The sequence below is a fragment of the Pseudomonas moraviensis subsp. stanleyae genome (assembly GCF_036283065.1).
Lineage (GTDB): Bacteria > Pseudomonadota > Gammaproteobacteria > Pseudomonadales > Pseudomonadaceae > Aquipseudomonas > Aquipseudomonas stanleyae.
The window spans coordinates 229,666-460,351 of record NZ_JAADJI010000002.1 but is presented as its reverse complement, the minus strand read 5'-3'; the positions used below and the strand labels follow the sequence as shown (position 1 = coordinate 460,351).

At 60.0% G+C, this 230,686-nt stretch carries 192 protein-coding genes, 1 tRNA gene and 3 pseudogenes (2 of these 196 running past the window's edge); 106 read left to right on the top strand and 90 right to left on the bottom strand.

The window, feature by feature from the left end:
- Nucleotides 1–605: the 3' portion of a LysR family transcriptional regulator gene (locus GXB78_RS04530; RefSeq protein WP_329514488.1), read on the top strand. It extends 316 nt beyond the left edge of the window; 605 of the gene's 921 nt are visible here — the last part of the coding sequence; its start codon lies beyond the left edge, outside the window; the stop codon is at nt 603–605.
- 14 nt (nt 606–619) lie between these two features.
- Here the strand turns inward: GXB78_RS04530 and GXB78_RS04525 are convergent, their stop codons facing one another.
- The 3 genes from GXB78_RS04525 to GXB78_RS04515 all read right to left on the bottom strand — a co-directional run bounded on the left by GXB78_RS04525 (nt 620) and on the right by GXB78_RS04515 (nt 4,043).
- Nucleotides 620–1,396, bottom strand: coding sequence for an alpha/beta fold hydrolase (locus tag GXB78_RS04525; RefSeq protein WP_329514487.1), 777 nt, complete (start codon nt 1,394–1,396; stop codon nt 620–622).
- A 155-nt stretch (nt 1,397–1,551) separates the two neighbouring features.
- Nucleotides 1,552–2,793: an MFS transporter gene (locus GXB78_RS04520; RefSeq protein ID WP_329514486.1), complete on the bottom strand. Its 1,242-nt coding sequence runs from the start codon at nt 2,791–2,793 to the stop codon at nt 1,552–1,554.
- Nucleotides 2,794–2,909: 116 nt separating this feature from the next.
- Nucleotides 2,910–4,043, bottom strand: coding sequence for a lactonase family protein (locus GXB78_RS04515; RefSeq protein WP_408005102.1), 1,134 nt, complete (start codon nt 4,041–4,043; stop codon nt 2,910–2,912).
- 274 nt (nt 4,044–4,317) lie between these two features.
- On the opposite strand from GXB78_RS04515, the gene GXB78_RS04510 reads away from it, so the two are divergent.
- Nucleotides 4,318–5,610 carry an Nramp family divalent metal transporter gene (locus GXB78_RS04510; protein ID WP_408005105.1) on the top strand — a complete coding sequence of 431 codons (1,293 nt, stop codon included), beginning with the start codon at nt 4,318–4,320 and terminating at the stop codon, nt 5,608–5,610.
- Between the two features lie 42 nt (nt 5,611–5,652).
- Here GXB78_RS04510 and GXB78_RS04505 read toward each other — a convergent pair whose 3' ends face one another.
- The 4 genes from GXB78_RS04505 to GXB78_RS04490 all read right to left on the bottom strand — a co-directional run bounded on the left by GXB78_RS04505 (nt 5,653) and on the right by GXB78_RS04490 (nt 8,444).
- Nucleotides 5,653–6,456 carry a DUF1206 domain-containing protein gene (locus GXB78_RS04505; protein WP_329514483.1) on the bottom strand — a complete coding sequence of 268 codons (804 nt, stop codon included), beginning with the start codon at nt 6,454–6,456 and terminating at the stop codon, nt 5,653–5,655.
- A 120-nt stretch (nt 6,457–6,576) separates the two neighbouring features.
- Nucleotides 6,577–7,119 carry a DUF3833 domain-containing protein gene (locus tag GXB78_RS04500; RefSeq protein ID WP_329514482.1) on the bottom strand — a complete coding sequence of 181 codons (543 nt, stop codon included), beginning with the start codon at nt 7,117–7,119 and terminating at the stop codon, nt 6,577–6,579.
- Between the two features lie 45 nt (nt 7,120–7,164).
- Complete coding sequence (folE, locus tag GXB78_RS04495) at nt 7,165–7,722, bottom strand: GTP cyclohydrolase I FolE (RefSeq protein WP_329514481.1); 558 nt, start codon at nt 7,720–7,722, stop codon at nt 7,165–7,167.
- 254 nt (nt 7,723–7,976) lie between these two features.
- On the bottom strand, nt 7,977–8,444 hold the full coding sequence (locus GXB78_RS04490) for a metallophosphoesterase family protein (protein WP_329514480.1): 468 nt from the start codon (nt 8,442–8,444) through the stop codon (nt 7,977–7,979).
- A gap of 324 nt (nt 8,445–8,768) precedes the next feature.
- Here GXB78_RS04490 and GXB78_RS04485 point away from each other — a divergent pair, with 324 nt between their 5' ends.
- Entirely contained in the window at nt 8,769–9,149 is a 381-nt protein-coding gene (locus GXB78_RS04485) for a hypothetical protein (RefSeq protein WP_329514479.1), read from the top strand.
- Between the two features lie 71 nt (nt 9,150–9,220).
- Here GXB78_RS04485 and GXB78_RS04480 read toward each other — a convergent pair whose 3' ends face one another.
- From GXB78_RS04480 to GXB78_RS04470, 3 genes are all read right to left on the bottom strand, one after another.
- Nucleotides 9,221–11,611 (bottom strand): TonB-dependent siderophore receptor, encoded by a 2,391-nt coding sequence (locus GXB78_RS04480; protein WP_329514478.1) that lies wholly within the window; start codon nt 11,609–11,611, stop codon nt 9,221–9,223.
- Between the two features lie 121 nt (nt 11,612–11,732).
- Nucleotides 11,733–12,713 carry a FecR domain-containing protein gene (locus GXB78_RS04475; protein ID WP_329514477.1) on the bottom strand — a complete coding sequence of 327 codons (981 nt, stop codon included), beginning with the start codon at nt 12,711–12,713 and terminating at the stop codon, nt 11,733–11,735.
- Nucleotides 12,700–13,218, bottom strand: coding sequence for a sigma-70 family RNA polymerase sigma factor (locus GXB78_RS04470; RefSeq protein ID WP_329514476.1), 519 nt, complete (start codon nt 13,216–13,218; stop codon nt 12,700–12,702). Before GXB78_RS04470 ends, GXB78_RS04475 begins: the two co-directional genes overlap by 14 nt.
- Nucleotides 13,219–13,500: 282 nt before the next feature.
- On the opposite strand from GXB78_RS04470, the gene GXB78_RS04465 reads away from it, so the two are divergent.
- The 3 genes from GXB78_RS04465 to leuD all read left to right on the top strand — a co-directional run bounded on the left by GXB78_RS04465 (nt 13,501) and on the right by leuD (nt 16,597).
- A complete protein-coding gene (locus GXB78_RS04465; protein WP_329514475.1) occupies nt 13,501–14,376 on the top strand; it encodes an alpha/beta fold hydrolase in 876 nt (291 codons plus the stop codon).
- Between the two features lie 191 nt (nt 14,377–14,567).
- Nucleotides 14,568–15,989, top strand: coding sequence for a 3-isopropylmalate dehydratase large subunit (gene leuC, locus GXB78_RS04460; protein WP_329514474.1), 1,422 nt, complete (start codon nt 14,568–14,570; stop codon nt 15,987–15,989).
- A 2-nt stretch (nt 15,990–15,991) separates the two neighbouring features.
- On the top strand, nt 15,992–16,597 hold the full coding sequence (gene leuD, locus GXB78_RS04455) for a 3-isopropylmalate dehydratase small subunit (protein WP_329514473.1): 606 nt from the start codon (nt 15,992–15,994) through the stop codon (nt 16,595–16,597).
- A 56-nt stretch (nt 16,598–16,653) separates the two neighbouring features.
- On the opposite strand, the gene GXB78_RS04450 is transcribed toward leuD, so the two are convergent.
- The 13 genes from GXB78_RS04450 to GXB78_RS04390 form a co-directional block, all read right to left on the bottom strand.
- Nucleotides 16,654–17,571, bottom strand: a complete 918-nt coding sequence (locus GXB78_RS04450; RefSeq protein ID WP_329514472.1) for a LysR substrate-binding domain-containing protein — start codon at nt 17,569–17,571, stop codon at nt 16,654–16,656.
- 112 nt (nt 17,572–17,683) lie between these two features.
- Nucleotides 17,684–18,313 carry an isochorismatase family cysteine hydrolase gene (locus tag GXB78_RS04445; RefSeq protein WP_329514471.1) on the bottom strand — a complete coding sequence of 210 codons (630 nt, stop codon included), beginning with the start codon at nt 18,311–18,313 and terminating at the stop codon, nt 17,684–17,686.
- A gap of 86 nt (nt 18,314–18,399) precedes the next feature.
- A complete protein-coding gene (locus GXB78_RS04440) occupies nt 18,400–19,428 on the bottom strand; it encodes a D-cysteine desulfhydrase family protein (RefSeq protein ID WP_329514470.1) in 1,029 nt (342 codons plus the stop codon).
- A gap of 96 nt (nt 19,429–19,524) precedes the next feature.
- Nucleotides 19,525–20,181 (bottom strand): DsbA family oxidoreductase, encoded by a 657-nt coding sequence (locus GXB78_RS04435; protein ID WP_329514469.1) that lies wholly within the window; start codon nt 20,179–20,181, stop codon nt 19,525–19,527.
- Complete coding sequence (locus GXB78_RS04430; protein ID WP_016774741.1) at nt 20,178–20,393, bottom strand: tautomerase family protein; 216 nt, start codon at nt 20,391–20,393, stop codon at nt 20,178–20,180. Before GXB78_RS04430 ends, GXB78_RS04435 begins: the two co-directional genes overlap by 4 nt.
- A gap of 204 nt (nt 20,394–20,597) precedes the next feature.
- The gene (locus GXB78_RS04425) at nt 20,598–21,050 is read right to left on the bottom strand and encodes an HvfA family oxazolone/thioamide-modified RiPP metallophore (RefSeq protein ID WP_329514468.1); all 453 of its coding nucleotides are present in this window, start codon (nt 21,048–21,050) and stop codon (nt 20,598–20,600) included.
- A gap of 268 nt (nt 21,051–21,318) precedes the next feature.
- Nucleotides 21,319–22,110, bottom strand: a complete 792-nt coding sequence (locus GXB78_RS04420) for an HvfC family RiPP maturation protein (RefSeq protein WP_329514467.1) — start codon at nt 22,108–22,110, stop codon at nt 21,319–21,321.
- Nucleotides 22,103–22,987 carry an HvfB family MNIO-type RiPP peptide maturase gene (locus GXB78_RS04415; RefSeq protein ID WP_329514466.1) on the bottom strand — a complete coding sequence of 295 codons (885 nt, stop codon included), beginning with the start codon at nt 22,985–22,987 and terminating at the stop codon, nt 22,103–22,105. The genes GXB78_RS04420 and GXB78_RS04415 overlap by 8 nt, the downstream gene beginning before the upstream one ends.
- 112 nt (nt 22,988–23,099) lie before the next feature.
- Nucleotides 23,100–23,519, bottom strand: a complete 420-nt coding sequence (locus GXB78_RS04410; RefSeq protein WP_329514465.1) for an organic hydroperoxide resistance protein — start codon at nt 23,517–23,519, stop codon at nt 23,100–23,102.
- Between the two features lie 60 nt (nt 23,520–23,579).
- On the bottom strand, nt 23,580–24,095 hold the full coding sequence (locus GXB78_RS04405; protein WP_329514464.1) for an HvfX family Cu-binding RiPP maturation protein: 516 nt from the start codon (nt 24,093–24,095) through the stop codon (nt 23,580–23,582).
- A 503-nt stretch (nt 24,096–24,598) separates the two neighbouring features.
- Entirely contained in the window at nt 24,599–25,327 is a 729-nt protein-coding gene (locus GXB78_RS04400; RefSeq protein WP_329514463.1) for an enoyl-CoA hydratase/isomerase family protein, read from the bottom strand.
- Between the two features lie 7 nt (nt 25,328–25,334).
- Nucleotides 25,335–26,300, bottom strand: coding sequence for an alpha/beta fold hydrolase (locus tag GXB78_RS04395; protein ID WP_329514462.1), 966 nt, complete (start codon nt 26,298–26,300; stop codon nt 25,335–25,337).
- A gap of 190 nt (nt 26,301–26,490) precedes the next feature.
- Entirely contained in the window at nt 26,491–27,552 is a 1,062-nt protein-coding gene (locus tag GXB78_RS04390; RefSeq protein ID WP_329514461.1) for an SDR family oxidoreductase, read from the bottom strand.
- A gap of 102 nt (nt 27,553–27,654) precedes the next feature.
- Here GXB78_RS04390 and GXB78_RS04385 point away from each other — a divergent pair, with 102 nt between their 5' ends.
- The 5 genes from GXB78_RS04385 to GXB78_RS28085 all read left to right on the top strand — a co-directional run bounded on the left by GXB78_RS04385 (nt 27,655) and on the right by GXB78_RS28085 (nt 31,682).
- A complete protein-coding gene (locus GXB78_RS04385) occupies nt 27,655–28,287 on the top strand; it encodes a dTMP kinase (protein WP_329514460.1) in 633 nt (210 codons plus the stop codon).
- Between the two features lie 108 nt (nt 28,288–28,395).
- Nucleotides 28,396–28,767 carry a low affinity iron permease family protein gene (locus GXB78_RS04380; RefSeq protein ID WP_329514459.1) on the top strand — a complete coding sequence of 124 codons (372 nt, stop codon included), beginning with the start codon at nt 28,396–28,398 and terminating at the stop codon, nt 28,765–28,767.
- A gap of 109 nt (nt 28,768–28,876) precedes the next feature.
- Nucleotides 28,877–28,951 (top strand) — tRNA-Lys (locus GXB78_RS04375).
- A 25-nt stretch (nt 28,952–28,976) separates the two neighbouring features.
- Entirely contained in the window at nt 28,977–31,298 is a 2,322-nt protein-coding gene (locus GXB78_RS04370) for a hypothetical protein (protein WP_329514458.1), read from the top strand.
- Between the two features lie 123 nt (nt 31,299–31,421).
- On the top strand, nt 31,422–31,682 hold the full coding sequence (locus tag GXB78_RS28085; RefSeq protein WP_408005101.1) for a hypothetical protein: 261 nt from the start codon (nt 31,422–31,424) through the stop codon (nt 31,680–31,682).
- Here GXB78_RS28085 and GXB78_RS28080 read toward each other — a convergent pair.
- From GXB78_RS28080 to GXB78_RS04345, 5 genes and pseudogenes are all read right to left on the bottom strand, one after another.
- A pseudogene (locus GXB78_RS28080) lies at nt 31,613–31,888 on the bottom strand (cupin domain-containing protein); the annotation flags it as partial. The gene GXB78_RS28085 and the pseudogene GXB78_RS28080 overlap by 70 nt on opposite strands.
- 218 nt (nt 31,889–32,106) lie before the next feature.
- Entirely contained in the window at nt 32,107–34,509 is a 2,403-nt protein-coding gene (locus GXB78_RS04360) for a TonB-dependent receptor (protein ID WP_329514457.1), read from the bottom strand.
- A gap of 67 nt (nt 34,510–34,576) precedes the next feature.
- Nucleotides 34,577–35,530, bottom strand: coding sequence for a FecR family protein (locus GXB78_RS04355; RefSeq protein ID WP_329514456.1), 954 nt, complete (start codon nt 35,528–35,530; stop codon nt 34,577–34,579).
- On the bottom strand, nt 35,527–36,036 hold the full coding sequence (locus tag GXB78_RS04350; protein WP_329514455.1) for a sigma-70 family RNA polymerase sigma factor: 510 nt from the start codon (nt 36,034–36,036) through the stop codon (nt 35,527–35,529). The genes GXB78_RS04355 and GXB78_RS04350 overlap by 4 nt, the downstream gene beginning before the upstream one ends.
- Nucleotides 36,037–36,117: 81 nt before the next feature.
- A complete protein-coding gene (locus GXB78_RS04345) occupies nt 36,118–37,014 on the bottom strand; it encodes a helix-turn-helix domain-containing protein (protein WP_329514454.1) in 897 nt (298 codons plus the stop codon).
- Nucleotides 37,015–37,176: 162 nt separating this feature from the next.
- On the opposite strand from GXB78_RS04345, the gene GXB78_RS04340 reads away from it, so the two are divergent.
- The 5 genes from GXB78_RS04340 to GXB78_RS04320 all read left to right on the top strand — a co-directional run bounded on the left by GXB78_RS04340 (nt 37,177) and on the right by GXB78_RS04320 (nt 43,574).
- On the top strand, nt 37,177–38,535 hold the full coding sequence (locus GXB78_RS04340; RefSeq protein WP_329514453.1) for a glutamine synthetase family protein: 1,359 nt from the start codon (nt 37,177–37,179) through the stop codon (nt 38,533–38,535).
- Nucleotides 38,536–38,727: 192 nt separating this feature from the next.
- Entirely contained in the window at nt 38,728–39,816 is a 1,089-nt protein-coding gene (locus tag GXB78_RS04335; protein ID WP_329514452.1) for a polyamine ABC transporter substrate-binding protein, read from the top strand.
- Entirely contained in the window at nt 39,813–41,114 is a 1,302-nt protein-coding gene (locus GXB78_RS04330; RefSeq protein WP_329514451.1) for an NAD(P)/FAD-dependent oxidoreductase, read from the top strand. The genes GXB78_RS04335 and GXB78_RS04330 overlap by 4 nt, the downstream gene beginning before the upstream one ends.
- 238 nt (nt 41,115–41,352) lie before the next feature.
- Complete coding sequence (locus tag GXB78_RS04325) at nt 41,353–43,008, top strand: PqiB family protein (protein ID WP_329514450.1); 1,656 nt, start codon at nt 41,353–41,355, stop codon at nt 43,006–43,008.
- Nucleotides 43,009–43,025: 17 nt separating this feature from the next.
- Nucleotides 43,026–43,574, top strand: coding sequence for a PqiC family protein (locus GXB78_RS04320; RefSeq protein WP_329514449.1), 549 nt, complete (start codon nt 43,026–43,028; stop codon nt 43,572–43,574).
- 6 nt (nt 43,575–43,580) lie between these two features.
- On the opposite strand, the gene GXB78_RS04315 is transcribed toward GXB78_RS04320, so the two are convergent.
- Nucleotides 43,581–44,426 carry a site-specific integrase gene (locus GXB78_RS04315; RefSeq protein ID WP_408005104.1) on the bottom strand — a complete coding sequence of 282 codons (846 nt, stop codon included), beginning with the start codon at nt 44,424–44,426 and terminating at the stop codon, nt 43,581–43,583.
- Between the two features lie 336 nt (nt 44,427–44,762).
- Between GXB78_RS04315 and GXB78_RS04310 the strand changes: the two genes are divergently transcribed.
- The 5 genes from GXB78_RS04310 to GXB78_RS04290 all read left to right on the top strand — a co-directional run bounded on the left by GXB78_RS04310 (nt 44,763) and on the right by GXB78_RS04290 (nt 50,976).
- On the top strand, nt 44,763–46,142 hold the full coding sequence (locus GXB78_RS04310) for a UDP-glucose dehydrogenase family protein (RefSeq protein WP_329514447.1): 1,380 nt from the start codon (nt 44,763–44,765) through the stop codon (nt 46,140–46,142).
- A 326-nt stretch (nt 46,143–46,468) separates the two neighbouring features.
- On the top strand, nt 46,469–47,647 hold the full coding sequence (locus GXB78_RS04305; protein WP_329514446.1) for an MFS transporter: 1,179 nt from the start codon (nt 46,469–46,471) through the stop codon (nt 47,645–47,647).
- 156 nt (nt 47,648–47,803) lie between these two features.
- Complete coding sequence (locus GXB78_RS04300; protein WP_329514445.1) at nt 47,804–48,490, top strand: HPP family protein; 687 nt, start codon at nt 47,804–47,806, stop codon at nt 48,488–48,490.
- A gap of 224 nt (nt 48,491–48,714) precedes the next feature.
- Complete coding sequence (locus tag GXB78_RS04295; RefSeq protein ID WP_329514444.1) at nt 48,715–49,821, top strand: enoyl-CoA hydratase/isomerase family protein; 1,107 nt, start codon at nt 48,715–48,717, stop codon at nt 49,819–49,821.
- Between the two features lie 3 nt (nt 49,822–49,824).
- Entirely contained in the window at nt 49,825–50,976 is a 1,152-nt protein-coding gene (locus tag GXB78_RS04290) for an acyl-CoA dehydrogenase family protein (RefSeq protein ID WP_253501797.1), read from the top strand.
- Between the two features lie 552 nt (nt 50,977–51,528).
- On the opposite strand, the gene GXB78_RS04285 is transcribed toward GXB78_RS04290, so the two are convergent.
- From GXB78_RS04285 to GXB78_RS04255, 7 genes are all read right to left on the bottom strand, one after another.
- Entirely contained in the window at nt 51,529–52,404 is an 876-nt protein-coding gene (locus GXB78_RS04285; RefSeq protein WP_329514443.1) for an NAD(P)-dependent oxidoreductase, read from the bottom strand.
- A gap of 154 nt (nt 52,405–52,558) precedes the next feature.
- Nucleotides 52,559–53,332 carry an enoyl-CoA hydratase gene (locus GXB78_RS04280; protein ID WP_329514442.1) on the bottom strand — a complete coding sequence of 258 codons (774 nt, stop codon included), beginning with the start codon at nt 53,330–53,332 and terminating at the stop codon, nt 52,559–52,561.
- A 15-nt stretch (nt 53,333–53,347) separates the two neighbouring features.
- A complete protein-coding gene (locus tag GXB78_RS04275) occupies nt 53,348–54,475 on the bottom strand; it encodes an acyl-CoA dehydrogenase (RefSeq protein WP_329514441.1) in 1,128 nt (375 codons plus the stop codon).
- Between the two features lie 293 nt (nt 54,476–54,768).
- Nucleotides 54,769–55,962: an acetyl-CoA C-acyltransferase gene (locus tag GXB78_RS04270; RefSeq protein WP_329514440.1), complete on the bottom strand. Its 1,194-nt coding sequence runs from the start codon at nt 55,960–55,962 to the stop codon at nt 54,769–54,771.
- Nucleotides 55,963–55,974: 12 nt separating this feature from the next.
- Nucleotides 55,975–56,736: an SDR family NAD(P)-dependent oxidoreductase gene (locus GXB78_RS04265; RefSeq protein WP_041480381.1), complete on the bottom strand. Its 762-nt coding sequence runs from the start codon at nt 56,734–56,736 to the stop codon at nt 55,975–55,977.
- An 18-nt stretch (nt 56,737–56,754) separates the two neighbouring features.
- Nucleotides 56,755–58,419 (bottom strand): AMP-binding protein, encoded by a 1,665-nt coding sequence (locus GXB78_RS04260; protein WP_329514439.1) that lies wholly within the window; start codon nt 58,417–58,419, stop codon nt 56,755–56,757.
- A gap of 301 nt (nt 58,420–58,720) precedes the next feature.
- Nucleotides 58,721–59,737 (bottom strand): AraC family transcriptional regulator, encoded by a 1,017-nt coding sequence (locus GXB78_RS04255; protein WP_329514438.1) that lies wholly within the window; start codon nt 59,735–59,737, stop codon nt 58,721–58,723.
- 272 nt (nt 59,738–60,009) lie between these two features.
- Here GXB78_RS04255 and efeU point away from each other — a divergent pair, with 272 nt between their 5' ends.
- Genes efeU through efeO (GXB78_RS04235) form a run of 4 tightly spaced genes read left to right on the top strand, consistent with a single transcriptional unit; the run spans nt 60,010 to nt 64,207 of the window.
- Nucleotides 60,010–60,849 carry an iron uptake transporter permease EfeU gene (gene efeU, locus GXB78_RS04250; protein WP_329514437.1) on the top strand — a complete coding sequence of 280 codons (840 nt, stop codon included), beginning with the start codon at nt 60,010–60,012 and terminating at the stop codon, nt 60,847–60,849.
- An 8-nt stretch (nt 60,850–60,857) separates the two neighbouring features.
- Complete coding sequence (gene efeO / locus GXB78_RS04245) at nt 60,858–62,042, top strand: iron uptake system protein EfeO (protein ID WP_329514436.1); 1,185 nt, start codon at nt 60,858–60,860, stop codon at nt 62,040–62,042.
- 15 nt (nt 62,043–62,057) lie between these two features.
- Entirely contained in the window at nt 62,058–63,356 is a 1,299-nt protein-coding gene (gene efeB, locus GXB78_RS04240; protein WP_329514435.1) for an iron uptake transporter deferrochelatase/peroxidase subunit, read from the top strand.
- Nucleotides 63,357–63,382: 26 nt separating this feature from the next.
- Nucleotides 63,383–64,207 (top strand): iron uptake system protein EfeO, encoded by an 825-nt coding sequence (gene efeO, locus GXB78_RS04235; protein WP_329514434.1) that lies wholly within the window; start codon nt 63,383–63,385, stop codon nt 64,205–64,207.
- A 121-nt stretch (nt 64,208–64,328) separates the two neighbouring features.
- Here efeO (GXB78_RS04235) and pssA read toward each other — a convergent pair whose 3' ends face one another.
- Nucleotides 64,329–65,672 carry a CDP-diacylglycerol--serine O-phosphatidyltransferase gene (pssA, locus tag GXB78_RS04230; protein WP_329514433.1) on the bottom strand — a complete coding sequence of 448 codons (1,344 nt, stop codon included), beginning with the start codon at nt 65,670–65,672 and terminating at the stop codon, nt 64,329–64,331.
- Nucleotides 65,673–65,887: 215 nt separating this feature from the next.
- Here pssA and GXB78_RS04225 point away from each other — a divergent pair, with 215 nt between their 5' ends.
- From GXB78_RS04225 to GXB78_RS04215, 3 genes are all read left to right on the top strand, one after another.
- Nucleotides 65,888–66,451 (top strand): TetR/AcrR family transcriptional regulator, encoded by a 564-nt coding sequence (locus GXB78_RS04225; RefSeq protein WP_329514432.1) that lies wholly within the window; start codon nt 65,888–65,890, stop codon nt 66,449–66,451.
- A gap of 54 nt (nt 66,452–66,505) precedes the next feature.
- Nucleotides 66,506–66,985, top strand: a complete 480-nt coding sequence (locus tag GXB78_RS04220) for a nuclear transport factor 2 family protein (RefSeq protein WP_041480390.1) — start codon at nt 66,506–66,508, stop codon at nt 66,983–66,985.
- Nucleotides 66,986–67,252: 267 nt separating this feature from the next.
- Nucleotides 67,253–68,032: a TSUP family transporter gene (locus GXB78_RS04215; RefSeq protein ID WP_101160301.1), complete on the top strand. Its 780-nt coding sequence runs from the start codon at nt 67,253–67,255 to the stop codon at nt 68,030–68,032.
- Here GXB78_RS04215 and nudC read toward each other — a convergent pair.
- The 4 genes from nudC to GXB78_RS04195 all read right to left on the bottom strand — a co-directional run bounded on the left by nudC (nt 68,000) and on the right by GXB78_RS04195 (nt 71,374).
- On the bottom strand, nt 68,000–68,830 hold the full coding sequence (gene nudC, locus GXB78_RS04210; protein ID WP_329514431.1) for an NAD(+) diphosphatase: 831 nt from the start codon (nt 68,828–68,830) through the stop codon (nt 68,000–68,002). The two genes, GXB78_RS04215 and nudC, sit on opposite strands and share 33 nt — an antisense overlap.
- 7 nt (nt 68,831–68,837) lie before the next feature.
- Entirely contained in the window at nt 68,838–69,650 is an 813-nt protein-coding gene (locus tag GXB78_RS04205) for a crotonase/enoyl-CoA hydratase family protein (RefSeq protein ID WP_083352769.1), read from the bottom strand.
- Between the two features lie 205 nt (nt 69,651–69,855).
- Nucleotides 69,856–71,001, bottom strand: coding sequence for a PQQ-dependent sugar dehydrogenase (locus tag GXB78_RS04200; RefSeq protein WP_329514430.1), 1,146 nt, complete (start codon nt 70,999–71,001; stop codon nt 69,856–69,858).
- A 52-nt stretch (nt 71,002–71,053) separates the two neighbouring features.
- Nucleotides 71,054–71,374 (bottom strand): hypothetical protein, encoded by a 321-nt coding sequence (locus tag GXB78_RS04195; protein WP_329514429.1) that lies wholly within the window; start codon nt 71,372–71,374, stop codon nt 71,054–71,056.
- A gap of 189 nt (nt 71,375–71,563) precedes the next feature.
- On the opposite strand from GXB78_RS04195, the gene ku reads away from it, so the two are divergent.
- Nucleotides 71,564–72,430 carry a non-homologous end joining protein Ku gene (gene ku / locus GXB78_RS04190; RefSeq protein WP_329514428.1) on the top strand — a complete coding sequence of 289 codons (867 nt, stop codon included), beginning with the start codon at nt 71,564–71,566 and terminating at the stop codon, nt 72,428–72,430.
- A gap of 132 nt (nt 72,431–72,562) precedes the next feature.
- On the opposite strand, the gene lpxO is transcribed toward ku, so the two are convergent.
- Nucleotides 72,563–73,462, bottom strand: coding sequence for a lipid A hydroxylase LpxO (lpxO, locus tag GXB78_RS04185; protein ID WP_325720640.1), 900 nt, complete (start codon nt 73,460–73,462; stop codon nt 72,563–72,565).
- 310 nt (nt 73,463–73,772) lie between these two features.
- On the opposite strand from lpxO, the gene GXB78_RS04180 reads away from it, so the two are divergent.
- A complete protein-coding gene (locus GXB78_RS04180; protein WP_329514427.1) occupies nt 73,773–74,207 on the top strand; it encodes a short chain dehydrogenase in 435 nt (144 codons plus the stop codon).
- A gap of 32 nt (nt 74,208–74,239) precedes the next feature.
- Here GXB78_RS04180 and GXB78_RS04175 read toward each other — a convergent pair whose 3' ends face one another.
- From GXB78_RS04175 to GXB78_RS04160, 4 genes are all read right to left on the bottom strand, one after another.
- Nucleotides 74,240–75,184 carry a class I SAM-dependent methyltransferase gene (locus GXB78_RS04175; protein WP_329514426.1) on the bottom strand — a complete coding sequence of 315 codons (945 nt, stop codon included), beginning with the start codon at nt 75,182–75,184 and terminating at the stop codon, nt 74,240–74,242.
- Nucleotides 75,185–75,198: 14 nt separating this feature from the next.
- On the bottom strand, nt 75,199–76,566 hold the full coding sequence (locus GXB78_RS04170; protein ID WP_329514425.1) for an iron-containing redox enzyme family protein: 1,368 nt from the start codon (nt 76,564–76,566) through the stop codon (nt 75,199–75,201).
- Nucleotides 76,567–76,676: 110 nt separating this feature from the next.
- The gene (locus GXB78_RS04165) at nt 76,677–77,606 is read right to left on the bottom strand and encodes a ZIP family metal transporter (protein ID WP_329514424.1); all 930 of its coding nucleotides are present in this window, start codon (nt 77,604–77,606) and stop codon (nt 76,677–76,679) included.
- Nucleotides 77,607–77,621: 15 nt separating this feature from the next.
- A complete protein-coding gene (locus tag GXB78_RS04160) occupies nt 77,622–78,848 on the bottom strand; it encodes a zinc-dependent alcohol dehydrogenase (RefSeq protein WP_329514423.1) in 1,227 nt (408 codons plus the stop codon).
- A gap of 376 nt (nt 78,849–79,224) precedes the next feature.
- On the opposite strand from GXB78_RS04160, the gene GXB78_RS04155 reads away from it, so the two are divergent.
- Both GXB78_RS04155 and GXB78_RS04150 read left to right on the top strand, forming a co-directional pair.
- The gene (locus GXB78_RS04155) at nt 79,225–80,811 is read left to right on the top strand and encodes an ABC-F family ATPase (protein WP_016774693.1); all 1,587 of its coding nucleotides are present in this window, start codon (nt 79,225–79,227) and stop codon (nt 80,809–80,811) included.
- A 593-nt stretch (nt 80,812–81,404) separates the two neighbouring features.
- On the top strand, nt 81,405–82,589 hold the full coding sequence (locus tag GXB78_RS04150) for an MFS transporter (protein ID WP_329514422.1): 1,185 nt from the start codon (nt 81,405–81,407) through the stop codon (nt 82,587–82,589).
- A gap of 146 nt (nt 82,590–82,735) precedes the next feature.
- On the opposite strand, the gene GXB78_RS04145 is transcribed toward GXB78_RS04150, so the two are convergent.
- A complete protein-coding gene (locus tag GXB78_RS04145; protein WP_329514421.1) occupies nt 82,736–83,773 on the bottom strand; it encodes an alpha/beta hydrolase family protein in 1,038 nt (345 codons plus the stop codon).
- A 168-nt stretch (nt 83,774–83,941) separates the two neighbouring features.
- The gene (locus GXB78_RS04140; RefSeq protein WP_329514420.1) at nt 83,942–84,553 is read right to left on the bottom strand and encodes an FMN-dependent NADH-azoreductase; all 612 of its coding nucleotides are present in this window, start codon (nt 84,551–84,553) and stop codon (nt 83,942–83,944) included.
- 127 nt (nt 84,554–84,680) lie between these two features.
- Between GXB78_RS04140 and GXB78_RS04135 the strand changes: the two genes are divergently transcribed.
- Both GXB78_RS04135 and GXB78_RS04130 read left to right on the top strand, forming a co-directional pair.
- The gene (locus GXB78_RS04135) at nt 84,681–85,589 is read left to right on the top strand and encodes a LysR substrate-binding domain-containing protein (RefSeq protein ID WP_329514419.1); all 909 of its coding nucleotides are present in this window, start codon (nt 84,681–84,683) and stop codon (nt 85,587–85,589) included.
- Nucleotides 85,586–85,945 carry an MmcQ/YjbR family DNA-binding protein gene (locus GXB78_RS04130; protein ID WP_329514418.1) on the top strand — a complete coding sequence of 120 codons (360 nt, stop codon included), beginning with the start codon at nt 85,586–85,588 and terminating at the stop codon, nt 85,943–85,945. Before GXB78_RS04135 ends, GXB78_RS04130 begins: the two co-directional genes overlap by 4 nt.
- Nucleotides 85,946–86,090: 145 nt before the next feature.
- On the opposite strand, the gene GXB78_RS04125 is transcribed toward GXB78_RS04130, so the two are convergent.
- Nucleotides 86,091–86,519, bottom strand: coding sequence for a DUF1294 domain-containing protein (locus GXB78_RS04125; RefSeq protein ID WP_329514417.1), 429 nt, complete (start codon nt 86,517–86,519; stop codon nt 86,091–86,093).
- Nucleotides 86,516–87,346 (bottom strand): undecaprenyl-diphosphate phosphatase, encoded by an 831-nt coding sequence (locus GXB78_RS04120; RefSeq protein ID WP_329514416.1) that lies wholly within the window; start codon nt 87,344–87,346, stop codon nt 86,516–86,518. The genes GXB78_RS04125 and GXB78_RS04120 overlap by 4 nt, the downstream gene beginning before the upstream one ends.
- 306 nt (nt 87,347–87,652) lie before the next feature.
- On the opposite strand from GXB78_RS04120, the gene GXB78_RS04115 reads away from it, so the two are divergent.
- The 10 genes from GXB78_RS04115 (at nt 87,653) to GXB78_RS04070 (ending at nt 98,703) form a co-directional block, all read left to right on the top strand.
- Complete coding sequence (locus tag GXB78_RS04115) at nt 87,653–89,287, top strand: methyl-accepting chemotaxis protein (RefSeq protein WP_329514415.1); 1,635 nt, start codon at nt 87,653–87,655, stop codon at nt 89,285–89,287.
- Nucleotides 89,288–89,861: 574 nt separating this feature from the next.
- Nucleotides 89,862–90,425 carry a nicotinamide riboside transporter PnuC gene (gene pnuC / locus GXB78_RS04110; RefSeq protein ID WP_329514414.1) on the top strand — a complete coding sequence of 188 codons (564 nt, stop codon included), beginning with the start codon at nt 89,862–89,864 and terminating at the stop codon, nt 90,423–90,425.
- On the top strand, nt 90,422–90,946 hold the full coding sequence (locus tag GXB78_RS04105; protein WP_329514413.1) for an AAA family ATPase: 525 nt from the start codon (nt 90,422–90,424) through the stop codon (nt 90,944–90,946). The genes pnuC and GXB78_RS04105 overlap by 4 nt, the downstream gene beginning before the upstream one ends.
- Before the next feature lie 332 nt (nt 90,947–91,278).
- Nucleotides 91,279–91,728 carry a hypothetical protein gene (locus GXB78_RS04100; protein WP_329514412.1) on the top strand — a complete coding sequence of 150 codons (450 nt, stop codon included), beginning with the start codon at nt 91,279–91,281 and terminating at the stop codon, nt 91,726–91,728.
- A gap of 1 nt (nt 91,729) precedes the next feature.
- Complete coding sequence (locus tag GXB78_RS04095) at nt 91,730–92,302, top strand: adhesin (protein ID WP_329514411.1); 573 nt, start codon at nt 91,730–91,732, stop codon at nt 92,300–92,302.
- Nucleotides 92,303–92,371: 69 nt separating this feature from the next.
- Nucleotides 92,372–93,361 carry a heme utilization protein gene (locus GXB78_RS04090; RefSeq protein WP_329514410.1) on the top strand — a complete coding sequence of 330 codons (990 nt, stop codon included), beginning with the start codon at nt 92,372–92,374 and terminating at the stop codon, nt 93,359–93,361.
- Between the two features lie 65 nt (nt 93,362–93,426).
- Complete coding sequence (locus tag GXB78_RS04085; RefSeq protein ID WP_039760558.1) at nt 93,427–94,107, top strand: C39 family peptidase; 681 nt, start codon at nt 93,427–93,429, stop codon at nt 94,105–94,107.
- Nucleotides 94,108–94,150: 43 nt separating this feature from the next.
- Nucleotides 94,151–94,897 (top strand): hypothetical protein, encoded by a 747-nt coding sequence (locus GXB78_RS04080; RefSeq protein ID WP_329514409.1) that lies wholly within the window; start codon nt 94,151–94,153, stop codon nt 94,895–94,897.
- 45 nt (nt 94,898–94,942) lie between these two features.
- On the top strand, nt 94,943–96,259 hold the full coding sequence (locus GXB78_RS04075; RefSeq protein WP_329514408.1) for a hypothetical protein: 1,317 nt from the start codon (nt 94,943–94,945) through the stop codon (nt 96,257–96,259).
- A 227-nt stretch (nt 96,260–96,486) separates the two neighbouring features.
- Nucleotides 96,487–98,703, top strand: a complete 2,217-nt coding sequence (locus GXB78_RS04070; RefSeq protein WP_329514407.1) for a hypothetical protein — start codon at nt 96,487–96,489, stop codon at nt 98,701–98,703.
- Nucleotides 98,704–98,743: 40 nt separating this feature from the next.
- Here GXB78_RS04070 and GXB78_RS04065 read toward each other — a convergent pair whose 3' ends face one another.
- The gene (locus GXB78_RS04065) at nt 98,744–100,069 is read right to left on the bottom strand and encodes a sigma-54 dependent transcriptional regulator (protein WP_329514406.1); all 1,326 of its coding nucleotides are present in this window, start codon (nt 100,067–100,069) and stop codon (nt 98,744–98,746) included.
- A 626-nt stretch (nt 100,070–100,695) separates the two neighbouring features.
- Between GXB78_RS04065 and GXB78_RS04060 the strand changes: the two genes are divergently transcribed.
- The 3 genes from GXB78_RS04060 to nhaB all read left to right on the top strand — a co-directional run bounded on the left by GXB78_RS04060 (nt 100,696) and on the right by nhaB (nt 104,108).
- Complete coding sequence (locus tag GXB78_RS04060) at nt 100,696–100,962, top strand: hypothetical protein (protein ID WP_016774677.1); 267 nt, start codon at nt 100,696–100,698, stop codon at nt 100,960–100,962.
- Between the two features lie 255 nt (nt 100,963–101,217).
- Complete coding sequence (locus tag GXB78_RS04055) at nt 101,218–102,507, top strand: NHL repeat-containing protein (RefSeq protein ID WP_329514405.1); 1,290 nt, start codon at nt 101,218–101,220, stop codon at nt 102,505–102,507.
- Between the two features lie 98 nt (nt 102,508–102,605).
- Nucleotides 102,606–104,108 (top strand): sodium/proton antiporter NhaB, encoded by a 1,503-nt coding sequence (nhaB, locus tag GXB78_RS04050; RefSeq protein ID WP_329514404.1) that lies wholly within the window; start codon nt 102,606–102,608, stop codon nt 104,106–104,108.
- Nucleotides 104,109–104,346: 238 nt separating this feature from the next.
- On the opposite strand, the gene GXB78_RS04045 is transcribed toward nhaB, so the two are convergent.
- Genes GXB78_RS04045 through gnd form a run of 3 tightly spaced genes read right to left on the bottom strand, consistent with a single transcriptional unit; the run spans nt 104,347 to nt 107,665 of the window.
- Nucleotides 104,347–105,168, bottom strand: a complete 822-nt coding sequence (locus GXB78_RS04045; protein ID WP_329514403.1) for an HAD family hydrolase — start codon at nt 105,166–105,168, stop codon at nt 104,347–104,349.
- Entirely contained in the window at nt 105,165–106,688 is a 1,524-nt protein-coding gene (gene zwf / locus GXB78_RS04040) for a glucose-6-phosphate dehydrogenase (RefSeq protein WP_329514402.1), read from the bottom strand. Before zwf ends, GXB78_RS04045 begins: the two co-directional genes overlap by 4 nt.
- Nucleotides 106,685–107,665, bottom strand: a complete 981-nt coding sequence (gene gnd, locus GXB78_RS04035) for a phosphogluconate dehydrogenase (NAD(+)-dependent, decarboxylating) (RefSeq protein ID WP_312999414.1) — start codon at nt 107,663–107,665, stop codon at nt 106,685–106,687. The genes zwf and gnd overlap by 4 nt, the downstream gene beginning before the upstream one ends.
- Nucleotides 107,666–107,940: 275 nt before the next feature.
- Here gnd and GXB78_RS04030 point away from each other — a divergent pair, with 275 nt between their 5' ends.
- The 3 genes from GXB78_RS04030 (at nt 107,941) to GXB78_RS04020 (ending at nt 110,478) form a co-directional block, all read left to right on the top strand.
- Nucleotides 107,941–108,123, top strand: coding sequence for a DUF6026 family protein (locus GXB78_RS04030; protein ID WP_016774671.1), 183 nt, complete (start codon nt 107,941–107,943; stop codon nt 108,121–108,123).
- A gap of 210 nt (nt 108,124–108,333) precedes the next feature.
- Nucleotides 108,334–110,076 (top strand): phosphoethanolamine transferase CptA, encoded by a 1,743-nt coding sequence (locus GXB78_RS04025; RefSeq protein ID WP_329514401.1) that lies wholly within the window; start codon nt 108,334–108,336, stop codon nt 110,074–110,076.
- Between the two features lie 192 nt (nt 110,077–110,268).
- Nucleotides 110,269–110,478 (top strand): hypothetical protein, encoded by a 210-nt coding sequence (locus tag GXB78_RS04020; RefSeq protein ID WP_329514400.1) that lies wholly within the window; start codon nt 110,269–110,271, stop codon nt 110,476–110,478.
- A gap of 388 nt (nt 110,479–110,866) precedes the next feature.
- Here GXB78_RS04020 and GXB78_RS04015 read toward each other — a convergent pair whose 3' ends face one another.
- From GXB78_RS04015 to zapE, 3 genes are all read right to left on the bottom strand, one after another.
- Nucleotides 110,867–111,364 (bottom strand): GNAT family N-acetyltransferase, encoded by a 498-nt coding sequence (locus tag GXB78_RS04015; protein ID WP_329514399.1) that lies wholly within the window; start codon nt 111,362–111,364, stop codon nt 110,867–110,869.
- A 198-nt stretch (nt 111,365–111,562) separates the two neighbouring features.
- Nucleotides 111,563–112,144, bottom strand: coding sequence for a DinB family protein (locus tag GXB78_RS04010; RefSeq protein WP_329514398.1), 582 nt, complete (start codon nt 112,142–112,144; stop codon nt 111,563–111,565).
- 17 nt (nt 112,145–112,161) lie between these two features.
- Entirely contained in the window at nt 112,162–113,280 is a 1,119-nt protein-coding gene (gene zapE, locus GXB78_RS04005; protein WP_329514397.1) for a cell division protein ZapE, read from the bottom strand.
- A 187-nt stretch (nt 113,281–113,467) separates the two neighbouring features.
- Here zapE and GXB78_RS04000 point away from each other — a divergent pair, with 187 nt between their 5' ends.
- Together GXB78_RS04000 and GXB78_RS03995 are read left to right on the top strand one after the other, a co-directional pair.
- Complete coding sequence (locus tag GXB78_RS04000; RefSeq protein WP_329514396.1) at nt 113,468–114,934, top strand: nucleobase:cation symporter-2 family protein; 1,467 nt, start codon at nt 113,468–113,470, stop codon at nt 114,932–114,934.
- 65 nt (nt 114,935–114,999) lie between these two features.
- The gene (locus GXB78_RS03995) at nt 115,000–115,473 is read left to right on the top strand and encodes an LEA type 2 family protein (protein ID WP_073474543.1); all 474 of its coding nucleotides are present in this window, start codon (nt 115,000–115,002) and stop codon (nt 115,471–115,473) included.
- A gap of 147 nt (nt 115,474–115,620) precedes the next feature.
- Here GXB78_RS03995 and GXB78_RS03990 read toward each other — a convergent pair whose 3' ends face one another.
- Nucleotides 115,621–116,544, bottom strand: coding sequence for a carbon-nitrogen hydrolase family protein (locus GXB78_RS03990; RefSeq protein WP_329514395.1), 924 nt, complete (start codon nt 116,542–116,544; stop codon nt 115,621–115,623).
- An 84-nt stretch (nt 116,545–116,628) separates the two neighbouring features.
- Here GXB78_RS03990 and GXB78_RS03985 point away from each other — a divergent pair, with 84 nt between their 5' ends.
- The gene (locus GXB78_RS03985) at nt 116,629–117,543 is read left to right on the top strand and encodes a LysR family transcriptional regulator (RefSeq protein WP_329514394.1); all 915 of its coding nucleotides are present in this window, start codon (nt 116,629–116,631) and stop codon (nt 117,541–117,543) included.
- A 6-nt stretch (nt 117,544–117,549) separates the two neighbouring features.
- Here GXB78_RS03985 and GXB78_RS03980 read toward each other — a convergent pair whose 3' ends face one another.
- Nucleotides 117,550–117,804 (bottom strand): hypothetical protein, encoded by a 255-nt coding sequence (locus GXB78_RS03980; RefSeq protein WP_003224595.1) that lies wholly within the window; start codon nt 117,802–117,804, stop codon nt 117,550–117,552.
- A 154-nt stretch (nt 117,805–117,958) separates the two neighbouring features.
- Here GXB78_RS03980 and GXB78_RS03975 point away from each other — a divergent pair, with 154 nt between their 5' ends.
- Nucleotides 117,959–118,276: a DUF883 family protein gene (locus tag GXB78_RS03975; RefSeq protein WP_329514393.1), complete on the top strand. Its 318-nt coding sequence runs from the start codon at nt 117,959–117,961 to the stop codon at nt 118,274–118,276.
- 59 nt (nt 118,277–118,335) lie between these two features.
- Here the strand turns inward: GXB78_RS03975 and GXB78_RS03970 are convergent, their stop codons facing one another.
- Nucleotides 118,336–119,364, bottom strand: a complete 1,029-nt coding sequence (locus tag GXB78_RS03970) for an Ldh family oxidoreductase (RefSeq protein ID WP_329514392.1) — start codon at nt 119,362–119,364, stop codon at nt 118,336–118,338.
- A gap of 234 nt (nt 119,365–119,598) precedes the next feature.
- On the opposite strand from GXB78_RS03970, the gene GXB78_RS03965 reads away from it, so the two are divergent.
- On the top strand, nt 119,599–124,446 hold the full coding sequence (locus GXB78_RS03965) for a dermonecrotic toxin domain-containing protein (protein WP_329514391.1): 4,848 nt from the start codon (nt 119,599–119,601) through the stop codon (nt 124,444–124,446).
- 72 nt (nt 124,447–124,518) lie between these two features.
- Here GXB78_RS03965 and GXB78_RS03960 read toward each other — a convergent pair whose 3' ends face one another.
- A complete protein-coding gene (locus GXB78_RS03960) occupies nt 124,519–124,788 on the bottom strand; it encodes a PepSY domain-containing protein (RefSeq protein WP_329514390.1) in 270 nt (89 codons plus the stop codon).
- A gap of 153 nt (nt 124,789–124,941) precedes the next feature.
- Here GXB78_RS03960 and GXB78_RS03955 point away from each other — a divergent pair, with 153 nt between their 5' ends.
- Nucleotides 124,942–125,943 (top strand): FecR family protein, encoded by a 1,002-nt coding sequence (locus GXB78_RS03955; RefSeq protein WP_329514389.1) that lies wholly within the window; start codon nt 124,942–124,944, stop codon nt 125,941–125,943.
- Nucleotides 125,944–125,997: 54 nt separating this feature from the next.
- On the opposite strand, the gene pvdQ is transcribed toward GXB78_RS03955, so the two are convergent.
- Nucleotides 125,998–128,343 (bottom strand): bifunctional acylase PvdQ, encoded by a 2,346-nt coding sequence (gene pvdQ / locus GXB78_RS03950; protein WP_329514388.1) that lies wholly within the window; start codon nt 128,341–128,343, stop codon nt 125,998–126,000.
- Between the two features lie 243 nt (nt 128,344–128,586).
- Here pvdQ and GXB78_RS03945 point away from each other — a divergent pair, with 243 nt between their 5' ends.
- A complete protein-coding gene (locus tag GXB78_RS03945) occupies nt 128,587–128,964 on the top strand; it encodes a fe2+ zn2+ uptake regulation protein (RefSeq protein WP_329514387.1) in 378 nt (125 codons plus the stop codon).
- A 30-nt stretch (nt 128,965–128,994) separates the two neighbouring features.
- Here the strand turns inward: GXB78_RS03945 and GXB78_RS03940 are convergent, their stop codons facing one another.
- Entirely contained in the window at nt 128,995–129,183 is a 189-nt protein-coding gene (locus tag GXB78_RS03940) for a hypothetical protein (RefSeq protein ID WP_016770563.1), read from the bottom strand.
- Between the two features lie 356 nt (nt 129,184–129,539).
- On the opposite strand from GXB78_RS03940, the gene GXB78_RS03935 reads away from it, so the two are divergent.
- From GXB78_RS03935 to GXB78_RS03915, 5 genes are read left to right on the top strand one after another with little or no spacing between them, the layout of a single operon-like run.
- Nucleotides 129,540–130,787: an MFS transporter gene (locus tag GXB78_RS03935; RefSeq protein ID WP_329514386.1), complete on the top strand. Its 1,248-nt coding sequence runs from the start codon at nt 129,540–129,542 to the stop codon at nt 130,785–130,787.
- A 9-nt stretch (nt 130,788–130,796) separates the two neighbouring features.
- The gene (locus tag GXB78_RS03930; RefSeq protein WP_329514385.1) at nt 130,797–131,927 is read left to right on the top strand and encodes a LuxE/PaaK family acyltransferase; all 1,131 of its coding nucleotides are present in this window, start codon (nt 130,797–130,799) and stop codon (nt 131,925–131,927) included.
- Nucleotide 131,928: 1 nt separating this feature from the next.
- Entirely contained in the window at nt 131,929–134,331 is a 2,403-nt protein-coding gene (locus GXB78_RS03925) for an aldehyde dehydrogenase family protein (protein ID WP_329514384.1), read from the top strand.
- 44 nt (nt 134,332–134,375) lie between these two features.
- Nucleotides 134,376–135,686 (top strand): phenylacetate--CoA ligase family protein, encoded by a 1,311-nt coding sequence (locus tag GXB78_RS03920; RefSeq protein WP_329514383.1) that lies wholly within the window; start codon nt 134,376–134,378, stop codon nt 135,684–135,686.
- Nucleotides 135,655–136,590, top strand: a complete 936-nt coding sequence (locus GXB78_RS03915; RefSeq protein WP_329514382.1) for a GNAT family N-acetyltransferase — start codon at nt 135,655–135,657, stop codon at nt 136,588–136,590. The genes GXB78_RS03920 and GXB78_RS03915 overlap by 32 nt, the downstream gene beginning before the upstream one ends.
- A 45-nt stretch (nt 136,591–136,635) precedes the next feature.
- Here the strand turns inward: GXB78_RS03915 and GXB78_RS03910 are convergent, their stop codons facing one another.
- Nucleotides 136,636–137,163 (bottom strand): hypothetical protein, encoded by a 528-nt coding sequence (locus GXB78_RS03910; protein ID WP_071172374.1) that lies wholly within the window; start codon nt 137,161–137,163, stop codon nt 136,636–136,638.
- 355 nt (nt 137,164–137,518) lie between these two features.
- Here GXB78_RS03910 and GXB78_RS28275 point away from each other — a divergent pair.
- From GXB78_RS28275 to GXB78_RS03820, 19 genes and pseudogenes are all read left to right on the top strand, one after another.
- Nucleotides 137,519–138,649, top strand: a pseudogene (locus GXB78_RS28275) (HAMP domain-containing protein); the annotation flags it as partial.
- Between the two features lie 333 nt (nt 138,650–138,982).
- Nucleotides 138,983–139,510, top strand: a pseudogene (locus GXB78_RS28270) (methyl-accepting chemotaxis protein); the annotation flags it as partial.
- A gap of 241 nt (nt 139,511–139,751) precedes the next feature.
- Nucleotides 139,752–140,198: a DUF411 domain-containing protein gene (locus GXB78_RS03900; RefSeq protein ID WP_329514380.1), complete on the top strand. Its 447-nt coding sequence runs from the start codon at nt 139,752–139,754 to the stop codon at nt 140,196–140,198.
- A complete protein-coding gene (locus GXB78_RS03895) occupies nt 140,198–140,632 on the top strand; it encodes a YqaA family protein (RefSeq protein WP_329514379.1) in 435 nt (144 codons plus the stop codon). Before GXB78_RS03900 ends, GXB78_RS03895 begins: the two co-directional genes overlap by 1 nt.
- Nucleotides 140,633–140,718: 86 nt before the next feature.
- On the top strand, nt 140,719–141,765 hold the full coding sequence (locus GXB78_RS03890) for an alpha/beta fold hydrolase (protein ID WP_329514378.1): 1,047 nt from the start codon (nt 140,719–140,721) through the stop codon (nt 141,763–141,765).
- A 12-nt stretch (nt 141,766–141,777) separates the two neighbouring features.
- A complete protein-coding gene (locus tag GXB78_RS03885) occupies nt 141,778–142,731 on the top strand; it encodes a D-2-hydroxyacid dehydrogenase family protein (RefSeq protein WP_329514377.1) in 954 nt (317 codons plus the stop codon).
- Nucleotides 142,732–143,321: 590 nt separating this feature from the next.
- Complete coding sequence (gene glgA, locus GXB78_RS03880) at nt 143,322–144,908, top strand: glycogen synthase GlgA (protein WP_329514376.1); 1,587 nt, start codon at nt 143,322–143,324, stop codon at nt 144,906–144,908.
- Between the two features lie 17 nt (nt 144,909–144,925).
- Nucleotides 144,926–146,728 (top strand): malto-oligosyltrehalose trehalohydrolase, encoded by a 1,803-nt coding sequence (gene treZ / locus GXB78_RS03875; protein WP_329514375.1) that lies wholly within the window; start codon nt 144,926–144,928, stop codon nt 146,726–146,728.
- On the top strand, nt 146,725–148,803 hold the full coding sequence (malQ, locus tag GXB78_RS03870; RefSeq protein WP_329514374.1) for a 4-alpha-glucanotransferase: 2,079 nt from the start codon (nt 146,725–146,727) through the stop codon (nt 148,801–148,803). The genes treZ and malQ overlap by 4 nt, the downstream gene beginning before the upstream one ends.
- Nucleotides 148,800–151,574 (top strand): malto-oligosyltrehalose synthase, encoded by a 2,775-nt coding sequence (locus GXB78_RS03865; protein WP_329514373.1) that lies wholly within the window; start codon nt 148,800–148,802, stop codon nt 151,572–151,574. Before malQ ends, GXB78_RS03865 begins: the two co-directional genes overlap by 4 nt.
- A gap of 21 nt (nt 151,575–151,595) precedes the next feature.
- On the top strand, nt 151,596–151,943 hold the full coding sequence (locus GXB78_RS03860; protein ID WP_329514372.1) for a DUF2934 domain-containing protein: 348 nt from the start codon (nt 151,596–151,598) through the stop codon (nt 151,941–151,943).
- A 238-nt stretch (nt 151,944–152,181) separates the two neighbouring features.
- Nucleotides 152,182–154,341, top strand: coding sequence for a glycogen debranching protein GlgX (glgX, locus tag GXB78_RS03855; protein WP_042609869.1), 2,160 nt, complete (start codon nt 152,182–152,184; stop codon nt 154,339–154,341).
- Nucleotide 154,342: 1 nt separating this feature from the next.
- On the top strand, nt 154,343–155,341 hold the full coding sequence (locus GXB78_RS03850) for an acyl-CoA dehydrogenase (protein WP_329514371.1): 999 nt from the start codon (nt 154,343–154,345) through the stop codon (nt 155,339–155,341).
- Complete coding sequence (locus GXB78_RS03845; RefSeq protein WP_329514370.1) at nt 155,338–156,096, top strand: PIG-L deacetylase family protein; 759 nt, start codon at nt 155,338–155,340, stop codon at nt 156,094–156,096. Before GXB78_RS03850 ends, GXB78_RS03845 begins: the two co-directional genes overlap by 4 nt.
- Nucleotides 156,093–156,692 (top strand): SAM-dependent methyltransferase, encoded by a 600-nt coding sequence (locus GXB78_RS03840; protein WP_329514369.1) that lies wholly within the window; start codon nt 156,093–156,095, stop codon nt 156,690–156,692. Before GXB78_RS03845 ends, GXB78_RS03840 begins: the two co-directional genes overlap by 4 nt.
- Nucleotides 156,689–157,348, top strand: a complete 660-nt coding sequence (locus tag GXB78_RS03835; RefSeq protein WP_329514368.1) for a glycosyltransferase — start codon at nt 156,689–156,691, stop codon at nt 157,346–157,348. The genes GXB78_RS03840 and GXB78_RS03835 overlap by 4 nt, the downstream gene beginning before the upstream one ends.
- Nucleotides 157,349–157,526: 178 nt before the next feature.
- Complete coding sequence (locus GXB78_RS03830) at nt 157,527–158,285, top strand: PIG-L deacetylase family protein (RefSeq protein WP_329514367.1); 759 nt, start codon at nt 157,527–157,529, stop codon at nt 158,283–158,285.
- 197 nt (nt 158,286–158,482) lie between these two features.
- Nucleotides 158,483–159,265: an endonuclease/exonuclease/phosphatase family protein gene (locus GXB78_RS03825; RefSeq protein WP_016774637.1), complete on the top strand. Its 783-nt coding sequence runs from the start codon at nt 158,483–158,485 to the stop codon at nt 159,263–159,265.
- Between the two features lie 380 nt (nt 159,266–159,645).
- Nucleotides 159,646–160,698: an autotransporter outer membrane beta-barrel domain-containing protein gene (locus tag GXB78_RS03820; protein WP_329514366.1), complete on the top strand. Its 1,053-nt coding sequence runs from the start codon at nt 159,646–159,648 to the stop codon at nt 160,696–160,698.
- Nucleotides 160,699–160,995: 297 nt separating this feature from the next.
- Here the strand turns inward: GXB78_RS03820 and glgB are convergent, their stop codons facing one another.
- The 3 genes from glgB to GXB78_RS03805 all read right to left on the bottom strand — a co-directional run bounded on the left by glgB (nt 160,996) and on the right by GXB78_RS03805 (nt 168,741).
- Entirely contained in the window at nt 160,996–163,227 is a 2,232-nt protein-coding gene (gene glgB, locus GXB78_RS03815; protein WP_329514365.1) for a 1,4-alpha-glucan branching protein GlgB, read from the bottom strand.
- A 2-nt stretch (nt 163,228–163,229) separates the two neighbouring features.
- Nucleotides 163,230–166,571, bottom strand: a complete 3,342-nt coding sequence (gene treS, locus GXB78_RS03810) for a maltose alpha-D-glucosyltransferase (RefSeq protein ID WP_329514364.1) — start codon at nt 166,569–166,571, stop codon at nt 163,230–163,232.
- 172 nt (nt 166,572–166,743) lie between these two features.
- Entirely contained in the window at nt 166,744–168,741 is a 1,998-nt protein-coding gene (locus GXB78_RS03805; RefSeq protein ID WP_329514363.1) for an alpha-1,4-glucan--maltose-1-phosphate maltosyltransferase, read from the bottom strand.
- 217 nt (nt 168,742–168,958) lie between these two features.
- Here GXB78_RS03805 and GXB78_RS03800 point away from each other — a divergent pair, with 217 nt between their 5' ends.
- Nucleotides 168,959–169,117, top strand: a complete 159-nt coding sequence (locus GXB78_RS03800; protein WP_329514362.1) for a hypothetical protein — start codon at nt 168,959–168,961, stop codon at nt 169,115–169,117.
- 140 nt (nt 169,118–169,257) lie between these two features.
- Here GXB78_RS03800 and GXB78_RS03795 read toward each other — a convergent pair whose 3' ends face one another.
- Nucleotides 169,258–169,770, bottom strand: a complete 513-nt coding sequence (locus GXB78_RS03795; protein ID WP_329514361.1) for an MgtC/SapB family protein — start codon at nt 169,768–169,770, stop codon at nt 169,258–169,260.
- Nucleotides 169,771–169,893: 123 nt separating this feature from the next.
- On the opposite strand from GXB78_RS03795, the gene GXB78_RS03790 reads away from it, so the two are divergent.
- The 3 genes from GXB78_RS03790 (at nt 169,894) to mapR (ending at nt 173,795) form a co-directional block, all read left to right on the top strand.
- Entirely contained in the window at nt 169,894–170,142 is a 249-nt protein-coding gene (locus GXB78_RS03790; RefSeq protein ID WP_329514360.1) for a DUF3203 family protein, read from the top strand.
- A 195-nt stretch (nt 170,143–170,337) separates the two neighbouring features.
- The gene (gene ccoG / locus GXB78_RS03785) at nt 170,338–171,768 is read left to right on the top strand and encodes a cytochrome c oxidase accessory protein CcoG (protein ID WP_329514359.1); all 1,431 of its coding nucleotides are present in this window, start codon (nt 170,338–170,340) and stop codon (nt 171,766–171,768) included.
- 617 nt (nt 171,769–172,385) lie between these two features.
- On the top strand, nt 172,386–173,795 hold the full coding sequence (mapR, locus tag GXB78_RS03780) for a GntR family transcriptional regulator MpaR (RefSeq protein ID WP_329514358.1): 1,410 nt from the start codon (nt 172,386–172,388) through the stop codon (nt 173,793–173,795).
- Between the two features lie 131 nt (nt 173,796–173,926).
- On the opposite strand, the gene GXB78_RS03775 is transcribed toward mapR, so the two are convergent.
- The 7 genes from GXB78_RS03775 to tpx form a co-directional block, all read right to left on the bottom strand.
- Nucleotides 173,927–174,673 (bottom strand): SDR family oxidoreductase, encoded by a 747-nt coding sequence (locus GXB78_RS03775; protein WP_130912948.1) that lies wholly within the window; start codon nt 174,671–174,673, stop codon nt 173,927–173,929.
- A gap of 244 nt (nt 174,674–174,917) precedes the next feature.
- A complete protein-coding gene (locus tag GXB78_RS03770) occupies nt 174,918–176,999 on the bottom strand; it encodes a putative bifunctional diguanylate cyclase/phosphodiesterase (protein ID WP_329514357.1) in 2,082 nt (693 codons plus the stop codon).
- Between the two features lie 401 nt (nt 177,000–177,400).
- Nucleotides 177,401–178,870 (bottom strand): efflux transporter outer membrane subunit, encoded by a 1,470-nt coding sequence (locus tag GXB78_RS03765; RefSeq protein ID WP_329514356.1) that lies wholly within the window; start codon nt 178,868–178,870, stop codon nt 177,401–177,403.
- A complete protein-coding gene (locus GXB78_RS03760; RefSeq protein WP_329514355.1) occupies nt 178,867–181,974 on the bottom strand; it encodes an efflux RND transporter permease subunit in 3,108 nt (1,035 codons plus the stop codon). The genes GXB78_RS03765 and GXB78_RS03760 overlap by 4 nt, the downstream gene beginning before the upstream one ends.
- A 112-nt stretch (nt 181,975–182,086) precedes the next feature.
- Nucleotides 182,087–185,179: an MdtB/MuxB family multidrug efflux RND transporter permease subunit gene (locus tag GXB78_RS03755; protein ID WP_329514354.1), complete on the bottom strand. Its 3,093-nt coding sequence runs from the start codon at nt 185,177–185,179 to the stop codon at nt 182,087–182,089.
- On the bottom strand, nt 185,176–186,480 hold the full coding sequence (locus GXB78_RS03750; protein ID WP_329514352.1) for an MdtA/MuxA family multidrug efflux RND transporter periplasmic adaptor subunit: 1,305 nt from the start codon (nt 186,478–186,480) through the stop codon (nt 185,176–185,178). The genes GXB78_RS03755 and GXB78_RS03750 overlap by 4 nt, the downstream gene beginning before the upstream one ends.
- A 174-nt stretch (nt 186,481–186,654) precedes the next feature.
- Nucleotides 186,655–187,155: a thiol peroxidase gene (gene tpx, locus GXB78_RS03745; RefSeq protein WP_310047809.1), complete on the bottom strand. Its 501-nt coding sequence runs from the start codon at nt 187,153–187,155 to the stop codon at nt 186,655–186,657.
- Between the two features lie 308 nt (nt 187,156–187,463).
- Between tpx and GXB78_RS03740 the strand changes: the two genes are divergently transcribed.
- The 10 genes from GXB78_RS03740 to GXB78_RS03695 all read left to right on the top strand — a co-directional run bounded on the left by GXB78_RS03740 (nt 187,464) and on the right by GXB78_RS03695 (nt 200,114).
- Nucleotides 187,464–187,892, top strand: coding sequence for a YciI family protein (locus GXB78_RS03740; protein WP_329514345.1), 429 nt, complete (start codon nt 187,464–187,466; stop codon nt 187,890–187,892).
- A 178-nt stretch (nt 187,893–188,070) separates the two neighbouring features.
- A complete protein-coding gene (locus tag GXB78_RS03735; protein WP_329514343.1) occupies nt 188,071–189,084 on the top strand; it encodes a SphA family protein in 1,014 nt (337 codons plus the stop codon).
- Between the two features lie 22 nt (nt 189,085–189,106).
- Nucleotides 189,107–190,087: an AAA family ATPase gene (locus GXB78_RS03730; protein ID WP_329514341.1), complete on the top strand. Its 981-nt coding sequence runs from the start codon at nt 189,107–189,109 to the stop codon at nt 190,085–190,087.
- Nucleotides 190,084–191,019, top strand: coding sequence for a DUF58 domain-containing protein (locus GXB78_RS03725; protein WP_329514339.1), 936 nt, complete (start codon nt 190,084–190,086; stop codon nt 191,017–191,019). Before GXB78_RS03730 ends, GXB78_RS03725 begins: the two co-directional genes overlap by 4 nt.
- On the top strand, nt 191,016–191,615 hold the full coding sequence (locus GXB78_RS03720; protein WP_329514337.1) for a DUF4381 domain-containing protein: 600 nt from the start codon (nt 191,016–191,018) through the stop codon (nt 191,613–191,615). The genes GXB78_RS03725 and GXB78_RS03720 overlap by 4 nt, the downstream gene beginning before the upstream one ends.
- Nucleotides 191,602–192,594, top strand: a complete 993-nt coding sequence (locus GXB78_RS03715; RefSeq protein ID WP_329514335.1) for a vWA domain-containing protein — start codon at nt 191,602–191,604, stop codon at nt 192,592–192,594. Before GXB78_RS03720 ends, GXB78_RS03715 begins: the two co-directional genes overlap by 14 nt.
- 1 nt (nt 192,595) lies before the next feature.
- Nucleotides 192,596–194,176, top strand: a complete 1,581-nt coding sequence (locus GXB78_RS03710; protein WP_329514334.1) for a VWA domain-containing protein — start codon at nt 192,596–192,598, stop codon at nt 194,174–194,176.
- Entirely contained in the window at nt 194,173–195,588 is a 1,416-nt protein-coding gene (locus GXB78_RS03705) for a hypothetical protein (RefSeq protein WP_329514331.1), read from the top strand. The genes GXB78_RS03710 and GXB78_RS03705 overlap by 4 nt, the downstream gene beginning before the upstream one ends.
- 253 nt (nt 195,589–195,841) lie before the next feature.
- On the top strand, nt 195,842–197,416 hold the full coding sequence (locus tag GXB78_RS03700) for an arylsulfatase (RefSeq protein ID WP_329514329.1): 1,575 nt from the start codon (nt 195,842–195,844) through the stop codon (nt 197,414–197,416).
- Nucleotides 197,417–197,609: 193 nt separating this feature from the next.
- Nucleotides 197,610–200,114, top strand: a complete 2,505-nt coding sequence (locus GXB78_RS03695) for a fused MFS/spermidine synthase (RefSeq protein WP_329514327.1) — start codon at nt 197,610–197,612, stop codon at nt 200,112–200,114.
- A 216-nt stretch (nt 200,115–200,330) separates the two neighbouring features.
- Here GXB78_RS03695 and GXB78_RS03690 read toward each other — a convergent pair whose 3' ends face one another.
- Both GXB78_RS03690 and GXB78_RS03685 read right to left on the bottom strand, forming a co-directional pair.
- Nucleotides 200,331–200,855: a hypothetical protein gene (locus tag GXB78_RS03690; RefSeq protein WP_329514325.1), complete on the bottom strand. Its 525-nt coding sequence runs from the start codon at nt 200,853–200,855 to the stop codon at nt 200,331–200,333.
- 80 nt (nt 200,856–200,935) lie between these two features.
- Nucleotides 200,936–201,613 carry a DUF3313 domain-containing protein gene (locus GXB78_RS03685; RefSeq protein ID WP_329514323.1) on the bottom strand — a complete coding sequence of 226 codons (678 nt, stop codon included), beginning with the start codon at nt 201,611–201,613 and terminating at the stop codon, nt 200,936–200,938.
- A 212-nt stretch (nt 201,614–201,825) separates the two neighbouring features.
- Here GXB78_RS03685 and GXB78_RS03680 point away from each other — a divergent pair, with 212 nt between their 5' ends.
- A complete protein-coding gene (locus GXB78_RS03680; protein WP_329514321.1) occupies nt 201,826–204,192 on the top strand; it encodes a tetratricopeptide repeat protein in 2,367 nt (788 codons plus the stop codon).
- A gap of 372 nt (nt 204,193–204,564) precedes the next feature.
- On the opposite strand, the gene GXB78_RS03675 is transcribed toward GXB78_RS03680, so the two are convergent.
- Both GXB78_RS03675 and GXB78_RS03670 read right to left on the bottom strand, forming a co-directional pair.
- Complete coding sequence (locus GXB78_RS03675) at nt 204,565–205,539, bottom strand: hypothetical protein (protein ID WP_329514319.1); 975 nt, start codon at nt 205,537–205,539, stop codon at nt 204,565–204,567.
- 406 nt (nt 205,540–205,945) lie between these two features.
- Nucleotides 205,946–206,437, bottom strand: a complete 492-nt coding sequence (locus tag GXB78_RS03670; RefSeq protein ID WP_329514317.1) for a hypothetical protein — start codon at nt 206,435–206,437, stop codon at nt 205,946–205,948.
- 232 nt (nt 206,438–206,669) lie between these two features.
- Between GXB78_RS03670 and GXB78_RS03665 the strand changes: the two genes are divergently transcribed.
- The 6 genes from GXB78_RS03665 (at nt 206,670) to GXB78_RS03640 (ending at nt 212,268) form a co-directional block, all read left to right on the top strand.
- Nucleotides 206,670–207,605 carry a hypothetical protein gene (locus GXB78_RS03665; protein ID WP_039760434.1) on the top strand — a complete coding sequence of 312 codons (936 nt, stop codon included), beginning with the start codon at nt 206,670–206,672 and terminating at the stop codon, nt 207,603–207,605.
- A gap of 78 nt (nt 207,606–207,683) precedes the next feature.
- Nucleotides 207,684–208,598, top strand: coding sequence for a halovibrin HvnA (locus GXB78_RS03660; RefSeq protein ID WP_329514314.1), 915 nt, complete (start codon nt 207,684–207,686; stop codon nt 208,596–208,598).
- Nucleotides 208,599–208,612: 14 nt separating this feature from the next.
- Nucleotides 208,613–210,004 carry a hypothetical protein gene (locus tag GXB78_RS03655; RefSeq protein ID WP_329514312.1) on the top strand — a complete coding sequence of 464 codons (1,392 nt, stop codon included), beginning with the start codon at nt 208,613–208,615 and terminating at the stop codon, nt 210,002–210,004.
- A 73-nt stretch (nt 210,005–210,077) separates the two neighbouring features.
- The gene (locus tag GXB78_RS03650) at nt 210,078–211,007 is read left to right on the top strand and encodes a halovibrin HvnC (protein ID WP_329514310.1); all 930 of its coding nucleotides are present in this window, start codon (nt 210,078–210,080) and stop codon (nt 211,005–211,007) included.
- Nucleotides 211,004–211,459 (top strand): DUF2599 domain-containing protein, encoded by a 456-nt coding sequence (locus GXB78_RS03645; RefSeq protein WP_329514308.1) that lies wholly within the window; start codon nt 211,004–211,006, stop codon nt 211,457–211,459. The genes GXB78_RS03650 and GXB78_RS03645 overlap by 4 nt, the downstream gene beginning before the upstream one ends.
- A 116-nt stretch (nt 211,460–211,575) precedes the next feature.
- Nucleotides 211,576–212,268: an aspartate/glutamate racemase family protein gene (locus tag GXB78_RS03640; RefSeq protein ID WP_329514306.1), complete on the top strand. Its 693-nt coding sequence runs from the start codon at nt 211,576–211,578 to the stop codon at nt 212,266–212,268.
- Here the strand turns inward: GXB78_RS03640 and GXB78_RS03635 are convergent, their stop codons facing one another.
- Complete coding sequence (locus GXB78_RS03635) at nt 212,269–212,787, bottom strand: GNAT family N-acetyltransferase (protein ID WP_329514303.1); 519 nt, start codon at nt 212,785–212,787, stop codon at nt 212,269–212,271.
- Between the two features lie 302 nt (nt 212,788–213,089).
- On the opposite strand from GXB78_RS03635, the gene GXB78_RS03630 reads away from it, so the two are divergent.
- Nucleotides 213,090–215,702 carry a hypothetical protein gene (locus tag GXB78_RS03630; protein WP_329514301.1) on the top strand — a complete coding sequence of 871 codons (2,613 nt, stop codon included), beginning with the start codon at nt 213,090–213,092 and terminating at the stop codon, nt 215,700–215,702.
- A gap of 799 nt (nt 215,703–216,501) precedes the next feature.
- On the top strand, nt 216,502–216,861 hold the full coding sequence (locus tag GXB78_RS03625) for a DUF6124 family protein (protein WP_329514300.1): 360 nt from the start codon (nt 216,502–216,504) through the stop codon (nt 216,859–216,861).
- 630 nt (nt 216,862–217,491) lie between these two features.
- Here GXB78_RS03625 and GXB78_RS03620 read toward each other — a convergent pair.
- The 10 genes from GXB78_RS03620 to GXB78_RS28075 form a co-directional block, all read right to left on the bottom strand.
- Nucleotides 217,492–218,472: a LysR family transcriptional regulator gene (locus tag GXB78_RS03620; protein ID WP_329514298.1), complete on the bottom strand. Its 981-nt coding sequence runs from the start codon at nt 218,470–218,472 to the stop codon at nt 217,492–217,494.
- Nucleotides 218,473–218,715: 243 nt separating this feature from the next.
- Entirely contained in the window at nt 218,716–219,657 is a 942-nt protein-coding gene (locus GXB78_RS03615; RefSeq protein WP_329514296.1) for a peptidylprolyl isomerase, read from the bottom strand.
- Nucleotides 219,654–220,124, bottom strand: coding sequence for a YbjN domain-containing protein (locus GXB78_RS03610; protein ID WP_329514294.1), 471 nt, complete (start codon nt 220,122–220,124; stop codon nt 219,654–219,656). Before GXB78_RS03610 ends, GXB78_RS03615 begins: the two co-directional genes overlap by 4 nt.
- Before the next feature lie 16 nt (nt 220,125–220,140).
- A complete protein-coding gene (locus GXB78_RS03605; RefSeq protein ID WP_329514292.1) occupies nt 220,141–220,770 on the bottom strand; it encodes a DNA repair protein in 630 nt (209 codons plus the stop codon).
- 17 nt (nt 220,771–220,787) lie between these two features.
- Nucleotides 220,788–222,485 carry a putative porin gene (locus GXB78_RS03600; RefSeq protein ID WP_329514290.1) on the bottom strand — a complete coding sequence of 566 codons (1,698 nt, stop codon included), beginning with the start codon at nt 222,483–222,485 and terminating at the stop codon, nt 220,788–220,790.
- Nucleotides 222,486–222,524: 39 nt separating this feature from the next.
- A complete protein-coding gene (locus GXB78_RS03595; RefSeq protein WP_064361688.1) occupies nt 222,525–223,229 on the bottom strand; it encodes an energy transducer TonB family protein in 705 nt (234 codons plus the stop codon).
- A gap of 3 nt (nt 223,230–223,232) precedes the next feature.
- Nucleotides 223,233–223,658 (bottom strand): ExbD/TolR family protein, encoded by a 426-nt coding sequence (locus GXB78_RS03590; protein WP_003201710.1) that lies wholly within the window; start codon nt 223,656–223,658, stop codon nt 223,233–223,235.
- Nucleotides 223,659–223,669: 11 nt separating this feature from the next.
- On the bottom strand, nt 223,670–225,469 hold the full coding sequence (locus GXB78_RS03585) for a DUF2341 domain-containing protein (protein WP_329514288.1): 1,800 nt from the start codon (nt 225,467–225,469) through the stop codon (nt 223,670–223,672).
- A 12-nt stretch (nt 225,470–225,481) separates the two neighbouring features.
- A complete protein-coding gene (locus GXB78_RS03580) occupies nt 225,482–227,080 on the bottom strand; it encodes a ShlB/FhaC/HecB family hemolysin secretion/activation protein (RefSeq protein ID WP_329514286.1) in 1,599 nt (532 codons plus the stop codon).
- 54 nt (nt 227,081–227,134) lie between these two features.
- Nucleotides 227,135–227,746 (bottom strand): transposase, encoded by a 612-nt coding sequence (locus tag GXB78_RS28075; RefSeq protein WP_080902524.1) that lies wholly within the window; start codon nt 227,744–227,746, stop codon nt 227,135–227,137.
- 1,039 nt (nt 227,747–228,785) lie between these two features.
- Here GXB78_RS28075 and GXB78_RS03570 point away from each other — a divergent pair.
- Both GXB78_RS03570 and GXB78_RS03565 read left to right on the top strand, forming a co-directional pair.
- Nucleotides 228,786–230,411: an NADP-dependent glyceraldehyde-3-phosphate dehydrogenase gene (locus GXB78_RS03570; protein ID WP_329514284.1), complete on the top strand. Its 1,626-nt coding sequence runs from the start codon at nt 228,786–228,788 to the stop codon at nt 230,409–230,411.
- A gap of 104 nt (nt 230,412–230,515) precedes the next feature.
- Nucleotides 230,516–230,686, top strand: the start of a protein-coding gene (locus GXB78_RS03565; protein WP_329514282.1) for a DUF3302 domain-containing protein. It continues 186 nt past the right edge of the window; 171 of the gene's 357 nt are visible here — the first part of the coding sequence; its start codon is at nt 230,516–230,518; its stop codon lies off the right edge, out of view.

Sequence of the window (230,686 nt, the reverse complement as noted above, 5' to 3'; positions counted from 1 at the left end):
TCATCGCGCCGTTGCTGGCGCAATACGTCGACGCGTTTCCTTCGGTGCATCTGAAGGCCTTGCTGGTCGATCGCGTGGTGAACATGGCGGAAGAGGGTATCGATGTCGCCGTACGCATCGGCCATCTGCACGAAAACAATCAGCATGCAATCAAGGTCGGCGAGGTCCGCCAAGTGATTTGCGGCACCCCCGATTACTTCGCCCGCTATGGCCGTCCGCAACATCCGAACGAGTTGAGCCGCGCCAATATCGTCATGTCGTCCGCCAGTCATTTGCTCAGCGATTGGCAATTCGCCCATGCCGACGGGCCGTTGAGTTTTCGCTTCGAGCCGCGTCTGGTGGTCACGGCGAATCAGGCGGCGATCAACATTGCCTGCTCCGGTTGGGGCATTACCCGGGTGCTGTCTTATCAAGTCGCCAGCCAGGTTGCGGCCGGAGAACTGGAGCTGGTGCTGGAGGGCTTTGAGCCCCCGGCGTTACCAGTGCAACTGGTCTATCTGAAACATCCGCGCGTACCGGCGAAGGTGCGCACGTTCGTGGATTTTCTCAGCGAACGACTCCAAGACCACCCAGCGCTGAAAGCCGTGAACAGGGTTCACGGCTAACGCTTCAGCGATTTCTATTTCGCTGCCGCAGCCGTTTCGATCAGGCTGGCGACGGCTTTCGGGTTGGACACCATCACCACGTGCGAGGCGCCTTTGACCACGACGGTCTGCCTGGAGTGCGCGCGCTCGGCCATGAACGCCAGGGCTTGCGCCGGGATGTTCTTGTCCTGGTCACCGTAGACAAAGTACGACGGCACGGTTTTCCATGCAGGCTCGGTGGCGGCTTCGTTGAGCGCGGCGACGGTCACCGGGCGCTGGGTGGCGGCCATCAATTTCGCATCTGCCGGGGAAACGTCGGCAGCGAACTGCTCGTGGAATTTGTCCTGCTGGATGTACAAATCCTTGCCGCCGTCGGCCAATTCAACCGGCGCTGACAAGGTCGGGCCGAGGGTGCTGCCGGGGAAACGTCCGGACAATTCAGCTGCGGTTTCACCCTTTTCCGGGGCGAACGCGGCGACGTACACCAGCGCTTTGACATTGGCGTTGCCGTAAGCGGCTTCGCTGATCACCGGACCACCGTAGGAGTGGCCGACCAGCACCACCGGGGTTTTCACGCTGGCCAGCACATCCGCCACCGATTGCGCATCACTCTTGACCGAGCGCAGCGGGTTGGCAGCGGCGATCACCGGGTAGCCATCCTTTTCGAGAATCTTGACCACACCGTTCCAGCTGCTCGAATCGGCGAAGGCACCGTGCACCAGTACCACGGTAGGTTTCACCGGCGCGGCGAACGCAGCGGTGGCACCGAACATGGCGGCGGTGAGGGCGAGGGTAGCGAAGACTTTGTTCATGGTGGTGTCCTGTCGATTGATTAAAGTAGGAATGGAAGCGACAGGGGTATTTAGCGCGCTAAATGTGTCAGTTCTGTGTGCGCAGGGCCGAACTTCGCATGCGAATGTATCTGTGTCGGCGAAAGCTACACGCTGATACAAACGTCGCCGATGGCTCAGCCTTGGCCAATGACTGCAGCGGACTCGAACTGTTCAGTTCGCTGCAGCGTTTCCGGAACACCGATCAACAACAGCAGGAACGCTGCCGCTGCAACCCCGGCGAGAGTCAGGAATGCGGCGCCGTAACCGGCGGCCTCGACGACAAAGCCTGCCAGGCCATTGCTCAACGCCGCGCCCAGGCCAAACGCCGTCGTCAGTGCGCCGAGGCTGACATTGAAATGCCCGGAGCCGAGAGTGAGATCCTTGACCATCACCGGGAACAGCGCACCGAAAAGGCCGGCACCGACGCCGTCGAGTAACTGCACGGCGACCAGCCAGTACGGATCATTCGAGAAGGTGTAGAGCAACCCGCGCAACGGCAGGATCAGAAAACCCGCCAGCAACAACGGTTTGCGCCCCCACACATCGGCTTTCGCACCGGCCAGCAGCGCCATCGGCACCATGACCAGTTGCGCGGCGACGATGCACGCCGAGGTCAGCGGCGTGGCCATGTGCAAATTTGCCTGCGCGAGTTTCTGGCTCACCAGCGGTAGCATCGCCGCGTTGGCCAAATGGAACAGCGCGCAGCACAGAGCAAACATCAACAGCGGTCGATTGCTCAGCAGCACCTTGAACCCGGATGGCTGATGGCTGCGATCGCCAGGTTGCAGACCGCGCGCGACGTCATGATCTATCGCCTCGGCCGAGACGAACAGCACGGCAATCACACTGGCCAGCGCCATGACCGCCATCAAATAAAACACCGCGACCGGACCGAACAGATAGGCAAACAAACCGGCCAACAAAGCGGCGCACGCATTGCCGGCGTGGTTGAACGTCTCGTTGCGGCCAGTGCGTCGGGTAAACGCTCGTGGGCCAGTGATGCCCAGGGTGATCGCCGAGATCGCCGGAGCGAAAATCGATGCTGCCGCAGCGCTCAGCGCCTGGGTCAACGCCACCAGAGTGAATGAAGAAATGAATGGCAGCAGCAGACAACTCACCGTGACCAGCAACGCAGCGATGATGATCAGCCCACGTTTCGCCCGGCTGCTGTCAACCAGCGCACCCGCCGGCGTCTGCGTGACCAGCGCGGCGATACCGGCGAGGGTCATGACCACGCCGATGCTGGCCGGGTCCCAGTGATGCACGGCGAGCAGGTAGATGGCGAGGTATGGGCCGAGGCCGTCGCGGACATCGGCGAGGAAGAAATTCAGACTGTCCAGCGAGCGGTTGTTGCGGCGATCGAGGTGATTGATCACGGGACAGTCTCTTGAACGGAAGGTCTGCGTGAATGTATCGACCTCGGCAAACCTAATGACCGAAGCGGTGGCGGATTAGTTGCAGGGCTGCGGAGCAGTTGCTGCTCCACAGAAATTTACTTATCAGAGGTTTGCAGTACCTCGATCCACAATGCGCCTTTGCCTGATGCGGCTTCACCGACACGCTTCAAGGCGCCGTTCTTGCTTACGGAATATGTACCGACCTTGGCGCTTTTCTCTCCGGTGACCAGCAACCAGCGGCCGTTGGGTGAGAAGGCGATGTTGCGTGGTTGCTGTTCCTGCACTGGGTAGTTGTCTAGAAAGGCCAGTTGTCCTGTTGCCGGATCCACGGAAAATGCCGAGACGCTGCTGCTGGTGCGCTCACTCATCAGCAGCAGCTTTCCATCCGGCGACATACGCAGGTCAGCCGCCCAGATGCGCGGGGTCGGGTCGTCTTTCAGATAATTGTTGCGCGCATCGCGGACTTCGCCGTGGGCCAGCTTCAATCGCTCGGGAATGCCATTCGCCTCGGCGATTTGCGTTAATGCGCCGCTGGTTTCGTCGATTGAAAACGCGGTCACGGTGCCGCTCATTTCGCCAACCACGTAAAGGAATTTGCCGTTCGGCGAGAATGCCAGGTGCCGAGGGCCGGTTTTCTCCGGGACACTGACCGAGCCGCTGCCGATCGGGCTGAGCTCACCGGTCTGGGCATCCAGGCGATATTGCAGAACCTTGTCGGTACCCAGGTTGCCGGCGTAGGCAAAGCGATTGCTCGGCTCGGTGCGAATCGAATGCGCATGCAGGCCGGTCGGGTAACGCAGGATGTTGGCGGAAGGCTGATGATCCTCGCCGATCTTCTGCACAGTGAGGGTATCTGCGCCGTAGGACGCAGCGAGCAGGTAGTGACCTTTTCGGTCGGTCGACAGGTAGGCCATGCTCTCTGCCAGAGGCGCCTGGGTAAACTTTGTCAAGTGACCGCTCCTGGCATCGATCCGGTAACCCAGCACCTGGAAGGGCTTGACCCGCAGGGCTGCAAACAGCACCTTGCCGTCCGGGGTAAGGGCCATGGGATTGACCTGATCACCGGCCTGGATCTGTTCAACCAGGGAGACCGCGCCGTTGTCCTGATCGAGTCGGTATTGCGAGATCAGACCGTCACCGGGACTTGAGATGTAAGCGTAGGTAGCGGCATTGGCAGTTACGCTCAGAGTTGAGGCGAGAGCAGCCATCAGGAAGGTTCTTTTCATCATTTCCGGCCTTATTATTTTTGTGATCAGTCATCCTATGACTAATTGGCGGGTGCTTCAATGGCTATCTCGCAGGATTGTCCTGGCGTTACGCTTGAGCAAGAGCTGCGAAATAGCCGCTCAAAATCAGGAAAAATGATCGAGGAGGGCGATAATTCGACAGTGTTGAAACATTTTTACATACTCTCCCATTAGCGTTGTTGTACGACATCCTACTAATGTGCCGAGCTGCATTCGTTCTCACAAAAACAATAACGGAGATACCCCTATGACGAGCATGCCTCCACTCGATCATCAGGCCGCCGCGAAACCGCAAAACCGTTTCACGCGCATGCTTAAACTGTTGGGCCCCGGAATCATTGCTGTGCTGTCGTGGCTCGGTGCAGGCGATCTGATCACGTCCTCGGTGGCCGGCGCGAATTACGGCTACGCCATGATGTGGGTGCTGGCAGTCTCGTTGTTGCTCAGGTACCTGATCGTCAACATCATTGCCCGCTTCCAGTTGTGCAATAACCAGGGCATGACCATTCTTCAGGGCTACGCCCAGCTCAATCCCGTATTTGCCTGGTTCATGCTGGTTTACGCCTTGCTGATGGGGCATTTGATGAATGCCTACATGATCAAGGGGGCAGGGGAGTCGCTGGCGATGCTGTTCAAGATCGATCAGCCATTGCTGTGCTCGGTGGCGGTGGTGTTGGCGGTCTGGATGCTGGTCGGGCGCAACATCTACACGATGATCGAAGGCGTGATGAAACTGCTGCTGGCAATCATGACCCTGGCGTTCATCGCTCTGGCGGTGATGTCCGGCCCGGATGTCACCGGCATCATCAAAGGCACCATCGGCTTCAGCATTCCGCCTGACGAAGGCGTGCATGGCGCGTTGCTGGTGGCGGTCTCGGTGATCGGCGCAGTGGCCGGTTCGATCGCCAACTTCGTCCACCCCTACGTCATGCGCCAGAAAGGCTGGACCGGCCCGCAGCACAAGCGCATTCAGCGTAACGATCTGCTGTTTGCGGTGTTCGTCGGGATCATCATCAACCTGGCGATCTGGATCGTCGGTGCGGAAATCCTGCGTCCCAACGGTATCGAGGTGAAAACCCTGGCTGACCTGGGCAAGGCGCTGGAAATCTACTTTGGCCCGATCGGTTGGTATGTGTTCTTCATCGGCGTGTTCGCCACGCTGTTTGCCAGTATTTCAGGCAAGACCACGGCGTTTCCGATGCTGATTACCGATGCCTTCCAGCACGTTCGCCCTGAGCGTCGCGAGAAGTATGGCAAAGAGTTTCATCATGACCCGATGCACAAGTGGTTCATGCTGTTCATCCTGGTCACGCCGCTGATCTGGTCGATGCCGGGCATGCCGGATTTCGTCACCCTGACCATTGGTGTCAGCGCGCTGAACATCATTGGCTTGCCGGTGATTTCCCTGGGCTTGCTGATCATGTCCAACCAGAAATCACTGCTGGACAAGCAATATCGCAACAACCTGTTTGAAAACATCGCGCTGCTGTTTGCCACTGGGCTGGCGCTGTGGGTGGCCTTTCAACTGGGCGTTGATCTGTTCACGTGATGACGAGCAGTCGAGGGGGCACATGCCCCCTCGAATCGCCGCTTACAACGGCACATCCATTTCGATCCTGCGCCAGGCGGCTTCGGAAAAGCTGTACACCGAGAAGGCGATCAGCCCCAACGCCATCAGCATCAACAGCACGCCGCCAGCCGGCAGATTCTGCAAAGCATCCAGCGCTTCCTTCATGCCGGGTGGATTGGTCGCTTGGTAAACCGAGCCGCTGACTGCCATCAACACTGCAATCTCGATAAACACCACGCCTCGGGCGATCAAGCCAAAGCGCGATACCGGGCGCACGTAACGCATCACGTCGTCATCAGCCTCGAAGTACTTCTCGAACGTGGCCTTCCAGCCTTTGATGATGTGGGCGATACCGACGCCGAGTGGGATCAGCGCGATCAGGTAGATAAACAGATTCGAGTGTTCGAACGACAGCAGATGCGCGAGCAGATCCTTGGTTTTGCCACCGCCGGAACCGCCCGCACTTTTCAGGCCACTGACCAGCAGGCCCAGAGCAAAGAACGCCAGCGCCGCGTTGACCAGCCCACCGGCGAGCAAACCTGCACGAATGACCAGGCCTTTGAGCTCTTTGCCGTGGTGGTCGATGTCACGAATCGCTTGCAGCGCCCGCCAGCCGGCGAAGGCAAGAAGGCCGGCGACCACCAGCCCAACCAGCACGTAGCCGAACGGCTGGCTGAGCAAGGCTTCGAGGCTCTTGTGGCTGTCTTTCGGTTTGGTGGAGTCGTGCGCTGCCAACAGCGCGAAAATGCCGATGATCAGATACAGAACACCGCGCGCGGCGTATCCGCCTCGGGCAAGCAGGACAAGCGTGTGTTGAGTGGACATGGGGGTTATTTCCAGGGAATCGATGTGAAGCAGACCCGTGGACGGGGCAGGGGTTCGATAAACGTTGCGCGCTACGTGGCGCTTCGATGACGTGCACATATCGGCCTGCCAATCAGTGCATCAAGGATTCGCTCCAGCGCTCTGGCGACGGAAGAACACTGTCACCTGGCCAACCTCCACACCCAACTTGGACATGCTGGTGCGGTTGATCAGCGTGTCCTCGTCGACCAGGTACATCCAGTCGTCCATGCTCATCTCGTAGGTCGAGCCGTCGACTGGCAGATTCAGGCGATAACGCCAGTGGAAGGTGTTGCCTGCTATCTGGCCCTGCGCAACGCCGACCACGTCATGCGCGCGGCCGCTCCACTGACCATTGCCGCCGGGAGTGAGGGTCCAGACTCGGCGTTCACGGGTGCCGTCGCTGTAAAGGAAACGCTCGTCGAGGATTAGATTGTTGCCTTCGCGGTGACTGGCAATTTCGACCACAAAACGCTTCGCCACTTCGCCGTTGCGCTTCTGGAACATCCCCCAGGCTTTGACAGGCTGGCTGAAAAAATGCTCCAGGTTCAATGCCGGTTGCTGGTCGGCGTAACGAGCAACATTGACACTGCCACAGCTTGCGATGCTGAGCGCCAGTGCGAACAGCAGCAGAAAACGGGTCATCTTCCTACTCCTTGAGCTTGTACAGTTAACAGACTGTGTATAGGCCTAGCGCCGTCCAATGAGCTGGAGAAACTCCTGCCGCGTCGTCGAGCTGTCGCGAAAGGCACCGAGCATGACAGAGGAGGTCATGATCGAATTCTGCTTCGCAACACCGCGCATCATCATGCACATGTGCCGCGCCTCAATGACCACCGCGACACCGGCGGCATCGGTGATCTGCTGGATGGCTTGAGCAATCTGCTGGGTGAGGTTTTCCTGAATCTGCAGACGCCGCGCGAACATATCGACGACCCGCGCCACCTTCGACAGCCCCAGCACCCGGCCAGTGGGGATGTACGCCACATGCGCCTTGCCGATAAACGGCAGCATGTGGTGCTCGCACAGCGAATAAAGCTCAATGTCGCTGACAATCACCATCTCATCGCTCTGCGACTCGAACAGCGCACCGTTGGTGACGTCTTCCAGATTCATCGCGTAACCGTTGCACAGGTATTGCATCGCCTTGGCGGCCCGCTGGGGCGTATCCAGCAAACCCTCGCGCTCCGGATTTTCACCGACGCCAACGAGGATTTCACGATAATGGCTGGCTAATAGTGGGCTCATTCGGGTTACTCGCAGCGGTGCGGGTTAGAGCTACTGTCGGATGAAAAGGTTGTACGGATATAGGTTAGTTGTATAGATTTTATTGAAGATAGGCTGAAAAGGATCAACTGACAACGCATCGGTGGTTTTTTTGTGCGGGTTTGGGATTTCAGGCAGGACAGACCTGGGGATAGGCTTGGAGAGTGGCTTGCTTGGGGCCGATATACGGGAATCTCGGCTGATAGCTGCCGGTGGTCGCGGTAACCGTAGCGATTTCAGGCGGGGGGATCCAGCAGGGAAATCAGGCGGGGCTCGATGCTGTCGGGTTGTATCTCGAGAATTGCCAGTGTGACCGGCAATTTGAAGCGCCGAGGGCCGGCGCTACCAGGGTTCACGTATAGACGATCGCCGCGCCATTCGATGCGCGGTTTGTGGGAATGGCCGGTGATGATGAGCTTTATGTCTGGATCCAGATCGGCAGGGACGTCGGCGATGTCGTGGACAAGGAGGGTGTGCCAGCCGTTGAGAGTGCAGGTCAGACGGTCGGGGAGGTCTTTAGCCCATGGGCTGCTGAGATCATTGTTGCCGCGCACGGCGTGGACGGGAGCAATTTTGGACAATTGGGCGAGGATGTCCGGGTTGCCGATGTCGCCGGCGTGGATGATCAGGTCACAGCCTTGGAGCGCGCCGATGGCTTCGGAGCGCAGGAGATTGTGAGTGTCGGATATCACGGCGGTTTTCATGGGCCAATTCTCCGTGGGCGTTTCGGGTAAGAGTGACTGTTTTCGACCCATTGCGGTCATTCCGTCTGAGGCGATGAGCTGGATGGCGTATACCAATGAACTCTTGAGTCGATATGAACGTGTTTTTGCTTCTGAGGCGTAAAGAGGCTGTCGAGTGTGCCCAGTGCAACCGATACCCAATCGGTGGATTCACCTTGGGAACGTGACCAATCAGAAGCTGCTTTCGAACCATAGCTGTCGCTTAACAGCAAATCTGGCAACATGTTTTCTCACAGGCTTGTCCTGAATCCATCGCAAAACCGAACTCACGAGTACTTTGATCCCATGGCCACAGGTCTTAGTGATGCCGAGCTTGATTACGTACTGGGGATGATTGAGAAAGCCCCAAACACCGAATTAAGTGTCATGTGTGAGCATCTGCAGATCGACAGCCGCGATCTTCTCAATCGATTGGCGATCTCAGTGGCAAGACTGTTTATCACCGGCGGCAGCGATTTTCACTACTGTGATGAGGTGATGAATATTGTCATCAGCGATATCGTCGACCTGTCCATGCACGCAGAGATGCCCGAGCCGGCATTTTCGATCTATCAGGCATTTGATGCGGGCGAGTATTGGCACAGCGGCGATGACCGGGACGTATTCCCTTGGGAGAGGTGGACGCGGCCAGAGCTTGAGAGAATTTTGCGCGAGGTCAGCGGTTGATGACCAGGTTGAAGGTGCCCGCGGTAAAGCGGGCACCGTTTCCTTCAAGAGAAAATAGGCTGCCCGCCTGATTACCAGTTGTAACTCAGTTTGGCGGTGATCTCGCGGCCCGGGTTGTAGAAGTTGGCCGTGCCGGAACCGACCACGTGCTGCTCATCCAGCAGGTTGCTGACGTTCACCGCCAGGTCGGTGCCCTTGGCGATCTTGTAGTTGAAAGCGGCGTCGAACAGGGTGGTGCCATCGCTTTTGCCAGAGTTGGCCGCATCGAAGTAATAAGAGCCGACGTAGCGCGCACCCAAGCCAACGCTGACATCAGTGGCGGGCACGTCGTAGTAACTCCAGAGCGAAGCGGAATGCTTGGGTGCCGTGGCGAACTCGTTACCCTTCAGCGAGCTGCCGTCGTACAACGAACCGCGCAATACCTCGGACTCCATATAGGAATAGCCACCGATCAGGCTGAGGTTTTGCGTTACCTGCGCCTTGGCCTCCAGGTCGAGGCCTCGTGCCCGCGATTCGCCCACCGTCTGTTGCTCGATGATCCCGCTCGGCAGCACCACGGCGATGGTCACGTTTTCCTGGGTCAGGTCATACACGGCGGCGGAGAACAGTGCGTCCATGCCCATCGGCGCATACTTCACGCCGACTTCATACTGCCGGCCCGTCTGCGGGGTTACGCCAACCTGCGGCGGCGAGACGGATTCGACCATGCTCACGTAGGTAGACACTTCATCGTTGACGATGTAGGTCAACGCACCTCGGTAAGAGGTTTCGGAGAAGTTGTCTTTCTCAGTGGATTGCAGGCCTTTGCTGGTCAGGTCCATCGAGTCGTTGCGCACACCGCCGGTGACGATGAAACGCTCGTAGAACGACAGGTTCTGCTGCAGGAATACGGCCTTGTTGGTCGCGTCTCGTTTGTTCACGGCATACGGCGTGATTGAGCGTGAAACGCCAGTAAACACGGGATTGGCGATGTCGATCGGGGTTGTCAGGGCGTAGACCGAGCTTTCCCTGGTGGTCGAATCGAGGTACTCGACGCCCACCAGGCTGCTGCTGTCGATGTTCTCGAAGCGGGCATCGTATTGCAGCATCAGATTGCCGTTGAACTGATCGGCGTCAGTGTCCGTGCCAAACAGGTATCGATCGACGGTAGTACCGACACGGGCGGCGCTGTCGCTGAGGTACACGTAGCCAAAATCATCGGTCAACTTGCTGTAACGCAGATTGCTGCGCAGTACGAAACCGTTGTCGAAGTCATGGGTGATGTTACCGCTGAGACTGGTGCGCTCGACATCGTGAAAGTTGTAGCTGGGCTCGCCATAAAACTTGCTGCGGTCGTATTCCCTGTCCAGAGGATAACCGCCGCTGTTGGGCGAACTTTCGGTTTTCAGGTAATCCAGAATCACCGTGGCCGACGTGTAATCCGTCGGTGCCCAGGTGAGCCCCCCCATAAATAACTGGTTGTCGTCCTGTGAGTGATCGTACTCGCGGTCGCTGTTCTGGCCTTTGGCGGTGAAGCGGCCGGCCAGGGTTTTCTCGTCGTTCAGCGCATCGCCGACATCGATACCTGTCTCGACATGGTCGAACGACCCGTAAGTGACATAGCCTTGGCCAAACTTCTCGAAGCGCGGCTGTTTGGTCACGAAATTCACCGAACCGCCCGGGTCCGCAGGGCCAAACAGCGTGGAGTTGGCGCCACGCAGAATCTCGATGCGCTCATAGGCGAATGGATCTTCGCGTACGCCGCGCATCGAACTGAGGGTCAAGCCGTCACGGTAGGTGGTGGCCTGGAAGCCGCGGATCTGGAAGTAGTCGTTGCGGTCATCGGTACCATAGAAGTCACTGACCACGCCCGGCGTGTATTGCAGTGCTTCTTCCGTGGTACTGACGCTGCGTTGCTGCATTTCCTTGTTGGTCACCACCGACACCGATGCCGGAGTATTGAGAATGCTGGTTGCCACCTTGCCGCCAACCCACAGCTCTTTGGCGACTACCGAGTTGTCGTCGTCGTCGGCACTGACCCTGACCTTGGCATTGATGATCAGCGGGGCGAGGCGGTAGTCCTCGACATCCGTTGCGTCGAGCTCCAGCGGGCCGGCGGTCTTTGCTTGAGGCACCAGCAGGTAGGCATTCGGTCCTTGCTGCTCGATCTCCAATTCGCTGCCCTGCAGCAACGATGACAGCGCTGCCGACGTCTCGAGCGAGCCATTCACGCCAGCAGTCGTGCGATTGGCAACACTCGACGCGTCGAAGGAAAGACTGATGCCTGCCTCGCGCGCAAAACGGTCGAGTGCCGGCGCCAGTGGGCCGGGGGCGATGTTCCACTGCTTGATCTGATTGCTGTGATCAGCGCCCGAGGTTTGCGCCAGCGATGGCAATGCATAGCTGCTCACGATCAAACCCAAAATCGCACCGTGCATGGCTCGACTTAATGGATGGCGCTGCGAAACAGGGGACGAACTCATTTTCTCGCTCCAAGAAAGGACATCGGCAGACTGGCCTGTATTCCGGCCTTCCTTAGAGGTCGAACGAGAATGAGAAACCACCTCATTATTTTTCAGGTAGCAGGAAAATATTCAGGTGAACTCAGGTGGCAGCGGTTACGGTGACCCAATAACGGGTTCGGTAATCAATGTGCAGGCGCAGTGACTGCGCGATCAATGCCAGGACCCGATCGTTGTCGGCGAGCTGGAAAGTTCCGGAAACGCGTCGATCAGCGACCTCTTCGGCGCAGCGCAAGACTCCGGGGCGATAACGCGACAACTCTGCGATGAAGTCACCAAGGCGCATATGGTTCGCACTGATCACACCGTCACCCCAAGCCCATAGATCGAGGCCGTTGTCCCTGAACGTTCGGGCGTCACTTGATGTGAACAGCAGTTGATTTCCTGCCAGGACGTTGCGGCTCGCAGACGCTTGATCGGATCCGGGGAAAACCGTGACTGATCCTTCCTGAGCTGCGACCAGAGTGCCGTCGTCACGCTCGCGGACCAGAAAGCGCGAGCTGTGGGCGCGCATGATCCCGTCGCGTGATTGCACCCACAACGGTCGCGCTTGCGGCGAGTGTTGATCCGCGCCGACATTCACGATGATTTCACCACGTCGCAGAATGATCAGGCGTCGCTGGGCGTCGAAATCGCTGTCGACGGCGCTATCGCTGTTGAGCTGGACAAGGCTGCCATCATCGAGTCGAAAGCGTCGTTGCTCACCGGTGCTGCTGCGCTGCTGTGCAAGCATGGAGGGCAGGGGGGTGAAGTCGCGGCCGAGCCAGGCTGCGGTGCCCACAGTCGCCAATATGCCCAACAGCTTCAGGCTTTCCCGCCGGCGCATTCCATGCTGGGCGCCCTTAAGAGTTTGTCGAGCCAGCTGAGCTGGCACGCCTTCGAATTCATCGCCAAGCGTTTCCACACGCTGCCACGCCAATCCATGCTCTGGGCGCTGCTGCAGCCAGTGCTCAAAAGTGCGCTGTGTCTGTTCATCGGCTTGATTGAAGCGCAGGCGCACCAGCCATTGGATCGCCTGCTCGACAATGGCCGGATCCAGCGCCTGCGGCTCAGGCTTCGACATAACGCAAGCGATAGCAGTGCTGCAGGGCCGTGGCCAGGTCGCGTTCCACCGTCGCGCGGGAAACCCCCAGCCTTTCGGCGATTTGTGCGCAGGTCAGACCGTCGAGCCGGGCAAATAAAAACGCCTGGCGAACTCTCGGTTTAAGCGAGTCGAGCATGCGGTCTATGCGCTCCAGCGCATCGAGAATCATCAGCCGGCTTTCTTCCGAGGGCACCTCGTGATGAGGCAGCAAGGTGATGCTTTCCAGGTAGGCACGTTCGAGTTCGCGGCGACGGTACTGATCAATCATCAGACCACGGGCGATGCTGCTCAAATAGGCGCGTGGCTCGCGCAGAGCACCGGACTGGTGACGGTGTTTGAGCACACGGACGAAAGTGTCCTGGGCCAGATCTGCGGCGTTGTCGCGACAGCCGATGCGCCGAATCAGCCAGCCCTGTAACCACGAGAAGTGGGTGCGATAGAGCAGCCCTGGATCTGCAGTACCTAGTGTTTCGTCGCTACGCATCGGCATCCCGGGACATACATGATTGATAATGAATCGCATTCTACTCAGGCGATGGGCGTCAAGCAAATACGTCGCATGAAGCAATCAATGCAATAAGCCCCGTCCAAGCGGGGCTTATTAAAAAGGGATGTCAGATATTCTTTAAAGACTGGAGTTTATTCGCGAAGTGATGGCTTGAGCGTCCTTTGAACACGCTTCATGAATAATCGCACCACGCTTTACGACTTTTTCTTTAGCGCCAACGATTTCAGGATGTAAGCAACTACAACAAGGAGTCACCCCATGTTTGCCGGATTCGTCAAAGACCAGCGTCATGTCAACGGTGTGGACATTGCCTATCGCATTGGCGGGAGCGGGCCGAGCTTGCTGTTGCTGCACGGTCACCCGCAGACCCATGTCATTTGGCACAAGGTCGCCGAACAACTGGCCGAGCACTTCACAGTGATCGCCGCCGACCTGCGCGGTTATGGCGATAGCGGTAAGCCTCTAGCCAACGACGACCACACCAACTACTCCAAGCGCGAAATGGCCAAGGACGGTGTCGAGCTGATGAATTCCTTGGGCTTCGAACGCTTCTCTCTGCTGGCCCACGACCGTGGCGCCCGCGTTGCCCATCGCCTGGCGTTGGATCATCCGGCTGCGGTGCAGCGCATGGTGTTGCTCGACATCGCGCCCACCTTGTCGATGTACGCCCAGACCAACGAAGCATTTGCCCGTGCGTACTGGCACTGGTTTTTCCTGATCCGCCCGGCACCATTGCCGGAAACCCTGATCGAAGCCGACCCCCAAGCCTATCTGCGCAGCGTGATGGGCAGTCGTAGTGCAGGGCTCGAACCGTTTACTCACGAAGCTTTCGGCGAATACCTGCGCTGCCTCAAACTTCCGGGCGCCGCCCGGGGTATCTGTGAGGACTACCGCGCCAGCGCCAGCATAGATCTTGAGCATGACCGTGCCGACATCGAAGCCGGTCGTCACCTGAGTCTTCCGTTGCTGGTTTTATGGGGCGCCGAAGGCACGGTCGGCCGCTGCTTCGAACCGCTGAAGGAATGGCAGCAGGTCGCCACGGATGTTCGTGGCAAGGCGTTGTCCGCCGGCCATTACCTTGCCGAAGAAGTCCCAGAGGTTTTGCTCGCCGAGGCCATGGCTTTCCTGCGTTGACAAGCGCCTATTTGAGTCTTGAGTAACGACTGACTTTGCTGGCAGTGGCCATGCTCACCTCCAATAGCACTCTCGATTATTCACGCACCGTGCACAACGCCTTCACCTTATCGCTATTGATACGGAATCTGCGGCGAAAATAAGCTGAACGCACCCGTATTCTTGCTTAGACCTGAAAAAGAGCCCATTCAATGAATAGCCCCAGAACGCTCTATCAGAAACACATCGACAGCCACACTGTTTGTGCTCTCGATGATCAGGGCCATGTTCTTTTATACATTGACCGCCAAGTCGCTAATGAATACACAAGTCCACAGGCCTTTAGCGGTATGCGTGAAGCAGGTCGCCACGCCTGGCGCCCGAGCGCTACTCTGGCGGTGGTAGACCACGTTAACCCGACTGCTCCAATTCGTATTGCCACAATGCCCGATGCGGGCGGCGCACAACAGGTCTCTTACTTCGAAGAAAACTGCCGAGACTTCGGAATTGAACTGTTCGATGTTCTCGATAAACGTCAAGGCATTGAACACGTCGTAGCGCCTGAGCAAGGCTTCATACTGCCGGGCATGATCGTCGCAGCCGGCGACAGTCATACCACGACCTATGGTGCATTGGGCGCGTTTGGTTTCGGCATCGGCACCTCCGAAATAGAACACTTGCTGGCATCACAGACGCTGGTCTACAAATGCTTGAAGACCATGCGTGTAACGGTGAGCGGTTTACTCGGAACCGGCGTCACCTCCAAGGACATCATCATGGCTCTGATCGAAAAGATCGGAGCTTCGGGCGCCACAGGTTACGCGATTGAGTTCGCGGGGCCGGCGATCAACGACCTCAGCGTTGAAGCCAGAATGACCATCTGCAACATGGCTGTAGAAGCTGGCGCGAGAGGCGCCTTCATGGCACCGGACGAAAAAGTCTTTGCCTACCTGCAATCCAGGCCCCGCGCACCTCAAGGCGAAATGTGGGAGCAGGCAGTCGCGAAATGGAGAGGACTGCATAGCGACGAAGGTGCTGTGTTTGATCGTGAAGTCACTCTCGATGTTGGTGCGCTGGAACCCATGGTCACCTGGGGTACGAGCCCTGATCAGGCGGCGCCGGTTGGAAGTCGTGTGCCAGATCCGGCCACCCAGACAGACCTCATATTGCGTCAGGGCATGCAACGAGCCTTGGACTACATGGGCCTGGTACCCGGAATGCCGCTCAGCGAAGTGATGATTAGCCATGCGTTCATTGGTTCCTGCACCAATGCCAGGATTGAAGACTTGCGTGATGTTGCACGGGTGGTGCGCGGTAAACGAGTCGCTGCCCATGTGCGAGCAATGATCGTCCCGGGATCGACGTTGGTGCGTAGCCTGGCCGAAGAGGAGGGGCTCGCGCAGATTTTCCTGGACGCGGGTTTTGAGTGGCGGCAATCGGGCTGTTCGATGTGCCTGGCCATGAATGATGACGTGCTCGCACCCGGTGACCGGTGTGCATCCAGTACCAATCGCAACTTTGAAGGCCGGCAGGGCGCCGGTGCGCGCACCCATCTGATGAGCCCGGCGATGGTCGCTGCGGCGGCGATTACCGGGCATTTGACTGACGTTCGATCTTTCGCTCTGGAGGCGTGAACATGCAACCTTTCACCACGGTAATCGGCAATGCAGCACCGTTTTTGGCTTCCAACATCGACACCGACGTCATCATGCCCAAGCAGTTCCTCAAGGGGATCGATCGCAAGGGGCTGGACCAAGGCCTGTTCTTCGATCTGCGATTCCTTGAGTCCGGCGAACCCAATCCGGAGTTCATTCTCAATCGGCCCGCCTGGAACGCTGCCGCTTTTCTGGTGGTCGGACCAAACTTTGGTTGTGGATCAAGCCGCGAGCATGCCGTCTGGGGCTTGAAGCAAGTTGGTATCAGAGCACTCATTGGCACCAGCTTTGCCGGTATTTTTTATGACAACTGCCAGCGAAACGGCGTGCTGGCCATCCAGGTGTCCGAAGCGCAACTGAAACAAATAGCAGGCGTTATCAGCAACTCAGCAACAGCGAAGATCAACGTGAATCTGCCAGAGCAAACGATCGGATTAGCTGACGGTGCAGTTATTCACTTTGAGATTGATCAATTGCGTAAGCAGTCGCTGTTACTCGGCCTGGATGCCATTGGCACCACGCTTCAGCGTACCGAACAGATTCGCAGCTTTGAAACTCGGTATCTGTCAGAGAATCCCTGGTTGTGATCCAGATGGAAACAGTGTGGACGGTAGATCGCATGCTGAACTCTACCGCCAGGGCATCACTCAACCGATAGATGGCGAAAATACTCTTCGAGAAACTCGACACAAACCCTCAATTTCGCCGACTCGCTAAGTCTGGTGGGGTACACAGCCCATACGTTCGCACTTTGAGTGTATTCGTGAAGTACTTGCACCAGTCGTCCTTGTTCCAACATCGGTTTAACGTCCCACATCGACCGCAACAAGATCCCTCCACCGCTCAATGCCCATTCCAGAACAATCTCACCGTTGTTGGAAGACAACGGGCCGCTCACGCGCACCGACTCTTCTTGTCCATCCTTTGTCAGGTCCCAGACGCCGAATGCGTTATTTCGCTCTTTCAGTACCAAGCAATCATGAGCTGTCAGGTCATCTAATGAGTGAGGCATGCCTCGCCGCTCCAGATACTCCGTAGTCGCACACAGCACTCGTCGATTGCTCACAAGTTTTCGGCCCAGGTGCTGACCCGGCAGGTCATCCCCGACACGTATCTCAAGGTCAAATCCCTCGCCGACGAGATCGACTACACGGTCAAACACGTCCAGACGAATATCGAGTTTCGGGTAGGTCTGCGATAGTTTGCAGATCGCTGGTGCTACGTGGTTACGTCCAAAACCGAAGCTGCTACAAATATGCAACGACCCTGTAGGTTGATGCCGCGCTGCGGATATTTCGCCAAGAAATTCCTGGAGGTCTCCCAGCAATTTTTCTGCCCATTGCCGGGCTCGTTCTCCGTCGTCAGTCAGCGCGATACGTCTTGTTGTGCGGTGCAGCAGCTTTGTGGCTAGAGTCGACTCAAGTACGGAAATGCGTTTGCTTATGTAGGCAGGTGAATAACCCAACTCTTCAGCGGCATTCGCGAAACCGTTTTTTCGGATAACAGTAAGGAAGACTTTTAAATCTTCCGGCAACGGAAACTGCTCACGATTCGTGTTCATATACCGAATAAAGCCGCCATTTACCTGTCGTGCGGGAATAATAACAGCGATTCAGGTTATCAGCGTTCTATGGGGCGAGTGCAAGTTCGCAGTCCGGTGAGGTTCATCGCCATTACTCCTGCACTGCCAGCGCAGCAATCAATTCCTGGGTGGTGACGATCGAATGAGCGAAAGTCGGCCCGTTCAACTCGTGGGCGGCGTGCATCATTTCCGCACGGAATGCGGCGGTCGCATCACGCACCAAGGTGACGTGGTAGCCCAGTTCCGAGGCGTAGCGGGCGGTCGCTTCGATGCAGGTATTGGCGAGCAGGCCGACGATAATGACGTGGGTGATGCCTTTCTGCTTCAGGCGAAAATCAAGGTCGGTATTGGCAAAGCCGCTGGAGCCCCAATGTTCCTGCACGACAATGTCGCCATCCTTCGGCGCGAAATCGGGATGCCATTCGCCGCCCCATTCACCGCGTGCGAAGTGGTGCATGTGCATGATTTTGCACTGGGTCGGTGTTGGATGATCCCAGCCTTCGTAGTCGCCGTGTTCCCAGCGGTGGTGCGGCACGATGACCACCGGAATGTTCTGCGCCCGTACGGCGCGATCGAGGGCCCGCAGGTTGTCGAGCAGCCCGACCTGTTCGGCAATCGGCTTGATCAAGGGGAAGACCTTGCCGTTTTCCGAGAGGAAATCGTTGTACGGATCGACCAGCAGATAAGCAGTGCGATTGAGCGGATAAGGGGCGCTCGACATGACGATGTACTCCACAAAAGTTGAATGAGCGATGCGGTGGGCTTGCCCGGGAGCATCAGTTTTTTATGACGACGAAAAAGCTCAAGTCAGTTGAAGGCGCTGCGGTAGGCAAAGAGGCCAGGCAAGCCGCCGGTCATCACAAACAGCAGATTGCTTCCCGCCGGGTAGTCGCCTTGGCGCACGGCAGCGAGCAACCCGGCGAAGGCCTTGCCACCGTAGACCGGATCCGTCAGCAAGCCCTCAACGGAGGCCAGCAGCCGAACCGCTTCGAGCATCGATTCGGTGGGTGCGCCGTAGGCGTCGCCACGTTGACTGCCATCCACAGTGATTGCGCTTTCCACGAGGGTTGCGGACGGGTCCAGGAGCTGCAAGGTTTCCCGAGTTTTGCCCAAGGTCGCCGCCGTGGCCTGCTCCTCTGTTGCCAACACCGAGTAGCCGATAACTTCGGTTGATGATCGAGCCAGTGCAAGACCTGCCTGCAGTCCTGAATGGGTTCCGGCGCTACCGTTGGGGATGATGATCCGCTCGAATCGCACACCGAGCGCGTCTGCCTGGCGGAGAATCTCCCCCGCGCAAGCGGCGTAGCCCAGACTGCCCCTGGGGCTGGAGCCGCCCAAGGGTATGAGGAAGGGTTTTTTGCCTTGGCTTCTCAGCGTGCTGAGCAATTCGTCAGCGTAGCTGTCCGGCGTCAAACCCCGCGCCAGCCGATGGAGCTTTGCGCCAAACAGGCCATCGAGCAATACGTTGCCGTTATGGCAAAAATCGTCATCGCTGCGCACCGCCGACGGGGTCAGGATAAGCCCGCAGGCCAAACCGTGGCGGGCCGCGACGGCGGCGGTCAACCGGGCGTGATTGGATTGAAAACCGCCCCAGGTAACCAGTGTGTCGGCGCCTTCGGCCAATGCTTCGCCAAGCAGGAATTCGAGTTTGCGCAGTTTGTTACCACCACCGCCGAGGCCCATCAGATCATCGCGTTTGACGTACAGGTTGCAGCCATGCAGTTCGGCTGCCCGGCTCAGGCGCGACAGCTTCTGAATCGGTGTCGGGCCTTCCAGCAGCGCCACCCGGGGGTAAGCAGCCAGCGCAGTTTCCAGTTGATTCAAGTCGTGAGGCATGACGGTTCACTTGACGTTGATGGAAGGAGCGGGGCGGTCACTTCAACAAGCCCCGGCGAAATGCTTAATAACTGGGATTGCAGTTAAATCGCTTTCTCAGGCTGTGGCGGGCTCTCGTGCCATTTGCCGGAGGATTTGTTCGTATTCCTTGACTGATAGCGATCCGGATACCAACTGACGACCGTTCAGCACCATGGCCGGGACCGAGTTGATCCCGCGTTCAAGGTAAAACCTTTCAAGTTCACGTACCTCGCCAGCGAATGCCTCGCTGGCCAGAATCTCGTGGGCGCGGGTGGTTGAAAGTCCCGCTTCACCGGCCAGGCGCACCAGAGTTTCGTGGTCGCTGGGGTTCTCGCCATTGGTGAAATAAGCCTTGAGCAGGACTCTGTTCAGTGCGACCTGGCGGCCTTCCTGCACGGCCCACAGCAGAAGGCGATGGGCATCGAAAGTGTTGTAGAAATGGCTGCGCTTTTCCAGGTCGAACTGAAAACCGATGGCCTTGCCACGCGCGACGATCATTTCATTGCGCGAGGCGACTTCTTCGGCGCTGCGCCCATATTTGCGCATCATATGCTTGATGGCGTGCTCGCCCTCGACCGGCATGTCGGGGTTCAGTTCGAAGGGCTTGAAAGTCAGCTCCACTGCAACGTCGCCGGCAACATTCGCGATGGCTTGCTCCAGCGCCGTGGCGCCCAGTGCGCACCAGGGGCACACGACATCCGACACAAAGTCGATACGGACGGGAAAAGTCATTTCTTCGACTCCGTCAGTTGTTGGCGGTACTCGGTGGTGGTAATTCCGGCATAGCCCCAGTTATCGGTGTCGACCTCTTCAATAACGATATGGGTGAGGTGCGGGTCCTTGTTGAGGACGGTTTGCATGGTTTTGGTGATCTCAGCGATGACTTGAGATTTCTGTTCTTTGGTAACGCCGTCGCGAGTGATACGAACGCTGATGAAAGGCATGGGATAAGTCTCCAGTAGGCGCCCCATCGACATGATGAGGGGAGCAGTGGGATGAACTTTAGAGTGTTGCGTTCAGGGGATAAATCAGGGGCGGAGAACATCACTTATAACGCGGTGTAATCAATACAACCGGGGGCTTTGCAGAAGGTAAATCGCCCTCCCTGGCTGCAAGCGCGGGGAGGGCGAATGCTACGGCTGGAGGAATCAGTTCTGCGCTTTGCTCATGCGGGTAAATAGCTCGGTGGGTACTTTCTTGCCGTTGGAAATGTACTGGTTGGTTCTGAACTTGTAGACCTCACCTTCCGAAAGAAAACCATCGTGGTTGGTGTCCATCGCTTTGAATTCTTCACCGCCCTGAGGCGCTACAGCCAGCAGTTCTTTAAGAGAGACGAGGCCATCATGATCGGTGTCTGTGCGAGCGAAAGAGTCGTCCCCACACTTGCCTTCACCGCACTTGCCTTCGGCAGTAGCGGACTTGTCGCTGGCTTCGCTGGCGCCGCATTTGCCTTCGCCACACTTGCCTTCGCCGGTTTTATCGGCCGATGCCAGTTGGTAGCCTTGGGGCAATGGCTCAACAGCAAAAGCCGCAGACGATGCCAGGCTCATGCCACCGGCTAAAGCGAAAGCGGCCAGGCCAAGACTGGTTTTGTTCGACATTGGTTTACGGTACATAGTGCTTCTCCAGATGCTTTGCGCGGCGAGGCCGCGGTTCATGCCACAGGGCGGATAGACCCTCAAGGAAGCTCGAGGCGAAGGGCGCAAGCGTCTTCCACTTCGACAGAGCGTCCTTGTTCGGGTAGGCCTATTTAGCGGGAGTCATGTATCGGCGATGTATCGGCGAGCGGAGCATTTGTAAGCCAATCCCAGGACTTAGCGTTTGGGTACATAGAGATACAAAAAACCTGCCTCAGCCTTTGTCCGTCAGTCAGGACAACAGCTTTAAAACGGGTGTCGCGGCTACGCCGACGGCAGCTTGCTCATGCAGCTGGCGCAGCAGCACCAGTGCGTCAGCAACGAAGCCGGTCACGTCTGTTGCACCAGCCTCCGCAGCCAAAGCGTGCAACTGCGCTCGACCATCCATGTCAGGGAACTGCTCGATCCGCTGCAACAAACGGAACGCGAGAGGGCTGACCTGGGAGAATTGCACTTGACCACTCGGCACCCGGCTTATCAGCAGCAACGTTGGTTGCCCTGGAACGTCACAAGGCAGGTGCCCCGGCCCGAGACGATGCACGGCCCAGGTGTAAGCCAGCGGCCAGGCGAGCGGGGAAAGCCTGAGGGGACGGTCGAGTAAATGCGCGGCTTCACTGGCTTTTAACGGCGCAGCGTCCAACTGTTGCAGCGCCATTTCCACCCACTCGTAATGAGCCAATTCAGGCAAGAACGGGTACCAGGGGTGTTCGTGACCGGGCGAGTCTTCCAGGCTCGCTACGAAGTCTACAAACTCACGAGCAATTTCTCCGAAGCGTGGCGTTTGCGCGCGGTAGTCACGCAAAAAACGTCGCACCAGCGCACGCCAACCGGCATCACCCAGCACGGCAACCAGCACCGGAAACGTCCCACCCAGCAACCCCAACAGATTGTTCAACACCAGGTTGAGATAGACCTGTGCTCTCTCGGGATTCATCTGCGCAGGCGGCGCATAACTGTCCGGGTCACGCAGGTACCGGGTCAGTGCGAGCTGCTGACTGTGCAAACTTGAAGTGGAGTCAGCCATCGACAGTCACCCGCAACAAAGCATCCGCGTCGCGTTGCAAGCGCCTGATGGTGTTCAGCTCAACCACCAGTTCGTCGTAGGACGGAAAGTTGAAATCGCGCTCCAGCAGCGTTGGCTTCACACCAAAGAGGCCATAAGCCTGGCCCAGCAATGACCAGACTACGGGTTTGACCGAGGCACCATGGGTGTCGATGATCAGGTCCTCGGCTTCGTCATAATGGCCAGCCACATGCATGGCGATTACGCGTTCTGGTTCCAGGCCGGCGAGGAAAACCGCTGGATCAAAGCGGTGGTTTACCGAGTTGACGTACACATTGTTTACGTCGAGCAACAGGTCGCAATCGGCCTCGCGGAGCACTGCATTGGTAAAACTGAGTTCGTCCATGTCCTGATGACCAGCGGCGTAGTAAGAGACGTTCTCTACAGCAAGACGACGACCAAGAATGTCCTGTGCACGACGGATGCGCGCCGCAACGTGATGAACGGCCTCCTCAGTGAATGGCAACGGCAGCAGGTCGTATAAATGGCCATCGTCACTGCAGTAACTCAGGTGTTCGCTATAGAACGGCACGTTGAAGCGATCAAGAAACCCGCGTACTTGCTCAAGGAAAGACTCATCCAGGGGCGCACTGCCACCCAGCGAAAGTGATAGACCATGGCATGACAGCGGGTAGCGTTCAGCTAGCATCTGCAGGGCCGCTCCATGCGCGCCGCCGATGCCGATCCAGTTCTCTGGGGCAACCTCTAGAAAATCGAAATCCCCGACTGGAGCGTCACGAAGCGTATTGAGCAGCGCACGGCGCAACCCGAGCCCGACGGTCGCCTCCAGGGGGAGCTGTGGATCTAAATGCGTTGGTGATGAAGTGTTCGTTTGCATGAACTCAATACTCCGATTCGACGTCTGAAACCCCCGATCCACAGCACCTCCACGGTTACCGCTGGCAGCCGGGGGGTGTGAATCGGGTGATTGAAACCCGCCACGGTTCTTCTCAAACGAGGTTGATCACCACGTTGATGTTGTTCCGCGTCGCTTTGGAGTACGGGCATGTCTGGTGTGCGGTGTCGATCAGGTCTTGAGCGACGTTGCGATCCAGCCCGGGAAGGGAGACGTTGAGGCGAGCCTGGAGGAAATAAGCGCCATCGGTTGTGCCTAGATCCACTTCGGCGTCGACGGCAAGGTCAACCGGAAGGGTGACTTTCAGCTTGCTCGCCGCAAGCCCCATCGCGCCGGTAAAACAGGCCGACCAACCAGCGGCGAACAACTGCTCTGGGTTGGTACCGGCGCCAGAGGTGCCAGGCGACGACAGCTTTATATCCAGTCGGCCGTCGTCACTGAGGGCGGTGCCATTTCGTCCACCCGAGGAGGTATGGACTTTGCCGGTGTACAGCACTTTATCAATATGAGTCATGGTGAAACTCCTGATTAACTAGCGGGGTTGAGGGCGATAACCTTGGTGACGCGATAACACTCAGCGTGCATTCAAGCGCTTGAGATACCGACCGATGAATGCATCCAGGCTCAGCTTGCCGGCGCCTGTGAACAGCAGTGGCAGAAGTGCTACGAGGTAGATCAAAGGAAGTTTGAAGTTGCCGTAGCCTTTGTTGCTGATGGAGTACCCCATAGCCAGTTCGCTCAACGTTGACCAGTGTGCTGGCCAGTGAACTGCGGCAGTTGCCACGACGGTGACCACTATGAGGATCAGTGCCGAAAGACGTGTTCCCAGGCCTACAAGCAAAGCGATGGAACAGAGCAGTTCTGCCCACATGGATAACTGCCAATTGAACGTAGCCGGCAGCTGATTGAAGGGAAAAGGAAAGGCCCCTTGAATGCTGGGGAACCAGTTCTCACCGTTCCACTTTTCCCATCCCGCTTCAAAAAACTCCCAGGCCAGAAACACGCGCAGGCTCAAAGGGGCGATCCAGTCTCCAGCGAGATCAAGATTAAGGTGCAGGCGATTCAAGACCGATAACGCGTTTGTTTGCATTGGTTTAATCCTCCGACTTGTCGTCAAGAAAGTGGAAGCCCTTCAGGTGCTCCCAATGACAGGTGTCAGGCACAGGAGCACTGCGCTGGCCGTGGGCGCAGTTCATCGTGCTGGTGTATCTCGCTTGTGTCTGAGGGGGCGGGAAGATCAATGTTGTGTAACGTGTTTGCGTCCGTACACACTTGGATACAGAGCGATGCCTGTCGAAGGCGCTATTTTGGAGTTGGGATATACGATCGGCTGCGTTCTGCCGGTGAATGGCGGGAGGATTTCTGGCGGGGCGTAGTGATTTTCTGCCCGCCAATAATCTGTATTGGCAGAGGAATGTCCCGAGGATTGGTCAGTTGTAGCAGCGGTGTGCTGGTCAACCCGTGCGTGAACAGCGCGCGAATGCGAGTCTGCCAGGCGTTGAATGCAGCGGCGGCATGACAGATATTTTGCTGGAGTGAAGGGCTAAGCCTGGCCCAGCCCTGTAAATCAGTGCTGTCGCAGTTATCTGCGGTTCATTTTTTCTCGGCGCTGACCTGGCCGGTATATTTGGGGAGGTTGATTTCCACATCGGCTTTTTGTTGCAGGCCTAGTTCCATGAGCCGGCCGATATGGTGCTGGGCTGCGGGGCGTCGAACCGAGTTGAGAAAACCTGTCCATTCCTTACCGATGTCTTCGTTTGGGGGCAAGGAGGCTATGTTCACCAGATCCTTGATCTCGCCCAGAGACTGCTTGTCGAAGGTGGCAATGCGGCGAGCCAGAGTGTCGACAAACCCGTTCAGTTCACCTTCGGGGAAACTGCGGTTTACGTAGCCATAACGCTCGGCCAGCTTGCCGTCGATGTCGCTACCGCTCAGCAAGACCTCTAATGCGCGGCCGCGGCCGATGAGACGCGGCAGACGTGCCATTGGGCCTCCACCAGGGACGAAGCCGGCGCCAATTTCAAATTGGGACAGCACTGCCTTGTCGCTGGCAAAACGCATATCGCTGGCCAGGGCCAGTTCGCTGCCTACGCCTGAGGCGCGGCCGTTGATCATCGAGATGGAAACCACCGGGGACTTACTCAGGCGTACCAGCATGTCCGGAAGTGGCGGTAGGCCGGTCTTCCCGTTAGGCATTTCCAGGGTCCGCTCCAGAGGCTCCGCAAAGTCGTAGTGGGTCAGGAAGAAACCAGGAACCTTGCTTTCAAAGACCACCACTTTGTTTCTGTTGATGGAAGCCAGTGTTGCAAACAAGCCAGTCAAGCCGAATTCACTCCCTCATATGCTCACCAAGAAATGCCCCCACCAACCCGGCAATCTGCCCAGGCTGCTCATCCAGCGCAAAATGCCCGGCCTCCAATACATGAATCTCGGCATTCGGCAAATCCCGGCGATACGCCTCGGCCTCAGCCACATCAAAAGACGGATCAAACTTGCCCCACACCACCAGGGTCGGCGGTTGATGTTCGCGCAACCATGCTTGCCACTTCGGATAGCTGGCCACGTTGTTGCGATAGTCGTAGAAAAGGTCACTTTGTATATCCGCTTGCTGCGGCTGGTTCAGGAAGTTGAATTCATCGGTCCACAGATCCGGATTGAAAAGCTCGACATTCGGGTTGGCCCCCACATGCCGTTGCCGAGTGGTCGCGAAGGAGAAAAAACTCGCCCGCAGTCCCGCCTCGTTTGCCGCCCGATTGGCCCAGAACTCACGACGTTTTTGCCACAACGGCCCCAAACCATCCTCATGGGACACTGCATTCTGAACAATCAGCGCCTGCAACCGTTCAGGATGAGCCAGCATCATCCTGAAGCCCACCGGGCCGCCGTAATCCTGAACATACAGCGCATAACTTTTCAGCCCCAACGTTTCAGTGAAGTGCTCCATTACACTGGCCAGATGATCGAAGGTATAGGAAAACGCCTTGGGATCGGGCGCATCGCTATGACCAAAGCCCGGATAGTCCGGCGCAACCAGATGGTAATGCTCAGCCAGCCGCGCCAGCAGCGGGTCATACATGCGCGAAGAGCTGGGGAAACCGTGCAGCAATAATAAGGTAGGCGCATCTGGCCGACCGGCTTCACGGTAGAAAATCGTCAGGTCATCGACCTTGATACTTCGGTAGGCAACGGCCAGTTGCGCGGTGGGATATCCCGCAGACTCGGCAGCTTGGGTAGTGCTGGAAAGAGACACACCCAAGGCGCAACCAAGGGCCAGGGCAGACAGCAATTTACTCATAGGAGGGCTCCGACTGAAGGGTGGAAAATGAGGCGTCGGATAACGGTGCCACCTCGATGTATCCACCCTGTATCGGTTTTGTAATCGCCGGTATGTTTCCCGGGGAAACTTACACAGCGATACACACCCGCAAGTCCCCGCGCGCCCTTGTTGGAGCGCGGTGTATTTGTAATGGCGGGTCTGGAACAGCCTAAGGTATCAAGCGCATCTCTCGCAGTTTGTCGAACACGTCGAAAAATGCCTGATCACTCGCCTGGTAGGCAGTGAAGCCCATCAGGCGGCTTTTCGACATGTCCGTGACCACTTCGATCGGTCGACCGAGATCCGCATCGGTATGCCATGGGGAAATCAGGCGACTGATATCGGATTCTTTCAGGCCGTGCTCCGCGACTATTTGCGTCCAGACCGTTTGATCATCAGCCATCTGTTTCTCTAGAGGAGAGGGGGACGCAGGATAGTCGGCAGCAGGCAAGTCGAAGTATTCGGCGATTCGACCCCACATCCATTTCCAGCGAAACACGTCGCCATTGGTGATATTGAATGCCTGGTTAGCCGCAGCCGGGGTGGTGGCCGCCCACAATTGTTGTTTCGCCAACTGCCGCGCATCGGTCATGTCGGTGAGGCTGTCCCACTGCACCCTTGATCCGGGAAACACGAAAGGGCGATTGGTTTTTTTGCAAATCGAGGCATAGACGGCGAGGGTGGTTGCCATGTTCATCGCGTTGCCCACGGCTACCCCAGTAACGGTATGCGGGCGATGAACGCTCCAGGTGAAGCCATCCGTTTCGGCAGCGGCGAAGAGTTCGTCTTCTTGGGCGTAATAGAAGTTCTCGACATCCAGCCGACCCTGTTCTTCGCGAAACGGTGTCTGTGGCAGGCTGCCTTTACCATAGGCTTCGAACGGGCCGAGGTAGTGTTTCAGGCCGGTAACCAGTGCTACGTGTTTGACGCTTTTGGCTGGGCGAATGGCGGCGAGGACGTTGCGCACCATGGCCGCATTGACGCGAATGTTCTCGGCTTCCGTGGCTTGGCGTGACCATGTGGTAATGAATACATGCGTGGGTTTCAAACCCGCCAGCGCCTGTTCCAGCGAAGCCGGATCCTGAAGATCTGCCGCGACAGGGATCACGCCTTGCGCTTGCGATGGATGCCTCGAAAGGGCGGCGACCTGCCATTTGTTGTCGATGAGTAACTGGGTGATGGCGCTGCCGACAATGCCGCTGGCGCCCACGACTAAAGCTGTCTGGGTCATAGGTTTCTCCTGGATGTGAATTTGGGAGTCCGTGTGAGCAACAGAGGTTCAACCGGAAAATCCGTTAGAGTGTTCGCCACTCTCCGTTAAAGCCTGTGAAAAATGACTCGTCCGCTGTTTGTTGCTCTGGATGGCCCCAAAGGCGTCGGCAAAACCTCGCTATTGGAGGCGATCACTGAAGCGCTGAGGGCTGACAACCAGAAAGTCATCCGACTTTGCGAGAAAAAAAGCGACCCGTTCAGGGGCGAGACAATGCGCTTGGTAAATCAACTCGTCCGACATCCTGACCGGGATCTGGAGCTGGAAGTCTGCCGACGCCTGGCTGATAGCCGCAGCTGGATTTCCCAGCACGTGCTGACCAGACAACCCACCGACAGCATCATCCTGATCGATCGCTGGTACCCGTCCGAGGCCGCATTTCGCCGGACAGTCCCGTTCGCAGAAATCCTGAAATTAAACCTTGATCGCGACGTTCAGGTGCCAGACCTGCATGTCGGGGTGGTCACAGCGGCGGAGATTTCGTGGGCGAGGGCGGGGGCACGACGGCGCGGCTTGAGTAGTACCGTGCTTCGCGGTCTGGAGGAGCATGTCGCTTGCACTCGGGCGTTTGAGCAAGCCGCTGCCGATCGGGGTTGGTTTTTGTGCCGCAATGAAGGAACGCTCAAGGAGGCGACGAGGCGGGTGGTCGTGGAGGTTAATCAGGTGCTGAGCCGCCGGCGTATTTCCTTGGACTGACTGCTGAGCACGCGCGCAAATCTGCGCTGCCGACGAGCGGCGCAAATATGACAAAGTATTTCACCGCTAAGCGAGGTCAAGTGATTAGGTTCATTCAGAGGTTTCAAGATGAGATTTGCACGTTTTTGCCAGGCACTTTCCAACTGGGCAGGTAGCCCGAAGACCTTTTTGACAGCGATCGTTCTGATCATCGCCTGGGCTGGAACAGGGCAGTACTTTCACTACAACGACACCTGGCAACTCATCATCAACACCTCGACGACCATCATCACGTTCCTGATGGTGTTCCTCATTCAAAACACCCAGAACCGCGACAACGATATTCTGCATTTGAAGATCGATGAGCTGATACGAGCCACCAATGAAGCGCAGAACGCCACGCTGGGTCTCGAGAAGATGGAGGCGCGCGAGCTGAGGAAACTCCGGGATCGGTATCGTGCGCTGGGTGAGTCGAGTGAGATTGATGTAGCCGATCCATGATGATGGGGCTCGCTAGGGTCTTTTTTCTGTCGCTATCGTGACGGTTCACAAGCGGTAATGTTTTCGATCTTCACAGTCGTTCAGCGCTGGTGGACAATCCGCGCTCTGTTCCGGGGTAGTTCAGCGGTAGAACACTCGGCTCTTAACCGGGTGGGCGCTGGTTCGAATCCAGCCCCCGGACCCACAACATCGCAGGCTCGGAAGGACTCATGCCCAGGGACGATAGGGAATTGAATGCAAAGGTCAGCTTGGGTGCTGGCTATGCAGCCTTTCAGCTGTCTCGGGCATTCGCTGCGTCGGGCCTCGACAATGATGGGCAGACGAGCAAGCGCATCGAGCGCTGGCGCAATGTAATCAGGCATATATCCGAGGGATCCGCGTCGTATGGCTCACGGACGCCATTCGCCGATATCCCTGAATGGGTCACGCTGGAAGTCGCGACAGGGGGCTTCGCCACCGGGCAGTACATGGCCGGTGGCGCACTAACCGAGTACGAGCGACAGCTGGCTGCTTCGATTCCAGGTATCCGTCCTGGCTTCGAGCGACTAGATCTCAACACTTGGCACCTTACGGAGGAGGGGATCGAGGTACTGCAGACGAAGCTGGTGAGCAGTGATTATCGGGTCGACGTGCCAGAAGAGGCGGCACTGCTGACAGTGGCCTGGTTGATCGGGCAGCAGCGCACAGAGAGCGCATGGGATCTGGTTGAAGCGATAGCGCCCTTCTTTGAGCAACTGCGATTCTTTCCGATGGCTTCTGACGGTTTGCCGCTTTCTGCGGGGCAAGTTCAGGTTTTTACCGTCGGTGATGTCAGAACCGTGCTTTCAAATCGCCCGGCACACACTCGCGTGGCAGTGCAGAAACATGTCGTTGAAACTCGCTTGCCGCTTTACGATTCTGCGGTGCCGCTCTTCCTTCTAACGTATCAGGATGATTGGCCTTGTCGGCAGTACCCAGATGGCTGGTTTGAGCGGGCGAATACTCTGAAGCAGCAGTTCGATGTTTCTTGCCCCAGCGCTCAGTGTGAAGCTGAAAACTTGAGGGATCGGGCAGGGGAGTTGTATGCGCTGCTGGGGCTTTGCGCCAGCGATGCGGCTTCGCTTACCGGACGGCAAGTCGGACGAATTCGCAGGATCGTAGACGATTTCGTACGCAAGCATGGTCACCCCGAATCTGAATCTCATCAAAAGCACAGAGAGTCTCAGCGCAGTCATGTGTCTGCACCTGGGCACCATTTGATCGCTAAAGCGGTAGCCCGACGCCTGAGCCGGTATCCGGGTCTGGACGGCGTTTCAGATTTTAGATCTCTGCTGCAACCCGTTACCTGCGAAGAAGCGACAGACTATTCGCTGCCAGGAGGTATCGGCATCCCGCCTGAAATTCGTCGACGTGTCGAGCAGTGTCGAAAGGGCACAATTGCGGAGTTGATCGAGAAAGGACTGATCACATCCGGGGATACCGTGGCGCGGCTGCTGCCAGCGATAACGGCTGAGATGTGCAGCGCTGGATTTCGCGATACTTCGCTGCGGATGCTGTCCAGCGCAACTTATCGCGCCTTTCGACAACGCCGATCATTGTTGCTGTTGGATCTGCAAAGCCAGGTCAAAATGAATGAATTGCCTTGGGTGGCGGCTGTTGAAGGCCAGCGAGAAACGGACGCGGTGGTCGCTGAGGCAGCCAGACAGGTCCTGATCGAATCCGCAGCAATGACCCTTTCTGCTTTCCCTCAAGCGATCCTGCCCAACAAACTCATTCAGGAATTTGCTGCGCTTGCTGCGATGGCCAAGCTGGATCTGCCTTTTGTTGAAGAAGTTGCCTCGGACATTTTCATGGGCGCTTTCTCGAACAAGTACATAAGAGCTGCCAGGCAGGCGGCATCGTTGATAGGTGGCACGCTATACGCCAATTACTACGACATTTACGCAAGCCAATTGGTGATGCTTCCTGAGCAACCGAAATCCAGACGCAAAAGATTTTCCAGGTACAACGCGAGTTCCAGGGACGCATTGGCCAGATTGTGCGCCCGGCGGGCAGATGAGCGCCCGGGTTCATGGCGGCCGGCGACCAACGGGAAAATCATCGAGCAACAACAGATCCTGACGACGCAAAACCTTTCGCTGTTGTTTGGTGAGCTCGGGTTGAAAGCGCTGTTGCAGCATCGCCTGGCGTCTATGGCCGAGGAATGCTTCAGATGGATATGCATGCGCCAGCAGATGAAGTTGCGGTTTTATCACTCCAGCCTGGTGGTGATCAAAAATACGGCTTATGCCTGGCGGCAGATGGTGTTTTATCTAGCGATGCTTGATGAGGCAGAAATGCAATTCGCGATTGAACGTATCGAAGGTCATTTCGCGACTCAGCCCCGTGCATTTCGTGAACGGTTTCTGCCGGCGATTACAGGGTTGCGAGTAGCAGCTTCTGGAGCGCCGCTGACGGAGACTCGCCAAGCAAGCGAAGGCGCTCGGGTTTTCCTCGGATGGACTACCGAACGACACTGGTTGTTGAAGCTGCAAACGAATGGCATTGGGTAGCCTGAAAGGTCGGGAGTGGTGGATCTGATATCTAAAGCCTGAGGTCATTCACATACATGATTTAACATAATATACATTACACGTAACAAGATGTTTCGCGGTTGGCGTGATTGGCCGAGGGATTTGAATCTGCGCAATCGCCTCAAAACCAGGTTTCCTTACAAACTGCATTTTCCCGACACGCAGCTCTCATTCTTCACGACGCGTCAGCTTTTCAATCAGTGCTCGATGCTGCGGAAACTGCGCCGTCAATTTTGCTCGATCACCTATTTCCATATCGGCAAAATCAAACCCTGGCGAAACCGCTTCGCTGATCAGGCCAAAGCCGTTTCAGCCTTCGAGCAATTTGGATGCTTCCAGATTCCACCCGGTACGTGCAGTTGAAGTTGCTGGCCTGCCAAAACATCGATGCCCATCACCAGCGTCTGCAGTGAGCCGTCGGCGTGGATCAAGTTATTCGATGGCGTCGCCCAGCTGGAAATAATGCAGGATGCCGGAGTGATTGAAATGGAAATGCCCCCCCCCGGTGATTGCTTCGTGAGCAAATAGTAGATCGACGTCAGCAGGTATCGGGAGCCTCGTTGCGTTTCGTGCCAGTCGCGGTGGTCGCCCTGAGAGGTCCTGCGGTAATAATCGTCTTCAACATCAGGCTCAGACTCAACGCAGTAATCACATCCGTTGCGTTCGGAATACCCTGAATCATGGCCTTCTCCACTGTTATCGCAAAATTCGTTGTTAGCTCAACTAAACGGTCATTTAGTGTAGTTAACGTATTATCGGCGACGTTCGCTACATTTGCCCTGCCCACTTAAAAATCCACCGTAGCCGAAAGCAGGTACGTTCTCGGCGTAGAAAGCGTCAGTCCCGGCTCACTGTCATCCGATGCACCCGCCGAACTCCAATAGCGTTTATCCAGTACGTTTTCGACATTGGCGCGCAAGGTAATGGTCTTTTCGTCCAGCCTGAAAGCATAGCGCGTGCCTACGTCCAACCGTTCCCATGAGTCGATTACCTTGTCGTTCGATTGGTCCAGATACTGCGAACTCGAGTAGATACCGCGACTGGTCAACGTCAAGCCCTGCACAGTCGGCACGTCCCACTCCGCGCCAAGGTTGACGTTATATTTCGGCGTCGCCGGTGCGCGGTTGCCGTCGAATGTGCCGTTGGTGGTTTGGGTCAGTTCGCTGTCGATGTACATCACACCGCCGAGCAACCGGAAGCCTTTGAGCGGTTCGCCGAACACGCTCAGTTCTACGCCGTTGTTCTCGCGCTTGCCGTTCGGGCCGAAGACTCGCGTAACGGCGTTAGTTTCGTAGGCAGGTTGTTTGATGCGAAACACTGCTGCCGTCAGCGCATATGCGCCCGCGTCGTACTTGGCGCCGACTTCGATCTGGCGGCTGACGAATGGCGGGAAGATTTCGTCCTCGTTGATCGATGTCGATGGTGCGATCTTGCCCTGGCTGAGGCCTTCCATGTAGTTGGCGTACAGCGAGAGTTTGTCGGTTGCCTTGAACAGAATGCCGCCCGATGGCGAGACCTTTTCTTCATCGTAGGCCGTGTCGCCCTTGATGCCGTCGCTCCAGTCATCGACTTTGACCCGCTGCCAACGCGCCCCCAAAGTCAGCAACAGGCGATCGTCGAAGAAACCGAGGGTGTCGGACAAAGCCACGCCGCTGAAGCGGTTTTCTGTGTAAACCTTGGCGTCATTGCGGGTCGGCGTGCCAGGTCTGGCGATTTCCACCGGTTCGTAGAGGTTGCTGCGCCCGGCCGCGTAACGGGCGCCACCGTTTTCGAAGTCCATATAAAAGTAGTTGGCCGCCAGATTCACTTCATGGCTGACCGGTCCGGTCTGGAACCAGTTACGAACGCCAGCGGTAGCCGTGCGGACGTTTTCGTCTCGGGTGAAGTCGCGCGGCTGGACGCTGAAATCACCGGCGTCGTTAGTCACCGAAACGGCATGGCGCAAGAAGTCGTGATTGCTTTTGCGCGCGCCGACGCCGCCATACAGCATGACCGAATCACTGACATCGAACTCCCCATTCACCGTACCGAAGGTGTCTTTGGTGCGCGCCTTGCTCCAGGGTTGCGCATAGTTGTCGCGCACATCATTGGCGTTCGGCACTCTGGCATTCGCGGCGACTTGCACGCGTTCCTGCGGTGCGTCGGTATCGCATTCGGTGTGGCCGATATCGGTGGAAACTCGCAAGCGTTCACCGCGGAAATCCAGGCCAAGGACCGCCATGTCGCGATCGACACTCTGGTGATCCCATTCCGTGTCACCGGACTGCTTGACGCCGTTGAAGCGCACGCCGAACTGATTGTCTTCGCCAAAGCGCCGCCCGACATCCACCGCGCCGCCGACCTGGTTGTTCGAGGCGTAATTGGCCGTCAGCGAGGTAATCGGCTTGTCGGTCGCGCGTTTCGGCTCGACGTTGATCCCCCCTCCTACACTGCCCCGCGGCGAAATGCCGTTGATCAACTGGCTCGGGCCTCTGAGGATGTCGACGCGATCGGCCATTTCCATGTCGATGGTGTACGTCGGCAAGATTCCGTAGAGGCCGTTGTAGGAAACGTCACTGTTGAACAGGCTGAACCCACGGATAGTGAACTGCTCATAGCGGCCACCGGCCGGGTTGGTCGCGCGTACCGAAGGGTCGCTGCCGATCAGGTCGCCAAGCGTGCGCGCCTGCTGGTTTTTCACCGTTTCGCTGGTGTAGGTGGTCATGCTGAACGGGGTTTCCATGAAATCCCGCGAGCCCAACAGCCCTTGCGAGCCACGCCGTGCAACCTGGCCGCCGGCGAAGACGTCGGCACCCGCCGAATCGCTCGCGCCAAGAATGGATGTCGGTGCGAGTTGCAAGGTGCTGCCTTGCGCTGCCGGTACCAGCGTATAAGCCTGATCACCGACCGGTTGCAGTTGCAGCCCCGAACCCAGCAACAGCCGACCAAACCCCTCTTCCACGCCATATTCACCGGACAACCCATTGCTGTTGCGGCCACTGACAAGCGCCGGATCCACCGACAGGTTGACCCCGGCGAGACCGGCGAAACGTGTCAGCGCCGCACTCAGACTACCGGCCGGGACCTGATAACTGCGGCGGCTGCCGTCATCGGCCCAGCTCGATTGGATCAACACAGGGCTGGCACTCAGGCTCAGCAAAAGACTCAACTGCAACAACGGACGCAAGCGACCTGGGAATACTGCGGGCATTGGAAGAAGCTCTCGATTTTGTTCACTTGCCTGGAATGACCAGCGAGGCGAAAAAAAGGGACAGGCTTCAGCCAGTTTTTACTGCACGCGGCACCAGCGACACCCAAAATCGCGTTCGCGTGTTCACGTCGACGGGCAAACTCGCCGCCAGAAGTGCCAGCACCTGATCGGTGTCGTCGAGGCGGAAACTGCCGGTGATGCGCAGTGATTCCAGCGCCGGATCCAAGCGCAGCACGCCCGGGCGGTAGCGACTCAGCTCACGGAGGAAATCACCCAGCGGCTGGTTTTGCGCCATCAACACGCCGTCGCGCCACCCAGGCATCAACGTATCGAATGCCATCACCAGCCCGGCGCCGGAGGCTTGCAGGCTGACTTGCTGGCCCTGCTTCAATACCAGCGCCGCGCCATGCAAAGGCTGCAATTGCACCGAGCCGCGCAGCACGCAGACCTGGCAATCGCGGGCATTCAGGCGCACCGAAATATCGCTATGACTGACGATCATCCGCCCGTAAGGCACGGTGACGATAAAGGCTGAATCTCCCGCCACGTTGAGCGCCATCTCGCCACGAATCAGCGTCAACTGACGGGCAGGCAAATCAACGTTTACCGCACTGTCGGTGTTGAGCTGCAATGACGAATCCTGCGACAACTGCACTGTGCGCCGCTCACCGGTGCTGGTGTGCAGATCGGCGCGCCAGACCTCCAGCGGCAGCTCACGGCCGATCAACCACGCCGCCGGCACCAGCGCCGCCACGCCCAAGGCACGCTTGAGCGCCGCGCGCCGTTCAGGATCCGGCCGATCCAGCGTGGCCATGGCCAGCGCCGGCGGTAAGCCTGCAAAGCGCTGACGCAATTGTTGAATTTTCTGCCACGCGTTTTCGTGGCGACTGTCGCTGCTGCGCCAATGCTGCAACCGGGCGTGATCTTCATCGCTGGCACCGCCGGATTCGAGCAATGCCAACCACTGCGCCGCTGCCCGCGCCACTTCGCGCGTTTCATCGCTGGGGGCAACACGCGTCACAGGTCCACCAGCAAACAATGCTCGTAAGCTTGGGCCATGTAACGTTTGACGGTGCGTTCAGAAACTTGCAAGCGCTCGGCAATCTCGCGGTAGCCAAGACCTTCGAGCTGGCTCCAAAGAAACGCCCGACGCACCGCGCGCGGCAAGCCGTCGAGCAATTCATCCAGCGCCTGCAAGGTTTCCAGCAGCAACCAGCGCTGTTCCGGTGACGGCGCGCACGCTTGCGGCAATTGCGCGAGGGCGTCGAGGTAAGCTTTTTCCAGATCGCGCCGCGTGTAGAAATTGCTCAGCAGCCGTTTGCCGACGGTGAGCAGATACGCGCGCGGCTCGCGCAATTCGGCCAGTGGCGGCGCGTTGCACAAGACGCGCAGAAAGGTGTCCTGACTGAGGTCCGCCGCATCCCACGCATTGCCCATGCGCCGGCGCAGCCAGGTTTCCAGCCAGCCGCGATGTTCGCGGTACAGCTGCTGCAGGCTCTGCTCCGGCGGTGACGTGGCTTCAATCATCTCAAGAGACCCTGCGCGAAGGTAGATTCAAATGAGACTGATTCTATTTAACTTCGCCAAGGACACAAAGCCTTTTTCTGCTCAGCGCTTGAGCGTCTCGCTCGGCAGCTCTTGGAACAGCGCGCGGTAACTGCTGGAAAACCGCCCCAGATGCCAGAACGACCAGCGCATCGCCACTTCGGCAACCGTGGTTTCCGTGGGCCTGCGCTTGAGCAATTCCCGGTGCGCGCTGTTCAGCCGCCTCAGGCGTAACCAGTGACTCGGGGTCATCCCGGTGTAGGCCTTGAAGGCTTGTTGCAACTGGCGCAGCGGCACGCCGGCGACGTGGGAAAGTTCGAGCAGGTTGACCGTGTCCTCCGGCGAATCAGCCGCCCACTCCCCTACTCGTTTCATGATCAAGCGCTCCTCGTTGCGCCGATGCAATCCGCCACGATCAAGACCGGTTCGAGCGTTGTCGAGGATGAACAGGCAGTCCTCAAGCAACTGCTGAGTAAGACGTTCTTTATCAATGGAATCAGTAGCTTGTGACAACTTGGTGAGAATCGAGCTTAACCAGCCGCTGAACAAAGCGTTTTGTCCGCAGTTCAGCGGTGCCATGAACAAACCCTCGAGTTTCGCTACATCCAGACCGTGCTCGCGGACGAAATCCGGCCCGAACACCACGGCAATTTCCTGGTAGTTCTCCGGGGTGATCCAGATGTTGCGGCTCTCTTCGTTGAGCAGATACAGCGCGTTATCGCTGCGATCGAAACAGAACGCCAAGGCACCGGATGGCGCGCTGAAATTCTGCTCGACCCGGGTGTTCATCTGCTCTTCGTAAACCTCGACTCCCTGCAGGTCCAGATAGCGAATCTGCCCGGCGAAATGCCCCGGCGACATCTGCTGGTAATGCTGAACCCAACCCGGTGTGGCGCGGATTTGTTCGGCCACGTCGGCGGTGTTGAACGCTTGTACCTGGAGCGGATTGCACGTTGTCATGGGGTGACCTTGCGCACTCTTTTGGTGCGCTTTGGTGCTGCTGAAAGTGGATAGATGGAATCGCAAGCCGCGCCCAAGATAGTCGTCAACGCGCCACAGGGGAAGGGGCGGAAGATGAAACCCGCCCTCCCCGGCGTCTACAAAACCAATAACGAGGTCTTTATGAACGCCCCTTTCGATCAGCTGTTCACCTGGCTGAAAGATCACAAGATTACCGAAGTCGAATGCGTGGTCAGCGACCTGACCGGCATCGCCCGCGGCAAGATTGCACCGACCAACAAGTTCCTGCATGAGCGCGGCATGCGCCTGCCGGAGAGCGTGCTGCTGCAAACGGTAACCGGGGATTTTGTCGACGACGACATCTACTACGACCTGCTCGACCCGGCTGATATCGACATGATCTGCAAGCCGGTTTCCGACGCTGTGTACGTGATTCCGTGGGCGATCGAGCCGACCGCCATCGTCATACACGACACCTTCGACAAGTTCGGCAATCCGATCGAACTGTCGCCGCGCAACGTGCTGAAGAAAGTCCTGCAGCTCTACACCGACAAGGGCTGGAAGCCGATCGTTGCGCCGGAAATGGAGTTCTACCTGACTCAGCGTTGTGAAGACCCGGACCTGCCGCTCAAGGCACCTCTTGGTCGTTCGGGCCGTGCGGAAAGCGGTCGGCAGTCGTTCTCGATCGATGCCGCCAACGAGTTTGATCCGCTGTTCGAAGACGTCTACGACTGGTGCGAACTGCAAGGCCTCGACCTCGACACGCTGATCCACGAAGACGGCCCGGCGCAGATGGAGATCAACTTCCGCCACGGCGATGCCCTGGATCTGGCTGACCAGATCACCGTGTTCAAACGCACCCTGCGCGAAGCGGCGCTCAAGCACAACGTCACCGCGACGTTCATGGCCAAGCCGATCGGCGACGAGCCCGGCAGTGCCATGCACCTGCACCAGAGTGTGGTCGAGATCGCGACGGGGCAGCCGATCTTTGCCGATGCCGAGGGCAACATGAGCGAGCTGTTCCGTCATCACATCGGTGGCCTGCAGAAGTACATCCCCAAGGTCCTGCCGATGTTCGCGCCCAACGTCAATTCGTTCCGCCGCTTCCTGCCGGACACCTCGGCGCCGGTCAACGTCGAGTGGGGTGAAGAGAACCGCACGGTGGGCCTGCGCGTGCCGACTTCGGGGCCGGAGTCGATGCGCGTGGAGAACCGCTTGCCCGGCGCCGACGCCAACCCGTATCTGGCCATTGCCGCAAGCCTGCTGTGCGGCTACATCGGCATGGTCGAAAAGATCGAGCCGAGCGCCGCGGTCGAGGGACGGGCCTACGAGCGGCGCAACCTGCGCCTGCCGATCACCATCGAAGAAGCCCTGACGCAAATGGAAGAGTGCCCGAAAGTCGCCGAGTACCTGGGCAGCAAATTCGTCCGTGGTTACGTCGCAGTGAAGCGCGCCGAGCACGAAAACTTCAAGCGCGTGATCAGCTCGTGGGAGCGTGAGTTTCTGCTGCTGAGCGTCTAATCAAAATTTGCACAAATCCCTGTGGGAGCGAGCCTGCTCGCGAAGACGGCCGCACAGTTGATCGTTCCCACGCTCCCGCGTGGGAATGCATCCCGGGACGCTCTGCGTCCCATCCAAAGCCGAACGCGGAGCGTCCGTTGCGGCATTCCCACGCAGAGCGTGGGAACGATCATTACAAGAAGAGGTGTCGAAATGCGTCTATTGAAATCCGTACTCCCGGTCGCACTGAGCATGCTGTTCAGTGCCGTAGCCCACGCCGAGCCGCAGGTCAGCGTCTACAACTGGACCGACTACATAGGCGAAACCACCCTCGCCGACTTCCAGAGCAAAACCGGGATCAAGGTGATTTATGACGTCTTCGATTCCAACGAGACGCTTGAAGGCAAACTCCTCGCCGGGCGTACCGGATACGACGTGGTAGTGCCGTCCAACCACTTCCTCGCCCGCCAGGTAAAGGCCGGCGCGTTCATGAAACTCGACCGTTCGCAGTTGCCAAACTGGAACAACCTGGACCCAAAACTGCTTGAATTACTTGAGAAAAATGATCCGGGCAATGAGCACTCGGTGCCCTATCTGTGGGGCACCAACGGCATCGGCTACAACGTCGACAAGGTCAAGCAAGTGCTTGGCATCGACCACATCGATTCCTGGGCCGTGCTGTTCGAACCCGAGAATCTGAAGAAGCTGAGCCAGTGCGGCGTGTCGATGATGGACTCCGCCGACGAAGTCTTCCCGGCCATCCTCAACTACATGGGCATGGACCCGCGCAGTGAAAACCCCGAGGACTATAAGAAAGCTGAAGCCAAGCTGCTGAGCATCCGCCCGTACATCACCTATTTCCACTCTTCGAAGTACGTTTCCGACCTGGCCAATGGCGACATCTGCGTCGCATTCGGTTATTCCGGCGATGTATTCCAGGCCGCGAACCGCGCCAAGGAAGCAAAAAACGGTGTGAATATTGCCTATGCGATTCCAAAGGAAGGCGCCAATCTGTGGTTCGATTTGCTGGCGATCCCCGCCGATGCGAGCAATGCCAAAGAGGCCCATGCCTTCATCAATTACCTGCTCGATCCGCAAGTGATTGCCAAGGTCAGCGCCACCGTCGGCTACGCCAACCCGAACCCGGCGGCCAAGCCGTTCATGGATCAGGAACTGGTCAACAATCCCGAGGTTTATCCGCCGCAGTCGGTGCTCGACAAACTCTACATTTCCTCGACCCCGCCCCAGGCGATCATGCGCCTGATGACCCGGTCGTGGAGCAAAGTGAAGTCGAACAAATGAATCAGCACAATGCACAACACACCCGCTCCTGGTACGCCGCTTCTGCGCGAGCGACCACGTCCTACCCTGCGCTGGACGGCGATCTGCTTGCCGATGTCTGCGTGATCGGCGGCGGCTTCACTGGGGTCAACACGGCGATTGAACTGGCGCAGCGCGGTCTGTCGGTGGTGTTGCTCGAAGCGCGACGTATCGGCTGGGGCGCCAGCGGGCGCAATGGTGGGCAACTGATTCGCGGTATCGGCCATGAAGTCGAAGGTTTCGCCCGCTATGTCGGCGATGACGGTGTGCGCTATTTGCAGCGCGCCGGCATCGATTCGGTGGAGCTGGTGCGCCAGCGCATCACTGCAAACGCCATCGACTGTGATCTGCGCTGGGGCTTCTGCGAACTGGCCAACACTGCCGCGCAATTCGCTGCATTCAAGCAGGAACAGGACAGTCTCGGCGAACTCGGCTACGGCCACGAGACGAGGCTGGTCGGCCCTGAGCAGATCCGTCAGCAAGTGGTCGACGCCGGGGTGTACGCCGGCGGATTGATCGATATGGGTTCGGGCCATTTGCATCCTCTGGATCTGGTCCAAGGCGAAGCGCGTCTCGCCGCGTCGCTGGGCGTGCGTATCTTCGAGCAAAGCCCGGTGCTGGAAATTCTCCATGGCCCGACCGTCGAGGTGCGTTGCGCCACGGGTTCAGTGCGCGCCGGCAGCCTGGTGCTCGGTTGCAACGCGCATCTGGACAACCTCGAGCCTAAACTCAGCGGCAAAGTGCTGCCCGCCGGCAGTTACATCATCGCCACTGAGCCCTTGGACAAAGCCCGCGCAGCGCAGCTGATCCCGCAGAACCTGGCGCTGTGTGATCAAAAAGTCGGGCTGGATTATTACCGGCTCTCGGCGGATCGACGTCTGCTGTTCGGCGGCGCCTGTCATTATTCCGGGCGTGACCCAGCGGACATCGCCGCCTATATGCGACCGAAAATGCTCAAGGTGTTCCCGCAACTGGCCGACGTGCGCATCGACTACCAATGGGGCGGCAAGATCGGCATCACCGCCAACCGCTTCCCTCAGGTCGGCCGGCTCAAGCCGCATCCGAACGTGTTTTACGCGCAGGGCTATTCCGGCCATGGCCTCAACGTCACCCATTGGTGCGCGAAGTTGTTGGGCGAAGCCATTCACGCCGGGCATAGCCAAGGGATGGACGTGTTCAGCGGCGTGCCGCACATGACCTTCCCCGGCGGCCCTGCGTTGCGTTCGCCACTGCTGGCACTGGGCATGTTCTGGTATCGCCTGCGTGAAATGCTCGGCTGAACCCGCCATGACCCCGCCCCTGCAGGAGCTGCCGAAGGCTGCGATCCTGGGACGCAGAGCGTCCCGGGCGGCATTCCGTTGCTGCGCGTGGGAACGAGCAGATGTTCTGCTAACAGGCGCTTACACATTCATGAAGTTAAAACGGCTGCGGATTTGCTCTATCGCAAGGCACTTCTATATTGATGAAGTGCTTTTGCGTTCCTGACGCTCAGTGCCCGATTAATTGAGGAGGACATGGATGAAGTCGTCAGCCAGCGACGAGCCGCGAGCACCCGGTCAGGCGCCGATCAAAACCCGCCGTTTCGCTATTTCACTGGTTTGGATCGTGCCGATTGTGGCGGTGCTGGTGGGCATTTCGCTGGTGATCCACAACATCCTTCAGGAAGGCCCGACGATCACCGTCACCTTCAAGACCGGCGATGGCCTCACCGCGAACAAGACCGAAGTCAGATACCGCAACGTGGTCATCGGCCATGTTTCCGAGGTGGAACTGGCCGACGATCATAAAAACGTCAACGCCACGATCAAACTGGCCAAACAGGCTGAAGCCTTCACCCGCGAGGATTCGCAATTCTGGGTCGTGCGTCCCCGTATCGGCGCTGGCGGTGTCTCGGGCATCGATACGCTGTTGTCGGGCGATTACATCGGCGCCGACATCGGCCAGGCGAACACTCGCGCAAAAAACTTCAAAGGCCTCGAGAACCCGCCGCCGATCACCTACGGCGAACCGGGCAAGCGCTTTACGCTGCACACCGCCGACCTCGGCTCGCTGGACATCGGCTCCCCCGTCTACTACCGCAAGATCCCGGTTGGCCAGGTTGTGTCCTATGCACTGGACCCGGACGGCAAAGGCGTCAATATCGAAGTTTTCGTGCATTCGCCCAACGATGCCTACGTCACCGAAAACACCCGCTTCTGGAACGCCAGCGGCATCGACATCAATGTCGGCGCCAACGGCTTTGCGGTGAAAACCGAATCGCTGTCGACCCTGCTGGTCGGCGGTATCGCTTTCCGCGCCCCGGACTACAGTCCCAACGACACGCCGGCGGGCGAAGACAAGAATTTCGAACTGTTTGCCAACCAGGCGGCCGCACTCGCCCCGCCCGATGGCAAGGCGCAGTATCTGTCACTGCGCTTTGATCAGGCCTTGCGCGGGCTCAAGGTCGATGCGCCAGTCGAGTTTCTCGGCATCGAAATCGGCCGTGTGGTGGCAGTCAATCTCGACTTCGACGAGGTCAAGCGCACCTTTCCGGTGAACGTCGGCATCGTCATTTATCCGCAGCGACTCGGCCGCGCCCACGCGAAAATACTCAAGACCTACCATGGCGACGAAAACGACGAGGCCACCGGCGCGCGCCTGATCGGCACGTTCATCGAAAACGGTCTGCGCGCCCAGGCTCGCAATGGCAACCTGCTCACCGGTCAGTTGTATATTTCCCTGGATTTCTACCCGAAAGCACCGAAAGTCGCCTTCGACCCTACGGCCCGGCCAATCACCATTCCGACCGTCCCCGGCAGCCTCGAACAGTTGCAGGAAAAACTCGAAGCGATGGTCAACAAGATCAACGCGCTGCCGGTGGAGCGCATCGCCAGCAACCTCGACGGCAATCTGGTCGAGCTGCGCAAAGGCCTGAAGCAATTCAATGCCAAGACCCTGCCGGGCGTGCAGAGCACCCTCGCCGACGTCAGCAAGACCCTGCAGTCAGCCAGTTCGACCCTGGCCGAGGATTCACCGCAGCGCGAGCAACTCTCGGAGACCCTCGACGAACTCGGGCGCATGTCGCGCTCGTTGCGTGAGCTGTCGGATTACCTCGGACGCCACCCTGAGTCGCTGATTCGCGGACGTCCTGACAATGCCCCGCCGCTGGACCTCAAAGGACCGCCACGCAATTGAGCACAGGAGCTGAATCCATGGCTTTACCGTTGAAGATCACCGTGCTCGCTGCGTTCGTGCTGCTGACCGCGTGCCGCAGCGACCCGATCAGCTTTCACACACTGGTCCCTGCGCAACCGGGCGCCAGCCGCAACGGCACTGACATTGCCATCGAAAGCATCAGCGTGCCGCCGCAGGTTGATCGCGCGCAGATTGTGATTCGCCAGGGCAACAGCGGCGTGGCCATCCTCGATACCGATTGGTGGAGCGCCACGCTTGCCGATGAGTTACGCGGTGCGCTGGCCGATCAATTGAGTGGCGGCGTCGGCCAGCATCGAGCATCGGTGCGCGTCGATGTGCAGCGCTTCGATTCGATTCCCGGCCAGTACGCCTTGATCGACGTGAAATGGCGAGTGCGCCCGCTGGGTGCGGCGGACGCGGCGCTGCTCACCTGCCGCTCGGTGTTGCAGACGCCTTCAGGGCCGAGCATCGAAGAACTGGTGACTGCGCAACAGAACAACGTCAAACGCCTCGCTGCACAAATCACTCAGGCTGAGACCGGCTCGCGCTGCCCGCCGCAAAACTGACTCAGCTTACAAGTCGAAGCGATCCACCGCCCGCCGCCGCTCGTTGTCATCGCGCACGTCGTAGTTGGCGGTCGTCTGGATATTGCTGTGATGCGCGAGTTTCTGTGCGATCGACAGGTCGTGCTCCTCGATCACCCGGGTGATGAACGAGCGTCGAAAGTCGTGGGGCATGATCTTCACCCCGACCTGCGTACCGCGCTGGCGGGCGATGTAATAGATCGCGTGTTTGGTGATGCGCTCGCGGGTGATGTGGCTGCCGCGGCGAATGCGATTGAACAGAAACGCATCGTCGCTCTCGCCTTCCTTGAGCTGGGAACGACGCAGTTCCAGCCAGGCGTCGAGTTTGGCAAAAGCCCAGGCCGGCGCGTACTTGATCAACTGCTTGTTGCCCTTGCCGGTGACGGTCAGGCTGCGTTCGTGGAAGTCGACCTGACTCAGATCCAGATCCACCGATTCCGACTTGCGCATGCCGGTGCCGTACAGCAGCGCAATCACTGCCGCATCACGCAGGCCCTGCGGGCGCGGGTCGGCAGCGCAGACTTCCATCAGTTCGTGAATCAGCGTGCGCTTGAGATTGCGCCCCTGGGACAGCCGGGTGCCGGCAATGCCTTTGACCGAACGCATCTTCAGCAGGTGATCCTGGGTGATCAGGCTCATGCGCCACGCTTCGTTCATCACCCCGCGCACGGCGTTCACGTATAGCGACGAAGTATTCGGTGCGTAACCGTCGGCACGCAACGCGGCGACCAGCGCCACCACGTCTTCCGGTTGCAGGCCGTGCCAGGGAATTTCTTCGATATCGACGTCTTCGAAACCGAGGCGGTCGGCGGCGTCTTGCAGCACATAGCGCATGGTCAACTGGCTGGAGGGCGCCAGCCGCGCCAGATAAACGCTCAGCGGATTATTGTGGGACGGTGCGGGTTGGGTACTCGACAAATCACTCAAACGAAACGGCCTTGAAATAAAAAACGATTCAACAAAAACACTAGATGCATGAAATGAAACGCAAAAAACGGCATGACTCAATGACAGGGGTTGCCGCGAAAGGCCGACAACCTGCCGTTCGAGGCCACAAAAGTCAATCGGGCATTCCCCGAACGGTCTCGATACCGCCTCTCCAGCTCGGTAGGCGAACTGAAACATCGCGCTCTTATCTTCAATGCAGGGAACTGCAAGCAGGAGTGCGGCATGAAGATCACGGTGTTTGGCAGTGGTTATGTCGGTCTGGTGCAAGCGGCGGTGCTGGCCGAGGTGGGTCACGAAGTCGTGTGCATGGATGTCGACGCGCAGAAGATCGAGCAGTTACGCCAAGGGCACGTCACCATCTTCGAGCCGGGGCTGGCCGATCTGGTGCGCGAGGGCCTGGATTCGAAGCGCCTGTTATTCACCACTGACGAGCGATTCGCAGTGTTGCATGGACGTGTGGCGTTTATCGCGGTGGGGACGCCGTCACGCGAGGACGGTTCGGCGGACTTGCGCTATGTGCTGTCGGTCGGCGACGCGATTGCCCGGCATCGTGAGCAGCCATTGATCGTGGTGGAGAAATCCACGGTGCCGGTGGGCACGGGCGATGCCTTGCGCAGCTACATCGAGAAAGCCCTGATCAAGGTCGGTCGCTTGCTGCAGTTCGATATCGTTTCCAACCCGGAATTTCTCAAGGAAGGCTCAGCGGTCGCCGATTGCCGGCGGCCGGATCGTATCGTCATCGGTTGCGAAGGCGCGGAAGTGCGCGATGTGATGCGCGATCTGTACGCGCCGTTCAATCGCAACCATGAGCGCATCATGTTCATGGACCTGCGCAGTGCCGAGCTGACCAAATACGCCGCCAACTGCATGCTGGCGACCAAGATCAGCTTCATCAACCAGATCGCCGAACTCGCCGAGCATCTGGGCGCAGACATCGAAGCGGTGCGCCAGGGCATCGGTGCCGATACGCGGATCGGCTATCACTTTATCTATCCGGGTTGCGGCTACGGTGGTTCGTGTTTTCCCAAGGACATGCGCGCGCTGATTCACAGTGCCGAGCAGGCGCACTGCTCCAGTGATCTGTTGCAAGCGGTCGAGGCGATCAACCAGCGGCAGAAGCACAAGCTGTTCGAGCGGATCAACGCGTTCTACCGCGGCGATTTGCGCGGCAAGACCTTTGCCCTGTGGGGCCTGGCGTTCAAGCCCAACACCGACGATATGCGCGACGCGCCGAGTCGGGTGCTGCTCGAAGCCTTATGGGCTGCCGGCGCCAGCGTGCGAGGGTTCGATCCGGAAGCCATGCAGGAAACCCAGAAGCTTTATCCAAACGAATCGAAGCTGATGTTGATGGGGACGCCGGAATCGGTACTGGCCGGCGCAGATGCGCTGATCATCTGCACCGAATGGCAACAGTTCAAGGCCCCGGATTTCGAGCTGATCAAACAGCGACTGAACAGCCCGGTGATCTTTGACGGCCGCAACCTGTACGACGCCGAACGCCTGGCGCGCAACGGGTTTCAGTACTTCCCGATGGGCCGTGGAGAATCGTGCAAGTTGCCGATCACATTGCGGCAGAGGCCGGCGGCTTCGGATGTGGCTTGAGCTGCCCCGGTGGGAGTCACTGCAAATTGTGGGCTGCACAGACCCTGTGGGAGCGAGCCTGCTCGCGAATACGGTATGTCAGCAACATCGGAGGTGACTGATCCGCCGCCTTCGCGAGCAAGCTCGCTCCCACAATGGATTTGCGGTGGTCAGTGATAATCGTCTGTACACACCTCCTGTAGGAGTGAGCCTGCTCGCGATAGCGGTGTACCATTCGACACATTCAGAGACTGACCCACCGCCATCGCGAGCAGCCTCACTCCAAGGGGGCGATGGTGTGTCAGCCTTTTCGCCCCAGGCTTTCCGAATAAGGACATTCCCCTTCCGTGGCCATCTATTCGCCGTTCATCCGCCGGTTGATGATCAGCTCGCTGACCGTGGTAATCAGTCGTGCCCTGATCAGTCCGCTGCTGACCCTGTTCCTCAGCAACAAGCTCGGCCTCAATCCGCAGGATGTCGGCTTGCTGCTGGGCATTGCCGTGTTCAGCGCCACCCTGCTTTCGCTGTATGGCGGTTACATCATCGACAAGCTGGACAAGCGCCAGTTGCTGATCCTGGCCATGCTCTCCAGCGGTATCGGTCTGATCCTGCTGAGCTTCGCGCAGAATCTGTATCTGGTCACCGTGGTGCTGATCATCAGCGAAACCGCGTCGGCGCTGTTCCTCATCGGCAGCAAGGCGATCCTGAGTGAACAGTTGCCGGTGGGCCAGCGGGTGAAGGCGTTTTCCCTCAATTACACGCTGACCAATATCGGCTACGCCGTCGGCCCGATGCTTGGCGTGGTGATTGCCGGGGTGCGGCCGTCCGCGCCTGTCATCGTTGCCGGTGCGATTGCCATTGGCAGTATTTTTCTGCTGCTCGGCGCGGCCAAGGATGCCCGTCCGATAAATGCCGGCAGCGCGCCACAGAGTTTTCTCAACACCCTGGTGATCCTGAAAAACGACCGCACCATGGTGCTGTTCACCCTTGGCTGCCTGCTCAGCACGTTGGTGCACGGGCGCTTCACCCTGTACCTGTCGCAATACCTGCTGGTCACCCACACCCAGCAACAGACGCTCGACACCATGGCCGCCCTGCTCGCCTGCAACGCAATCACGGTGATCCTGCTGCAATACCAAGTCGGTCGCTGGCTCAGCCGCGAACACCTGCGTCACTGGATTGCCGGCGGCACTGCGCTGTTCATCGTCGGGTTGATTGGTTTCAGCGTGGCGGACAGCCTGCTCGGCTGGTGCGTGGCGATGTTCATCTTCACCTTGGGCGAGATGATCATCTACCCGGCCGACTTTCTCTTTGTCGACACCCTGGCCCCGGAGAGACTGCGCGGCAGCTACTACGGCGCGCAGAACCTCTCGGCACTTGGCGGCGGCGCGAGCCCGGTGCTGTGCGGGTTTCTGCTGATGCACACGCCTGCGCCGAGCATGTTCTATGCCTTGAGTGGCTTGGCGGCGCTGGGCGGTTATCTGTGCTTCGTCAGCGCGCGCCGCACCGCTTCAATGCAAAAATAGTGCACTAAAACTGCATTTATATGAATTTGTCAGCATCGAGTTTGATCGGCAAACTACGCGCGTTCCTCCCCCAATGTTGGAACGCTTCGAGGGCTTTCCGGATATGCCGGACAAGTCCTTTTTTTTGCCCCGGATTTTGCAAAGGATCAGTTCTACATGCTTGCTCGCTGGTTGCCCGCCGCCATCAACACCCGCCCCACAGAATGGAGCCGTGCCGCGATCGGCATGAGCCTGGGCACGCTGTTCAGCGTGTGGATGTGCGCGCAGGTGTTCGGGCATGACGTCGCGTTTCACCTGATCGGCCCGCTCGGCGCTTCGGCGGTGCTGCTGTTTGCGGTGTCCTCCGGCGCCCTCGCCCAGCCGTGGTCGATTCTGGGCGGCTATCTGTGTGCCGGGGTCGTCGCCTTGCTGGTCGCCCACGTGCTCGGCCGAACACTGGGCAGCGCCTGCCTCGCCGCTGGCATGGCGGTAATCCTGATGTGCTGGCTGCGTTGCCTGCATCCACCGGCCGGGGCCTTGGCGTTGACGCTGGTGCTGGCCGATCCGGCGACCATCGCCATGGACTGGAAAGCCATGGAGCCGGTGATGCTCGGCGCCCTGTGCATGCTCGCCAGCGCCCTGGCCTACAACAACCTGACCCGCATCCGCTACCCGAAGCGCCCCGCCGATCCTGCACCGCCAGTGGTCCCGGTCGACAGCCAGGCAATCACTGCCGAAGACCTGAAACTGGCGCTGGCCGACATGGAAGCGTTCATCGACATCACCCCCGAAGACCTCGAACGCCTGATCCACGCCAGCGAACTGCACGCCAAACGCCGCAGCATTACCGAAACCTTTAGATGATCCCTTTGTAGGAGCTGACAAGTGCAACGAGGCTGCGATCTTTTGATTTCAACAAACAAGTTCAAAAGATCGCAGCCTCGTTGCACTCGTCAGCTCCTACACACAAAAACGCAGATTCCCCCTGCACATATCCCCGTTGTACACGGCAAATTTGCACTGTTACGATCCGCTAACGCCCGCGCGCGGGCTTTTCGAATAAAGACAATAAAAGCAGGGAGTTACTGATGACAGCTCAGGCTTCATCCCAGCGGACCCCGTCCATGGATGCGATGCAAAACGATGTGCTGGCCGAGGTGCGCAACCATATCGGCCACCTGACCCTCAACCGCCCTGCGGGCCTCAATGCAATCACCCTCGACATGGTGCGTCAGCTGCAACAGCAGCTCGATGCGTGGGCGTCTGACGCCGATGTGCACGCCGTGGTATTGCGCGGCGCCGGGGAAAAGGCCTTCTGCGCCGGGGGCGATATCCGTTCGCTGTACGACAGCTACAAGCGCGGCGACACGCTGCACGAAGATTTCTTCGTCGAGGAATACGCCCTCGACCTGACGATTCATCACTACCGCAAACCGGTGCTGGCTCTCATGGACGGTTTTGTCCTCGGCGGCGGCATGGGCCTGGTGCAAGGCGCCGATCTGCGCGTGGTCACCGAGAAGAGCCGTCTGGCGATGCCGGAAGTGGCCATCGGTTATTTCCCTGATGTCGGCGGCAGTTACTTCCTGCCGCGCATTCCCGGTGAGCTGGGGATTTATCTGGGCGTCAGCGGCGTGCAGATTCACGCTGCCGATGCGCTGTATTGCGGCCTCGCCGACTGGTATCTGCACAGCAGCAAACTGGCGCTGCTCGACGAGAAACTTGATCAGATGGAATGGCAGGACACGCCGCTCAAATCGCTGCAGAACCTGCTGGCCAAACACGGCGTGCAAACCCTGCCGGATGCGCCCCTCGAAGCTCTGCGTCCGGCGATCGATCACTTCTTTGCCCTGCCTGACGTGCCGAGCATGATCGAGCAATTGCGCGCCGTCACTGTCGCCGACAGCCATGAATGGGCGCTCACCACGGCGGATCTGCTCGAAACCCGGTCGCCGCTGGCCATGGCCGTGACCCTGGAAATGCTCCGTCGCGGCAGGCACTTGAGTCTGGAAACTTGCTTTGCGCTGGAGCTGCATCTGGATCGCCAGTGGTTCGCCCGGGGCGACCTGATCGAGGGCGTGCGCGCCCTGCTGATCGACAAGGACAAGTCACCGCGCTGGAACCCGCCGACCGTCGCCGGGCTGGACGCTGCGCACGTGGCGAGTTTCTTCCATGGTTTTGATGAGAGCGGGAGCTGAGCCATGCACGATCTCGAACTGACCGAAGAACAAGTGATGATCCGCGACATGGCCCGGGATTTTGCCCGCGGCGAAATCGCGCCCCACGCTCAGGCCTGGGAAAAGGCCGGCTGGATCGACGACGCCCTGGTGGCGAAGATGGGCGAGTTGGGCTTGCTCGGCATGGTCGTGCCTGAGGAATGGGGCGGTACTTACGTCGATTACGTCGCCTATGCACTGGCCGTCGAGGAAATCTCTGCCGGTGACGGCGCGACCGGCGCGTTCATGAGCATCCACAACTCGGTGGGCTGCGGCCCGGTGCTCAACTACGGCAGCGACGAACAGAAACAAACCTGGCTGGCCGCGCTGGCCAGTGGGCAAACCATCGGTTGTTTCTGCCTGACCGAACCCCAGGCCGGTTCCGAAGCGCACAACCTGCGCACCCGCGCCGAACTGCGCGACGGCCAGTGGGTAATCAACGGCGCCAAGCAATTTGTCAGCAATGGCAAACGGGCGAAACTGGCGATCGTGTTTGCGGTGACTGATCCTGATCTCGGCAAAAAAGGCCTTTCGGCGTTTCTGGTACCGACCGATACGCCGGGTTTCATCGTTGATCGCACCGAGCACAAGATGGGCATCCGCGCTTCCGACACCTGTGCGGTGACGCTGAACAATTGCAGCATCCCCGAGGCGAATCTGCTCGGCGAACGCGGCAAAGGCCTGGCCATTGCCCTGTCCAACCTTGAAGGCGGACGCATCGGCATCGCCGCGCAGGCATTGGGTATCGCTCGGGCGGCGTTTGAAGCGGCGCTGGCCTATTCGAAGGATCGCGTGCAATTCGACAAGCCGATCATCGAACACCAGAGCATCGCCAATCTGCTCGCTGACATGCACATGCAGATCAATGCGGCGCGATTGCTGATCCTGCATGCGGCGCGGCTGCGCACGGCGGGCAAACCGTGTTTGTCCGAGGCATCACAGGCCAAGCTGTTTGCCTCGGAAATGGCCGAGAAGGTGTGCTCGTCGGCGATCCAGATTCATGGCGGCTACGGCTATCTGGAGGATTACCCGGTCGAGAAGTATTACCGCGATGCACGGATTACCCAGATCTACGAAGGGTCGAGCGAGATACAGCGAATGGTTATTGCTCGGGATCTGAAGAACTACCAGTTGTAATGGTGTTGGCCCCGTCCCCTCACCCCAGCCCTCTCCCCAGGGAGAGGGAGCCGACCGGGGTGACTCGCGCCATGCATCGACCTGAACGACCGAGTCGATTATGGCTTTAAGCAGCGATCCGGAATGTCTGCAATTATGGATTCAGCGACAACCCTTTCAGGTCGGCGTAATTCGCCAATATCACGCGGTCAGTCCCCTCTCCCTCCGGGAGAGGGCTAGGGTGAGGGGCTTTTTGAAGGCTTCACACCCTATTCCTGCCCCGAAGCAGATGGTGATTGCGCGGGATCTGAAGAATTACCAGTTGTAATGGTGTCGCCCCCCTTCCCCTCACCCCAGCCCTCTCCCCAGGGAGAGGGAGCAGACCGGGGTGTCTCGCGTCATGCATCGACCTGAACGACCGAGTCGATTATGGCTTTAAGCAGCGATCCGGAATGTCTGCAATTATGGATTCAGCGACAACCTTTCAGGTCGGCGTAATTCGCCAATATCAAGCGGTCAGTCCCCTCTCCCTCCGGGAGAGGGCTAGGGTGAGGGGCTTTTGGAGGTCACACACTATTCCTGCCCCGAACGCCGGATCGCCCTCACCCCCAACGCCGCCAGATCACTTTCCCCCTCACCCAGCGCTACCGCATCCAGCAAGTTGTCGCGCAACACGCTGGCCACCGGCAACGGCACATGATTCGGCTCGCCGGCTTTCAGCGCCAGGCCAACATCCTTCAAACCCAGGCGCAAGGTAAACCCGGCCCCCTCTGTCTCCCGCGCGGCAATCTTCGGCCCGTAAACCTTATAAGCCGGCGCCGCAAACAGGGTGTTGGTGATGAACTCGACAAAATCGCTATTGCCCACGCCATAACTCTGAGTCAACGCCATCGCTTCGCCGGTGGCTTCGATCGCGCTGATCAGCATCATGTTGGTGGCGATCTTGAGGATGGCGGCGTTTATCGGATCTTCGCCCATCGGCCAGGTTTTCTGGCCCATCACATCCAGCAGCGGCTGGACCCGGGCAATCGCGCTGGCCGGGCCGCCGACGGCGATGTTGAGCTTGCCGGCCTCGGCCAGATCGTTGCGACCGAATACCGGCGCGGCGATCAGTTTCGCGCCGACGCTTTCGTGCAGCGCTGCCAGTTCCTTGATGAACTCGACCGACAGCGTCGCCATGCTCAGGTGAATCAGCCCCGGTTTGCTCGAGGCCAATGCGCCGCTGTCGATCAGCACCGAGCGCGTCACCGCGTCGTCGGCGAGCATGCTGATCAGCACTTCGGCATCGAAGGCTTCGCCGGGATCGCCGGCAGCCGTCGCGCCCTGCCTGACCAGTTGTTCGACGGCAGCCTGGCTGCGGTTCCACACCCGCACTTCATGGCCGGCCTTGAGCAGGTTGGCAGCCATGCCCTTGCCCATGGAACCCAGCCCGATAAATCCGATACGCATGTTGACCTCCGCTCTTGATGTGCAAGAAGGTCAACAGACTAGCGCTAGTGAGTGGGCCTTTAAAAGCTTCGCGAGCAGGCTCGCTCCCACAGTGGACGGTGGAGATCCGTGTGGGAGCGAGCCTGCTCGCGAAAGCGTCAGCCGGAACGCTGCATCACTTACCTTGAAATGCAGCCTCACGCTTACCAATAAACGCCGCCATCCCTTCCTTCTGATCCTGCGTCGCAAACGCCGCATGGAACACCCGGCGCTCGAAACGCACGCCCTCAGTCAGGTTGACCTCGAACGCACGATTGACGCTCTCCTTGATCATCATCGCGATCGGCAGCGATTTGCCGGCGATCACCGCCGCAACTTTCAGCGCCTCATCGAGCAGTTCATCGCTCGGCACGATTCGCGCGACGATGCCGCAGCGCTCGGCTTCCACGGCGTCGATCATGCGCCCGCTCAAACACATTTCCATGGCCTTGGCCTTGCCCACCGCGCGGGTCAGGCGCTGGGTGCCGCCCATGCCCGGCAGCACGCCGAGGTTGATTTCCGGCTGGCCGAATCTGGCGTTGTCCCCCGCCAGGATGAAGTCGCACATCAGCGCCAGCTCACAACCGCCGCCGAGGGCAAAGCCGTTGACCGCGGCGATGATTGGCTTACGCCGGTTGGCCACGCGATCACTGTCGCTGAACAGGTCGTCCATGTAGATCTGCGGGTAGGTCAGCTCGGCCATTTCCTTGATGTCGGCGCCGGCGGCGAAGGCTTTTTTCGAACCGGTGAGGACGATGCAGCCAATGTGCGTATCGGCTTCCAGCGTATCGAGGGCGTGGTTCACTTCGCTGACCAGTTGCGCATTCAGCGCGTTCAGCGCCTGTGGCCGGTTGAGGGTGATCAGGCCGACGCGGTCGCGGGTTTCCAGCAGAATCGTTTCGTAAGTCATGAAGAAAATTCCTTGTCAGAGATTGCGCGAAATAACCATGCGCTGAATGTCGCTGGTGCCTTCGTAGATCTGGCAGACGCGCACGTCGCGGTAGATGCGTTCCAGCGGGAAGTCGTTGAGGTAACCGTAACCGCCGAGGGTTTGCAAGGCCATGGAGCAGACCTTCTCGGCCATTTCCGAGGCGAACAGCTTGGCCATCGACGCCTCGACCAGCGCCGGTTGGCCGCTGTCACGCAAGGCCGCTGCGTAATGCACCATTTGCCGGGCGACGGCAATTTGCGTGGCCATGTCCGCCAGGCGGAATGCCACGGCCTGATGCTCGATGATCGGTTTACCGAAAGTGTCACGCTCGCGGGCATAGTCACGGGCAGCTTCGAACGCGGCGCGAGCCATGCCGACGGCTTGCGAGGCGATACCGACGCGGCCGCCTTCGAGGTTGGCCAGGGCGATCTTGTAGCCCTCGCCCTCCTCGCCCAGCCGATTGGCCACCGGCACTTTCACATCTTCAAAAAGAATCTGGCAGGTGTCGGACGCGTGCTGGCCGAGTTTGTCTTCGACCCGCGCGACCTTGTAGCCCGGCGAGTCGGTCGGCACGATAAACGCGCTGATGCCGCGTTTGCCGGCGCTCGGGTCGGTCACGGCAAACACGATCACGACGCCGGCGTTCTGTCCGGAGGTGATGAACTGTTTGCAGCCGTTGAGCACATAGTGATCGCCTTCCAGCCGCGCGCGGGTCTTCAGGCTGCTGGCGTCGGAACCGGCCTGCGGTTCGGTCAATGCAAAGGCACCGAGCATGGCGCCGCTGGCCAGCGGTTTGAGGAAACGCTCGCGCTGGTCGTCATTGCCGAACTTGAGAATCGGCACGCAGCCGACCGAGTTGTGCACGCTCATGATTGTCGAGCAGGCACCGTCGCCAGCGGCGATTTCTTCCAGAGCCATGGCGTAGGCCAGATAGCCGGTGTCACAACCGCCCCATTGCTCCGGCACGAGCATGCCGAAAAAGCCAAGCTCAGCCATCTCGGTGATGGCTTCCTTGGGGAAACGATGCTCGCGATCCCACTCGGCAGCGAACGGCTTGAGCCGCTCCTCGGCAAACTGCCGGGCCATGTCGCGGATCTGGGTTTGGTCTTCGTTGGGGATCATGGTGATTCCTTGAATGTAGGAGCTGTCGAGTGCAACGAGGCTGCGATCTGTCGATCTTGATCTTGATCTTGAAAACAAGATCAAAAGATCGCAGCCTCGTTGCACTCGTCAGCTCCTACAGGAGATTTGGGTGGGTCAGTAGAGGCATTCGGTTCGAGTCACATCGCTTCCTCCTGTAGGAGCTGCCGAAGGCTGCGATCTTTTGATCTTGATCTTGATCTTGATCTTGAAAACAAGATCAAAAGATCGCAGCCTCGTTGCACTCGTCAGCTCCTACAGGGGATTTGGGTGGGTCAGTAGAGGCATTCCACCGCCATGGCCGTGGCTTCGCCGCCACCGATGCAAATCGCTGCGATTCCGCGCTTGAGCTGTTTCTGTCGCAATGCCGCCAGCAGCGTCACCAGAATCCGCGCCCCCGAGGCGCCGATCGGGTGGCCCAGCGCGCAGGCGCCGCCATGCACGTTGAGCTTGTCGTGCGGAATCTCCAGGTGCGTCATCGCCGCCATGCCGACCACCGCGAACGCTTCGTTGACTTCAAACAGATCCACCTGATCCAGCGCCCAACCGGTCTTCTTCAGCAGTTTCTTGATCGCGCCAATCGGTGCGGTGGGAAACAGCCCCGGAGCGTCGGCGAACGCAGCGTGACTGTGAATCACCGCCAGCGGCTTGAGGCCCAGTTGCTGCGCGTGTGACTGGCGCATCAGCACCAGCGCCGCCGCCCCGTCGGAAATCGAACTGGAGTTGGCCGCCGTTACCGTGCCGCCTTCGCGGAACGCCGGTTTCAGCGAGGCGACCTTGTCGAGTTTGGCTTTTGGCGGCTGTTCATCGTTACTGATCACCACCTGCTCTTTGCCGACGGTGACGGTCAGCGGGACGATTTCGTCGTGGAAACTGCCGTCCTTGATCGCCTGTTGCGCGCGGGTAGTCGAGGCGATGGCAAAAGCATCCTGCGCTTCGCGACTGAAGCCGTTGGTCTCGGCGCAATCCTCGGCGAAAGTGCCCATCAAGCGGCCCTTGTCATAGGCGTCTTCGAGGCCGTCGAGGAACATTGAATCGAGCACGCGGCCATGGCCCATGCGATAGCCGGCGCGGGCGCGATCGAGCAGGTATGGGGAGTTGGACATGCTTTCCATACCACCGGCAATCACCACATCGGCACTGCCGGCGAGCAGCATGTCGTGGGCCATGATCGTGGTCTGCATGCCCGAGCCACACATCTTGTTGACCGTGGTGCAGCGGGTCGATTTATCCAGCCCGGCGCCCAGCGCAGCCTGACGTGCCGGCGCCTGGCCGAGGCCGGCGGGCAGTACGCAACCAAACAGCACTTCATCAACCGTGTCGCTGGCAACACCGGCGCGTTCGACCGCCGCCTTGATCGCCGCCGCGCCGAGCTGCGGTGCGGTGAGGCTTTTCAATTCGCCTTGAAAGCCGCCCATTGGCGTGCGGACGGCGCTGACGATAACAATCGGATCGTTGGAAATACTCATGACAAATCCCCTTTACTTGGCGGCCATGCGCAAGGCGCCGTCGAGACGGATCACCTCGCCGTTGAGCATGCTGTTTTCAATGATGTGACGCACCAGCGCGGCGTATTCGGCGGGCTTGCCCAAGCGCGGCGGGAACGGCACGCCGGCGGCCAGCGAGTCGCGCACTTCCGGGGTCATGCCGGCCATCATCGGCGTTTCGAAGATGCCCGGGGCGATGGTCATCACGCGGATGCCGAAGCGCGCCAGTTCGCGGGCGGCGGGCAAGGTCAGGCTGGCGATCGCGCCTTTGGAGGCCGAGTACGCCGCCTGGCCAATCTGCCCGTCGAATGCGGCGACCGAGGCGGTGTTGATGATCACTCCGCGCTCGCCGTCAGCATTGGCTTCGCTCTCGGCAATCGCCGCAGCAGCCAGGCGCAGCATGTTGAAACTGCCGATCAGGTTGACGTTGATCACTTGGGCAAAACTGCTGAGGGCGTGCGGGCCGTTCTTGCCGAGAATCTTCTCGCCGCGAACGATGCCCGCGCAGTTGATCAGGCCGTTGAGGCTGCCAAATGCGGCGACGGTCGCCTGCACAGCCGCTTCGGCAGCGGCTTCGTTGCTGATGTCGGCGACCACGCTTTGCGCACCGAGGCGCTGGGCCTGCGCGGCGACGGCTTCGGCGTTCATGTCGACCAGCATGACTTTGGCGCCGGCACTGACCAGCAATTCAGCGCTGGCGGCACCGAGGCCGGAGGCGCCGCCGGTGACGATAAAAACCTTGTTCTCGATCTGCATGACGGTGTTTCCTTGGATTCAAGCTGAAACGTTGTGCGCCGCGGCCTCTTGAGCCTTGGCGATTTCCTGGTTGCGCAAGATAAAGCGCTGCAATTTGCCACTCGGGGTCTTGGGCAATTCGCTGACAAATTCGATTTCACGCGGGTACGAATGCGCGGCCAGACGCTTGCGCACGTGTTGCCGCAGTTCTTCGGCCAACTCCGGCGCGGCGCGGTACTGCGCACTCAGCACGACGAAGGCTTTGACCAGTTCGGTGCGTTCCGGATCGGGTTTGCCGACGACCGCCGCTTCGACCACGGCCGGGTGTTCGATCAGCGCACTTTCCACATCGAACGGGCCGACGCGGTAGCCCGAGGTGGTGATCACGTCGTCGCTGCGGCCGACGAAGCTGATGCTGCCGTCGGGGTTCCATTCGACGGTGTCGCCGCTCAAGTAGTAGTTGCCGACGAAGGCTTTGGTCGGCGCGCCTTCGTAGCCGCCGAACCAGCACATCGGCGACTGCGGCCGGTCGATGGCGAGAATGCCGGGCTGGCCGACGCCGAGTTCGTTGAACTGCTCATCGAGCACGACGATGCGATGGCCCGGCGAGGCGAAACCGGCAGCGCCGACATGGACGGGGTGCTCGAGGCCGTGGTGGTTGCACAGCACCATGCCCAGTTCGGTCTGGCCGTAGTGGTCGTGGATGACCACGTCGAGGTTGTCGGCGAACCAGCGGATCACTTCCGGGTTCAGCGGCTCACCGGCGCTGCTGACGATGCGCAGCTTGCCCTTGATCGATCTGGCGAACTCCTCTCCCCCGGCAATCAGCAGCCGATAGGCAGTGGGCGAGCCGGTGAGATTGGTAATGCCGTATTTATTGATTACCCGGCAGGTGCTTTCGAGGGTGAACGGGCCATCGTAGAAAGTGATCGGATGACCCAGCGCCAAAGGCCCGGTCACGCCGAAATAAATGCCATAGGCCCAGCCCGGATCGGCGACGTTCCAGAACGCATCTTCAGGACGCAGGTCCACCGCATCGCGGGTGTAGCTCTGGAACGCGACCATCGCTTTGAGCGGCACCGACAGCGCTTTCGCCGGACCCGTGGTGCCCGAGGTGAACATCAACAGGAACGGGTCTTCGCCGGCCAACAACAGCGGTTCGCAGACATTTGAATAGTTGCTCAGCTCGGCCCAGAAACTGAAATCGCCACGGACAATACCCTGACCTTTCACGCCGCCAACCGTGACGATGGTCGGGCATGCACTGACTTCGCTTAGCTTCGGCCGGTTGACCGCATCGGTCACCACGACTTTTGCCCCGGAGCTGTTCAGGCGATGTTCGAGGGCTTTCGGGCCAAATGCGGTAAACAGCGGCTGATACACCGCGCCGATGCGCCAGGTGGCGAGAACAGTGACCAATAATTCGACATTACGCGGCAGCAGCCCGGCGACCTTGTCACCCTTCTGCACGCCTTGGGCGAGGAGGAAATTGGCGAAACGCGCGGCTTTGTCTTGCAGATCAGTGAAGGTGTAAGTCGCACTTGAGCCATCGCGACCTTCCCAGAACAAGGCAATGCGACCGGGCAAGGCGTGGCGGTCGCAGCACTCGACGCAGGCATTGAGCGCCGCCAGCGAGCCGCTGAGCGACGCGTCGACGGTGTGCTGATAATCGAACTGTTCGGTGGCAGACAAGTAATCGCGCATTGCCAGAATCCCTCGGTGTTTTTATTAGGCTGGGAACCGTAAACAACACAGGGATAGTCGCGCCGGGAGGGGCTTGGGGCAATGGTCAAAGCCATCAAAGTGGCTGACTGGTTTGGCCAAGAGGTTGGGGCCGCATCCCTTGTAGGAGCTGACGAGTGCAACGAGTCTGCGATCTGTTGATCTTGATCTTGATCTTGATTTTCACCATCCAGATCAAGATCAAAAGATCGCAGCCTTCGGCAGCTCCTACGGGGGAACGCATTCAAAGTGTGGGAGCGAGCCTGCTCGCGAAGGCGTCGGGTCAGACAACCTCATTGAGGATCAGCGTGCGGTAATGCCCCGGATTCGAACCGAACCATTTGCGGAATGCTTTATAGAACGAGCTGACATCGGCAAAGCCAAGCCGCGCAGCAATCTCGACAAAACTGATCGAAGGCTCTGCCAGCCAAGTGATTGCCAGCTCCTTGCGCACGCTGTCCTTGAGCCCCTGCCAGGTCTGCCCTTCCTCGGCCAGGCGGCGGCGCAGGGTCGAGGCGGACATGCACAGTTGCTGTGCCAGCGCTTCGGTTTCCGGCCAGTGCTCGGCGGGCAGTTGCCGCAGATCCTGCTTGATCCGGCTCGCTAGGCTGTCCGGGTCGCGGTACTTGACCAGAATGTTCGCCGGCGCCTGGGCAAGGAAACGCTTCAGCTCTTCGGCGCTGCGCTTGATCGGCAGGTCGAGGCAATCGGCGGAAAAAATCATTCGCGTGCGCGGACGTTCGAAACGCAGGTTTTCCGAAAACATCACCCGATAGTCGTCGGTAAAATCCGGTTCGGCGCAACGCAGTTCAATCGCCAGAATCGGAATCCGCCGCCCGGCCAGCCAGCACGCCACGCCGTGCACGATCATCCAGTAAGTGAAATAGGTGAAAGCACGGCGCGGTTCGGCATCGTCTTCGAGCAGGACGATTTCGGCGAGGCTCTGCTGATGAACCAGCTGCGCCGGCAGTTTTTCGAGCATCAGCGAAAGGAAGGTGAGACCAGTATCCAGCGCCGCCGCCAGCGTCGGTTGCGCCATGGCGCTGCGACACAGAAACGCCAGGCTGCCGGACTTGAGCTGGCGCGGGTCCATGCCGAAGAACTCGTCATCACCGCGTCTGGCCAGCAGGCGCCAGAGCCTGGCGTATTGCGAGGCCGGCACCCTGCCCTCGTCGGCCAACAGCAGAGCCGGATCGATGCCGACCTTGCTCAAGGCCTCATCCGTGGCTGCGCCCGGAGCACAACTTTGCAGCAGTGCTTCGCGCACCAGTTGAATGGCAATGGTGTCTTTTTCCGCCATGGAGCGAGGTGAACCTTGTTGTTTTTTGGTGGAGGGCATCTTAACCCAGCTCCTGATTTCACCGCAGGACCAATGTGGGAGCGAGCCTGCTCGCGAACGCGGTGTGTCAGATAAAGAAATGTCACAGGCACACCGCATTCGCGAGCAGGCTCGCTCCCACAGGAATCACAGTTGTTCAGCTGAGGTTCAGCTAAATGTCAATGAATGCCATTTGGGAATGAGTGTCATTATGTTACAACTTAGCCTCCTATCTAAATCGCTGTGGCTAGCCAATGCTCGTTCCCTTTTTGATCATGTTGCGCGAAGGCATCGAAGCCGCGCTCATCGTCGGCATCATTGCCAGTTATCTGCAGCAGACCGGCCGCGGTCAATGGATGCCGGCGGTGTGGATCGGCGTGTTCCTCGCTGCCGCCCTCGCCCTGCTGGTCGGTGGCGGGCTGGAACTGGTCAGTGCCGAGTTCCCGCAAAAGCAGCAGGAGCTGTTCGAAGGCGTCGTCGGTCTGGTCGCGGTGGGCATTCTCAGTTCGATGGTGTTCTGGATGCGCAAGGTCGCGCGGTCGATCAAGCATTCGCTGCAAGCCTCGCTGGACCAGGCCCTGACGGCGTCGAAGCATCAGGTGATTGCACTGATCGCCATGGTGTTTTTCGCCGTTGCACGCGAAGGTCTGGAAACGGTGTTCTTCCTGCTAGCCGTGTTCCAGCAGAGCGAAGGCCCGGGCGCGCCGATTGGCGCCCTGCTCGGCCTGATTCTGGCGGTAATTGTCGGATTCCTGATCTACAGCGGCAGCATGCGCCTGAATCTGTCGGCATTCTTCAAGTGGACAGGATTGTTCATCCTCGTGGTCGCTGCCGGGATCCTCGCCAATTCGGTGCAAGCGCTGCATGAAGCCGGGCTGTGGAATCACCTGCAAACGGTGCTGTTCGACTTCAGCGCGACGATGCCGATGGACGGCCCGCTGGGCTCGGTGCTGGCCGGCATGTTCGGTTACCAGGATGCGCCGACCGTCAGCACCCTGGGTGCGTATCTGATTTATCTGCTGCTGGCGCTGGTGATGTTCTTCATGCCCGCGCCGCGCCAGGCGCCGTCAACGACTTCCGTATCCAGCCAATAAGGCCCCTCATGTCTACTACCCAAACCCCTCCGGCCCTGCGTTGGGCGCTGGCCGGCTCGGTGCTGCTGATGATCGGCGCCGGCGGGCTGTTCTGGTACGCCTCGAACATGGCCGCCGCCAAGCGTCAGCACAACCACGACGAAATCGTCGTCAACATCCATCCGCACAGTTGCGAGCCAAATGCCCTGACGGTGCCCGCCGGCCGCGCCAGTTTTCGCATCGTCAACCGCTCCGAGCGTGCGGTCGAGTGGGAAATTCTCGACGGCGTGCTGGTGGTCGAAGAACGGGAAAACATCGCGCCGGGCCTGAGCCAAGTGATCAACGCCAACCTGCAGCCGGGCGACTATGCGATCACCTGCGGCTTGCTCAGCAACCCGCGCGGCACCTTGCACGTGACGCCGACGGCAGCCTCGGATGCCGCCGCCAAGGCCAAGCCGTCGATGGTGGCTTTCGTCGGGCCGTTGTCGGAATTTCGCGTGTATCTGGCCGTTCAGGGCAGTGCCCTGATCAAAGCCGTGACAGCACTGGATCAGGCGATCGTCAGCGGCGACCTGGATCAGGCGCAAGCGCTGTACCTGCCAGCGCGCGCGGCTTATCAGCGTCTGGCGCCGGCGGCGCAGCGTCTGGCCGAGCTGGACAACCACATCAATGCCCGCGCCGATTATTTCGAAAAGCGCGAGCAGGATCCGGCCTTTGTCGGTTTCCATCGCCTCGAATACGCGCTGTTCCAGCAGCGCAAACTCGACGACGTTGCACCGATTGCCCAGCGCTTGCTCGCTGACGTCACCACGCTCAAACAACAGTTGCTCGCGCAGTCGCTGCCGCCGGAGCAACTGGTGAGCATCGTCGTGCGCAACCTCAACAGCCTTGCCGAAGTGCGCGCTGCCAGCGGTGAAGAAGAACGCTACAGCCACAGCGATCTCAACGGTTTCGCCGCCAACGCACAAACCGCGCGCAAGGTCGTCGACCTGTTGCGGCCGATGCTGAGCAAATCTGCGGCAGACGTGTTGGCGAAAATTGACCAGGCGCTGGGCGACTTCGACAGTCAGCTCAACGCGTTCAAATCCGCCGACGGCTACGTCAGTTACGACGCCGTGACCGTCGCGCAACGCCAGCAGATCGCCGCCAACGCCAAGGCTCTGGCCACGGCACTGGATGGCATCGACCCCGCCCTCGGCCTTTCCGGCCTGTAAGCAGAAGACGACCCGATGAACGATTCAGAACCTCTCAACCTGCAACGGCGCCGCGTGCTGATGGGCATGGGCGCCGCCGGCGTCGCCCTTGCCGGATCAGCCCTGAGCTGCCCGGCCATGGCCGCGCTGCCTGCGAAAGTCACCGAAGCGCCGAGCAGCGACAAGACCGAAGACCGCCACGATTTCCACGGCGTGCACCAGACCGGCATCGTCACCCCGCGCCCGGCCTCGGGCATGCTGGTGGCGTTCGATGTGCTGGCAACCGATCGCGAAGATCTCGAGCGGCTGTTCCGCACTCTCAACGAACGCATCGCGTTTTTGATGAAGGGCGGCCCGGTTGCGCAGATCGACCCGAAACTGCCGCCGCCGGATTCCGGCATCCTCGGTCCGGTGGTCACCCCGGACAACCTGACCATCACCGTGTCCGTCGGTGATTCGCTGTTCGACGAGCGCTTCGGTCTGGCAGCGGCCAAACCCAAGCGCCTGCAACGCATGGTCGGTTTCCCCAATGATGCGCTGGACGCAGACTGCTGCCATGGTGACCTGAGCCTGCAGTTCTGCGCCAACACTGCCGACACCAACATTCACGCCCTGCGCGACATCGTCAAGAATCTGCCCGATCTCTTGCTGGTGCGCTGGAAACAGGAAGGCAGCGTACCGCCGCAAGCCCCGGCCAAACCCGGAGTGCCGGCGCAGTCGGCGCGCAACTTTCTGGGTTTTCGCGACGGCTCGGCCAACCCCGATTCCAACGACGCCAAAGCCATGGAGCGCATCGTCTGGGTGCAGCCGGGCAGCGACGAACCGGCCTGGGCCGCCCACGGCAGTTATCAGGCGGTGCGCATCATCCGCAACTTCGTCGAGCGCTGGGATCGCACGCCCTTGCAGGAGCAGGAAAACATTCTCGGCCGGGTCAAGAGCAGCGGCGCGCCCATCGGTGGCCACAGTGAAAGCGAAGTCCCGGATTACAGCAAAGACCCGGCCGGCAAGCTGACCAAACTCGACGCGCATATTCGTCTGGCCAACCCGCGCACCGCCGCGACCCAGGCCAACCTGATCCTGCGCCGGCCATTCAACTACTCCAACGGCGTCAACAAGAACGGCCAGCTCGACATGGGCCTGCTGTTCATCTGCTATCAGGCCGATCTGGAACAAGGCTTTATCACCGTGCAGACCCGCCTCAACGGCGAACCGCTCGAGGAATACCTCAAACCGGTCGGCGGCGGTTACTTCTTCACCCTGCCCGGCGTTACCGGCGACGACGATTTCATCGGTCGCTCGTTGCTGGCTGCCGCCTCCCAAAACAAAACCGCATGACACCCAACCGACACTGGAGCCGCCCCATGAAAAAGACGCCACTCGCGTTATTGCTGACCCTTGGTTTGCTCAACACCCCGCTGTCGGCGTTCGCCGCGACCGCGCCGCTGGATCTTGTGGGGCCGGTGTCGGACTACAAGATTTACGTCACCGAGAAACTCGATGAGCTGGCCAGCCACACCCGGCAGTTCACCGACGCGGTGAAGAAAGGCGATCTGGCCACCGCGCAGAAGCTCTACGCGCCGACGCGGGTTTATTACGAATCGATCGAGCCGATTGCAGAACTGTTCAGCGACCTCGATGCGTCCATCGATTCGCGCGTCGATGATCACGAGAAAGGCGTGAAGGCTGAAGATTTCACCGGTTTCCACCGGATCGAATACTCGCTGTTCGCGGAGAAATCAACGCAGGGTCTGGATGCACTGGCCGACGGTTTGAACAAGGACGTGCAGGACCTGCAAACCCGCGTAGCCGGCCTGACCTTCCCGCCGGAGAAAGTCGTCGGCGGCGCTGCTGCGCTACTGGAAGAAGTCGCGGCGACGAAGATTTCCGGCGAGGAAGACCGCTACAGCCACACTGACCTGTACGACTTCCAGGGCAATATCGACGGCGCGAAGAAGATCGTCGACCTGTTCCGCCCGCAGATCGAACAGCAGGACAAGGCGTTTGTAGCGAAAGTCGACAAGAACTTCGCCACGGTCGAGCGGATTCTCGCCAAATACAAAACGGCGGATGGCGGCTTTGAAACCTATGACAAGGTCAAGGACAACGACCGCAAGGCGCTGGTGGGCCCGGTGAATACATTGGCTGAGGATTTGTCGATGATGCGCGGGAAGTTGGGTCTGAACTGAATCTTCAGCGCCTGTCAGGGCCCTATCGCGAGCAGGCTCACTCCTACAATTGGAATGCGTTCCCCTGTAGGAGTGAGCCTGCTCGCGATAGCGGTTTTCGCCACACTACAAATACCAAACCCTAGAGAATCCGATAGAGCAACCGCTCAATCCTCACCCGACTCACCCGCTTGAGAAACTTCGCCACCCCTGCCGGGTAATCCGGCAGTGTCTCCAGGGTCTGGAAGCTGTCGATCCGCGTGGTATGGCGGAAGATGTTTTCCAGCTCTATCGCCCGTGGCTCCAGCCACTCGCCCTTCGGATCGTCGATCAGCAGCGCGTTTTCCAGATCCAGACGGAACGCCCGCGGATTGAGGTTGTTGCCGGTCAGCAAGGTGTAACGCTGATCGATCCACATGCCCTTGAGGTGATAAGTGTTGTCGCCGTCGCGCCACAGGTGCAGGTTCAACTGGCCGCTGTCGATGCTGTGCTGATGGCGTTTGGCGAAGCGGCGCAGGCTGATCTCGTACAGATACGGCAGCGCGGCAATCACCTTGAACGGCTCGCTCGGCGGAATGTAGAAATCGTTGGCGGTCTTGTCGCCGACCACGATATCGATCTTCACGCCCCGGGCAAGCGCACGGTTGATTTCACGGATCACGCCCAGTGGCAGGTTGAAGTACGGTGTGCAGATGGTCAGCTGCTTTTGCGCGCTTGCGATCAATTCGAGGATCGCCCGGTTCAGCGGGTTGTTCTTGCCCACGCCGAGCAGCGGCGTGACGGACAGCCCTTCTCTGCTGGTGCTACCGGCGCCGGTGTCATAGGTCGCGTATTTGAGGCGGCTGCGCAGGTCGCCGATGTCGTTGCGCAGGCTGCGTGTGCTCGGCAGATTCGGTAGGTCGAGGCGATGCACGGCTTTCGATTCGATCAGGCCATGCTTGACCAGGTGATGCATCGAGTCCGCCAACTCACGACTGTGCAGCACGTGGTAACGGTCGAAGCGATATTTGTCGAGTTTGTGCAGGTAAACGTTGTTCAGGCTGGCGCCGCTGTAGACCACATTGTCGTCGATGACGAAGCCTTTGAGATGCAACACGCCGAACAGCTCGCGGGTCTGCACCGGCACGCCGTAGATCGGCACTTCGCTCTGACGCGTGCGGGTCATGTCCTGATACCAGGCAGCGTTACCCGGCTGCTTGCCTGCGCCGATCAGGCCGCGCTGGGCACGCAACCAGTCGACCACCACGGCGATCTCCAGCTCGGGACGCTTGAGTTTGGCGGCGTGCAAGGCATCAAGAATTTCCTGGCCGGCTTCGTCCTGCTGCAAATACAGCGCGACGATGTAGATGCGCTGGGTTGCTGCGGCGATTTGCTCGAGCAGGCAGCGTCGGAATTCGGCAGCACTGGACAGAATGCTCACCGCCTCGGCGGTCAGCGCGAAGCTGCGCAGTTTGGGCAGCAGAGAACGTTTGAAAAGCAACGGCATAAGGCTCGCAAGGTTCGATTCCGAAGAGTTTGAGAGCTTACACCATCGTCTGCGCCGGGTCTTGTCAGTGTCAGTAATGGCGCCCTCGCGAGCAGGCTCGCTCCCACCTTTGCAATGCAGTCCCCTGTGGGAGCGAGCCTGCTCGCGAAAGCGATTGTACGGACAAAAAGAATATTGACTTGACCAAGGAGAACAACCGTTCTACTGTTCGCCGCATGAACGAACCAACCAGCAACGACACACGCGATATCATTCTGGATGTCACCGAAAAGTTGATCTACAAAAGTGGCATTGCTGCCACCAGCATGGATCTTCTGGTGAAGACCGCCGGCGTCTCCAGAAAAAGCATCTACCGTTACTTTGCCGACAAGGACGCGCTGGTGGTGGCGGCCCTGCAACGACGCGATATCCGCTGGATGCACTGGTACACAAGCGCTGTCGACCAGGCAGAAACCCCGGCCGATCGCCTGCTCAACCTGTTTACCGTGCTCAAGGGCTGGTTCGACTCGGAAGGCTTTCGCGGCTGCGCCTTTATCAACACCAGCGGCGAAACCGGCGATCCACAGGATCCGGTGCGGCTGGTGGCCAAAGAACACAAACAGAAGCTGCTCGACTACGTGTGCGAGCTGTGTACCGAATATGGCGCCGAGGATCCGCAACTGCTGGCCAGACAGTTGCTGGTTCTGATTGAAGGCGCCATTACCGTAGCGCTTGTGATGGGTGATCACAGTGCCGCCGATAATGCGCAATGCATGGCGCGAAAGTTATTGGGCCTGTAACTCTTAACAAGCCGGACTTGTTGTTCATACATTTAATGAATCAGGAGATTGAACATGTCGACTGCAGCCCAGGTACGTCCGCCATTGCCGCCGTTCAACCACGCTTCAGCCATCGAAAAAGTGCGCCTTGCCGAAGATGGCTGGAACACCCGCGATCCGGAAAAGGTTTCGCTCGCTTACACCCTCGATACCAAATGGCGCAATCGCGCCGAGTTCGCCAACAACCGCGAAGAGGCCAAGGCATTCCTCACCCGCAAGTGGGCGAAGGAACTGGATTATCGTTTGATCAAAGAGCTCTGGGCCTACTCTGATACGCGCATCGCTGTGCGTTACGCCTATGAATGGCACGACGATTCCGGCAACTGGTTCCGCTCTTACGGCAATGAGAACTGGGAGTTCGATGACAACGGCCTGATGTTCCAGCGCTACGCCTGCATCAACGACATGCCGATCAAGGAAAGCGAACGCAAATTCCACTGGCCGCTGGGGCGCCGGCCGGATGATCATCCGGGGCTGAGTGAACTTGGCCTCTAAAGCCTACCCTGATTCAATGTAGGAGTGAGCCTGCTCGCGATAGCGGCATGGCTGTGACCTCTTCACGTCTGACAAACCGCCATCGCGAGCAGGCTCACTCCTACAATGGTTTTGCGGTGAATATTGATTTTGAGTACGGCACCGCATCTGTGGGATGCGAGCCTGCTCGCGAATAGGCCCTACGACTCGCCGCAACAGTTGGATACAGGTAACATGACCGCCCTCCCCGCAGCTCACGTTCTGCGCCTTGCCGAATAAGCCGACTCCATGCCTTTCGAACTCAGCGTTGACCTCACCACCCTGGCCATTCTGGCCGCCGTTGCCTTTCTTGCCGGTTTCATTGATGCCATCGCGGGCGGTGGCGGTCTGTTGACCACGCCGGCGCTGCTGACGGCGGGCCTGCCGCCGCATCTGGTGCTGGGCACCAACAAGCTGAGTTCGACCTTCGGTTCGGCGACCGCCAGTTTCACCTTCTACAAGCGCAAGCTGTTTCACCCACGCCAGTGGACCCACGCGATTGTCGGCACGCTGGTCGGCGCGCTCACCGGTGCGGTGGTTGCGCATTACTTGCCCGCCGAGTGGCTGAACAAGATGCTGCCGGTGATCGTCTTCGCATGTGGGGTGTATCTGTTGTTTGGCGGCACGCCGAAAGCGCCATTGGACAGCGACGCACCGATCAAAAAGAAATGGCAATCGACCCAAGGCTTCAGCCTCGGCTTCTACGATGGTGTGGCCGGCCCCGGTACGGGTGCGTTCTGGACAGTCAGCAGTCTGTTGCTGTACCCGATCGATCTGGTCAAGGCCAGCGGTGTGGCGCGCAGCATGAACTTCGTCAGCAACATCGCGGCGTTGTCGGTGTTCATTTTCTCCGGTCAGGTCGACTGGATTATTGGTCTGTGCATGGGCCTGTCGGTGATGGTCGGAGCCTTCTTTGGCGCGCGCACCGCGATCAGCGGCGGCGCCAAGTTCATTCGTCCAGTGTTCATCACCGTGGTGCTTGGCCTGACCGTGCGCCTAGCCTGGCAGCACTGGTTCAGCGTGGCCTAAGCGCCGCGCCACATAGACGTCGATCAGGTAACGGGCAATCGAGCGCGACGCCGGCAACGGCGGCAGCTCGTGCACGTTGAACCACTGGGCGTCCTCGATCTCGTCTTCCTGACAGACAATCTCGCCACCGGCGTACTCGGCATGGAAACCGAGCATCATCGAATGCGGGAACGGCCAGCACTGGCTGCCGATGTACTGGATGTTCTTCACTTCGATCTGCACCTCCTCGCGCACTTCACGAATCAGGCAATCCTCGGCCGACTCCCCCGGCTCGGCGAAACCCGCCAGCGTGCTGTAGACCCCGGTGACGAAGCGCGGCGAGCGCGCCAGCAGGATTTCGTCGCCACGGGTGATCAGCACGATCATGCTTGGTGAGATGCGCGGGTAGCTGCGCAGATCGCACGGCTGGCAATACATCGCCCGCTCGCGCGGCACCTGCGTCATCGGCTGGCCGCAGTTACCGCAGAAGCGATGCTCGCGCGCCCAAGTGCCGATCTGCGCGGCATAACCGAGCACCTTGTACAGGGTGTGATCGCCCTCGAGCATGAACGCTCGCAAGCCTTTCCAGCCGCAACCGGGCACTTCGCTGACACTGCGCAACTCGAGCAGATAGACCGGCTCGCCGTCGAGATGACCAATGCCATGCTCGGCGAGAACCGAAAGGTCCTGGCGCTTGAGCCATTCGCGCGGGAACAGTGCGCCGTTGTCATCGAACAGAAAGCCTTCCGGGCTACGTGCCACGGCCCAGCCGCCGGGTTGATCGGTGTCGATTACTGCAGTGGTCCAGCGAGAGATCATGGTTAACTCAATCCAGAAATTCGGGTTTCTGTTTGCTCATATGGGCGGCCATGGCCACGCGCAGATCGGTGGATTGCAGCATGGCGGCGTTCCAGGTGGCAACGTATTCGAGACCGTCGTCAATGCGATGGTCGCGCATGTAGCTGATCATTTCCTTGGTGCCGGTCACGGCAATCGGCGACTTGGCAGCGATGTCCCGAGCAATCTCGAACACGCCTTCGAGCAGTGTGTCCTTGTCGCTGTAGACCCGATTGACCAGGCCCATGCTGCGCGCTTCCTCGGCGCCAAAGGTGCGACCGGTGTAAGCCAGTTCACGCAGCATGCCGTCTCCGATGATCCGCGGCAACCGTTGCAACGTGCCGACGTCAGCGGCCATGCCGATATCGATTTCCTTGATCGAGAACTGCGCGTCCTCAGCGGCGTAACGCATGTCGCAAGCGGCAATCAGATCGATCGCCCCACCCAGGCAGTAACCCTGAATGGCCGCCAGTACCGGTTTGCGGCAGTTGTCGACGGCGTTGAAAGAGGCTTGCAGGTTGAGGATCTTGCGCCGCAGCAGACGCGCATTGCGGCCTACATCCTTGCCCAGTTCATTGGCGACGCCGGCGAGCATCATCAGGTCGATGCCGGAGGAAAAGTGCTTGCCGTTGCCGCTGAGCACCACCACGCGAACTTCGTCGGTGTCGTCGATCCATTGGAAAATCTCGACGATTTCGCTCCAGAACGCCGCGTTCATCGCGTTGATCTTTTCCGGGCGATTGATCTGCACGTGCGCGATGTTGTCGGCCAGTTCGACGCTGAAAGCGGAGTATTGAGTCATGGCAGTGATCCTTTACCGGGCTGGGAAACAAGGCCCGAACTATAACAAGGCCATGGGGCGGCGGTTCGGCCAAATGCGGGACTGCTCGGAGTCTGCGCAAGATGCGCGGGCCTCTTCGCGAGCAGGCTCGCTCCCACAGGGAGACTGCATTTCAATGTGGGAGCGAGCCTGCTCGCGAAGGCGTCGGATCATGCACCACACGCGATCATTTCAGCCCCAGCCTGTACAGCGAGCCATTCTCTTCATCCGTCAGCACATACAGATAGCCATCCGGCCCTTGGCGCACATCGCGGATACGCTGATTCAACTCACCCAGCAAACGCTCCTCATGCACGACCTTGTCGCCATCGAACTGCAAGCGAATCAGCTCCTGCGTCACCAGTGCGCCGATAAATGCGTTGTGCTGCCAAGGCGTGAAGCGGTCGGCGTCGTAGAACGCCATGCCGGTCACGCCGGGCGATTTTTCCCAGACATGATGTGGCGCCACGGTGCCTTCAGCAGTCTTGCCCTGCGCCTCCGGAATCGGCTGCATCGAGTAATTGATGCCATGGGTCGCCAACGGCCAGCCATAGTTCTTGCCGCGCTCGATGATGTTCACTTCATCGCCACCACGCGGCCCGTGCTCGTTCTCCCACAACGTACCGGTCCACGGATTGAGCGCCGCGCCCTGCGGGTTGCGCAGGCCGTAGGACCAGATTTCCGGCCGAACCCCGGATTGGCCAACGAACGGGTTATCGTCCGGCACCTTGCCGTCGGGGAAGATGCGTACGACTTTGCCTTGCAGCTTGTCGAGGTCCTGCGCAGTCGGGCGGTCGTTGTTTTCACCCAGAGTGATAAACAGATAGCCGTCGCGATCGAAGACCAGGCGCGAACCGAAATGGTTGCTCACCGACAGTTTCGGTTCCTGCCGGAAGATCACATTGAAGTCCTTCAGCGTTTTCAGGTCCTCGGAAAGTCGTCCGCGCCCTACCGCTGTGCCAGCCTTGCCACCCTCGCCACCGCCCTCGGCATACGACAGATAGACCATGCGGTCCTGCTTGAAGTCCGGCGACAGCACCACATCGAGCAGACCGCCCTGGCCCTTGGCCCAGACTTGTGGCACGCCGCTGATCGGCTCCGACAATTTGCCGTCCTTGTTCACGACGCGCAGATGGCCCGGGCGCTCGGTCACCAGCATGCCCTTCTGATCAGGCAGAAACGCCAGCGCCCACGGATGTTCCAGGCCTTGGGCAATGGTGGTGACTTCAAGAATGCCCTGCTCGCTTTTCAGCTCTTTGGGCGCGGCGGCGAATGTCGGGGCACTGATCAGCGCGGCGGCGCAGCAGGTGGCTAGAAGGGTTTTACGCAACATGCACGATTCCTTTTGTTCGTGTGAAGGGCTGACAGAACCTCAGTCCTGCCGTTCAACGGTTGCTGCCGGTGCCCCGTGAGGGCGGGTTGGGAATGAAGGTCGGCGGATTGCTCGGCACCGAGCGAATCGGCTGGCCGTTGCCGATGCCGCGATTTTCCACGGTCGGCTGACGCGGTACCGGAACGGTGTTCGGCCCGCGAAGGGGCGGAGCGCTGGGCTGGGTGCCCTGCATGCTGTTGGGATTGGCCCGGCGGATCGGGCTGTTGTAGGGATTGTTGCTATTGCCGGTGGGGCTTTGCGCCAGCACGACGTCGGCATGAACCAGACCGCCACTGAGGGCCAGGACGGCGATGCCAAGCAGAAAGCGGTTCATGGGGAATGCCTCTCGATGAGCGTGGAATAGAGCCTTGGAGCCCACGCTACGCCGTGGGTTCGGATTTGTTAACCCTCGTCTCTTAAACAACATGTAACACGGCTTGACCGTACCGTTGGAAGCCGCGCAATCACTGGAAACTTTCTCGCCGCGCCACGGGTCACCTGATCATCACTCGGAGGACAGGTCATGGCTCGGGCAATCTGGAAAGGCGCAATCAGTTTTGGACTGGTACACATCCCCGTGGCGCTGGTTTCAGCGACGTCGTCCCAAGGCGTGGACTTCGACTGGCTCGACAGCCGCAGCATGGACCCGGTGGGCTACAAACGCATCAACAAGGTCACCGGCAAGGAAGTCACCAAAGAAAACATCGTCAAAGGCGTGGCTTACGAAAAGGGCCGGTACGTGGTGCTCAGCGAGGAAGAGATCCGTTCCGCGCACCCCGTTTCGACGCAGACCATCGACATTTTCTCGTTCGTCGACGCCGAGCAGATTCCGCTGCAGAACATCGACACGCCCTACTACCTGGCGCCGGACAAGCGCGGCGGCAAGGTCTACGCATTACTGCGTGAAACCCTGAGCAAAACCAATAAAGTCGCCCTCGCCCGCGTCGTCCTGCACACCCGCCAATACCTGGCGGCACTGATGCCGCTGGAGTCGGCGCTGGTTCTGGTGAAACTGCGCTGGCCACAGGAGGTGCGCAGCCTCGATGAACTGGCGCTGGGCAGCGAAGTGACCAAGCCGCAACTGGCCAAGGGCGAGCTGGACATGGCCAAACGTCTGGTTGAAGACATGACCGCAGAATGGACGCCGGAAGATTACAAGGACGAGTTCGAAGACAAGATCATGGCCCTGGTCGAGAAGAAAGCCCACGAAGGCAAGATCGAAGATGTCGAGACCGCCACTGGCGAGGAAGAGCGCAAGACTGCCGATGTTATCGACCTGACCGAGCTGCTCAAGCGCAGTCTTGGTGGCAAGGCCCCGGCCAAGCCCAAGACCAAATCAACCAGCAAGGCGGCGCCGGCGAAGAAGACCCGCAAGGCGTCTGGGGAGTAAGCGTTGGGCCAGCTAGAGGTATGTTGGAAATGAAGCCGCCTTCGCGAGCAGGCTCGCTCCCACAGGGGAACGCATTCCAAATTGTGGGAGCGAGCCTGCTCGCGAAGAGGGCGGTGCTGACACTACAAATCATCAGATCAGAATGAAGATCGCCAACAACGCGGCAAAAATCGCCCACTTCTCCAGGTAATACCGCGTGCGGTTGCGCTTCTTCAGCTCTTTGCCGCGCAAGCGAATCTTGTAGATTCTGGTAAACAAGCGGTTGATGCCACCGGTCTTGTCCCCAGCATCATTCGGCGCGCCCGCCGCCGACATCACCGTGCGGCTGAACCAGCGATTGAACGCAGCGGCCCAGCGGTATTTCAGCGGCCGTTCGATATCGCAGAACAGGATGATGCGGTTCTGCTCCGTGGTGTTTTCCGCGTAATGAATAAACGTCTCGTCGAACATCACCGCTTCGCCATCGCGCCAGTGATAGTTCTCACCGTCGACGTTGATGTAGCAGCCAGGATCGTTCGGCGTATCCAGGCCCAGATGATAGCGATAGGAACCGGCGTAAGGGTCGCGATGACGCACCAGCTTCGAGCCCGGTGGCAGCTCGGCAAACATCGCCGCCTTGATCGAGCCGATGCTCTGCACCAATTCGGTGGTGCGCGGGCACAGCTTCATCGCCGAGGGATGACTGTCGCCGTACCACTTGAGGTAGAAGCGCTTCCAGCCAGTCTTGAAGAAAGAGTTGAAGCCGACATCGTCATACTGATTCGAGCGCTTGATCTCGCCGGCACGCAGCAGGTTCTGACCTTCCTCGCGAATCTCTTGCCAGTGCGCCTGCAACGGGCTCAGATCGGGAAAGTCGGCCGGGTTCAGATAGGGCTTGTTGGGAATCTTCGAAAACAGATAAAGGAAGCAGTTGATCGGCGCGAGAAACGTCGAATGGTCACTCAATTGCCGGCCCAGCTTGTGGCGCACGCGTCCACGCAGGTGAACGTAAGCAATGGAGATGACATAAACAGCGGCAATGATGAGTTTCACGGAAAAGGGTCACACGTCAAAAGTGAACAAACTGCGCGCGTGGCGACCTGAGGCCCAGCGTCTTATGCAGCGGTCTTGATGCACAGGGCGCGTCCTTGGCCCGCGCCGTTCCGGGCGCTTGGTGAAGGGTGGCATTTTAGCCACACTTTGTAACCGATAGTGAACCCTCAACTGTGAAAAACTGTCTTGCACCTGCTTTGTGTAATGCCTGCGCCGGCCCAAAAGCAGGCGCAACGCCCGTTGCTCACTTCGATGGAACCACGCTCCGCACGCACTCCTCTATCGCTTATCAACAATGGGAGGAACCCTCATGATCGCCCCACAAACCGGTATGAAACCAGGTCAGCGCTATCGCATTGAAAGCGTCGAACGCGCGCCGCAATTTTCTGGCTTTTTTCTCGATGGCAAATATTTCCTGGGACCTGAATTGCAGACCGCGGTCGGCTGGCTTGAAGGGCAGACATTCTTTTACGACCAGCTCGACCCGACCGGTGAGCCGGTGTATCCGCAGAGGATTGCCGGCACAATCGAGGGGCTAACGCTGGTGATGCCGGACGGCTTGCGCCTGGAGATCGAAGAAGCGCCTTATCAAGCGGAACCTGCCGCTGCGGTGCGTTCTTCGTTTGAGGGGCGGGTCGAGCGTATCTCGCGTCTGCCGATACGCCCTTCGCCGCTGCTGGTAGCCGGGGCTGCGATGCTGGTTGGGGTTTGCCTGCTGACGATTTCGCGCATCAGAAACCGATAAGGCCACCGCGCGAGCAGTGGCCCAGCCGTCGGTCACTGCTCGCGGGTCACCGTCAACGCGACCACGGCGATGCGCTCGGCTCGCGCATATTCAGGCTTGAGCAATTCCTCACTGAACACATCCGGATCGAGCTCGCGATAGGTCCAGCCGAAACGCTCGCCCTTTAGCAAGGGCGCCACCGCATCGCGGAACGGATCCTTACCGGCAACAATCGCCACGCCGGTATACACCAGCAACGTGCCGCCGACTGCCAGGCGCGGCAACGCCTCACGCACGATACGCACCGACAAGCCCTCGCCCAACGCCCCGCCGCCGTGACGATAGGCGCGCTGTTGCTGGTCGTTCATGTACGGTGGATTGGCGATGATCAAATCGAATTGGCCTTCGACGCTGGCGAGCAGATCGCTGTGATACACCGACACATTGCTGGCCCCGGCCAGCTCGGCGTTGACCGCACTCATGCGCAACGCCTGCGGGTTGATGTCCACGGCCCACACCTCGGCATCCGGCCGGGCCTTGGCGATCAGCACCGCACCGGCGCCGCTGCCGCAACCGATATCCACCGCGCGCCTGATCGGCGAAAAGCGCTGCTGCAATTGCGCTTCGATGGCCTGAGCGAAGCGGTAGGTATCCGGACCGAAGAACACTGCGTCGCTCGCCGTCGTCGGAAACGCCGAGTGGACGAACAAGCGGTCATTCAGCGTCGACCAGCGCACCTGACTGCGCCACACAGCGCCATCGCGTTCGACGATGCCAGCCTGCTCCAGGCTTGCCAGTTCGTCTGCGCTGAACAGCTCGGCAGGAAACGGCATCGACCAGCCGAACACGTCGCGCAGATCCTTCGCCAAAGGTGTGGCAAAGCGCTGCAGAAAACGTTCGTGGGTCAATGGGGTTGGAGTGATGAAGTGATATCCGCTGTCGAGCAGACGCTTGCCCAGCTCGAACAGCACTCTGTCCGATGTTTCTTGTGCCGACATGAAGCCTCCTTGTTTCAACGCAAGCGGGCGCGCAGTTGCATGAAGCGACGCGTCGCGAAAAGTCCGGCCGGACGCCAGTGCCGCTGGGGTTGCAACCACGGCAGCAGAATTTCCATTTGCTCGGCGGAAGGCTTGTCAGCCAGTGCGGCTTCGAGGTTGAGCAGATCGGCATCGTCGTCGAAGGCTTCTTCCACGGCGGCTTCGCGGCGCACGTAAGGCCGAGGCCGTGAAGCCGGGCAGTCCTCAGTGATCCAGTCGCGCATCAGCTGTTTTTCATAGCCGTTGAACACGCCGAACATCGCCGCATCGCTGCCGTCGATCAGGCGCCAGAAACGACTCTCTTCGACCGCCTCACCGCGCTTGATCCAGCTCTTGCGCTCCAGCGCCGCGAGGAATTCGCCCATCTGCCCCGGCGTCGCCAACCATTGGTTGATGGTGCGGTTTTCGATGCGGCAGTAATCAGAATGCATATGCCGGCCGAACACCGCTTTGCGCTCAAGCATGGCGATGACTTCGTGGTCCAGATCGAACTCTTTGATCACTGCGGTCGTGCCCTTGCCGACGTCGTTGAGGCGATAACCGATCGCCATGCGCCGGTAGAACTCGTCGCGCTCTTCACCCAGCGGCATCAGCTCGAGCATCGACTGCACAGCCTTGCGCGCATGGCCGGTGCTGGCGTTGTCGATGGTCACATGCAGGCGGAAATAGTGCGGATCGATGCCCAGCTCCGCCAGCTCATAGGCACTGATCAACAAGTGCAGCGGCAGTTGCTCGTAGCCAAGATTGAAGCCGATGACTTCAGGGATGAACTGGCCGCCAAAGCGTCCCAGCGCCAACTGCACCGCGCCCTGCAAGAAATACTCGTCGGCAAGCCCGCTCAGATCAGAGCAATCATGCTCGGCAAGCAGCTTGCGATAGATCACCACATGATTCTGCCGCGGCACGCCCTCGCCCAACTCCTCGAGATAGGTATCGAGCAAATCGTCGAAACGCGGATCCTGCCACTGCGGCAACAGCCCCGCCAGCCAAGCGCCATCCACTTCTTTGGTCGGTGCTACGTGCAGGATGAAATACAACGCATGGGATTTGTTGCGGAAATAGCGACGGGGTGCACCTTGCTGGCGTTGTACGAGGTACTCAGCGTATTCGGCAGCGACTTTGGCGCAGCGGGTTTCCGACCATTGCAGCAGCTCTTCGGCGCTACCCGGCAAGTCGTCAGGCAGTGCCGCCGCCTTGCTCAATTGCCGGCGCAGAAAGTCCAGCGCCGCGCGATCGGCCGTGGAGTCTTCTGCCAACAATCGGTCATAGAGCCGGCGCTCGGTATCCGCCGGCATGGATGTTTTACCCGAAGACTTCCTGGTCGGGATTTCGATCAGCGACATGACTCATTCCCCTGCGTTATTGGCATTGCCTATAAACGAAAGAGTGATTGCTGCTGAAAAAAATTCCTTTTTTGTGCGCGACGATTCGCTCAGCGGTTTGCGGTGCTTCTCTACCCCAAAGCGGTATCGAGAAACATCATCACGCCGAACCCGAGCATCAAGCCAAGTGTGGCCGGGGTTTCGTGGCCGTTGCGGTGAGTTTCCGGAATCACTTCATGGGACACCACGAAGATCATCGCGCCCGCCGCCAGCCCCATCGCTACCGGAAAGCCCAACGCGAAGCTGTTGGTGATGCCCAAACCGATAATCGCGCCCAACGGCTCCATCAAACCTGAAGCGGCGGCAATCAACGCTGCACGTACGGCGGAAATGCCGGTCACCCGCAGCGCCAAAGCCACGGCCAGACCTTCGGGAATATCCTGAATGGCGATGGCGGTGGTCAGCGGCAGGCCGATTTTCATGTCGCCGGTGGCGAAGCTGACACCGATCGCCATGCCTTCCGGCAGGTTGTGCAAAGTGATCGCGAGAACAAACAACCAGACCCGATTGAAGCGCTTCGCCTCGGGTCCGCGCCGTCCGCTCTTTTCATGTTCGTGGGGGACGAAGCGGTCGAGGCCGACCATCAACGCCACGCCCAAAGCCATGCCGGCGACAACGACGGCAGCGGCGAGCATCGGACTGCTCACCGCCTCCTTCGCCGCCGCGATGCCCGGCAGGATCAGCGAAAAGGAACTGGCCGCCAGCATCATCCCCGCCGCGAAACCGAGCATGGTGTCCTGGGTTCGCGAAGTAATCTCCCGCAACGCCAGGGCCAGTAACGCCCCGACGGCCGTAGCGGCAAAACCCGACAGCCCGCCAAGGCTGGCGAGGCGCAAGGTGTCGCGCCCGGTACTGACCAAGCCGGTGTAACCGCTGATCAGCAGCAACACGGTGACACCGACCAGGGTCAGCCAGAAAATGCGCCCTCCCCAGCCCGTACGCGACAGGCTGACGAACCATGCGCGTACGGGGGCTGCGAACGAAGATGACGGTAGCGCCATGAAAACTCCTCAGGTTCAAGTGGCCGGTGCGAACGGCGTGGTTTCATCCAGCTGCGCCAACGGAACATCGCTGCCACCCGGGGTCAGAATCACCTTGCGGCACTCTTCCTGTTTTTTATTGAAGATCTTGTAGCCCTCGGCCGCCTGTTCCAGCGACAGCCTGTGGGTGATGATCGCCTCGGGCTGCAACTTGCCGGTTTCGATGTAGCCGAGCAGCTCCGGCAGGAAACGCTGCACGTGAGTCTGGCCCATTTTGAAGGTCAGGCCCTTGTCGAAGGCATCGCCGAACATGAAGCCATGGATGAACCCTGCATAAACCCCCGGAACGCTGACCACACCGCCACGCCGTACGGCGGCGATGCACTGGCGCAAGGCCTTGCCGCTGCTGCCTTCGAGCTTGAGTGTAGCCATGACGGTTTCGGTGGTGCTGCCCTTGGCTTCGAGGCCCACGGCATCGACCACCGCATCGACGCCGCGATGGCCAGCAGTCTGGCTGATGATGGTGTCGGCCGGGTCGTCGTCCTCATCGAAGTTGATCGGAATCACGCCGTAGGTGCGTTGGGCATAATCGAGGCGGTACTGGTGGTGATCGACCATGAAAATCTGCTCCGCCCCGAGCATTCTGGCGCAGGCGGCGGTAAGCAGACCGACCGGCCCGGCACCGTAGATCGCCAGACTCGAACCCTGGACGACGCCGGCGTTGATCACCGCTTGCCAGGCGGTCGGCAGGATGTCGGAGAGGAACAACACTTTTTCATCGGACAGCGTGCCCGGCACCTTGAACGGGCCGGTGTTGGCTTTCGGTACGCGCACCAGTTCCGCCTGGCCGCCGGGAATCCCGCCATACAGACGGCTATAGCCGAACAGCGCGGCCGGTGGCGGAATCATTTTCTTGTTCAGCGCCGCGCCAGGGCCCTCATTGGTGGTCTCGCAAGCGGCATAAAGCTCTTGCTGGCAGAAAAAACAATCGCCACAGGCGATCACGAAAGGAATCACGACACGGTCGCCGCGCTGCACTGCCGTGACCGCGGAGCCGGTTTCTTCGACGATGCCCATGAATTCATGGCCGAAGATATCGCCATGTTCCACGGTGGGTATCTTGCCTCGGTACAGGTGCAGGTCCGACCCGCAGATGGCGGTCGCGGTGACGCGCAGGATGATGTCGTCGGCGGCTTCAAGTTTCGGGTCCGGTACGGTTTCGACGCGCACGTCATGAGCGCCGTGATAGGTCATTGCTCGCATGGCTTGGTCCTCACTCGGTTGAACGAAAATGGCTGCTGCTCCACTTTCCGAAGTGAAAACGGCCGAGTGAGTTCATTCGGGTTTTCAAGATTTTGATCAGCGGATATTCCGCGTCTGCCTGACGGGCCGACGCAGATGCCGGCTTGCCTGCCATATAACTGCCGTCTGAGTTATGCGACAATGCGCGCCAATGTCCAACAAGAACCCCGTACTCGTCGCTCAGCAGCTTGCCTTCAACGGCCCCAGTTGCGGACGGCTTATGCGCGTTGGCTCAACTCAAGCACAGACTGGGGGGAGCTGGAAAAGCTCCAGATTGGTATTCAAGTCCGGTACCAGGCACCACAGACCAGCTCTAACCCATTGATAGGTAAGGTAATTGATCTCCACAGCTAACATCACGATGCAGTTTGGCGCCAAGCCGCTGTTCGAAAACGTTTCGGTCAAATTCGGCGCAGGCAACCGCTACGGCCTGATCGGTGCCAACGGTTGCGGCAAGTCGACCTTCATGAAAATCCTCGGCGGCGATCTCGATCCGTCCGGCGGTCAGGTCATGCTCGAGCCGAACGTGCGTCTGGGTAAGCTGCGCCAGGATCAGTTCGCCTACGAAGAATTCACCGTGATCGACACCGTGATCATGGGTCACGAAGAGCTGTGGAAGGTCAAGGCCGAGCGCGATCGCATCTACTCGCTGGCTGAAATGTCCGAAGAAGACGGCATGGCCGTTGCCGAGCTGGAAACCGAATTCGCCGAGATGGACGGCTACACCGCCGAATCCCGCGCCGGCGAATTGTTGCTGGGTCTGGGCATTCCGCTGGAACAGCATTTCGGCCCGATGAGCGAAGTCTCGCCAGGCTGGAAATTGCGCGTGTTGCTGGCGCAGGCGCTGTTCTCCGATCCGGAAGTGCTGTTGCTCGACGAACCGACCAACCACCTGGACATCAACACCATTCGCTGGCTGGAAAACATCCTCACCCAGCGTAACAGCCTGATGATCATCATCTCCCACGACCGTCACTTCCTGAACAGCGTGTGCACGCACATGGCTGACCTGGATTACGGCGAGCTGCGCCTGTTCCCGGGCAACTACGACGAGTACATGACCGTGGCGACCCAGTCCCGCGAGCAGTTGCTGTCGGACAACGCCAAGAAGAAAGCGCAGATTTCCGAACTGCAATCGTTCGTCAGCCGCTTCTCGGCCAACGCCTCGAAAGCCAAGCAGGCCACCTCCCGCGCCAAGGCGATCGACAAGATCCAGCTGGCCGAGGTCAAGCCTTCCAGCCGTGTCAGCCCGTTCATTCGTTTCGAACAGAACAAGAAGCTGCACCGTCAGGCGGTCATGGTCGAGAAGATGGCCAAGGGCTTCGATGGCAAGCCACTGTTCAAGGACTTCAGCTTCCAGGTCGAAGCCGGCGAGCGCGTTGCGATCATCGGTCCGAACGGTATCGGCAAGACCACCCTGCTGCGAACCCTGGTCAACGAACTGACCCCGGATGCCGGTAGCGTGAAATGGACCGACGCCGCTGAGCTGGGCTACTACGCTCAGGATCACGCTCACGACTTCGAAGACGACGTCACCCTGTTCGACTGGATGGGCCAGTGGACCCAGGGCGAGCAGATGATTCGCGGCACCTTGGGCCGAATGCTGTTCTCCAACGACGAGATCCTCAAGTCGGTCAAGGTCATCTCCGGTGGTGAGCAAGGTCGCATGCTGTTCGGCAAGCTGATCCTGCAAAAGCCGAACGTGCTGATCATGGACGAACCGACCAACCACTTGGACATGGAATCGATCGAAGCGCTGAACCTGGCGCTGGAAAATTACCCGGGCACGCTGATCTTCGTCAGCCACGACCGTGAGTTCGTATCCTCTCTGGCCACGCGCATCATCGAGCTGAGCCCGAACGGCGTGACCGACTTCAGCGGCACTTATGACGACTATCTGCGTAGCCAGGGTGTGGTGTTTTAAGGGCAGCTTTTAGTTTCAAGCGGCAAGCTGCAAGTTAAAAGCCCTGTCCTCTGTGACGGGGCTTTTTGCATTCGGCTTTTGGGGATTGTGGGTGCGGAGACATTCGCGAGCAGGCTCGCTCCCACATTTGGAATGCGGCCTCCCTGTGGGAATGGTGACAGGCTTTTGTGCATTCAAAGGGCAGTGATTCGCTGGTACGACTTCCTTCGCGAGCAGGCTCGCTCCCACATTTGAAAGGCGGACTCTCTGTGGGAATGGTGACAGGCTTTTTTGCATTCACAGGGCGGTGATTCGCTGGAGCGACTTCCTTCGCGAGCAGGCTCGCTCCCACATTTGAAAGGCGGACTCTCTGTGGGAATGGTGGCAGGTTTTTTTGCATTCAAAGGGCGGTGATTCGCTGGTGCGACTTCCTTCGCGAGCAGGCTCGCTCCCACATTTGGAATGCGGACTCTCTGTGGGAGCGAGCCTGCTCGCGAAGGGGCCGTCATCAGCGCCATCAATCCCAAGGGAAAGTCGTTAGCCTGCTTTCCTTTCTCCCAACCCCGCGCCATGATGTCGGCAACTCTCCCACCGCCGCCCGCGAACGAGTGCTCATGTCTGCGCAGCCACTGCCCCCGCAAAGCTCCCTGGCGATCACCCTGCAGATCGTCTCTATCGTTTTCTACACCTTTATCGCCTTCCTCTGCATCGGCCTGCCGATCGCGGTGTTGCCCGGTTATGTCCACGAGCAACTCGGTTTCAGCGCGGTCATCGCCGGGCTGGTGATCGGTTCGCAGTACCTGGCCACCCTGCTCAGCCGACCCATGGCCGGGCGCATGTCGGACACCCTCGGCACCAAGCGGGCGATCATTTATGGCTTGTGGGGGATTGTCCTCAGTGGCGCGCTGACGTTGCTGTCGACCTTGCTGCAGAGTTTTCCGCTGACCAGCCTGTTGATCCTGATTGCCGGGCGCCTGCTGCTCGGTATCGCTCAAGGCCTGATCGGCGTCGGCACCATCAGTTGGTGCATGGGCCAGGTAGGGGTCGAACAGACGGCGAAATCCATTGGCTGGAACGGCATCGCCTCTTACGGCGCGATCGCCATCGGTGCGCCGCTGGGCGTGGTGATGGTCGCCGAATATGGCTTTGTCAGCCTGGGCATCGCGCTGTCGGCGTTGGCGGCCGGTGCGTTGTGGCTGATCCGCAACAAGCCTTCGGTGCCGGTGATTCGTGGTGAGCGTCTGTCGTTCTGGGCGGTGTTCGGCAAGATTGCGCCGTACGGCACCAGCCTGACCCTGGCCTCGATCGGCTACGGCACGCTGACCACTTTCATCACCCTTTATTACCTCAACCGAGGCTGGACCGGCGCGGCGTACTGCCTGACCGTGTTTGGCGTGTGTTTCATTCTGTCGCGGCTGCTGTTTATCTCGGCGATCGCCCGGTTTGGCGGGTTCGCATCGGCCATCGTCTGCATGACAGTGGAAACCGTCGGGCTGGTGATGTTGTGGCTGGCGCCATCCACCGCATATGCGCTGATTGGCGCCGGAATGGCAGGATTTGGATTGTCGCTGGTGTACCCGGCGCTGGGGGTTGAAGCGATCAAGCAGGTTCCGAGTTCCAGTCGCGGTTCAGGCCTTGGGGCTTATGCGGTGTTCTTTGATCTGGCACTGGCGATCGCCGGACCGCTGATGGGCGCGGTGGCGTTGAATCTGGGCTATTCGTGGATTTTCTTTAGCGCGGCATTGTTGTCGGTGACGGGGTTGGGCCTGACGCTGCTCCTCAAGCGCCGCTCGACCTGAAAGTCAACGCATTCCCATGTAGGAGCTGACGAGTGCAACGAGGCTGCGATCTTTTGATCTTGATCTTGATCTTCAAAGCAAAGTCAAAAGATCGCAGCCTCGTTGCACTCGTCAGCTCCTACAGGGGATATGGGGTGGTCATCAGATTATTGATCCGCCGTCTGCATTCCCGCTCTGCTCGATTTGCCCAGCGCATGGGCAAAAAACCGTCCGGCCTCTGAGATCAGGTTGCGGTGAATATCCTCGCGATCGACCCCATCGGCATCGGTACAAAGGGCCGGCATGGCGCGGATCTGCTCTTCGGTGCACGGTGCCAGGAACACGAAGTGCCCTGCCCCGGCCAGCAGTTTGAAGTCCGGCGCGGTGGGCAGTTTGCGCGCCAGGGCGGCAGCGTTTTTATCGAAAGCCACCAGTTTGTCGCCGTCGCCGCTGTAGAGCAGCACCGGCACATGCACATCGGCGAGGGTGTGGCGGCCGAACTTCAGGCTCAGCGGCGCCATCAGTAATAACGCATGTACTCGTGGATCGGCCACCGGCTGCAAATCATCGCGATCGACAATCAACTCGCCCTGGGTGTTGCAGGCATCGTGATCGTCCGGGCGTTCCTGACAATAGCGGCGCAGGCGATCCAGATCCGGTTGTGCCCCGGACAGAATCAACGCAGTCTCTCCACCCGCCGAATAGCCAATGACTCCGACCTGATCGGCATTGACGAAAGGCGCGAGCATGTTGTCGCCGAGGGTCGCGGTGATCGCTTGGGAAATCTGGATCGGCCGTCCATACAAATTGCTCAACGTGCCAAGGCGGCTGTGGTCGCGCCAGTTATCGCCGGGATGAATCACCGCCACCACCACAAAGCCTTTGCGCGCCAGCGACGTTGCCAGATCATGCAAGGCCAGCGGCGTGCCGGTGTTGCCGTGGGAGAGCATCAACATCGGAAAGCGGCCGATCGCAACTTTGGTGTCTTCACCAGCCTCGACCGAATAGCCCTCAAGCAAACTCATGTGCTCGCGGTCACTGGATGGGTAAAAAGCGATAGCGCGCATCGGTTGCAGATCGAGCGGATCGAGAAAGGTCATTTCGTGATAACCGACGCTCCAGACAGGGTGGCGCCCCGGTGCGGCCTGCACTGAATTCAAGCCGGCCAGCAGGCAAATCAGCAACAGTGCACAAAGATGCCTCATGAATGCCCCCACCCTGTCGGACTCCATCGTCGGATGTGCTGAAACTGCATAACCTGGGCCAGATTATGTTACAGCCGGAAACAAAAAACTCCGTATTCGGCCCTTGCGGAACCAGAATACAGAGTTTTTTGGGTATTGCCTGAACATCAGCTGTTCTTTACGCAAGCCTTACGCGGCGGCGAACAGTTGCTCGCTGATCTTCGCTTGCGCAGCACTCATGGCGTTGTTGCGCACTTCTTCGCCATAGGCCAGACCTTCAGCGCGGACGATTTCGATGTCGGTGATGCCGAGGAAACCCAGCACCAGCTTAAGATATTCTTCGTGAGCGATGCCGCTGGCCTGACCGGCGTGGATGCCGCCGGAAGTCGATACGATCACCACTTTCTTGCCACCGCACAGGCCTTCCGGACCGGCTTCGGTGTAGCGGAAAGTCTGGCCGGCCACGGCGATGCGGTCGATCCACGCTTTGAGCTGGGTTGGTACGGTGAAGTTGTACATCGGCGCGGCGATCACCACGGCGTCGGCAGCGATGAATTCGGCGAGGGTCGACGCGCTCAGCTCGGCCTCGTGCTGTTGCGCGGCGTCGCGCAGTTCGGCGGTGGTACCGGCGGCGACCAGTGTGGTCGACGAAAAGTGGCTGATGGCATCGGCAGCCAGGTCGCGGTAGGTGACCACGGCGCCAGGCTCGGCGGCTTGCCAGGCGTCGACGACCTGGCGGCTCAACTGACGGGAAGCCGAGTTGTCGCCAAGAATGCTCGAATCGATGTGCAACAGTTTCATGTGGGTTCTCCTGGAAAGAATCGCCGGTGGCGACGGAATGGAGACAATCCTACGCAACAAACCAATAGCTGATTAGTCGCCGAAAATGCGATAGTTCGTCCCATTGATAGAACGACTGGAAGCGCGCATGCAGGACCTCAACGATCTCTACTATTTTGCCAAAGTGGTCGAAGCCGGCGGATTTGCCGCCGCAGGGCGTTTGCTCGGCATTCCCAAATCGCGTTTGTCGCGACGCATTGCCGAACTGGAGGAACGCCTTGGCGCGCGTCTGCTGCAACGCACCACCCGCCAACTGAACCTCACTGCCGTCGGCGAACGCTACTTGCGCCACTGTCAGGCGATGTTGCTGGAAGCGGAAATGGCCGATGAAGCGGTGGCGAGTATGTCCAGCGAGCCGCGCGGGCGCTTGCGGGTATCGTGCCCTACCGGTCTGGCCCATGAAATGCTGCCGACGGTAATCAGTGATTTTCTCGGCAAGTTTCCGCAGGTGCAGCTGGAAGTCGTACTGCTCAACCGCCGAGTCGATCTGGTCACTGAAGGCATCGATGTCGCTTTGCGTGTGCGCGATCACGGCGATGAAGATCCGTTGCTGGTCACCCGCCGTTTGCGTCAGGCCCAGGCGGTGGTGATCGCCAGCCCGGCATTCATGCAGGGCAAGACCATCAACCATCCGCAGGACCTGAAGAACCTGCCGGTGCTCGGCGCGCTGGAAGCCGATCGCATGGTGCATGTGCGTCTGCTTGATCAGCAGGGTAAAAGTGTCGATCTGAGCATGGAAGCGCGGTTGGGCATTGATGACTTTGTTGTGCGCAAAGCCTGCGTGCTGGCCGGTCAGGGCTTTACTGTGTTGCCGATGATGTTCTGCGAAAGCGAATTGCGTAACGGCACACTGGTGCAGGTGCTGCCGGAGTGGTCATTGCCCGGCGGCTGGCTGCAAGCGGTGTATCCGCATCGGCGCGGGGTGATGCCGGCGGTGCGTGCGTGGATCGATCATCTGGTCGAATCGTTCAATGCCTGCGGGGATCGATTTTTATGAAACAAGGAAGAATGAGCGAAACCGAGGTAGCCGAGTTTTGTCTGGCCCTGCCGGGCGCGCGGGAAGATTACAAATGGGGCGGCGTGCGGGTGTTTTCGATTGCCGGCAACAAGATGTTTGCCTTACAGGGCTTACGCGGCGACTCGCTGGCGTTCAAGGTCGACAAGGATCTGTTTCTCGGCCATTGCGATCGGCCGGGAATTCACCCGGCACCTTATCTGGCGCGGGCACAATGGATCATCATGCATCCGCCGTATCCGCTGGGCGCCGAGGAATTGCAGGACCTGTTGCAACGATCGCATCAACTGGTGGTGAGCAAGTTGCCTAAAAAGACTCAAATCGGCCTGCTCCTGTAAAGCCGATCCCGTGTAGGAGCTGCCGAAGGCTGCGATCTTTTGATCTTGATCGTTCCCACGCTCCGCGTGGGAATGCAGCCGGGGACGCTCCGCGTCCCAAAAGATCGCAGCCTTCGGCAGCTCCTACAGGGGGGATGTGTGTTCTTTAGGACAGCGTTAGCAGGTTTGAACCAAGGAAAACCTGGTCAATCCAGAACACCTGATGCAACAGCACGATCACCCAGAACAGGATCTGAAACGAGACCTTGCGCGTCTTGTGCCGAAATACCTGCTGGGCGACCAAGGCGCCCGGCCAGCCGCCCGCCAGCTCCACCGCATGCAGGATGTTTTCCGGCGTGCGCCAGGCATCGGCGCGGGCCTTGCGCTTGTCGGCCCAGTACAGAAAAAACGCCAAGACACTGACAATCCCGTACGCCGCCAACGGCAACCGCGAGATGCCGCTCAGCCACATTGACAGCGAGCCGAACAGCGGCAGCGCGCAGACGATCAGCAGCACCAAGAGCTTGAACTTCACATGCTGAACGCGGCCGCCCGAAGGTCGTCCATCCGGGCGGCGTGTGCGGGAATCATTCATGCCTTCGCTGCCGACCAGTCCACCCAGCCGAACTGCCAGGTTGCCAGGATGAACAGGCCGAACGCGATCCGGTACCAGGCAAACGCTGCGTAGCTGTGGCTTCCAATGAATTTAAGCAAGCCGCGCACAGCGATCATGGCAAAGATGAACGCGGTGACGAAACCGATGGCGAACACCGGGAAATCCGCTGGCACGAACAGATCGCGGTACTTGTAGCCGGAATACACCGCCGCTCCGACCATGGTCGGCATGGCGAGAAAGAACGAGAACTCGGTGGCAGTCTTGCGCGACAGGCCGAACAGCAGGCCACCAATGATTGTCGAGCCGGAGCGCGAGGTTCCGGGGACCATCGCCAGGCACTGCGCGAAACCGATTTTCAGGGCATCGGTCCAGCGGATCTCGTCGACGGTTTCAGCGTGGACTTCATGCTGGCGCTGTTCGGCCCACAACATGATGATCCCGCCAATCACCAGCGCCGCCGCCACGGTAATCGGGTTGAACAGGTATTCGTGGATCAGATCGGCAAAGATCACCCCGAGCACCACCGCCGGCAAGAACGCGATCAGCAGATTGGCAGTAAAACGCCGAGCGCTCGGCTGGGTCGGCAGGCCGATCACCACGTCGAGGATCTTGCGGCGAAACTCCCAGACCACCGCGAGGATCGCGCCGAGCTGAATGATGATGTTGAACGCCATGGACCGTTCGCCGCCGAAGTTCAGCAAGTCGGCGACGATGATCTGGTGTCCGGTACTGGAAATGGGCAAAAACTCCGTCAGCCCTTCTACAACTCCTAGAATCACTGCCTGCAAGGCGGTCCAAAGATCCATCAATCCCCCAGAGAGCGATGCGCGACGGCATGCCCCGATAATATTTTTCTAGCGTTCACTGCGTTCAGCGTAGCTGGTTAAAGCTGTAGCAATTGCGCGCACAGGATCCACACGAAACGGTAAAAATTCCGTGAAATATCAAAACCGGACTCAGGTTTTCGCGCGCGGGGCCGAAATCCTAACAGACAAGCCTCAATAGCGCTCTGCGCGTTGGATGGCTTTGCCTGGCGCAGTCCCGAGCACTCAGCTGTGGCTGGATGCTGGCGATCGTTTATTACAAGAACAAGAATCCGGAGTGACAGCGTTATGAACAGCTTGCGCAGTGTGTCGATCAGCCGACGCTTGTGGCTCATCTTGATTGTGGCGGTGGTCATGTTGCTGACCTTGGGCGTGCTGATGCTCAAGCAGATCCACGACGACCTCTATCACGCCAAGGCGCAGAAAACCCAGCATGTGGTGCAGACCGCCAGCGGCCTGCTCACGTATTACCAAGGGCAGGAGACTGCCGGCACCCTGACCAGGGACGCGGCGCAAAAGCAGGCGCTGACCGCGATCCGTGGTCTGCGCTATGACCAGAACGATTACTTCTGGATCAACGACCTCACGCCTGTGATGGTCATGCACCCGACCAACCCCAAGCTTGAAGGCCAGAACCTCTCGGCGATCCGCGACCCGGACGGCTTCGCGGTGTTTAACGAGATGGTCGCCATTGCCAAAGCCAAAGGCGCGGGCATGGTCAATTATCGTTGGCCGAAACCGGGCGCGACTGATCCGGTGGCGAAGACTTCGTATGTCAAGCTGTTCGAACCGTGGGGCTGGGTGATCGGTTCCGGCGTGTACGTCGATGATGTGCAAGCCGAATTCCAGGAGCAGATGCTCAAGGCTTCGGCGATAGGCCTGGCAATCGCGCTGATCATGGCGCTGTTGGTGATACTGATCGCCCGCAGCATCGTTCGTCCGTTGCAGGAAACCGTGAACGCCATGGCCAACATCGCCAGTGGCGAAAGTGACCTGACCCGCAGCCTCGATACCCATGGCAAGGATGAGGTCACTGAACTGGCGCATCACTTTAATGCCTTCACCGCCAAGTTGCGCCGGGTGATTGGTGAGCTGCAGGTGTCGGCCAGCGCTTTGGGCCAATCTTCCAGCGAGCTGGGCAATGACGCCTCGCAGGCACAGCAGCGCAGTCAGCAGCAATCGCAGCAGATGGAGCTGGTGGCCACGGCGATCAACGAAGTCACCTACGGCGTGCAGGACGTGGCGAAAAACGCCGAACATGCCGCCGCGGAAATGCGTGATGCCGAAGCACAGGCGCAACAGGGGCAGATCAACATTGATGGCAGCCTGCAACAGATCGACAAGCTCTCGGGCACGATCGATCAAGCGGTGGAAGTGATCCGCACCCTGGCGGCCGAGAGCACACAGATTGGCAGCGTTTTGGAGGTGATTCGCTCGATAGCCGAGCAGACTAATCTGTTGGCACTCAACGCGGCGATCGAGGCGGCGCGTGCGGGTGAACAGGGTCGCGGGTTCGCCGTGGTGGCCGATGAGGTGCGCTTGCTGGCGCAGCGTACGCAGAAGTCGACGGCGGAAATTCAGTCGATGATCGAGCGTCTGCAGAATCATTCGGAGGCTGCGGTGAAGGTGATCGGCGACAGCAGCAAGGCTTCGCAACTGACCATTGAACAGGCGGGTCTGGCTGGGGCGAGTCTCAGTGCGATCGGTCAGGCGTTGCGCAATCTGAACGGGCTGAATGCCTCGATCGCCAGCGCCACGTTGCAACAGGCGCATGTGGTTGAGGACATCAACCAGAACGTGACCCAGGCGGCCGGGCTTTCGCATAGCACCGCGTTGGCCGCTGAACAATCCAGTGCAGCCAGTCTGCGACTTGGGCAACTGAGCGAACAGCTCAATGGGTTGCTGCGCCAGTTCCGCGTCTGACCGATCACCGAGGTGAGCCCACCCCTCACCCCAGCCCTCTCCCCGAGGAGAGGGAGCCGACCGAGGTGTCTGGGGTCATACATCGACCTGAGCAATCGAGTCGATTATGGATTCAACGATCGTTCAAACCGGCGCAGCTCCAAAGCGTCCCCCAATCAGTCCCCTCTCCCTCCGGGAGAGGGTTAGGGTGAGGGGGGGATCTTCGTCGTCTCTGCGTTCGACGAATATTCCAGGTCGGCGTACCTCGACCAGACACCTCGGTCAGTCCCCTCTCCCTCCGGGAGAAGGTTAGGGTGAGGGGGGGATCTTCGTCGTCTCTGCGTTCGACGCGATATTCCAGGTCGGCGTACCTCGACCAAACACCTCGGTCTGATCTCCCTCAGCTAGAGGGTTAGGGTGAGGGGCTGTTGATCTTCGTCGTCTCTGCGTTCGACGCGATATTCCAGGTCGGCGTACCTCGACCAGACACCTCGGTCAGTCCCCTCTCCCCCTGGGAGAGGGCTAGGGTGAGGGGCTTTTGATCTGACTAATGCAGTACAATCCGCCCCCTTCTTTCATTCCCCAAGGATCACTCATGTCCGGGCTTGAACTGTTCGCCGCTGCCCTCGGTGTCATCGCCGTGTGGCTGACGGTCAAACAGAATCCGTGGTGCTGGCCGATCGGGCTGGTCATGGTGTTGCTCTACAGCTGGATCTTCTTTGAGGTGAAGCTGTATTCGGACATGTTGCTGCAAGTGATCTACGCCGCATTGCAGATCTACGGCTGGTGGCAATGGACCCGCGCCGGAACCATGCACGATGGTCGCGAGGTCACTCGCCTCGACTCCCGCTCGATTCTGCTCGGTCTCGGTATCGGCGCAGTCGGCAGCATCTTGCTGGGCGCGGCGATGGCGCACTGGACCGACGCTGCGCAGCCGTGGCTCGATGCCGCGCTCACTGGCTTCAGCCTGGTTGCGCAATGGTGGATGGCGCAGAAACGCCTGCAATGCTGGGCGCTGTGGTTTGTCCTCGATGTGATTTTTGTCGGCCTGTTCATTTATAAGGGCCTGTACCTGACTGCCGGTCTCTATGCGCTGTTTACGCTGCTCGCGGTGCAAGGCTGGCGGGAATGGCGCGCCGATCCGGCGTTGCGCACATGAAAGTCGTTGTCCTCACCGGCCCGGAATCCACCGGCAAAAGTTGGCTGGCGGCAGGCCTCGAGCAGCGTTTCGGCGGCGTGCGCGTTGATGAATATGTCCGCCGGTTCATCGAAGAAAACCCACGCGACACTTGCCTTGCGGACATTCCCGATATCGCCTGGGGCCAGTTGCGATGGGAAGATCAGGCGCGGGCGAAGCAGCCCCCGCTGCTGATCCTCGATACGCATTTGCTGAGCAACATCCTCTGGAGCCAGACCCTGTTCGGCGACTGTCCAGCCTGGCTGGAAAGAGAGTTGCTCGCGCGTCACTACGACTTGCACCTGCTGCTATCGCCGCAACAAGTCGACTGGGCCGAAGACGGTCAGCGCTGCCAACCGGACCTCGCGGATCGCATGGCCTTCTTCGAAGCCAACCGCGCCTGGTTGATCCAGCATCAACAGTCTGTGCAAATCATCGAAGGCGATTGGGCCGAACGCCAGACGCAAGCCTTTGCGGCGGTCGAGCGTTTGTTGTCCAACTGAGCCGCTGCGCCGGCATTTCGGGCTTACCTGTCCGTTTTTGAAACACTCCTGATGGCGCAAAGCCCCCGTCCAAACGCTGTTCATCACTCTGTAACCCGACCTGTTACGCCCATGAAACACATCGGCGCAAACCCTTGTTCCAGAGCTTTGTAACGCCAGTTGCCACTCAACCGCCCCTCACCATGTATCACCGGTGAAACAGTAGCGACCAGCGCCATCCGCTCTTATCCGCCAAGCCCTTGAAATAACAGTACAACTCAAAACCGGCACAGCTTTCGCTCTCTCCTTCACAACGCTGAACAACCCAGCCCACTGAAGAAGGAATTGCAGCCGTGGGGAATTTCAATAAAAGCCTGACCTGCCTTCTGCTGATCGGATCAGCCGCCAGCGCATTGATCAGCGTCAGCGCCCAGGCCGAAGGCAACGGCGTGATCGTTCTCAACCGCGACGTTCAGCCGATCCCGATCGGCCGCAATGGCGGCAAAGACCCCTACCCGAGCACGGTCAACGCCAACCCTTCGGCGCGGATCAATCAGACCCTCAGCAGTACCGAACTCAGCGACGGCGACTTCGCCAATGTCGCCAGCGGCTCGTCGATCCGCGGCAACATGGCCACGCCCAGCTCCAACCTTCCCGGCATGAACACCCTGACCAACCAGAACGGCCTGCCCGGTATGCGCACTGGTAGCGGCGGTGGCTCTGGCGCTTCGATCTCCAACACTGTCAACCGGGCGATGAGCACCGGCCTGGCGCCTCTGACTCGCATGGCCGGAGGCCAATGACATGAATCGCACCCTGCTGCTTCTCGCCCTGCTCGGCTGCACCAGCGCCATGGCCGATCCGGCTTCAGTCAACAAGGCCAATATTCAGGATTCCGGTGTTCAGTACCGCGGCAACTTCAATGTCAACCAGGCCGCCGGTGACCAGATGCAACAGGCCAACACCAAGGCGATCGCCATCGGCACCGAATCCCACGCCACCACCAGCGTCAGGCAAACCATCGACACGCCCGCCAGCCGCGCCATCGACGCGAGCGCCAATATCGGCGGCAACTCTTTCAGCAATGGCAACGGCATCCTCGGTGTGAACCAGGGCGCCGGTGCCAACAATCAAATGGCCAACGTCACGCGCGTCAGCATCAGTGCCGGCCCGCAGAGCGTTGACGACAGCGCCCTTTCGCAACAGAACGTGGCGTTTTTACCGAGCTCAGGAGCAACTGGTACCTCACCCGGCAGTCGCCAGGTCACGACAAGTGACCAGGCCTTCACCGGCAGCCGCGGGGTAATCCAGGTGAACCAGAGTGCCGGGGTGGGGAACCGCATGGCTAACACCCTGAGCATCCGGGTCGCTGACTGACCCATACAAAGTGCAATTGGAAAAGTAACAACACTTAACCCAACTAATAAGCACGACGGAGAAACAACCATGAAACCTACAATGGCTCTCAAACCACTGGTTTTCGCACTCGCAGCAGTGATGGCAATGGCAGCACAGGCTGGCGGCCGTGGTGACAACAACGGTCATGGTAACGGGCACGGCAATGGTCACGGCCAGCCACAAGGTCCGAATCTTGAACAACTGCTGCAGATCACCGCAGGCGCCGGCGCCGCTGTACTCGACGCACAAAACAGCGACGGCAACGTGGTGAAGAACCAGGGCACCCTGCATAACGCCAATGCCAGCGACTCGCTCAACGGCTCCAACGGCAACATGGGCGCCAACGTCGCTGCCGGCGATGGCATCCAGCAGGACAACGCTGCTGCGCTGGCCACCGCTGACGAGAGCTTCATCTTCGGCAACGCTGTTGCAGCCTCGAGCGCGACTCAGGTGAACAACAACAACTACGTGAAAAACTCGTCCACTTTCAACAACTCCACGCTCCACAATGCCGGCAACAACGGTTCTGGCAACATCGGTATCAACGTGAGCTCGGGCACCTTCAACCAACAGAAAAACAACCTCGCCATCGCCGTTTCGGGCGGTCGCGTAGCCACCGCTGCTGCCTCTGCCAACCAGTCCTCGACTGGCCTGGTCGTGGAAAACAAAGGCGTGCAGGCCTACAAAACCGACACCCTTACCGGTACTTATGCAGCTGCCGGCACGTTCAAAGCCAAAGGCACTGCGACCATCGAAGACGACAACCATGGCGGTTGGGGTAACCGTGGCGGCGGCCACGGCGGCAACGATGATCAGAAAGCCAAGTTCGAAGCCGTGGGTACTTTCGGCCTCGCTGGCGTCACCACCCAACAAGTGTTGACCAAAGATGGCTGGAAAACCCCAGTCGTCAACAACGCCAACATGACCAACTCGATGAACAACTTCTCCGGCAACGGTGGAGCCAACGTCTCGGCGGGTGTAGGCAACCAACAAAGCAACTCGCTGTCCATCGCCGCAGGTTGCAAAGCCTGCATGTAATCGCGATCGAAACGAAAGCCCCGGCAACGGGGCTTTTTCCCAGGTTCCACAAGGCGTATTCGATCATGCGGACTCCTGCTCTCCTCGCTCTGCTTTGTCTGTGCGGCCTGACTCAGGCTGCGCAGATGCCCGTCGCTGCCCTGCCGGGTGGCGTGCTGGTCTACAAGGACGTGCAAAGCATTCGTGAGCGCAAGTTTGCCGACATCGTCGAACAGAAAACCGATTTCAGCTGCGGCGCTGCTGCACTGGCAACGGTTCTGCGCCAGGCCTATTGGCTCGACGTCGATGAGGAGCACATCATCAAAGGCATGCTGGTCAACGCTGACCAGGACCTGGTGCGAACCCAGGGTTTCTCCATGCTCGACATGAAGCGCTACGTAGAAAGCATCGGCATGCGTGCCCGTGGCTACCGGATCCCGCCCGAGAAACTCGAAGCGGTGACCATTCCGGTGGTGGTCCTGATGGACATTCGCGGCTACAAGCATTTCGTCGTCCTGCAGCGTTCGGACAAGGATTGGGTCTACATCGGTGACCCGGTTCTCGGCCACAAACGCTACAAGCACGACGACTTTGTCAAAGGTTGGAACGGCATTGTCTTTGCCATCGTCGGCCCCGGTTACGACAAGGCCAACGCCTTGCGCAGCCCTCCCGTGCCGCTGACGGCGAAGAACTCGCTGGACGGTTTCAACCCGGTCAAAGATGCGGAACTGATGGATTTCGGGTTCATTCAGAGCGACTTCTTTTAATCGCCGAGTTAGAGAATGGGACTGGATGTCCCGGGAGCAGCAGATGAAAAGCTCATACTGGCTGGCCGCCGCCTGCCTGGCAGCGAGTGCGTCAGGTTTAGCCCATGCCGGATTCAAACCCATCGAAATCAAGGACCAGGAGCTCGCCGAGCTGCGCGGTCGTTACGTCATGCCGGGGCGGATCATCAGCTTCGGCATTGTCATGAGCAGCACCTGGCGCAACGCCAGCGGCGATTTGATCGGGGCTGCGACCTCGATGCAGATCCAGGCTGCAACCGTCAAACCGGAATTTTACGTCTCGACCATCAAGGAGTCGGGCAACGGCAGCACGCCCACCTTGGCCACCGGCACTGTCATCGGTGGCGCCGGGCTCAACAGCAGCCAGGGTGTGACGCAAAGCGTGCGCGCCGCCGGTGATGGCAACACTGCCAACAACAACGTCGCGATCAACGTCAGCGAAGCCAGTCAGGCGCCGGCGCTGGTGCCGTCGCAAGGCCAGGCCCTCGTCGCCGGGCAGACCATCAGCGGCAGCAACGGCGCCGGCAGTGTCGCGGTTTCGGCCAACGGCGGTGGCGTGCAAATGGCGATTCAGGCCAGCGGCAATCAAGGCACCGCGCTGCAACAGGTCGCCCAGGGCGGGCTGCTGCAGAACACCCGTTTGCTGGGCAGCGCCAACGTGGTCAACAACCTTACGCAACTCAACGTCGTACTTAACAATAACGGCAGAAGCGCCGGTGCACTGGATTGCAACCTGACCCAACTCGGGGCCCTACGCAATATCGGATATTGAACTACGCTGAGTCTCGATCATTGGGCTTAAAGGGACGGCTTATTCATGTATCGATCAGTATCACTGCGTGTTGCAGTGTGTTTGAGTACCCTTCTCCCGGCGGCAATGCTGCAAGCAGCACCCGACGCCGATGTAGAAGCCCTGAAACGGGAACTTCTGGAACTGAAACAACGATACGAACAACAACAACAAGCGCTGGCGGTACTTGAACAACGGGTCCGCCAGGTAGAAGAAACACCCGCCGCCCCACCGCCTAAACGGCTGGCCAAATCGCCGTCCGACATGAAAGGCAATCGCGTCGCTACCGGAGCCGCCACAGGCACCGGTGCGGCCGCCGCATCGGGAGGCGCCGCCGGGGGCAGCGGCGCTTCTTACGGTCAATCGCTGGCCGATGATTCGCAACCGGCGCAGAGCGTTTCCAACCTGTATGACGAAGCCAGCGGTTTCTTCGGCGGCGGCAAGTTCAGCGTCGAAACCGGCCTGACCTATTCGCGCTACGACACCCGCCAGTTGATCCTCAACGGTTTCCTCGCGCTGGATTCGATCTTTCTCGGCAACATCAACCTCGACCGGATCAAGGCCGACACCTGGACCCTCGACCTCACCGGCCGCTACAACTTCGACAACCGCTGGCAGTTCGACCTGAACGTGCCGGTGGTTTACCGCGAGTCGACTTATCAGTCCGGCGGCGGCAACCAGGGCGCGGCCGGTGTCACCACCGAAGAAACCGTGACCAAGGATCCAACCATCGGCGACGTCAACTTCGGGATCGCCTACAAGTTCCTCGACGAGTCGGTCAACACCCCGGACGCCGTGGTCACCCTGCGCGTCAAGGCGCCGACCGGCAAGGACCCGTTCGGCATCAAACTGCGCCAGACCGACGCCAACTCCAACCTGTTCGTCCCCGACACCCTGCCCACCGGCAACGGCGTCTGGTCGATCACCCCGGGCATCTCGCTGGTCAAGACGTTTGACCCGGCGGTGTTGTTCGGCAGCCTCTCCTACACCCACAACCTGGAGGAGTCGTTCGACGACATCAGCTCCACGGTCAACCAGAAAACCCCGGGCAAGGTGAAGATTGGCGACAGCTTCCAGATCGGCGCCGGTATCGCCTTCGCACTCAACGAGAAGATGAGTATGTCGTTCTCGGTTTCCGACCTGGTGCAACGCAAGAGCAAGCTGAAACAGGACGGCGGCGATTGGGAATCTGTGGTTTCCAGTGACGCCAACGCCGGTTACTTCAACGTCGGCATGACCATTGCGGCCACCGACAACCTGACGATCGTGCCGAACTTGTCGATCGGCATGACCGATGATGCGCCGGACTTTTCGTTCAGTCTGAAATTCCCGTATTACTTCTAGGCAAAAGCAAAAGATCGCAGCCTTCGGCAGCTCCTACAGGGATTACGCAATCCAAATGTAGGAGCTGCCGAAGGCTGCGATCTTTTGATCTTCAGGCTCTTGCTCGTGACCACTCATCGGAAATACGCCCGCACCTGTCAGATCTGACAGGTGCGCCCGGCCCGCAAATCCGCTTTCATGACTCCAGCGCCTGGCACTTGCAACCAGGCCCATAACGGAGCACTGCCATGAGCCAGCCGCTGGAAGAAAACCGCATTCTTGCCCTGAGTCCTCCCCTCATACAAGGTCAGGTCGATCTGCAGACGCCGGAGAACTATCACGGCGGCATTTCACTGGAAACCGTCAAGGACGATTTGCACATCTTCGTAGATCCGTGGCTGAACATGGCGCTGAAGGATGAATGCCAAATGTCTTTTGATGGCGTCATTGTCGGGACGATACCGGTCGATGAGCGCAATCTGAATACACGGCTGAAATTCACCGTCCCCAAGGCTCAGGTCACCAATGGCGCGGCGCTTGTCTTTTACACCGTGAAGCGCGTGCCTCAGGAGCCGGTGAGCTCCGAGCCGGTCCTGAATGTGTGGATCCAGCTTACACGGCCTGCTGGCCCGGATCGCGACAGCGAGGAAGGCCATTCCGGCCTGCTCTACACGCTCAGCCCTGACCCATCAAAAGGGGTGGATGCGGAAATGGCCCGGCAGGGAATCCGCATCAACATCGTTCCCTATGAAAACATCGCCGTCTTCGACACCATTCGTTGCCGTTGGGGAGATCAGGTGGTGACGTACTACCCGGTCACCAAAGAGCAGATCGAAGATCCGCTCAACAATCCGATCTTCGTCCTTTTCAACGAGGGCGTCATCAGGGAGCAAGGCAACGGCAGCAGGATCGAAGTGAGCTATCAGGTGATCGACCGGGTCGGCAATCTGCCGGATCCGAACGCGCCGTGGGCGAAAGTCACCTATGTCTCGGTGAACCTCAACATCAGCCGCTTGCCGGCACCAACGATCTGGGTCAACAATCAGAACGTCACCACCATCGACCTGAAAGACCTGGGCACAAGCGACGCCATTGCCCGGGCTTACTTCACCCAGCCGGATTTCCAGGTTGGAGACAAGGTCGAGCTGAGCTGTACCGGCCAGACCCCGGCGGGCGTACCCGTCACGATCGGGCCGTTGGTGCACACGGTCGGCGCCGTGCCTGGCCACTTCGACTTCAAGCTGCCCAATGCCGATATCAGATCCATGGTCAATGGCAAGGCCACGGCCAACTACAAGTTGCTCCGGGCGAGCGTTCCTGAGCGACAGTCCAATGACGTGGTCGTCACGGTCACCGGCGAAGTCGGGCAGTTGAAACCGCCGACAGTGGTTGAGGCGCCGGATTACAAACTTGACCCGAACCGGCATCAGAATGGCTTCACCGTGGTCTTTGATACCTCGACCGTGGGTGCAAATGACCAAGTGCAATTGGAAGTAATCGGCAGACCCGGCGCCGGCTCAGTGCCTCCCCAACAAAAGCCGGTGGCGGGACAATCGAAGGTGCAATTTGAAATCGGTTCCCCTGTTACCGGGGCGAATCTGCAGCGCAATGTAGAGCTGAAATACAACTTGATCGTCAATGGACAGCCGACGCCTGCGCAGAGTGTGACGTTGGTGAATGGCGACTTGCTGCAGTCGAGCATGCCGATGCCGAAGATCGAGGGGTTTGATGGCGAGGTGCTGGATGTCGGGTTGATCAGGGATGACACGAAGGTGTTGTGTGGGGTTTGGCCGTTTCAGTGCCTGGGGTGTCCGATTTGGTTGAAGTATGTGGAGACGTTTGCGGGTGGTGGGGAGCGGGTCAAGGAGCAATTTGCGGGGACGGTGCATGATCAGGCGGTGGGGTTAAGTTATCTGGCTGAGGTGGAGTGGTTGCGCGAGTGTAAGGCGGGCTCGACGTTGGTTGTTGTTTTGAAGGTGGGTTTGTATTCGGGGGCGGTTGAGAGTGAGGCGGTGGCGTGTCGGGTGAGGAGTTATGGGGTTAAGGCGGGGTTGGATGATTTGACTACGTTTGAGGGGTATGACTGGAATCATTGGGCATTATCCAATCATCAAATTCCATCAAAGATTACGCTTGCCAAGAACGAATACTTTTTAGAATCAATCAGTACCCCCTCGTTCCATCCCCGCACAGCGGTTAGCAAGTGCTTTCAAGGGATCGAAACGGACTCTCCACTCGAATTCAGCTTTGATCACAGATCCTCAACTACGTTAGACATTGGACTTTCTCAAAATGGCGTTGCAGCGCATTCCGGGCAAGTCGCTAAAAGCGAAATATGGCAGACAACAATCGTACGCTTTTGCTCGGCTGAGTTTTCTACGCCGGGAACTTTGATGCTGGCTTTTAGTGCGTACAGCCCCACACACATTTTCTCTATCAAAAACCTAAGACTGAGAAAACTATGATTGGTGTTTAAACCTATAATTATAAAAATTAAATCGACACTCACCTAATCTGATGCTTATGCAACAACCGATAAAAAGTTGGCCGCGAAACTCCCAGAACTTTCGCGGCCACACTCAAATTATCACTATGCCGGTTCAACACATCACACAAAGCCTGCCGTTCCGCCCGGGTTTTGTAATCCTCCAGCGTGCCCATCGGCGTTGCGATCGAGTGCTGACTGATCAATCCCAAATCCCGCGCCTCGATCTGCCGCCCTTCCGCCAACACCAACCCGCGCCTGACCCGGTTGGCCAGCTCCCGAACATTTCCCGGCCAGTCATGCTTGCCCATGGCAATCAGCGCATCTTCGCTAAAGCTTCTTGGTCGACGCCCGGTTTCATGGCTGTAGAAGTGCGAAAAGTGGTTGGCCAACATCGACAGGTCGCCATGACGCTCGCGTAGCGGCGCGGTCACCACTTGCAGTACGTTGAGCCGGTAATAAAGGTCTTCACGAAAGCGCTTCTTTTCGATCGCCGCTTCCAGGTCGACGTGGGTTGCGGCCAGAACGCGGACGTCCACCGGGATCGGCTGGCTGCCGCCTACCCGCTCGATGTGCTTTTCCTGGAGGAAGCGCAACAGATTGGCTTGAAGCTCCAACGGTAGGTCGCCGATCTCATCGAGGAACAACGTCCCGCCATTGGCGGCTTCGATGCGCCCGACCTTGCGCTGATGGGCGCCGGTAAACGCGCCTTTTTCGTGGCCAAACAGTTCGGATTGAATCAGATGCTCGGGAATCGCCCCGCAGTTGATTGCCACAAAGGGTTTGTTGTGGCGCTGGGATTGTCGGTGCAGGGTGCGCGCGACCAGTTCTTTGCCGGTGCCGCTTTCGCCGCGAATCAGCACCGGCGATTCGGTTGGTGCGAGTTTGCTCAGCAGTTTGCGCAGTTCGCGGATCGGTTTGCTGTCGCCGAGCAGTTCGTGCTCCGGCTGGTCAACATGAATCGTGCCCTGCCCGCGCAGGCGCGCCATGCCGAAGGCGCGGCCGAGGGTTACCTGAACGCGAGAGACATCGAAGGGCAAGGTGTGGAAATCGAAAAACCATTCACAGACGAAGTCACCGACGTTCTGCAAGCGCAGGACTTCCTGATTGAGTACGGCGATCCACTCGGTGCCGCTGCGGCTGATCAACTCTTTTACTGCTTCGGGACGTTCCAGGTGGAACGGCTGTAAGCGCAGCAGGCCGACGTCACAGGCGCGGTCGCTGGCGTTTTCCAGATTACAACTGTCGACATCCCAACCCACGGCGCGCAATCCGGGCAGCAGGCGATGGCAGTCGTCGCAGGGATCGACCACCAATAAACGTCTCGACGCAGGCGCTTCGCTCATGACTGCTCCTTGGCGCCAAATTTTATAAATGATTGTAAAAACAGTCATTTGGCAGACCCGGTTGTAACACTAGCAAGATTTTGACGGGGGCTTGTATCGATTGCTTATATGAAGGTTGTTGAAAGAGTTATAAGAAAACTGGTTGTTAGTTAGCTATCGACTATTTGCGTTGTGTCAAAGAGCAGCCCCTCACCCTAGCCCTCTCCCGAGGGAGAGGGGACTGACCGCGGTGTTTGTGCCAAGTACGCCGACTTGAAACACCGAGTCGAACTGAAGTTCCGAAAAGCCCACTAATCGGCTCCCTCTCCCGGAGACAAAGGGAATTGACCGTGGTGTTTGTTCGAACAACACCGACCTGAATTATCGAGTCGAACTCTAGTTTGAGAAGCCCACCAATCGGCTCCCTCTCCTCGGGGAGAGGGCTGGGGTGAGGGGTGAATTCAGCGCGGTGTTCGGACTTGTGCAGGATTACCGAAACCAACGGCCGTTATGTAAAGAACCTGAAATTTCTTTGTTTCACTTGTGACCCGCCCCCCGGTTGCGTGCATCAGTACAAGTAACCAGCCGCACGGTAAGCCCAACCGACGGCACATCACTTGATTGGGCGCTAATAGAGAGAAGACCCCATGACTGCCCCGCTCCGTATCAACGAAGCTCTTTTGATTGCCAACCACGCGTTCAAGCCTTTTCAATGCGTGGCCTGGGCGCCACAAGACGGCAATGGCGAGCTGAGCCTGACCGTCGTCGACCGCACCAACTCCCACATCGGTCGCAAACAGATCCCGAGCAGCGCCTACTCTGACCCGGCGCAACTCGAACAACTGCTGCAGCAGGCCCGCGCCGAACTGAGCGAAGACGGCCACAAGTTGCAATCGTGGTCGATGCCACACTGATAACCGAACCAGGGCGGATGACATAAAGTCATCCGCCCTTTTCTTATGGGAAAGCCGTTAGTTCCCGGTTCAGGTCTTGCCTGAATGCTTGGCTCGCTTGCGACTGGTTCAACAAGACACTGTTCTGGCACAGTGCGACCGTCGTTCTGTTAATTCGTCCAGTTGTACTTCTCGCGGTTCAGGGATTGAATGTTTCGCTCGTGCAGTCAGCCGCCCAATCACTGGGTGTCGGTTCACTCGCAAGGAGATGCGTGCATGTCCACCCTGAACACTTTTGCGCTGCCCACTGCATGGAACAACCCCGGTTCGCTCGACTCGACATTCGCCATTGGCGGTGTCGCGCAGGTGTACTTTGCCGGCAGTCTGTCCAGCCAGACTCAGCACGTAGCGCTCGATGCGCAGGGGCGGATTCTGGTCGCTGCCAAAGTCGGTACGCCGAAGGGCAGTCGTTTTGGCCTGGCGCGGTTGCTGGCCGATGGCTCGGCGGATTTGTCATTTGGCATTCAGGGCAGCGTGATCGGCAGCTTCGTCGAGGGTTTCGAAGCCAGGGCCGGCAAGGTTCAGGTGTTGTCTGACGGGAGGATTCTGCTGGCCGGCCTGCATTATCAAGACAGCCATCGCACCCTCCCCGCCTTCGCCCTGTTGGATGCCAACGGCCAGCCAGATCGGACCTTCGGTGATGACGGCTTCCAGGTCGTGCGCCTGCCCGGCGAGCTGTCCGCAGGCACCCGCGACAGCTGGCTGCCGCCGGGCGTGCCGGGTGTCGAAGCCTGTGATTTTGCGGTGCAGGAAGACGGTTGCATTCTGCTGATCGCCAACCATCATTTCAGCCTCGCCGATCACGCCGGGATGCTGATTCGTCTGCAGTCCGACGGCCAACTGGACGAATCCTTCAACGGCCGCGGATTTGTCATGGTCCGCCACCTGCTGCTCAATACCTGGCTGAGCACGCTGCTGTTGAAGCAGGACGGGCGCATCGTCGTCGCAGGCTCGATCGACTTCCCGCAACAAGGCCTGCTGGCGGTGTATCGCCCCGATGGCAGCCTCGATGAGCGCTTTGCCGTCGACGGCTTCATGGCCTTCAAGGCGCACGGCAACAGCGCTCAGATCAGCCAGATCATCGAATCCGACGACAGGCTCTATTGTTTCGGCAGCAGCCGCGATCCGATCCGCTGCCTTACGTTCGTCCTGCACGCCAATGGCCGTCCGGACCTGCACTGTCACCATGGCCTGCCGCAAGTGCTGGACATGGGTCCCAACGGTTGCCAGTGGAACGCCGCGCAGTTGATGCGCGACGGTCGAATCATCGCTGTCGGGGCAACCATCGGCGGGGTCGAGGCGGACTTCATCGTTGCCCGCTATCAACCCAATGGCAGCCTCGACCCAGCGTTCGGCCAGGGCCACGGCTGGTTGCGCACGCGACTGGGGCGAAGTCTCGATACAGCCAATTCGCTGGCCGTACAAACTGACGGGGCTATTGTGGTCGGCGGGTATTCGCTGGATGGCAACTACCGGGCAATGGTTGCGCGTTATCTCAATCCATAGAGCATTAAACAGCCGACATGAGGATCGCGTTTACTGGCGACTTGATCTTCCCTGAAACATCCGGCAACTTTCGCGCTTCTAAATAAAAGGAGCAGCCGATGTCCGGTTCAATCGCCCAGGCGTTCGCGCACAACTTCCTCGGGCAATCGCCTCGCTGGTACAAGGCGACCATCGTCGGTTTTCTCATTCTCAATGCTTTGGTGCTGTTTACCATCGGCCCGGTCGCGGCAGGCTGGTTGCTGGTGATCGAGTTCATCTTCACCCTGGCCATGGCGCTCAAGTGTTATCCGTTGATGCCGGGCGGTTTGTTGTTGATTGAAGCGTTGCTGCTGAAGATGACCACACCGCAAGCGCTGTATGACGAGTTGCTGCACAACTTCCCGGTCATCCTGTTGCTGATGTTCATGGTGGCCGGCATTTACTTCATGAAGGACCTGCTGCTGTTTCTGTTTTCACGGCTGCTGTTGGGCGTGCGTTCGAAAGCCATGTTGGCGCTGATGTTCTGCTTCTTGTCGGCGTTTCTTTCGGCGTTTTTGGATGCGCTGACCGTGACGGCGGTGATCATCAGTGCGGCGGTGGGGTTTTACTCGGTGTATCACCGGGTCGCTTCGGGCAATGATCCTCGTCAGGACAGCGAGTTCAGTGATGACCGCCACCTGCCGACGCTGCATCACGAAGACCTCAATCAATTCCGCGCTTTCCTGCGCAGTCTGTTGATGCACGGCGCGGTCGGCACGGCGCTCGGCGGTGTCTGCACCTTGGTGGGTGAGCCGCAGAACCTGTTGATCGGTCATGAGATGGGCTGGCATTTCGGTGAGTTCTTCACCAAGGTTGCCCCGGTTTCGCTACCGGTGCTGGTGGCGGGTCTGGTCACCTGCGTGCTGCTGGAGAAGCTGCGCTGGTTCGGTTACGGCACGCTGTTGCCGGATAACGTGCGTGCTGTGCTGGCCAACTACGCTGCCGAGGACAATGCCGAGCGCACGCCACGGCAGACCGCTGCGCTGCTGGTGCAAGGTGCGGCGGCGCTGATTCTGATTGGATGCCTGGCGTTTCATATCGCCGAAGTCGGCCTGATCGGTTTGATGGTGATTGTGTTGATCACCGCGTTTACCGGGATTACCGACGAGCATCGCCTCGGCAGTGCGTTCAAGGATGCGATGCCATTTACCGCGCTGCTGGTGGTGTTTTTTGCCGTGGTGGCGGTGATTCATGAACAGCAGCTGTTCGCCCCGCTGATCCAGTGGGTCCTGGCGCTGCCGGTGGATCAACAGCCGGGGATGTTGTTTATCGCCAATGGCCTGCTCTCGGCGATCAGCGACAACGTGTTTGTCGCGACCATTTACATCACCGAAGTGAAACAGGCGTTTCTCGCCGGGCATATGAGCCGGGAGCACTTCGAGACGTTGGCGATTGCGATCAACACCGGGACCAATTTGCCGAGTGTGGCGACGCCGAACGGTCAGGCCGCGTTTTTGTTCCTGCTGACCTCGGCGATTGCGCCGCTGGTGCGTTTGTCGTACGGGCGCATGGTGTGGATGGCGCTGCCGTACACCGTGGTGATGGGGTTGCTGGGCTGGTATGCGGTGAGTTACTGGCTCTAAGCCACACTGAACAACCCTGTGGGAGCGAGCCTGCTCGCGAATGCGTTGGGTCAGGCAATGAGGTGTTGAATGTGCCGACGCCTTCGCGAGCAGGCTCGCTCCCACATTGGGTTTCGTGGGCTACCGGGGGTTTTGCACGCGCCGCAAAAACCTGTGGGAGCGAGCCTGCTCGCGAATGCGTTGGGTCAGGCAATGAAGATGTTGAATGTGCCGCTCCCACATTGGTTTTGGTGTTGCGTCAATGCGGGAGGATGTACTTCTCGATCGCCAAAACTACGCCGTCTTCGGTATTCGGCGCGGTCACGACATCAGCCTGGCGCTTCACGGCCTCCTCCGCCTGGCCCATGGCAATCGACAATCCGGCGCATTTGAACATTGCCGGGTCGTTGCCGCCGTCGCCGATGACGGCGGTCTGTTCCAGCGGCACGCCGAGGTATTCGGCAATCGTTGTCAGTGCGGTGCCTTTGTTGGCCTCAAGCGCAGTGACGTCGAGATACACCGGTTGTGAACGCGACACTTGCGCCATGCCGTTGACCTTCGGCAGCAGCTGCGCCTCCAGTTCGATCAACAACTCAGTGTTATTGCTGGTGGCGACGATCTTGTCGATGTGCTCCAGGTACGGTTCAAAACTTTCCACCACCACCGGCGGATAGCCAAGGCCGCTCTGTTCTCGGGGGACCATCGGCCCGTGCGGGTCCTTGAGCAGCCAGTCGCCGCCGCTGAACACCCAGATTTCCACCTCCGGCTGATCGGCAAACAGGGCCAGTGCAATCAGCGCCGTGGTTGCCGGCAAATAATGCGCGGCCAGCAGCGTGCCGTCCGGTTTGACGATGGTGCCGCCATTGAATGCCGCTGTCGGCAGATCAACGCCCAGCGCCTCGATCTGCTGCAACATGGCTTTCGGCGGGCGCCCGCTGGCGAGGCTGAACAGCACGCCGGCCTCGCGCAACGAACGAACCGCGTCGATGGTGCGTTGGTTCAGCGTGTGATCCGGCAGCAACAGTGTGCCGTCCATGTCGCTGAGCAGAAAACGGATGGGTTGTTTCGCCGACTCACTCATCCGAGACCATGCCAGACGCGGCCATCGCGAGTCAGGAGGTCTTCGGCGGCTTGCGGGCCATCGTCGCCAGCGGCATACAACTCGACGCTGGCGTCCTGCTGCCAGGCATCAAGGAACGGCTGCACGGCTCTCCAGCCGTTCTCGATATTGTCGGCGCGCTGGAACAGAGTCTGGTCGCCCGTCAAACAGTCGTAGATCAAGGTTTCGTAACCGGTCGAGGGCTGCATCTCGAAGAAGTCCTTGTAGGCGAAACCCAACTCGATGTTGGCCATGTTCAACGCCGGGCCCGGCCGTTTGGCCAGCAGGTCGAACCACATGCCTTCGTTTGGCTGGATCTGGATGCGCAGGTAAGTCGGCTGCAACTCGTCGACTTCGGTGTCGCGGAATTGCGCATACGGCGCCGGTTTGAAGCAGATGACGATTTCGGTGTCGCGCACGCTCATGCGTTTGCCGGTGCGCAGGTAAAACGGCACGCCGACCCAGCGCCAGTTGTCGATCATCACCTTCAGCGCCACATAGGTTTCAGTGGTGCTGTCGGGCGAGACGTTGGCTTCTTCGCGATAACCCTTCAACGGCTGGCCATCGCGCTCGCCGGCGCTGTACTGGCCGCGCACCGAGTTGGCCCGGGCTTCTTCGGTGGACCAGGGCCGAATCGCTCCGACCACCTTGGCCTTCTCGCCACGCACCGCATCGGCGCCGAACGCCGCCGGCGGTTCCATCGCGACCATGGCCAGCAACTGGAACAGGTGATTGGGCACCATGTCGCGCAGTGCGCCGGTGTGTTCGTAAAAACTGCCACGGGTTTCGACGCCGACGGTTTCCGCCGCGGTGATTTGCACGTGGTCGATGTAATGGTTGTTCCAGAATGCTTCGAACAGGCTGTTGGAAAACCGGCTGACCAGAATGTTCTGCACGGTTTCCTTGCCCAGGTAATGGTCGATGCGATAGATCTGCTTCTCGCTCATGACCTTCAGCAGGCAAGCGTTCAAGGCTTCGGCGGTGTGCAGGTCGGAGCCGAACGGCTTCTCGATCACCACCCTTCTGAACGCTTCGGGGGTTTCTTCAAGGAGTTTCGCAGCGCCGAGGCGGCGCACCACTTCACTGAAGAAACGCGGCGCGGTGGCCAGATAGAACACCGCATTGCCGGTGCCGCTGTCGGCGATCTTCTCCGCCAGGGCTGAATAGGTGCTGTCGTCGAGGAAATCGCCCTGGACGTAGCTGATACCTTTGGCGAGCTTGGCCCACAAGGCCGGATCAAGCATCTGATCGCCCTTGCCGACCTTCGCCGCCACTTCCGTGCGGATGAAGTCTTCGAGCTTCTGCGCGAAGGCTTCATCGGTAATGGCGTTGTGATCAACGCCGACGATCCGCAGATTCTCGTCGAGCAGGCCGTCGCGACTGAGGTTGTATAGCGCCGGCATGAGCAAGCGCTTGACCAGGTCGCCGTGGGCACCGAACAGGAACAGCGTGGTCGGTGGTGCGGGTTCTGCCTTGGATTTTCTGCGGATCGTACGGGTCATTTTTTCGCGGTCTCCACGTGGCCGCCGAAGCCGAAGCGTTGTGCCGACAGGATCTTGTCACCAAAGGTGCCCTGCCCGCGCGAGCGGTAACGGGAGAACAGCGAGTTGGACAGCACCGGCACCGGCACCGCTTGCTCCATGGCTGCCTCGATGGTCCACTGGCCTTCGCCGCTGTCGGCTACCGAGCCGGAGAAGCCGTCGAGCTTCGGATCGCTGGCCAGCGCATCGGCGGTCAGGTCGAGCAGCCACGACGAAACCACGCTGCCACGACGCCAGACTTCAGCGATGTCGGCCACGTTCAGGTCGAAACGCTGATCTTCCGGCAGACGTTCGCTGGATTTGGTCTTGAGGATGTCGAAGCCCTCGGCAAACGCGGCCATCATGCCGTACTCGATGCCGTTGTGAATCATCTTCACGAAGTGCCCGGCGCCGGCGGGACCGGCGTGAATGTAGCCGTGTTCGGCACGGTGGTCGTCGGACTTGCGATCCCTGGTGCGCGGGATGTCGCCCATGCCCGGCGCCAGTGCGGCGAACAGCGGGTCGAGACGCTGCACGGTTTCGGCGTCGCCACCGATCATCATGCAATAGCCGCGCTCCAGGCCCCAGACACCGCCGGAGGTGCCGACGTCGATGTAGTGCAAGCCCTTCTCGTTCAGAGTCCTGGCCCGACGGATGTCATCCTTATAGTTGGTGTTGCCGCCGTCGATGATGGTATCGCCGGGTTCGAGCAGTTCGCTCAGGGTGTTGATGGTGTCTTCGGTCGGTGCGCCGGCCGGCAGCATGACCCAGACAGCGCGCGGCTTGTCGAGGCCGGCAACCAGTGCTGGCAGGTCAGCGACGCCGGTGGAGCCCTCGGCGACCAGGTTATCGATGAAAGCGGTATTGCGGTCGTAAACAACGGTGGTATGCCCGTTGAGCATCAGACGTCGCGCAATATTGCCGCCCATGCGGCCCAGTCCAATAATCCCGAGTTGCATGTGCTGATGCTCCTTACTACAAATAAATGTGTGTCATTGGTTATAGCCCAACGCGACTGATGGAGGTTAGTCCAGAGCGTTGCGATGAAGTTTCCGGGCATTGTGCCCGATCCAGAGTGATAACGCCCCGAATCCTGCCGAAGACACACCGACCATGAAAAATAAAAAAGTTCCCTTCCAGGGCAAAAGAAATCAAAATTGGCGCCGATAGTAAGTCAAGCGCCTCGGAACGAGGAGTGACTTACAGTTGATGCACGCCATTTGCGAGGTGAGCAATGGGCACAGTACACACAGCAATGCCGCCACAAACCCTCTACGTTACGATCCGTCGCGATGAATTGCGCCAGTTGAAAGACGAGCGCGACCAGTTGAAGCACGAATTGGCGCAATTGCGCGCATTGACCCAAGGCTCGCAGCCGCAACCGCGTCCGGTTGTGCAGCGCGCGCCCCACGCCTGATCTCCGCCTGCTTCGGGAACGGCCCCCGTCGTTCCCGACACGTTGCACCTCTGACCGCCTGACGCGACATAAAAGCGCCGTTTAACAAATCTTTCACATTCCCTTGGGGATACTCCGCCCCATTCTGGCCGTACCTGCGCGTACGGCCTCTGTTCGTCGGTGTCATGGAAGCGTTCCGGCGTGGTTTTGATGATTGAGCTGGAGCGCTGAATGGCATTGTTCAAACGCAGCAAAACGACTGCGAATGGTTTCGATTGGGCCGGATTCATCTGGCTGTTCGTTTTCTTCTGGTACTTCTCCGGTATCACCCAACTGTTGATCCAGCTGACCGGCACATCCGGCTTCACCGGATTCCGCCAGGCGTTCGTGATGAGCGCGCTGTGGCTGGCGCCGATGTTGCTGTTCCCCAAACAGACTCGCCTGCTCGCTGCAATTATCGGCGTGGTGCTGTGGGCCTGCTCGATGGCCAGCCTCGGTTATTTCTTCATTTATCAGCAGGAATTCTCGCAGAGCGTCATCTTCATCATGTTCGAATCGAACGTGTCTGAAGCCGGCGAGTACATGACGCAGTATTTTGCCTGGTGGATGGTCCCGGCATTCCTCGCCCACACCGCGTTCGCATACTTCCTGTGGACACGTCTGCGCCCGGTGTACATGCCGCGCGGCCGCGCCCTGGTCGCTGCAACGGCAATTGTGGTTGCCGTGGTTGGCTACCCGCTGGTCAAGCAAACCCTGCGCATGGGCACCTTTGCCCAAGGCTTCGAGAAATTCGAAACCCGTATCGAACCCGCCGTGCCTTGGCAGATGGCAGTGGCCTACCACCGCTATCAGGAAACCCTCGCCGACATGCAAGGCATGCTCGACAGCGCGAGCAAGATCCCGCCGCTGAAAAACCTCAAGGACGCCTCGGCCGGGCAACCGGCGACTTTGGTGCTGGTGATCGGTGAATCGACCAACCGCCAGCGCATGAGCCTTTACGGTTATCCGCGCAACACCACACCGGAACTGGACAAGCTCAAGGATCAACTGGCGATCTTCGACAACGTCATCACTCCGCGCCCCTACACCATCGAGGCGTTGCAGCAAGTGCTGACCTTCGCCGATGAGCAGAATCCGGATCTGTACCTGTCGACGCCGTCGCTGGTCAGCGTGATGAAACAGGCCGGCTACAAGACGTTCTGGATTACCAACCAACAGACCATGACCAAGCGCAACACCATGCTCACGACCTTCTCCGAGCAGGCCGACGAGCAGGTGTACCTGAACAACAACCGCAACCAGAACGCCGCGCAGTACGACGGTGACGTCATCGAGCCCTTCAACAAGGCTCTGACTGATCCGGCTGAACGCAAACTGATCGTCGTGCACCTGCTCGGCACGCACATGAGTTACCAGTACCGCTATCCGCCGACCTTCGACAAGTTCCAGGATCGCCAGGGCGTACCGGCCGGCGTACGCGATGACCAGTTGCCGACCTACAACAGCTACGACAATGCGGTGCTGTACAACGACTTCGTGGTTTCAAGCCTGATCAAGGACTACGCCAAGTCCGACCCGAATGGCTTCCTGCTGTACCTCTCCGACCACGGCGAAGACGTGTTCGACTCGGCCGGCCACAGCACGCTGGGCCGCAACGAAAACAAACCGACCGCGCCGATGTACACCATCCCCTTCATGGCCTGGGCTTCGCCGAAGTGGAAGGAAAATCACGACTGGAACTTCGCCGGCGACCTCAGCCGCCCGTACAGCAGCTCGCAGTTCATCCACACCTGGGCGGATCTGGCCGGGCTGAGCTCGGATGAACTGGATCGCAGCAAGAGCCTGGTCAGCGACAGCTTCGTACCGCGCAAGCTGCTGATTGGCGATCCGTATCAGACGGCGAAACGGGCGTTGATTGATTTCAGCCTGATGAAGCCCAAACCGCCTGCGCCGGCAGAGGTGGCGCAGAAGTAAAACGACAAAGGGCCTGCGAGGGCCCTTTTTTGTGCATGCTATTGGGTGTGCTGCGGCGGTGATCCATCTGAAACACCCCGCAATATTTGCCCTGAACGGCCGTTAACCCACTGTTAATGGCCGCGACGCAGACTCTCATCCGCGGTCTGCTTCACGGACGAACCGACTCCCACTTGTTCAGTAGGAGGCAACATGAAAACCAGCACAATCATCCTCACCACCCTGCTCACCCTCGGCTCCACCAGCGCCTTCGCCGAAGGCGGTGCCGAGCGCATGCGTTATTACTACGACAATTTCCCGGTCCAGCACGCGCAAGGCGAGCAAAAGGCCGATGTCGGCGCGAAAGAAATTCACGTCCCTGCTGACCAGACGGCGCAGGTGACCGAGTCTTATCGCGACTGAGTTTTATCGAGCAACCGATGGACCTCCCGTGGCTCCGCTCTGGCCCGGGAGATGACAGTTGAGGCGCCCTGATTGGGGGCGCCTTTTTTTATGGTCAGGCAGATATGTGTCCGGCTCATGATCAGCAGTGAATTCGCCCCTCACCCCAGCCCTCTCCCGAGGGAGAGGGAGCCGATCTACGTGGTTTCAGAACCTGCTTTCGGCATGACATTTCAGGTCGGCATATCTGGTTCAAACACCTCGATCAGTCCCCTCTCCCGAGGGAGAGGGAGCCGATTTTGCGCTTTTCAAACCTGAGTTCGGCTCGATGTTTCAGGTCGGTGTATCTCGATCAGTCACTGCGGTCGGTCCCCTCTCCCTCCGGGAGAGGGTTAGGGTGAGGGGCTTTTCAGGCCTGCAAATCCTTTATCCAGAACAGCATTCGTCCGTGATCCGGATTGAACATCCCCGGTGCAAAGCCGAATTTGCGGTATGAACCCTGCGCCACCGCATTGCCTTCCAACACTTCCAGGGTAATTTTGCAGCAACCCCGCTGACGGGCGATCTCTTCAACTTTCTGCAGCATTTTCTGACTAAGTCCCAGGCCGCGAAATTTACCGACCACGGCGACGTCATGAACGTTGACCAGCGGTTTGCAGGCGAAAGTCGAGAAGCCTTCAAAACAGTTGACCAGCCCTGCCGGTTCACCGCCGACGAAGGCCAGCACGCTGAAAGCATGCGGGCGGCGAGCGAGTTCTTCGGGGAGACGGCGCAGCAGGTCTGGGTCAAGGGAATGACCGCCGCCCATGGGGTCCTCGGCATAGTGGTTAAGCACGATGCCAACGGCTTCGGCGTGAACCGGGTTGGTGTAACTGGCCTGAAGTACGAGTATGTCTGCGAAATCCATTTCCATCCCCGATAAGCAAAAAGCCCCGGCGCGCAAGGTGCTTGCTGGAAGGCTGAGGGGGACATTAGCTCGGGTGAGGTGGAGTGAGCAACTTGAAAAGCTCAAGATCAAAAGATCGCAGCCTCGTTGCACTCGTCAGCTCCTACACACAGTTATTTGTAGGAGCTGACGAGTGCAACGAGGCTGCGATCTTTCGCGTCAGTGGCCCCATACAAGTTCTTCCGTCCAGCCCAATTCCAAAAAGTCTTCAGCGCGCAACGCGCTTTCCCCTGCACAGAAAAACTCATCCAGTTGCGGTGGCTTCACCGTCGTGCCGCTGAGCATGGCGTGTACTTGGCCACGATGATGGATCTGGTGTTCGAACAAATGCGAGAGCATGCGCAGGCGGCTGTCATGTTGCGGCGTGTCACGGGCGATGGTGACGATTCTCGACAGATCGGCATCACGCAGTTGCTCGCAATAAGCGATCAGCCGGCGATCGACGCGTGCCTGTTCTTCACGCAGCGTGGCGGCGTCGGTAAACGGCTCGTCCTGATTGAAGAACACGTAGCAATCCGGGTGCGGCTCGTCGCTGCGCAATTCGCGCTCCAGTGCGTCGACGTAGAACCAATCGCAGGTGAGGATGTGATTCAGCGTGAGGCGGATGCTCGGAAAGAAGCTCACCCGTGGCGCGGCGAGCTCGGTGGCGTCGAGCTGGCTCCAGGCCTTGGCCAGGCGATGATTGGCCCAGGCATTCTGGTAGGCCATGGTCAGCAAATGATGGGACAGCGGTTGGCTCATGTCGGTGCCCTCTTCCTTCAAGCGTCGGCGAAACGCTGCAATTGCATCTCCTGCAAACGGCTGAGGGTGCGACGGAACGGAAATTCCAGGTAGCCCTCGGTATACAAGGCCTCCATCGCTACAGCCGCCTCGACGTACAGCGGCACCTTGCGGTCGTAGCACTCGTCGACCAGCGCGATAAAGCGGCGCACACCGTCGTCATGCACCGACAATTGCGGCAGTTCCCGGTCGCCGGCGGCCACGCGCTCGGCGCCGTCCTCGGTGCCGCGTGCGATGCGTCCCTCGCGCTTCTGTGCGCTGAGATTCGGCACTTCGCTCAACAGAATAGCCCGGTAGCGATCACACAGGGCGATGAAGTCCATGGCGGCGAAAGGTTGTTCGCACAGATCGCTGTAACGGCACCACAATACTGATTCACTGGCCTGTACCACGTTAAGCATTCGATGGCCCACGGCGACCGGATCTGCGCTGGCGATTCCACCGCAAAGCAGCGATTCAAACACCGCATCCAGCGTACCTCGCGAATCATCCGCGCTGACAAAGTAGCGCTGTATGACCGCCCCCGGATGCAAGCGATGATCTTCGGCGCCATTCACCGCGACCACCTGCATATGCGCCTTGATCGCGGCAATCGCCGGGACAAATCGATCACGGTTGAAGCCATCGGCATACAGATCATCCGGAGGCAGATTGGACGTGCAAACGATCACCACGCCTTCGTCGAACATGACCTGAAACAGCCGACCGAGAATGATCGCGTCACCGATGTCATTGACGAACAGTTCATCGAAACACAGCACGCGCACTTCGGCGGCCAGCTCTTTGGCCAATGCGCGCAACGGGTCGGCGATGCCGCTGAGTTGAAACGAACGCTGATGCACCCAGCCCATGAAATGATGAAAGTGCTGACGCCGTGCGGGCACGCGCAGGCTCAGGTAGAACTGATCCATCAGCCAGGTCTTGCCGCGCCCAACCGGCCCCCACAGGTACACGCCGCTGACCGAACGGGCACCGGTGTGCAAGGCTTCATGGCATTTTTGCAAGGCCCAGACCGCGTGTTCCTGGGCTTCATCCTGGATGAAACCCTTGTGGTCAACGGCGTGCTGCCAGGCATTGAGGGGGGAGTCGAAAGTCATGCGCGGGAGTATGCCATGGGCGTTTTTCCATTGCTGATCAACGCGCGTGGACGATCATTGTGGGAGCACTGCGGCCGCCAAAACCTGACCTTTCAGGCAGTTATTGCTCGTTGCCCTCACCGCCGGCTTGCGGCATTCTGCGCAGCCATTTTCTGACCCGGCCCCGCCTCGCGGCGCGCACCTGACCATGACCGCCTCCGATAAAGCCCCGCGCAACAACGACCTGATCTACGGCCTCAACGACCGTCCGCACCTGACCGCCACCGTATTCGCTGCGCTGCAACACGTACTGGCCAGTTTCGTCGGCATCATCACCCCGACCCTGATCATGGGCGGCGCCCTCGGTCTGCACAGCGAGATCCCTTACCTGATCAGCATGGCGCTGTTCGTCTCCGGCCTCGGCACCTTTGTCCAGGCCAAGCGCTTCGGCCCGGTGGGTTCCGGTCTGCTCTGCCTGCAAGGCACCAGTTTTTCCTTTATCAGCGTGATTCTCAGTGCCGGGTTCATGGTCAAGGCGCGTGGCGGTGGCACTGACGAAATTCTCTCGACGATCTTCGGCGTGTGCTTTTTCGCAGCGTTCATCGAAGTGGTGCTCAGCCAGTTCATTGGCAAGCTGCGCATGCTGATCACCCCGGTGGTGACCGGCACCATCATTACGCTGATGGGCCTGTCGCTGATCAAAGTAGCAATGACCGACATCGCCGGTGGCTTCGGTGCGCCTGATCTCGGCGCGGCCAGCCATGTGTTTCTCGCGGCGCTGGTGATCGGCACGATCGTGGTGCTGAACCGCGTCGACGTGCCGTTCCTGCGGCTGGGCGCGATCGTCATCGGCCTGACCCTTGGCTACGTCGTGGCCTGGCTGATGGGCACGGTGGATTTCGCGTCGATGCCCGAGGTGCCGCTGGTCAGCGTGCCGGTGCCGTTCAAGTACGGCTTCAACTTCGATTGGGTGGCGTTCGTGCCGGTGGCGGTGATTTTCCTCGTGTCACCGCTGGAAGCGGCCGGCGACCTGACCGCCAACTCGATGATCTCGCGGCAACCGGTCAAAGGCCCGCTGTACATCCGCCGAATCAAATCCGGCCTGCTCGCCGATGGTCTCAACTCGGCCATGGCGGCGGTGTTCAACAGCATGCCGATGGTGACCTTCGCGCAGAACAACGGCGTGATCCAGCTGACCGGCGTGGCCAGCCGTTACGTGGCGTTTTTTATCGCCGGCCTGCTGGTATTGCTCGGTTTGTTCCCGATGATCGGCGCGGTGCTGCAACTGATGCCGAAGCCGGTGCTGGGCGGCGCCGAGCTGGTGATGTTCGGCACCGTCGCCGTGGCCGGGATCAAGATCCTCGCCGAAGCCGGCCTGCATCGACGCAACATGCTGATCGTGGCGATCTCGCTGGGCATGGGCCTGGGTATCGCGGCGGTGCCGGAAGTGTTGCGGGAACTGCCGCAGGCGCTGCGCAACATCTTCGAATCGCCGATCACCGTCGGTGCGTTGTGCGCTATCGTGCTGAACATCTTCCTGCCGGAAGAATTCATCGAGCTGGAAGAAGACGATTTCGACCCGGAAGCCTCGATTCTGCAGGTTATGGAAAATCCCGATGTAACCGCCAAAGCTGAACCCGGCCAGGCGGCGGCTGTCGCACAGTTGAACCGCTGACGTCGGGCCTTGGCAAAAAGGGCTGCGCCGGCGACGGTTCAGCCCTTTTTTGTCGAGAGATTTCTATGCGCCGCGTCCACGCCGTCATCCTGTCGCTCCTGCTGTTGTCGCTCAGTGCCTGCGCGCTATTTCCCAACCGCGACCCGGTGAACATCAACGTGGTCGGCCTCGAACCGTTGCCGAGTCAGGAACTGGAAGTGCGCTTCGCCATCAAGCTGCGCGTGCAGAATCCCAATGAGACGGCGATCGATTACAACGGCATCGCCCTGGATCTTGAAGTCAACGGCCATTCCCTGGCCTCGGGCGTAAGCGATCAGAGTGGCTCGATACCGCGTTTCTCTGAAGCGATTGTCACGGTGCCGGTCAGCGTTTCGGCGTTCTCGTTCCTGCGCCAGACCCTGGGCCTGAGCCAGACGCAAAGCCTCGATAACCTGCCTTACGTGCTGCGCGGCAAGCTGGCCGGCGGGTTGTTTGGCACCATGCGCTTTACCGACAGCGGCAAGTTGAGCTTGCCCAAGGCGAGTGCGGCGACCTGGTAGTCAGCGGACCCAGTCAGCAGAACAACACACACCCCCTGTGGGAGCGAGCCTGCTCGCGAAAGCGGTGGTTCAGGCAACTCCAATATTGAAGGTGCCTAGGTCTTCGCGAGCAGGCTCGCTCCCACAGGTTCTCTACTAGCCCGAAGATCAGGAGTTGAACCGCACCCCCGGCTTCGCCCGCTCGTCAACGCTCAACTCGAACACATCCGGCCGCGCATAGTGGCCGACCACATCGTAGTCATAGCGCGCACGGATCAGTTCATCGGTGTCGATTTGCGCCGTGAGCAATCCCGCCTCGCCACGCAACGGCCCTGCCAACACGTCGCCCATCGGCCCGACGATGACGCTGCCGCCGGCAATCAACGGCCGATCGCCCGGCCAGTTGGCAATGTCCACACCCAATTCATTCGGCGAGGCCTGCACCTGACAAGCGCTGACCACGAAGCAGCGGCCTTCATGGGCGATGTGACGCATGCTGACTTGCCACATCTCGCGCTCATCCACGGTCGGCGCACACCAGACCTCAACGCCCTTGGCATACATCGCCGTGCGCAGCAGCGGCATCATGTTTTCCCAGCAGACCACCGCACCGAGTTTGCCGACCTGGGTGTCGAACACTGGCAGCGTCGAGCCGTCACCCTTGCCCCAGATCAGGCGCTCGGTGCCGGTGGGCATGAGCTTGCGGTGTTTGCCGGTCAGCCCGGCCTGCGGGTCGAAATACAGCACCGTGCAATACAACGTGCTGCCGGCACGCTCGATGACACCGATCACCAGATTGGCCCCGCTGCGCGCTGACAAACCGGCCAGCGCTTCGGTTTCGACGCCGGGTACATCGATGGCGTTGGCGAAATAACGCGCGAAGGCCTCACGCCCCTCCGGCAGCCGATAACCCAACTGGGTGCCAAAACCCTCGCCTTTCGGATAGCCGCCGAGCAACGCTTCCGGCATCACCACCAGCGCAGCGCCGGATTGAATGATCGCGTCCTCCCAACTGAGGATCTGCTTGAGGGTTTCGTCTTTGCCACCGGGCAAGGCGCCGATCTGTAGCGCGGCAACAATCGATTTTGGCATGGTGTTTACTCCATCAGGTTCAGGTGTTGCTGATTCTCCAGCGCCACGCGATCATGAATAAAGCCCTGCCCACTGCTGAATGATATGAGCCAAATGAATATCGCCGACATTGACCTCAACCTGCTCAAAGTCTTCGAAGCGCTGCACGAGGAATCCAGCGCCAGCCGCGCCGCCCTGCGCCTTGGCGTAACGCAATCGGCAGTCAGCGCGGCATTACGCCGCCTGCGCGAGGTGTATGGCGATCAATTGTTCGTGCGCACCGGGCGCGGCCTGGCGCCGACCTTGCAGGCCAACCAGCTGAAACCAGTGATCAGCGATGCGCTGAACAAATGCCGGCAAAGCCTGGCGATGCTCGATCCTGCCGCCAATCAGTATGAGGGTCGCTCGGTAGCTATTGGTCTGTCAGATGATTTTGAAATTGCCTACGGCCGCCGCTTGATCGGGGAAATCGCCCGCCGCGCGCCAAAACTGCGACTGATCTTCCGCCAGACCCACAGCCAGATCGTCGCCCGTGCGTTGATGGAGCGCAGCATCGACCTGGCGATCACTGCTGGCGGATTTGCCGAGCGCCTGCTCAGCCGTCAGGTGTTGGGGGAAGGTGGCTATGCATGCCTCGTCGATCCAGCCAGTCTCGCGCCGGGCCAACAGCAGATCGAATTGCAGGAGTTCGTAGCCCGCGAGCACATTCTGGTGTCGTCGGGCGGCTTTATCGGCATCACCGATGAAGGCTTGGCGGCTGTAGGACTGAGCCGCCGGGTGTGCGCCTCGACCACGCACTTTGCCGCGCTGCCCTTCCTGCTCACGGGCAGCCAAGCCGTGGCGACCATCCCGGCGCATGCCGCACAAAGCATCGCCGCGCTGAGCGGGCTGGCGTTGCTGCCCTGCCCCTTGGCCTTGCCGCGCTATCCGGTGGAACTGGGCTGGCGCACCAGCACGCAGATCGATCCGGTGCTGGTCAAGGTTCGCGAGGCGATTGCCGCCACGTTCGGCCAAGGGTGATGCGCTTTACTTGTTCGCTGCCATCAGGCGATTGACTTCGCTGCGCACCATGTTGGCGAACTCCGGCGGCGACATGCCGTCGAGTTCGGCGCGGACCCATTCGGCCCACTTGCCCTTGCGCTTGGAGCGCTCGCCAAACAGACGCGCGGCTTCGCCTTTGGCTTTGCCCAGATTGTTCTGCCAGAGTTCGAACAGACGGGATTTCTCGTCTTCCAGCGCTGCGCGCTCTGCGAGGGATTTGTCGGCCAGATTGAAACTCATGGGGATTTATCCTGCTGCGTAAAATGGCGACATCTTACACGCTCGGCGGAAATCTCCGGTGCAGGTTTTTCCCTTATGCACGAATGACATGCAACTTTTCGCCGGCCGCTACACTCCATTGGTCACTGTCCATTCACCTGCAAGGAGTCATCCAATGGCCCGTAAAACCGCCTCGCAAGCAGCCGAAGAGCAAATCAAGGATCAGGCTTTCAGCGAGCTTCAGGCTCTGATCGAAGAATCGGACAAACTGCTCAAGAGCAGCGCTTCACTGGTAGGCGAAGAAGCGGAAACGCTGCGTGCACAAATCGCCCAGAAATTGCAGCAGGCGCTGGATTCGGTATCCAACGTGCGCGACCGCACCAAGCCTGCCGTTGAGGCCACCGAGAACTACATCGGCGGCCATCCATGGCAGACCGTGGCCATCTCCGCAGGTTTCGGCCTGGTGGTGGGCCTGCTGCTCGGCCGTCGCTGAGTTCCAGCGCCACAAAAAAAGCGAGCCTTGGGGCTCGCTTTTTTATGCCTTGTGCAAACTCAGTCCCCCGCCAACTCCCGCAACTGCCCCAACGTTTGTTCATCCAGCGCGATGCCCTGCGCTAATGAGCGGGCACGCTGCAAATGCCGCCGATCCCCGGGCAAACGCTTGAGCCCGACCCCGTGCATCTGCCGCACCAGCTCTTCACTGCGCTGGGCGAAACTCTGCCCTGCTGCCTTGCTCGGGTCGATCACGATCAATAGCTGGCCAGTCCATGGGGTCTTCGCGCCAGGATGTTTGGACCAGTCGAACTCAAACGAAAAATTACCGCCGGTCAATGCCGCCGCCAGCAGCTCGACCATCATCGACAGCGCCGAGCCTTTGTGACCGCCAAACGGCAGCAACGCCCCGCCCTCGAGAATCGCCTTGGGGTCCTGCGTCGGCTGGCCGAGGCTGTCAACGCCCATGCCTGCCGGCAGTTTTTCACCTTTGCGCGCGGCGATCTGTACGTCGCCATGGGCAATGGCGCTGGTGGCCAGGTCGAACACAATCGGCGCGGCGTTGGCCCTTGGCGCGGCAAAGGCAATCGGATTGGTGCCGAACAACGGCCGGTCAGCCCCATGGGGTACCACGCAGGTCATGCTGTTGACCACGCTGAGCGCCACCAGACCTTCGTCGGCGAAAGGCTCGACATCCGGCCACAATGCGGCGAAATGATGCGAGTTGCGAATCGCCAGCACCGCGATCCCGGCATGACGGACCTTTTCCACCAGCAAAGACCGGGCCGCTGCCAACGCTGGCTGGGCGAAACCATTCCCGGCATCGACGCGGACAAACCCGGGCGCGACGTCTTCGACCTGAGGCACGGCATGGCCATTGACCCAGCCGCTTTTCAGCGTCGAGACATAACCGGGGATGCGAAACACGCCGTGACTGTGAGCGCCGTCGCGTTCGGCATTGGCGCAGTTGGCGGCCAGTACCCGGGCCACTTCGCTGGAAGTGCCGTGGCGTAGAAAAATCGTTTCAAGCAGTTGCGTCAGTGCGTCGAGAGTTAACGAGGACGAGCCATTATCGTGTAGCGCAGACATCTGAAGCTCCAGAATGATTATTGGAGGGAACAACAGCGTACGGTCGAATTTGCCCGCCGATTAACCCCGTCCCGGCTGCCTACTGTCAACCCTTGAGTCGTTTCCCGGAGTGACCGACGCTGCTGCCTGCATAACTGGAGACGACGCGTGCGGTAACCATGTACCGCAAATGCCCTGAACCCAGGCTCTATCGTTGCCCCCCCGCCCCAAGGCGTCCCGATCAGAGCCCCGATGATGTCCACCCCGACTGTCCCGCTGTTGTTTCCAGACATATTCGATTCACCCGGCCTGCATGCTGAACTGGGTACGGCGCACGGTCTCGACAGCAAAGACTTCGCCTGGCTAATGCACGCGCAACTCGCTACACAGTCGCTGCGCAACAAACAAACCCCGCCGATGCTGGCCGAACGCATCCTGCTCAACGCCGACAAGCAATTGGCCGTGCCTCTGGCCGGCAGTTTCATACTCAGCACCGAGGCGGATGACCAAGGCGTATTTTTTTACACGCCCTACGACGGCCTGAAAAAATTCGATGATCACCACGCGCTGACCGACGCCTTGCAAGCGCGACTCGAGAATGCCGAAGAACGAGATGACCTGCTGGCTTTCCTCACGGTTTCACAGCGCAAGGAACTGGTGGAAAAAAGCGCAATCACCCTGACCCGCGAAACAATCGAAGGTGATGTGTTCGACGACCAGCAATCGGCAATCGGTGATTCCCTGGACAGGAGCGCCCGCGACCTGCTGGACGAGCTCAAGCGCCTGCCATCGCTGGCAACGTTGCTGGAAGATATTCTCGACGAACTCCTACAACCGCATTTTGGCGAGGTTCAACAATCGTTGACCCGGGTCGGTTTCTACGCAGCTACGTCCCCTGACGTGAAACGGTGGGTCGATTCGCTGTCGCTGAGTGAAGCCTTGCTGCTGCATTTTCACCGTCAGGGCTGGCCGCACGGTCAGACCGTTGAATTCAGCCATCCCGCTCGTTCGTTCCGCGAAGATGACCAGTCGGCGTGGACAACTGCGATCACATTCGCATCGGGCAAATTGGCCATGCTGCTGTTTCGACAAATGGAGGTGTACTGGAATGGCGCTTCATTCGAGGGCTCGGCCAGACGGACATTCTTCAGCCAGACGGTACAGGATCAGGCCCGAGCGGATCTGATGATCAAGCGCGAAACGCAGATCCTCACCGCCAGCGAGTTCGCCGCCCTGCACAGTGTGGTCCGTGAGCCCACCGTTGCAGTACGGCGGCCAACGTTCGAAACCGTGTGTCTGAGCGAGGAGACAGCCTGTGTCGAGCTCGCCGGTTCGCTGATGATCAATCATGACAAGGCTTATCTCTATACCCCCAGCCAAGGCCTGCAAGTCCTCACCAATTATGCCGACCTGAAACAGACGCTGACCGCCAAACTGCGGGCGGCCGGACACGAAGACGAGCTGTACGGGTTGATGAATCTGCAAGAGCGCAATCGCTACCTTGGCTTCGCCAACGCACAGGTATCCGGGGAAAACATTGGCGGTGAGATCATGACGACGCTGTTCGAGGCGATCATCACCAAACAACGCCAGAACATTGAATTCGTACTGCGGCGCTTTCGTCAGAGCGAGCGCAGCAACGACATCCATGCACTGTTCGACAAGGCGCTGGATATCCGCTCGATGATTCATGAACGGTTGCTCAAGCTGGACGTCAATCAGCGCTGGAGTACCCGGCCGTTGTTTGCCAGTACCCCGCCATCGTCACGGGTGCAGGCCGACAAGGCGACACAGCAGGCAACGAGTCTGGGACGAACGCTGGACAATCTGACCAGCCACTTCAAAGACCAGCCGACCGCGAACGGCGCGGAACAGCGCGCCTTTTTGGAGGGCATTCTCTGGAAATTCGCGCAGGCGTTCGAGGAAGGCATACGGGCTGAGGCAGACATGCGCAGCCTCGACAGATCATGGCTGGAGGCCGAGCGAAAGATCGTCGACACGGTGTTCGATGCCAGGCATCCGACCCGCCGCGATCGCCAGTCACTCAATGGTTTTCGCCCGGATGCCTGGTCGCTCACCCTCACCTGTGCCGAGTTCAAAGGTGCGCTGCCGCTCGCTCACTGCGTGCTCCTGACCGAGCGCGGCGGCATGGATGTCGCGCACTCCGGACGCGCCATTTTGTGGACACCGGCTCTGGGCCTGGAATTGTTCGCCGATATGGCTATCGCGCAAAAACAATTGCAGCAACGGCTGGACGACAACAATCAGAGCCACACGCTGCTGGACAATCTGCCTGCGGCGCAACATCGACTCGACCAGCAATACACCTTGGGCAGCTTTCAGTTGATTGAGGGCAGTGTGTCCCGCGATCGCATGCAGTCGGCCATTGAACAGTTCCTGGCTGAGTCTGCACAACTGCGCGTCTGTATCAGGGACCAGGACACGCTGCAAACCTACCTTGAGCAAATGAAAAACGCTGTTATCGATACCAATCTGCGTCGCGCCGTAGATCTTGCACGAACCCTTGCCAGTCACCTGGACTATCCCGACTGGCTGCGCATGGCCCCGGCAACGGAGCAGCGCACGCAACTCGCATTGCTGGATGAACTGCGCCACGCCTTTGTCGATGGCAAGGATTTCCTCGCGGAAGTCCCGCCGCTGGCCACTTACATCGAGCAGACGCTGAAAACCCTGCTCGACGCCCGATTCCCAGGCAACGGGCTCAAGCCACAGGACATCCGGATTACCCCGAATCTGACACTGGCCGGCCCTGCCTGCGACCTGCTGGAATTTGCCTTGCATCACTACAACGTCGTGCAGGGCAGCGGATTCAAAGTGGCCTCGAAAACAGCCACAGCGTTACCGAAAAATTTTGCCCAGTCCGCCGTGCGGCAACTCCTGCAATCTCTTGACGTGGCCACAACCTACACCGCGAAAGTGACCGCAGCGCTGTCAGCCGACAGCGCGTCTGCACGCATCAGCAAAGAACGGTTCTTGCGCCAGTTGCCCTGGCAACTGATGCAGCACGCCCATTCGATGAAGTTGCAACAACAACTTTCGGCTACCGGCTACGATTACATTTGCCAGGTTCTCGACATGCCGGACGCGATAGCGCGAGCCACGGTCGAGGGGGCTCACGCCACCGTCTACCCGTTATCGTTGGTCAAGACCGCAGGCGCTGATTGCGTCGACACGCTCGGGCTGTATGTCTTCGGTCCCGGCGCAGGGCAAACAGGCCCCCGGGTCCTCTATGCGCCCTACTCCAAGTATGTATTTCGCGAGTTCGAGAACGAAGCGCAGGTGATCGATGCGTTGAACACCCCCGGGCATTTTCAGGATCTGATCATCCGACGTCTGCCCGACGCTCAGCAGGCGGTGTTCAAGAGTCTGTTGAAAACCACTATCGGCAAAGCCAGTGAAATCACGCTCAAGGGCAGCCCCATCAATGGCAACGTGCTCGAACAGTTGCACAAGGACACCCTGAAACTTCTGCCGCAACTGCTGCGTAGCCAGCCACAGATCAATGCTCAAGCGGATTGGGAGGCGGCAAAAAGTCTGTTCAGTCATGGCGTCCGCCTGGTGCCGAATTTATTGCCGGGAAAACTCGCCTCGCTGTTTTTTCTGTGGCAAAGCTACCAGGACTTCAAGGCGTCCGCTGAAGACCTTCAGGATCACCATTGGGCGAAAGCCCTGAAAAGCTTTATCGCGGGGGCAATCTCCCTGTTCAGCCTGGGGCGCTTGTCCTGGGAAACCGAGGCGGATACGGCAGCTTCCGAATTCGTCGCTGATGCGCAGACAAACACGGCTACCGACACGACGGTAAAAACAGCCTCGCGTTGGGCAAAAGCGCCACCCGTCACACCCACTCGCGTCGACTTGCAACCTTTTGAAACCAGCACGGCGCTGGAAAATCTCAAGCTTGACGCCGGCAACCTGGTCTATGGCGATTCGTCGACATCGCAGAAATACGCAGCCATTGCTGGCAAGGTGTATCCCGTCGTGCAGGCCGGGAAAAGCTGGTATTTGCGCAAAAAAGACGGCGGCCGGGGGCCGGCACTTGAGGAGAAAGAATCCCGGCTTGTCGTGGTACGCGCCGCCCGGACGGTTTATCGCTGCCGATCGAAACAACGTGACCCTGTTCAACACGAAATCGAGCAAAACCGCTCAATCGAGATGCATATCCAGGCGAGAGGTATGGCCCAGATCAACCGTCGCTATCCGGCGAGGGCTTTCGTGATACAGCAAGCGGTAAACCGTGCAAGAGAATACGCAGTCAATTGTCTGCACAACTTCGTTGTACATCGCGACAATCTGGGCGGCACACGGGTGGAGACGGTGCTGAAAGAGTTTTTTGAGGTCTCTCGGATAACGCCCATGATCCTCACAAAACTGGAGAAGGTGATTACTCCTCTCTGTTGCGAGCTGACAAACCCGCAAGATGACCTGCTCTACACTGAGCGCTTTTTCGCTGGTTTGAACGCAATCCCTGGCGACACTACCGTCGCGTTTGTGTTCAAACAGGACAAACGAAGAATCATCCACCTCACTGAGCTGTTCTTCAATCCTGGGATGGACGCGTACACTGAGTTCTTACCGTTCCGGTACAACGTTGACTCCCATGCACGGGCGGTCACGCTGATCCACGAACTTTCGCATCTGGTTTGCGACAGTGACGATCTGGTCCATTTACAGGCAATGGGCCCTTGCGCAAGAATGATCGACACGACAACGGCAAGGGGACAAAGTGTCAAGGATAGTCTTGACCGTCAGCGACGATCATTGTCCCGCCATACCCAGCTGTCGCGTCTGTTCGCAGTGACAAGCGACAATAATGCCTGGATTGACATGGATCAGGTGCCGTCGCGTGCCGAAGATTACAAACGAATACTCAGTCTTACCAAAAGCCACAACCTTGCAGACGCACGTCGAGCGTTCCGCAGTGCTGTATCCGCAGAAGCACGCATCGACGTCATGCTGGCCAACGCCGACTCGATCGCGTTGCTCATCTGCGAATTGGGCCAGCAGCTCGACCCGCTTGTGTCAGCCATACCGTTACCGGCACCGGTTTCAAACAAGGCGGGATCCTCAGCAACGTCGCCATGAAGCGGAAAAAAATGCGCTGGCATGACACCAGCGCATTGCTCATGACAAAAGTCAGTGAGGGATTACGAGCAGTTAATCCTTCTGATCGCGCAACACGTTGCCCGAGGCGCCGTCGATGCGGAACTCATAGACACTGCCATCGGCCTTGCGCCCTTCACCTTCCCAGTAACCGTCATTGTCGGCGCCGATCTCATAGACCTCGACATAACCTGCCTTGGTCTTGGCAACTTCGATGGCTTTCTCGATGGTGATCCAGCCAGCGCCTGGCTTGTCCGCCAGGGCAGCACCGGCGCTGAGCAAACCGGCGGTGGCAATCAGGGCTACGAATGTCTTTTTGATCATTTTTTCACTCCATTTATGGATAGTAGGCAGTTGCTTCCTGTTTTTTTGGGTGCCACAGGGAAAAATAAGTTCCACGTTGATGGGTAAATGCCATGACGGATGTTCTCGGCAGCCTGCCGGCGAGGTTAGAATGAGCGAAATCAGGACGAGTCAATGACCCAAGACACTCTCTCGGAAGCCGAATACGATGCGATCACCGATGCCGCCGCGCAGTGGTGCATGCGCCTGCATGCTGCTGACTGCACGGACGAGGAGCGTCGCGCTTTTGAAACCTGGCACGATGCGCATCCTTTGCATGCTTTCGAATACGAAGCCATGCAGGAAATCTGGGAAGTCGCCGGGGACCTGCCGCGCACCGAGCCGGGTGAGCTCGCCGCGCAACGCAAGCCATTGCGTTCGTGGCGCAGGTTCGCGGTCATTGCCGGGGCCTGCGCCCTCGCCCTGCCGCTCGCAGCCTACAGCGGCTGGAGTCTGGGCTGGTTGCCCAACAGTTATCAGCATTACGCCGCCACCGACAGTGTGCGTCAGGTCACCCTCAGTGACGGCAGCCAGCTGGAACTCAACCTCAACACCGACCTGACCTTCAGCAATTACAAACACGAACGTCGCGTCACCCTGAACAAGGGCGAGGCCTTTTTCAGCGTCAGTCACGACACCGGGCATCCATTCGTGGTGCGTGCCGGCGAAGGCAGGATCCGCGTGACCGGCACCCGGTTCAACGTGTGGATGTACGAAGATCAGGTGCGGGTCAATCTGCTCGAAGGTTCGGTGCTGGTCAGCAGCAACCGCGATCTGCCGGGCGACGGCCTGCGCCTGAGTCCTTCGATGCAGGCGCGCTACCGGCATGGCGATTACACGCCGCAAATCAGCCAGACCTACCCAGGCGACACCTCGCTGGCGTGGCGCAGCGGTCGCTTGATACTCGACAACCTCGCGCTGCACGACGCCCTGCCGTTGATCAATCGTTATCTCGACAAGCCGTTGATGCTCGCCGACACCAGCACCGGCGCGATCCGCGTGGGCGGTGTCTACAACATCAAAGAGATGAACAACCTCGCCAACAGCCTGCCGAAAGTGCTGCCGGTCTACCTGACCCGCAACAAGGAAGGCAATCCGGTGATCAACTCGATGCCGCAGCGCCCGCCGAAAAGCTGAAGGCCGCGTCCCTTGCGGGAGGCGGCCTTCGTTTGTTTCAGGCTATGACAGTTGTTACTGCGCGGCCACTTTTCCTGCCTGATCCTGTGCCTGCTGAATGGTCTGCACCTGGTAGTGCGGATCCGCCTTGATCTGCTGCTCAGTGAATGGCAGGACACTCCACTGCTTCTTCGAAAACGCCTCAGTCTGATCGCGCGAGTATTTCGACGCCGGATCACTGGATAACGAGAACGCCAGCAGCCCTTGGGCATGCGGGCCCTTTTCGTCGAAGCTCACCACTTGCAGATAACTGGTGCCGCTGACCACCTCAAGTTTGCCGTCATCGCGGGGCACGCTTTGCATCGCATTGTAGATGCCCAGGGTACCCGGCCCGCCATGAATCGGCGTTTGCCGCCCGCCGCTGCTGACCACTTGAATGTCGCCCAAGTGCGTGTCTGCTTTCAGGCCCATTTTGCCGGTCAGTTCGACCGACGCCAGCATCGCCTCGCGCAGCGCTTTGGCAACCGCCGGTTGCTCGACTGCCAGACCACGCGGGGTGTTTTGCGCATCGGCCGGATCGAACGCGACGCGCCAGATCTCCGGCGCTTCGAGCAGCGCTTGCATGATGTTCTGGAAATGCACCAGACCCGGCCCGGAATCCAGATTGGCGCGGCTGTCCCAGGCTTTGAGGCTGGTGCAGGCAGGCTTCAGCGTCGTGGCATCGCTGCCCAGACCGGATTCGCAGAACTTCAGCAGATCGGGCATGACCTGCGCAGCCAGATAGACCTGATCATCCATCACCATGTGCTGCAGATCCTTGACCGCCAGCGTGCCTTTTTTGCTCAGATCACTCAGGCGATCGAGGGCGAATCGCGAGCGCAGTCCCAGCGGTTGGCCGTCCTGGCTGATCAGCGGCGAATAGCCGGTGAGCGGTTGCGCCGGGTTGGCCAGCCATGCGGAATCGTTGGAATGCTGAACGAAATCCTTGCGCAGCAATTGCGGCAACTGGCTGGACGCAAATATGCCCTTCTGCGCCGCTTGCGGGTCAATGTCCCAGGCACAATCGCTGTTGGAACCGTCGAGGACAATCATGCGCAGACCAAGGCGTGGGTCGCTGCATTTGGCCAGTTTTTGCGCGCTGACGTTCGGCACCACCGACAGGTTCATGTACAGCGTCTGGCCTTTGTCATCCACCGCCAGGGTGTTGACCCACGGGATGCCCTGAATATTGTGCACTGCGTTTTGCAGATCCTTGAGATTGCTGGCCTGGTTCATCGCGTACCACTGCTTGAGTACGCGATCGTTATCCAGGTTGGCATCGCGCAAGCTGTAGGCGAATTGCTTGTCCCAGTCGAGCTTGCCGGGCCATTGCACAATCGGGCCGAACTGCGAGCTATAGATGTCGCGCGTCACCGGTACGAGCTGGCCGTCAGCCTGCTTGACCTGCACGGTGACCGTCTGTTTGCTCAGCGGCAGCGACTTGCCGTCCAGCAGATACCTAGTCGGATCCTTTGGATCGAGTTGCAGGCGATACAGCGTGAAGTGCTTCGATGAATCGACGGTATGGGTCCAGGCCAGATGCTGGTTGAAGCCGATATTAATCATCGGCAGGCCCGGCAACGCAGCACCCATGACATCGAGTTTGCCGGGGATGGTCAGGTGCATCTGATAGAAGCGCATCCCTCCGACCCAAGGGAAATGCGGGTTGGCCAGCAGCATGCCGCGGCCGTTGAAGGAGCGCTCGCTGCCGACTGCCACGGCGTTGCTGCCGCGATCCAGGGCGAAACGCTGCTGACGTGCGTCGGCCAACTGAAAGGCCTGGGCGTCGCGCTCGATCTGCGCTGTAGCTTGCGGCGGTGTCGCGCCGGCAAGGGCTTCGGCGAACTGCCCTACCCCACCCTCCACCAACAGGCGCCGCGTCAGTCTGACCAGATCCGCGGCACCGATATCGCGTACCCATTCACCCTGACATTGTGGCGGCAGCCCTTGCTGACGGCGTTCGGCCAAATAGCGGTTGTACCCGGCGGCATAGCCCTCGACCAAGTCACGGACCTGAACCGGTTGCGCCTGCCAGAAGGTTTCCACCGCTTCAGGAGTATTGAGCCAGGTGAAGAACACATCACTGACGCGGTTTTCCCGTTGCTCGACCGTGAACTGCTCCGGACCGAAATAACGCGAGCGCTGACCATTGACGGTCACGATCTCGTTGGCCAGCAGGCACAGGTTGTCCTGGGCGTAGGCGTAACCGATGCCGAAACCCAGACCGCGTTCGTTCTCGGCACGAATGTGCGGCACACCAAAACTGGTGCGGCGAATATCGGCGCGGGTGTCCGCAGCCGGACTCAGCGCATGGGCCGACAGGCTCAGCCCGAAAAAGGTGCCGGCAAGGGCCAGCCCGGTGAGTTGCCTGGAAATAATCACGCTCGCTCCTGATCGAAAGGTCGATTGCCCCTGCGTCCACGCGCAATGAGCCTGTCGAAGAAACGAAGCCGGGGAAAAAAATTTAGCCGGCCACCCATCAAGGCAATGCAGGTATCACAAGGCCGAGACGAATTAGCGACGAAATTTCTACATCTTTTCTTTCATGATTTGTCGTGCTGAAACGTCTTGTTTAGAGAGCGCAACAAAACCTTTCCCGATCTGGCTCTGAAAAGGAGTAATCGCATGTACAACTCGCAACTACCATCGGACGGTAGCCAGACGCCACAGGGCGTTTCCATGAGCTCGCACACCGGCAATTTCGCCCAGCGCGGCGAGCGTCCGGGCAATGAGCGTATCCGCGTTCTATTGAAAAGCTTCGGCCTGCGCACCAGCCTGATTCGCCTGAAAGTCATCGATGCCCTGCTCGTGGCGGCACAGAGCAATCGTCGCCTCGGCGTACGTGGTGTGCATAGCCAGTTGCTCGACCTGGACGTGCCGTTGTCCTTTCTCAGCGTCCGCGAAGTGCTTAAACGCTTGTGCGCCGAAGGCGTGATCACCTTCAACGCCGACAAGAGTTACAGCCTGCACCCGCAGGCTGCAGCGGTCCTCAATCACGATTGAGGCCACCAATGAGGCCATGAGTGCTCGCCGTCAGGGCTTGACCTTGCGGCGCATCACACCGTTGATCACCACCACAACCACGGCGACGCCAATCGCGACGTACTGGAAGGTCTTCTCGGTGATCATGCCGGCGTTTTGCAGCCAGGACAGGCCCAGCATGATCGCCAGGACGGACAGGGCGATCAGAATCGAATAAATCAAGCGTTGCTTCTGGGTCATTGCGGTTTCCTGGAACGTTGAATTGTTTCCGTTTGCAGGCCATGGGCTTTCCGGATTACGGGGATGCGTCGGGGCAAACGGGAACTCATGTTACCGCCGCTGAAGGTTTTTGGCTGCATGGCCGCCCAACTCGAGACAAGGCCCGCCCGGTCGATATACCGCAAACAATGCCAGCGCTGTCGCGAGCATTGTTGTTCTGCCCGCCATGGCAGTCAGGTAAACGTTTTTTGCGCTGCGCCAACTCTTTAAACATGTCGTAAGTTTTTGAAATCTGCTGACGCAGCAAACGGCTAGGTCGGTAACGCCTCTGCGCCTAGGCTCTGCGAACTTCCTACAACTGATAAACAGGGATGTTCATGCAGAGAACACTTATAAACATCGGCCCCGGACAGGTCGCAGGATTCTGTCTGGCGCTGACCGCTTTCGAGCTGCTCACCTACATGGCCAGCGACGTGATCATGCCGGCGATGCTCGACGTCACCACCGACCTTGAGGCGGACGCGCGGCATGTTCCCCATGCATTCAATCTTTATCTGTTGGGTGGCGTTTGCCTGCAATGGTTGCTCGGGCCCCTTTCCGATCGGTTCGGCCGCAGGCCACTGTTGTTGAACGGCAGCGCGCTGTTCGGCGTGGCCTGCGCGGCAGCCTTTTTCACCGCCAGTATTGAAGCGTTCAACCTGTTGCGACTGTTGCAAGGCATGGGCCTGGGATTTGTCGTCGCGGTGAGCTACCCGGCGTTGCAGGAGGTGTTTTGCGAAGCCGACGCCGTCAGGCTGATGGCGTTGCTCGGCAATGTAGCGTTGTTGTCGCCGCTGCTCGGGCCGCTACTGGGGATTGTGTTGCTGGAATGGCTGAGCTGGCGGGAAATCTTTCTCATGCTTGGATTCGTTGCGGCGCTGGTCTGGCTCGGTCTGTTCTTGTGGATGCCGGAAACCGTCGGCGTCGAGCGCCGCGATGGTCAGCGAACGGCCCGAGTGCCCTTTTCCTGGCGCCTCACTTCCCGGCGCTACGGCGCATTGTTCGGCAACCCGCGTTTCCTCTGCGCCAGCCTGGCGCTCGGCCTGATGAGTCTGCCGCTGATCGCCTGGATCGGTCTGGCGCCGTTGCTGCTGGTGCGGGTGCTGGAACTGTCGCCGCTGGAATATGGCCTGTGGCAGATCCCGGTGTTCTCGGCGGTCATTGCCGGCAATCTGATTCTTGACCGCTTGCTGCAAACCCACTCATTGCAGCAATTGATTCAACTGGCGCTGTGGCCGTTCTGCCTGGGTCTGCTACTGCTGGCGGTCTGCGCACTGCTCGGCGCGGGACTGGGGTTGGTGGTCGCCAGCCTGGCTGTGTACGCCGTCGGGCTGGGCATGAGCAACGCCGCGGTGTATCGCCTGGCGCTGTTTTCCAGTGATGACAGCAAAGGTCTGGTCTCGGCGCTGACCGGCATGATCTCGATTGCCGTCATGGGGCTCGGCGGTTCGCTGATTGCAACCATCGGTGGCGGCAGCCGTCTGGAATTCTTCGCTCTCTGGGCCGCGTTCGGCGGGCTGATGTGCCTGCCCCTGGTGTACCGGCTCCTGCAAACCCCCACGCCTGATGTGGCCCCGCCTCAATAAGGAACACCAATGACTTGCTTACCCCATGCCGACGCGCTGTGCGCGTTGACGCAACCCTATTGCCTGAATTCAGCCCCGCCCGGTCTGTTTGATCGGGCGATGACTGAAATCAGCCGCTTCCACTGCGAACACACGCCCGGTTACGCCCATTGGCTCAATGCCCACGGGCTGACGCCGCAAGACCTCGACAGTCTTGACGACTGGTCGCGCCTGCCGCCGATCTTCGCCAGTTTCTTCAAGCTACACCTGCTGCTCAGCAGCACGGGCGCAGACGCCCTCGAACTGACTTCGTCGGGCACCAGCGGGCAGAAGAGCCGCATGCGTTACGACGAACGCAGCCTGGCGCGGGCGCAATTCATGGTCACGCAGATCTTCCGCCATTACGGCTGGGACACTCCCGATACGCCATGCAATTACCTGTTGTTGAGCTACGAACCCGAAGGCCGCATCACCTTGGGTACCTCGTTTACCGACCAGTTTCTCTGTCGGTTTGCCCCGGCCAATCGCGTGGTCTACGCGCTGCGCAACACCGGTCGAGGTCATCAGTTCGATGCGTTTGGCGTGATCGCGGCATTGCAGTCGTTCGCTGAAGAAGGTTTGCCGGTGCGGATTTTCGGCTTCCCGGCGTTTCTCTGGCAGACCCTGCAACGCATGCAGGATACCGCTGTGCAGGATGTACAACTGCCGGCCGGTTCGCTGGTTTTTTTTGGCGGTGGCTGGAAAACCCAGGCCGCACAGGAAATCCCCAAACAGCAGCTCTACGCCAGTATCCACCGGCAACTCGGCATCGAACCCGAGCGCTGCCGCGACGGTTACGGCGCTGTCGAGCACGCCGTGCCGTACATCGAATGCAACCGTCACCGCTTTCATGTGCCGGTGTACTCGCGGGTGCTGATCCGCGACCCGGCGGACTTTTCCCTGCTGCCCTACGGCCAGCAAGGTCTGCTCGGCTTTGTCTCGCCTTATATCTCGTCCAGTCCTGCCCACGCCGTGGTCATGAGCGACCTGGCAACGCTGCACCCGGGCGCAAGCTGCGGCTGCGGCCTGACCAGCGACTGGTTCGAACTGCACGGCCGCGCCGGCACTACGGCGGGCAGAAGCTGCGCAATGGCCGCCGCCGATTTACTGGGAAGTCACTGATATGTACCTGATCGATGGACAACTGCACGACATTTACAACCTCGACCAGGCGCTGCAAGACCTGCAACAGGCATTGCCGCAACACTTGGCGAGGCCGCTCGAAAGCAGCACGGTCATCAAGGCCGTCGCGGGTTTTGCCCAGCGGCTGCGTGACGCACACACCGATCTGCCGCTCGACAGCGAACATCGGCAAGCCCTGATCGATTTCTGCCAACCCCAAGCGCTTGTCGACAAACGCCAGCGTGAATTGGGCGCCGATGCCGATTCTCTGCGTCGTATCGATTATCGCCAGCCGCGCTTCGAAGCTTGGCGCCCGCTCGGTCTGGTGGTGCATATCACCCCGGCCAACGCGCCATTACTGGCGTTCTGCGCGGTAGTGGAAAGTCTGCTCGCCGGCAACGTCAACTGGTTGCGCCCCAGCAGCAGCGATCAAGGCCTGACGGCGCGATTGCTCCGCGCCTTGGTCGACTGCGATGCCAGCGCACAACTGGCCGGTTACGTGGCGGTGATCCCAGCGAGCACTGAGCAGATCGGCCAACTGTGCAAACCCGCCAATGGTGTCGCGGCGTGGGGTGGCGAAGCGGCTCTGCAAGCTATTCGGCAGCAGTTGGCACCGGGTTGTCGCTGGATCGACTGGGGCCATCGCATCAGCTTTGTCTATCTCTGTGCAGAAACTGCGACGCCGCAAGCGCTCGATGCCGTCGCCGACGAAGTCTGCCGACTGGATCAGCAAGCCTGCTCCAGCCCGCAATGGCTGCTGGTCGACAGCGATGATCCGCAGGTTCTGCGCGATATCGGTGAACGTTTGGCGCAGGCCCTGCAACGACGCGGCGCACAGTGGCCGGCACTGCTGCCGACACGCCAGGAAGCTGCGCAAATCATCACGCACACGCAGATGGCCCGCCTCGGCCAGAGCTTTGCTGGCCACACCGGGCAAGTCTGGAACGGCCCAGGCTGGCGGGTGATCTGGACCCATGATCGGCAACTCGCACCTTCGCCGCTGTTTCGCAGCGTACTGCTGCACCCAGTGCCGCAGGCCCTGTTGAGCGCCACCCTGCTGCCATGGCGCAACGTGCTGCAAAGCTGTGCGTTGCTGTGTGCGCAACCGCGCATTGCCGAGCTCGCCCATGCGCTGATCGCTGCCGGGGTCACGCGGATCGCACCGATCGGCAGTATTCACGACGGCTACGCAGGCGAACCCCATGACGGCGTCTATGCGCTGCAACGTCTGAGTCGACGGGTATCGGTGAGTCTGGCCGCCACGCAACTGCCGAATCAGGCCAGTCTCGATTCAGCGCCATCACCAGCGAAGCCATGCGCTGCGATCATGGACAAACAGGCCTTCGTCACCCAGCCGATCAATGATCAGGCGCAGTTGTATTTCCGTTCCGGAGGCAGCAGCGGCACCCCTGCTCTGGCCGGCTACAGCTATCGCGACTTCGAGCGACAAATGCGTGCAACCGCTGACGGCCTGTTTGCCGCCGGTGTTGATCCGGCGCGGGATCGGGTCATGAATCTGTTTTTCTGTGGCGGGCTCTACGGCGGTTTTCTCAGCTTCAGCAAAGCGCTGGAACTGCTCGAGGTAACGCACCTGCCCATGGCCGCCCCTACCGATGACGACTATAGGGAAATTGCCCAACTGATCATCGACCAACGGGTCAACGTGCTGGTCGGCATGCCCGGCACCCTGCATCGTCTGTTCCTCAATGAACAGGAGCGTCTGCGCGCCTATGCCGGAGTCGAAAAGGTCTTTCTTGGTGGCGAGCACCTGAGCGAGCAGAACCGTGTATTGCTGCGCAGTTGCGGCGTAGCGACGATTCGCTCGGCGATCTACGGCAGCGTCGATGCCGGCCCGCTTGGCCATGCCTGCCAGGTATCGGCGGACGGGGTTTTCCATCTGATGAGCGATATCCAGCAGCTGGAAATCGTTGCATTCGAAGAAGATGTGCCGGTTGTTGGCGATCAAGTGGGTCGGCTGCTGGTGACCTCGCTGGCCCGCGAAGGTGGCCAGCGCGTGCAGCGTTACGAGATTGGTGACAGCGGGCGCTGGCTGCCCGGCGTCTGCGCCTGCGGGCTGACGTCGCCGCGCTTCGAACTGTTGCAACGCCACGGCAAGTTGCTGCGCATCGGCACCGACTTTATCTCCCTGAGCGAACTGGCGACGCGTCTGAAAGTGCCGTTTCAGCTGCATCTGGATCACAGCGCCGAGGGCGTCGAGCGCCTGCAACTGCGCTGCGAACTCGCAGCCGACATCGCTAAAACCCGTCTTGCCGATTACCTGACGCTGATGACCGTCATCGACAGCGGACTGCTGGTGCTGCAGATCGAGCAATGCTCGCCCGAGCACTTCATTCAAAACAGACACAGCGGCAAGACGCCGCTGGTCATCGACTCACGCCGCTGACGTTCGAGCGTGAGTCGGCTCATTCGAATCAAGAAGAATACACCGTGAAAAAAACTGACCCGATTAGCGAATTGACGGCTTTCGCCCGTGAGCATTCGCCCTATTACAAAAACGGCCTCGCCGATGTTCCCGAGGCAATAAACTCACTGTCCGAACTGCCGTTACTGGATCCGGCAGCGCTCTGGAAAGGCAGCGCGAATCCTGCGCAATGGCCGGTACTGACGGCCCCCATTGCCCACGCCCTGGTTTTCAAGACCGGTGGATCAACCGGCGGTGGCAGGCTATCCGTTTATACCCGCGCTGAATGGCAACGCACCGTCGAGGACTTTGGCCACAGCCTTAACGCACAGCTGAGTGATGGCGACCGAGTAGCCAACCTGTTCTTCGCCGGCGACCTCTATGCAAGCTTTCTGTTTATCCACGCTTCACTGGCCCATGTTGAAACGGCGATCACCGAGTTCCCGTTCAGCGGTGAAGTCGCCCCGCCAATACTGGTCGACGCCATTGCGCAGTACCGGATCAACGTGTTGGCTGGCGTGCCTGCGCAACTATTGACCTTCGCCAGTTGGCTCCAACAGCGCGGCCTTGCTTTGCCCTTGGTTGATACCGTGCTTTACGGCGGCGAGAGCCTGTTTGCCTCGCAACGCCAGCTCCTTGAGCAAGTGCTGCCCAACGCGCGCTTTGCCTCGATCGGCTACGCCAGCGTCGACGGTGGGTTTATCGGTGCCAGTCATCGTGACTGCATCGAAGGCGAACATCGCACACCCGACGGCCACGTCCTGCTGGAAATTGTCGATCAGCATACCGGCGCAACGATCGAGGCCTGCGATCAACCCGGTCTGCTCGTATTGACCAACCTGCATCGGCGCCTGATGCCGCTGATCCGCTATCCGGTGGGTGACCTGGCGTGCTGGCGCGAACCGGCGGGCACCGCGCAACGCAAATTCGCCCTCAGGGGTCGCAGCGGCAACAGCCAGCGTGTGCGGGTCGGCATTTTGTCGCTGATGACCGATGAAATCAGCGAAAGCGTACGCAGCATCACTGGCAGCAACGACTGGCAGTTATTGATTGAACAGGCCGACGGCCGCGATGTGTTGACGTTGAAATACGTTGTCGACGAGCGATCAACGCGCATCGACGAGGAGCTCGAGGCGCGCTTGATCGAGCTGTACCCGCAGATCCCGCAACTGGTCGGCGCTCAATTGCTGCAGCTGCATGTCCAAAGCTGCCGCTTCGAGGATCTTGCGCGCCATCCTCGTGCCGGCAAAAGCCTGCGGATCGTCGATCTGCGCTGCTACGACCAACATGATGGGGAGGTGCGTGATGAAAGCGTTGATCCTGCGCAATTACCGTGACACCGACGCCGCGGCAGTCAGCCAACTGTTTCGCGAGGTCTATGGCGATCATTACGTGCAAAGCGACGTCTATCTGCCCTGCCTGATCAATCAGAACCATGCGGACAAACGCTGGCATTCGCTGGTTGCGGTTGAGGGTGAGCGGATTCGTGGCCATGCCACGCTATTCCGGCGAACCGATAGCTCGCACGATGCCGAACTGGCCTTGAGCGCGGTACACCCCGATACTCGCGGGCAGAACATCGCCTCGCGCCTGGGTGAGCAACTGCTGACTCACGCACAGGCGTTGGGCTGTCGCAGCGTTTCGATCAAACAAGTGACCCATCACCCTTACACCCAACGCATGGCCATCAGCCTCGGTTTCCACAACACCGGACTGCTGCCGGACTATGTCCGCTCGCCTTTCGGCTGCAAAAAACCGGAGTCGATCGTTTTGGGTGTACGCGCTATCGATGGCTATCAACGGCCATTGCCGGAACAGGCATGGCCGGCCAGTTGTCGCCCCTTGATGGAGCGTCTGGCCAGTGTGTTCGGTGTCGGGGCTGGCGCAGGACGCTGGCGCGGCGCTTCGGTTCAGGTCGAGCAACACGGCAGTCGCCATGAAATGTTGCTGGAAAAACTCAACCCGGAACTTCTTGAGCAGCTGCGATCGCTGCCCGGGCATTGGCTGATTTCGATTCGTCTACAGCTATCGCGACACTTTGCCGCGGACCTGCACAGCCTCAACGCCATCGGTTTCGTTTTCACCGGTCTGGCGCCCGCTCAAGACAATCAAGGCGGATGGCTGGCGTTGTTTCATCGCGGCTACCGCGCGCGCAGGCTTGCATTGCATTGCCCGCATATGCAGCAGTTGCACGACCAGGCACAGCGTCAAATCACTGGGCGAACCGTGCCAGCGCTGTAACCGGCATGAGCCCGCGCACGGATGAGCGGGCATCACCAATGCAGGTCAGGCCTTTGCTGTCAGGCCCTTGTCGGACGGAACTGCGGCATTGCCTTCGCCATAGGTCTTGAGATTCTGCAGGACGTAAATGGCTTTCTTGAATTCCGGGATCAGGCTCTTGCCGTAGTAGTTGCCGTTGAGACTGTTGGTCTGGATGGCATCGAGTTGAGTGGCGAAATATTCCAGCGCGTTGAACTTGGCGTCCGGGTCCTTCTGCACGCCGAAACGGTCGAATTTGTCGCCGGCATTGAGCAGAGTGATCGAGGTGATCTCGGAGATCAGGCCGCGCCCGCGCAGGAATTCGCTGAGGTTGCCCAGTTGCTTGACCGACACGTTGGCCGGGTCGAAACCCTTGATCTGCTTGCGCAGACCTTGCTTATCCATCTCGGCGACGTTCAGCGCATTCGGATCGTTACCGACCAGCGTCAGCATTTGCTGGACCTTGACGCTCTGCGAAACCTGCTTTTTCGCGCCGGTATCCCGGACCATGACGCCTGCCTTGCTTTCCCAGGCGCCGGTATAGCCGATCGTCATGCGAGTGTTCCTTGTGCAGTGAGCATGAAATGTCCTTGTTCCGATATTTTTGGATGGGCGCAAGTATCGGTGGGCAAGGTGACAGCACCAACCTTTTTGTGTGCTTGTTTACAACTTTCGTACATTCGCGACACGAGGCGACAGCCCGCAAACATTGCTCCAGAGCCGTCATCAGGACGTAACAAACGCGGGGATGCTCAGGGATGTACCAATGCCGATACCAACCGGTCATCGCCCTGAGTTGTTTCGGCGCGCGAGCGCCTAAAGCTTCTGTGCGCAACGTCGATACGCTGTGATACCCGCCCTGTTTTCTTCCTGCCCCCTCCCGACAAAAAGCCGCTCAAGGATCAGTTCCATGCCCGCACTGCGCACTATTCAGGCTCGCTACACGCTGTTTCTGGTTCTGTTTATCCTGCTGTTGTCAGTGTTGACCGTGGTCGGCATCAGCCAACTGGTCGCACCGACCCTGCGCGATACCGAAGAGAAGGTTGTGCTCAACCGCATCGCCGAGGTCGCCGTGCAGATCCAGGGCGAACTGAACAAGGTGCAGGCGCAGCAACGCAGCATCACCCAGACCATCCCGTTGCTCGACAGCGCCGCCATCGACGTAGTGCTGCCAGGGCTGGTGGATCAGTACGGCGAACTGAAAGTCTTCGGCGGCGGCATCTGGCCGTTGCCGGGCCAGCGTGAAGCCGGGCGCAACAAGTTCAGCACCTTCTGGCACCGCGACGCCTCGGGCCAGCTCAAGGTCAACACGTTCTGGAACAGCGATGCCGCTCCAAACTACTACGACCAGAGCTGGCACAAGGGCGGCATGGCTACCCCGCGCGGCCAATGCGCGTGGGCCGCTGCCTATAAGGATGACGCCAGTGCCGAGCCGCGCACCAACTGCGCCATGGCTATCTACAAGAACGGCAGCGCCTGGGGCGTATCGACCATCGACGTGACCCTGGGCTTTTTCAACGATCTGGTGGCGCGCAAGGAAAAAGACCTCAATGCCGAGATGCTCATCGTTGAGGCTGACGGCAAGATCATCAGCAACAGCTCGCGCATCAGCGGCCCGATCGTGTTGAAGAACATCAGCGAACTGGCGGCCAGCTCGACCTTCGTCAACCAGATCAAGACTGGCCTGCAGAATCGCGATAAAGCGCAACGCGTCGAGTTCGACAACAACGGTGAAGCCAGCACGTTCTTCATGCGCCCTATCGAAGGCACGCCGTGGTTCCTCGCCACTGCCCTGCCGACCAAAATGCTTACTGCCCAGCGCGACGACGTGCTCAACAGCCTGAGCCTGATCCAGATTCCGCTGGTGATCCTGCTGGTGCTGTTGCAGGTTTATGCGATTCGCAAGCTGGTGCAGCGCATGAAGGCGCTGAAGGCCAACATCGATTCGCTGTCCAGCGGCGATGCCGACCTGACCCGGCGCATCACCATTCGCGCCGAAGACGAACTGGGCGCCATCGGCCACTCGGTCAACACCTTCATCGCCTACCTGCAGAACATGATCGGCGAAGTTACCCAGGCTACCGGCGCGATGGCTTCCAGCCTCGACAATCTGCAGCGCACTTCGGCGCACACCAGCCAGATTCTGCTGCGTCATGCCTCGGAAACCGACCAGACGGTCACCGCCATTACCGAAATGAGCTCGACCGCCGAAAGCGTCGCGCAGAACGCCGCTGAAACCGCTGCGTTCACCCAGCGTGCCAACGAAAACGCCGATCGTTCGCGCGTCGTGGTCGGGGAAGCAACCAACAGCGTGGTTGCGCTGATCGACGAAGTGGCCAGCGCTACACACAAAGTTGAAAACATGCAGCAGGACGCCCAGCGCATCACCGAAATCCTCGGCGTGATCGGCGCGATTGCCGGGCAGACCAACCTGCTCGCCCTCAACGCGGCAATCGAAGCAGCGCGTGCCGGGGAACAGGGTCGCGGCTTTGCGGTGGTGGCAGATGAAGTTCGCGCCCTCGCCGCCCGAACCCAGGCCAGTACCTCGGAAATCAATGAAATGTTGACCCGTCTGACCCAAGGCGTGAGTTCGTCGGTCAGCGCCATGGAAAACACCCAGGCCAGCTGCCAGTCCGCCGCTGACGCCACCGCCCGAGTCAACTCGGGGCTGGACGAAATGGCCGGTTCGGTCAGCCACATCAACAGCCTCAGCACGCAGATCGCCACCGCCGCCGAACAGCAAAGCGCCGTCACCGAAGAGATCAACCGCAGCATGGTGCAGATCCGCCACATGGTCGATGAACTGGTGCAGAGCGGCCAGGCCAGCGAGCTGAATACCCGGCAATTGCTGGAGGCCAATAGCCGTGTGAGTGCAATCATGGGGCGGTTCAAGGTCAGTTAAGCCAACCGCAACCACGGGGATTCTGGCCTTCACACCAATCCCCTGTGGGAGCGAGCCTGCTCGCGAAAGCGATTTTTCAGTCACCTGGATTTCCGTCTGATCCAGCGCATTCGCGAGCAGGCTCGCTCCCACCATTGTTCGGGCGTCTTGTAGCAACTGGAAACACTCAGTTGATGCCAGGGCGGAAAAACCGGTCAAAATGCGTTCTTTTGACCGTCACCCGAGTCGAGAGCCCATTCCCATGCGAAGCCAACTGCGTCTGCTCGCCCTGAGCACCCTGTTCCTCTCCTCCCTGGCGCAAGCCGCCGAACTGATCCCGATCGAAGTGCACCGCGATGCCAATTGCGGTTGCTGCAAAAAATGGATCAGCCATCTCGAAGCCAATGGCTTCAAAGTCGAAGACCACGTCGAAAGCGACATGAGCAGCTTTAAACAGCAGCACGGCGTACCACCGCGTCTGGCCTCCTGTCACACGGCGATCATCAATGGCAAATTCGTCGAAGGTCATGTGCCGGCCGACCAGGTACTCGCGTTGAGCAAGCGCGACGATCTGCTTGGCGTGGCCGCGCCGGGCATGCCAATGGGGTCGCCAGGCATGGAAATGGATGGCATGAGCGACGCGTACCAGGTCATCGGCCTGAAACAGGACGGCGCTGACGTGGTGGTGGCGGACTACCCGGCCCGTTGATGGGAGCGGCTTACTTCGGCCTGTTCTTTGCTGCGTTTGGCGCGGCGACATTGTTGCCGCTGCAATCCGAAGCGCTGCTGGTCGGTCTGATCGTCAGCGAGCGTTACTGGTTGTGGGGCCTGCTCGCGGTGGCGACGCTGGGCAATGTGCTCGGCTCGCTGGTCAACTGGTGGCTGGGCCGTGGCATCGAGCGTTTTCAGGATCGACGCTGGTTTCCGGTCAGTCCGGGGCACATGGCCAAGGCGCGCAAGCATTACGAGCGCTACGGACATTGGTCGCTGCTGCTCAGCTGGCTGCCAATAATCGGCGATCCGCTGACCCTGATTGCCGGGGTCATGCGTGAGCCACTCGGGCGGTTCCTGCTGATCGTGACGCTGGCCAAAGGTGCGCGCTATGGCGTACTCGCGTTGCTGACGCTGGGCTGGCTCGGTTGAACCAACATTCTGTGTGATTGCCTTTGTTTAACGTCGGCGTAATCCCGGCCTTTCAGAGTCGGCCAATTTTCAAGGAGTTTGTGCTTATGTCCGTCACGCTATCCCGCTGGCTGCCCGGCCTCGTCCTCAGCGCTGCCCTGCCGTTAATGGCGCACGCAGCCAGTGAAACCGCTGCCGCCGAAGGCCCGGTCTATGGCCCGGAGCTGCAAGGCTTCCAATATCCCTACACGCTTAAACACTTCGCCTTCGAATCCCAGGGCCAGAAGCTGCAAATGGGTTACATGGACATCGCCGCCAATGGCAAGGCCAACGGCCGCACCGTGGTGCTGTTGCACGGCAAGAATTTCTGCGCGGCAACCTGGGACAGTTCGATCAAGGCCTTGAGCGATGCCGGCTACCGCGTGATTGCGCCGGATCAGATCGGTTTCTGCACGTCCAGCAAACCTGAGCACTATCAGTACAGCTTTCAGCAACTGGCCACCAACACCCAGCAATTGCTCAAGGCGCTGGGCATTCAGAAAGCCACCGTGCTCGGCCACTCCACCGGCGGCATGCTCGCCACCCGTTATGCGCTGCTGTTCCCCGAGCAGGTCGATCAACTGGCGATGGTCAACCCGATCGGTCTGGAAGACTGGAAAGCCCTCGGCGTTCCGTATCGCACCGTCGATCAGTGGTATCAGCGCGAGTTGAAGGTCACGGCCAAGGGCATTCGCGACTATGAGCGCACCACCTATTACGACGGCCGCTGGAAGCCCGAATTCGATCGTTGGGTCGACATGCTCGCCGGCCTGAGCAACGGTCCGGGCAAGACCCGGGTGGCGTGGAACTCGGCACTGATCTACGACATGATCTTCACCCAGCCGGTGTACTACGAGTTCAAGGATCTGAAGATGCCGACGCTGCTGCTGATCGGCACGTCCGACACCACCGCAATCGGCAAGGACCTTGCGCCGCCGGAAGTGAAAGCCAGAATTGGTCATTACCAAGTGCTCGGCAAACAGGTCGCCAAGCTGATTCCGCAGTCGACGCTCATTGAATTCCCGGGTATGGGCCACGCGCCGCAAATGGAAGAACCGGAAAAATTCCATCAGGCGCTGCTCGGCTGGCTGGGCAAGACACCTTCGGTTCCTTGATGAGGTAAGGCGATGGCAGTGCAGATTGCAGTGATCGATGACTGGCAGGACGTGGCCCGCGATGTAGTCGACTGGTCCCTGCTCGTGGGCATCGGCGAAGTAACCTTTGTGCACGATTACCCGGCGGACAACACCACGCTGGCCGAGCGCTTGGGCAAGTATCAAGTGATTTGTGTGATGCGCGAACGCACGCGTTTCGACGCCGACTTGCTCGGGCGCTTGCCCAATCTGAAGTTGCTGGTCACCGGCGGCATGCGCAATGCCGCGCTGGACATGCCGGCAGCAGCGGCGCTGGGCATCAAGGTCTGCGGCACCGACAGCTACAAACACGCCGCGCCGGAACTGACCTGGGCGCTGATCATGGCGGCAACCCGTGATCTGGTGAAGGAAGCCAATGCCCTGCGCGCCGGCCAGTGGCAACAGGGACTGGGCGGCGACCTGCACGGCAAGACCCTGGGTATTCTCGGCTTGGGCAGCATCGGCCAGCGGGTCGCGCAGTTCGGTCAGGTGTTCGGCATGCGGGTGATTGCCTGGAGCGAGAACCTCACGGCCGAACGCGCTCAACAGGCCGGCGTGACTTACGTCAGCAAACAGCAACTGTTCGAACAGGCCGACGTGCTGTCGGTGCATCTGGTGCTCAGCGAGCGCAGTCGCGGCCTGGTTGATGCGCAGGCGCTGGACTGGATGAAACCGACCGCGCTGCTGGTCAACACCGCTCGCGGGCCGATCGTCGATGAAGCGGCGCTGATCAAGGCGTTGCAGAAACGGCGCATTGCCGGGGCGGCGCTGGACGTGTTCGAACAGGAGCCCTTGCCGGCCCTGCATCCGTTTCGCACATTGGACAATGTCCTCGCCACGCCGCATGTCGGCTATGTGAGCCGGCAGAACTACGAGCAGTTTTTCCAGCAGATGATCGAGGATATTCAGGCTTGGGCAGCCGGGGAGTCGGTGCGTCTGTTGAATTGATTCCATCACTTTAAAGTTGAGCTGCTTCAACAGGCCTCTTCGCGAGCAGGCTCGCTCCCACAGCGTGTCCGCGTTCCCCTGTGGGAGCGAGCCTGCTCGCGAAGGGGTCATTCCAGATACCACTCTGAAATACGCTCGCACCAAAACGGTGCAAGCCGCCCACCCCCTAGCACAAAATCGTGACTACCCAGTCACCGTTTTGGCCCACTCCGACCGAAAAACATGCCCTTCGTCGGAGCATTCCCTCCGCTAAACCCTCCCTTACATCCCGACACAACCGATTGTCGAACAATTTACCCATTTGCCCTTACCCGCTCTAGGATCTGGCCTAGACTGATTTTTCAGTGGCAAAACCACTCGGTCATACCGGCGAAAAAAAGTCGAAACTTTTGCTTCACGCCACAGGTCATCAGAACAACTGGGCGAAAGCGACTGGTGTAATCCTTGCAACGGCCTCACCACCCATTCTGCTTGCGCGTGTTGGGTCAGCATTTGCTCACCGATGCGTGGCGCCTTTGCGCCCGGCCACAGGACTTGGCCACGAAACAGCTTGTTCGAGACAAGAATCAGATCACACACGGGAGATACATATGATCAGTGCGGCATTGGATATTCAGGGAGAGCGTGCTCACCAGTCGCTTGGAGAATCGAGCACCATCAGTGTTCCCGGCAGCCGACAGATCAACGTACCCGGCACCAAGACGCTTGCTCCGGTAGCAAGCCAGAATCCCAACAAGAAAAAAGTGTTGTTCGTGACCTCGGAAATCGCCGATCTGGTCAAGACCGGCGGTCTCGGTGACGTCTCCGCTGCCCTGCCCCGGGCCATGGCCCATCTGCATGACGTGCGGGTGTTGATTCCCGGTTACCCGCAGGTGGTGCACAGCGAAAACCCGATTCACATCATCGGCGAGCTGGGTGGCCATGCCGCGCTGCCACCTTGCAAGATCGGGCGCATGGACATGCCCGATGGCTTGGTGATCTACGTGTTGATCTGCCCTGAATTGTACGAACGTGAAGGCGGCCCCTACGGCGCCAACAACGGGCGCGACTGGCCGGACAACCATATCCGCTTCGCCCGTCTCGGCTTGGCCGCTGCCGACATCGCCGCCAACCTTGCGCAAATCCACTGGCGCCCGGATCTGGTGCACGCTCACGACTGGCCGGCCGGCCTCGCCCCTGCTTACATGCACTGGCGCGGGCAGCGCACGCCGACTCTGTTCACCATTCACAACCTTGCCTACCAGGGCGTGACCAGCCTCGGTTCCTGCCCGGAGCTGGGGATTCCCGCCCACGCACTGCAACAGGAAGGCATGGAGTTCTACGGCAAGATGTCGTTCCTCAAGGCCGGCATGGCCTATTCGAGCCACATCACCACCGTCAGCGCCACTTATGCGCAGGAAATCACCACCCCGGACTTCGGCTGCGGTCTCGACGGTTTCCTTGCCGCCAAGACCCAGCAAGGCCTGCTCAGTGGTATCCCGAACGGTATCGATGAAAGCTGGGATTCGGCGACAGACCCGCACCTGTTCGCCCCGTTCGCCATCGGCGACTGGGAAGGCAAAGCGGTCAATGCCGCCCATGTCCGCGAGCTGTTCGGCCTGCACGATTCCACCGGCCCGTTGTTCGCCGTGGTTTCGCGACTGGTGTACCAGAAAGGTCTCGACCTCACCGAAGCGGTGTCCGAGTTCATCGTGCAGAACGGCGGCCAGATCGCGATTATCGGTCGCGGAGAGCCGGAAGAAGAACAAGCCATGCGCGAACTGGCCCTGCGTTTCCCAGGCCAGATCGGCGTGCGCATCGGCTTCAATGAAACCGATGCCCGGCGCATGTTCGCCGGCAGCGATTTCCTCCTGATGCCATCGCGTTACGAGCCTTGCGGCTTGAGCCAGATGTACGCCCAGCGTTTCGGCTCGTTGCCGGTGGCGCGCAACACCGGCGGTCTGGCCGACACCATCGAAAACGGCGTCACCGGCTTCCTTTTCGATGAATCCACCGTTGATAGCTATCAAGAGGCCCTGAGCCGCGCGTTCAAGGTCTTCGCCTTCCCGGAACTGCTCAACGCCATGCGTTGCCGGGCCATGGCTGCACCGTTCAACTGGAGCAAAGCGGTTGAACCGTACGCCGAACTTTACGAACAACTGGTCGCCAAGGCGCTGGGTAAAGCCAGCCACAAATAACCAGGGAGTTGCAAAAAATGCCGTCAAGGACCCAAGAAACCTGGCCCCACGGCGCGATCATGCTGGATGCCGAGCACACGCAATTTGCGTTGTGGGCGCCTGACGCGTTCTACGTCAGTGTGGAACTGGAAGATGGAAAATCGTTGCCCATGCTGCCCCAGGGCGACGGTTGGTTTGTAATCAAGGCCAACTGCCCGGCGGGCAGTCGCTACCGCTACTGCATCGATGGCGAACTGGAGGTGCCGGACCCGGCCTCCAGGGCGCAGGATGGCGACCTCGACCGCCACAGCGTGGTAGTCGACCCGCATGCCTATCAATGGCGGCACACGGCATGGAACGGTCGGCCGTGGAGTGAAGCAGTCATTTACGAGTTGCACGTCGGTGCGCTCGGTGGTTTTGCCGAAGTCGAACAACATCTGGCGCGGCTGGTTGCCCTCGGCATCACCGCGATCGAACTGATGCCACTGGCGCAATTCCCCGGTGATCGCAACTGGGGCTACGACGGGGTGCTGCCCTACGCGCCGCAAGCCTCCTACGGCACACCGGAACAGCTCAAACACCTGATCGACACCGCCCACGGCCATGGCCTAGCGGTGATTCTCGACGTCGTCTACAACCACTTCGGCCCTGACGGCAACTACCTGCATCGTTACGCCAAAGGTTTTTTCCGCGAGGACAAGCACACGCCTTGGGGCGCAGCGATTGACTTCCGCCGTCCGGAAGTACGCGAGTTTTTTATTGAAAACGCGCTGATGTGGCTGCTCGAATACCGGTTTGACGGGCTGCGCCTGGATGCGGTGCATGCGATTGAAGACCCGGATTTTCTCAGCGATCTGGCCCGGCGCATTCGCCAGCAGATCGACCCGACCCGGCACGTCTGGCTGACCGTCGAGAACGAGCTGAACCAGTCGAGCCTGCTGGAAACCGATTACGACGCGCAATGGAATGATGACGGTCATAACGCCCTGCACGTGCTGCTGACCGGCGAAACCGACGCCTACTACGCCGATTATGCCGCGCAACCCACCGAGCAATTGGTGCGCTGCCTGAGTCAGGGCTTTGTGTTTCAGGGCCACATCACCCGTCATGGCGAACCCCGTGGCGAGCCGAGCGAACATCTGCCCTCCACCGCTTTCGTGCTGTTCCTGCAGAACCATGACCAGATCGGCAACCGCGCATTTGGCGAGCGCCTGCATCAGCTCGCCGACCCGCGTGCGGTACAGGCGGCGACGGTGTTGTTGCTGCTGTCGCCGATGATTCCGCTGATCTTCATGGGCGACGAATTTGCCGCCGAGCAACCGTTCCTGTTTTTCACCAGCCACCACGGTGAACTGGCGGAACTGGTGCGTGAAGGGCGGCGCAACGAGTTCGCCGCATTCAGTGCCTTTACCGATCCGCACAAGCGCGAGCAGATACCCGATCCGAACGCCGAGGAAACCTTCCGCGCTTCGCAGCCACGACTGGCTGGCAGTGGCACGCCACTGCAACAGGACACGCAGGCGCTCTACCGACAGCTGTTGAAGTTGCGTCACCAGTACATCATTCCCCACCTCTCCGGAACCCAGGCTCTGGGTGCGCAAATGCTCGGCTACGGCGCGGTCAGCGCACGCTGGCGGCTGGGCGATGGCAGTGAGCTGCGAATTGACCTGAACCTCAGTGATACGCCAGTGGTCAACCCTGCACAGACCGATACCGAGTGGCTGTTTCAACAGCCAGCCGCCATCGAGCTGTCGGACCCGAACCAACTGCCGGCGTACACCGCGCTCGTCAGCCTCACGGCCGCACCCCCTTTGCACCCCCTGAACGGAGAGCGCCTATGAGCGATGCGCAACTGGAAATACTCGCCAGCCGAGCCGGCCTCGCCGTCGACTGGATCGACGCCAACGGGCGTCAGCAGAAAGTCGCTCCTGCTGTGCTGCGCAATGTCCTGATCGGACTCGGCCACCCGGCCAGCACCGCGCAAGAAATCGATGCCAGCCTGCTGGAATTGCAAGAGGTCCAGCAGGACCGCCATTTGCCGCCCCTGTTGACCTGCGACGTGGGCGTTGCCCTGAATCTGAGTCGCTATTTCTCACCGGAGATGCCCTGCGAGATTCATCTTGAAGATGGCTCGCAGATGAACCTCAAGCTGGACAACGAAGCGATGCTGCCCGGTCTGGTTCCGGTCGGTTACCAGCAAGTGCACATCGGCGATCAGTATTTCACCCTGGCCGTAGCGCCCGAACGCTGCTTCAGCGTTGGCGATGCTGTCGACAGCCCGATCCCCCGCGCTTGGGGTCTGAGCGCGCAGTTGTATGCGTTGCGTCGTCCCGGCGATGGCGGTTTCGGCGACACGCAGGCACTGGAAGAACTGGTGCGCGTGGCCGGCGAACGTGGTGCCGATGCGCTGGCGATCAGCCCGATGCACGCGATGTTCAGCGCCGACACCGGTCGCTACAGCCCTTATTCGCCCTCCAGCCGCCTGTTTCTCAACTCACTGTATGCCGCGCCGGGGAGCATTCTCGGCGAACGCGCCTTGCGCGACGCGATCGACGCCAGCGGCCTGGCCGCGCAGTTCGAGCAACTGGAAAATCTCAAACTGATCGACTGGCCTGCCGCCGCCGAAGCCAAGCAGAAACTGCTGCAAGCCTTGTATGACGGTTTTGTCGCTGGCGAGCATCCGCTGCACGCCGACTTCGCCAGTTTTCGCCACGCCGGTGGCGAAGCGCTGGAAAACCATTGCCGCTTCGAAGCGATTCAGGAAATGCGCGCCGCCCGTGGCGAAAGCCTTGACTGGCGCGAATGGCCTGAGCACTGGCACGACCCGCGCGGCGCGGCGCTGGAAGCGTTCGCCGAGGAATATGCCGAGCGCATCGGCTACTTCGCCTTCTGCCAGTGGCTGATCCATCGCTGCCTCGAGCGTGCACAAACCGCCGCGCGCAGTGCCGGCATGGGCATCGGTCTGATCGCCGACCTCGCCGTCGGTGCTGATGGTGCCGGCAGCCAGGCCTGGAGTTTTCAGGATGAATTGCTCGCCTCGCTGACCGTGGGTGCGCCGCCCGACATCCTCAATCGCAGCGGCCAGGGCTGGGGTATTTCCGCCTTCTCGCCCGAGGGCCTGATCCGCAACGGTTTCCGCGCGTTCATCGACATGCTGCGGGCCAATTTCGCCCATGCCGGTGGTCTGCGCATCGACCATGTCATGGGTCTGCAGCGTCTGTGGGTGATACCCAACGGCGCTGACCCGGCCGACGGCGCCTATCTGTATTACCCGTTCGACGACATGCTGCGCCTGCTGACCCTCGAGTCGCATCGGCACCAGGCCATCGTGCTCGGCGAAGACCTCGGCACTGTGCCGGAAGGCCTGCGGGAAAAACTCGCCGCGCGTTCGATTCTCGGCATGCGCGTGCTGTTGTTCGAACAGGACAACACTCGTTTCAAACCGATTCTCGACTGGCCGGATGACGCCTTGGCCACGACAAGCACCCATGACCTGCCGACGCTCAATGGCTGGTGGCATGGCCGCGATATCGACTGGAATGCACGCCTCGGTCTGGTCGATGCCAACGGCGAAATCGACTGGCGCCGCCATCGCGAGCGTGAACGCGAAGGCTTGCGTGATGCGTTGCGTCAGGACCCGCAGAATTTCCGCGAAGAGTCCCACGAAGCCGATCAAGTGGTCGATGCCAGTGTGCGGTTCCTCGGCCACACCCGCGCGCCGCTGGTGTTGCTGCCGCTGGAAGATGCCTTGGGCATCGATGAGCAGGCGAATCTGCCCGGCACCACCGATTCACATCCGAACTGGTCGCGACGCTTGCCCGGCCCCAGCGAAGCGTTGCTGGACGGCCCCGATGCCGCCCGCCGCCTGGAGCTGCTGGCCTGCGCGCGCCTTCAAGCCTCTGAGCGTGACCAATGAATCAACAGCAAATCCAGCCACTGCGCGCCACCTTGCGCTTGCAATTTCACAAAGGTTTTACCCTCGAACAAGCGGTGCCACTGGTGCCGTACTTCGCTCGACTCGGCATCAGCCATATCTACGCCTCGCCGCTGCTGGCGGCGCGGGCCGGTTCCATGCACGGCTACGACGTGGTCGACCCGTCCCAGGTCAACCCTGAGCTGGGCGGCGAACCGGCACTGCGCCGACTGGTCAGCACCCTGCGTGAACACAACATGGGGCTGATCCTCGACATCGTTTCCAACCACATGGCTGTGGGCGGCAACGACAACCCATGGTGGCTCGACTTGCTGGAATGGGGACGCCTGAGCCCGTACGGCGAATTCTTCGACATTCAGTGGCACTCGCCGGACCCGTTGATGGAAGGCCAGTTGCTCTTGCCGTTCCTTGGCAGTGACTACGGCGTGGCGTTGCAGGAAGGCACGCTCAAGCTCAAATTCAACGCGCAGGCTGGCAGTTTCTACGTCGAGCATTACGACCACCACTTTCCGATCTGCCCGAATAATTACGGCGAACTGCTCAAGTCCGACGACACGCTCAAATCCCTCGCCGATCGCTTCAGCACCCTCAGTTATCAGACCGATGCCCATTCGCTGGCGCTGCCGCTGAAGCAAGAGTTGCGCGACCTGGCAAGCGATCCGCGCGTTCTGGCTACTATTGAAAGCAACCTCGCTCAGTACGATTCCACGACTGAGGAAGGCTTCCAGAAGCTGCACCAGCTGCTGGAGCACCAAAGCTATCGCCTCGCCAGTTGGCGCACCGCAGCGGACGATATCAACTGGCGGCGCTTCTTCGACATCAACGAGCTTGGCGGCCTGCGCGTCGAGCGTCCGGCGGTGTTCGAAGCGACCCACGGCAAAATCTTCCAACTGGTTGAAGAAGGTCTGGTCGACGGCTTGCGCATCGACCACATCGACGGCCTCGCCGACCCGCGTGGCTACTGCCGCAAATTACGCCGGCGTCTTGATCATCTGGCACCGGGACGGCATCTGCCCATCTATGTCGAGAAGATCCTGGGCGAGGGCGAAACCCTGCGCCGCGACTGGAGCGTCGATGGCACCACCGGTTACGAGTTCATGAATCAGCTGTCGCTGCTGCAACATGACCCGGAAGGCGAACATGTGCTCGGCGAACTCTGGCAGCGCCGCACCGAGCGTCCGGCAGCGTTCATTGAAGAAGCGCAACTGGCCCGTCAGCAGATCCTCAACGGTTCGCTGGCCAGTGACTTCGAAAGTGTCGCGCAGGCGCTGCACCAGGTCGCGCGTGATGACTTGATGACCCGCGATCTGACCCTCGGCGCAATTCGCCGCGTGCTGCACGCATTGATCGTGCACTTCCCGGTTTATCGCACCTACATCAGCGCCCTGGGCCGTTCCGAGCAGGACGAAGCGATTTTCCAGCACGCCATGGACGGCGCGCGGCAAACCCTCAGCGAAGCTGACTGGCCGGTGCTCGACTCGGTCGCCAGTTGGCTGGGCGGCACACCGTGGCGGCGCAAGCCACGCGGGCGTTCGCGCAAGATCCTCAAGCATGCCTGCGTGCGCTTCCAGCAATTGACCTCGCCGGCAGCGGCCAAAGCTGTCGAGGACACCGCGCTGTATCGCTCGGCAGTGCTGCTGTCGCGCAATGATGTCGGCTACAACACCGAGCAATTCAGCGCGCCGCTCAGCGAGTTCCACGAAGTCAATCAGCAGCGCATGCAGGAGTTTCCCGACAACCTGCTGGCCACCGCCACCCACGATCACAAGCGCGGCGAAGACACCCGTGCGCGGCTCGCGGTACTCAGCGAGCGCAGCCATTGGTACGCCGACCAGGTCGAACTCTGGCGCGCCCTCGCCCGCCCGGTCCGTATCGAAGATGACGCGCCGTCCGCTGGCGACGAACTGATCCTCTATCAGGCATTGCTTGGCAGTTGGCCGCTGGATCTGCAGGACGATGACCAGGCCGGTTTCGCCGAGTACGCCAAGCGCATCTGGCAATGGCAGCAGAAAGCCCTGCGTGAAGCCAAGTTGCAAAGCAGCTGGAGCGCGCCGAACGAAGCTTATGAAAACGCCGCACAGGCGTTTACCGAAAAACTGCTGACCGGTGAGGAAGGCGAGCTGCTGCGCGCGGCGCTGAGCAAGACCGTCAACAGCATCGCTGCTGCCGGCGCGCTCAACGGGCTGGCGCAAACCTTGCTGCGCATGACCGTGCCGGGTGTGCCGGATCTGTATCAGGGCAACGAGTACTGGGATTTCAGTCTGGTTGACCCGGACAACCGCCGGCCGGTGGATTACGCCGCACGCGAGCAATCCCTGCAGGCATCCGTGCCGAGTGCAGAACTGCTGACGGACTGGCGCGACGGGCGCATCAAGCAAGCGCTGATCAGTGCGGTACTCAACCTGCGCAAGGAGCACAGCGAGCTGTTTCGCCGTGGCGATTACCAGCCACTGGAAGTGCTGGGCAGCCAGGCGCACAACGTGTTGGCATTCGCGCGTGAGCACGAGGGTGTGCGCGCCATTGTGGTGGTGCCGGTGCGTTGCGCGACGTTGCTGGAAAACAGTGCCATCCCCCGGGTCGATGCGCTGCGCTGGGGCGATACGCGGGTGGTTTTACCGTCCGCCGCTCCGGATGCAAACCTGAGGGGACTTTTTGCCAGCAGTGTAGTCACACAAAACAGGGAGCTGAATGTCAGCGAAGCGCTGGGGGATGTCCCGGTCAATCTCTTTATCCAACACTTAACACAAGCATGAGTTCAGTTCAGGAGCATTGCGATGAGCACCGACGATAAACGCATTCGCGAATTCGCCTATCAGATCTGGGAGTCGGAAGGTAAGCCTGAAGGCCAGGAAGAACGTCATTGGGAGATGGCGCGCAAACTCGCCGAGGCCGAAGCGCTGGCACCGAAGAAGCCACCGAAGGCGACGGGCAGCAAGGTTGCCGGCAAGACCCCAGCGGCGAAGAACACCGAGGCCAAAGCACTTGACGGCAAAACACCGGCCGCTGCCAAAGCCAAACCGGCAGCGAAGGCCAAGCCAGCGGCGACGCCCAAAGTAGTCCCGCCTGGGGAAAAGGCTGCCGAGAAGAAGCCGCGAGCAACGAAGAAGCCTCCGGCGAACTGACCTAGACCCGATTATTGAACTGAACAACTGTGTGGCGAGCTTGCTCGCCATAAGGGGTCTTTGCGCCCCGAAAAAAGCCCCTCTGGGGAAAAACACATAACCCTGTGGGAGCGAGCCTGCTCGCAAAAGCGCTGGTTCAGTTGGTGAAGATGTCGAATGTACCGACGCTTTCGCGAGCAGGCTCGCTCCCACAGGGATTGACGTAATTCGAACTGTCCCGTTTTTTGCAGGAGCAATCATGACCCGTCCAAAGAAAGCCGAACCCGTTGCGCACGCCGAGCCGTCGAGAATCCGTGAAGGCCTGCCCTTCCCGCTCGGTGCGACCTGGGATGGTCTGGGGGTGAACTTTGCTCTGTTTTCCGCCAACGCCACCAAGGTTGAGCTGTGCATTTTCGACGATGCCGGTGAAGTCGAACTCGAGCGCATCGAGCTGCCGGAATACACCGATGAGATCTACCACGGCTACCTGCCCGATGCGCACCCGGGGCTGATTTACGGCTACCGCGTCTACGGTCCTTATGACCCGGCCAATGGTCACCGCTTCAACCACAACAAACTGCTGATCGACCCGTACGCCAAACAACTGGTGGGCGAGCTGAAATGGTCGGAAGCGCTGTTCGGCTACACCATCGGCCACCCCGATGCCGACCTCAGTTTCGACGAACGCGACAGCGCGCCATTCGTGCCCAAGTGCAAGGTCATCGACCCGGCGCACACCTGGGGCAACGACCATCGCGTCAGCGTGCCGTGGGATAAGACCATCATTTACGAAACCCATGTGCGCGGCATCAGCATGCGTCACCCGTCGGTGCCGGAAAACCTGCGTGGCACCTTCGGCGGTCTGATGGTCGACGACGTGCTCGAACACATCCGCAAGCTCGGCGTCTCTTCTGTCGAACTGCTGCCGATTCATGCCTTCGTCAATGATCAGCATCTGCTGCAAAAAGGCATGACCAACTATTGGGGCTACAACAGCATTGCCTTCTTCGCCCCGGATCCGCGTTATCTGGCCAGCGGCAAGATCGCCGAATTCAAGGAAATGGTCGCGCACCTGCACGATGCCAACCTCGAAGTGATTCTCGACGTGGTCTACAACCACACTGCCGAGGGCAATGAGCAAGGGCCGACCCTGTCGATGCGCGGTATCGACAACGCCTCGTACTACCGCTTGATGCCTGACGACAAGCGTTACTACATCAACGACTCCGGCACTGGTAACACCCTGGACCTGAGTCACCCGTGCGTCCTGCAAATGGTCACCGACTCCTTGCGTTACTGGGCCAGTGAAATGCACGTCGACGGTTTCCGCTTCGACCTGGCCACCATTCTTGGCCGTTACCACGATGGTTTCGACGAGCGCCACAGCTTCCTCGTCGCCTGCCGTCAGGACCCGGTGCTGCGTCAGGTGAAGATGATTGCGGAACCCTGGGACTGCGGCCCCGGCGGCTATCAGGTCGGCAACTTTCCGCCGGGTTGGGTCGAATGGAACGACAAGTTCCGCGACACCGTACGTGCATTCTGGAAAGGCGACGACGCCCAACTTGCCGATTTCGCCAGCCGCATGACCGCTTCCGGTGAGATGTTCAACCAGCGTGGGCGCCGGCCGTATTCGTCGGTGAACTTCATCACCGCCCACGACGGTTTCACCCTCAACGATCTGGTCTCGTACAACGACAAGCACAACGAAGCCAACGACGAGAACAATCAGGACGGCAGCAACAACAACCTTTCGTGGAACCACGGCGTTGAAGGCCCGACTGACGACCCGGAAATCAATGCGCTGCGCCACCGGCAGATGCGCAACTTCTTCGCCACCCTGCTGCTGGCCCAAGGCACGCCGATGATCGTTGCCGGTGACGAGTTCGCCCGCACCCAGGACGGCAACAACAACGCCTACTGTCAGGACAGCGAAATCGGTTGGGTCAACTGGGACCTGAGCGAGGACGGCAAGGCCCTGCTCAAGTTCGTCAAGCGTCTGATCAAGCTGCGCCTGACTTATCCGATCCTGCGTCGCGGACGCTTCCTCGTCGGCGAATACAACGAAGACATCGGCGTCAAGGACGTCACCTGGCTGGCACCGGACGCCACCGAGATGACCACCGAGCACTGGCACGACGCGCACAACCGCTGCCTCGGCATGCTCCTCGACGGTCGCGCACAGGAAACCGGGATTCGCCGCAAGGGTGCCGATGCGACTCTTCTGCTGGTAGTCAACGCGCACCACGACATCGTCAACTTCACCCTGCCGGAAGTGCCGGATGGTGGCTTCTGGACCTGCATGATCGACACCAATCAACCGTCGATTCGCGGCCAGGAACGCTTCGACTTCGGCCATGAATATTCGGTGACCGGGCGCTCGTTGCTGTTGTTCGAACTGCAACGTGACGAAGAAGATTGATATGGACTTTCAACACTATCTGGCCCGCCGTCCGCCAGATTACGCCGACACCAACGCCCTCGGCCGTTGCCTGCGGGCGATGGTCGAGGCCGGCCTCGACCGCTTGCCGTTGCCCGGCAGCGGTCACACCCTGGAGCGTTTTCAGCGTCTTTCGGAAGTGGGCGGACACGACCTGGGGTTGTGCAAACTCTACGAAGGTCACACCGACGCACTGGCGATCATCGAACAATTGGGCGGTACGCCAACCCCGGGCAGTACGTGGGGAATGTGGGCTGCCGAACCGCCGCAGGCGCGGGTAAAAATCACTCCGGCCGGGCATATGGTCGCGCTGAACGGGCGCAAAGCCTGGTGTTCCGGCGCCGCTGTGCTCAGTCATGCCCTGCTTACCGCGTGGGACGCTGATGAACAGCAGCAATTGGTGGCGGTGGCACTTGATCAACCCGGCGTGACCATCACCGACCAAGGCTGGCAAGCAGTGGGCATGGCCGCCACGGGCAGCGTCGAAGTGCTGTTCGACAACGCCGAAGCGCAGGCCATCGGCAATCCCGGCGATTACCTGCAACGCCCGGGTTTCTGGCAAGGCGGCATCGGTATCGCGGCGTGCTGGTATGGCGCGTCACGGCGGATTGCCGAAGCGCTGCGCCAGCACTGCGCGCAACGCGATGAACCCCACGCCCTCGCCCACCTCGGCGCGACTGACACGGCACTGCAAGCGGCTGCCGATGTGCTGCGCTTCAGCGCGCTGCAAATCGATGCGCAGCCCGAAGCCGACGCTGAACTGCTGGCCCGTCGCGCCCGCGCGGTGGTCGAACAGTCTGCCGAACAGGTCATGCGCGAAGTCGGGCGTGCGCTGGGTGCCGGGCCGTTTTGTCAGGATCGGCATTTCGCCCGACTCAGTGCCGACTTGCCGGTATTTCTGCGCCAGAGTCACGCCGAACGCGACCTTGCTGCACTGGGCCAGCAGATTGCCGGGCGGTCCTGCGAGGTCTGGGCGCTATGAAGGAAAACCCGATCGTCGGCCAAGGCACTTCGCTGCAGCAATGGCAGGGTTCGCAGCGTCTCGCCGAGCTGCCCGCCATCGACATTCTTGACCTGGTACCGCTGGGCTCGCGAGCGGTGATCGTCGCGCCGCATCCGGATGACGAAGTGCTCGGCTGCGGCGGCATCATGCAGTTGCTGGCGGCAGCCGGACGCCCGTTGCAGTTGATCTCGGTCACCGATGGCAGTGCCAGTCACCCCGGCTCGCAACGCTGGCCGGTCGAACGCTTGAGCGTGGTGCGTCCGCAGGAATCGGCTGAGGCGCTGCGTCGCCTCGGGTTGCCAATGCACAGTCTGAAATGGCTGCGCGGCGGCTTTACCGATACCCAGGTGGCGGCTCAGGAAACCGGGTTGAGTGAATTCATCGCCGGTTATCTGCACGCCAGTGACGTGGTCTTCACCACCTGGCGCGAAGATGGCCACAGCGATCACGAGGCAGTCGGCCGCGCCAGTGTCGAAGCAGCGCGACGCGTTGGTGCGACCTGCCATGAACTGCCGGTGTGGACCTGGCACTGGGCAACCCCGGAAGACGCCTCGGTGCCATGGGAGCGGGCGCGCAAGATTCTCCTTTCGCCCACGCACATCGCGCGCAAACGCCACGCGGCGCACGCGTTCGCCAGTCAGTTGGAAGGCGACCGCGACGTTGGCCTCGGGCCAGTGCTCGCGCCCTATGTGCTCGATCGTCTGTTGCAACCCTTTGAAGTGGTGTTTCTTTGAGTGTCGATGACCGCTATTTCGATGGCCTTTTCGCTGGCAATGACGACCCGTGGGCGTTCCGCCAGCGCTGGTACGAGCAGCGCAAACGCGCGATCACCCTCGCTGCCCTGCCGCGTCCGCGCTACCGGGCAGTGTTCGAGCCGGGTTGCGCCAATGGCGAACTGAGTGCGGAACTGGCACCGCGTTGCGACCGCCTGCTGTGCTGCGACACGGCGAGCGCGGCAGTGCAGCTGGCGCGCACTCGCTTGAGCATTTTCGAGCATGCCGAAGTCCGCCAGGGCCGCCTTCCGGCTGACTGGCCGGAGGAAAAATTCGACCTGATTGTATTTAGCGAAATTGGCTACTACCTCGATGGCAATGATCTGACAGAAGTGATCCGCCGCATCAGCGAATCGCTGACAGCCGACGGCCAATTGCTGGCCTGCCACTGGCGCCCGCCAATCGAGGGCTGCCCGCTGAATGCACGTCAGGTCCACGATCTGATTCACGATCAATTGGGCTTGCCGCGCCTGGTGCTGCATCAGGAAGCGGATTTCATTCTTGAACTGTGGAGCCGCGAGCCACGCTCGGTGGCGGCCCTGGAGGGCTTGCGTTGATCGGTATTGTGATTCCGGCGCACAACGAAGAGGCGCTGCTTGATGAATGCCTGCGCGCCGCGCTGCGTGCCAGCCAGCATGGGCAACTGGCCGGCGAGGCGGTGGAAATTCTCGTGGTGCTCGACAGTTGCAGCGACGGCTCGGCGCAGATCGTCAGTGCTTATCCGGTGCTGAGCCTGCAGATCGATGCACGCAATGTTGGCGAAGCCCGCGCCGCCGGTGCGCGCCTGCTGCTCGAGCGCGGTGCCCGCTGGATCGCCTGCACCGATGCCGACAGCCGCGTCGCCGATGACTGGCTGGCGGCACAGCTGGGGCTGGAGGCTGACGCGGTGTGCGGCACGGTCACCGTCGAGCATTGGCACGAATCGATCGATGAAGCAGCGCAGATTCGCTATCACCGCCACTACCAGGCCCGCGATGGCCACCGGCACATTCATGGCGCCAACCTCGGCGTCAGTGCCGAGGCCTATCGCCTGGCCGGCGGCTTCAAACCGCTGACCTGCGACGAGGACGTGCAATTGGTGCGTGCGCTGGAACGCAGCGGCGCCAATATCGCCTGGAGTCACCGTCCGCAGGTGCACACCAGCGCCCGTCTCGACAGCCGGGCCAAGGGTGGATTCGGTGATTTTCTGCGCAATCTGGCACAGCTGGAATAAAAAAATACGTATCAGATTGATCTGTGACGCGACGAATCCGCTGTCATGAGCAATACTCTGCCTCGCAGTAATCCAAGGGTTGGAGCACTGCACCGTTGCTATTCATTTGCCTTCACGGGCCGCGACCAGCATTGGCTGCTCACGACTGAGGGCGAGACACCACAAGGACGTCGCACTCATGAAACCGTCATTGCTCAACGAACACGGCCTGCCAGCACAAATCTGGAACAGCGCGCCGCAACTCGACAATATTCCCGTCATCAATACCCACAGTCTGGTTCCCGCCGGCGCCCGCGCCGTGGTCATCGCCCCGCATCCGGGCGATGAAGTGGTCACCTGCGGCGGTCTGCTGCAATTGCTTTCCAGCCTTGGCCATCCACTGCAACTGCTCTCGATTACCGACGGCAGCGCCAGCCACCCCGGCTCGCGCCAGTGGTCGGAGCAACGCCTGAGCGTATTCCGTCCGCAGGAAAGCGTCGAAGCCCTGCGCCGCCTCGGCCTGCCGATGCACAGCCTGAAGTGGGTGCGCGGTGGCTTTACCGACAACGCCCTGAGCGATCAGCAAAGCCAACTGACTGAATTCATCGGTCGTTACTTGCGCCCGGGCGATGTGGTGTTCAGCACTTGGCGCAAGGATGGCCCGCCGGACCATGAAGTGGTGGGCCGGGCCAGTTTCGACGCCGCGCAAAAGGCCGGGGCGACCTTCCACGATGTGCCGGTGTGGGCCTGGCACTGGCCGGAGCGCGAGCAGCGCATGATTCCGTGGGAACGCGCGCGCAAGCTGCGTCTCGACACCTGGACGGTGGCGCGCAAGAGCCACGCCACCCACGCCTATGCCAGCCAGCTCAAGGGCGAACCCGCCATCGGCATCGCCCCGCTGCTGCCGCCGGTGCTGCTGGAGCGGATGCGCTTGCCGTATGAGATCGTGTTCGTCTGAACGGCGGAAGCTCGCAATACCTGTGGGAGCGAGCCTGCTCGCGAAAGCGGTGTGTCATGTGTCAGATGTATTGAATGTGATGAAGTCTTCGCGAGCAGGCTCGCTCCCACATTGGCCAGCAGTGAATCATCGGAAGGAACTGCCACCCCCTCTAACCAGTCGCATGAACAGGCATGGCCCAATTCAGAGGAGTGAACGTGTCCAGCGATCCCAAGCGTCAAGCGGTCGACGCGCCAGTCATTCATCGCCTGCGGGTACTCACGGTCAACACCCACAAAGGCTTCACTGCGCTGAATAGGCGGTTCGTTCTTCCGGAGCTGCGTGAAGCGATGCGCAGTACCTCGGCTGATCTGGTGTTTCTCCAGGAAGTGGTGGGCGAACACGAACGCCATTCGAGTCGCTACAACGACTGGCCGCAGACCTCGCAATACGAATTCCTCGCCGACAGCATGTGGAGCGATTTTGCCTACGGGCGCAACGCCGTTTACCCCGACGGCCATCACGGCAACGCACTGCTGTCGAAATACCCGATCCGCGAATACCGCAATCTCGATGTGTCGATCACCGGCCCGGAACGGCGCGGGCTGTTGCACTGCATCCTCGATGTGCCCGGGCATGCCGAGGTGCATGCGATCTGCGTGCATTTGAGTCTGCTGGAAAGCCATCGGCAGCTGCAGTTGCAGTTGCTCTGCCAGTTGCTCGAGTCACTGCCCGATGATGCGCCGGTGATCATTGCCGGCGATTTCAATGACTGGCAGTTGCAGGGCAACGCTGCCCTCGCCCGTCGCGATTATCTGCACGAAGCCTTTGAGCGGCATCATGGCCGCCCGGCGAAGACCTATCCGGCGCGTTTTCCTTTATTGCGCCTGGACCGGATCTACCTGCGCAATGCCAGCAGCCACGATCCAAGAATTCTCGGCAACAAGCCGTGGACACATCTTTCCGATCACCTTCCATTAGCCGTTGAAGTGCATCTGTAGACGCATATTTGACAGCAATTTAATGACACCCCTTGCCTGTCAAACAGGCTCGACATGACCTTTCGTCGGCGGCAGAAAACCGTCAGCCGAGCCCTTCGCAAGCGTTCTTCCATGCAAACAACCACTTAGTTATGTGCAGGAAAACAAACGCTTGCGCAGGCTGATTTAAAGCCGCCATTCATCGTGCATTTTCTTGACGCGCAGGCGTCGCTCTTCTTATCTCTACCTTACTACCCCCGGAATCACTTACTGGGGCTGACCTTCCGGCACTCGCGAAATCGAGCAGCCGCGGTTCGCCCCGCTCTATTCGGTCGCCCCTCATTCGGGGTAGGAGAGACGCCAAATTCGAGATGACGCATGCGCTTGCAAGGTAGACCCCCATGAAAACTTCACTGACCCCACACGAATTGAAAATCACCCTTTGCACAGTGTCAGGTTCGCTGTTGCTGTGCTCGTCCATGGAGGCGCATGCGGCATCTGCGGCGGATGAGACCACGTGGTATCGCGCCGAAGTGCCGGTGATGACTTTGCCGGCGACCGTGATCACGCCTGGGCCGCTGCCGTTGAGTCAGCAGAGCTCGCGACTGATCACCGAGGATCTCGCGCCATCGGCCTGGGACGAACTCTACGGTCGAAGCGCCCGACGCGCACAGACCGATGCGTTGTCCTCCGCTTACGCGCTGCCCGGCGGCGAGTTCAAAGGCCCCGCGGTGGTCACGTTGAAAAGCGCCAATGGCGCGACCCAGACCCTGGGCCTGATCGGCGGTGACAATCAGATTCACATGAATGCTGGTGGAGCTCCGACTCGGCGCACGCTCGCCGATCCGAACACTGACAGCCTCAATCTGCAAGGTCAGAGCCTTGGTGCCTATTACAGCCTGGTGGGCGCGCAGGGCTGGCATGTTGACCTATCGGCAAGTGGCGGTCGGGTCAGCGGATTCAGCCGTACCGCGCAAGGTAATCGCCAGGCCACTGAAGGCAGTTCGATGACGTTCTCGGTCGAGGGCGGCTATCCGATCGGCTTGAGTGAGAATTGGGTGGTCGAACCGCAGGCGCAATTGATCAACCAGCGCATCAGCCTCGACGCGCCGTATGTCGGCTCCGGCAACGCTTCCTCGACCGACCTGACCGCATGGAGTGGCCGCGTCGGTGCGCGGTTGAAAGGCAGTTATGACTTGAACGGGTTGCCAGTCGAGCCCTATGTGCGCACCAACCTTTGGCACACGGTGTACACCGGCAGCACGGTGACACTGGATCAGGTCGACAAGATCAGCAGCAGCCGCAAGTCTTCAACAGTGGAATTGGGCTTGGGACTGGTGGCGCGGGTCACACCAGCGGTAAGCCTGTACATGAGCGCCGATTACAGCAGCGACGTGGATGACAATGACCTGAACGGAATCATCGGCAGCCTCGGAGTGCGGATGCGCTGGTGATCTGCTGATCACTGAAAAACCCTGTGGGAGCGAGCCTGCTCGCGAAAGGGCCGACACATCCAGCAGAGGGGGTAGCTGACCCACCGCTTTCGCGAGCAGGCTCGCTCCCACAGGTGGTTCGGGGTACATCCGGGGGAACATTGGTTGGTCGTAATGAGGTCATCGCGCGCAGGCTCACTCCAACAATTCGGGATGCATTCCCTTGTAGGAGCGAGCCTGCTCGCGAAAGCGGTGCCACCTTCAACATCATCGTTGACTGACATGGCGCCTTCGCGAGCAGGCTCGCTCCCACAGGTGCTAGCCCTGCGGCTTGAGGATCAGCACCGCCAGCGGAGGCAGGTTCAGCTCCAGCGACAACGATTGACCATGGCTCGGCACTTCCTCGGTCAACGCGCCGCCGCCATTGCCATAGTTGGAACCGGCATAAATGTCGGCGTCACTGTTGAACAGTTCAGTCCACCGCCCGGCAAACGGCACTCCCACGCGATACGACTGACGCGGTACCGGGGTGAAGTTGGCAACCACCAACACTGGCGAACCGTCCTTGCTCCAGCGCAACCACGCGTAAACGCTGTTGATCGCATCGTCACCAATCAACCACTGAAAGCCTTGCGGCGCGTCGTCCTGGTCGTGCAGCGCCGGCTCTTCGCGATACAGCCGGTTGAGATCGCCAACCAGTTTCTGCACGCCTTTGTGCTCGGAGTACTGCAGCAGGTACCAGTCCAGCTGCTGATCGTGGTTCCACTCGCGCCATTGGCCAAACTCACAACCCATGAACAACAGCTTCTTGCCCGGGTGCGTCCACATGAAGCTCAGATAGGCGCGCAGGTTGGCAAATTTCTGCCAGCGATCACCGGGCATCTTGTCGATCAACGAGTGCTTGCCATGCACCACTTCGTCGTGGGAAATCGGCAGGATGAAACGTTCCGACCAGGCGTAGACCAGACCGAAACTCAACTCGTTATGGTGATGGGCGCGGTACACCGGATCCTGCTGGATGTAGTGCAGCGAATCGTGCATCCAGCCCATGTTCCACTTGTAGGAAAAGCCCAAGCCGCCCTGCTGGGTGCTCTGACTGACGCCCGGCCATGCAGTGGATTCCTCGGCAATCACCAGCGCCCCCGGCGCTTCCAGCTCAACCACGTCGTTCAAATGCCGCAGGAAGTCGATGGCCTCCAGGTTCTCGCGACCACCGTGACGGTTCGGCACCCATTCGCCAGCCTTGCGCGAATAGTCGCGATACAACATCGAAGCCACCGCATCGACACGCAGGCCATCGATATGGAAGTGTTTCAGCCAATGCAGCGCCGAGGCCAGCATGTAGCCGTGCACTTCGGTGCGGCCGAGGTTGTAGATCAGCGTGTCCCAATCCTGATGGAAACCCTCCAGCGGGTTGCCGTATTCATATAGCGCGGTGCCATCGAACTGCGCCAGACCGTGGGTGTCGGTGGGGAAATGCGCCGGCACCCAGTCGAGAATTACGCCGATGTCGGCCTGGTGGCAGGCGTTGACGAATGCTGCGAACTGATCCGGCGTGCCATAACGTGCGCTCGGCGCAAACTGGGAGAGCAATTGATAACCCCAGGAACCGCCGAACGGGTGCTCCATGATCGGCATCAGTTCGATGTGGGTGAAACCCAGCTCTTTCACATACGGAATCAGCCGCTCAGCCAGTTCCGGCCAGGTGTACTGGCGCGCAACTTCGCCAAGATCATCCAGTTCGCACTGCCAGGAACCGGCGTGCAGCTCATAGATCGACAGAGGCTTGGAGCGCTGCTGACGATCCTGACGGGAATTCATCCAGTCGTGATCCTGCCAGTCGATCTGCAGCGGCGAGGCGACTTTCGAAGCAGTATCCGGTGGCAGGCTGGTAGCGAGCGCCATCGGGTCAGCCTTGAGCGGCAAAATCCCGTGGGCGCCGAGGATTTCGTACTTGTACAACTCCCCCGCTTGCAGGCGTGGGATGAACAATTCCCAGACGCCAGAAGGATGGCGCAGGCGCATCGGGTGGCGACGACCGTCCCAGACGTTGAAATCGCCGACCACCGACACGCGCCGGGCATTCGGCGCCCACACGGCAAAGCGCACACCGTCGACGCCATCAACGGTTTTCAGCTGCGCACCGAGGCAGGCACTGAGGTCGCGGTGATTGCCCTCGGCAAACAAATACAAGTCCATCTCGCCGAGCAACTGGCCGAAACTGTACGGATCTTCGGCTACCTGCTCGCCTCCGGCCCAGCGCGTGCGCAACAGGTACGGTCGCGCCTGATCGAAATGGCCGACAAACAGCCCCGGCGTTTCGGTCATCTGCAGCGGACCAAGTTCTTCGCCGCTGTCCCTGTCCAGCACCGCGACGCCCAACGCACCGGGCAGATAAGCGCGGATGAACTGGCCACCGGCACCATCGCCGTGCGGGCCGAGAATGGAAAACGGGTCGTGATGTTCAGCGCGCACCAAAGCATCAATGTCACGTGCCGAGGGTAACAATGCTTCCTTTACCACACCCTGTTCCTTGTTCGAGAAACTCATGACTACTCTCCACCAAGATCGGAAAAGGGTTTAAGCCCAGTCAATAATCCATACAAGCCGTGCAATGGCACGGGCAGCCACGTTGGGCGGTTTTCCGCTTCGTAGGCCACTTCATAAGCGGCTTTCTCCAGGCCGAACAACGCCAGCGCGGCGTCGGCGCCTTGAGGATCCTGCCAGGCATGCTCAAGACTAGCTGCCGCCTCGCGATATGCCTGGACAAATGCCTCGCGCGCCTCACGCAGATAACGCTCGGCGACACGTTTGCGCGCTGTTTCCGCCTCAGTGCTGTTATCAACGTTGTGCACGTTGATCGTCATCGCCGCTGCGTAATCGAACGAACGCAGTACGCCGCTGACATCCTTGTACGGGCTGTGTTTGCCGCGACGCTCGCTCAACGGCCGCGCCGGTTCGCCCTCGAAGTCGATCAGATAGGCATCGCCCTTGATCACCAGCACCTGGCCCAGGTGCAAGTCGCCGTGCACTCGAATGCGCAACCCACCGGTAGCTTTCTTCGCCAGGTCCTGCACATGGGCAAGAATGGTTTTCTTCTCGTCGAGCAGACGCTTGACCAGTTTCTGGTCCGCGGCGTTCAACTCGCCTTGATGCTGCTTGAGCAGTTTCAAGGCATGTTCAACCTGCGCGGTGACATCCTTGGCCGTCGCGGCCATGTCCTTGCTCGACGACACTTGCGGCGCAAAGTCGGCATTGTCGGTTGGCGCAGCGAGCACCTGATGCATCTCGCCCAGACGCTGACCGAGGATGCCGGCAAAGTCCCTCAGCTCGCCCAAGGCGTTGTAATGCTGCTCCTGCTCGGACATGGCGTCAGCCAGTTCATCGCGCAGCGCCCGCTCAAGGTTGTTCTGCGTCCATTCCCATGCGTCGCCCTGATTGCTCAGATAGCCCTGCGCGATCATCAGCAGATTGTCTTCACCTTGAGCATCGCGGCGAATCACCGAACCCAGCAGTGGAGAGATATTGGCAAACCCGGCCTCGGTCAGGTAAGCGCTCATCTCCAGTTCCGGGTGTACGCCAGAAGCGACTTTGCGTATCAGCTTAAGCACCAGACTGTTGCCGATCACCACTGAACTGTTCGATTGCTCGGCGGACAGGTAGCGCACATCCGACTCGGCGCCGAGACCGAGTTTTTCCAGATGCGGAGTCTGTTCGAAGCGGATTTCGCCTTCGATCGACTCCAGTACGGTGTTGTTCTGCATGCCTTGCAGCACGGCGCGGACAAAACTTTCCAGACTGAAGGCATCGGTGATCAAGCCGACCTGACGCACACGGCGTACCCGCGACAGCGCCAATTGCTGCGGCAACGGCGGGCCGACGTGGTCTTCGGCAATGAAGCCGAACGGCAGTTGATAACGGTTGGTCTGGCCACCGCTGGTGACCTCGATCTCGCTGAGCAGCACCGGATGCTGGGCATCGCCGAAGCGCACGCCGTAAGCCAGATTGACCTTCTCGATTGCCGCATCCTTGCCGGCGAACCAGCGCCGGTTCTGCAACCAGCTCGGCAGAATGCTTTGCTCCAGCGTGTTGCGTGATGGCGCTTCGAGCAGTTCTTCCATGCGTTTTTTCAACACCAGCGTGGTGAAGTCCGGCAGGCTCTGCGCCGGCTCGACATGCCAGCTCGGCATCTGGTTTTCCGTCGCCAGGGCAAACCAATAAAAGCCGTACGGCGCCAGGGTCAGGAGGAAATTCAACTGGCCGATCGGCGGGAACGCGTTACCACCGAGCATTTCCACCGGCACCATGCCGACGTAAGCCGACAGGTCCAGTTCAACCGCTTGCGCACTGCGCGAGACGTTGGCCACGCACAGAATGATTTCGTGCTTGCCGTCGGCGTCGGTGTATTCGCGGGTATAGGCCAACACGCGACGGTTGGTCGGCGAGAGCATTTTCAAGGTGCCACGGCCGAAGGCTTTCGATTGCTTGCGCACCGCCAGCAGGCGCCGCGTCCAGTTCAGCAGCGAATGCGGATCGCCGGACTGGGTTTCGACGTTGACCGACTGATAGCCATACTGCGGATCCATGATCGGCGGCAGCACCAGACTGGCCGGATCAGCGCGGGAGAAACCACCGTTGCGGTCGATCGACCACTGCATCGGTGTGCGCACGCCGTCACGGTCGCCGAGGTAGATGTTGTCGCCCATGCCGATTTCGTCGCCGTAATACAGAGTCGGCGTGCCAGGCATCGACAACAGCAGGCTGTTGAGCAATTCGATCCGGCGACGGTCGCGCTCCATCAACGGTGCGAGACGACGGCGAATGCCGAGGTTGATCCGCGCGCGACGGTCAGCGGCGTAGTAGTTCCACAGGTAATCGCGCTCGCGGTCGGTGACCATTTCCAGGGTCAGTTCATCGTGGTTGCGCAGGAAGATCGCCCATTGGCAATTCGCCGGGATTTCCGGGGTCTGCCGGAGGATGTCGGTAATCGGGAAGCGATCTTCCTGAGCCAGCGCCATGTACATGCGCGGCATCAGCGGGAAGTGGAAGGCCATATGGCATTCGTCGCCGTTGACGCCAGCGGCATCGGTGTCACCGAAGTACAGCTGAGTGTCTTCCGGCCACTGATTGGCCTCGGCCAGCAGCATGCGATCGGGGTAGTTGGCGTCGATCTCGGCACGGATCTGCTTGAGGACGTCGTGGGTCTCGGGCAGGTTTTCGTTGTTGGTGCCGTCGCGCTCGATCAGGTACGGAATCGCGTCGAGACGCAGGCCGTCGATGCCCATGTCCAGCCAGTAGCGCATCACCGACAACACGGCTTTCATTACTTGCGGGTTGTCGAAATTCAGATCCGGCTGGTGCGAGTAGAAGCGGTGCCAGAAGTACTGACCGGCGACCGGATCCCAGGTCCAGTTGGACTTCTCGGTGTCGAGAAAGATGATTCGCGTGCCGTCGTATTTCTGGTCGTCATCGGACCAGACGTAGAAATCCCGCGCCGCCGAACCCGGCTTGGCCTTGCGCGCGCGTTGGAACCACGGGTGCTGGTCGGAGGTGTGGTTGATGACCAGCTCGGTGATCACCCGCAGCCCGCGCTTGTGCGCTTCGGCGATAAAGCGCTTGGCATCGGCCATGGTCCCGTAGTCGCTGTGCACACCACGGTATTCGGCGATGTCGTAGCCATCGTCGCGGCGTGGCGAGGGATAGAACGGCAGCAGCCAGATGGTGTTGACGCCGAGGTCGGCAATGTAATCTAGTTTGGCGATAAGCCCGGGAAAGTCGCCGATCCCGTCATTGTTGGAGTCGAAAAACGATTTGACGTGAACCTGATAGATCACCGCGTCCTTGTACCAGAGCGGGTCTTTGATGAAGGCGGCTGCCTTGGGTTTCTTCGCCATGTGGAACTCCTGTTGAATTCTGGAAAAACCGTGAGCCGATCACTTGACTCAGAAGCGCTGCACAACACCTGTAGGAGTGAGCCTGCTCGCGAATGCGGACTGACATTCAGCAAAAATGTCGTCTGCCCGATTGCTTTCGCGAGCAGGCTCGCTCCCACAGGTGCGCCATGTGTTACGTAGCGCTGATCCGCCAAATCCCGAACGGCTGATAAGCCGGGTCGATGCGCATAAACTGGTACTTGCCGTGCCAGTCCCAGCGATGGCCGTTCATCAAGTCCTCGCCGTGGGTGGTGGCGTCGTCCGGCAGGCCCATTTCCCACAGCGGCAGTTCGAAATTCGCTTCCTGCACGTTGTGCGGATCGAGGCTGACCGCGACCAGAATGAAATTGCTGCCATCGGCGCTGCGCTTGCCGAAGTAGAGAATGTTGTCGTTCCAGGCGTTGTAGATTTTCAGGCCCAGATGCGTGTGCAGCGCCGGGTTCTGCCGGCGGATGCGGTTGAGCTGGGCGATTTCGGCAATGATGTTGCCCGGGGCGGTGAAATCGCGGACGCGGATTTCATACTTCTCCGAATCCAGATATTCCTCTTTGCCCGGCACCGGCGCCGATTCGCACAGCTCGAAACCGGAATACATGCCCCACAGGCCCGAACCCATGGTTGCCAAGGCTGCGCGGATGAGGAAACCGGGACGCCCTGACTCATGCAGGAACGCCGGGTTGATGTCCGGGGTATTGACGAAGAAATTCGGCCGGTAGCACTCGCGCCATGGCGACTGATTCAACTCGGTGAAATATTCCGCCAGCTCGGCCTTGGTGTTGCGCCAGGTGAAATAGGTGTAGCTCTGCGAATACCCGACCTTGCCCAGCCGCGCCATCATCGCCGGCGTGGTGAAGGCCTCGGCAAGGAAGATCACTTCCGGGTACAAGGTGCGCACATCGGCGATCAACCATTGCCAGAACGGCAGCGGTTTGGTGTGCGGGTTGTCGACGCGGAAAATCTTCACGCCTTCCTTGACCCAGCCGACAACGATGTCGCGCAACTCGACCCACAGGCTCGGATTCGCATCCGGCGCATAGAAGTCGACGTTGACGATGTCCTGGTATTTCTTCGGCGGGTTTTCGGCGTATTTGATCGTGCCGTCCGGGCGCCAGTTGAACCAGCCCGGATGCTCCTTGAGCCACGGGTGATCCTGGGAACACTGGATGGCGAAGTCGAGGGCGATTTCCAGACCATGATCGGCGGCCGCAGCCACCAGGCGACGGAAGTCTTCACGGGTGCCGAGCTGCGAGTGAATCGCCTCGTGGCCACCCTCCTCGCTGCCGATCGCGTAAGGGCTGCCGGGATCGTCCGGTCCGGCGGTCAGGGAATTGTTGCGGCCCTTGCGGTGGGCGCGGCCGATCGGGTGAATCGGCGTGAAATACAACACGTCGAAGCCCATGTCCTGAATCATCGGCAGGCGCGAGTGCACGTCGTTGAACGTGCCGTGCCGCTTGGGATCGTCGGTGATCGAGCGCGGAAACAGCTCATACCAACTGGCGAACTCGGCGAGTTCGCGCTCGACGTCCATGGGGAATTCGGCGCTGACGCTGAGATAGGCGCGGTGATCGGCCTGGGCCATCAGCTCTGCACTGCGCGAGTGCAGAAACAGCGCGACCTGCTCGGTTTCGAGCAGGCCCGACAATTCATGGTGCAGCGCCGCGAGCTGTTCGCTGAGCTGACCTTCGCTGCGTTCGGCAGCCTGTTGCACCATGGTCCGGCCTTCCTGCAACTCAAGAGAAACCGGCACCGCCGCGTTGTGCTTCTTCTCCAGTTCGTACTGGAAGCTGGCGAAGTGGTCGATCCACGCTTCGATGCAATATAGATAGCGGCCCTGTTCCTCGGGACGGAACTGGCCTTGCCAGGTGTTGTTGCCCTGATCGGACATGACCTCGGTCTGCCAGGTTTCCTGGCCTTCCTCGCGCCAGCGGATGCGTACGGCAAGCTTGTCATGGCCGTCGGCAAACACTTTGCTGGTCACCACCACTTCGCGCCCGACAGTCGATTTGACCGCGAACTGGCCGCCGTCAAGGGTCGGCATGGTGTTTTCGATGACGATACGTGGCAGCAGCAACGCCTGCGACAGCGGCATGTGCGGGTTGTAACTCAGCTCTGAAGGTCTTTCAGCAGTCATTGAGCATCTCTCCTTAACGCCCCAAGGACGCTCTTGTGCCGGAACAGTATTCGCGACAAAGCGCCGGCCCTGTCATGAACTCACTTAGGTTCCGAGCAACCGGCGCGGGGAAAAGTTCAGATGAAATTAACAAGACAAACCTGCGGATCGAATTTGTCGTGGCCGGGTCAACTCACTTAAGCACGTCCCACGCCATGTGCCATACGGAGGTCACCAGATGAGCATCCCGATCCCGGCGGAAACGCCCGATCCGAACATCGACAAACCCACCCTGCCCGACACCGAGCCGGCGCCGGTTCCGGAGCAAGAACCGCCCGGCACCACGCCGCCGCCCAAGGAAGAACCGCCGAGTACGATGCCTCCGGTGATCGTCTGACGCTTGCCCTCCTGATCGTTCCCACGCTCCGCGTGGGAATGCAGCCCGGGACGCTCTGCGTCCCATCCAGAGCCGAACGCGGAGCGTCCGTTGAGGCATTCCCACGCAGAGCGTGGGAACGATCATCAGCCGGCGGGGAATCAGAGGTGGTCGTTCTTGTCGACATCCTTCTCGAACACCCTCACCACATACGGCATCACACTGAAGATCGCCAATGCCAGAATGGTGCTGAGCACCGCCGTTGCTTCTTTGCCCAGCCCCACTGCCACGCCGATTGCCGCTGTCATCCATAACCCAGCGGCGGTGGTCAGGCCTTTGACATGGGATTCGTCACCCTGCTGATTTTTCAGGATGGTGCCCGCGCCGAGAAAACCGATGCCGGCAATTACCCCCTGCAATACCCGGCTCATCGCATCGGATTCCGCGCCCGAGGTCTGCGGCACCAGTACAAACAACGCGGCACCCAACGCCACCAGCATATGCGTGCGGACCCCGGCAGCCTTGCCTTTATGTTCGCGCTCAAAACCAAGAATCCCGCCAAGCATCGCCGCCATCAGCAGACGCACGGTTATTCGCGTGAGTTGCGAGGCGTCGCCGACGTCGGCAAATTCCGCTTGCAGGGTAGTCCACACTTCGTCCCACCAGTCTTCCATCGTGCTTCCCTTGTTATTGGTTCGATAATCGATGGACAACGGCGACCATTAATCGGTTGCGCAGAACGATCGGCGCGTTGCGCTTCCTAACGTGCAGACCTCATTACAAAAAGGACTGCCGCCATGCCCGTTCGAATCGATGAATCCAACCCCGAGCAGAAAGTGTGTTTTTTCACCGTCGAACACGGCGAGGAAATTCGCATCTGCGACACCCTGGAAGTCATGACCGATAGCGCAAAAGCCATGTCGTACGTGGAAATCGAAGGCAAACGCACCTACGTCACCGAAGCGGAAGCCGACGCCTTGACCGTAGCCGGGGCCAAGGACGGGCGCAAACATCTGAAGGCTGATGACAGTGATTCGGTGGTTTGATTGACTTCGATCAACACCTGGTGCGGACGCCTCTAAACGGCGTTCGCAGCGCGCCCGCCCTGATGCTTCAAGTTGTCGCAGGCATTGCGTCAAACCTCATCTGGTCCGCTTTTTATTGCCCGACCTGAGTCTGTTCTGCAAACAGATCGGCGCTCATAGTGCCTCGGCCTGATGGAGGCTGATGAGCGAACGACCATGAGCGAGCAAATCCCCGTCCAAACCGTAGAAGCAGCGCCCACTATAAAAAGCGTACCCGCGCGTACGCTGAGGGCAACCGCCCACTCCAGCGACAAGCAGATCCACACCCGCAGCTTCACCGGCCTGTTCCGCAATCTGCGTATGAGCGGCGCGGGGTTTCTGTTTGTGTTGTTCTTCGGCACCGTCTGGTTGAACTGGGGCGGCCGTCAGGCGGTGTTATGGGATTTGTCGGAAAGCAAATTCCACATCTTCGGCGCGACGTTCTGGCCGCAGGATTTCATTCTGCTGTCGGCGCTGCTGATCATCGCTGCCTTCGGTCTGTTCGCGATTACCGTGTTCGCCGGTCGGGTCTGGTGTGGGTACACCTGTCCGCAGAGTTCGTGGACATGGATTTTCATGTGGTGCGAGAAGATCACCGAGGGCGAGCGCAACCAGCGGATCAAACTGCAAGCCGCGCCGTGGAGCCTGAACAAACTGGCCCGGCGCGCGGCCAAGCACACCTTGTGGCTGGCGATCAGCGTGATGACCGGCCTGACTTTCGTTGGTTACTTCACGCCGATCCGCCCGCTGACCGAGGAACTGCTGACCTTGCAGATCGGTGGCGTCAGCCTGTTCTGGGTGGTGTTTTTTGCCGCCGCCACCTACATCAACGCCGGTTGGCTGCGTGAAGCGGTGTGCATGCATATGTGCCCGTATGCGCGGTTCCAGAGCGTGATGTTCGACAAGGACACGCTGACCATCGCCTACGACGCCGCGCGAGGCGAAAACCGTGGCCCGCGCAAGCGCGATGTGCGCCCGGTCGAAGCGGGCCTGGGCGATTGCATCGACTGCCAGTTGTGTGTGCAGGTCTGCCCGACCGGCATCGACATCCGCGATGGTTTGCAGATGGAATGCATCGGCTGCGCTGCGTGCATCGATGCCTGCGATTCGATCATGGACAAAATGCATTACCCGCGCGGCCTGATCCGCTACAGTTCCGAGCGCGAATTGCAGGGAGGCAAGACCCATCTGCTGCGCCCGCGCTTGATTGGCTACACGGCGGTGCTGTTGCTGATGATCGGTGCCTTGGCGCTGGCATTGATCGAGCGGCCGATGGTGTCGCTGGACGTGACCAAGGATCGCGGCTTGTTTCGCGAGAACGCTCAGGGGCAGATCGAGAATATTTATTCGCTGAAAGTGATCAACAAGACTCAGCAGCGCCAGGATTACCGCTTGAGTCTGGTCGATGGCGATGGGTTTGCATTGCAAGGCAGGACGGCGCTGAGCCTGACACCGGGGGAAATTGTCGATGTGCCGGTGTCGGTGGCGATGACCACCGAGCGGCCGGCGAGCAGTTCGCAAACGTTGAGTTTCAGGATTGAAGACAGTGATGAACCGCAGGTATACAGCGTGGCGAAGAGCCGATTTGTCGCGCCGATGAATCGCTGAGCGGCTGAAAACGTCCCCCCTCACCCCAGCCCTCTCCCCCCAAGGGGGGCGAGGGGGAAAGGGAGCCGATCTCCATGCTGCTCAAATCCTGCGTTCGACTGAGATCTTTCAGGTCGGCGTATCCCGAACAAACAACACGGTCAGTCCCCTCTCCCTCTGGGAGAGGGTTAGGCTGAGGGAAAAAACCTGAGTTCGACATCGTTCTGTCAGGTCGGCGTATCCCGAACAAACAACACGGTCAGTCCCCTCTCCCTCTGGGAGAGGGTTAGGGTGAGGGAAAAAACCTGAGTTCGACATCGTTCTGCCAGGTCGGCGTATCCCGAACAAACAACACGGTCAGTCCCCTCTCCCTCTGGGAGAGGGCTAGGGTGAGGAAAAAAACCTGAGTTCGACATCGTTCTGTCAGGCCGGCGTATCCCGAACAAACAACACGGTCAGTCCCCTCTCCCTCTGGGAGAGGGTTAGGGTGAGGGAAAAAACCTGAGTTCGACATCGTTCTGTCAGGCCGGCGTATCCCGAACAAACAACACGGTCAGTCCCCTCTCCCTCTGGGAGAGGGCTAGGGTGAGGGCTCTTTTCCTGACACACCACACAATCAAGTCCACCAAGGCCCACCGATGAAACGCTACGAAAAATTCGCCGATGACATCGCTGAACTGATCCGCTCCGGCGTGCTCGGCCCTGGCCAGCGGGTGCCGTCGGTGCGCTATGCCAGCCAGACTTACGGGGTCAGCCCGTCGACGGTGTTCCAGGCCTATTACCTGCTCGAACGTCGCGGCCTGATCCGCGCCCGGCCGCGTTCCGGTTACTTCGTCAACGCCCATACGCCGAGCACCTTCTGCGAACCGGTCATCAGCAGCCAGGTCAACGAGTCCACCGAAGTCGACGTCAGCGAACTGGTGTTCTCGGTGCTTGATTCGATCAAAGACCCCAACACCGTACCCTTCGGCTCGGCCTTTCCCAGCCCGACGCTGTTCCCGCTACAGCGCCTGTCGCGCTCGCTGGCCAGCGCCGCGCGGGAGATGGATCCGCGCATGGTCGTCACCGACATGTCGCCGGGCAACCCGCAACTGCGTCGGCAGATCGCCCTGCGCTACATGGTCGGCGGGCTGATGCTGCCGATGGAGGAACTGCTCATCACCAACGGCGCGCTCGAAGCGCTGAACCTGTGCCTGCAAGCGGTGACTGAACCCGGTGATCTGGTGGCCATCGAAGCCCCGGCGTTTTACGCCAGTCTGCAAGTGCTTGAGCGCTTGAAGCTCAAAGCGGTGGAAATTCCCGTGCACCCGCGCGATGGCATCGACCTCGGCGTGCTCGCGCAAACTCTGGAGCGCCATCCGATCAAGGCTTGCTGGTGCATGACCAGTTTCCAGAACCCGATGGGCGCGAGCATGCCCGAGGCGAAGAAACAGGAACTGGTCGAGCTGCTGCGCCAGCATCAAGTGCCGTTGATCGAAGACGACGTCTATGCCGAGCTTTATTACGGACAACAGGCGCCGAAACCGGCCAAGGCCTTCGACACCGAAGGATTGGTCATGCATTGCGGCTCGTTCGCCAAAAGCCTCGCTCCCGGTTATCGCATCGGCTGGGTGGCGGCCGGGCGTTTCGCGCAGAAGATCGAACGACTGAAGCTGATGACGTCGCTGTGCGCTTCAATGCCGGCGCAAGCGGCGATTGCCGACTATCTGCAACACGGTGGCTATGACCGGCACCTGCGCAAACTGCGTTATGCCCTGGAGGAACAGCAGAGCGCGATGCTCGCGGCGATTGCCCGTTACTTTCCGGCACAGACCCGGGTCAGCCAACCGGCGGGCGGCTACTTTCTGTGGCTGGAATTGCCGGAGCAGATGGATTCGCTGAAGTTGTTTCAAATGGCCCTGGCGCAGGGCATCAGCATCGCGCCGGGGCCGATTTTCTCGCCGACCCAGCGTTTCAGGAACTGTATTCGCCTGAACTATGGCAGCCCGTGGACCGAGGAATCGGAAAAGGCCATGGAGACGTTGGGGCGGATTGTGCGGTCGTTTTGATGGAGAGATGTTGTTTGGGCTGGCCCCTTCGCGAGCAGGCTCGCTCCCACATTGGTTATGTATTCACTAATCAACTGTGGGAGCGAGCCTGCTCGCGAAGAGGGCGCCGTTAACACCGCAAATCCAACGGTTTACCGCCCACCCCCCAAATCAACAAACGTCCCCGTCGCATACGAAGCCTTGTCCGACAGCAACCATACAATCGCCTCCGCCACTTCATCCGGCCGCCCGCCCCGGGCCATGGGAATGGCCGACTCAAGCTTGCTGACCCGATCCGGATCGCCGCTCAAGGCATGGAAATCGGTATAGATGTAACCCGGACGCACGGCATTGACGCGAATGCCCTCACCCGCGACTTCTTTCGACAGGCCGATGGTGAAGGTGTCGAGCGCGCCTTTGGATGCGGCGTAATCAACGTATTCGTTCGGCGAACCGAGGCGTGCCGCGACCGAGGACACGTTGACGATACTTCCGCCCTGCCCGCCGTGTTTGGGCGACATGCGCAGGATCGCGTGCTTGGCGCAGAGGATCGGCGCCAGCACGTTGGTTTTCATGATTTTGAGAATACGGAATTCGGACATTTCATCGACTCGCGACTTCTGCCCGACGGTGCCGGCGTTGTTCACCAGCGCCGTGACCCGGCCCAGCTCGCTGTCGACGCGCTGAAACATCGCGATCACTTCGTCTTCGATACTGACATCGGCGCGAACCGCGATGGCTTGGGCGCCCAAGGCTCGAACCTGTTCGAGCACGCTGTGTGCGGCCTGCTCATCCGACTGGTAGTTGATGCAGATCCGGTAGCCCTGTTCGGCTGCCAACAATGCCGTAGCTGCGCCGATTCCGCGGCCGCCACCGGTGATGACAATGACTTTATCCATGCTGGCCTTCCCCCACGTGCACACGTAACAGTCGGGGCCAAGAATAACTGCGAATGGCGGGTTTTGCATGGGCTGTGTCAATTGCCCGAATGTTGATCCCGTCTGCAGGTTGACGACATTGTGGCGAGGGAGCTTGCTCCCGCTTGAGTGCGCAGCGCTCACAAAATTATGAGGGCGCTACGCACCCAGCGGGAGCAAGCTCCCTCGCCACAAATCGTCTTGTCGGCAGATCTGTTTTGTGGCCTCAGACCACCGCCAGCCTCTGCCCACGCACGATGTCCTGCATGAAGCGCTCCGCCGGCATCGGGTGGCCGAGCAGATAGCCCTGCAGCGAATCACAGCCCAACTTGGTGAGGAAATCCTGCTGCGCGCCGGTTTCGACGCCCTCGGCGACAATCCGCAGATCCAGGGCCTGCCCCAGCGCGACGATCGCCGAGACGATCGCAGCATCATCGCTGTCGTGCTCCAGATCGCGGACGAAACCGCGGTCGATCTTCAGTTCATTGGCCGGCAGGCGCTTGAGGTACATCAGGCTGGAATAACCGGTGCCGAAGTCGTCGATCGACAGATCGACGCCCATGTCCGACAGCTCTTGCAGCACGGTCATGCTCGCATCGGCGTCGCTCATGGCGGTGGTTTCAGTGATTTCCAGGGTCAGGCTGTTGGCCGGCAAATGGTGGGTCGCCAGCGCCTTGGCCACGCTTTGCACCAGCCCGGCATGGCAGAACTGCAAGGCCGAGAGATTCACGGCAATGCGCCACTCGGTGTAACCGAGCACGTACCACTCGCGCATCTGCCGGCAGGCTTCGTTGAGCACCCACTCACCCATCGGGATGATCAGCCCGGTTTTCTCCGCCAGATCAATGAATTTGTCCGGCATCAGCATGCCGTGCAGCGGATGCGCCCAACGCAACAGCGCCTCGGCGCCGACCGGGCGGCCGTTGGCGGCGTCGAACTTGGGCTGGTAATGCAGGCAGAACTGGTTGTGCTCGATCGCCGCGCGCAGGTCCTGCAGCAGTTGCAATTGCTTGCGCGCGTTGGTGTTCATCGACGCATCGAAGAAGCTGTAGCCGTTCTTGCCGCCGCCCTTGGCGTGGTACATCGCCGCGTCTGCGTTCATCAGCAGTTCCTGGGCGTTGTCACCGTTGCCAGGATACAGGGCAATGCCGACACTGGCGGAAATCTGCAGGTCATGTTCGGCGACGCGGAATGTGCGGCCGATCAGGCCGACCTGACGCGCGGCCAGGCTCAAGGCGTCATCGGGCTCGCTCAAACGCACCAGCAGAACGAATTCATCGCCACCGATCCGCGCCAGGGTGTCCTGGCTGCGCAGGTCTTCACGCAGACGCACGCCGACTTCGCGCAGCAATTGATCGCCCATGTGATGGCCGAACGCGTCATTGACCGGTTTGAAGCCGTCGAGGTCGATGAACATCAAGGCGAAGCAGCCGCCCTGCTCTGCCACCTTGTTGATCGCCTGATTGATCCGGTCATCCAGCAGCATGCGATTGGGCAGGCCGGTCAGCGGGTCGTGCAAGGCCAGTTGGGTGAGTTCGCGGTTGGCTACGGTCAGCGAATGCGCGAGATCAGCGGTGCGCGCCTCAAGACGGGCGTCGAGAATCGAGGTCAGCAAGGCAATCGACAGCACCGCCAGCGTAGTGACCACCACCAGACTGTCGAGACCGTTGCCCTTCAAACCATTGAGCGTCGCGCCGCAGAAACTGCCATCGGGAAATTGCGCCGCCGCCATGCCGGTGTAATGCATGCCGACAATCGCCACACCCATAATCACCGCCGCGCCGGCGCGAATCAGTCGCACATAGGGCGACTGCTGGCGCAAACGAAACGCAATCCACAACGCCGCTGCCGAAGCGCCGACGGCGATCAGCAAAGAGGCACTGAACAACGTCGGGTCGTAATCGATGCCCGGGGTCATGCGCAGCGCGGCCATGCCGGTGTAATGCATGGCGCTGATGCCCGCCCCCATGATCAAGGCGCCGAAAGCCAGTTGCGCCAGTGGCAGCTTCGGCTGGCTGACCAGCCATAAGGCAAAGCCGCAAGAGAGCACCGCGATCAGCAACGACAATGCGGTCAGGGCGAAGTCATAGCCCAGGTCGATCGGTAATTTGAAGGCGAGCATGCCAATGAAATGCATCGACCAGACGCCAACGCCCATCGCCAACGCCCCGCCCGCCGTCCAGAAATGCACGGCCCGGCCTTTCGCCGTGGCGATGCGTCCGGTGAGGTCAAGCGCCGTGTAGGAAGCCAGAATGGCCACGCACAACGAGATGAAAACCAGGGTGAAGGAGTAACTGCCGATGAGCATGGACGTTCTCGTGACAAGCCGAAACCGTACTGCTTCCATTCTCGGTCGGGCAAATGCGGCGATTGTACTGATTGCGCGGAAGAACGCACTGACAAAGTAACCAAATTGCCATCAAGCCGATGAAACGCTTGTTCGATCGTCCTACAAGGCTCTGCGGTGGGCTTTAAGCCCACCCCTGTGGGAGCGAGCCTGCTCGCGAAGGCGGTGGGTCAGTCAATGATGTGCTGGCTGACTCACCGCTATCGCGAGCAGGCTCACTCCTACATTGGCCTGTATTGGCCGTAATCCCGCGCCAGGCACAGATCCCCTGTAGGAGCGAGCCTGCTCGCGAAGGCGTCGGCACAGCCAACATCTCACTCGACTGACCCACCGCTTTCGTGAGCAAGCTCACTCCAACCGACTCAGCGGTTGTCGCTGACGTCGAGTTGGCCATCCCAGCCGCCGCCCAGTGCGGCAATCAGTTGCACGCTGGCGATCAGCCGGTTCTGCAGAATATTCAGCACACTGCGTTCGTTGCTCAGCGCCGTGGCCTGTACGACCACCACGTCGATATAGGCAATCAGCCCGGCCTTGTACTGGTTTTCGGTGAGGCGCAGGGAATCGCGGGCGGCATCCAGCGCTTCCTGGCGCACCGCTGCTTCGTCTTCATACACCTTGAGCTGGACCAGATAGTTTTCCACTTCGCGGAAGCCGTCTAGCACGGTCTGCCGGTAGCGGGCGACGGTTTCGTCGTAGGCCGCTTCGCTGCGGTCGACCTCGGCCGAACGAATGCCGCCGTCGAACAACGGCAACGACAGCTGCGGGCCGACCGACCAGAAACGGTTCGGCAGGCTGATCAGGTTTTTCGAGGTACTGCTGCTGTAGCCGCCGCTCAGACTCAGGGTCAGGTCCGGGTAATACGCAGCTTTCGCCACGCCGACATTGGCGTTGGCGGCAATCACCGAGCGCTCGGCCGCAGCGATGTCGGGGCGTCGTTCGAGCAATTGCGAAGGCAGGCTCAACGGCACTTGCGGCAGCTTCGGGATGTTCTGGCTTTCGGCAATGCTGAAGTTCGCCGGCGCTTCGCCAGTGAGCACCGCGATGGCGTTTTCAAACTGTGCGCGCTGCCAGATCAGATCGACCAGATCGGCCTGGGTGCTTTTCAACTGGGTTTGCGCCTGCGCCACCGCATCGCGCCCGGAGACCCCGGCGCGATATTGGTTCTGAGTCATTTTCAGCGAGCGTTCATAGGCGGCGACCGTGGCCTCGAGCAAACGCTTCTGCTGATCGATGACCCGCAGTTGCAGATAGTTCTGCACCAGTTCCGATTGCTGGCTCAGACGCATCGCCGCCAGATCGGCAAAACTCGCCTGGGCGTTGGCCTCATCAGCCTCCAGCCCACGGCGCAGCTTGCCCCACACGTCCGCTTCCCAACTGACGCCCAGTTGCGCAGTGTAGGTGTCACGAATACCGCTCGAGGAACTGCTCAGGCTTGAACTGCTGCTGCCGGTGCCCTGACTCGAACGGTTCTTGCCCAGACTCAGGTCAACGCTCGGGTAAAACGCCCCGCGCGCACTGCGCACCAAAGCCTGCGCCTGACGGAACTGTGCTTCGGACTGGGCGACGGTCTGGTTGGCGCTGTTGAGTTTCTCGATCAAGGCGTTGAGCTGCCGGTCGCCGTACAACTCCCACCAGGCGCCCCGGGCGAGCGAGTCGCTTGGGTTGGCCTGACGCCAGCCTTCGGCTTCCTTGAACTGAGCGATTTCGGCAGTTTGCGGGCGCTGGTAGTCCGGGCCAACGGCGCAAGCGCTGAGCAGCGCCACGCACAGCGACAGGCTCAACAGGCGCGAGCCGCGGACGGTGGCCAATTGGATAAGCGAACGGTCAGTCATAGCGGAGTTTCCAGAGCGGCATCAGTGCGCACGCCACGCCATTTGTTGAAACGATGGCGCAGCTTGTCGAGATAAAGGTAAACCACCGGGGTGGTGTAAAGGGTCAGCACCTGGCTGAACACCAGGCCGCCAATGATGGTCAGGCCCAGCGGCTGGCGCATCTCCGCACCCTCGGCGCGGCCGAGCAGCAGCGGCAAGGCGCCGAGTATCGCCGCCAGCGTGGTCATCAGAATCGGCCGCAGCCGTTGCAGGCAGGCGCTGCGAATCGACTCCAGCGGCGACAGGCCCTGATGGCGCTCCAGTTGCAGCGCGAGGTCGATCATCAGAATGGCGTTTTTCTTCACCACGCCGATCAGCAGGAATATCCCCAGCAGGGAAATCAGGCTGAACTCGCCGCCCAGCGCGTAAATCGACAACAGCGCGCCGACCCCAGCCGAAGGCAAGGTCGAGAGAATGGTCAGCGGGTGGATGTAGCTTTCATACAGCACACCGAGTACCAGATACACGGCGAGCAACGCACCGAGGATCATGAACGGCTGGCTCTTCTGCGTGGCGGCAAAGGCATCAGCGGTGCCGGCCATTTTCGCGATGACATCTTCCGGCAGGCCAACTTTGGCGATTGCCCGTTCAATGGCGGCACTGCCCTGCTCCACGGTCACGCCTTCGGCCATGTCAAAGGAGATGCTTTCGGACGCGAACTGGCCTTCATGGCTGACCCGGTCGTTTTCCAGGCTGTTTTCGTAATGGGCGAATGTCGACAGCGGCACCCGCGCACCGTCAGCGGTAATCACCTCGACCTGCTTGAGCGTCACCGGATCCTGGGCGTATTTCGGATTGACCTCCATTACCACCTGATACTGGTTGAGGCTGTCGTAGATCGTCGAAATCTGCCGCTGACTGTAGGCGTTGTTGAGCACCGCGGTGACCATGTTCATGTCGACACCGAGGCGTTTCGCCTGATCCCGGTCAACTATCAACGTCACCTGCTGCGCCCCGGCACCTTCGCGGGCATCAATGGCCGTCAGCTCGGGCAAGGCACGCAATGCGGTGACCACTTTCGGGAACCACTTGCGTAATTCTGCGAGGTCGCCGCTTTGCAGGATGTAGGTGTACTGCGAACTGGTCTGCTCGCGGCCGCCGCCGAATTGCAGGTCCTGGTCGGCCATCAGCATCAATTGCGCACCGGGCACCTTGGGCATTTCCTTGCGCAGGCGTTCGATGACCTTCTGCGCCGACAACTGGCGGTCCTTGATCGGTTTCAGGCGCACGATCATGAAAGCGTTGTTGGTACCGTTGTTGCCGCCAATGAACCCGGCCACGCTCTCGACCGCTTCGTCCTTGAGCACGGCGCGGCGGAAGGTTTCCATTTTCGGCTGCATGACGTTGAACGACAGCCCATCGTCGCCGCGCACAAAACCGATCAACTGACCGGTGTCCTGCTGCGGCAGAAAGGTTTTCGGCACCACCACATAGAGCGCAATGTTGACCCCGACGGTGAGCAGCAGGCTGAACAAGGTCAGCCGCCGATGACGCAACACCCAGTCGAGGCTGGTGGCGTATTTGCCGACCATCCAGTCGTTGGTCTTCTGGCTCCAGCGTTGCAGACGGTTTTCCTGGCCCGGCGTGTGGGGCTTGAGCCAGCGCGCGCAGAGCATCGGTGTCAGCGTCAGGGAAACCACCAGCGACACCACGATCGCCGCCGCCAAGGTGATGGAAAACTCGCGGAACAGGCTTTCGACCAGCCCGCCCATAAAGAGAATCGAGAGGAATACCGCCACCAGCGAGACGTTCATCGACAACAGGGTGAAACCGACTTCCTTGGCGCCGAGATACGCCGCCTGCATCGGTTTGACGCCTTCGTCGATATGCCGGGAAATGTTTTCCAGCACCACGATGGCGTCGTCCACCACCAGACCGGTGGCCAGGATCAGCGCCATCAGCGACAGGTTGTTCAGCGAAAACCCGTACAGGTACATCACCGCAAAGGTGCCGACCAGCGACACCGGCACCGCCAGGGTCGGGATCAGCGAGGCGCGGAAATTCCCGAGAAACAGGTACACCACCAGCACCACCAGGGCGACGGCGATCAGCAAGGTCATCTCGGCTTCGTGCAGCGTGGCCTTGATCACCGGCGAGCGATCCATGGCCAGATTCAGTTTGACGCTGGCCGGCAGCACCGCTTGCAGCGCCGGCAACTGCGCCTTGATCTCGTTGACCGTCTCGATGATGTTGGCGCCGGCCTGACGGTTGATCACCAGCAATACCGCCGCGTCATCGTTGAAGAAACCGCTGTTGTAACGGTCTTCGACGCCATCGCTGACTTTCGCTACGTCCTTGAGACGCAAGGCGGCGCCGTCGGCGTAATGAATGATCAGCGACTCGTAATCCTTGGCTTTCTCCAACTGGTCGTTGGCCTGGATCTGCCACAAGCGCTCACTGTCCTCGACCGAGCCCTTGGGCCGGCGCACGTTGGCGTCGGCGATGGTCTTGCGCACATCGTCGAGGGCCACGCCATACTGGTTCAGCGCCTGCGGTTCGAGTTCGATGCGCACCGCTGGCAGCGAACTGCCGCCGATCTGCACTTCACCGACGCCCTGCACCTGCGAAAGGCTCTGCGAGAGGATGGTCGAGGCCAGGTCGTAGAGCTGGCCTTTTTCCAGCACGTCCGAGGTCAGCGACAGCACCATGATCGGCGCCTGCGACGGGTTGACCTTCTTATAGGTCGGCATGCTGCGCATCCCGCTTGGCAGCAGATTGCGCGAGGCATTGATCGCCGCTTGCACTTCCCGCGCCGCGCCGTTGATGTCGCGGTCGAGGTCAAATTGCAGAATGACCCGCGTCGAACCCTGGCTGGAACGGCTGCTCATGGTGTTGACGCCGGCAATCGCACCGAACGACCGCTCCAGCGGCGTCGCCACCGTCGAAGCCATTACCTCGGGACTGGCGCCCGGCAGACTGGCCTGAACGACGATCACCGGGAAGTCCATCTGCGGCAGTGGCGATACCGGCAAAAGACCAAAGCTGACACCGCCGAGCAACATGATGGCCAGAGACAGCAGCATGGTTGCCACTGGGCGTTTGATGAAAGGGCCGGAGAGGTTCATAGCGTCGAGCTCCAAGCTGCAAGCTGCAAGCTACAAGCTGTTCCTGCGCGCGCAGGCTGCTGTTTTCTTGCAGCTTGAAGCTTGTAGCTTGAAGCTGCTTTCACCACGCCGCTCACACCACCTCTCCCGCGACAGGCTTGGTCCAACGCCGCCCCAACCGATCGAAAGCCAGGTAAATCACCGGCGTCGTGAACAGCGTCAACACCTGACTGACGAGCAAACCGCCGACCATCACCAGACCCAACGGCTGACGCAGCTCAGCCCCGGAACCGGTGGCGAGCATCAGCGGCACCGCGCCGAACAGCGCCGCCAGTGTGGTCATCAGAATCGGTCGGAAGCGCAGCAGCGCCGCCTGATAGATCGCGTCTGCCGGGGCCATGCCCTGGGTGCGTTCGGCGTCGAGGGCGAAGTCGATCATCATGATCGCGTTCTTCTTGACGATACCTATCAGCAGGATGATGCCGATGATCGCGATCATCCCCAGATCGTTGCCGCTGAGCAGCAACGCCAGCAAGGCACCCACCGCGGCAGACGGTAAGGTCGAAAGAATGGTGATCGGGTGGATATAACTCTCGTAGAGCACGCCAAGCACGATGTACATGGTCACCACCGCCGCCAGAATCAGCAGCAAGGTGCTCGCCAGCGAAGCCTGAAACGCCTGTGCCGCGCCCTGAAACTGAGTCTGCACGCCGACCGGCATGCCGATGTCCTGCTGGACCTGCTCGATGATGTCCACGGCATGCCCCAACGCCACGCCGGGCGCGAGGTTGAACGACATCATCACTGCCGGGAACTGGCCGATGTGGGTGATCGCCAATTGCGCCTGACGCTCTTCGACGTGCGCCAGACTCGACAGGCGTACCTGCGCGCCATCAGTGGTCTTGACGTGAATCTGATCCAGCGCCTGCGGGCCGATCTTCTCCCCCGCCTGGGCTTGCAGCACCACGCGGTACTGGCTGGCCTGGGTGTAAATGGTCGAAATCTGCCGCTGGCCAAAGGCGTCGTACAGCGCATCGGTGATATTCGCTACCGACACGCCAAGGCGCGAAGCGGCGTCGCGGTCGATCACCAGATAGACCTGCAAGCCTTTGTCCTGCAAGTCGCTGGCAACGTCGGTCAACTCCGGACGTTGCGCCAGAGCCTCGACCAGACGGCCGCTCCACTGGCTGAGCAATTCGGAGTCCGGCGACGACATGCTGAACTGGTATTGGGTGCGGCTGACCCGATCCTCGATGGTCAGGTCCTGCACCGGCTGCATGAACAGCCGAATGCCGACCAGTTTGTCCAGTTGCGGTTGCAGGCGTGTGATCACTTCAGTGGCGCTCAGATCACGCTCGCCATGGGGCTTGAGGTTGATCAGCAAGCGGCCGCTGTTGAGCGTGGCGTTGTCGCCGTCGACCCCGATGTAGGACGACAGGCTTTGAACTGCAGGATCTTCGAGAATGATCTTCGCCAGTTGCTGCTGCCGCTCGCCCATCGCCGCGAAGGATATCGACTGCGGTGCTTCGGAAATACCCTGAATCACCCCGGTGTCCTGCACCGGAAAAAAGCCCTTCGGCACGATCACATAAAGAAACACGGTCAACGCCAGTGTGCCGATCGCGACCAGCAAGGTCAGCGGCTGATGCTTGAGCACCCAACGCAGCATCCGCCCGTATTCGTTGATCATCCAGTCGATGAACGCACCGCTGGCACGATAGAACCGGCCCTGCTCGTGTTCTTGCGGTTCACGCTTGAGCAGGCGCGCGCACATCATCGGCGTCAGGGTCAGCGACACGACCAGGGAAATCAGGATCGCCACGGCCAAGGTGATGGCGAATTCGCGGAACAGCCGCCCTACGACGTCAGCCATGAACAGCAGCGGAATCAATACGGCGATCAGCGACAGCGTCAGCGAAATCAAAGTGAAGCCGATCTGTTTCGCGCCCTTGAGCGCGGCCTGCATCGGGCTGTCACCCTCTTCGATGAAGCGCGAGATGTTTTCGAGCATGACGATGGCGTCGTCGACCACAAAACCGGTGGCAATGGTCAGCGCCATCAACGTCAGGTTGTTCACCGAAAAACCGGCGAGGTACATCACGCCGAAGGTGCCGATCAGCGACAGCGGCACAGCCACGGACGGAATGATCGTCGCACTGGCGCGGCGCAGAAACAGGAACGTGACCATGACCACCAGCGCGATGGCGATAAGCAATTCATGCTGCACGTCGGTGACCGAAGCGCGGATGGTCTGGGTGCGGTCCGTCAGCACAGTGACGTCGAGGCCGGCCGGCAAGTTGTCGGTGATACTCGGCAGCAGGGCCTTGATGCGATCAACCACTTCGATAACGTTGGCACCGGGCTGACGCTGGATGTTCAGCAACACCGCCTGATTCTGGTTGGCCCACGCGGCCAGACGCTCGTTCTCGGCGCCATCGACGATTTCCGCGACGTCCTTGAGCCGCAACGGCGCGCCGTTCTTGTAGGTCAGGATCAGGTTGGCGTAGTCCTCGGGCGAGGTCAGTTGGTCGTTGGCATCGAGCATCGACACCCGGGTCGGGCCATCGAAGTTGCCTTTCGGCTGGTTGACGTTGGAGGCACCGATCAGCGTGCGCACGTCCGACAGGTTGAGGCTGTTGGCCGCCAGCGCTTCGGGGTTGACCTTGATCCGCACCGCCTGGCGCTGACCGCCGGCAATGCTGACCATGCCCACGCCGCTGATCTGGGCGATTTTCTGCGCCATGCGCGTATCGACCAGATCGTTGAGCTTGGGCAGCAACATGGTTTTCGAGGTGATGGCCAGGGTCAGCACCGGGGTGTCCGCCGGGTTGACCTTGTTGTACACCGGCGGCGCCGGCAGGTCGGTCGGCAGCAGGTTGGTCGCAGCGTTGATCGCGGCCTGCACCTGCTGCTCGGCGACATCCATGTTGATGTCGAGGCTGAAACGCAAGGTCAGCACCGAAGCGCCGCCGGAGCTGGTCGAAGCCATTTGCGTGAGACCGGGCATCTGCCCGAACTGGCGTTCAAGCGGCGCGGTGACGGCGCTGGTCATTACGTCCGGACTGGCGCCGGGGTACAGGGTCATGACGCGGATGGTTGGGTAATCGACCTGCGGCAAGGCCGAAACCGGCAGCAGGCGATAAGCGATCAGGCCGGCCAGAACAATGGCCAGCATGCTCAGGGTGGTGGCTACCGGACGGAGAATGAACAGCCGCGAAATGTTCATGCGCCCTTCTTGGCCTTGTCAGCGGTGGTCGCGTCTGGATTGGCGGCGGACTTGCCTTGCAGGTGTTCGGTCGGCGAGGTCGGCACTTCGCTGCTGTCATTGACCACTTCGACTTCGCTGCCCTCCTTCAGGCGGTCGGTGCCTTCGAGCACCACCCGATCGCCAGCGGCGAGACCTTCGGTGACCACGGTATTGTCACCGTCGCTGGCACCGATTTTCAGTTGGCGAATGGTGACTTTCCTGTCGCCGTCCAGCGCATAGACGAAGGTGCCGTTGGTGCCGAACTGAATCGCCGCCGACGGTGCCAGCACTACACCTTTCAACGTGTCGGCCAGCAAGTGAACATTGACGAATTGGTTGGGGAACAGCGACTGGTCGCGGTTATCGTAGCGAGCCTTGAACTTGAGCGTGCCGGTAGCCACGTCGATCTGGTTGTCGAGGCTTTGCAGCACGCCGGTGGCCTGCAACTTGGTGTCGCCACGGTCCCAGGCTTCAGCGGGGAGCTTGGCGCCGCTGCGGTAACGGGCGAGCACAGTGTCGAGGCTGTTTTCCGGCAAGGTGAAGGCAACGCTGATCGGTTGCGTCTGGGTGATCACCGCGAGGAACGTGGTGTCGTTGGCGGCGACGAGGTTGCCGACGTCGACCTGACGCAGACCGACGCGGCCGGCAATCGGCGCGCGGATCCTGGTGAATTCGAGATTGAGCTTGGCGTCGTTGACCGCCGCCTGATTGGTCTTGACCGTGCCCAGATACTGGCCGACCAGCGCTTCGGCGGTGTCGAGGGTCTGTTTCGCGATGCTGTCTTCCTTATACAGACCGCGATAACGCTCGACGTCGACCTGGGCGTTTTTCAGTTGCGCCTGATTCTGCAGCAACGTGCCTTCGGCCTGGAGCAAAGCATTCTGGTAAGGACGCGGATCGATCTCGGCCAGCAGGTCGCCCGCCTTGACCATCTGCCCTTCCTCAAAATGAATCTTGACCAGTTCGCCGCCCACCCGGCTGCGGACGTTGATGGTATTGAGCGCGGTGACCGTGCCCAGAGCCTTGTAATACAGCGGGAAGTCGCCCTTCACCGCCGGCGCCACACGCACCGGAATCGGCCCGGTACCGCCGCCGAAGCCTGGGCGCGCCATCCCCGAGCGCCCGGTATGCCCGGCAGTCGCTTTGTCGCCTCCAGCCTTGTCAGCAGAGCCGGCGGGCCAGAATTTCCAGCACAGGACAGCGATGACCAACAGGACAAGCAGGCTGATCAGCCAGCGACGGGACTTGCGGGGGGACGATTGCATGGAGTTATTGACCATTGGGCGCGTGGGCTTCTATTACGGGAGGCTGAACGATAAGCACTGAGTGGATTTAAGCAAAGCAGCTTTACCGGCAATTTACCTTCCACTTACGTTTCAAGGTGTAAGGCAAAACCCTGATACACAAATGAAAACGGCCTGGACAGGGCCAGGCCGTTAACAATTGTAAAAGCCTTACTTGAGAACGGACAGTGCCGCTTCGTAGTTTGGTTCTTCAGCGATTTCCTTGACCAGTTCGCTGTGCAGGACGTTGTCGTTTTCGTCCAGAACAACAACAGCACGAGCGGTCAGGCCTTTCAGCGGGCCGTCAGCAATGGCCACGCCGTAGTTTTCGATGAACTCGCGGCCACGCAGGGTCGACAGGTTCTGTACGTTTTCCAGACCTTCGGCGCCGCAGAAGCGCGCCTGGGCGAACGGCAGGTCAGCGGAGATGCACAGCACCACGGTGTTGCTGATGTCGTTGGCCTGGGCGTTGAACTTGCGCACGGAGGTGGCGCAGGTCGGGGTGTCAACGCTTGGGAAGATGTTGAGGACTTTGCGCTTGCCGGCGAAGTCTTGCAGGGTGACGTCGGACAGATTGCCGGCTACCAGGGAAAAGGCTGGCGCCTTGGAACCGGCTTGTGGCAACTGGCCATTGACTTGAACCGGATTGCCTTTGAGGGTGACTTGAGCCATGACTTGAGTCCTTCTGTTTTTGGATTGGAAAGCATGCAAGAGGCGGAAGTTAACCACGAAATCGACCGCCGACCTATGCCCTGTTTGAAATTGTTGGGCGCTGGCCCGGCGGATTGTATACAACTCTCTGTAGGAGTGAGCCTGCTTGCGATAGCGTTGTGTCAGCCTGCCCCATTCGAACCAGATATATCGCAATCGCGAGCAGGCTCACGCCACATGAGATCGCTTTTATATTTCAGATTCTGTCGATTCAGCTCCGCCCCATTCGACTAACCGGCGAATCTCCCCCATTTCAAGGAGTACCCGCCATGCGTTTCATGATCCTCGTCAAAGCCAGCGCCGATTCCGAAGCCGGCCTCATGCCCAGTGAAGAACTGCTCAGCGCCATGGGCAATTTCAACGAAGAGCTGGCCAGGGCTGGCGTTCTGGTCGACGCCGATGGCCTGCACCCGAGCAGCAGAGGCGCTCGGGTGCATTTCTCCGGTGACAAACGCACGGTGATCGACGGGCCGTTCATCGAGACCAAAGAACTGGTGGCGGGCTACTGGATCTGGGAAGTGAAATCGAAAGAAGAAGCCATCGAATGGGTCAAGCGCTGCCCCAACCCGATGCCGGGCACCGAGGCTGAGATTGAAATTCGGCAGATATTCTCGGCTGAAGATTTTGGCGAGCAACTGACGCCGGAGGCGCGCGAGCAGGAAGTGCGCATCCGCGAGCAAGCAAAAAAAAACAACTGAAATCCCCGACATGAAGGCTGACCCGCCTCCACCAACGAATTAATTCCTTCGACTGGCTAACCCCCGATTAGCTGCTAGTTTCAGAAGGACGTGTCCTACAGGCTTGATAAGCAAAGGGATAACGCAGTAGCGGCGCAACAGTGCCCAGTTGTCCGGAAAAACACCATGGAATCGGGAAATGATCTGCAGTCGAGCCGGGAACACACGATTTCTGCCGGGGTCGGGCGGCGTGGCGCTCACCCTGTTCAAGCCCGGGATTGCGCTCGCTGTCCTGTCGCTGTCCTTGGCCTCCAGCCCATTGCTGTACGCCGCTGAAGGTGGCGTCGGTCGGCCGATCACCGGCCAGCAAGTGTTCTCCAACGCTGGCATCGTGCCGCCGGAACCAGGCTGGGTAATGTCGCTGACCAGTATCTGGTACGACGGCTCGCTCAAGGGCAGCGACGGCGCACCCATTTCCGGCGCGATCAGCGGCGGGATCGACATGAAAGTCTCCTACACCATCGCCAACTTCACCCACGTCTGGGACACCGGCAAGGGCCGCTGGAATTTCGCCTCTGCCATGGGCGTGCCGGTGCAATACACCGACATCAAGGCGAGCATTACCGGCCCGCGCGGGCGCACTTTGGGTGACAGCGATTCCGGCACGCAGCTTGCCGATGCGCTGATCACCCCGATCGCCGCTGGTTATCACTTCGACGAATTCAATCACCTCTCGCTGTCGCTGCCGATCTACGTGCCGACCGGTGCCTATAACGAGGACCGCCTCGCCAACCCCGGACAGAACAACTACACGTTCATGCCGACCGTGGCCTTTACCCACCTCGACGGCAAGGGCGGCGAGTTCACCGTGTCCAGTGGGCTGGAGTTCTATACCGAAAACGAAGCCACCGACTATCGCAACGGCAACATCTTCACCCTCGATGCCCTCTGGACCCATGGCTTGGGCAATGGCTGGAACGCCGGACTTGTCGCCGGCTACGTGCAGCAACTCACCGATGACAAGGGCCAGACCGCCGATGTCTTCAACGGTTATCGCGGCCGTTCGGTTGGCGCCGGCCCCGTCATCGGCTGGGCCGGCAAATTTGCCGATGCCCAGGCGAATATCAGTGCGCGCTGGGTGCCGGAGTTCGACACCAAAAACCGCCCCGAAGGCAACGGCTTCAGCGTCAACCTGACCCTGGCGTTTTTCTAGACCCGGACACAAAGGACTGCCCATGAGTGCTCTCACCGATCTCAACGCCCTGCAAGCCAGCATCGCCGAAGCGGTGCTCGGTCAGGATCAAGTCATCCGGCAGATTCTGCTCGGGCTGTTGGCCAACGGCCATTTGCTATTGGAGAGTTTGCCCGGGCTGGCCAAGACACGCACGGTCAAGGCACTGGCCAAACACCTTGATGCCAAGATGAGCCGCATCCAGTTCACCCCCGACCTGTTGCCCTCGGACATCACTGGCGCCGAGGTGCTGCACCAGGTCGAGGGCAAAAACGAGATCCGATTCCAGCCCGGCCCGCTGTTCGGCAATCTTATCCTCGCCGACGAAATCAACCGCGCCCCGGCCAAGGTCCAGGCGGCGCTGCTCGAAGCCATGGAGGAACGCCAGATCACCGTCGCCGGCAACAGCCATGCGCTACCGGAGCTGTTCATCGTCGTTGCGACGCAGAACCCGATCGAGCAGGAAGGCACCTACCCACTGCCGGAAGCGCAGATGGACCGTTTTCTGATGAAGGTGCTGCTCGATTACCCCAGCGCCGAAAACGAAAGCCAGGTGCTGCGCTTGCTGCGCAACGAAGAGTTCGCGCAAGGTGCGAGCACCACGCCGGTGAAGAGTTTCACTTTGCCGCAAGAGGTGATTTTTGCTGCGCGCAAGGAAGTCAGCGCCGTGCACGTCTCACCGGCCATCGACACTTACCTGATCGACCTGATCAACGCCACCCGCCACCCCGCCGACTACGACGAAGACCTCGCACGCTGGATCGCCATTGGTGCCAGTCCCCGTGGCGGCATTGGCCTGGACCGCTGCGCCCGCGCCGATGCGTGGCTGCAGGGGCAGGATTTCGTCTCGCCGGACAACGTCCGTGCCGTAGTTCATCCGGTGTTGCGCCATCGCTTGCAACTGAGTTACGACGCGGTGGCCGATGGTGTCAGCGCCGATCAGGTGCTCGACCGGATTCTCGACAAAGTGGCGATTCCGGCATGAACGACGAAGGTCTGGTCTACGTCTCTCTCGCGCAATTGATGGCGCTGGAGTTCAAGGCCCGCGACCTGAGTTTTCTTGCCCGGCAACCGCAAGGCAGCATCCTCGCCGGCAACCACGCTTCGCGCCTGCGCGGTCGCGGTCTGAATTTCGATGAGTTGCGCCGCTATCAGCCGGGCGATGACCTGCGCCACCTCGACTGGCGCGCTTCGTTGCGTACTGGCAAACCGGTGGTGCGCACTTTCACCGAAGAACGCGACCGCCCGGCCCTGATCGTGGTCGACCAGCGCATGTCGATGTTTTTCGGCTCGCAGCGCAGCTTCAAATCGGCAGTCGCCGCCGAACTCGCCGCGCTGGCGGCGTGGATGGTCTTTCATGCCGGGGATCGGGTTGGCGGTCTGGTCTTCAACGACCAGCGTATCGACAGCATCGCGCCTTTGCGCAGCCGCAAGCGTGTCGAAGCGCTGCTCAGCCGCGTAGTGCAGCAAAACCGCGCGCTGAACGCCGGTAATCCCGACGCCGAAGATCAAGACCAATTGGACAAAGCCTTGCAGCGCTGCCTCGGCGTGGCCGGGCACGACCACTTGATCTGCATCGTGAGCGACTTTGCCGGCGCCGGTGAACGCACCTTGCAATTGATGCGGCAGCTGTCGGCGCACAACGATGTGATTGCCTTGCAGGTCTATGATCCGCTGGCACTGAAACTGCCGAACAACGGTCGCCTGCTGGTCACCCAGGGCGAGTTGCAGGTCGAACTGGCGATCGAGAGACGTAACGTGCAGCAGCCGCTGGGGGATTTTCTCAGCGGGCGGCTCAAGGACGTCGCCAGCCTGCTGCGCCGCAGTCAGGTGCCGCTGATGATGATCAGCACCGCCGAGGACGCCCATGGGCAATTGCGCGCCGAACTCGGCAAAAGCGCAGGGGGCGCGCGATGAACCCGAACATCCCCAGCATCGATCAGCTAAAGGAGCTGGCCCTGCCTGCGCCCGTCAGCTATGCGCCGCAAACCTGGGGCTGGTGGCTGTTGCTGGTGGTGCTGGTACTCGCCGCGCTGTTGATCGGCCTGCGCAGATACGGGCAATGGCGCCGCGACCGCTATCGCCGCGAAGCGCTGGCGCGACTGGCGCAGTTGCGCAGCCGCAGCGACGACCTCAATGCCCTGCGCGAATTGCCAGAGCTGCTCAAACGTGTGGCGCTCTCCATGCCAACTCGATCGCGGCGCTGGAATGCATTCCCTGTGGGAGCGAGCCTGCTCGCGAAGACGTCAGTGCATGCAATACCTCGATCCACTGACACAGCGCCATCGCCAGCAGGCTCGCTCACACAAGGGCCGGCGGCGCTCGGCAGAGATGACTGGCAGGAATTTCTGCAACGGCACTGCAAAAACAGAATGCCCGCCGACTTCAGCGACCGACTCGCCCAACTCGCCTACGCGCCGGACCCGGTATTGCGCGCCCTCCCCGCAGCGCAACGGCAAATGCTCTTCGACACCTGCCAATACTGGGTGGAGCATCACCATGTGGCAGCTTGATTACCCCTGGCTGTTGCTCCTGCTGCCGCTGCCATGGCTGGCCTACCGCTGGTTGCCCGCCTACGACGAAGCACGCAGTGCCGTGCGCGTACCGTTTTTCGGCGCGATGAGCCGCGCCGTCGGCGAAGCACCGGGCACCGCTGGCAGTCGGCGCAATCACTGGCAATTGCTGCTGAACCTGCTGGTCTGGGCGCTGATCGTGCTGGCGGTGGCGCGTCCGGTATTCATCGAAAAGCCGATCGAACGCCAGCAACCGGTGCGCGACCTGATGCTCGCCATCGACCTTTCACAATCGATGGAAACCGAGGATTTCACTAATGCTCAGGGCGAAAAAATCAATCGCCTCGCGGCAGTCAAAGGCGTGGTGCAAGGCTTCATCGACAAGCGCAAGGACGACCGCATCGGCCTGATTGTCTTTGGCAGCGCCGCCTATCCACAGGCACCGCTGACCCTCGATCACGCCAGCCTGTTGTTGTTGCTGGCCGATACCGGGATCGGCATGGCCGGACCCAACACAGCGATCGGCGACGCCATCGGTCTGAGCCTGAAACTGCTCGACAACGCCCATGAACAGGAAAAAGTCCTGATCCTGCTCACCGACGGCAACGACACCAGTAGCGCCATCACCCCGGATCACGCCGCTGAAATGGCGGCCAACAAGGGCGTGGTCATTCATACCATCGGTATTGGCGACCCCGACGCATTCGGTGAAGCCAAGATCAATCTGCAAGGCCTTGAACAGATCGCCAACACCACCGGCGGCCGGTTCTTCCGCGCCGAAGACCGCACGGCGCTGGATCAGGTCTACAACACCCTTGACCAGCTCACTCCGCATCAGGTGAAAACCCTTAGCCACCAACCGCAACGGGAGTTGTTCTACTGGCCGCTGGGCGCGGCACTGCTGTTGTTGACGGTGTATCAGCTCGGCGCGCTGTTGCGCCCGAACCTGACGGCTGCGCTACAGCGACAGGAGGCTTGAGATGGAGATCAACCTCAGCGATTTCCACTTCCTGCGACCGCTGTGGCTGCTGTTGGCGCTGTTCGGCGCAATGCTGCCGCTGATCTGGCGCCGCAGCCGCGATCTGCAAAACCGCCTGCGCGGCAACATCGCCGAGCATTTGCTGCCGCACCTGTTGATCACCCCGCAGGATCACCAGCGCTTGCGCCCGGTACACCTGCTCTGCGCGCTGCTGGTTCTCGGCGCCCTCGCCGCGGCCGGACCGACCTGGGAGCAGGATCGTCCGGATTTTCTCGAGAACCGTGCGCCGTTGATCGTGGCCGTCGACTTGTCACCATCGATGGATGCCAACGACGTGCAGCCGACGCGACTGGAGGCGGTGAAGCACAAGTTGCATGATCTGATTCAACGCCGCGCCGGTGCACGGACTGCGCTCATCGCCTATGCGGGCAGCGCGCATCTGGTGTTGCCGCCAACCGACGATCCGGCACTGCTCGACAGTTTCATCCAGGCCCTGGGCACTGGCTTGATCGACAAACCGGGCAAGAACGTCGCCGCTGTGATCGTGCAAGCGAAACGCTTGCTCAGCGCCGAGAAAACCCCGGGCAGCCTGCTGCTGATGACGGACGGAGCCGAGAGCGCGCCACTGAACGATCTGGCGAAACACCTCGACGGCAGCGCATTGCAGGTTCTGGTTCTGGCGGTGGGCAGCGAAGACGGTGGCGTCATCACTGGCGCCAGCGGTCAGCCGAAAATCGACAGCAGCGGCCGCCCGGTGCTGGGCAGTTTCGATCGAGCGGCCCTCAAGCAACTGGCCTCGGCCGTGGATGCGCCGCTCGGCAGTCTGACCCTCAATAACGATGACCTGGAGTGGATCGAGTTGCACGCCCGGCAACACTTCCAGAGCGCCAGCGCCGAACAGCACGAGTTGCACTGGAAGGACGCCGGTTACTGGCTCTGCTGGCCGTTGCTGTTGCTGGCGCTGTTCAACGTGCGCAAGGGCTGGAGTGTCAACTGGATGCCGGCGCTGGTTTTGGCCGTGGGGCTCGGCTGGCCTACGGCGCCGGCGCAGGCCAACGCCTTCACCGATGCGTTTTTCACCCGCGACCAGCAAGGCCGCTGGGCGTTCGAGCATGAGCACCTGCCCGAGGCGGCGGCGCTGTTCGTCGACCCGTACTGGAAAGGCGTCGCGGCCTATCACGCCGCCGATTACGACCTGGCATTGGCGACCTTTGCCCGTCTGGACACGCCGCAGGCGTACTTCTACCTGGGCAACATTTACGTGCGCCGCTTCAAGTTCGATCAGGCGATTGCCGCCTATGGCCAGGCGTTGAAAATGCAGCCGCAGTTCCCCGAAGCGACGGCCAACCTGGCCTTGGCCCAGGCGCTGCTCAAGGACACCGAAAGCGCCGAGAAAAATGCCCCGCAAACCAAACCCGATGAAGTCAAATTCGACAAGGCACCGGGCAAGGGCCAGAGCAAGAAGGTCGAGACCGAACAAGCGGCGTCCGACGCGCTGTGGCTGCAAAACCTGACTACCTCGCCGGCGAAGTTTTTACGGCAGAAATTCAGCTTGCAGGATCAGCAGGGAGTCCGGCCATGAAACGGGTCGTGCCCTTCGCGAGCAGGCTCGCTCCCACAGAGAACTCGCGGCGTATGCAAAACCATTGTGGGAGTGAGCCTGCTCGCGATAGCGGTCTGACTCACACCACCGCCATCCTGGTCTTGCTCGCAATCTGCCTTCTCGCAACTCCAACTTTTGCAGGCCCGCCAATACTCAAAGTCCAGACCCACCTCAACCCCAGCGAAGGCGCGATGGTCGGCGGTCTGGTCGAGCTGCAGCTCGATGTCCTCACCGACACCTGGTTCACCAGCGCCGCCGCCCTGCCCGAGCTGAAAATCGACGGTGCGCTGGTGATGCCGCCAAACGGTCAGGCGCAGCATCTGAACCAGACCATCGATGGCCAATCGTTCACCGGCCTGCGCTATAGCTATCTGATCACCCCCAACGTCGCGCGCCGTTTCGACATCCCGGCGCTGACCGTACGCGCCACACCTGGCCAGGCCACTAAGGCAATCAGCGCGCAAAGCCAGCCGCTGGGTTTCAGCGCCGCCCAGCCGCCCGGCTTTGTGCCCGGAGAAGCGCCGCTGGTTGCCAGCGGCCTGCGCTTGAATCAGACCGTTATCAAATCGGCGACGGCCCTGAAAGTCGGAGACAGCGTGACCCGCGAGCTCACCCTGCAGGCCGATGGCGCGTTGGCCATGGCCCTGCCGATTCCGACTTTCAGTGATATCGCCGGTCTGAGTCGCTACGCGAAGACGCCACGAGTCACCGCGCTGGACGACGGCCGCGGCAGCATCCTCGGAGGCCAGCGCGTCGACAGCGCCAGTTATCGCATCGACAGCGCCGGCACCTACACGCTGCCGGCCATCAGCGTGAAATGGTGGGATTCCTCTGCGCGACAAATCCGTACCGCTGAGGCGCCGTCCGTGAGCTTCGAGGCCGCGGCCAACAGCGCCTACAAGCCAGTGTTTTCGGTCACTGAAGACCTCAAGCAACTGCAACAGAATCACTTGCACTTCTCGAGCCGCTGGCTGCTCTGGCTGGCGCTGTCGGTCGGCCTCGCCGCCAGTGTGTACTGGCTGCGCCCCGTCGCCGTTCGTGCCCATCAGCGCTGGCTCGCGCACAAACGGGCGAAGCAATTGGCCTGGCAGCAATCGGCCGCGTTCGCCTGGCAACAGATCAACCCGCAACTGCAAGCCAGGCCGGCGCAACTCACCGCACTGTATCTGTGGCTGCGGCGCAGTCGCCTGGGCTTGAAACTCACCGGCGCCGGTCCGCGTTTGCAGGGTTTGTTACTCGGGATTTATGGCCGTCAGTCTGCGGTCGATCAAGCACTTGTTCAGCTGCGCCAATCGTTGTCTACGCTTCAAAGTCAGGTCGCCAGGCAACAGGCGAAACCCGCACCAGCCCTGCGCCCGCTCAACCCTGTGCATGAGAAGGATTTCACATGATCAACCCGTTGCCGCGTCGCCAACGTTTCGGTCTCGTTCTGCCGTTGACTCCGGAATATCGGCCGGCTCGACAACGCCCTCGACGAAGCGAATGCCCGTGGCTGGACCGTGGTGGACATGGCGTCCGATTGACTCCGGATCTACCCGTTCGATGCCCTGGCAACCGAGCAAGTGCAATAAGAAAGCGTGACGCAGGAGAGCAATAAACGTTTGTCGAAAAAAAACGACCCCCGTGCAAAAAGGAGCAAGTCAGATGACTCGCATACGCAAGTGGCTACCGAAACTCGCCCTGGTGGCAACCTCGGTGATGGCGCTGTCGGCAACCGCCACAGCGGCTGAGAAACCCAATATTCTCGTGATCTTTGGCGATGACATCGGCCAGACCAACATCAGTGCCTATTCCATGGGCGTGGTGGGCTACAAGACGCCGAATATCGACCGCATCGCCAAAGAAGGCATGATCTTCACCGATTACTACGCCGAGAACAGCTGCACGGCTGGGCGTTCGTCGTTCATTACCGGGCAGACGCCGTTGCGAACGGGCTTGTCCAAAGTAGGCATGCCCGGCGTACCGGTGGGCTTGCAGGCGCGCGATGTCACCATCGCCCAGGCGCTGAAAGCCCAAGGCTACGCCACTGGTCAGTTCGGCAAGAACCACTTGGGCGACAAGGACGAATACCTGCCGACCAACCACGGCTTCGATGAATTTTTCGGCAACCTGTATCACCTCAACGCCGAAGAGGAACCGGAACGCCCGTACTGGCCCAAGGATGACGCCGAGTTCGTCAAGGCCGCCTCGCCTCGTGGCGTGATCCACAGTTTTGCCGACGGCAAGATCGAAGACACCGGCGCGCTGAACAAAAAACGCATGGAGACCATTGACGACGAAACCACCGCAGCGGCGCAAGCATTCATCGAGAAGCAAGCCAAGGCGGACAAACCGTTTTTCGTCTGGATGAACACCACACGCATGCACGCCTTCACGCATGTGCGCGAATCCATGCAAGGGCAAAGCGGCATGGTCGGCAACGAATATGCCGATGGCATGCTCGAGCATGACGGCGACGTCGGCAAGCTGCTCAAGACACTCGATGACTTGAAGCTGACGGACAACACCATCGTCGTCTACACCACCGACAACGGCCCTAACCAATGGTCGTGGCCGGACGCCGCAACCACGCCATTCCGCAACGAGAAGAACTCGAACTGGGAAGGCGCGTATCGGGTACCGGCGATGATTCGCTGGCCGGGCAAGGTCAAGGCAGGCGAAGTCTCCACGCAAATGTTCTCCGGTCTGGACTGGTTCCCGACGCTGTTGGCCGCCGTGGGTGATACCGACATCAAGGACCGCCTGCTCAAGGGCGCCGATGTCGGCGGCAAGAACTTCAAGGTGCACCTGGACGGCTATAACCAGCTGGACTACCTGACGGGCAAAACCGACAAGAGCGCACGCAAGGAGTTCTACTATTTCAACGATGATGGTGTGCTGGTCAGCATGCGTTTCAACGATTGGAAACTGGTGTTCTGTGAGCAACGCGCGCCGGGCGGCCTGGAAGTCTGGAGCGAACCGTTCACCTGCCTGCGTGTGCCGAAAATGTTCAACCTGCGCATGGACCCGTACGAACGCGCCGATGTCGTTTCTGACCAGTACTACGACTGGCTGACGAAGAACGACTACCTGATTTTCGATGGCACCCGCCGCGCGGCGAAGTTCCTGCAGACCTTCGTCGACTATCCACCTAGCCAGCGTCCGGCGAGCTTCAGCATCGACCAGATTCGTGAAGATGTGGACCGCCGTATCGAAGAAAAAATGAAGAAAGCCCAGTAATAACGCTGCACCGCCGCCCGCCTTCATCGGCGGGCGGCCCTGTTTTCGACAAGGGACCGTGTCGGCTTCGTTCGCGAGCAGGCTCGCTCCCACAAGGGACTTGTGGCGTATACGAGTCCAATGTGGGAGCGAGCCTGCTCGCGAAGAGGTCGGCCCAGTCAACCTGTTTTTGAACTGAAACAAGGCCCATCGCATGTCCTCACGTATCGCCAGCAAGCCGTCGGCCATACCCGTACCACAAACCGCGTCTGCCACCTCGCTGTTCCCCGCCCTGCTGTTATGCATCTCCGGCGCGGCCGCGCTGGTGTACCAGGTGTTGTGGATCAAACAGCTGTCGCTGGTGGTCGGCGTCGAGGTCTACGCGATCACCGCCGGCATCAGCGCGTTTTTCGCCGGCCTCGCTCTCGGCGGCTGGCTGTTCGGGCGCTGGGCCGACCGCTTGCAACAGCCGGTTCTGCTCTATGCCGGGCTGGAAGTGCTGGTGGCGATTCTCGGCGTGGGCGCGACAGTGGCCATGAGTCTGGCGGCCAGTCCGTTTGCCTGGTTGCAAGGTCACGTTGGCGTGCTCGCGTGGCTGTTGCCGTTTGCGCTGGTGGGCATTCCGGCGATGTTGATGGGCGGGACGCTACCCGTGCTGGTGCGTGCGCTGACGGCTGAGCCGGGCAAGGCTGGCGGACAGTTGTACGCAGCGAATACGCTGGGCGCGATCATCGGCACTATGCTCGCCGCGTTCGTGCTGATCGCCAGCCTCGGCGTACGCGGCAGTGCGCTGTTCGCCGCGATGCTCAACCTGCTCGCCGCTGCCGGTGCGCTGTGGTTGCAGCGGCAGCAGCCACTGCCGCTGGCCACGCCGGTCAAACACATCGACGCAAGGGCGCCCGACCGCACTGCGCTATGGCTCTACGCGATCGCCGGTGGTGTGGCGCTGGGCTATGAAGTGGTCTGGTCGCAATCGATCGTGCAGTTCATGAGCACGCGTACCTATGCGTTTGCCGTAGTGCTGGCGACTTATCTGACCGGGCTGTTTATCGGCAGCGCCCTGCTCGCCCGGCGCGTCGAACGGATTCGCGATCCGTGGGGGGTGTTCGGCTTGTTGATCGCCGGTGCCGGCCTGATTGCGCTGCTGGAGATCGCCGTACTCGGCCGCTGGCTGGTGCTGGCGCAGAGTCAGGCGGAAACCTGGCTGCTGAGTCTGGACGCCAGTGAACTGGCCGGCATGAGCGCACGCTTTGCCGTCGCAGCCATGAGCATCGTCTTCGTGCCGACCCTGTTGCTGGGCGCGGCGTTCCCCTTGGCGTTGCGCCTGAGTGTCGGCAGCGAACGTGTCGGCCGCGACGTCGGCGCCGTGATCGCGTTCAACACGCTGGGCGGGATCATCGGCGTGATGCTCTGTGGTTTCGTGTTTATTCCTTTGCTGGGGCTGGTCCGCACCCTCGGCCTGCTGGCGCTTGTCGCAGCAGCGATCGGTTATCTGGCGGTGCGCAAGGGCAATGGTGTGGCGAAGGGTCGGCGTCAGGCCGTGGTCGCGCTGGGTCTGGTTAGCGTAGCAGTGGCGGCGCTGACCCCCGTCGACAAACTCGCCAGCCTGATGCCCGGCGCGCGCAACGGCACGCTGGCGTTCTATGAGGAAGGACGTGGCGGCACTGTCGCCGTGGTCACTCAGGGGCGTGGCGAAAACACCTTCCACCGCTTGTACATTCAGGGCGTGTCGAACACTGGCGATGCCATGCCATCGCTGCGCTACATGCGCATTCAGGCGTTGCTGCCTCTGCTGATCCACAACGGTGAACCGCGCTCGACCCTGGTGATCGGCTTCGGCACCGGCATCACCGCAGGTGCGATGCTGCGCTATCCGGGTCTGGAGCAACGGGTGGTCGCCGAGTTGCTGCCCTCGGTGGTCAAGGCGGCGCCGTTGTTCAAGGGCAACTTCAATGCGGCCAGCGATCCCGGCGTCGATGTGCGCCTGCGCGACGGTCGCCAGGAACTGCTGCGCAGCGCACAGACCTATGACGTGATCACCCTGGAACCACCACCGCCCTCCGCCGCCGGTGTGGTCAATCTGTATTCGCGGGACTTCTATCAACTGGCCGCCAAGCGCTTGCAGGACAAGGGCATCGTTGCCCAGTGGCTGCCGCTGCCGACACAAAACATCGACGACTCGCGCTCCTTGGTGCGCAGCTTCCTTGACGTGTTCCCGCATGCCTCGCTGTGGACCAGCGAGTTCCACGAAATGCTGCTGGTCGGCTCGATGGCACCGATGGAACTCGACGCCGCAAAAATCACCGCGCGCTTTCAGCAGGACAGCGTACGCAGCACCTTGCAGGACGTCGGCATCAGCTCGGCGGCGGCGCTGCTGGCAACCTGGGTCACCGATCGCGCCGGCCTCGAACGCTTCGCCGCCGATGCACCGGCAGTGACCGACGATCAGCCACGCATCGAGTACGCGCCGTGGGTGCGCAGCAAGGAAATCACCCGCGTGTTACCGGCACTGCTGGACCTGTACCAGGCCCCGACGCTGGTGAATGCCGACGCCGGATTCACCGAACGCATGGAAGCGCACCGGCAGCGCCTCATGCAGTTTTATCGGGCTAGCCTGCATGCCTATGACGGCGATCGGGATGCGTGGGCACGGGATATTCGGGAGGTGATGCAGGCGGACCGGGCGAACCCATATTATCGGTGGTTTGTCGGGCAGTAAGGCGGGGACTGACAGAGCGCTTTCGCGAGCAGGCTCACTCCTACAGGTGGATTGCGTATCACCTCGGAAACAGGTCGCCCGTCAGGCCGCTTTCGCGAGCAAGCTCGCTCCCACAAAAGCAAAAAGTAAAGCAGCGCAGCTGCCCGCGGCGAAGCCGCCCCACTCAACAATGAGCGTTAGCTCGAGTGCTTTTGATCTTGATCCACAGGTCGCCCGTCAGGCCGCTTTCGCGAGCAGGCTCGCTCCCACAAAAGCAAAAAGCAAAGCAGCGCAGCTGCCCGCGGCGAAGCCGTCCCACTCAACAATGAGCGTTAGCTCAAGTGCTTTTGATCTTGATCCACAGGTCGCCCGAAAGCAAAAAGCAAAGCAGCGCAGCCCCGCGGCGAAGCCGCCCCACTCAACAATGAGCGTTAGCTCGAGTGCTTTTGATCTTGATCCACGGGCGACTTCGGAAGGCTGAGTGGAGGGATTGATCCGGGGGTGGGAGCGCAGCGACCGTTTGGCGCAGCCAAACACATCGAGAGGAGGTGCAGCGAAGCAAACCGGAGGCGATGCGCCCGGATCGATCCCGCAGCGAAGGAACCCGAGCCTGCGAGGGCCGAACGCAGGAGCAAGCGTTTTTTTGCTTACTTTTTTTAGGCGTTTGTAAAAAAAGTGAGTCGCCGTCAGGCGAAACCATAAGCGGCCGTGACCGCAGCAACGGATATGCCCCCAAAAAACCAAAAAACCAAAAAACCACAACCCCAGCCCCAAACAGGCAAGCCCCCAACCGAAACAGTGGGAGCGAGCCTGTTCACCAAGAGGCCATCAGCCTCACCCGATCATTTGGCCTCGGACTTGAGCTTCAGATAGGTCTGATGCAGATCACTCGCCCAACCATCGATCACCACTTTGAAATCATTGGATTTCAACACCTGCGATGAATTGTCCAGCGGCTGGCCAGTGCCCTTGCGCACCACTTGAGCCACCACCTTGTTGCTACTGCCATCGAGGAATACCGCCTCGGTGGCCAATGTGGTTTCCTGATCGCGAATACCGGCGGCAGTGCTGACTGCTGCCGCGACCAGCGCAATCGGAATCACCTCATACACATGCAGGCCTTCGGTCTTGCTGCTCACCGCCGTGATCGCCGGCCGTACCACGATGACACCAGGCCCAGGGCCGGTGGCCAGCGGCAGCGACTTGCTCAGCTCACGCTTGAGCGCCTGATCGTAATAACTGGTGATGCCATTGAGCGTCTGCTGGGGGATTTTTTCGGTGGCTTGCGGCTTCGGATACAGCTGGCTCGGCTCAACGTAGACGCTGGTGAATTGATTGATGTCGAGTTTCGGGTCCATCCAGCGCATCACCTCGGCACCCGACGGTGACTTGGTCTCCTTCAGTTGACTGTAATCCTTGAGGAAACCGGAATACTGGTCCGGCTCGACGGTCTTGCTGGAACAACCGACCAAACCGAGGGCGGCGATGCACAACGTGCCCATCATTACGGCTAGCTTCATGCTGTAACTCCTGTCAGAAGGCCAAATCGTTTGCATAGGGGGAGTTACAGGTATAGCTAAAACCGCAGCAATTGCGATGGCAAATTACAAAATTCACACGTCGCTGCGCAGCAAGTCACAACGCTTATTTGACAGATGCGCGGCATGCGGCAAAGCTGCATCGAGCTGCAAGCACGCAAGAAGGCCAACGCACCCGGACTACGGAAGTCGCAATGCCCAAGCATAAAAACAAAGCGGTGCAACCTGAGCCTGAAGCGTCACCCTCCTCCTTTTCACGTTTCGTGTTCCCGACCATCATCGGCGTGCTGCTCGCGGCTGTGGCCGGTATCGGCTGGTTCCTGTCCAGCCCGGCGCCGGCGCCTGTCAAACCGGCCGCGATCAGCACGCCCGTAACAGCGCCGCCCAAGCCGCAACCGGTAGTGGCGAGCAAGCCGGCAAGCCTGGTCGATGAGCAGCAATGCCAAGGCTGCCACAGTGCACAGGTCAAGGACTGGCAAGGCTCCCATCACCAATTGGCCATGCAGCCGGCGACAGCCGAAACCACCCTCGGCGACTTCAACAACGTAACCTTCAAGGCCGAGAACGAGACCACGCGGTTCACCCGCAAGGGCGATGAATTCTGGGTCAGCGCGCCGGGCAGCGACGGCAGGAATGCCGACTTCAAAGTCGCCTACACCTTCGGCATTGCGCCGCTGCAGCAATATCTGATCGACGTCGGTCAGGGGCGCTTGCAGGCCCTCGGCGTGGCGTGGGATAGCGAGAAGCGTCGCTGGTTTCATCTCTACGCCGGCCAGGGCGTGAACTTCAAGAATCCGCTGCACTGGAGCAAGCCGAGCCAGAACGCCAACTTCATGTGCGTCGAATGCCATACCACCGGTTTCAAGCGCAATTTCGACGCGGCAAGCAACACCTTCAATAGCCAGTGGAACAGCCTCGGTGTCGGCTGCCAGGCCTGTCATGGCCCTGCGTCCAACCATCTGGAATGGACGCAGAAAAAAGACGATTTGATCCACAAGGGTTTCGACGTCGATCTCAAAGACAAGAACGCTACCGTTGAAATCGAAACCTGCGCCCGCTGCCATTCCCGTCGTGCGCCGCTGGGCGATGGCTTCACCGTCGGCAAGCGTCTGATGGACGATTACCTGCCCAGCACCCTGACCCGCGAGCTCTACGAGCTGGACGGCAAGATCAACGACGAAGTTTTCGAACATGGCTCGTTCCTGCAAAGCAAGATGTTCGACAAGGGCGTGCGTTGCAGCAATTGCCATAACCCGCACAGCAACGAACTGAAGGCACCGGGCAACGCGGTGTGCCTGCAATGCCACAACACTGCGGGCAAGACCTCGGTGGCCGGCGTCAACGGCAACGGCTTGCAGGCGAAGAACTACGACTCCATCGAACACACTCGCCACGCCATGGGTCAGCCCGGTTCGCAGTGTGTCGATTGCCACATGCCGGGCAAGTTCTACATGGGCAACGACTTCCGTCACGACCACAGTTTCAGCATTCCCAACCCGGAGCGCGCACAGAAACTCGGCACGCCGGACGCCTGTCTGACCTGTCATCAGGGCAAGGCTGGCGACAAGGTCACCGCGCAGTTCAAATTGTGGAACGCTTCTGCCTCCAGCGCTCAGCAGGCGCCGCGTTATGACGAAAGCCTGTGGTTGATTCGCAACGGGCAGGCCGGTGCGGCCGACGCGCTGTATCAGCAATTGCAGCGCAGCAACGTGCCGGCGATCCAGCGCGCGACGCTGCTGGCGGAATTGCCGCTGTACCCGAGCGAACAGGCGCTGAAGCTGGCCACCAAGGATCTCAAACATCCAGAGCCGCAGGTACGCGAAAGCGCGGTGCGGGCAATCAGTGCATTCCTGCCACCGCCGGAGCGTGGGCCGTTACTCTCGCCGTTGCTCGATGATCCGGTAAAAGCGGTGCGCATCGTCGCCGCCCGGGATCTGCTCGGCGCCGCGCGCGGTAACGGTCTCGGCGCTGCACAAGCGAGCTGGGACGTGGCGATTGGCGAATATGAAGCGGTGCAGAAAAGCCTGCTGGAACGTGCCGAAGCCAATCTGAACCTGGCGATGCTCTATCAGGCCAGCGGGCGCAATGCCGAGGTCGAACCGTTGCTGCGCAGTGCCTTGCAACGTGACCCGGATTTCTACCCGGCGCTGGTCACGCTGGCGCAGTGGCTGGAAGCGCATGGACGCGCCAGCGAAGCGCAAAAGCTGTTGGATGACAGCCTCAGGCAGCACCCGAAAGTGGCACTGTTGCAGCACACGCTCGGGTTGTCATTGATCCGTGCCGGCCAGTCCGACGCAGCCATGCCCTTCCTGCACAAGGCCGCGCAACTGGAACCGGAAAACGCGCAATACGGTTATGTACTGGCGGTGGCGCTGCATGACCGCGGCAAGGTTGATGACGCGTGCGCAATTCTGGAGGGCCTGCTGAAGGCACAACCGACCAACCGCAATGTGCGGCTGGCGTTGGTTCGGTACTACCTTGACAGCGGCCACGAGCCCAAGGCGCAGGTGCTGCTGCAGGGCTGGAAGAAGATGAATATGGGCGATCCGGCGCTCAGGTGACCGGCTGGAGATTGGTGGCCCCTCACCCTAGCCCTCTCCCAAGGGAGAGGGGACCAATCGGGGAATATTCACGAGCAGCACCGACTTGAGCGATCGGCTTTGAATCCATAATCGACTCGGTCTTTCATGTCGATATCACGCAAGACAACGCGGTCAGTCCCCTCTCCCTCTGGGAGAGGGTTAGGGTGAGGGGCTGTCAAACACAGTCCCCTCTCCCTCCGGGAGAGGGTTAGGGTGAGGGGCTGTCAAACACAATCCCCTCTCCCTCCGGGAGAGGGTTAGGGTGAGGGGCTGTCAAACACAATCCCCTCTACCTCCGGGAGAGGGTTAGGGTGAGGGGCTTTTGATTTTCCGGCTTTCAGAATCGAACAATCACCACGAAGACGTCTCCCCACTCCGCAACGCCATCTCCCGCCGGCTATTGGCACGCATCGCCTTGATCAGCGACACCGTCCCCACCAGCAGAATCGCCGCACCAAACAAAAAGTCGATGTTGTACAGCTGGAAATCCTCCACCGGCCCGATCAACAGCGTGCGCACCACCGCAATCGCCACCAGCGTCGCAAGAAAGTCGATGCCCGGCTCATCGCGGTAAAACACCAGCATCAGCGGCAGGCACAGCACCAGCAGAAGCAACAACACCAGCACCTTGAACGAGCCTTTGCGCTCAACGCTGAACGCGCACTCGTGTGCTCCGTAAGGCTTGTAATCCTCGTCGCGGATCATCGAGTTTTTCTCGTTGATGTAGTCGGCGCGGTTGTACTTCTGGATCGGCGTGAAGGTGTTGGACATCTCCATCAGCGTGGTGATGTTCTTGAAGCGCAGGTCGACGCGCTCGCTGCCCTTGAGGTAATACAGCACCGGTTTGTAGCCGTAGCGATAGGTGTCGAACGGGAACGCGGCGGTCTGCGCCTGCACGCCAATTGCGCGAGGCTCAAGTTCGGCGAAGGCGCTTTTGTTGGTCGACGAGAGGTTGCGGCTCAGCGGCTGCACCTTGACCTGCTCAAGGAAGATCGGCGTCACACCGAACGACCACTGCAACGGTTCCAGACGCAGGCGCAGTTCGTTGCGGCCCAGGTCGTAGCGGTTGAAGGTACGTTCGGAAACCACCAGCGAACCGCCGACCATGAACTCGCCGCGCAGGTTGTTGGTGACGCGCAAGGTCAGTTGATCCCTGCCCAGCAACGCCGCTTCCGTGGTCGGCGGCGTGCCGCACCATGCGGTGCTTTCGCCGACACCGCCGAGCTGGCCGTCGCGGTTTTCCTTGAATACATAAAAGTAACTGGCCCACAGCGTCAGCAGCAAAAGCGACGCCGTGAGACCGAGGATTTTTTTGCCCGGACTCACTGATCAGACTCCCTTCTTTGGTTCCATCGTCCAGCCGAAAACCCGCTGGCGACGGCGACTCTACCAAAAGGCCATCAGTGACCCAAGGGAAAATGCCGGATCGGTGGCGAACCTAAGGGTTTCCCCGGTATTCGCGTCAACCCGTGCAGGAGTGAGCCTGCTCGCGATAACGGCGCCGGAGGATGTGAAGCCGGGTTGGGTGAGTCTGGATATATGGGGTGTGTCAGTGGACTGCCCTCACCCTAGCCCTCTCCCAGAGGGAGAGGGGCTGACCCGGGTGTTTGTTCGAGTTACATCGACCTGGAATATCGCGCCGAACTCTGGTTTTGAACAGCACTCGGTCTGCCCCCTTTCCCCCTCGCCCCCTTGGGGGAGAGGGCTGGGGTGAGGGGGTAAGCTCTTGATCTTAACCGCGATCGCGAGGAATCAGGCTTTGCAATTGCTGGGCAAGAAAATTCGCATCAAAAGCAAACGTATCCGGATCCTTCAACCCATTGGTCTTGCGCCACTGCCACGTGCCATCCGCCAGGCCAACCAGCGAAACACTGCCGTACCGCGCCGCCGTCAGCCCCATCACCGCCAGAGAAATCTGCCCGCCGCTGCCCATCACATCCGGCACGAATTCCACCGGTTTGCCGGCAATCACAATGCTCAACTTCTCCGTCTTGAACGTCGACGTTTCCACCGGCACGCTCGGCCCTGACGCGACATACGCTTCGCGACTCACCTCCAGCAGATTTGGCGTCTTGACCGGCTCAAGCCATTGCTCGATCTCATCGAACAGCGCACCAATCCGTGTGGCCCATGTAGCCGATTGCGTGGTGAACAGTTGCTTCTTGTGCGCTTCGCTTTCGGCATAGTGGCGAAGCATTTCGCCCAGTTGCTGTACGTCGTTCATGAGCAAGTTCCTTGATTGGCCAGCGAGAACGGATAGTGGCAGATCAAGGCGCCTGTGTACGTTTAACCGCCCATGCCAGGCGCCTTGACTGAAGCCTTTAATCGACAGACGGTTAAAAAAAGTGAATTTACCTGTCAGATCTGACAGTGCGCTGCGCTACGAAACCAATGTTTAATTTCAGTGCGAGGTAATCGCTCAGTGAAGACGGCATCAGGACGCAGGGAACAGCGAAGTGAAAAAAATCATTCTTTCAGTTTCAATTGCAACACTCATTGGTTGCGTCCAAACGGCCCCTCAGACACCGTTCGAGCAAAGCGGCAGTAACAATTCGCATGTCGCCATGACCGGCCCGCAAGTGGTCGAGTGGCTGAATACCTTGTACAACTCGAAGCCCCAGAACTGCCATGAATCAGCCAACCAGCCCGCATTTCTCTGTTCGGGGGTCATTTTTCGAGTCACTGACAAAAAGCCAGGCGAGACTCATCACGTCTGGAACCCCAGCCCGACGTCCGTCAAAAATGGTGGCGTGTCATTTTCCTATCTGAGGACCGACTCCAAATACGGTCGGTTGGCATGGGGCCATGGGAACGGGTTCATGTTGTACCCGATTTTCGGCGCCCCACAAGACAAGGTCGACCTCGATGTGTTGTGTTCATATCCAATCGATGGATGGACCTGGAACCGCACCACGCCTTGCGGTCATCACGCCTCGTATCCGGCATCCAGCCAGCGTTGCCAAAGTGCAGGGGTAACCACGGCCGAGCAGTGGAAAAGCGTGTGGGACAACTCACCCAATAGCCATCACATTCGCCAGTGCGGCTTCGATGTTTCAGAGGCAACCGGCAAGCCGGCCGCGGTGCCGTTCTATCAATCGGTCAGAGCGCGCGGAATGTTGAGTCAGAATCCAACGCATTTCACTGAACAGAATGAAGTCGTGGTCAAGACCTGGCCGCAGAATCTGCAAGACACCTTACCGCTCATGGCGTTCTTCTTTATCGCCGGTGGCGGCAATGCCGGTCTCCCCGAGGCTCAGGGCAATCAGCAGGACTTTTACAACTCCACCACCCGACGAATATGGGTGCCGGTCATCCGTTTATTTCCGCCTTCGACCCCCACCAGCGAGGCCACGTTCCAGTACGTCGAGTCCGACCAACTGATCAAGCCTTGAACGTTTCTGCTTGTGCGAATTACTCAAAGTTACCCAGCGTTTTGATGTTCCTTTACGGCCCACATGGAGGCAGGCGAGATGAACAAGACATACTTACTGTTGCTGGTGCTATTGCTGTCCTTTGCAGGGTGCCGCAGCAATGAGCAGGTAGCGTCAATACCACCGGAACAGGCGGCGGGCTCCGTAAGCAGCATATCGAGCGTTACACAAACCGGTGCGGAAGTTGCGACCAGCCTTACCGCCCGTTACAACGATGTCAGAACGAACTGCGGTTCAGCCTCCATGCCGGCGTTTCTGTGTCGCGGCATCGTTTTACGCTCCACGGTTCCGTCCACAGCATACAAAGCCTGGAACCCAAGCCCGCACTCGCAGAAAAGCGGTGGCGTATCTTTTTCGTATCTGAGCAAGGACGCCAAATTCACCGGGCTCGTGTTTGGTCAGAAGAACGGCTACATCTTCTACCCCGTGCTGTCACGGCCTATCGGAACGCGCCAGATTGAAGTGCTCTGCTCTTATCCCCTCGACGGCGCCACGCAGCTTAGAGACGCCCCCGGTTGCGGCGCCCACCCCTATTCGCCCGACCGCAGCCGGCGTTGCCAGACCATCGGTATCACCACTGCCGAAGGCTGGATAGCGAATCGCCGCAGCAACAGCTGGAATCTCTGCAGCTTCGATGTACGCGACTCCATGAACAATCAAGGCGCGGATTCTTTCTATCAGACTATTCGCGCCCATCAACTAGAACGTTTTTTCGCCGGCGCACATGACTACATCGAGCTAATTCTGGCGACCTGGCCGCAGAACATTCCTAAAGAACTGCCTATCGAGGCGTTTTTCTATCTGGAAGGTGGCCTGGCAGGCGCTCAGTTCGACCAGAAGGATTTTTTTGATTCAACGGGCGGCAAAGTGGTGCCGATTGTCAAAATCGTTTTGCCCGCCATCCAGAGTGCCGACGCGCAATTCGTTTACAGCGCAGCTGACCAGGTCAAATAAACCGGGAGAGAACCATGTCGGTAAATATCGATTCTCAAGCGCAGCCCCTCGATATAGCCCCCGTGCTGATTCCCGGATGGGTAACCGCGATACAGCATCCTGACGATCCGCACGGCGGCGTGCCGTTGTCGCTGGCCGTAAACGGCGAGGTCCGCTTGCTGGTCGATCCTTGGTTGAACCAGAACGCTTTCGACACGGCCGGTATATTGCTCGAAGATTCGCAAGTGCCGGTGATTCCTCACACGATCCAACCGGGCGAAGAAAACCAGCGTTTCACCATGAGGCTGCCTGAAGGCATGCTCAGGAACGGCATCAACCGCATCCGCCTGCAAGTCACGCGGGTTACCCAGGCACCCGTAGAATCGCCGACGTTGAAAGTGCTCTACAACCGCCCCCGCCCAGCGGGTGAGATTGCGCAAAGCGGGGACAATCCGAACCTGGTCATGACATTACCGGACGATGTGCTCAAAGGTATCGACGCCGCGCGCGCGGCGGCCGGCGTTGATGTCACGCTGCGTTACATCCATATGCGCGAGCGAGACGTTATTACGCTCGATTGTGACAGTCAGACCAAATCCCACACCGTCACTGCTGCACAAGCAGCCGCAGGCGCTGTGGTAATGAAACTGTTCACCAACGACTTCTGGCAAGACAATCCGAGGTTCGCATTGCGCTTCAGGGCTATAGACCAGCTCGGCAACTCATCGGGGCCACAGGCAATCTGGTCCGCTGCCACGCTGGTGGATGTTCATATCCGCAAACAGCCGGAACTGGATTTGCAAGCGCCCAAGGTTCTGGAAGCAAAGGAGCTCAATGGCAGCCAGCTGAATTTCGTCAAAGACTTCTATGAGGCTGCCTTCGCCACCGTGGAGGTCAGCTACACCGGTTCCGACACAGGACAAACCGTGCAAGTCCAATGGCTGGGACGAAACTACACCTATCGCACAGCCGTACAGACCGTAGCCCGCCCGGGGCAGATATTGCGGTTCCAGATTCCGCGACTTGAGGTCATCGACAACGCCGGCGCCGGCCACGCAGAGGTGACCTATACCGTGAGGCGGCCTGGTACCACGGTAGAAATTCCCTCATGCGATCTGGACTTGACCGTTACCGGGCAGAAATATCTTTTGGGAGAACCCTCCCTTAATTCCGACAATACCAATTTAAGGGCTTATTACCCCGCATTGATTGATGGTTCCTACACGGTGCGCATGGCGTTACACGGCGTCGTCGTTCGCTACGGCGAAGAGGTGCTGATCAAAGATCCTGACTACACCAACCTCCCGATCCCTGCGGCGTGGATCCTGGAAAATCGAGGACGAGAGGTGATTTTCAACTACACGCTGAACCGGACAGGCGCCAGCGAGCCACTGGTTTTTTCCTGGTGCCGAAGAGTGAGGCTTTAGCGGCGTACCACGAGAAAATTCTACTCGAACACTACATTCCAGAATTGTCATTCAGCGAGACAAGGACTACGTCATGCGCAAAATAATCGGTTCACTGCTTATAGCCTTGTTGATTGGTTGCTCTCAAAGCCCATCGCAACCGCCACATATCACCAACGACAGCAATGCTCTGGCACTGGACGGTCCCGCCACCGCCAGTTATCTAACGACGCTTTATGGCCGCAAGTTTCCCAATTGCAACAAAGTGGATTCGCAACCCTCTTTCCTTTGCTCAGGCGTGATGCTTCGGGTAACAGTCAAAGACCCCAACAACACTTATAAGGTCTGGGAGCCTAGCCCTATCTCTGTTACCAGCGGCGGCATCTCGTTTTCCTACCTTCGTGCCGACACCAATTTCGGCCGATTGGCCTGGGGTTACGGCAACGGCTACATTCTTTACCCGGTCCTGGAGCGACCCGCCAATACCGATCAACTGCAAGTTCTGTGCTCTTACCCGATGGATTCCTGGGGCTGGCATCGCGGTAAGAATGGCGTGTGCATTCCTACCCCTGCACACCCTGAAAGCGGCTACTGCCACAACGCGAATGTAACCACTGCAGAGCAGTTCAAAGCAGCCTGGGACAGGTCAACTGTGAACAAAAACCTCCAACAGTGTGGCTTCGACGTGCGAGACGAGCGTAATACCCTGGCAGCTCCGGCGTTCTATCAATCGCTGCGCGCCAAGGCAATGTTAGGCACTACCGGTTTCAACGAACACAACGAAGTGATCATCAAAACCTGGCCAGCCGGCGAGGCAAACGCATTTCCGATACTGGCGTTTTTTTATATTGCCGGCGGGACCGACCCTAAACCGCTCGCCGATGCAAGATACAACCAACAAGACTTTTACAACTCCACAACCCCCAATAGAACGATACCGATCATCCGTCTGGTGCCCGCGACCAGCGCTACTGGTACTGCGACTTTCAGCTATGTCGAAGCCGATCAGGTGGTGAAACAATGAACAGATATCACGCGAAATACTGCCTGCTCGCATTGGCACTGACCGCCTCCTGGCTGCGCATGACTGAGGTTGCCGCTGCCGAAACCGCACCCTCCGCAGTGGATGGCGAAAGCGTGATCGTGATTGTCGAGCGCTGTAATCGCTACATCCAGAACGCCTATTGGTTTTACCGGGACTATCAATGGGCGCTTGCCATTGTCCCCACACCCTGCGCCCGAAGAACCCAGGAACCTGGCACGCCTTTCATCTGGGACGAACTCTCGCGCGACTATTCCAATAGTCACTACTGGCAAAATAACCATGGCATGCGCCATCAACTGATTTGTCATTTGGCGATTGCGCGAGATAAACCTGAATGGAATCTGGAGCCCTGGCGTCCGGACGTCGGCTATCAAAGGACGCTGGAAGCAGGCTGCAATCACGTCGTGCCGTTGCCGGAAAACGCACCATGACACCTGAATGAAAGTTTGCCGATACAGTTGATCCGGAGCTGGCGTGAGGCGGCAAACCACCGGAAACTTCGGGCAGGCCAGGCTCCATCGAGCCCGGCACTGCCCGAGGATTTCAAATGCGCACCATCGGCCTTATCGGCGGCATGAGCTGGGAGTCCAGCGCCGAATACTATCGTTTGATCAACCAGCAGGTCCGCGACCGCCTCGGGCCGTTGCGCTCGGCGCAGTTACTGATGTTCAGCGTCGATTTCGGCCCGGTCGAACAGGCCCAGCACGCCGGGCGCTGGGACGACGCGGCGGCGATTCTGGTAGATGCCGCGCGCAGGCTCGAAGCCGGCGGCGCCGATTGCGTGGTGCTGTGTACCAACACCATGCACAAGGTCGCCGAACAGATTCAGGCGGCGATCAGCATTCCATTCCTGCACATCGCCGAACCCGCCGCCCAGGCCGCACTGGAAATCGACGCACGCACGGTCGGGCTGCTCGGCACCGCGTTCACCATGGAACAGGACTTCCTCAAGCAGCGCCTGATCGCCCAAGGCCTGACCGTACTAGTGCCGGATGAAGCCGAGCGCAAGGATGTCCACCGGATCATCTACGACGAACTCTGCGTCGGGGTGATCAGCGAAACCTCACGCCAGACCTACCAACGGGTAATCGAATCCCTCACCGCCCGTGGCGCCCAGGCGATCATCCTCGGCTGCACCGAAATCGGCCTGCTGGTCAAACCTGAACACAGCGCCCTGCCCCTGCTCGACACCACCGAACTGCACGCGCAGTCGGCGGTGGCCTTCGCACTGGGCGACTGATCAGGCTTTCGACGAACCGCGCAGACGGGCCATGCTCAGGGTGTCGACCCACCGCCCGTCGCGCACCGCGTAATCACGCAACAACCCTTCGGCCTCGAAACCGAACTTGCGATAAAGCCCGATCGCCGCTTCGTTATCGGCGTACACCGTGAGTTCGACGCGGTGCAGATTCATCCAGTTGTCGGCAACGTCCAGCGCCGCCGCCAACAACTGCGAACCGACACCCTTGCCCTGCCACGCCACCGCGACGGCCATGCCGAAACTGCCGGCGTGGGCGCGGCGCATGCGCGAATAAGCCTCCAGGCCAATGTTGCCAATCACCACGCCCTGATGCAGCGCCACCAGTTTCAGCGCGCGTTCGTTATCGGCCTGCAATCGCTGGCGCCAGACCTCGATGGACTGAAACGGCATCTGCAGCACTTGTCGTGCGACCGCCGGGTCGTTGTAGAGCGCGGTGATGCCTTCCAGATGGGATTCGCTGGAGCGTTCGAGGTGGATGCTGGGAGATGGGTCTGGCATGTGGATCGGTCCGTGATCAGGATGTGGCTGGTCACTCTAAACCGCTGATCTTGAATCTGGCGAGATGTAATTGTGGGAGCGAGCTTGCTCGCGAAGGCGGTGTGTCAGTCAGCACAGAAGCCGAACGTACCGACAATTTCCCGAGCAGGCTCGCTTCCCCAGCCGCCGCGCGAACAAGGGCTGATCCGACCATTCGTCTGAAAACCGCCCGCACCTGTCAGATCTGACAGGTGTGTTTTTTTTCGAACTGGAGTGAGATGGATCACACCTCAGGCGAGGCAAAATTCTCAGGGAGCGCATCCATGGATATCCAGTCTTCGATTTTCAACGAGCTGTTTGTTTTGTACCCCGTCATCATCCCGGGCTGGGTCACACCGGTGAAGCCGGACGGCATTGCCCATGGCGGGATTCCCAAGGCGATTTACGACGGTCAGACGCAAGGCCTGGAATGTCTGGTAGATCCGTGGACGGAAATGCAGCTCGCTTCCTGGACCATGGCCGCTGATGACCGCGTCGATCTGTACGTCAACGACATCCCTACTCCCGTAACGGGCAAGACCGTTGCCCCAGGCGAAGAACAGCAGCGGGTGCGCTTGGACTTGCCCCATGGCTTGCTCAACCAGGGCGTCAACCGCCTGTATTACAAGGTCACGCGCGTAGGCGATAACAGTGAATCGTCTCGGGACCTGCTAGCCCTCTACTATCTGCGTCTGCCGGAATCTCTGGATCTGATCATTCCGCCGGATGTAGTACGTGAAGGCGTGGGGCCGGAGCTCGCCGCACAAGGTGTGACATTTGCTTTTACTTACATCAACAGACGCCACTCCGACTCCATCGTGTTTGCGCTCGGCGATACCACCGTGCGCTTCGATGTGCCCGACGCGCCGGCCCCGATCAACCTGACGCTGTTCACCGATACCTTCCAGCGCGCCGGTGACAACCCGAATGCTGTGGCGGAATTCAGAGTATTTGACCAATTGGGCAATGCAGTCATGTCAGGTGAAAAGCGTGTGGACATTCACCTCAGCCGCCTTTCTCTGCCGGCACCCACCGTTCGAGGCATGAACGGCAACCAGTTCAGTCCGACCACTCCGGAAATCAGAGTTCTCGTACCGCAGGGTTCGTTACTGCCTACCGACACGGTGTGGGTGAAGTGGCAAGGCGCGACAGATGTCCCTGAGGGCTCCTACACAAGCCCGCCTCGGCTGGTCAGTGCAGGCCTGGAGATTGCGGTGCCGCGTTCGGTGCTTGCCTACAGCCTGAGCCAGGGGGTCCCAGTCAGTTATTTTGTCGAGCGCGACGGCAAACCCGTGGAATCGGCAGTGTTGCTACTGGATATTCTGCCGCTCCCGGAAACCGCTTTGGTCGCACCGAAAATTGTCGAGGCCGATGCCAATAATTTTCTCGATGTCACGGCGCTTGGAACCAAAAACGCAACCATTCATGCGCTGCTGCACACGTTAATCGAAGCCGAACAGCCCTGCTGGCTGCGGCTTGAGGGTAAGAAGGCTGATGGCACTGCACATAATCTGACGATCTGGGCAGGATTACCCGCCAAGGTCAACAGCACTTGGATCAGGCAAGGCTTCTGGCCGAAGCCGCTGGCTAACAGCTATGTCGTGCAATTGGGGCATGGCACGACGCTGACGCTTAAGTACCTGGTGGCGCTGGACAAGAGCAATATCGAAACGAACGCAGTGAAATTTCCGGATCGGGTTTACACGATCAAGTCTGTGGAACTGGTTGTGCCGACATTGGACAGGGTATTGGACTCGAACGGTGAGGAAGTGCTGGAGGGGGGATGGACGGTCAGCACTAGCTTAACGTTGTCGGGAACTGCCAGTAAGGGACTGGAGATCGAGGTGTTCGATGATGATGGATCGAGCACTGTTGCCAAAGGGCGAGCGACGGCCGACCCGCTGACGGGGATCTGGACACGGGAAGTAACTGTTGCTGAAGGGAAGCACCGGTTGTTTGCGAGATCGTTGTATCACGGTGGAGAAGTTGATTCTGAAGCGCGGAGCTTTACTGTCACAGCGGATGTTGCGCCGACGATTGATTCGGTGAAAGGCTCACCGAGCGGGGTAGAAATACCTGAAGGGGGTTCAACTTCGGATACAAGTGTGACGGTGACAGGGAAAGCAGCCAACGGACTGAAAGTGAATGTTCTTGACGGAGCAAGCTCCATTGCTGATCCCATAACCAATAGGGAGAATGGCGTCTGGACGGTAACGGCCACCTTTGGCGTCGGATCGCATGAACTAACCGCAGAGGCGTTGTATGGCTCTGGGCAGAAGTCCGCAGTGAGAAAATTCAAAGTCGTAGCCGCGCTAGCCATTGATCAAAGTGTGATGAACCTTGGCGCAGTGAAATTCGTACAAAGCTACGGGTGGGGCACCAAAGAAGTTCCCGGAAACGTTCTGACTCGGCAGGCACAAGGTGGCACTCCACCCTACACCTATCAATCAGATAATCCGGCCGTGGCTTCAGTGACTGCAGGGAAGGTGAGTGGTTTAAAAAATGGCACAACAACGATCCGAGTGCGCGACGCTTCAGGTGCTTCCGTTTCGTTTAGTGTGAATGTAAAAAACGTTTATCGCATTACCAAAGGAAGTACGACGTATAGCGGCGAAGCTGGAAGTATTGCCGCACAACAATGGATCAGAAGCCAGGGTGGGCTCGACCTCCTCCACATCTATTGGAACGCCGCAACCCTTAACGCTAATTTCACAAATGTTCTCGGTGACTTGTTAGAGGGCATTCAATTGGGAAGCCCTCTGGCCTCGTGGATGTACACATACCATCCCTATATGTCCGCCTACGAGTCCAGGTATGTGTCCTGGTCAAATGGCATATCCATTCACAGCGGGGTCTTGGCCAGCCCATTTCGGGCACTGTTCGTTGTCCCGATATGATGGTTGAAGCTATCCAATCGGCTTATTGATTTAAATCCACCTGTCGCCTCTCAGTATAATGTTGCGAACTTGGCCAGCCCGCGAACTCGTTTGCGGGCTTGGTCAGACTGCTGTACTCAAAAATCGTCCATCGGCTTCTTCGCGCTCGTTGAACATGCGCCTTTGTCACCTGGTGTTTCACAAGCGAGGTATTAACTAATGCTGAATCGCTCGTTCCGCTCAACAATGTACAGGGTCCGTAGACGCCTGCGCGTAACGCACGTGTTGCGCCTCAGCACTGACAGTTGCCATGTATGCAACCGCATCCGACTCGGCAAGTAGCCCAAGCAACGCATCCGTTCAAACCCGCTCATATAAAAAGGAACACATTTATTCACCAGTCCCAACCATGTAAGCCACACTCGATAAAGTGCGGAATTCACTGATGGAGACCATATTTGCTTTCCGACAATCACCAAGTCTTACGAATTTTAAACTCAGGCGTTTAAAAGACACCTCCAGACACGGTCTCCAGGCTACAAATCCTTGCGCCGTTGCCTACAGCCAAGCCAGAATCCGCCGGCTTGTGCGCCTTGGGGGCGGGTTCTATTGTGGTGCGGTCGCTGACGAATCAGCGATCGGGTCTCGCAGCCCGTCGATCTCTGGACGCACAACATCCGCTACTTATGGCGGCTGTACGTGGGAGACCTTCGGGTCTGCCGGTTCTAGAGTCCCGGTCTGCGACCCGCGTATAGCTGCCACCAACCATTTCGTATCGCAGCGAAAGGTGGCGGCTCCGTCGACTCTAGGAGCTTCACCCATGATCAAACCAACACCCAACCCACCCGAAACCGACCCCACCTCCCCCTACGAATCCCTCGACTCAAAAAAACTACACGAAGCCGCCGACCGCGCCCTCGACCACTACCTCTGCCCACCCGGCTCCACCCCGCCGCCGTATAGCCCTCGCGCCATGTACGCCGTCACCGCCGACACCAAAAACGAAGACCTGCTGGCCAACGCCTGCGAAACGCTGGCTTCGGCCAAAACCATCGCTCAGGAATTCGCCGGACTGGTCAAGCCATCCCAGCGGCGGACGCTGATGGGGATTGCGCAGTTGATCATGCTCGGGGAATTGGCGGTGAATCGGGTGCTGGATAATCTGGAGATGCCGCGGTAGCGGGCCTCGCTACAGGCTCTGAGTGAGGCGCCGTCGCTGCTGACGCCATCGCGGGCAAGCCCGCTCCCACAGGGGATTTGTGTAGCTCACGCGGCTGCGGTTACACCGCTGAATTTGTGGGAGAGAGCCTGCTCGCGAAAGCGGTTTGTCAGTCACTGTGGCTTCGACTGGCGGATTGCTTTCGCGAGCAGGCTCGCTCCCACTGTGGATACGGTTTGGTCAGTTACGGGTGTGGGGGCTGGGCTGGCGTGATCGCGAGCAGGCTCACTCCTACACGGGATTGCGTCAAGGCTGGAACCATTCGTGGCGTTCGTTGAAGGTTTTGATGATCGTTCCCGCGCTCTGCGTGGGAATGCCTCAAGGGACGCTCCGCGTTCCAGCTCTGGGGGGACGCAGAGCGTCCCGGGCTGCATGCCCACGCGGAGCGTGGGAACGATCAACGCGTAAGCAATGAAGATTCTTGTGGGAGCGAGCTTGCTCGCGAAGGCGGTGGGTCAGTCACTGAAGCTTCGGCTGGCGAAGTGCGTTCGCGAGCAGGCTCGCTCCCACTATTGATGCGGTTTGTTCAGTTACGGGTGTGGGGGCTGGGCTGGCGTGATCGCGAGCAGGCTCACTCCTACAGGGGGCGGGTCAAGGCTGGAACCATTCGTGGCGTTCGTTGAAGGTTTGCTGGATGAGGTCGGTGAGGGCTTGGATTTCGGGTGTGTGTTGCGAATCGGCGTTGATCGTCATCCACGCGTGTAGCTGCATCGGTTCTGCGAATAATCCGGGCAGTGCGGTAAGGCCGCGGTCGAAGCGGCTCATGTATGACGGCAGCAAACCGATGCAAGCGCTGCAGCGAATCATCTCTAACATCAATTCATAAGATTGCATCTGCACTACGCCAGCCAATCTCTGCTCCACTAACTCGTTCCAAGGCCGAAAGCTCTCAACCCGTCGATCATGCTGCCACTGCACCAGCATGAAATCCGCCAGATCATCCGGTGTTTCTGGTCGTGCAGTCACGCGGCTGTAGCGCTTGGCAATATGCGGTAGATAGCCGATCCGCGCGAGGTGTTGCGGTTCGCTGGTGGTGAACGTCGGGCCGGGGTTTGGGGTTTCGCCGGGGGCGAGCCAGAGGACGATGTCGGCGCTGACGGCGCGCAGGGCCAGTTCGCTGTCGAGGGCGATGATTTCCAGGCGCAGGCTGGCGTTGCGCCGCAGCAGGGCGATGAGGTCGCGGCCGAGGATGTCGTGGAGGATGGATTCGGCGATTGCCATGCGGATCAGTGGTTGTTCAATGACCGGCAGTTTGCGTTCGTGGGCCAGGGTGATAAGTCGGGCCTGCAATTGCTGACCTTCGCGGGTCAGGCTGAGGTTGCTGCCCTGGAAGCTGAACAGGCTGTGTTGCAGTTGCTGTTCGAGTAGCGCGAGTTGTTTGCGCAGCAGGGTCGAGCGTACGTTGAGGCTGCGCGCGGCTTGCATGAAGCAGCCGCAGCGGGCGCTGACGAGGAAGTATCGGGCGACTTCGCTGTCGATGGTCGCCGCTTGGTTGAGCCAGGGTTCGGGTCTGGTTTGCGGTGAGCGGTAATCGCCGGTGGCCGGGCGTCCTGCGGGTTCGGTGAATGACATTGATGACTCCCTGTCGATCTATGTAGTTGTCGTTACGCAATTCTTTGTAGGAGCTGCGGCACGCTGCGATCTTTTGATCTTCAGAAGCAAAATCAAAAGATCGCAGCCTCGTTGCACTCGACAGCTCCTACAGGGTCGATGTGTGTTGGAGCTGCGGCACGCTGCGATCTTTTGATCCTCAGAAGCAAGATCAAAAGATCGCAGCCTCGTTGCACTCGACAGCTCCTACAGGATCGATGTGTGTCATTTGCCCATTATTTTGTTCAGTTCGGCGCCATCAATGCTCAGGGTGGCGGTGTTGAGCATGCCGTCCAGATACGCCTGGGCGATCTGTTCCTGGCGTTGTGCACGCAGGGCCTGGGTCAGTTGGTCGCGCAGTTCATCGAGGGTCGCGGTGCGGGCCGGTTGTTGTTCGGTGAGTTTGATCACGTGGAAGCCGGCGGCGCTTTGCACAGGATCAGACACGGCGCCAACCTTGAGCCGGGCCACGGCGCCGCGTACTTCCGGCACCAGTTGCTGCAACGGTTGCAGGCCGGTGTCACCGCCCCGCTCTGCCGTCACGCGATCCTGCGAATACTGCGTAGCCAGTGCAGCAAATTCACCCGGCGCCGACTGCGCCTTCTTGCTCAATTCGGCGGCCTGTTTACGCACGGTTTCCAACGAAGCGGAATCACTGACACCAAGGAAAATCTGACTGACCCGATACAGCGCCGGCGTCTGCCAACTTTCCTTGCCCGCGTCATAGGCCTGCTGCAACTCCGCTGCGCTTGGATATTCCGCCGGTACCTGACTCACCGAGCGCAAGTAATCACGAAAGACGATCTGTTCCGTCGCCGCACGGGTCTGCCGGGCGACGTCGGGGCGCTGCGCCCAGCCCTGCGCATCGGCCTGGTCCAGCACAGCTTTTTCGGCCAGTCGCGAACGGATCCAGCGCTCCAGCGCCTCACGGTTGCCGCGCAGCTGTTCGCGGGTTTGCGCCGGGACAGTCGCCAGCAGCGCCTGCAACTCCTCTGGCGAAACCTGCTGATTGCCCAACCGCGCCACCGCTGGCCCGGCTGAAACCGCTGCCAGCGGCGACGGCTGCTGGGCAGCGACCGGATCACTCCCGGGCCGCAGCACCAATGCCACGGCCACCACCAACAACGCCAGCGCTCCGGCGCCGATCACCATGGCAGGCTTTTTCACAGCGCGACTTCCTCTGCTTCGGCAACGGCGGCTTTTGCGGTTTGCGCACCCGCGGTCTGGCTGAAATCACGCAGGTAAACGATGAATTCCTGCAACAGGCGATCCCACAATTCCAGATTGCCACGCAGGTGCTCGTCGCTCACGCCCGCAGCCACGATCACGTCCATCTCCATGACCAGAAACTCGCCCTGCAACGACAACCGTGCAAAGCGCCGCGTCGCGTTCCACTGCTCGGCGACGCCCTGGGGCAAGTCACCCTGCACGCGCAAGGCGCAGCTGAAGGTGAAATCGACAAAGCTGCCCTGCTCCAGCGCCGGATTGCCGAAACGCACCGCGTAGCCAATGCCCTGACTGGCGCTGAGCAGTTGGACGATGCCGTTCTGTTCGCTCGGATTGACGCGGTAACCGGCGGCTTGCAGTACCTCGGTCAGCGATTGCGGGGAAACGTGGGTGATCAATTGAGTCATGCCTTTCTTCCTTGTATCAGTGAGCGATCGCGGCCTGCGGCGCATCGAATTGGGTCTTGTACAGCTCGTCGCCGAAGCCCTGTGCCAGTTCTTCGAACTTGACCCGGGCGCTACCGGCGAAGGGCTGGCGGATCTTCATCACTTCGGCGACATCGATGTTTTCGTAGGCGCTGAGGATCTGTTTGGCGACGCCGTACATTTGCTGATTCTTGGCTGAACATTGCTGCACTTGTGTGTCACGTTCCGCCAGTTGCGCTTGCAGCTTCGCGCGTTCGGCTTCTTTGCCGCGGGCAAGAACCAGCAAATCGTCATAGGCCTTTTTGAACTTTCCGGTCTGCTCGGCACTGGCCGCCACTTGCGCCTGCGCCTGGCTGTGCAGGCTCTGTTGCTGCCCGGCCAATTGCTCGGCGAGGCCTTTGGCTTTGGCCAGTTCGGCAGTCAATAGCTTGATTTGCGCCTGGGCAGCTTTCGCTTCGTTCTGCGCCGCCAGTTGCGCGGCGCTGGCCTGGGCCTGCTGGCTTTGCAGGGCCTGCAATTGTTGGGTGGTGCTGCGCAATTGCGTGCGCAGGCGTTCTTCCATGCCCTCGGCGCTCGCCCCGGTGGCAATCAACAAACCCAGGCCCAACGCCAGAAAACGCGTGTTCATAAAGCTCTCCCGGCGCTTTAGAAGCGCGTGTTGATCTCAAGCTGCAAGACGTCGATGTCGAACGGCGCGCCATACACCGCTTCGGTGCTCATCCAGCGGCCGGTGGCGGAAACGTTCTTCGCCAGGCCGTAGTTGCCGCCCATGAAATAGCCCTTGGCATTGGTGCCGCCGAGGTGGAACGACGAGTCGTTGAAGCCGTCCGGCAAGGCGTCCGGCTGGATGTACTTGTAGCCGGCGAACAGGTTCCAGTCGCCCTTGCGCTTGAGGTCCAGCGCGTTGCCGAGGGTGAACTGCACCATCCATGCGTTGGCGCCGCTTTCGATTTCGCCGCTGCTGTCGAGGTTGTTGACGATCTGCCCGGCGGAACGCTTGCGCATGTCGCCTTCGTCGTAGCTGAGGTTGTGGATGTAATTGCCCTGGCTGCGCAGTTTGAAGTCCTGCGGTAGATCGGCGTCCCACACGACGTTTAGATCGAGCAGGTTGAACTCGGACGCGAGGCCAACAAATTGCGGCTGCGGCGTGGCGCTCGGGTTGAGCGGGTTCGGCGTGATGTCACGAAGGAGGAACACGCTGTTGCCCTTCTGCATGAACGCTGCGCGAGTACCGTCGCTGTCGCAGCCCGGCGCGCCAGCCCACGGCTCGCAAGGGCTGGAGCGCTGGCCTTGAATGTCGTCGAAGCGGTAGTAGGCCAACGCACCTTTCAGGCGGTTGTTGCTGTTGATCGCCCACTTCGCGCCGAGCTGTGCGCCGTACAGCCATTTGTTGTCGCTCTCTTCCTTGTCGAAACCATTGCTGCTGGTCGTGTCGTTGGTGTAATCCACCGGGAACGCGCCGACGGTGCCGAACACACCCCAATCGCGGTTGAGCTTGTGGTCGAAAATCGCCGCCACACCATCGAAATTGAGGTCGTTGGAATAGAGCATGTCAGTGGACATGAACGGGTTGGCAAAGCGCCCGCCGGTCAGGGTCAGCTCATCCATTGGCTTCCAGGTCAAATAGCCTTGATCAAGCCAGATATCTTTCTTGGCGAAGCCGCCACCGAGGTTTTGCGTGGTGGAAACCGGGTTGTTGTCCGAACCGGTGCCAATGCGAATGCCAGCGGTCCATTCCTCCGAAATCACCGCTTTCATGCCCAGCCGGGCGCGCAGGCGAAAGAGGTTTTCGCGGTCCTCGCGGGTGTTGAGCAACGGCGGCAGACTGGTGCTGCTGTTGGGGTTTACGTCGTACGGGCCGTTGTTATTGAGCTTGGCGAAGTCGACGATTTCGTTGCTGTTGTTGCCCGAGTAGTAACGCGATTCGTCACGCAGACGAATGTCGCCATCGAAGCTGATGCGCGAGGCCCAGTCCGGGAAGGTATTCGGCGCTGCCCAGTTTTCCTGTTTGGCGGTGGCCATGACCTCGGCCTTGACCTGATCGCGGATCTGATCACGCACCGCTGCCGGGACGTATTGCACACGGACATCGCCCGGCGCAGCGACCGGCCCGGCGGCGACTGCGGTGGACGCGGCAGCCTGTTTGGCCTGCGCGGCTTCGTTCTGCGCCTGGGCGATCAGCGCGTCGGCCTTGTCCTGTTTCAGAATGCCCTGCTCGACCAGCAAGCGGATCAGATTGATCGTGGCGTTCTCCGAGGGCGCAGGCGCTGCCACGGCCTGACCGACCAGGGTCGCAATGACCATGCCGACCGCCAGGGACAATCGATTCACATTGGAAATCATCTGCACACAACTCCTTTTGCCGAAGCTTTAAAAGTAGGGTTAACCCGGACGCCGCCCTTGCAGGGACAGGCGCACGGGCAAAGTGATAGAGGCCGGAGGCCGTTCGCTGAGGGCCGGCGCACCGCGTAACGCGGCCAGCACCTGGGTATCGATTTGCGGGTTGCCGCTGGACTTGATCAGCTCGACACGGGTGATCTCGCCGACGCTGCTCAGCCAGACATCGGCCTGCAGCGAGAACGCGAGGTTTCGCAGGTCGGGGTTCTCACGCAGCAAACGCTGGAAAGTGAACGCCAGAAACTGGCTGTACGTGCCCGTACCCAGCCGCCCGCCACCCGCACCGGCCATGCCGCCGCCCTTGCCCGCGCCGATGTTGAAAGCGTCGCTGCCGGCCTGCGCGTCGCCGTCCATTTGCATCGGGTTGGCCAGATCGTCGGCCGGCGATGGCGGTGCCTCTTCCTCAGGCTTGACCTCCTCCGGCTCGGGGGTTGGCTCGGGCTCGACGACTTTTTCTTCCACCGGGGTTTCCGGCTCCGGCGGTTTCTCCGGGGGCGGCGGGGGCGGTGGCGGCAACGGAATGATCGTCGGCACTTTCGGCGCTTCGCGGCGCACGCCGGCCATGTCGTTGGCCCACTGCCAGAGGAACCACGCGGCGAGCGCGCCGACCAGCAATCCGGCGCCCCACTTCACATAGCGCAACGGCGACTTTTTCACGGGCGGCGGCTCGATCGGGAGTTGTGCGGTCATGACTCAGCCCTGACTCGGTTTGCCGGTGACGAGACCGACCTGGGACAGTTCGAGCCGGCGCAGCAGATCCAGCACTTCAATGACTTTCTGGTACTGCACCGTCGCATCGCCACGCACGATCACCGGGAAATCCGGGCTCTGCGCCTTCTCGATACGCAGGCGTTCTTCCAGCTCCGCCAGGGTGACCGGATAGGCATCGAGAAATACCTGGCCGCCGTCGTTGACCGAGATTGCCTTGGTCTTGGCCTCCGACAGCGACACCGAAGCGCTGGCCTTGGGCAGGTTGATCTGGATCCCGGAGACCTGCGCGGTGGCGGTGAGGATGAACATCACCAGCACCACCATCAGCACGTCGACCAGCGGGGTGATGTTGATGCTGTCCACCGCGGCATCGTCGTCATCGTCGTGGGAGGCATTTACGGACGCCATGGCAGTGCTCCTCAGGCCGGTACGGAGTGGTTGGCGTGATGGCCGCGCTGATGCGACGCCTCACTGAACTGACTCTCGCCGTGCATCTCCGCCAGACGGGTGATGAACTCGTCGACGAACACGCGCATGTCGGCGCTGACTTCCTTGTTGCGGGTGATCAGGCGGTTGTAGCCAAACAGCGCCGGGATCGCGACGAACAGGCCCATCGCCGTGGCCAACAGAGCGGCAGCCATACCCGGCGCGATGGCGTTGATGTTGACGTCGCCGGCCATCGCCGTGCCGAGGAACACCACCATGATCCCCAACACTGTGCCGAGCAGGCCGATGTACGGGCCACCGGCGATGGCGTTGGACAGGGTCGAGAGTTTCGAACTCAGTTGCTGGTTTTCGCGGGTGCGCACGCCGTCCATCGAGCAGCGGATGGCTTCGATGGTCGCGGCGGAAACCGACGAGGTATCGGCGCCCTGCTCGCGGCGGGTACGGATCTCCTTGACCGCCACCAGATACAGGCGCCACAGCGACGAATGCTGCAGGCGCTGGGCCAGTTGCGCGTCGTCGGCGAACATTTCCAGACGCGTGCCGACTTTGGCGAACTGCACGCGGAAGTCTTCGTTGGCAGCGGTGACGCGGCTGAGGCTGCGGTTCTTGCGCAGCATGATGATCCACGACTGGAACATCATCAGCACCAGCACGGCAATGATCACCCAGGCGTCGATCGGTACTGCGTTGAGCAGAAAGCCGAGGCTGCCGAAGCCAAACCCGGACTGCTCTTCATCGACGCCGTAAGCCACCAGTTTCGACTCGGCGCCTTGCGAGGTGGCGTCGGCCAGCAACAGCGCAGCGGGACGGGCGACTTTCGACAGGCGCAGTTCATCGATGGCGCCGGCGAATGGCTGAAACGCACCTTCATGCAGATCGGCGCCGATGGCCATGACCGAGTTGAACGCTGGCATCGCCTGAGCCAGTGCAGCGCTCTCGCGACCGTTGATGTAGAGGGTGACTTTCGAGCCCTCGGCAGTCAGCGCGACATGTTGCCATTGCGCCGGCGTCAGCGCTTGTGCGGCAGCGGCGCGCTGGCCGTCGATTTCCACGAATGGCAGGCCCTGGCTGACGCCGATCAGCAGACTTTGCGTGCCTTCGCGCCGAGCCAGGATCAGTTGTTCGCCAGTGGCCTGATCCAGACGCAGCCAGGCACTGAAGGTGAACGCGCTGCCAACGTTGTGTTGCAGCGACGGACTGGCCGGCAGCAACAACGGCTGACCGCTGAGCTGCAACGCACGGCCGACGACGCCATCGATCGCTGTGCCCGTGGCACTTTGCGCGGTGTTGCCGTACGCCGTAGTGTCTTTCGCCGGGGTGCCGGTGGCGCCGTCGAAGTGATAGAGCGCGGTGTAACTCGGATCGAAGGTCAACTGGCCGTTGCCGGTGGCCGGGGCTTTCTGGTTGCCGTAATACATCCAGATGTCCTGGCGCTGGCCGCCCTCGACATTCGGCACATCGACCCAGATCAGCGCCATGCCCATCAGCGCATCGAAGCTTTCGATCTGGTGATTGAGCACGGTTTTGTCATCGGCAGCGACGAAGCGCAGATCCGAGCCGTCCTCTTTCACACCGTCAAAAGTGAAGTTGCCGGTGTGCAGGCGCACCAGCAGCGCGGTGCGGCCGAGGGCCTGATTGATCGCCGCGCCTTGCGGGGTGGTGTCGACGGCAATCTGTTTGCGGTAATGCCAGTCGTCCTGCCACCAGGCCTGGGCCGTGGCCGGGAGCACGAAGCCCAGGCAGATCAACAACGAAAGGAGAAGGCGTTGCATGGACGTGCTCCGTTAGAAAGTGGCTTGAAGGTTGAAGTGCAGGCGCGATTCCTGTTTCGAGGTGTTCGGCCCTTCGAGTAGCGGGTAGCCCCAGTCGAGGCTGCCGGACAGCCATTTGCTCAGACTGGCGCGGGTGCCGAGGCCGACGCTGGCCAGGGCGTAATTGGCGTCCTGGTCCGGCAGTTCGTCGCGCAGGTACAGCTGCGCGCCCTCGGCGAAGGCGTAGAAGCGCCAGTCCTGCATCCACGTGCCGGCAAACTTCGCCAGCGACGGTGTGCGCAATTCCTGGCTGAGCAAGTAGCCGTCATCGGCGGTGCGCTCGGCAGCGAGGTAGCCGCGCACCGAGGTGGCGCCACCGGCGGAGAATTGTTCGTTGGAAACCAGCGGCCCCGAGGCCAGTTGGAACGCCGCTTTGCTCGCGCTCTGCCAATCGTTGTCGAAGGTCCAGGTGTAGTTGGTGTCGCCCTTGAGCACGGCAAAACTCGGCTTGGCGCGGTAGCGTTTGTAGTCGAAATCATCGTCGTCGCTGCCATAGCCGAAGACGCTGCGGGTGGCGGCAACCAGGCTCAGGCCGAGGCCGAGCTGGCTCTTCTCGCTGTAGCGATAACCGTTGTAGGCGAAGGTGAACGGCGCGTATTGCAGCGGCACCTTGTCGCTTTCGCCGGACAGGCTCAGGCGCTCGTCGAAGTCCTTGAAGTCGATGCCGACCGACAGCGAGTTCGACCAGTTGCCGCTCGAGGGCAGCGTGTAGATCGCCGCGACACCATAGGAATGGCCCTTGCCGAGGACGTTGCTGCCGCCGATGGTGGCGACGTTGCTGTCGGACTGGTAACCGGAGAACTGCACGCTCCAGCGCTCGCTCAGCGGCGCGGTGTAGGAACCGGACCAGACCTTGGCGTTGTCGGTTTCCTGCGGCGCGGTGAAGAACGTCAGGTTGACGCTGTGGCCGAGCTGCCACAGGTTGTTGTAGCCGAGGCTGGTGACGCTGCGCAGCTTTTCGGTGTCGGCGCTGTAATCGTTATTGAGGCCGACGCTGGCCGTCCACGGATTTTGGTCTTCAACCTGCAAGTCGACATCCATGGTGCCGGGGCGCTGGCCTTCGCGCACCAGTGGCATCACTTGTCGACCGGGTGTCTTGTTGAGCTGCGCCAGTTCGCCCTGGACCTTGGCGAAGTCCGGCACCTCGCCCTCTTTCAGCGCCGGGACGTTGTCGCGAATGTCCAGCGGCGAATAGTGTTTGGCGCCGACCACACGCACCCGGCCGACCTTGGTTTCGCTGACTTGCAGATAGACGATGCCATCGGCCACGGCCTGCTCGGGCAGCTCGACGAACACCGATTGATAGCCGCGTTCCTGATAGGCCTTCTGCAACGCATCGCGCGCGCCTTCGATGTCGCTCAAGGCTTTCTGCGGGCCGAGAAACGGGTACACCGCTTCTTCGATCGCCCGCGCATCGAGCACGGTGTTGCCGCGCACGAAGTATTCGTTGACGTCGACCAGACGCTGCGCGGCGGGCGCGTCTGTACCCTCCTCGGCCAGCGCCGGCTGCGCGCCTGCCGTCACCAGCAGCCAGCCCCACAGCGCCAGCCGTGACGTGAAAATCCGTTCCACACTACCCCCTGAAATTCGCGATGACCTGTGGGCGTTAGCGCCCGGTGTGTTGCGTCAATTGCTGATCGTTGTGGCGCAGGCGTGCTTGCCCAGCCAGGTGTGCAACAGCGCGAAGTTCAGCGAGAACTCGGGCATTTGCAGCAACGCGCCGCAGAACACTTCGCCGATGATTTTCTGAATCAGCAGCACCGCGCGCGGCTCGTTGAGCAGCGTGGCGATGTCGCGACTGAGGGCGGTGAAACTCCAGACTTTCTGGTTCAGGCCGAGGCCGACGAACCAGCGGAACAGCAGGTTGTAGTTGAGCTGTTCATAGAGTTGCTGTTCGCTGGGCACCGAATACAGCAGTTGCAGGAGCAGGATGTGCATGACCGTTTGCGCGGGAATGAGCATGCCGGGCGCGGCGTTCAGGTCGCGCAGCAGATCCTGGTGAGCGTCGAGCAGATCGTCGATCTGTGGGCGCAACAACACCAGCGAATGGCCCGGCGGAATGTAGCTGGACACTTCTTTCAGAGCGCCCTGCCAGTCCTCCTGCGAGACGATCCAGACCCACGGCGCGCCGTAGCGATACACCGAAACCGGCTTCTTGCGCGCGGCTTCGACGATCTTCGACAGGCGTTGATCGAGCTCCTGCATGCCCACTTTCGAATAGCGTTCCATAGTCCCCATTGCCTCACTCCCGGCGTCCCGCCTCGGCTTGCAAAGTGCGCCCCGAAAGGCCCCTCAAGCGCGTTACACAGGCATGACCGGACTGGCAAAGGGCTACCGAACTTTTGTCATAAAAGCTTCATTACCGAGGGCCATATCGGTTGCGCCGCCCCCCTGTAGGAGCGAGCCTGCTCGCGAAAGCGTTGTGTCAGGCAATGAGGATCTTGGATGTGCCGCCGCCTTCGCGAGCAGGCTCGCTCCCACAGGGGATTTGTGGCTGACCGGGCTTTGTGGTTCGGCACATATCCTGTGGAAGCTGGCTTGCCAGCGATGGCGGTGGCTCAGTCAATGAAGCGGGTGGATGTGCCGACCTCATCGCTGGCAAGCCCGCTCCCACAGGGATTCGGGGTGGAATGCAGATTGGTGGTCACCACAAGACCTGTGTAGGAACGAGCCTGCTCGCGATGGCGTCAGGTCAGCCAACTCATCTGTGACTGACACACCGCAATCGCGAGCAGGCTCACTCCCACAGGGGATTTGTAGCTGACCGGTCTTCGTGGTTCGGCACATATCCTTTGGAAGCTGGCTTGCCAGCGATGGCGGTGGCTCAGTCAATGAAGCGGGTGGATGTGCCGACCTCATCGCTGGCAAGCCCGCTCCCACAGGGATTCGGGGTGGAATGCAGATTGGTGGTCACCACAAGACCTGTGTAGGAACGAGCCTGCTCGCGATGGCGTCAGGTCAGCCAACTCCTCTGTGACTGACACAGCGCTTTCGCGAGCAGGCTCACTCCTACACGGGATTTATGTGTGGCCGGCTCTCCTGGTTGTGCACATGAACCTGTGGGAGCGAGCCTGCTCGCGAAAGCGTTGTGTCAGGCAATGAGGATGTTGGATGTGCCGCCGCCTTCGCGAGCAGGCTCGCTCCCACAGGGTGGACTGTGGTTGCACTGCTGCGTGACATTCGCGTGACATTCACGGGGTTAAATCACAGGGCATTCAGGCGTATAACCTGTAGAGACTTTTTGATCTGCGTGCAGACATCAACACAGGGTAGTGACATGACCACAGCAAATATCCTTGGCAACCTGTTCCCTTCTGTCAGCGACATCCCGGAAAAATACCGTCTCGACGTTCAGGTCGAGCAACGCGAATATCTGGTCGATGGCCAATTGCGTCGCTGGGATGGCCCGCTCGCGCAGGTGCGCAGCCCGGTTTATCTGAAAGGCGAAAACGGCGAAGAACAGGTGATCCTCGGCAGCACGCCGCTGCTGGATGCCGACACCGCACTCACCGCCCTTGACGCCGCCGTCCGCGCCTACGACCGGGGCCAGGGGCTGTGGCCGACCATGCGCGTCGCCGAGCGCATCCAGCATATCGAAGCGTTTCTCGGCCGCATGCGTGAGCAGCGCGAAGCCGTGGTCAAGCTGCTGATGTGGGAGATCGGCAAAAACCTCAAGGACTCGGAAAAAGAGTTCGATCGCACCTGCGATTACATCGTCGACACCATCAATGCCCTGAAAGAACTCGATCGCCGCTCCAGCCGCTTCGAGCTGGAGCAGGACACCCTCGGCCAGATCCGCCGCGTACCGCTCGGCGTCGCACTGTGCATGGGCCCTTACAACTATCCCCTGAACGAAACCTTCACCACGCTGATCCCGGCGCTGATCATGGGCAACACTGTGGTGTTCAAACCGGCCAAGCTCGGCGTGCTGCTGATTCGGCCGTTGCTCGAAGCCTTCCGCGACAGCTTCCCCAGCGGCGTGATCAACGTGATCTACGGCAGCGGCCGCGAGACTGTCAGCGCGCTGATGGCCAGCGGCAAGATCGACATCTTCGCTTTCATCGGCACCAATAAGGCCGCCAGCGACCTGAAGAAGCTGCACCCGAAACCACACCGTTTGCGCGCCGCTCTCGGTCTGGATGCGAAGAACCCTGGCATCGTCTTGCCCGAAGTCGATCTCGACAACGCCGTCAGCGAAGCGGTCACCGGCTCACTGTCGTTCAATGGTCAGCGCTGCACCGCACTGAAAATCCTCTTCGTGCATGAAGACGTGGTCGACAGCTTCATCGAGAAATTCAACGCCAAACTGGCCACGCTGAAACCGGGCATGCCGTGGGACAGCGGTGTTTCGCTGACGCCGCTGCCGGAATCCGGCAAGGTGGATTATCTGCACGGTCTGGTGGCAGATGCGCAGGGCAAGGGTGCGCAAGTGGTCAACCCGAATGGCGGCGAATCCCACGCGTCGTTCTTCTACCCGGCCGTGCTGTATCCGGTGAACCCGCAGATGCGCGTGTATCAGGAAGAACAGTTCGGCCCGGTCGTGCCCATCGTGCCCTACCGCCACCTCGATACCGTGATCGACTACGTGCTGGAATCCGATTTCGGCCAGCAACTGAGCATCTTCGGCACCAACCCGGTGGCGGTCGGGCGCCTGGTCGACACCTTCGCCAATCAGGTCGGCCGAATCAACCTCAACGCCCAGTGCCAGCGCGGTCCGGACACTTACCCGTTCAACGGCCGCAAGAATTCCGCCGAAGGCACGCTCTCGGTCCACGATGCCTTGCGGGTGTTCTCGATCCGCACGCTGGTGGCGACCAAATTCCAGGAGAGCAACAAGGATCTGATCAGCGAGATCATTCGCGGGCGGGATTCGAGCTTCCTGACCACCGATTACATCTTCTGATCGAACACAGGCAGGGTTGGATAATCCTGCTCGATAGCGGCCGCCTCCCGGCGTTTCAGTGTCTACACTGAGCCCAGCATTGCTGGATGCCCGGGAGGCTGACCATGCTCGATTACTTCGCGTTGGGTCTTTTGGTGTTTGTCGGTCTCGTGCTGTTTTACGGGATCATCGTGTTGCATGACATCCCGTACGAGATCGCCGTCCACCGCAACCACCCGCATCAAGACGCGATCCATGCCACTGGCTGGGTCAGCCTGTTTACCCTGCATGCGCTC

Excerpts from the sequence above, each read along its gene's own strand:
- nudC (WP_329514431.1), bottom strand. The coding sequence starts at position 68,830 with ATGATCTCTCGCTGGACCACTGCAGTAATCGACACCGATCAACCCGGC.
- GXB78_RS04020 (WP_329514400.1), top strand. The coding sequence starts at position 110,269 with ATGAAAACCAGCACAATCATCCTCACCACCCTGCTCACCCTCGGCTCC.
- GXB78_RS03960 (WP_329514390.1), bottom strand. The coding sequence starts at position 124,788 with ATGATCAAAAAGACATTCGTAGCCCTGATTGCCACCGCCGGTTTGCTC.
- GXB78_RS04470 (WP_329514476.1), bottom strand. The coding sequence starts at position 13,218 with ATGCGTAGCGACGAAACACTAGGTACTGCAGATCCAGGGCTGCTCTAT.
- GXB78_RS03795 (WP_329514361.1), bottom strand. The coding sequence starts at position 169,770 with ATGGAAGACTGGTGGGACGAAGTGTGGACTACCCTGCAAGCGGAATTT.
- GXB78_RS04390 (WP_329514461.1), bottom strand. The coding sequence starts at position 27,552 with ATGACCCAGACAGCTTTAGTCGTGGGCGCCAGCGGCATTGTCGGCAGC.
- GXB78_RS04435 (WP_329514469.1), bottom strand. The coding sequence starts at position 20,181 with ATGACTTTTCCCGTCCGTATCGACTTTGTGTCGGATGTCGTGTGCCCC.
- GXB78_RS04285 (WP_329514443.1), bottom strand. The coding sequence starts at position 52,404 with ATGCGTATCGGATTTATCGGGCTGGGTTCCATGGGCAAGGGCATGGCT.
- GXB78_RS04395 (WP_329514462.1), bottom strand. The coding sequence starts at position 26,300 with ATGAGTAAATTGCTGTCTGCCCTGGCCCTTGGTTGCGCCTTGGGTGTG.
- GXB78_RS03985 (WP_329514394.1), top strand. The coding sequence starts at position 116,629 with ATGAGCCAAATGAATATCGCCGACATTGACCTCAACCTGCTCAAAGTC.
- GXB78_RS03925 (WP_329514384.1), top strand. The coding sequence starts at position 131,929 with ATGTACCTGATCGATGGACAACTGCACGACATTTACAACCTCGACCAG.
- GXB78_RS04160 (WP_329514423.1), bottom strand. The coding sequence starts at position 78,848 with ATGCGAGCAATGACCTATCACGGCGCTCATGACGTGCGCGTCGAAACC.
- GXB78_RS03650 (WP_329514310.1), top strand. The coding sequence starts at position 210,078 with ATGCGCAAAATAATCGGTTCACTGCTTATAGCCTTGTTGATTGGTTGC.
- GXB78_RS03770 (WP_329514357.1), bottom strand. The coding sequence starts at position 176,999 with ATGCTCATCGGCAGTTACTCCTTCACCCTGGTTTTCATCTCGTTGTGC.
- GXB78_RS03720 (WP_329514337.1), top strand. The coding sequence starts at position 191,016 with ATGAACCCGAACATCCCCAGCATCGATCAGCTAAAGGAGCTGGCCCTG.
- GXB78_RS03610 (WP_329514294.1), bottom strand. The coding sequence starts at position 220,124 with ATGACTCAATTGATCACCCACGTTTCCCCGCAATCGCTGACCGAGGTA.
- GXB78_RS04385 (WP_329514460.1), top strand. The coding sequence starts at position 27,655 with ATGACTCGTCCGCTGTTTGTTGCTCTGGATGGCCCCAAAGGCGTCGGC.
- GXB78_RS04430 (WP_016774741.1), bottom strand. The coding sequence starts at position 20,393 with ATGCCTTTCATCAGCGTTCGTATCACTCGCGACGGCGTTACCAAAGAA.
- GXB78_RS03760 (WP_329514355.1), bottom strand. The coding sequence starts at position 181,974 with ATGAACCTCTCCGGCCCTTTCATCAAACGCCCAGTGGCAACCATGCTG.
- GXB78_RS04060 (WP_016774677.1), top strand. The coding sequence starts at position 100,696 with ATGACTGCCCCGCTCCGTATCAACGAAGCTCTTTTGATTGCCAACCAC.
- GXB78_RS03620 (WP_329514298.1), bottom strand. The coding sequence starts at position 218,472 with ATGTCATTCACCGAACCCGCAGGACGCCCGGCCACCGGCGATTACCGC.
- GXB78_RS04095 (WP_329514411.1), top strand. The coding sequence starts at position 91,730 with ATGAATCGCACCCTGCTGCTTCTCGCCCTGCTCGGCTGCACCAGCGCC.
- GXB78_RS04280 (WP_329514442.1), bottom strand. The coding sequence starts at position 53,332 with ATGACTTACGAAACGATTCTGCTGGAAACCCGCGACCGCGTCGGCCTG.
- GXB78_RS04125 (WP_329514417.1), bottom strand. The coding sequence starts at position 86,519 with ATGAATGATTCCCGCACACGCCGCCCGGATGGACGACCTTCGGGCGGC.
- gnd (WP_312999414.1), bottom strand. The coding sequence starts at position 107,665 with ATGCAACTCGGGATTATTGGACTGGGCCGCATGGGCGGCAATATTGCG.
- GXB78_RS03775 (WP_130912948.1), bottom strand. The coding sequence starts at position 174,673 with ATGGATAAAGTCATTGTCATCACCGGTGGCGGCCGCGGAATCGGCGCA.
- nhaB (WP_329514404.1), top strand. The coding sequence starts at position 102,606 with ATGTCCGGTTCAATCGCCCAGGCGTTCGCGCACAACTTCCTCGGGCAA.
- GXB78_RS04200 (WP_329514430.1), bottom strand. The coding sequence starts at position 71,001 with ATGTTGCGTAAAACCCTTCTAGCCACCTGCTGCGCCGCCGCGCTGATC.
- GXB78_RS03820 (WP_329514366.1), top strand. The coding sequence starts at position 159,646 with ATGAAAACTTCACTGACCCCACACGAATTGAAAATCACCCTTTGCACA.
- GXB78_RS03940 (WP_016770563.1), bottom strand. The coding sequence starts at position 129,183 with ATGACCCAGAAGCAACGCTTGATTTATTCGATTCTGATCGCCCTGTCC.
- GXB78_RS04180 (WP_329514427.1), top strand. The coding sequence starts at position 73,773 with ATGATCGCCCCACAAACCGGTATGAAACCAGGTCAGCGCTATCGCATT.
- GXB78_RS03860 (WP_329514372.1), top strand. The coding sequence starts at position 151,596 with ATGAGCACCGACGATAAACGCATTCGCGAATTCGCCTATCAGATCTGG.
- GXB78_RS04065 (WP_329514406.1), bottom strand. The coding sequence starts at position 100,069 with ATGAGCGAAGCGCCTGCGTCGAGACGTTTATTGGTGGTCGATCCCTGC.
- GXB78_RS04135 (WP_329514419.1), top strand. The coding sequence starts at position 84,681 with ATGCAGGACCTCAACGATCTCTACTATTTTGCCAAAGTGGTCGAAGCC.
- GXB78_RS04295 (WP_329514444.1), top strand. The coding sequence starts at position 48,715 with ATGACAGCTCAGGCTTCATCCCAGCGGACCCCGTCCATGGATGCGATG.
- GXB78_RS04025 (WP_329514401.1), top strand. The coding sequence starts at position 108,334 with ATGGCATTGTTCAAACGCAGCAAAACGACTGCGAATGGTTTCGATTGG.
- GXB78_RS04310 (WP_329514447.1), top strand. The coding sequence starts at position 44,763 with ATGAAGATCACGGTGTTTGGCAGTGGTTATGTCGGTCTGGTGCAAGCG.
- GXB78_RS04510 (WP_408005105.1), top strand. The coding sequence starts at position 4,318 with ATGCCTCCACTCGATCATCAGGCCGCCGCGAAACCGCAAAACCGTTTC.
- GXB78_RS04475 (WP_329514477.1), bottom strand. The coding sequence starts at position 12,713 with ATGTCGAAGCCTGAGCCGCAGGCGCTGGATCCGGCCATTGTCGAGCAG.
- glgB (WP_329514365.1), bottom strand. The coding sequence starts at position 163,227 with ATGAGTTTCTCGAACAAGGAACAGGGTGTGGTAAAGGAAGCATTGTTA.
- GXB78_RS03605 (WP_329514292.1), bottom strand. The coding sequence starts at position 220,770 with ATGAACACGCGTTTTCTGGCGTTGGGCCTGGGTTTGTTGATTGCCACC.
- GXB78_RS03955 (WP_329514389.1), top strand. The coding sequence starts at position 124,942 with ATGACCCAAGACACTCTCTCGGAAGCCGAATACGATGCGATCACCGAT.
- glgX (WP_042609869.1), top strand. The coding sequence starts at position 152,182 with ATGACCCGTCCAAAGAAAGCCGAACCCGTTGCGCACGCCGAGCCGTCG.
- GXB78_RS04080 (WP_329514409.1), top strand. The coding sequence starts at position 94,151 with ATGAAAAGCTCATACTGGCTGGCCGCCGCCTGCCTGGCAGCGAGTGCG.
- GXB78_RS03630 (WP_329514301.1), top strand. The coding sequence starts at position 213,090 with ATGGATATCCAGTCTTCGATTTTCAACGAGCTGTTTGTTTTGTACCCC.
- GXB78_RS04315 (WP_408005104.1), bottom strand. The coding sequence starts at position 44,426 with ATGCGCTATGTGCTGCAAGACGCCGCCGACCGCCTCGGTTTCGAAGAC.
- malQ (WP_329514374.1), top strand. The coding sequence starts at position 146,725 with ATGAGCGATGCGCAACTGGAAATACTCGCCAGCCGAGCCGGCCTCGCC.
- GXB78_RS04300 (WP_329514445.1), top strand. The coding sequence starts at position 47,804 with ATGCTTGCTCGCTGGTTGCCCGCCGCCATCAACACCCGCCCCACAGAA.
- GXB78_RS03570 (WP_329514284.1), top strand. The coding sequence starts at position 228,786 with ATGACCACAGCAAATATCCTTGGCAACCTGTTCCCTTCTGTCAGCGAC.
- GXB78_RS04465 (WP_329514475.1), top strand. The coding sequence starts at position 13,501 with ATGTTTGCCGGATTCGTCAAAGACCAGCGTCATGTCAACGGTGTGGAC.
- GXB78_RS04255 (WP_329514438.1), bottom strand. The coding sequence starts at position 59,737 with ATGGCGGAAAAAGACACCATTGCCATTCAACTGGTGCGCGAAGCACTG.
- leuC (WP_329514474.1), top strand. The coding sequence starts at position 14,568 with ATGAATAGCCCCAGAACGCTCTATCAGAAACACATCGACAGCCACACT.
- GXB78_RS03975 (WP_329514393.1), top strand. The coding sequence starts at position 117,959 with ATGGCCCGTAAAACCGCCTCGCAAGCAGCCGAAGAGCAAATCAAGGAT.
- GXB78_RS03830 (WP_329514367.1), top strand. The coding sequence starts at position 157,527 with ATGAAACCGTCATTGCTCAACGAACACGGCCTGCCAGCACAAATCTGG.
- GXB78_RS04440 (WP_329514470.1), bottom strand. The coding sequence starts at position 19,428 with ATGCCTCACGACTTGAATCAACTGGAAACTGCGCTGGCTGCTTACCCC.
- GXB78_RS04480 (WP_329514478.1), bottom strand. The coding sequence starts at position 11,611 with ATGAGTTCGTCCCCTGTTTCGCAGCGCCATCCATTAAGTCGAGCCATG.
- GXB78_RS03805 (WP_329514363.1), bottom strand. The coding sequence starts at position 168,741 with ATGACTGCTGAAAGACCTTCAGAGCTGAGTTACAACCCGCACATGCCG.
- GXB78_RS04225 (WP_329514432.1), top strand. The coding sequence starts at position 65,888 with ATGAACGAACCAACCAGCAACGACACACGCGATATCATTCTGGATGTC.
- GXB78_RS03730 (WP_329514341.1), top strand. The coding sequence starts at position 189,107 with ATGAGTGCTCTCACCGATCTCAACGCCCTGCAAGCCAGCATCGCCGAA.
- GXB78_RS03700 (WP_329514329.1), top strand. The coding sequence starts at position 195,842 with ATGACTCGCATACGCAAGTGGCTACCGAAACTCGCCCTGGTGGCAACC.
- GXB78_RS04000 (WP_329514396.1), top strand. The coding sequence starts at position 113,468 with ATGACCGCCTCCGATAAAGCCCCGCGCAACAACGACCTGATCTACGGC.
- GXB78_RS04380 (WP_329514459.1), top strand. The coding sequence starts at position 28,396 with ATGAGATTTGCACGTTTTTGCCAGGCACTTTCCAACTGGGCAGGTAGC.
- leuD (WP_329514473.1), top strand. The coding sequence starts at position 15,992 with ATGCAACCTTTCACCACGGTAATCGGCAATGCAGCACCGTTTTTGGCT.
- treZ (WP_329514375.1), top strand. The coding sequence starts at position 144,926 with ATGCCGTCAAGGACCCAAGAAACCTGGCCCCACGGCGCGATCATGCTG.
- GXB78_RS03715 (WP_329514335.1), top strand. The coding sequence starts at position 191,602 with ATGTGGCAGCTTGATTACCCCTGGCTGTTGCTCCTGCTGCCGCTGCCA.
- GXB78_RS03695 (WP_329514327.1), top strand. The coding sequence starts at position 197,610 with ATGTCCTCACGTATCGCCAGCAAGCCGTCGGCCATACCCGTACCACAA.
- GXB78_RS03980 (WP_003224595.1), bottom strand. The coding sequence starts at position 117,804 with ATGAGTTTCAATCTGGCCGACAAATCCCTCGCAGAGCGCGCAGCGCTG.
- pnuC (WP_329514414.1), top strand. The coding sequence starts at position 89,862 with ATGTCCGGGCTTGAACTGTTCGCCGCTGCCCTCGGTGTCATCGCCGTG.
- GXB78_RS03935 (WP_329514386.1), top strand. The coding sequence starts at position 129,540 with ATGCAGAGAACACTTATAAACATCGGCCCCGGACAGGTCGCAGGATTC.
- GXB78_RS03890 (WP_329514378.1), top strand. The coding sequence starts at position 140,719 with ATGTCCGTCACGCTATCCCGCTGGCTGCCCGGCCTCGTCCTCAGCGCT.
- zapE (WP_329514397.1), bottom strand. The coding sequence starts at position 113,280 with ATGACTTTCGACTCCCCCCTCAATGCCTGGCAGCACGCCGTTGACCAC.
- GXB78_RS04500 (WP_329514482.1), bottom strand. The coding sequence starts at position 7,119 with ATGACCCGTTTTCTGCTGCTGTTCGCACTGGCGCTCAGCATCGCAAGC.
- GXB78_RS04345 (WP_329514454.1), bottom strand. The coding sequence starts at position 37,014 with ATGACAACGTGCAATCCGCTCCAGGTACAAGCGTTCAACACCGCCGAC.
- GXB78_RS03705 (WP_329514331.1), top strand. The coding sequence starts at position 194,173 with ATGAAACGGGTCGTGCCCTTCGCGAGCAGGCTCGCTCCCACAGAGAAC.
- efeO (WP_329514434.1), top strand. The coding sequence starts at position 63,383 with ATGAAAAAGACGCCACTCGCGTTATTGCTGACCCTTGGTTTGCTCAAC.
- GXB78_RS04215 (WP_101160301.1), top strand. The coding sequence starts at position 67,253 with ATGCCTTTCGAACTCAGCGTTGACCTCACCACCCTGGCCATTCTGGCC.
- GXB78_RS03670 (WP_329514317.1), bottom strand. The coding sequence starts at position 206,437 with ATGAACGACGTACAGCAACTGGGCGAAATGCTTCGCCACTATGCCGAA.
- GXB78_RS04195 (WP_329514429.1), bottom strand. The coding sequence starts at position 71,374 with ATGAACCGCTTTCTGCTTGGCATCGCCGTCCTGGCCCTCAGTGGCGGT.
- GXB78_RS03685 (WP_329514323.1), bottom strand. The coding sequence starts at position 201,613 with ATGAAGCTAGCCGTAATGATGGGCACGTTGTGCATCGCCGCCCTCGGT.
- GXB78_RS03965 (WP_329514391.1), top strand. The coding sequence starts at position 119,599 with ATGTCCACCCCGACTGTCCCGCTGTTGTTTCCAGACATATTCGATTCA.
- GXB78_RS04145 (WP_329514421.1), bottom strand. The coding sequence starts at position 83,773 with ATGAGGCATCTTTGTGCACTGTTGCTGATTTGCCTGCTGGCCGGCTTG.
- GXB78_RS04270 (WP_329514440.1), bottom strand. The coding sequence starts at position 55,962 with ATGAGTATTTCCAACGATCCGATTGTTATCGTCAGCGCCGTCCGCACG.
- GXB78_RS04115 (WP_329514415.1), top strand. The coding sequence starts at position 87,653 with ATGAACAGCTTGCGCAGTGTGTCGATCAGCCGACGCTTGTGGCTCATC.
- GXB78_RS03900 (WP_329514380.1), top strand. The coding sequence starts at position 139,752 with ATGCGAAGCCAACTGCGTCTGCTCGCCCTGAGCACCCTGTTCCTCTCC.
- GXB78_RS04325 (WP_329514450.1), top strand. The coding sequence starts at position 41,353 with ATGAAGTCGTCAGCCAGCGACGAGCCGCGAGCACCCGGTCAGGCGCCG.
- GXB78_RS03910 (WP_071172374.1), bottom strand. The coding sequence starts at position 137,163 with ATGACGATCGGCTATACCGGCGCCTGGGAAAGCAAGGCAGGCGTCATG.
- GXB78_RS04205 (WP_083352769.1), bottom strand. The coding sequence starts at position 69,650 with ATGACTCAATACTCCGCTTTCAGCGTCGAACTGGCCGACAACATCGCG.
- GXB78_RS04075 (WP_329514408.1), top strand. The coding sequence starts at position 94,943 with ATGTATCGATCAGTATCACTGCGTGTTGCAGTGTGTTTGAGTACCCTT.
- GXB78_RS04335 (WP_329514452.1), top strand. The coding sequence starts at position 38,728 with ATGCGTCTATTGAAATCCGTACTCCCGGTCGCACTGAGCATGCTGTTC.
- GXB78_RS03995 (WP_073474543.1), top strand. The coding sequence starts at position 115,000 with ATGCGCCGCGTCCACGCCGTCATCCTGTCGCTCCTGCTGTTGTCGCTC.
- GXB78_RS04265 (WP_041480381.1), bottom strand. The coding sequence starts at position 56,736 with ATGCAGATCGAGAACAAGGTTTTTATCGTCACCGGCGGCGCCTCCGGC.
- GXB78_RS04370 (WP_329514458.1), top strand. The coding sequence starts at position 28,977 with ATGCCCAGGGACGATAGGGAATTGAATGCAAAGGTCAGCTTGGGTGCT.
- GXB78_RS04105 (WP_329514413.1), top strand. The coding sequence starts at position 90,422 with ATGAAAGTCGTTGTCCTCACCGGCCCGGAATCCACCGGCAAAAGTTGG.
- GXB78_RS03930 (WP_329514385.1), top strand. The coding sequence starts at position 130,797 with ATGACTTGCTTACCCCATGCCGACGCGCTGTGCGCGTTGACGCAACCC.
- GXB78_RS03740 (WP_329514345.1), top strand. The coding sequence starts at position 187,464 with ATGCGTTTCATGATCCTCGTCAAAGCCAGCGCCGATTCCGAAGCCGGC.
- GXB78_RS04055 (WP_329514405.1), top strand. The coding sequence starts at position 101,218 with ATGTCCACCCTGAACACTTTTGCGCTGCCCACTGCATGGAACAACCCC.
- GXB78_RS03635 (WP_329514303.1), bottom strand. The coding sequence starts at position 212,787 with ATGCCAGACCCATCTCCCAGCATCCACCTCGAACGCTCCAGCGAATCC.
- GXB78_RS28075 (WP_080902524.1), bottom strand. The coding sequence starts at position 227,746 with ATGGGGACTATGGAACGCTATTCGAAAGTGGGCATGCAGGAGCTCGAT.
- GXB78_RS03600 (WP_329514290.1), bottom strand. The coding sequence starts at position 222,485 with ATGATTTCCAATGTGAATCGATTGTCCCTGGCGGTCGGCATGGTCATT.
- GXB78_RS03885 (WP_329514377.1), top strand. The coding sequence starts at position 141,778 with ATGGCAGTGCAGATTGCAGTGATCGATGACTGGCAGGACGTGGCCCGC.
- GXB78_RS04220 (WP_041480390.1), top strand. The coding sequence starts at position 66,506 with ATGTCGACTGCAGCCCAGGTACGTCCGCCATTGCCGCCGTTCAACCAC.
- GXB78_RS03660 (WP_329514314.1), top strand. The coding sequence starts at position 207,684 with ATGAACAAGACATACTTACTGTTGCTGGTGCTATTGCTGTCCTTTGCA.
- GXB78_RS04425 (WP_329514468.1), bottom strand. The coding sequence starts at position 21,050 with ATGTCGAACAAAACCAGTCTTGGCCTGGCCGCTTTCGCTTTAGCCGGT.
- GXB78_RS04070 (WP_329514407.1), top strand. The coding sequence starts at position 96,487 with ATGAGCCAGCCGCTGGAAGAAAACCGCATTCTTGCCCTGAGTCCTCCC.
- GXB78_RS04485 (WP_329514479.1), top strand. The coding sequence starts at position 8,769 with ATGGCCACAGGTCTTAGTGATGCCGAGCTTGATTACGTACTGGGGATG.
- GXB78_RS04260 (WP_329514439.1), bottom strand. The coding sequence starts at position 58,419 with ATGCGCGATTACTTGTCTGCCACCGAACAGTTCGATTATCAGCACACC.
- GXB78_RS03655 (WP_329514312.1), top strand. The coding sequence starts at position 208,613 with ATGTCGGTAAATATCGATTCTCAAGCGCAGCCCCTCGATATAGCCCCC.
- zwf (WP_329514402.1), bottom strand. The coding sequence starts at position 106,688 with ATGACCCGTACGATCCGCAGAAAATCCAAGGCAGAACCCGCACCACCG.
- GXB78_RS03750 (WP_329514352.1), bottom strand. The coding sequence starts at position 186,480 with ATGGTCAATAACTCCATGCAATCGTCCCCCCGCAAGTCCCGTCGCTGG.
- GXB78_RS03970 (WP_329514392.1), bottom strand. The coding sequence starts at position 119,364 with ATGTCTGCGCTACACGATAATGGCTCGTCCTCGTTAACTCTCGACGCA.
- GXB78_RS04360 (WP_329514457.1), bottom strand. The coding sequence starts at position 34,509 with ATGCCCGCAGTATTCCCAGGTCGCTTGCGTCCGTTGTTGCAGTTGAGT.
- GXB78_RS03590 (WP_003201710.1), bottom strand. The coding sequence starts at position 223,658 with ATGGCGTCCGTAAATGCCTCCCACGACGATGACGACGATGCCGCGGTG.
- GXB78_RS04450 (WP_329514472.1), bottom strand. The coding sequence starts at position 17,571 with ATGAACACGAATCGTGAGCAGTTTCCGTTGCCGGAAGATTTAAAAGTC.
- GXB78_RS04015 (WP_329514399.1), bottom strand. The coding sequence starts at position 111,364 with ATGGATTTCGCAGACATACTCGTACTTCAGGCCAGTTACACCAACCCG.
- GXB78_RS03845 (WP_329514370.1), top strand. The coding sequence starts at position 155,338 with ATGAAGGAAAACCCGATCGTCGGCCAAGGCACTTCGCTGCAGCAATGG.
- GXB78_RS04330 (WP_329514451.1), top strand. The coding sequence starts at position 39,813 with ATGAATCAGCACAATGCACAACACACCCGCTCCTGGTACGCCGCTTCT.
- GXB78_RS03640 (WP_329514306.1), top strand. The coding sequence starts at position 211,576 with ATGCGCACCATCGGCCTTATCGGCGGCATGAGCTGGGAGTCCAGCGCC.
- GXB78_RS03595 (WP_064361688.1), bottom strand. The coding sequence starts at position 223,229 with ATGACCGCACAACTCCCGATCGAGCCGCCGCCCGTGAAAAAGTCGCCG.
- tpx (WP_310047809.1), bottom strand. The coding sequence starts at position 187,155 with ATGGCTCAAGTCACCCTCAAAGGCAATCCGGTTCAAGTCAATGGCCAG.
- GXB78_RS04410 (WP_329514465.1), bottom strand. The coding sequence starts at position 23,519 with ATGACTCATATTGATAAAGTGCTGTACACCGGCAAAGTCCATACCTCC.
- GXB78_RS03865 (WP_329514373.1), top strand. The coding sequence starts at position 148,800 with ATGAATCAACAGCAAATCCAGCCACTGCGCGCCACCTTGCGCTTGCAA.
- GXB78_RS04045 (WP_329514403.1), bottom strand. The coding sequence starts at position 105,168 with ATGAGTGAGTCGGCGAAACAACCCATCCGTTTTCTGCTCAGCGACATG.
- GXB78_RS04165 (WP_329514424.1), bottom strand. The coding sequence starts at position 77,606 with ATGGCGCTACCGTCATCTTCGTTCGCAGCCCCCGTACGCGCATGGTTC.
- GXB78_RS04420 (WP_329514467.1), bottom strand. The coding sequence starts at position 22,110 with ATGGCTGACTCCACTTCAAGTTTGCACAGTCAGCAGCTCGCACTGACC.
- GXB78_RS03990 (WP_329514395.1), bottom strand. The coding sequence starts at position 116,544 with ATGCCAAAATCGATTGTTGCCGCGCTACAGATCGGCGCCTTGCCCGGT.
- GXB78_RS04140 (WP_329514420.1), bottom strand. The coding sequence starts at position 84,553 with ATGAAACTGTTGCACATCGATTCGAGCATTCTTGGCGACAACTCGGCT.
- glgA (WP_329514376.1), top strand. The coding sequence starts at position 143,322 with ATGATCAGTGCGGCATTGGATATTCAGGGAGAGCGTGCTCACCAGTCG.
- efeO (WP_329514436.1), top strand. The coding sequence starts at position 60,858 with ATGTCTACTACCCAAACCCCTCCGGCCCTGCGTTGGGCGCTGGCCGGC.
- GXB78_RS03850 (WP_329514371.1), top strand. The coding sequence starts at position 154,343 with ATGGACTTTCAACACTATCTGGCCCGCCGTCCGCCAGATTACGCCGAC.
- GXB78_RS03895 (WP_329514379.1), top strand. The coding sequence starts at position 140,198 with ATGGGAGCGGCTTACTTCGGCCTGTTCTTTGCTGCGTTTGGCGCGGCG.
- GXB78_RS04405 (WP_329514464.1), bottom strand. The coding sequence starts at position 24,095 with ATGCAAACAAACGCGTTATCGGTCTTGAATCGCCTGCACCTTAATCTT.
- efeU (WP_329514437.1), top strand. The coding sequence starts at position 60,010 with ATGCTCGTTCCCTTTTTGATCATGTTGCGCGAAGGCATCGAAGCCGCG.
- GXB78_RS04120 (WP_329514416.1), bottom strand. The coding sequence starts at position 87,346 with ATGGATCTTTGGACCGCCTTGCAGGCAGTGATTCTAGGAGTTGTAGAA.
- GXB78_RS03735 (WP_329514343.1), top strand. The coding sequence starts at position 188,071 with ATGATCTGCAGTCGAGCCGGGAACACACGATTTCTGCCGGGGTCGGGC.
- ku (WP_329514428.1), top strand. The coding sequence starts at position 71,564 with ATGGCTCGGGCAATCTGGAAAGGCGCAATCAGTTTTGGACTGGTACAC.
- GXB78_RS04085 (WP_039760558.1), top strand. The coding sequence starts at position 93,427 with ATGCGGACTCCTGCTCTCCTCGCTCTGCTTTGTCTGTGCGGCCTGACT.
- GXB78_RS04350 (WP_329514455.1), bottom strand. The coding sequence starts at position 36,036 with ATGATTGAAGCCACGTCACCGCCGGAGCAGAGCCTGCAGCAGCTGTAC.
- GXB78_RS04150 (WP_329514422.1), top strand. The coding sequence starts at position 81,405 with ATGTCTGCGCAGCCACTGCCCCCGCAAAGCTCCCTGGCGATCACCCTG.
- GXB78_RS04030 (WP_016774671.1), top strand. The coding sequence starts at position 107,941 with ATGGGCACAGTACACACAGCAATGCCGCCACAAACCCTCTACGTTACG.
- GXB78_RS03755 (WP_329514354.1), bottom strand. The coding sequence starts at position 185,179 with ATGAACATTTCGCGGCTGTTCATTCTCCGTCCGGTAGCCACCACCCTG.
- ccoG (WP_329514359.1), top strand. The coding sequence starts at position 170,338 with ATGAGCGAGCAAATCCCCGTCCAAACCGTAGAAGCAGCGCCCACTATA.
- GXB78_RS03800 (WP_329514362.1), top strand. The coding sequence starts at position 168,959 with ATGAGCATCCCGATCCCGGCGGAAACGCCCGATCCGAACATCGACAAA.
- GXB78_RS03645 (WP_329514308.1), top strand. The coding sequence starts at position 211,004 with ATGAACAGATATCACGCGAAATACTGCCTGCTCGCATTGGCACTGACC.
- GXB78_RS04290 (WP_253501797.1), top strand. The coding sequence starts at position 49,825 with ATGCACGATCTCGAACTGACCGAAGAACAAGTGATGATCCGCGACATG.
- GXB78_RS04505 (WP_329514483.1), bottom strand. The coding sequence starts at position 6,456 with ATGTCCACTCAACACACGCTTGTCCTGCTTGCCCGAGGCGGATACGCC.
- mapR (WP_329514358.1), top strand. The coding sequence starts at position 172,386 with ATGAAACGCTACGAAAAATTCGCCGATGACATCGCTGAACTGATCCGC.
- GXB78_RS04175 (WP_329514426.1), bottom strand. The coding sequence starts at position 75,184 with ATGTCGGCACAAGAAACATCGGACAGAGTGCTGTTCGAGCTGGGCAAG.
- efeB (WP_329514435.1), top strand. The coding sequence starts at position 62,058 with ATGAACGATTCAGAACCTCTCAACCTGCAACGGCGCCGCGTGCTGATG.
- GXB78_RS03585 (WP_329514288.1), bottom strand. The coding sequence starts at position 225,469 with ATGCAACGCCTTCTCCTTTCGTTGTTGATCTGCCTGGGCTTCGTGCTC.
- GXB78_RS04320 (WP_329514449.1), top strand. The coding sequence starts at position 43,026 with ATGGCTTTACCGTTGAAGATCACCGTGCTCGCTGCGTTCGTGCTGCTG.
- folE (WP_329514481.1), bottom strand. The coding sequence starts at position 7,722 with ATGAGCCCACTATTAGCCAGCCATTATCGTGAAATCCTCGTTGGCGTC.
- GXB78_RS04340 (WP_329514453.1), top strand. The coding sequence starts at position 37,177 with ATGAACGCCCCTTTCGATCAGCTGTTCACCTGGCTGAAAGATCACAAG.
- treS (WP_329514364.1), bottom strand. The coding sequence starts at position 166,571 with ATGGCGAAGAAACCCAAGGCAGCCGCCTTCATCAAAGACCCGCTCTGG.
- GXB78_RS04130 (WP_329514418.1), top strand. The coding sequence starts at position 85,586 with ATGAAACAAGGAAGAATGAGCGAAACCGAGGTAGCCGAGTTTTGTCTG.
- GXB78_RS03915 (WP_329514382.1), top strand. The coding sequence starts at position 135,655 with ATGAAAGCGTTGATCCTGCGCAATTACCGTGACACCGACGCCGCGGCA.
- GXB78_RS03790 (WP_329514360.1), top strand. The coding sequence starts at position 169,894 with ATGCCCGTTCGAATCGATGAATCCAACCCCGAGCAGAAAGTGTGTTTT.
- GXB78_RS04490 (WP_329514480.1), bottom strand. The coding sequence starts at position 8,444 with ATGAAAACCGCCGTGATATCCGACACTCACAATCTCCTGCGCTCCGAA.
- GXB78_RS04525 (WP_329514487.1), bottom strand. The coding sequence starts at position 1,396 with ATGAACAAAGTCTTCGCTACCCTCGCCCTCACCGCCGCCATGTTCGGT.
- GXB78_RS03725 (WP_329514339.1), top strand. The coding sequence starts at position 190,084 with ATGAACGACGAAGGTCTGGTCTACGTCTCTCTCGCGCAATTGATGGCG.
- GXB78_RS04415 (WP_329514466.1), bottom strand. The coding sequence starts at position 22,987 with ATGCAAACGAACACTTCATCACCAACGCATTTAGATCCACAGCTCCCC.
- GXB78_RS04010 (WP_329514398.1), bottom strand. The coding sequence starts at position 112,144 with ATGAGCCAACCGCTGTCCCATCATTTGCTGACCATGGCCTACCAGAAT.
- GXB78_RS03765 (WP_329514356.1), bottom strand. The coding sequence starts at position 178,870 with ATGACTGACCGTTCGCTTATCCAATTGGCCACCGTCCGCGGCTCGCGC.
- GXB78_RS04445 (WP_329514471.1), bottom strand. The coding sequence starts at position 18,313 with ATGTCGAGCGCCCCTTATCCGCTCAATCGCACTGCTTATCTGCTGGTC.
- GXB78_RS04090 (WP_329514410.1), top strand. The coding sequence starts at position 92,372 with ATGAAACCTACAATGGCTCTCAAACCACTGGTTTTCGCACTCGCAGCA.
- pssA (WP_329514433.1), bottom strand. The coding sequence starts at position 65,672 with ATGCCGTTGCTTTTCAAACGTTCTCTGCTGCCCAAACTGCGCAGCTTC.
- GXB78_RS04170 (WP_329514425.1), bottom strand. The coding sequence starts at position 76,566 with ATGTCGCTGATCGAAATCCCGACCAGGAAGTCTTCGGGTAAAACATCC.
- GXB78_RS03945 (WP_329514387.1), top strand. The coding sequence starts at position 128,587 with ATGTACAACTCGCAACTACCATCGGACGGTAGCCAGACGCCACAGGGC.
- GXB78_RS04275 (WP_329514441.1), bottom strand. The coding sequence starts at position 54,475 with ATGATCCCCAACGAAGACCAAACCCAGATCCGCGACATGGCCCGGCAG.
- GXB78_RS03680 (WP_329514321.1), top strand. The coding sequence starts at position 201,826 with ATGCCCAAGCATAAAAACAAAGCGGTGCAACCTGAGCCTGAAGCGTCA.
- GXB78_RS03710 (WP_329514334.1), top strand. The coding sequence starts at position 192,596 with ATGGAGATCAACCTCAGCGATTTCCACTTCCTGCGACCGCTGTGGCTG.
- GXB78_RS03625 (WP_329514300.1), top strand. The coding sequence starts at position 216,502 with ATGATCAAACCAACACCCAACCCACCCGAAACCGACCCCACCTCCCCC.
- GXB78_RS04515 (WP_408005102.1), bottom strand. The coding sequence starts at position 4,043 with ATGATGAAAAGAACCTTCCTGATGGCTGCTCTCGCCTCAACTCTGAGC.